A 210,599-nucleotide genomic window follows, 5' to 3' on the forward strand; every position below is an offset into this window, starting at 1 on the left:
GTCACCCACCCGAGCCCGGGCACCTCACGTGCCCGGGCTCAGCCATGTCACTGGCCGTTGGCTTCCTTGAGCGTCACCGAGGTGATCAGGTCCCGCAGGCGCTCGACGTACAGCCGCATGTTCTTGTACGCGATGTCGGTGTCCGGGTAACGGCTCGCGAACCACAGGCCCTCATGGAGCCGGTTGAGCCACACGCACACCTGGTCGCCGTACGACACCCGCACCAGTCCGTACGCCGCCAGCTCGGACCAGTCCCCGGAGCGGGGCAGGCCCCGCGCGTCGACGAAGGAGACGATCGAGTACAGGTCGGGCGAGGTCGGGCGGAAGTCCGAGCCGAGCAGCCGCAGCACCCGGGCGATGGGCATACGGGCCATGGACCGGTTGGCGTGCATCTCGGCGCGTACGGCCTTCAGGGCGGCCGGGAAGTCGAGTCCCGGCCCCAGGGGAATCTCGATCGGCGCGCCGCCCACGAACCAGCCCACGGTGTCCGACCACTGGGACTTCACCCGGGTGTGGAACGGCACCACCGTGCGGTAGACGGACTGTCCGCCGATCTCCCGGACGATGAGGCTGGTGGCGGCCAGGACACCGACCAGGCTGCCGCCGTAGGGCCGGCAGTACGCCTCGAAGGCGGCGACGGCGTCCGCGTCCACGAGCATCTCGTTCATGAGTTTCTGTGTGGGCAGCCCGGCGTCGGGGTCCAGGCCGAGGTCGACGGGGAAGTTCGGCAGCCGCCCGTCGCAGCGGCCGATGAACTCCCGCCAGCGGGCGACGATCTCGTGGGTCCCGTCGATCCGGTCCGCGTCCGCCCGCTCGATCTCGCAGAAGTCGACATAACTGCTGACCGGTCCCTGCTGAGCCGTGCGGCCCTCGACGCACGCCGCGTAGAGCTCGTGGATCTCGGCGGGGATGCGCTGGAGCGAGTAGGAGTCGACGTTGCTGTGGTCGAAGGCCATGTACACGCTGGTGGAGTCGTCCCGTACGACCGCCGCGTAGATGAAGTTCGGCCAGCGCAGCGCGTCCGCCGTGGCGTCGAAGCGGTCCTGGAGGTGCTGGACCAGTTCGGGCACGTCGGGGAAGCCGCCGACGACCTCGCGGTGCAGGGACACGGACCCCGGGTCGAGTGTGAAGCGCCGCAGTTCGTCGCCGGCCGGCCGGAAGCCGCTGCGCAGCGTCTCGTGCCGGAGGGTCCAGCCCCGCAGCGCGTCCTGGAGCGCGTCGAGGTCGACCCGGCCCGGGATGTCGAAGGCCGCGCCGAGCCAGGTCGGCACGAACAGGCCGTCTTCGCGCACGATTCGAGCCGTCCTGATGTGCGACTCCTGGATGTACGCCGGTGGCCGGGAGTCCTCCGGCAGGCCCGCCGCCGTCTCGACGGTCGCCGGACTGAGCGTCCACTCGACGAGTCGTCCGGGCCGGACCTCGCAGCGCTGGATGTCAGTGATGCGCACAGGGCGTCTCCGTTCGCGAAGGGGGCAGACCTTCAAGGATCTGCCGGGGCGGCCGGGGAAAGCCGCGATTTCGTGATCTTTCAATTGATCGAGTGGCCCTTCGAACGCCGGTTCCTGTACCGCGGTGCGTACCGCGATCGCGGTACGCGGGAAGCCGCGTGTACGCCCCTGGGAGGTCAGGGGGTTCAGCCCAGAAGCTGTCGGGGGGCGACAGGTTGGCCCCGTACTGTTGAACCATGGATCTTCGATTGCCCGGATGGCGGGGGCTGGGTGGGCCGCGGCGGCTGCTGACCGCCGCGGCCGCCGTTGTCGTCCTCGCCGGTGCCGGTACGTGGACGGCCGTCGCCTCCGACGACGCGCCCGCGGTGCACCGCGCCGACCGGGTCATGGCCGTGGGCGACGGCGTGCGCATCGACACCTCGTACTTCACCTCCGGCTCGGACGGCCGCCGCCCCGCCGTCCTGCTGGCGCACGGCTTCGGCGGCAGCAAGGACGACGTACGCGGGCAGGCCGAGGAACTGGCGGCCGACGGGTACGCGGTGCTGACCTGGTCGGCCCGCGGCTTCGGCAGGTCGAACGGCAAGGTCGGGCTGAACGACCCGAAGGCCGAGGTCGCCGACGTCTCCCAGCTGATCGACTGGCTGGCGAAGCAGCCCCAGGTCCAGCTCGACAAGACCGGCGACCCGCGCGTGGGCATGGCGGGCGCCTCCTACGGCGGCGCGATCTCCCTCCTCGCCGCCGGGTACGACGACCGGGTGGACGCCATCGCCCCGGCGATCACCTACTGGAACCTCGCGGACGCCCTGTTCCCGAACGGCGTCTTCAAGAAGCTGTGGGCGGGCGTCTTCATCAACACGGCGGGCGGCTGCGACCAGTTCGAGGCCGCGCTGTGCCGGATGTACGACCGGGTCGCCGAGTCCGGCACCCCGGACGCCGCGGCACGACAGCTCCTGGAAGAGCGCTCGCCGTCGGCCGTCGGTGACCGCATCAAGGTGCCCACGCTGCTGATGCAGGGCCAGACCGACTCGCTCTTCCCGCTCGGCCAGGCCGACGCGGCGGCGAAGGCGATCCGTGCCAACGGCGCCCCCGTCGACGTCGACTGGATCGCCGGCGGCCACGACGGCGGCGACATGGAGGAAAGCCGGCTCCACGCGCGCGTGGACTCCTGGTTCGACCGCTACCTCAAGGACGACAAGAGCGCAGACACCGGCCCCGCCTTCCGGATCACCCGCACCGGCGGCGTCGACTCCACCGACGGCGAGGCCACGCTGCGCGGCGCGAGCGGCGACACCTACCCGGGCCTGGAGAGCGGCCAGAAGTCCGTCGCCCTGACCGGGCGTGAGCAGACCTTCGACAACCCGGCCGGCGCCAACCCGCCCGCCATCTCCGCCCTGCCAGGACTCGGCGGTGGCGGCCTCGCCCAGCTCTCCTCCCTCGGCGTCGGCATCTCGCTGGACTTCCCCGGCCAGTACGCCCGCTTCGAGTCGGCCCCCGTCGGCGACGACCTCCGCATCACCGGATCGCCGACGGCCACCGTGCACGTCAAGTCGACCGGCGACGACGCCGTCCTCTTCGGCAAGGTGTACGACGTCGGCCCCGACGGCAGACAGCAGGTGCTGCCGTCCCAGCTGGTGACGCCCCTGAGGGTCGAGGACGCCAAGGCCGGCAAGGACGTCACGATCACGCTGCCCGCCATCGACCACGAGGTGGAGAAGGGCCACCGCCTGCGTCTGGTCCTCTCGTCCACGGACCTCGGCTACGCCTCCCCGGCGGCCCCGGCGACGTACACCGTCTCCCTGAAGGGCGACCTGTCGGTGCCGACGGCCTCCGGCGTGAGCACCGCGGCCGCCGCGCTGCCGTCCTGGGTGTGGTGGCTGCCGCTCGCGGGCGCCGTCGTCGCGCTGGCCCTGCTGCTGACGGCCCGCCGCCGCACCACGGCCGTGCCCGCGGACCCCGCGCTCGCCGAAGTACCGCTCCAGATCACGGACTTGAGCAAGCGGTACTCGAAGTCGTCCGACCGGTACGCGGTCCGGGACCTGTCCTTCCGCGTCGAGAAGGGCCAGGTGCTCGGCCTCCTCGGACCCAACGGCGCGGGCAAGACCACGACCCTGCGCATGCTGATGGGCCTCATCACCCCGGACGGCGGCGAGATCCGTGTCTTCGGCCACGCCATCCGGCCGGGCTCCCCGGTGCTCTCCCGGGTCGGCGCCTTCGTCGAGGGCGCGGGCTTCCTGCCGCATCTGTCCGGCCGGGAGAACCTGGAGCTGTACTGGGCCGCGACCGGCCGTCCCGCCGAGGACGCGCACATCGAGGAGGCCCTGGAGATCGCGGGCCTCGGCGACGCCCTCGCCCGCGCGGTGCGCACCTACTCGCAGGGCATGCGCCAGCGCCTCGCCATCGCCCAGGCCATGCTGGGCCTGCCCGACCTGCTCATCCTCGACGAACCCACCAACGGCCTCGACCCGCCGCAGATACGCGAGATGCGCGAGGTGATGATCCGGTACGCGGCCGCCGGACGCACGGTGATCGTCTCCAGCCATCTGCTGGCCGAGGTCGAGCAGTCCTGCACCCACCTCGTGGTGATGGACCGGGGCAGACTCGTACAGGCGGGCCCGGTCGGGGAGATCATCGGCTCGGGCGACACGCTGCTCGTCGGCACCGGAACGCCGTTGCAGGGGCCCGTCGTGGACAAGGTCGCGGCACTGCCGGGCGTCGCCTCGGCCGTGTCCACCGACGACGGACTCCTGATACGGCTCGACGGCGACGGCACACCCCAGCGTCTGGTCGCCGAACTCGTCCGCCTCGACGTGCCGGTCCAGTCGGTCGGCCCGCACCGCCGCCTCGAAGACGCCTTCCTCACCCTGATCGGAGGCTCCGCATGAGCACGCTCACCGAAGGCACGGGCCGCCCCGAGGACACCGGCGCTCCTGAGCCCACCGGCAGCAGCCCCGAGCCGCTGGTCAAGCGCGCCGAAACGGCGTCCGGCTACCGCGCGGGACGCACCCTGCCGCTGCGCGTCGAACTGCTCCGCCAGCTCAAGCGGCGCCGCACCCTGGTCATGTTCGCGATCCTCGCCGCCCTGCCCTTCGTGCTCGTCGTCGCGTTCGCGATCGGCGGCGAGCCGGACGGGGGTGGCGGCGAGAGGATCACGCTGCTGGACACGGCCACCGGGTCAGCCGCCAACTTCGCCGCGGTGAACCTGTTCGTGTCGGCCGGCTTCCTCCTGGTCGTCCCGGTCGCCCTGTTCTGCGGGGACACGGTCGCCTCGGAGGCCGGCTGGTCCTCCCTGCGCTATCTGCTCGCCGCTCCCGTGCCCCGCGCCCGCCTGCTGTGGTCCAAGCTCGTCGTCGGTCTCGGCCTCAGCCTGGCCGCGATGATCCTGCTGCCGCTGGTCGCCCTGGCCGTCGGCATCGCCGCCTACGGCTGGGGCCCGCTACAGCTGCCGACCGGCGGCGCGGTGGACGCGGGCACGGCGGCGCAGCGGCTCGTGGTGGTCGTGGCGTTCATCTTCGTCTCCCAACTGGTCACCGCGGGGCTCGCGTTCTGGCTGTCCACCAAGACGGACGCGCCGCTCGGGGCGGTGGGCGGCGCGGTCGGCCTGACCATCGTCGGCAACGTCCTCGACCAGGTGACCGCCCTCGGCGACTGGCGAGACTTCCTGCCCGCCCACTGGAACTACGCCTGGGCCGACGCCGTCCAGCCGAACCCCGAGTGGTCCAGCATGATCCAGGGCTCCGCGATTTCCGTAACGTACGCGCTCGTGCTGTTCGCCCTGGCCTTCCGCGGTTTCGCGCGCAAGGACATCGTGTCGTAGGTCAACGGAGGGTCACCCACCGGTCTCGACGGCCCTTCCCCGTGGCCGCTTCGAGACTCATCCGCAACGCCCCGTAGCGCACGTTCCGGCCCCCTTCGCCGTCACAGTCACAGACGTCGACGTCAACCGACGATGGGGGCACGGATGTTGAAGCGGTACGGCATACGACGGTGGCTGCTCACGCTCACCGCGGCGAGCGGCCTGCTGCTCACGGCCTGCGGCGCGGGCGACACGGGCAGCAACAGCACCAGCGACGGCAAGGGCTCGGGTGCGGCGACCGGATTCCCGGCCCCCGCACAACCCGAGGGCGGCCAGGGGACGGACGACCAGAACGGCACCGACGAATCGCGTGAGTTCGCCCCCTCGCCCGACTACCTGTCCACCTTCGCCCTCGACGTCGACACCGCCTCCTACGGCTACGCCCGCCGCACCCTCGCCGAGGGCCGGCTGCCCGACCCGTCGACGGTCCGCCCGGAGGAGTTCGTCAACAGCTTCCGCCAGGACTACGACCGTCCCGACGGCAACGGCTTCTCCGTCACCGTCGACGGCGCCCGCACCACCATGGAGGACTGGTCCCTGGTCCGTGTCGGCCTCGCCACCCGGGGCAGTGACCGGACCGGTGAACGCCCGCCCGCCGCCCTCACCTTCGTCCTCGACATCTCCGGCTCGATGAGCGAACCCGGCCGCCTGGACCTCGCCCAGGAGTCCCTGCATGTGATGACGGACCGGCTGCGCGACGACGACTCGGTCGCGCTCGTCACCTTCAGCGACGAGGCCGAGACCGTGCTGCCGATGACCCGCCTCGGCGAGAACCGCTCCGACGTGCACGACGCGATCTCCAGCATGGAACCCACGTACTCGACCAACCTCGGCGCGGGCGTCGAGACCGGCTACGCCACCGCCGTCGAGGGCCTGCGCGAGGGCGCCACCAACCGGGTCGTCCTCGTCTCCGACGCCCTCGCCAACACCGGCGAGACCGACGCCGACAGCATCCTGGAGCGCAGCTCGGGCGCCCGCCGCGAGCACGGCATCACCCTCTTCGGCGTGGGCGTCGGCAGCGAGTACGGCGACGCCCTGATGGAACGCCTCGCCGACAAGGGCGACGGCCACACCGTGTACGTCTCCGGCAGCGAGGACGCCGAGAAGGTGTTCTGCGAGCAACTCCCGCAGAACATCGACCTCACCGCCCGCGACGCCAAGGCCCAGGTCGCCTTCGACCCCGAGACCGTCGCCGAGCACCGCCTGGTCGGCTACGACAACCGCCAGGTCGCCGACGAGGACTTCCGTGACGACCGCGTCGACGGCGGCGAGGTCGGCCCCGGCCACACGGTCACCGCCCTCTACGCCGTCCGCACCAAGCCCGGCGCCGAAGGCCACCTCGCCACGGCGAGCGTCCGCTGGCTCGACCCCGACAACCGCGCCCCGCACGAGGAGTCCGGCCAACTGGAGACCGGCTCCTTCCAGGACTCCCTGGGCGAGGCCGCGCCCGGCCTCCAGATCGCGGCGACGGCCGCCTACTTCGCCGACGCCCTCGACGGCGACGACTCCCTGCCCGGCGCCCCGACCCTCGCCGGACTGGCCGACTACGCCGACGAGTTGGCGGGGAAGACCGAGAGCGAGGACGTACGCCGACTCGCCGACGCCATTGACCGGGCGAGCAACCTCACCGGTCAGGACTGAGTGACGTCCGAGCACACCGAGGGCACTGCCCGCCGAAGCCCCTTCAGATGCAGGACGTCCAGCTCATGGCCGTACGCCGACCAGGCGGCCGCGCCGTACAACCGCGGCTCGCACGACGGCGACGTCCGCAGCCGCTGCGTGTCCTTCAGGGCGGTCAGCAACTCGGCGGTGATGCGGTCGAGTTGCGGGCGTACCTCCTTGACCAGGTCGGGGCGCTCCGTGGGCCGCTCCTCGGGGTGCGCGTCCCAGCGCGCGTACAGCCCGCGCTGCACCAGCTTGTTCGCCTCGATCTGGTCCTGGAACACGGCCTGCACGGCCGCCGGGGCTCGCGCACCGGGTCGTCGATCGGCTTGTCGGTGCCGTACCGACGTCGGGAGTGCACGGGATTCCTTCCGTGGGGTGCGGTCGTACAGCAACGTACAGACGCACACACGTTCACTACGCCCCGACCCATTGACCTTCCGTTACGCATGGGTAAGTTGACCCCCCAGTAAGTCCGACTGGCACCGGGAGCCGTCATGGGCGTACGCAAGGATCTGCAACGGGCGAAGCGGCGCACCGATCTGGCCGCGCGCACCCAGGTCGAGCTGATCAGGGACGAGACCGGCGCGGTGCGCGAGGCCCGTACCGCGCCGCTGGCGCCGCGCGTCACCACCGGCAGCACGGCCGACCTGCCGTTCACCAACGCGGCCGAGGACCCCGACGCCGTGGTCCTGCGCCGCGAACGGCACGGCAGCTGGCAGCCCGTCACCGCGGCCGCCTTCGCCGCCGAAGTCACCGCCGTCGCCAAGGGGTTGATCGCCGCCGGCCTCGAACCGGGCGGCCGTGTCGCCCTGATGTCCCGCACCCGCTACGAGTGGGCGGTCCTGGACTTCGCGATCTGGGCGGCCGGCGGCCAGACCGTGCCGGTCTACGCCACCTCCTCCGCCGACCAGGTCGAGTGGATCGTCCGCGACTCGGGCACCCGCTTCGTCGTCACGGAGACGGCGGAGAACACCGAGACGGTGACGACGGGCACGGCCCGCCACCCCGAACCGCCGCGCATCTGGCAGCTGGACGCGGACGCGGTCACCGAACTCACCACCCTCGGCCGGGACATCCCCGACGAGGAGGTCACCAAGCGCCGTACGACCCTGACCCCCGACACGGTCGCCACGGTCTGCTACACCTCCGGCACCACGGGAAAGCCGAAAGGCTGCGTCCTCACCCACGCCAACCTCCACGCCGAGGCCGCCAACACGGTCGAGCTGCTGCACCCCCTGTTCAAGGAGGTCACCCGCCAGACCGCGTCCACCCTCCTCTTCCTCCCGCTCGCCCACATCCTCGGCCGAACCCTCCAGATCGCCTGTCTGATGGCCCGGATCGAGATCGGCCACTGCCCGAGCATCAAGCCCGACGAACTCCGCCCGGCGCTCAAGGAGTTCCGTCCGACCTTCCTGGTCGGTGTCCCGTACCTCTTCGAGAAGATCCACGACACCGGCCGCGCCACCGCGGAGAAGATCGGCCGCGGCGCCTCCTTCGACCGCGCCGACCGGATCGGCGTCCGCTTCGGCGAGGCGTACCTGAACAAGTTCCTCGGCACCGGCAAGGGCCCGGGCCCCGCCCTCTACGCCGCCTGGGCCCTGTACGACCTGCTGGTCTACCGCCGGGTCCGCAAGGAACTCGGCGGCCGGATGCGCTACGCCATCAGCGGCGGCTCCCCGCTCGACCGCAACCTCAACCTGTTCTTCTACGCGGCCGGAATCATCGTCTACGAGGGCTACGGCCTGACCGAGACCACCGCCGCCGCCACCATCGTCCCGCCCCTAAAACCCCGCCCCGGCACGGTCGGCCTCCCGGTCCCCGGCACCGCCGTCCGTATCGCCGACGACGGCGAGGTGCTCATCAAGGGCGGGATCGTCTTCGGGGCGTACTGGAACAACCCGGCCGCCACCGACGCCGTGCTCACCGAGGACTGGTTCGCCAGCGGCGACCTGGGCGCTCTCGACGAGGACGGCTATCTCACCATCACCGGCCGCAAGAAGGACATCATCGTCACCTCCGGCGGCAAGAACGTCTCCCCGGCCGTCCTGGAGGACCGTCTGCGCAGCCGCCCGCCGGTCGGCCAGTGCGTCGTCGTCGGCGACAACCGCCCCTTCGTCGCCGCGCTGATCACCCTCGACCCCGACGCGGTCGCCCACTGGCTGTCGGTGCGCAGGCTGCCCGCCGACACCCCGCCGTCCGCGGTGGTACGGGACCCGCGGATGCATGCCGACGTCCAGAGGGCCGTGGACTACGCCAACAAGGCCGTGTCCCGCGCCGAGTCGATCCGCGCCTTCAGCCTGGTCGAGGGCGAGTTCAGTGAGGACAACGGTCTGCTGACCCCGTCCCTGAAGGTCAAACGGCACGCGGTGACGGCGGCGTTCGCGGCCGAGATCGAGGCGCTGTACGGAAACTGATGGCCCTTCAGAGGTTCAGAGGTCACCCATGCGGGCGACCCGCGTCGAGCTTCCTGCCTGGTTTGGCGTAATAGGCGTATATATAACCATGCGTCACTGTGTGAGAGGAGCTGCACCCAAGGAGGATGCATGGCCACTGAACGCCGCCGGTCCGCAGTCAGGCGACTGACGTTCATCACCGCCGCGATGGTCGTGGCGGCGGCCGTCGCTCCGGGCCTGGCCTTCCCCTTCCCGGCCGACCCCGCATCCCGCCCCGACCCACAGCGTTCCGTAGCCCCCGGCCCGTCCCCGTCACCCCCTGACGCCGGGCACGCCCCGCCGGGAATCGCCGCGCACCAGCCCGCGTTCGGCGCGTACCTCCACTACGGGCCCCCCGGACTCAAGCGCATGAAGCAGCTCAGCCGCTGGCTCGGCGGCCACGAAGTGCGCGTGGGGCACACGTATCTGCCGGGGGACCTGTGGAACAACATCGAGGGCGCGCACGGCTTCCTCAACAGCTGGGCCGAGTGGCGGCGCGCCGAGGACGACCGCATGTTCGTGCTCAACGTTCCGCTGATGGAGCGCAACGAGGAGAACGTCCCCGACCGGGAGGTCGGACAGCTGCTGCGCCGGGCCGCGGCCGGTGAGTTCGACGACCACTTCCGGGTGCTGGCCGAGCGGCTGGTCGACCTGGGTGTGCCGGACACGGTCCTGGTGCTCGGCTGGGAGATGAACGGCATCACCTACACCCATCGCTGCGACCCCGATCCGGAGCGATGGAAGCTGTACTGGAGGCGCATCGTCACCGTCATGCGCTCGGTTCCCGGCCAGAAGTTCAAGTTCGACTTCGCCCCGAGCCGCGGCACCGACGCGATTCCCTGGTCCGAGTGCTATCCCGGCGACGACGTCGTGGACATCGTCGGCATGGACTCGTACGACCAGCCGCACGACATGACGTTCGACGAGCAGGTCTCCGAGCCCTACGGCCTGAAGTACCACGTGGACTTCGCGCGGGCCCACCACAAGCCGATCTCGTATCCCGAATGGGGTCTGTTCCGCAACGGCGACAACGTCACGTACATGCTGCGGATGCTCGCGTGGATGGACGAGCACAAGCCGCTCTACAACACCATCACCGACTACTGCCCGCACGGCGTGTGGCTGTGTGCCGCCAACCCCCGTGCCTCCGCCTTGTATCGCGCGGTGCTGTCCAGCCCGCCCGAGCCGAAGCCGACACCGGTCCCGGTCCCGACCGCGCCCACGAAGCCGGCGCCGGTGCCGACACCGACGCCGGTGCCGACACCCACGCCCATGCCCTCCAAGCTGCCGCGCTGCACGCCGCTGGAACTCTCCGGCTGGCTCGAGCACCAGATCGGCGGCAGGCTCGCCGTCTGCCTTCAGTGGGCGGAGCGTTACTCCTGATCGGGAGGACCGGGATGCCCGCGCAGGACCTGCTTGGCGCGGCGCCGGGCGGCCGCCTCGCCGACGGCGGCCGCCAACAGCGGGGCGGTGCGGCGCCTGGCCAGCAGGAGCCGCTCGTTGACGACCGTCTCGGGGCACCAGCGGTACTTGTACGGCTCGTCGCCGCGCAGCAGGCTGAAAACCCGGTGCCCGCCGCCGGAGGCCAGGTCGGCGGACGCGCGCAGCAGCATCGTCGCCACGTCCACCTTGCGGTCCCGCAGCTGCGGGTGGAAGCCGTACATGTACAGGCCGGCCAGTCCCGCTGACAGCAGATTCAGCTTGACCGCCACGACCGAGCCTTCGAGCACGAACTCCGTCACCGCGGCCTCACCGGACCGGGCCATGGAGACCGCCGACCTGACCAGGTGCTCCAGGAACCGCGGCCGCATGTGCTCCGGCGACACCTTCCGGTCCTGCCACTGGAGCCGGTGCAGTTCGAGGAGCCGGCCCAGCGCGGCCTCCGTCTCGTCGTGGCGTACGACGCGCCACTCGATGCCGAGCCGGGCGAGCTGGTTCACCTTGTTGCGGATCCGTCGGCCTCGCGACGCCGGAAGCCGCCCGACCAACTCGTCCATGGGCACGGCGGGCAGTTCCAGGCACAGGGAGTCGTGTATCCGGTGCCGCGGGCCGCGCCAGCAGCGGTAGACCCGCTCCAGCGCGCTGCCCGGCCGCACCTCATGGAAGTCGATCAGGGCGGTGCGGGCCAGCTCGCCAAGGGCGTTCGCCAGCGCCGGGGTGCCCTCGGCGGCCGCCGCTTCGTCGAGGAGAACATCGCAGAAGTCGGTGATGGTGCCGCCGATCGGCACCAGCGCCGGCAGCGGGCGGTACATGCGCATCAGCGGTGCCGCCGCCACCAGTTCACCGCTCCTGCGCACCAGCACCAGCCGCAGCCGGTCCGGGGTGCCGTACGACAGCCACCACGAGTGCAGCCAGGCATGGCTCTGGAACGGTGTCGCCGACGGACAGGCCCGGAACAGGCGTTCCCACTCCCCGGCCAGCTCCCCGAACGCGCGCTCGTCGGTGCACACCTCCACCGACAGCGCGCGTCCGGCCGAGGTCATTCGAGCGTCCCGCGGGCGTCGGCGGCGTGGGCCGGGCCCGGTACCGGTGCCCGCCCCGCGTCGTCGTCCGCCGTCCGCCGCGGCCGGGCCAGCAGCGCGAGGCCGCCCAGCAGAGCGCCGGCGCTCGTGCCCACCAGCGTGGTGAGTTCCGGTGACGCGGACGACGGCTCGGTGGGCTTCGCGGCACGGGAGAGGCGTTCGAGCCGGATGCCGGTCTGCTTCTTGGTGTGGCCCGCCTGCGTGATCAGCGCGCGGGACACGGCGTTGGCGATGTCGACGGCCTGGCCCGGTTTCGACGAGGTCGCCGAGACCGAGACCATCGGCGCGTCCGGCGAGGTCGCGACCTGCACGCTCTCGCGCATCGTCGCGGCCGGCACGCCCGCCCACATCTGCGCGTCCCCGAGCACCGCGAGCTGCGGGGCCACCCGGCCGTACGCCTGCGCGAAGCCGAGCGCATCGGTGCAGTCGACGTCGGACCGGCCGGACGCCACGGCCACGACGGAGCTGGTCGCCGTGTACTGCGGCGGCTTCAACTGGCCGTACGCGCCACCGGCCACGGCGCCGAGCAGTGCGCCGGCGGGCAGCAGCCACCAGGAGGGCAGCCGCTTCACACGTGTCCGGCCCAGCCGCCGTGCACTGCGATCGGGGTTGTCGGTCATGGGGAACTCACTTCCAGGGTCGAGCCGGACAGAGCGGCCGTGTACACATTCATCAACTGCCGGGCGCTGCACGCGATGTCATAGCGGTGCACGGCGGCCGGGGCGGTCCGCTCGCCCGGTCCCGCCGCCCGCAGCCGCAGCAGTTCCCGCGCGTACGCCCCCTCGTCGCCCATGACGCGCCGGGCACCGGGTGCCGCGTCCGGCGGCAGGTCCTCGACGGCGGGGCAGCTCGCGTACAGCACGGGCAGCCCGGCCGCCAGCGCCTCCACCACCGCGAGGCCGAAGGACTCCTCCGCCGACGGCGAGGCGAGCACGTCCATCGCGGAGAGCAGGGCGGCCAGGTCGGGTGCGTCGTCGCCGGGGTCGGGCAGAGCCGGCCGCTCGCCGGTCAGCACCACCCGGTCCGCGACCCCCAGCCCCAGGGCGATCCGCCGCAGCGGCCATGCCTCGGACCCGCCGCCGACCAGCAACAGCCGTACGTCACCCGGCAGTTGGGTCAGTGCGCGGACCAGCAGATCGAAGCGCTTGCCCGGGGCGAGGCGCCCCACACCGCCGATGACGTACGCGTCCTCCGGCAGCCCGAGATACGCCCGTGCCTCCTTGCGGCGCACCTCGTCGAACCGGAACCGGGGCGCGTCGATGCCGTTCGGGATGACATGGATGCGCGGCCCGGGCACGCCCCAGTGGCGCAGCCGCTCGGCCACCGTCGGCGAGACGGCGACCGTGGTGTGGCCGAGGCGCTCACCGGCCAGGTACAGCGCGCGGACGCCCGCGGTCAGCGGCCGGCCCTCCAGCCGGGTGGCGCCGATCGAGTGCTCGGTGGCCACGACGGCCCGCACTCCCGCGAGTCGCGCGGCGATCCGGCCGTAGAAGCAGGCCCGGTAGAGATGGGTGTGTACGAGGTCGTAGCCGCCGGCGCGGATCAGCCGGGCGAGCCGGGGGAGCGCTCCGAGGTCGCGGTTGCCGCGCATCCCGAGGTGGGTGACGCGGACCCCGTCGGCGGCCAGGCCCGCGGCGACCGGGCCGGGGTTCGTCAGCGCCACCACGTCACACTCGGCGGGCAGATGGCGCAGCAGCAGCCGCAGCTGCTGTTCCGCTCCGCCGACGCCGAGGCCGGTGATGACGTGCAGAGCCCTCACGCGGACTCCAGGGCACGGCCGTGGGCCAGGGCCAGGCGTCGCTTCAGCTCCAGCCGCAGCGAGGTGTCCGCCTGCCCGACGTGGATGCGGGGCAGCGCGAAGTCGCCGGAGCCGGCCGGGCCGGGGGTGATCGCGCAGGCGTAGCGGTAACCGGCCCGGCGTACGGCGGCGGTGGCACGCTCGTCGAGATATCCGTACGGGTAGCAGAAGCCCGCGATGTCGCCGCCGGTGATCCCGGCGAGCCGGTGCCGGCTGTCATTGGTCTCGGCGTGCAGTTCCTCGTCCGTGGCCCTGGTCAGATCGACGTGGACCAGACCGTGCGAGGCGATCTCCATGCCCGCGGCCGCGGCACGGCGGATGCCGTCGACGTCGAGCAGCGGCTTGCGCGGGCCGGTCGCCTCCCATGCGTTCTCGCCGCCGAGCCGGCCGGGCAGCACGAACACGGTCGCCGTGAAGTCCCAGCGGTGCAGCACGGGCAGCGCGTGGGTGACGAAGTCGTCGTACCCGTCGTCGAAGGTGAGCCCCACCAGGCCGCGCGCCGCGCCACGGGCACGCGCCGCGAGCAACTCGCGGACGCTCACCCCGCGCAGGCCGCGCCCGGACAGCCAGGCGAGCTGCCGGTCGAGGCGCGCGGGGGTGACGGTGACGTTGTACGGGTCGTCCGGACACTCCGAGACGGAGTGGTACATGGCCACCCAGGGGGCGGAACGCCGCGACGGGCGTCCTCCCGCGGGTGGTGCGGGATCGGGTTTGGCCGTGTTCGGCGCGGCGGAGGTGTCAGCGACCATGGCGAAGCCTTCGTTTGACGGAGCGACGGACGGAGTGCACGACGGAAAGCAGCAGGGACCGGGCGCCCGCCACATCGAAGATCCAGGCCGGCAGCAGGAAGACGGCGGTCACGCACAGGAAGCAGGCGGCGACGGACGCCGCGGGCGAGGCGAACAGCCCCGCGCAGACCAGCCCGGCTCCGGTGGCGCACACGGCCGCGCACACCGGTCCGGCCAGTTGGGCGACGACCCGGCGGACGCGCACGGGCACGCTGCGCGGCCCCAGCCCGTGCAGCAGGAGCAGCGCGGTCAGGGTGATGCCGATCGCGTTGGCGGCGGCGATGCCGCGGACGCCCCACGGCTCCACGGCCCAGGCACCGATGACGACGTTGGCGAGCACGCCCACGCCCATCGCGCCCAGCGGATACCAGGTGGTCCGGCCGGCCGAGAAGTACGACCGTACGAGCGCCCCCACCAGGGTGTGCCCGAGCAGTCCGACCGCGTACACCCGCATCACGGCGGCGGTCGCGGCGGTGTCCCCGGCCGTGAACGCACCGCGCTGGAAAAGGAGCTGGACGATCTGCGGCGCCGAGGCCACGATCGCGGCGGCGCCCAGCAGCGCGACGGAGGCCACCAGCACCAGGTCCCGCTCGACCCGGTCCCGGGCCCGCCGGGTGTCGCCCTCGGCGACGGCCTGCGCCACCACCGGGAAGGTGACGACACACACCATCATGGCCAGCGACATCGGCAACTGGGCGACCTTCTGGGCGTAGTTGAGGTGTGAGATGGCGCCGGCCGGCAGCCCGGAGGCGAAGTAGCGCTCGATGAGGACCTGCGACTGCCGGCAGAGGGTGAAGAGCAGGACCGCGCAGACGAGGCCACGCGCGAGCAGCCTGCCGGCGTCGCCGCTGTCCCCGTCGCCGTCGGGCCGCCCGGCGATCCGCCGCCACAGGGACGGTGCCTGGACGGCGACCATGAGGCACCCGCCGAGCGCGACACCGAGAGCGGCGGACCGCACCCCCCAGCGCTCACCGAGAACGAGCATCGTGGCGATGATCGCGATGTTGTACGCGATGTAGATCGCGCCCGGCGCGAGATAGCTGCGGTGGGCCCGCAGCGCCGCGCTGCAGTACCCGGCCAGCCCGAAACTCAGGACGCAGGTCGCCGTCAGCCGGGTGCAGGACACGGCGAGGGACGGATCGGGCAGACCGGGCGCCAGCACGGAGACCAGCAGCGGAGCCCCGGCCGCGAGCGCGGCGCCGGTGGCGGTCAGCGCGAGGCACAGCCGCGGCAGCGAGGCGGCGACCAGGGCGTGCACAGGGTCGGAGGTGCTGATCCCGGCCGCCCGCCGCGCCAGCGCCACGCTGAACGCGGGCACGAGCACGAACGCCATCCCGTCCTCGATCAGCAGCGTCGACGCCATCTCGGGCAGCGTCCAGGCCACCAGAAACGCGTCGGTGTCCGCCCCGGCCCCGAAGAGCTGCGCGAGCGCCCGGTCCCGCCCGAGCCCCAGAAGCGCCCCGGCCATGGACAACACGGCGGACAACAACGTCGCCCTCGCGAGAAACCGTCCCGAGACAGCGCCCGCCCGCTCGGCGCCCACCGCGACAGAGCGGGCGTCGACTGGGTGTGGGTTGCCCGAGCGGGTCGCGGAGGCGGGGTAGCCATGGGCTGGGTGTGGGCTGTCCAGGTGGGGCGTGGGGGCGTGGTGGGCCTCGGTCGGGAGGGGGTTGTTCACGTGGGCCGTGTGGTGAGGGTTGGTCTCGGTCGGGGGTGGGCGCTTCGTGTCGGGCGTGGGGGCGTGGTGGGCCTCGGTCGGGAGGGGGTCGTTCACGTGGGCCGCGTGCTCAGGGTTGCCTTCGACCGGAGGCGGGCACTTCGCACCGGGCGTGGGGTCGAGGTGGATGCCGTCGGCCGGAAGTCGGGCGGTCATGTCGGTCGCGTGTTCGGGGTGGTCGTCGATCGGGGGCCGGCCGTCCATGCCAGTCGTGTGCTCGGGGGCGGCGCCTCCGGTCGCCACGGGCCGGGGCGTCATCGTGCGCTCGATTCCGCCGCCGGGGCCGCCGTCGCGCCGGGGGCCAGTGCCGACCAGGCGGCCAGGCCGAGGCAGACGGCCGTCAGGACGGTGGAGGGGCCGCCGATGTCGGCGTACAGGAAGTTGATGAGCGTCCACAGCAGGAGCCCGCAGGTCGCGAGCGCGTAGTTCTGGGCGCGTCCGCCCAGCCGCAGCCGGCGCAGTGCGCAGACCAGCAGGGCCAGCCAGCCGCCCGCCACCGTGAGCAGACCCAGCAGCCCCTGCTCGCTGAGGACCAGCAGATACATGTTGTGCGGGGAGAGCAGGGGCTGGCGCCGGTAGGCCTGGCCCGCTCCTCCCGTGTCGCTGCCGGACGACAGCGCGAGCGAGGCGTGGCCGTCCCGGTGCGCGGGAAAGGCCTTCAACCCCACGCCCGTCACCGGGTGTTCGCGCCACATGCCGGCGGCCGCCGACCACAGGGTGTAGCGGTCGACGACCGACTGGTCCGGCGCGTCGGCGACCTGAGTGATGCTGGTCAGCCGCTCCTGAAGCACCGAGGCGCCCACACCGAGCCCGCCCACCAGCACCACCGAGGCCGCGACCGCCGCCGCGAACACCGCCACCGCCCGCCGCACCCCGGCCAGCAGCAACTGCGCCCCGCAGGCCAGGGCCGTGGCGATCCAGGCACCCCGGCTGAAGGACAGCGCGAGCGGCACGAGCAGCGCGACCGCACATCCGGCCGCGACGATCTGCTGCCGCCGCGCTCGCGTCCCGAGGGCGAGACCGGTCGCGGCCACCACGCCGTACGCGACGACGGTCGCCATCCCCATCACGTCCGACGGCCCGAAGGTCCCCACGGCCCGAATCTCGGCTCCGCCGTACGAGGCCCCGGTCCCGGTGAGGTACTGGTGCACCCCGATCGCCCCCTGCCACAGCGCGAGGCCGACCAGCGACCACAGCACCAGCCGGGCATCGCGCCGGTCCCGCACCAGCAGCACCACCGCGACCGGGACGAGCACGAACACCTGCAAGTAGCGGGCCAGTCCGGTGATCGCGTCGCCGGGCGTCAACGCCCCCGCCGCCGCGACCGCGATGCCCACCGCGGGCAGCCCGAACACAACCGCCGCCGTCCGTGTCAGCGGGCGCCGCGCCTGCCGTGTGGTGTGGACGACGGCCCACAGCACGAGCAGCCCCGAGGCCGCGTCGGCGGGGGTGGCCGCGCTGTCCGGTGCGACCGGCAGCCCCAGCAGGACGACGACCGCCACCACCGGCAGGACGGGAACGGCCCGGCGCAGCGCCGGCAGCGGCAGCACAAGCGGGGGAGAGGCCGCCGAGGGAGTGCTCACCGGTGCTCAGCTCCCCGTCGGCCGTACGAACTGTGCCGCCGTGCGCACCAGGATGCAGACGTCCTGCCACAGCGACCAGTTGTCGATATAGGCGTTGTCGTAGCGGCACCGGTCCTCGATCGAGGTGTCACCGCGCAGCCCGTGGATCTGGGCGAGTCCGGTGATCCCGGTCCGCATCCGGTGGCGCGCCGGGTAGCCCGGATGGGCCTGGCTGAACTTGGCGACGAAGTAGGGCCGTTCGGGTCTGGGCCCGACCAGGCTCATGTCGCCGCGGAAGACGTTCCACAGTTGCAGCAGCTCGTCCAGCGAGGTGCGGCGCAGGAACTGGCAGAAGCGGCTCATCGCCTGCTCGTCCGCCACGCTCCAGCGGGTCGCGGCCTCGTGCGCGCTGGCGGGCCGGTGGGTGCGGAACTTCAGCATCGTGAACGGCCGCCCGTCCCTGCCGATCCGCTCCTGCCGGAACACCACGCCGGGCCCGTCCATGACCCGCAGCACGAGCGCGCACACCAGCAGAACCGGGCCGGCCAGCACCAGCAGCAAGCCCGAGAGCGCCACGTCGAGCACCCGCTTGCCCACGCTGCCGGGCCGCCGTGCGCCCGCCGGACACAGCAACCTGCGCGAGAAACCCGCCAGCTGTCCCGTCCCCTTGCGCCAACCGACAGGGCCGTACGACGGAGGGTCCGCGTCCAGTTCCCACAGCACGCATCCGTACGCGGCAAGACCGCGCAGCAGAGCCGCCTTCTCCACCCGGGTGCCGGCCCCCACGACGAGCACCGTCTCCACACCGTTCTCGAAGATCGCCCGATGCGCGTCCTGACCCGTGGTCAGCACCGGCAGCCCCGACTCGTCGTCGGCGTCGCCGAGGACTTCCAGGCTGTCGGCGACGAGCCCCACCGGCCGCACCCCGCAGCCCGGTTGGCGCAGCAACGCGGCCGCGACCCGCCGGACCGCCACGACCGGACCGACCACCAGAGCGGGACAGGGCCTGCGCCGCAGCGCCCGGCGCCGGCGCCCGTGCACCGCCGCACGGCCCGTGCACGCCGCCGCGCAGTGCACGGCGACAGCGATGACCAGCACGGTCAACGGGAGAGACCGCAGCGGTGAGAGCGCCGCGACAGCGGCCCAGCCGACGGTGATCCGTGCGCAGACGGCGGGGAGTTCGTCGAGTACGCCGGGGACGACCGAGGTGTCGTACAACAAGGCCCGTCGGTTCAGACCGATCACTCCGAGGGCCAGCAGCGCGATGACCAACGGGTATCCGTGAGCCGCGGGCACGACGAGGGCGCCCAGCAGGGCGGCGGCGCCGTCGACGAGCCACAGGGGCGCCGGGGAGATCCGCCGCGGACGACGGGATCCCCGCCCGGCGGGCGACCGGCGCCCGGCGGCGCGGCCGCGCGGGGAGAGAACGGAGACGGCGCCCTCTGCCTCCCGCTGCCGCCCCGCGGGCGGGGTAACGGTGCTTTCCGCGGTCATGTGGCGATGCACTTCCTGGCCTCGGTGGATACAACCGGCGTGATAGCGGCGCCGAGCAGTTCGCGGTACACGCCGGTCACTGCCTCCGTGGCGTCGCGCAGGTCGTGGGCGACGCGCACGTGCGCGAGGCCCTGCGCGGCCAGCGCGGTGCGCAGCAGGTCGTCCCGGAGCAGCGTCGTCAGCGCCCGTGCCAGCGCGCCGGGGTCCTCCGGCGGCACCAGGCAGGACGGCAGATGGCCGGGCGGCAGGCTCTCGCGCGCCCCGTCCACGTTGGTGACGACGACCGGCCGGGCGCACGCCATGGCCTCCAGCGGGGCCAGCGCCATGCCCTCCCAGCGGGACGGCAGGACCACGACGTCGGCGGCCCGGTACCAGGCGGCGATGTCGGATCTCGCGCCGGCGAACTCCACCGACGCGGGCGCACCGGCGCGCAGCCGGTCCGCGTCCGGGCCGTCGCCGACCAGCACCAGTCGCGCGCCGGCCACCCGCCGCACCACCTCGGGCCAGGCCTGAAGGAGCACGTCCTGCCCCTTCTGCCGGCACAGCCGGCCCACGCACACGACGAGCGGACCGTCCCCCACTCTCGGCTTCGCTCGAGCGGGGGCACCCCCATCGGACCGCGCGCGGTCTCCCTCCGGCCGGAACCTGTGAGTGTCGACACCGTTGGGGACCACCCGCCACCGGGCGGTGATTCCGCATCGCTCCCCGGTACGCCGTTCCGCCTCGCTCACGCACACCACACGCGTCGCCCACCGCGCCCCGAACCGCTCCCAGCCCAGCGCCAGCCGCGCGACGACTCCGTCCGCGGCCTCGAACGACCAGGCGTGCGGCTGAAAGACGGTCGGAAGGCGGCCGTGCACCGCGAGCCGGGCCGCGAGCCCCGCCTTCGCGCTGTGCGCGTGCACCAGGTCCGGCCGCACATCGCGCACGAGCCGCGCCAACCGCCGTACCTCGGCCGGGAGCCGGTGCCCCGGTGAGCGGGTCGCGTCCCAGCGGAGCACCGTGCAGCCCAGCGCGCGCAGGGCGTCCGTCAGCGTGCCGCCCTCCGGACAGGCCGCGGTCACCCGCAGCCCCACGGCGAGCTGCGCCGCCACCAGGTCCGTCACGACCCGCGCGACACCGCCCTCGACGGGCTGAGTGACATGCAGAATGCGCGCCGCGCGCGCGGCGGAGGGCCTCGCACGGCACGGGGCGGGACCCGGGGAGATATCCATGACCGAGGCCGCCCTTCCGAGGTAAATCGTCCGAACCAGCAACGGATATGCGGCTCGCGTTCTCGATATGAAATCCCGCACCTGTTCGAGAGGGTTCGGTTCTGTGGTTCAACAGGCTTCGTTGGATTCAGGGGTTGAGCAGCACCAGGCGCATAGCCATATTTATCGCCGAATCGGTCATCCGTGTTGGAACGGCGACGCTTTCCGAGTTGTTTCTCGCGCTGGACCACCCATTCGGAGTCGCCGTGCGGGGTGTTCCCGGGCCGCCACTCGATCGGTTGCGGCCCCGGCATGCCGACTTAACGGTGATCACACGATCCGAAATTCGCCAGAGGGGAACGCCGACGCCGACTCGGACTGATCTCCGTCGGCCGCCCCCGCCAAGGCCCCCGGTCCGGCTCGGCCGACAAGGTGGAACCCGCGGCCCTGCCCGGCCTGCCGCCCTTCTGACACCGGGAGGCGCAACGGGTCTTTTCGTATGAGTTCCTGGAACTTGTCGGCGGCAGAGTTTCCAGGCAGGGCCACTCTCGTTAGCCCGGGAGAACTGAGACCGAGTCACTCGCGATGCCCGAAGAATGAAAACCCCTCTGCCGGCCGCGAGTTACGGAAGATGATTTGCCAAGAAAGGCGCACGATGAAGAACTTGAAGGCCGCTGCCGTGGTCGTCGGCTCCCTTGCCATCGCCGGCGGCGCCGTACCCGCCGCCGCGGCGGTGGACATGCCGTCGCAGGGCCTCGTCGAGAACGGAAAGACGGTCGCGCGCAGCCTCCCCTCAGCCGCCAAGGTGCCGACGGGCTTCGTGGGCAACAACGTCAAGCGCACGGCGGACGACATGAAGGACCGTGTGAAGGGGCAGGGAATCGTGAAGACCCCTGTCTTCGGCGCCGCCCTGCCGAACCCCGTCGACGGGCAGCTGCTCGGCGGACTTCCGGTCGGCAAGTAGGCGATCAAGCAGGCGTTTCCCTCCTCGCCGCTCCGACCGGGTCGGCTCCGCACCTCGGAGCCGGCCCTTCGGCATGTACGGGGGAATCCAATTGCCCTGTGCCCCACTGGGCCAAACGAACGAATCAGGGTGACCACGGCCTGCACAGCTCCGTTGGCCTTATCGAATGGGCGCTCTTTCCTCCTTGTTGGCGCTCTCTCATGATCGTGGGCCCTGACTGCGCTTTGACGCGGACAGGGCCCACGGGCTTTCCGCGGAACTCACAGAAAAGCCGATGGCGGTCCGCCGGGTTTCCGGCGGACCGCCATCGGGCGAAGCACTGCTCAGAACAGCAGTCCACCGACGTACGGGGCCTGCTGCGACTGGTCGATCTTGTCCGTGTTGCAGGAGGCGTAGTGCGAGTTCGGCGCGACGACACCGCCGAGGACGGCTCCGTTGGACCACGGGGCGAGGCAGCGAGCGTCGAGCACGGAGCCGTTGACGACGGCAATGCCCTGCTGGGGTTCGTTCACGACGACCGGGGACGCCGAGAAACCGCTACCGCCCTTGACGGTGGTGGTGTCGCCGTCGGCCGCCGCGGCACCGCCGGTCGCCAGGACGATGCCTGCGGCGATGGCGGAAATGGCCGTAACCTTGTTACGCATGAGTTGAGCCTTTCCGGGCTGCGTTTGGGTTTACCTGCTCCGAATTGCTCGGAGCAGGAGTCAGAACAGCAGGCCGCCCTTGTAGGGGGCGTTCTGCGACTGGTCGATCTTGGCCGTGTTGCAGGAGGCGTAGTGCGAGTTCGGCGCGGCGACGCCGGCCAGCACGGCTCCGTTGGACCACGGCACGGCACAGCGGAGGTCGACGACCGTGCCGTTGACGACGGCTACGCCTTGCTGAGGGGCGTTGACGACGACCGGGGACGACGAGAAGCCGCTACCGCCGGTGACGTCCGTGCAGTCGCAGGCCGCGGCGGTGCCGCCGGCCGCGAGCGCGAGACCTGCTGCCAGGGCGGAAATGGCCGTAACCTTCTTACGCATGAATTGCGCCTTTCCGGGCTGCGTTTGGGGGTTCACCTGCTCCGTACTGCTCGGAACGGAGATCAGAACAGCAGGCCACCCTTGTAAGGGGCGTTCTGCGACTGGTCGACCTTGTCCGTGTTGCAGCTGGCGTAGTGCGAGTTCGTTGCGACGACGCCGCCGAGGACGGATCCGTTGGACCACGGGGCCAGGCAGCGACCGTCGACGAGGGTGCCGTTGACGACCAGAACGCCCTGCTGAGGGGCGTTCACGACGACCGGGGACGACGAGAAGCCGCCACCGCCCTTGACGGTGGTGCTGTTGCCGCTGCCGCCGCCGCTGACGCTGCCGCCGTCGGCCAGGGCAGTGCCGGCGGTGCCGACGACGGTGCTGAGGGCGAGGGCCGTGATGACCGCGAACTTCTTGGACAACTCGATTCCTTCCTGAATTCACGGTTGCGCACGCTTACGTACCAGGAAACCCCTATAAGCGCGCATAAGTCACGGTGAGATCATTCAAACACGGGCAGATTCCATCGGATGGCGCAATGCGGTGTGCCCGCAGGGGATCCGAATTTGGAATCCACGCGATGTTCCAAGAAATGCCTGGTTCGTGGCGCCGTATGGACGGCGACGTGCGTCCGGCCCACCGGCAGGGTGAGGGCCGGTGGGCCGGACGGGTGCTTCGCGGGGCCGATGGGCTTGCGGACCCGCCGTGTGCGGAGGTGGAGCTGCGGGTCCGGAGCCGGCGTCTGGGTCTGGTCGGTCTCCGGCTGCCGAGAACCGGATCAGAGTCTCAGAATTCCGGGCCCGGTTGCCGGCTCGTCACTTGGGGAGCAAGGTGCCGAGCCCGGCGGAGGTCGGCGCCTGCAACGGGTGGACCTGGACGGATCCCTTTCCGGCCGGGTTCTTCACCGGAATCGTGGGCTTTTTGTTGGCGCTCGGGTCCATTCCGTCCAGGTAAATGCCGGACATTCCCCCCGAAGCGTTCTCGTCGAACGCGCTGCCCTTTCCGATCTGACCTTCGCGGGCCAGCCGCGTCACGGTGTCGGCCGCCGGCACGACCGCCGGAGTCACCTTGGTCGGGGACATGAGACCACCCAGGGGGCTCGTGTTGATCCCCGTTCCCCCGGTGGCCGACGCCGCGACGGCGGAGCCGCCCACAAGACCCGCACCGATGGCCAACGCCGCAGTGGTGAAAACTGCCTTCTTCATGATTCACCTCGCGTGAAAGTTACCTCTGATCCGACGGTTGGAGAACATAGCAGTCCATGAGCTCTGCAAAAGCGACGCGTTACTCCATACGCATGAAAGCCGCAGGAGTGAAGAATGCAATACGCGGAGCGCTGCGAATTGATTGGCATCTGGTCGGCGAATCAATTGATCGTATAGTGCGTCCGACTCGGTTCGACTGCACAGACGAACCGAAAGCGGATTTCGCCTACCCTCGCCGTCATGACCACCGGCACGTCGCTCATCTGGTCGGAAGAGTTCAACACCCCGATCGCCTGGGGCTCCAAATGGGTCGGCGACAGAACGAGCGCCTACCGCTACGGCGATCACAACCCGGACGACAACAAGCTCGACTGGCTCACCCCCAACCGTGTGATCGTCTCGGACGGCGTGGCCACCTTCACCGCCACACCGGTCGGCCACGCCCTGGAGAACGGCCGCCAGGCCTGGCACACCGGCCTCCTCACCACCGAGTACTCCTGCGAGGGTTTCCAGGTGAGGACCGGCGACTACATCGAGACCCGCGTGAGACTGCCCTCCGGGACCGGGGCCTGGCCGGCGCTGTGGACCTGGAAGGACGGCGAGAACGAGATCGACGTCTTCGAATACCACCCGGACAACCCGAACCTGCTGGAGCTGTCCAACCACGTCAACTGTGCGTCGACGTACCACACCGACGTCGACGCGGTGGCCCCGGAGAAGTGGGTGACCATCGGTACCCGCTGCGGCGCGGATTCCGTCGAGTGGTACGTCAATGGCGAACGGGTCTGCTCCGACGGCACCGGCGTCGGCCCCGACTGGTCGGCATACCTGATCCTGAACCTGTCGCTGAGCGCCGGCCAGTACCACCCGGCCCCTTCCGGCGCGGTTCCGATCACCTTCGACGCCGACTATCTGCGCGTCTACCGCTGACCGACGGGGGCGACACCGCCGTATGGCCGCGTCGGTGGTGACTGTGGGGTGCCTTGCGCGGTTGCTCGTACAGACAGCCGAACCGTGCGAGGAGTGAGCGATGACCGTCAGCGCCGGCGGGGTATCGGTGGGTGCGGAACAGGGGGCGGGCACCCCGGTGAGCGGCGAGCCGGGGAGGCGGACGCGGCGGGAGGTGGCGCGCGGGCTGCTCGCCGCGTCCGCCGCCGTGGCGCTCGCCCCGGTCGTCGCGGCCTCCCGGCCCTTGCGGCCCGCGGACGGACCGGTGGCCACCGACACCGCCTTCGACGAGACGTACCACGGCCGCCGTATCCAGGGTTTTCTCGTTCCCCTCGGGGGTCTCGGCGCCTTCGACGTCGAATGGCACGTCACCGTGGACGGCCACCCGCTGCACCTGATGCGCCGTGCCGACGGCACCTGGCTGAGCATGCTCGACCACTACAGCTGGTACCGGAACCCGCTGGAGGCGACCCGTGCGGCCGTCGACGAACTCGGGCCCCGCGGGCGGCTGCGCGTCCTGGCCCCCGGGCCGTTCGGCGGCGGACATCCGCACAAGGGGGCAGGGCATGACGTACGTGCGTAAGGACGCGAGCAAGCTGACGCGCACCGAGCGGCGGCGGTTCGTCGAGGCGCTGCTGGAGGTCAAACGGCGTGGTGAGTACGACGAGTTCGTACGGCTGCACATCGCGCACTTCGTCGGGGACGGCGACCGTGGCCTGCGCGCCGCCCATATGACGCCCTCCTTCCTGCCCTGGCACCGCCGGTTCCTGCTGGACCTGGAGCGCGCTCTGCGCCGCGTCGACTCCTCGGTGACGGTGCCGTACTGGGACTGGACCCGGGACCGTACGGCCACCTCGGTGCCGTGGACCGACGAACTGCTCGGCGGCAACGGGCGGCCCGGCGACCGGCAGGTGATGACCGGGCCGTTCGCCCATGCGGCGGGCAAATGGACCATCAGGGTGGGTGTCACCGACGGCGAGTTCCTCATCCGGGACCTGGGCCGCTCGCGGAGTCCGATCGACCTGCCCACCAGGGACGATCTGAACCGGGCACTGGACGACCCCGTCTACGACGTCCCCCCGTGGGACTCGACGGTCACCCAGGGCTTCCGCAACAAGCTGGAGGGATGGGGCAGCGGCAGCGGCTCATGGCGCAACCACAACCGGGTGCATCGCTGGGTCGGGGGTGCCATGCTCACCGGCGCGTCCGTCAACGACCCCGTCTTCTGGCTGGTCCACGCCTTCGTGGACCTCCAGTGGTACCGCTGGCAGCGGCGCTACCGCGGCCACCGCTATCTGCCGGCGCAGCCGCCCGGCCCCGGCAGCGCCCAGTACGGCCGGATCGTCGCCCGGCACCAGAGGCTGCCGCCGTGGCACGTGACTCCGGACCAGCTGGAGGACATGTCCACGGTCTACCGGTACGCCTAGCAAAAATCGCTCGGCCCTGCGACGGACGTCCATTAGCCTCCGGGCATGGCAACCGATCCGACGGAACAACTGGTCCGACTGTTCGCCGAGGAGAGCCGGGTGCGCGCCTTCGCCGCCGTGGCCTTGGGCGCGGGGAACGCCGAGCAGGTCGCCCGGGCGGCGGGGCTGTCCCCGAGGGAGACGGCCGTGGCGCTGCGGCGGCTGCGGGAGCAGGGCGTGGTGACGGCGGGGGACGACGCCGAACTGGGCGTCGCGTACGGCCTGTTCAAGGAGTACGTGCGGGCGGCGGCGCAGCGGGACTCCGAGGAGGTCGAAAGCCCTGCCTCCGGGGACGAGCGGGCCGACATGATCCTGCGGACCTTCGTACGGGACGGGCGGCTGGTCCGGCTTCCCGCGCAGTGGACCCGCAAGAAGCTGGTGCTGCGGCACATCGCCGAGCGGACCTTCGAGCCGGGCGTCGAGTACCCGGAACGAACCGTCAACGAGAAGCTGCGCGCCTGGTGTGAGGACAGCGACGACATCGACCATGTGACGCTCCGGCGCCATCTGGTGGACCTGCACCAGCTGCACCGGAGCGAAGGGGTCTATCGGCGGCCGGCCGGGTATGCCGAGGCCGCCGACATCGCCTGACCGCCGGCTTCAGGGCAGCCGTCGTAGCGGTGAACCCGCCAGATACGCCTGGATGTTCTCGACCGCCTGGCCGTAGTACGTCGCGTAGTTGGCCTGCGAGACATAGCCCAGGTGGGGTGTGGCGAGGAGGCGGGGGGCTGTGCGCATCGGGTGGTCGGCGGGGAGCGGCTCGATGTCGAAGACATCGACTCCGGCGCCCGCGATGCGGCCCTCGTGCAGGGCGGTGAGCAGGGCGTCCTGGTCGACGATCGCCGCGCGTGAGGTGTTGACCAGATACGCCGTCGGCTTGAGCAGGGCGACTTCGGCGGGGCCGAGGAGGCCGCGAGTGCGGTCGCTCAGGGCGAGGTGGACGGAGACGAAGTCGCTGTCGGTGAGCAGCTCCTCCTTGGACGCGGCCAGGTGGACGCCGAACTCTTCGGCGCGGTCCTTGGTGAGGTTCTGGCTCCAGGCGCTGACGTGCATGCCGAAGGCGAGGCCGATCCGTGCCACGCGGCTGCCGATCTTTCCGAGGCCGAGGAGCCCGAGGCGGCGGCCGTGCAGGTCGGCGCCGACCGTGGACTGCCAGGGGCCGCCGGAGCGCAGGGCGCTGGTCTCCTCCGCGATGCCGCGGGCGAGGCCGAGCAGCAGGGCCCAGGTCAGTTCGACGGGCGGGGTGGAGGAGCTGGCGGTGCCGCACACGGTGACGCCGTTCGCCTCGGCGGCCGCGTAGTCGATGACGGTGTTGCGCATGCCGGAGGCGACGATCAGTTTCAGCCGGGGCAGTCGGTCGACCAGCGAGGCCGGGAAAGGTACGCGTTCGCGCAGGGTGACCGCGATGTCGAAGTCGGTGAGGGCCTCGGCGAGGGCGTCCTCGTCGGGGAAGTGGGAGTCGAAGCAGACGACCTCGACCTCGTCCGCGAGCGGTGACCAGTCGGCGACGTCCGTCGCCGCCCTCTGAAAGTCGTCGAGCACAGCACAGCGCAGCCGCACGGCGGCTCCTTTCCGTGGCCGGGGGACCGACCCTACGTCAACGCCAACTCGGCGGATCACGGCGGATCACGGCGGCGGCGGACCTGGCGCCGGTGCTGGTGCCGCCGGCGGCCCTCACTGGCTGAACAGCAAAAACGCCCTCCCGAAGGAGGGCGGAGACTGGGCGCCCCCGGCGGGGCGCCGACAGCATCTGTACGGTCCAACACCGGCCGTGAGCTGGTGCTTTCCGGGACGGTGGCGGTACCGCAACAGCGGAGGCGCCGTCGTCGTGGGGGTGGTTCCCGGTGAGCGCCCCGGGCGTGGCAGGGCGCGAGGAGTCTCCGGACGTTCCTGATGCATCGCCGGACGCTGTTGGCAGTGCTGTCGGGTTTGAGGCGTGGTTGCGGCGTGGCTGTGCGTTGGTGGTGGCGTCAGTGGCCGGGTACGCCTCGTACGTGCACCAGCGGGAGTTCGCGTTGCAGGGTGGTGCGGACGCCGTGAGCGCGACCTTGTGGCCGTTGTCGGTTGACGGGTTGTTGCTGTTGGCGACGGTCGGGTTGCTGACGCCGGCTCGAGGGGTGGGGCGTCGGGCGCGGAGGGTGGTGTGGCTCGCGTTCTTGCTCGGCATCGCCGTCTCATTGGCGGCGAATGTGGCGGCCGCGCCTGCGTTGGCGTGGAAGCCGATGTTGGTGGCAGGCTGGCCGCCGGTCGCGCTGTTGCTGTCGGTGGAACTGCTCGCGCACCGCTCCGGCCGTCGAGACCGGGATGAGAGTGGTCGTGGCCTGTCGGTGCCGTCCAACCCAGGGGAGCGAGACGGTGGCGTGGCCCGGGGCCGAGACAGAGCAAGCCCGCCGAGAGGAAGGCCCAGGGAACCGAGACGAGACACGTTCGGGGCGGCAAGAGGTGAACGAGAGCAGTCGAGAACCGGTAAGGGAGGACGTGCGAGAAAAGCAAGCCCAGTCGCCGCAGGGTGATCGGTCTCGGTCGGCGGGGGTGACGGCGGAGGAGGTGATGTGGGAGCACTTCCAGAGGCAGTTGGCTGCCGGGCGGGTGCCCAGTGGCGCGGAGTTGGATCGGGTGGCGGGAACGAACAACTACGGCCGGGCGGTGCTGGCCCGCTGGCGGCGTGAGGGCCGGATCCCGGGGATTGTGGATGGGGTGCGCGTGGTGGGAAGCCGCGATCACTCATGAGAACCACCTGAGTTCGTGGGTGGTCCCGGTTGACGGGGCGGCTGGTGGTGGTCCGGCAGGGTGATGTGGAAGGCGACGGGATCGCTGTCGGAGTGTAGGCGGATGGTGAGTTGGGTGGTTTCGAACAGGCGCCGCAGCAGCTCCTCGGGCGCGTCCGCGAGGTGACGCGCGAGGTAGGGCAGGGCGTCGAGGAGTTCGGGCATGGTGCCGACCGCTTCGGTGGGGGCGGTCGTGGTGAGGTTGTGGAGCGTGGCGAGTGTGCTGGTGCGCTCGGCTTCGAGGTCGTTGTAGACGTGGCGGAGGGCAGTGGCGTAGGGGTCGTCGGCGGGGCAGTTCTGCGCCTGCTGCAGGAGGTTGTGCTGGCGGCGGGTGTAGTCGTTCAGCAGGTGGTGCAGTTGGTCCCGCTCGGCCTGCTGCGCCGAGCTGCGGTGCTGGGCGCGTTCGAGCTCAGCGGCCAGTCGTTCCGGCTGGTTGGGGCGGAGGACATGATCGGTGTAGAACGCGGCCAATGCGTCCAATAGGAGGTCCTCGCGGATGTACGTGGTCTTGGGGTGGCCGGCGTAGGCGTCGGGGCGGCCGCGGTTATTGGCCTCGGGCTGGCAGCAGTAGTAGGTGATGCCCTTGCGGTGCTTGCCGAACATGCGTCGGTTGCAGGCGTGCAGGAGCATGCCGCGGAGCACGTAGGTGCGGTTCGTCTGTGGATGGACGTTGATGGTGTTCCCGGCCCGGGAGCCTTGGTTGGCCTGCGGCTTCTGGGTAAGGGCGTCGTACATCCACTTGGGGATCAGCGGCTCGTGCACCGGCTGCGGTGACCACACCCACAGCGCGGGGTCGTTGTGGGCGCCACTGCGGGAGCGGCTGGCGCGCCGGTTGAAGACTTGGTAGCCGGTGTATTTGGGGTTGCGCAGCAAGTCGGCGACGGCGGATTTGCCCCACGCGCCGCGGGCCCGTGCGGCGCCACCGGGCGGGATCGGCGGCGGAAACAGCGCGGGGTCGGCGTTGAGGCGGTCGACGATCGCGGCGTAGCCGAGCCGGTCGTGGTAGCGCCAGTGGGCGATCTGGGTGACGGTGTGGGCGCGGGTGCCGTCCGGCTCCAGCCGGGACTTCGTCTGGCCCTTGGCCGCCTTGACCGGGTTGGGATGCCGGTAGCGCCTGGCCGTGTATCCGTACGGGGGTTTGCCGATGTTCCAGCCCTCCCGCACGTGCAGGCATAGCCCGCCCCAGGAAGTCTCCAAGGCATTGAAGACCTCGTACTCGGCCACCGACTGGTTGATGCGACGCTGCAGGATCTGCTGGGCCCGTCCGCCGCCGATCTTGATGGGCTCGTTCCAGGCGAACAACGGCACGCCCGCCTCTTCCAGCGTCCGCTCCACCGACAGACTCTCGAACATCCGCCGCGCCACCCGGGCGGTGCTCTCGCAGATCACCGCATCGAACCGACGCCCGGGATGCGCCGCCTCGGCCAGCAGCTCCTGGATGCCGCCGTCGCGGGGGATGGGCACTTCGAAGCGCTCCACGGTCCCGTCCTTCCCGCGCTTGTTGAGGCCGAGCCGACCGGACTCCACGTCGTAGAAGTGACACACGACCACCCATGCCTCCGGCAGCGCCGACCGGGACCGCTCGAACTGTCGGAGCAGCGACTGCCGCGGATCCTGCTGCTCCTGCGTCGAACAGCGCCCCAGCCAGGCCAGGCGCACCTCCCCGCGCAGGAGGCCGCCCGGCGGAGCGAACGGTGAAACCGCCACATCCGGCAGTCCCGCAGCCATGCCCGGGTTCATGGCCACAATCACGCTCGGCGGCCTTCCGTACACGGCACGACATCGGACGCTGTCCTTCCGGGCTGTGCAGCTTCCATCTGACTCATGCGGCGCTTCCCACCCCATTCGCCAGCGAGGGCTGGGCAGCGGTATGTCGGGCGGTGTGCGCCCAGACGAGGAGGTCGTAGAGGACGTCGGCCAACTCGGCGTGGACGCACAACGCCTCGCAGTCCGTAGTGACGTTCACAACGCCGGAGAAACGGAGGCCGCCGATGTGCCCCGACGGCTGGTACCGCCAGGATGCGGAACTCTCGTCAGGGAGGGCCTGATGGCGTTTTGGTTTGTTCTCACGCAGCGGACTTCGACTCTGCATGGCCATCACCTACAGGTCACTGGTGCGGTAGCCAGGCCAGACCCGGCGTGCAGGAAGGGAAGGCCGCGAGGCCGACCAACATCAGGCTAGGCACGGGAACCAGCTGGCGGTTCTGACGCATCGACTTCTCAATCGATCGAGTGCAGACCGGTTTAAAGAGGTGGCTTGCGTGATCGTCAGTCTCACGCTGAGCGTCGGCTCGCGCTGCTCTCTGCGGAGGAGGAATGCCTGCCCCGAGCGAACGTGGACCAGCCCGAGCGATCCGGCGACCCCAAGAACCGTGGATCAGTTTTAAAGGCGCTGCTCACGAGGGAAGGCCCGCTCCCGTGACCACAGGAAACGGAGGGAACTCGTGCAGATGAACCAAGGGTGCGGGGCGCGCTACTCACCGTCCGGGTGGAGGCGGCGCTGTCTGGGCCGGACGAACACCGAAGAACCGCACGCGCGTTGTTCGACGACATAGGCTGGGAGGTGCTGGACGCTGATGAGGCGGCGTACCCGGTGGTCCGCACGCCGGGCGGAGTTCTCCCGGATGAGGCTGTCCGGAATTCGGTCTACACCCTTGCCACACCTGTCCGGCGTGATTCTGGACGCCGACATGAGCGGTGGGCGGTCCAGGAGGTCAAGGATCTGGCGGACGATGCCCACCTGGACCTACGGCCGGTGAGCGCGCAGACGCTGCAAAGGCAGCGTCGCCAGGAACCACACTGGTTCGTCTGCGCACCGCGCACCGCGCAGCACGCACTCCAATCCGCGGAGCCGGTGGCTGTTCGATCGGGCGCGGAGCATGGGGTTCCACGACACCGGGACCGTGCTGTTCGGCTGGGTGGCGAAACCCGCCGCGAGTGAGGACAAGTGCGCGGCGGGAGGGTTCCGCTCGCCACCCTGCTTGGGAACATGTCGCCCACGCCCGCACCCGGCGAGGGTGTGCGGGCGGGCGCATGCTGGTGGCAGTTTCACACAGGGTGTGAGGCTTTGGACCCCGCCCGTCCCTCGGGGGAGGGAAACGGGCGGGGCCGAGGCACCCGGCCGTCCGTGGGAGGGGAAACTCCGGGCGGACGGGGCCGGTCTTGCAGTGACCCCGGCCATCCGCCACGGGGGAGGCGGACGGCCGAGGCCGATCAACAACGGCGGTTTCAACGGGGTCCCGGCGGCGAGGGAGCTGCCAAGCAGGCCACCGGGACCCCATTTCCCCTCCCCCACAACCCCTCCAGGCAGGCAAGGGATGAAACCGCCAGGAAGGGGCTTAAGGGATGTCGCGGACCGCGCGCCAATCCTCGTACAACTGGCGTCCGGTCTCGCAGCACACGCCGGGGATCTCGCCGACCTCACCGCACGCGTTCGCGTGGGCTAAGTAGGCGCGGTAGGCCGGCTGGACGCGCAGGAAGGTGGCACTGCCCGCGATGCGCTGTGAGTGCCCGAAGGCGCCGCTGCCGGCGTCGCGCCACTGCCACGTTAAGTCGCTCATGAGTCCCCCTCGTGAACGTCAGCCGTGCACCGGCCTGTTCACGTACCGGTAGTCTGAGGGTTCACCATATAGGGCACTGTAGGCAACCAGGGAGGTCTGTGCATGCCTTTGCGGACGAACGGCGGCGGGTACCCGGACCGTCTGGGCTGTCGTGAGACCTCTCTCACGGTGATCTCACAGATGACTCACACAAACCCCGGATGCTCTTCACGTGCGACCTCCACGGGGACGAGCAGGTGGAGGTCCACCCGATCGCCGCTCCGGACCCTGAGGTCTCGGGGGTCCTGACTGGCGATCGGCCCCGGTTTCCCCTTCAGGACCACATAGCCGGGGACCCGAGAGCCCCCTCCCGAGCACGCAGGAGGGGGCTCTTGCCTGGCCGGGGTACGAGAAGAGCCCCAGCCGTCCGCTGGGGGTGGCGTGCGGGGGATTGTGGCCAGATCTTCCTGGAGTCGGTTGGACAGTGATCTCGCATCAGGAGCGTCTTGTCTTCCTATTGCCTGTGCGCGGGGAGCTTCGGGTCCGGCCCGAGCAAGGCGCCGTTGCAGCGCGCATCCGGTCGGCGCGGGAGATGAGAATGCTCTCCTTTTCTCATCAACGCGTTCGATTGAGGCCGCAGACTGACGGGATGGCGCTTCGGAAGGTCGGTGCAGTGACCATTGGGGTGTGTGCCCTTGCGGTGGCAGGGGTGCTGGTCGGGCGTGGGTGGGCTGGTGGCGGTGATCCGCCGACGCTCGGGCCGGGAATCGTCGTGCCGGGAGGTGCCGAGTCGTTACCGGCGCCGACATCGCGACCGGCTTCTCCCACCCCCGGGCCGTCGGGACCGTCGTCCTCTCCCGTATCACCGGCTCCATCACGGCAGTCGTCTTCCGCGGCTGCTCCGCCGACAGAATCCGGCGGTGAGCCTGTCAGCATGCCGCCCCCACCCCACAGCACTGATGACACCACCTCTGCTCCCGGCACGACGACTCCCACCCCGAGCAGCAGCGGGAGCACCCCTGCGGGGAGCGACGACGGCGGCGACGACGGCGGCGGTGGTGGGGAGGACGGCTGAGTGATGCGCAGGCGCACGCTGAGCGCGCGGTCGCGCATCGTGGGATGGATGCTGCTCCTGGTCGGTGCGGCCTTGGCCGCGCCGACCTTCGGTATCACCGTGGTCTGGCAGGCTCAGCTCGATAAACAAGTGGACGAGCAGCTGCGGCGGGAGGCGGACAAGCTGCGCCGGTTCGCAAAGACCGCGCGGGAGCCGGCCACCGGCCGGCCCTTCCCTGACGCTGCTTCGCTGCTGACCGCGTTCATGACGGTCAACCTGCCGAGCCGGGACGAGACGTTCTTCAGCATCGTGGACGGCCGTGCCGACCGGCGCAGCCCGAATCAGGCGCCGACCCGGCTGGACCGCGACGAGGCGGTGATCGCGCGGCTGTCCCAAGTCCATGGCACACAGATCGGCTGGCTCGACTCCCGGGCAGGGAAGGTGCGGTACGGGGTCATACCGGTGCGCGTGACGGGCGACCGGCACGATGTACGGCTGGTGGTCGTGGAGTTCCGGGACCGCCAGCAGCGCGAGGAGCGCCGGGTCGGGAAGATGCTCCTGGTTACCGGCGGTGGCGCACTGGTCTGCGCCGGCCTGGCCAGCTGGCTGGTGGCCGGCCGGGTCCTGGCGCCGATCCGGCTGGTCCGGCAGACCGCAGAACAGATCGGTGAGTCCGACCTGACCCGGCGGCTGACGGTATCGGGCACCGACGATGTGGCGGCGCTGGCGCACACCTTCAACCACATGCTGGATCGCCTGGAGGGTGCCTTCACCACGCAGCGCCGGTTCCTCGACGAGGTGGCGCACGAATTACGCACCCCGATCACGGTCGTCCGCGGGCACCTGGAGCTGATGGACGAAGGGGAGAAAGCCCGTGCCGAGACGCAGGCTCTGCTTGTGGACGAGCTCGACCGGATGAGCCGCATCGTGGAGGACCTGCTCCTGCTGGCCAAGGCGGAACGGCCGGACTTCCTCCACTTCGGCGAGACAAACCTGACCGACCTGGTCGTGGACGTGGTCGCCAAGGCCCGTGCCCTGGGGGACCGGTACTGGAGAGTCGCGGCGGTGGCCGAGGAGACCGTGCTCGTCGACGGCCAGCGTCTCACCCAGGGGCTGATCCAGCTCGCCGCCAATGCGGTACGGCACACGCGGGACGGTGACCTCATCGAGATGGGCTCCGAGGTGCGCGAGGGCCGGGTACTGCTGTGGGTGCGGGACACCGGGTCGGGGGTCGGGCCGGAAGACCGGGAGCGTATCTTCGGGCGCTTCGCGCAGGCCGGTCGTGTCGTCTCGCGTGATCCTTCGACCACGGGCATCGGGCTCGGGCTCGCGATCGTCCGGGAGATAGCACAGGCGCACGGCGGCACGGCGTGGGTGGAGGACGCCGAGGGCGGCGGTGCCCGATTCGTGATCGACCTGCCTGCCCATTTCCCTTGGCAGAACGCTCACTTCGCTTGGCAGAGAGGACATCATGAACCGCGTACTCATAGCGGAGGACGAGGCCAGGATCGCCGCCTTCGTCGAAAGAGGCCTGCACGGCAATGGTTTCGTCACGACCGTCGTTGGTGACGGGCTGTCCGCCTACGAGCAGGCACGCGCCGGCAACTGTGACCTGATGATTCTGGATCTCGGGCTGCCGGCCTGTGACGGGTTTACCGTGCTGCGCAAGCTCCGGGAGCAACGCGTGACCCTGCCGGTGATCATCTTGACTGCTCGGGACAGCGTGTCCGATGTCGTCGCGGGCTTGGAGGGTGGCGCGGACGACTACATCTCCAAGCCCTTCGCCTTCGAAGAGTTGCTGGCCCGGGTGCGCCTGCGGCTGCGAGCGGAAGGTACGCCGGAGGCCTCGCTGCTGCGGGCCGGTGACCTCCTGCTCGATCTGCGCACCCGGCGGGCGCATGTGGGCGCGCATGTGGCGGAGCTGTCCGCGCGGGAGTTCGCCTTGGCCGAGGTGTTCCTGCGCCACCCCGACCAGGTGCTGACACGCGAGCAGTTGCTCAGCCGTGTCTGGGGGTTCGACTACGACCCAGGGTCGAACATCGTCGATGTCTACGTGCGCTACCTGCGGCGCAAGGTGGGCGCCGACCGGGTGGAGACCGTGCGTGGCGTCGGCTACCGCATGCGCACCTGATACCACTTTAAACCCCTTTGGTGCTCCCGTGAGAGCACTCTCACAACTGTCTCACTAATAGCTCACAGTGCCACCACAGGCTCTTCACACGCGACGTCCGCCGGGGATGTCCGGAGCCAGGAGAAGTGAGCATGAACGAGCTACTGGAGCGGGCACGCTCCTTTCGACATCGGATCGCTCCTGACCGGGAGGCCTTCCGGCGTTTCGCCGACGGGCAGAGCCCGACAACGCTGTTCATCAGCTGCTCTGACTCGCGGGTGGTCCCGACCCTCATCACCGCGGCCGCGCCGGGCGAACTCTTCGAGCTGCGCAATGCGGGGAACATCGTGCCGCCGTACCGGCCGGGCTATCGGTCGGGAGAAGCCGCCACCATCGAGTACGCGGTGGAAGTGCTGAAGGTCCGCGACATCGTCGTCTGCGGGCATTCGCACTGCGGCGCCGTAGGCGCCGTGGCCCGCAACGACGACCTGACTGCTCTGCCCAGCGTGGCGGACTGGGTGGCGCTCGCCCGGCCGGCGCTGGCCTCGCTGCTCGGCACTCCGCCCGAGGACCCGGCGCTGCCGGACGTCGTGCAACGGCACGTCACAGCGCAGCTGGAGACGCTGCGCGGCTATCCCCAGATCGAGCGCGGGACGGCCGAGGGCCAACTGCGCCTGCACGGCTGGTTCTACCGGGTGGACACCGCGGAACTCTGGGAGCTCGACGACACACAAGGTGCATTCGGCCAGCACTGAAACCGTGTTCCGCCCCCTGCACGCGCACCGGGTGACCGGGTGCGCGCGAAAGGATCACCTGTGTCATCTGCACGAACACGCACGGCAGGCAGCGCACGCCACGCGCGAAGGGCCCCCGGCCGGTCGGCCGGTCCCGCCGCCTCCGGCCAGTCGGCCCGCCCCGCCTCCGCCGGCACCGACATCCTCGCCTCACTCGTCGTCTTCCTGGTGGCGCTGCCGCTGTGCATCGGTGTCGCGGCCGCGTCCGGCGTCCCCGTCGCCCTCGGCATCATCTCCGGGATCATCGGCGGTCTGGTCGTCGGCTTTCTGCCCGGCAGTAACCTCCAGGTCAGCGGGCCGGCCGCCGGACTCGCCGGGCTCTGTCTGGAATTCACCACCGAGCACGGTCTGGTCATGCTCGGCCCTGTCGTCCTGGCCTCTGGTCTGATTCAGATGGGGCTCGGCGCTTTGAGAATGGGGCGCCTGTTCCAGTCCATCTCGCTCGCCGTGGTGCAGGGAATGCTGGCCGGCATTGGGCTTCCGCTGATCCTGAGCCAGAGCTACGCCCTCATGGACTCCAAGCAGCTCGGCTCGGCAGTCAAGAACATCGGGGGTTTCCCCCAGCTGATCCAGACCACCCTCGCCGATCCGCACAAGATGGCTGCCCTCTTCCTCGGTGTCCTCTCCCTCGCCATCTGTTTCCTGTGGAAGAAGGTCCCCGCCCCGCTGTCCAAGGTGCCCGCCCCGCTGATCGCGGTCATGCTCGGCTCGGTGATCGCCGCCCTGCCCGGCTTCGAGGTCAAGCGCGTGGTCGTCGGCAGCCTGCTGGACGCGGTGAACTTCGCCGGGCCGAGCGAGTTCGCCGGCCTTGCCGACCCCGCGGTGCTCACCATGGTGGTCACCTTCGCCGTCATCGCCTCCGCCGAAAGCCTCTTCAGCGCCGCTGCCGTCGACCGGATGCACGACGGGCGGCGTACGCAGTACAACGCGGAGCTGTTCTCCCAGGGCGTCGGCAACACGCTGTGCGGACTCCTGGGCTCGCTGCCCATGACCGCGGTGATCGCCCGTAGCGCCGCCAACGTTCAGGCGGGAGGCAAGACCAAGGTCTCCCGCATTCTGCACGGCGCATGGCTTGCCGCATTCGGCCTCCTGCTGCCCGGACTGCTCGGCCTCATCCCCGTGGCGGTGCTCGCCGGAATCCTCGTTCACGCCGGCTGGAAGCTCTTCGACCCCAGCGCCTTCCCGAAGATGTGGAAGACCGACCGCGGCGAGGGCATCGTGATGATCATCACGACCGTGGCCATCGTGGTCGCCAGCCTGCTCGAGGGAGTGCTGGCCGGCCTGGCCGTCGCCATCGTCCTGGTCGCCCTGCGCATGTCCCGGATCACCTTCCGCACGACCTCGGTCGACGGCACCACCTGCCTGATCATGAGCGGCAACGCGACGTTCTTGCGGCTGCCGAAGCTGATCGACGCCCTGGAGTCGGTCGCGGGTGAGCCGCGCATCCATCTGGACCTCACCGCCGTGACACACCTCGACCTCGCCTGCCGCAGCCAGGTGGAGGAATTCGCCGAACAGCAACGCAAGGCCGGCGCCGAACACGTGGAGCTACTCCTGCCGGGCACCGAACCGGAGAAGGAGACGACACAGGCGCACCGCTCCGGCCTCGAACAGGAAACACAGGCAGGACAGGAACGCCCGGAGGAGCAGACCGCACCGCTCCCCGGACCGATCCCCGCGCCGGCCCTCGGCCGGATCCCCGGACAGCGCCGCCCGGAACCGCAGCGGGTTCCTGCCGCAGGGTCCTGGCAGCACGCCTTCACAGCGGGCCTTCACTACGGGGTCCAAGCAGCCACCAACTACGCGGTGTTGGACCACGTAGTTGACAACTACGGCGCCCCGCACGCGGCCGCGGCCTACGGGAACCACGGCGCCCCAAACCACGCGGGGTACAGCCAAGGGTACGGCCACGGCAACGCAGCGATCCCGAACAACGGGTACGGCTACGGAAATCCCCCTGAGCCCGGCCACTGGACCCCCGAGGACGAGCGAGCCGCCCAACAGGCCTACTGGGAAGGAACCCAGCAATGAAGCGGCCTTGAGTATCCCTCCTCCTCACTCACGTGACGTGCGGGGCCCCGGCGCGGCTGGCCGAGCCGAGCCGAGCCTGGGCCCCGCACCCGCCTCTACGCCCCATCCCCAGTCCGGCAGCGGTGACAACAAGCAGACCTGGTGCACGGTCCCAGTGGCCGCACGAACAGGGAAGGGAGCTCAAGCCTGATGGCTCCACTTGAAATCCGGATGCCACCGGAGACATCGGCCCCCGTCAACACCCCTGCCACGGACATGAACCATCTCGCGCAGCTGGTCCGCGCTCTTCTGAGCCTCTCCGAGAAGCGGGGCCCGATCGTCCCGCTCGGCGGCACGCTGTTCGACGTAGTCCTCTTCGCTGCCGGCCCGCAGGGCGATGCCGTGGTGCGCGCACTCGACGAACTTCAGCAGCCCCATGGCTGCGGCCCCGTCATCGCGGACCCCGACTCAGCTTGGCTCTGCGCTCTGGTCCCGCCCGGCACCAGCAAGCGGTCGTGGAGCAGTCCGTACGGATGCTGCATCGGTGCCGGCCGGGTCCAGCTTCCGCCGATGCAGCGCAGAACACCGCCCGGGGCGCACTGGCTGCGGCCTACGCAGACCACGCATCTGGTGGGCCCGGTGATGCTCGCGCAGGCGCTTGGCGAGCACCGGCCGCGCCCGGTGCCGAGCGGGCCACCGGCCTTCCGTCTCTTTCTGTGACCGAAGCACCCGCGGCGCCTCGGCGCGGGCCCGGTGTGTCGGGTGCGCGACGCAGCGCGCACCCGACACACCTCGTTTGATCAGCCGTCGCGGCCGCGCAGACACCCAGGGTCGCCCGGTCAACCGAACCTGGCGCCCCCTCGCGCCCCTCGTCTCCGCAGCCCACCCCCCTTCCGACAACCACAAGAGAAGCGCGCTGACCTTCTATGAGCCCTCGACAACCGAGCAGCGTCCCCGAAAGCAACAATCTCTTCCTGCTGCTATGCGGCATGTATCAGCTCTTCACCGCACCCGCGCACCCAGCGGAAACGGGTGCCACTGCAGCCGCCCAGCGGGCCCCGGTCCGGTCCGAAACCGATGGCCCGACGCATCCTGGCGGCCCACCGAATCTCCGTCTGCCGACCTGACACGCCCTTCAGGTCGGCAGACGGGCGGGCCCCGGCTGTCAAACCCCACTCCCCTCAGCCGGGGCCTCGGGAGCCCCTCCTCCCTCTCCTTCGCACGAGGAGGGGCTCCCTCCCGAACAGGGCCACGGGGGCACTCGCTCTGCGCCCCAGTTGTGCGGTTGCACTCCTCGACTCGCACCCCGCGAAGGTGGCTCTCCCGCCCCCCACGCAAGTCTCCTTCCGTGATCGCTCAAGGACCACGTCATGCAGCATGCGGCACCAAGCAGCCGCCCGGACCGGCCCAGCCGGGATCCAGTCCCTTCTTGGATCACACGGCCCTCGGGGGTGCCTGCGCTCCGCCGTGGGCCCGGCTCCTCCAGCGTCCGGAGCCCGCCCGCGGGAGACGAAAACGCCGCTGACCACCATCGGCGCCACGGCCAACATCGGTTGAGCGGTGCAACGAGTACCGCCACGTCGAGTCCGAGCTCCGCGCAGCACTCGGCGGGCTCCTGGTGTGCAGCCTGCGACTTCGCGCCGTGACTGGTCGCGGTACCGATACGCCCTGCGGTGCGTCGGTAGCCGATTCCCCGTCCATCCGGCCCAGTTCAAGGTCGGCTGGATCGAGCTGATCTACGCCCAGCGCGCGACCTCGGACGCGTGGAGCCCCAGCAGGAGTCCGGGGGGCGGGCCGACCAGCCTCCCCGGACACCTCCTATCCGCTGCAGGAGAATCGCTCATGCATGATCCCCTCACCGCCACCCTGCTGACCAACCTGTGCACCCTCATCGGCCAGCCCACACCAACTCGGGACGAGGTACGGGTCTGGTCGACATCGGGAGTCGAGCGTGTGACCTTCCCCGATGGCCAGACGGCGATCTTCAAGTACGCCAAGAAACCCCTCAACAACGAGGACCAGTCTCTGCGCCTCGCACACATACGCGGCATCCCAGTACCGCAGGTCCGCGCCTCCGTCGTACGCGACGCCTGGCTCGGAATGCTTCTCGAAGACCTCGGCACTCCCGTCCGGGACGCAGATGACCTCGATGGTGCCGCCGCCGCAGTCGTTCTGCACAGTGCGCCTACCACGCCCTTCCTGCCCGTACTCCACGAGGCGGGACTCCGCGCCCTGCCGGACCGAGCGCGCGGCCATCTCGACGAGCTCCGCAAGGCCGACCGCTGGCAGGACACCAGCGATATCGAGCAGGCCTTGGACCGGATCGCCGAGGCCGCCCCCGCCCGCGCGGCCGGCGCCGAGACGCCCCCGTTCGGCTGGGTGCACGCCGAGTTCCGCCCCACCAGTCTTCACATCGGCCCAACCGGCTGGCGGCTGCTGGACATGGCACGCGCCTTCACCGGCCCCGGCCTGCTCGATCACGCCAGTTGGCACACCACCCTCAATGCCCCCGACCCGCTGCGACTGCGGGCCTTCCTTGAGCGTTATGTCAGCGCAGGCGGTGCTCCTGAGGCACTCGCTCAGCGCGGCGGCGGCCTGGCCGCGGAAGCCTGGGCCTTGGGCTGGCACCGGATGTGGGTCACCGAGTGCTTCTTGGACCAGGTCGTCCGATGGATCAATGACCCAGCCACCGACCCCGCCGCTATCGAGGTCGTCCGCCGGCACCTCACCGACGTGCTCCAGCTCCTGGAGGTCTAGGTGCCTGTCCAAGTCTCCGCCTGGCACTTCCAGGCCCTCCAGCGAAGTGCCGCCGGACCCGCTCAGGCCCTGCCCGTGCCCAAGCGCATGGAGTGGACCACCCGCCGTGGCATCGGTCCCAGTGCCGAGATCCTCGGCGGGGACCTGTGGCGAAGGAGGGTGCTGGACCTCGGCTGCGGTCCCGGCCATAACGTCGCCCACCTCGCCGCGCGCCGCGGCGCCCTCGCCACCGGCGTGGACCTGGTTGGCCTGCAGGTGCGCCGCGCCCGCTCCCACTACGGGCGGCTGGACCGCGTCAGGTTCGTAGCCGGCCACGCCCTGACCTTCCTGCAGACCACCCCCGAGCAGTACGACGCGATCTACTCGGTGTTCGGCGCCGTAGGCCTTGTCGCCCCCGGACTCCTGCTGCCCGCCATCGCCCAACACCTCAAGACCGGACGCGTCCTGGCCTTCTCCGTCCCACACCCAGCGCGTGGAGGCCGGCGCCCGTCGCCAGATGACCGGCCTTGCCCGGACTTCGTCACCCTCCCCGACGCCGCCCGAGTTCCCATCGCACGCTGGGAGTTCGACGCCCGCCGCTGGACGGTCCACCTCGCCCGTGCCGGCTTCAAGGTGACCTCGGTCAGGGAGTTGTGCGGTTCCCGAGATGACCGCTGGCCGACCACTCTGCTGGTCACGGCATGCAAGACCTGAGGCGCATGGCCCACCACGCCTCTGCGCAGAAGCCGTATGTAGGAGTATCGGCCATGGTCCACATGGCGCCCCGCCACCGGCGCGAGTGCGGCGAAGCCTGCTATCCCCATGTGACGCAGCGCCCGGAGCGACCGGGAACTCATGGCTCAAGCGCTCATGCCCACGAGCACTCCAGGGCAACCGGCAGCTGCGCCACGAGCGCGGTGTCGGCTGCCGCCTGCGCAGCTGATCCGCCAGTCCACCGCTGTGTGCCTACACGGCAAGTCCATGAGAACCCTCTCACCGTGGTCTCACAGTTGACTCACGCACATCCCCCAGGATCTTCACACACGACATCCGTCGAGGATGTCCGAAGGCCGGATGGAGGTCCATCGAATCGCCGTCTGGGGCCGCTGTTCCCCTACGTTCCCAAGGCGGTAGCCCCGGTTGCCCGTGCCCCGGCGACCGAGGCGCGGGAGCCCCCTCCTACTCGACCAGGAGGGGGCGTACCGCCCCGACGCCGCATCTGTCCCACGAACAGAGCGCGGGCCATCAGGGGTTAAACATCAGAACCCCTGTGCCTTCGCCGCGCAGCCGACCTGCGAAGTCGCTGGGCTCAAGTGTCGCGTGACGGGCGGCCCGCAGCGCACCGGGGGCTACTCGTCGCTGTCGGGGCCGTCCTCCGACGGTCCGACGACGAAACTGCCCTTGCCCACCACGGTGTGGACGAGACCGCGCTCACGCAGCTCCCGGACGGCGCGGGAGGCGGTCATGCGGGCGATGCCGTAGGCCGCCGCGAGGTCCAGCTCTCCCGGCAGACGCGAGCCCGGCTTCAGCTGGCCGCTGGCGATCTGTCCGGCGATGTGATCGGCCACGACCATGTAGACGAGCTGCGGCCCGCGCGGATCGATCACCGGCATGTCGTTCTTCCCCATACCGATCACCGTAGGGTGCTCTTGACCTGCAAAGACACACACAGGTCTCCACAGGTGCCTACAGTGCCCTATATGATGAATCTCGAAGTCCCTGCGACCGCCGACACGGCCCCGGGACGTGGCCCCTCTTAGAAGGAGCGTCGGCATGCGCGACCCTGACCGCCACCCTGCTGAGTGGCCGACGGTCGGTGCGCTGGCCGTAGACACCCAGCGGGACCGCATCGGCGTCGTGATGGGGCATGTCGGGAAGAAGCTCCAGCTCCGGCCACCGGGCGGTGGCCGCGAATGGGACGCCGACCCGCAGCAGGTGCGGCCCCCCGAACCCTCAGAAGAGCCGAGTGCCAGCGGGGAGACGCCGTGACCACGCCGGAGAGACCCCGTCCGCACGGAGGCGCGCTGCCGCCCCTGTGGGTGCTCACGCAGACCCCCGTTCGGTGCATGGCGGCCACCGACGGGACGGCGGCCCCGGTGCGGGCTGCCAACGCCGGTTCCTTCCGCCGCTCCCCCGAGGCGGAAGGAACCGGTCCAGGGCGCCCGCTCCGGCGACCCTGTCCGAGGGGGGGCACCGCCGGAGCGGGTCTCGCGCCTCCGAGCGCACTGCACTTGTCGAGTTCGATAACAGACCGCAGGACCCAAGGGCCCAGGTGGGAGACATGCGCACGAACCCGCAGGGAGCGTCGCCCCAACTGCACCGCGTCGCGGTCACGTCCGTGCCTCCCATGCGCCAGCACGGTCCGGCATATGCCCACAAAACCCGGCCCGCACTCCGGGAGACACCATGCGCACGGCACTTGCAAGATTCGCCACCGCCGCCGCTCTCGGCTTCATGCTGACGGGCTGCAGCGGCAGCGGCGACTCGATCGACACGAAGCGCGATCAGCGGCCCGCGACTAGGCGCCGTCCTCGGTGGTGGCGGTCGACGTTCGCAGCGGAACCGCCAGCTGGGACCGCGCCCGCAACACGGTCGTGATGATGACGATGCGGCCGTTGATCTGGCTAGGCGGGTCGGCTGGCCCGGCACTCCCCGACATACCCGCAGAAGATGGGTGGCCCATGTTGTCCAACGAGCCACGGGTTCAACGTCCGCCGCTCTTCCACCTCTGGCGTCGGCGCAGGTTCCTCCAGGTGGTGGGGGCGCTCGGTGCCGGTGCCGCCGTGGGGGCGTGCAGCAGCGAGCCGGAGAGTCCGTCCGAGCAGGCGGGAGAGAAGGCGCCGAGTGCGGCGTTCAGGGAGCCGTCGGCGAAGCTATCGGGCAGCCTGAGGATTCTGATGTGGAGTCACTTCGTGCCCAGCCACGACGAGTGGTTCAAGAAGTTCGCCGCCGACTGGGGCAAGCGGGTTGGGGTCCGGGTCGATGTGGATCTCATCGACGTCGCCAACATCCCGAGCCGGATCGCATCCGAGATCCAGGCCGGTCAGGGACACGACCTGCTCCAGTACATCGCGACGCTCTCGCAGTTCGAGCCCAGCGTGCTCGATCTGACCGACGTCACCGAGGAGGCCGACAAGCGGCACGGCGTGCAGCTGGCGATGTGCAAGGAGTCCAGCTACAACCCGCACACGCAGAAGTTCTACGCCTTCTCCCCCGGGTGGGTCCCCGACCCAGGGGACTATCGGAAGAGCCTGTGGGAGCCCGTCGGGCTCCCGGACGGTCCCTCGACCTGGGAAGAGCTGCTGGAGGGCGGCAGCGAGATCAAGGTGAGCCGGAACCTCCCGGTGGGCCTCGGCATGTCGCAGGAGATCGACTCCAACATGGCGGGCCATGCGCTGCTCTGGTCGTACGGGGCCTCGATCCAGGACGAGAACGAGAACGTCGTCCTCGACTCGCCCGAGACGGTCGCGGCCGTCGAGTTCATGCAGAAGCTGTTCAAGCAGGCCATGACCGACGAGGTGTTCTCCTGGAACGCCGCGAGCAACAACGAGGGGCTGATCGCGGGCAAGCTGAGCTACATCCTCAACTCGATCTCGGCCTGGCGGTCGTCCCAGGAAACCAACCCGGAGATCGCCGACGACACCTTCTTCACCCCGGCGCTCAAGGGACCGGCGACCGGCCTGGCGGCCCAGCACGTGATGTACAACTACGTGATCCCTGAGCACGCCGGGAACCCGGACGCGGCGAAGGAGTTCCTGCTGCACTTCACCGACAACTTCGGGCTCGCGACGTACCACTCCCGCCTCTACGACTTCCCCTCCCGGACGAGCCTGGCGCCACAGCTCGGCGCCTGGCTCAAGAAGGACCCGTTCGGCGCTGAGCCGGCCGACAAGCTGGCCTTCCTCAGCGATGTCGAGACGGCGACGGAGTGGAGCGCCAGTATCGGACACCCGGGTCCGTCGAGCCCGGCGATCGGGGAGATCCTCGGCACCTATGTGATCCCGAACATGTTCGCCCGGGCCGCGCGCGGCACGGCAGGCCCGGAGCAGAGCGTGCAGCGGGCGCACAACGAGTGCGAGCGGATTTTCTCCCGCTGGCGGCAGCGCGGACTGGTCGGCGGCGGCTGAGCGGCGGGGGAGTCGTCGATGGCGGTTGCGGTCGAGGTCAGAAACCTCGAGAAGGTGTACGACGGCGGGCACGTGCATGCGGTTGACGGCGTGGACCTCGCCACCGAGGAGGGCGAGTACCTGGTCCTCCTGGGGCCCTCCGGATGCGGCAAGACCACGCTGCTGCGCACCATTGCCGGTCTCGAGCAGCCCACGGCGGGCGACGTGCTCATCGGCGGTTTGGTGGTCACCGGCCTGCCGCCGCGGGTCCGCAAGGTCGCGATGGTGTTCCAGAGCTACGCGCTCTACCCCCACAAGTCCGTGCTCGCGAACATCGAGTTCCCGCTGAAGGCGGCGAAGACGGACCGGTCGGAGCGGGAGCGCAAGGCGCGATGGGCGGCGGAGCTGCTGGGCATCGGCCACCTCGCCGAGCGCAAGCCCCGGCAGCTGTCCGGCGGCGAGCGGCAGCGCGTGGCGCTGGCCCGCGCCCTGGTACGCGACCCGCAGGTGTTCCTGCTGGACGAGCCGCTGTCCAACCTGGACGCGAAGCTGCGTGCCACCGCGCGCGACGAGTTGAAGCGGTTCCAGCAGCGGGTCGGCACCACCACGCTCTACGTCACCCACGACCAGGCCGAGGCGATGGGCCTCGGCGACCGGATCGCCGTGATGAACCGCGGCAGGGTGCGCCAGCTCGGGCCACCGGTGGAGGTGTACGACGACCCGGCGGACACCTTCGTCGCGACGTTCATCGGGTCGCCGCCGATGAACCTGGTCCGGTGGGAGGGCACGCTCGTGGGGTTCCGTCCGGAGCACCTGCTCCCGGTGGCGAGCGCGGCCAGGGAGCGGGTCACCACGCCGTTCCACATCGAGCGGATCGAGTACCTCTCCGGTGACCGCCACCTCTACGGGACGGTGACCGGCATCGGCGAGGACACCCGGGCGATCGCGCGACTGCCTGCCACCGTGACCGTCCCGCTGCACCCGGGGGAGGTGCACGACTTCGCCGTCGGCGTCGACCGGGTGCGGTTCTTCGAGGCCGCGACCGGGGTGCGCACCGCACCGATCCGGCTGGACTCACGTCATGACTGAGGCCGGGCTCGACACCCCCGACGCCACCGCGACCGCTCGCTCCGCGGCCCGGGCCCGGCTGGCCGACCGGGAGGGGTTCCTGGCCTGGCTCTTCCTGCTACCCACCGTGGTCTACATCATCGCCCTGGTCGCGGTCCCGTTCTGCCTCGCGATCGCATTCGCCTTCAGCGACGTCACCGGCGGCGATCCGTCGTACGACTGGGCGGGTCTGACCAACTTCCGCCGGGTCTTCGACGACGAGGTGTTCTGGCAGTCGCTGCGCAACACCTTCGTGTTCACAGTCGTGTCGATGGTCTGCATCGTCGTCCTCGGCAAGGTGCTCGCCAACATCCTCATCGCCGACTTCCGGGGCAAGTGGATCGTGCGCTTCCTGGTCCTGCTGCCCTGGACAACACCGGTCGCGCTCTCCTCGATCACCTGGCTGTGGCTGCTGCACTCGATCTACAGCCCGATCGACTGGGTGCTGCGCACCGTCGGCCTGATCGACGGCCACATGTACTGGCTGGGCCGCCCGAACCTCGCGATGGTCTCCATCATCGCGGTGCACGTGTGGCGGCTGGTCCCGCTCGCCGCCGTCATCATGATGGTCGGCCTGCTGTCCATCCCCAGGGACATAGAGGAGGCGGCCCGCATCGACGGCGCCGGCTACTGGCGGCGGATGTTCGAGGTGACCATCCCGCTGACGTTCCCGCTGATCGCGGTAGCCGCGCTGTTCGGCGCGATCTTCACGTTCACCGACATGGCCGTGGTGCAGGTGCTCACCGGCGGCAAGCCGGAGAACTCCACCCACGTACTGGCCAGTTGGTCCTACACGCGCGGTATCGGGGGCGGCGACATCGGCCAGGGCGCGGTGATCGCGCTGTTCCTGTTCCCGCTGCTGCTCGCCGCCGCCGTCCTCATCCTCCGCGCCGTACGGCGGATGGAGACGCTCTGATGGCCGACGAGACGACAGTCACCGTGCAGACGGACGTCGTCGAACCGCGGGAGGCGGAGCGCCTGCGGCGCCACTACGCCCGCCGGCACCTGCTGGCCCGGGCTGGCCTGTACGCCGCCGCGGTGCTGGCCGCGCTGGCGTGCGCCGGCCCGTTCCTGTGGAGTGCGGTGACGGCGACCAAACTGAACGCCGACCTCTACGACCCGGAGCACAACCCGTTCTGGTACAACCGGCCGCCGACGCTGGACCACGTCAGCTACCTGTTCACCGACACCGCGTTCCCGACCTTCGCCTGGAACACCCTCTGGGTCGGCCTGCTGGTTGTCGGCATCACCCTCGTCCTCGGTGTGCCGGCGGCGTACTCCATCACCCGGCTCAACCGGCCGTGGGCCGGGCCGATGGGGATCGCGATCTTCTTCGTCTACCTCATACCGCCCAGCCTGCTCTTCCTCTCCCTCACCCGGATCGTGGTCTGGCTGGGGCTGCAGGACTCCACCTGGTCACTGGTGGTGATCTACCCGACCATCACCGTCCCGGTCTCGACCTGGCTGCTCATCGGCTTCCTCAAGGCCCTGCCGCGGGACATCGAGGAGCAGGCGATGGTCGACGGCTACAGCCGGCTCGGCGCGCTGCTGCGCACGGTCTTGCCGCTGCTGTTCCCCGGCGTCGTGGCGGTGGTCGTCTTCGCCTTCACGCTGACCGCAAGCGAGTTCATCTACGCCCTGTCCTTCGTCTCGCCGACCGGTGAGAAGGTCGCCAGCACAGGCGTGCCCACCGAGCTCATCCGCGGCGACGTGTTCTTCTGGCAGTCGCTCCAGGCGTCGAACGTGCTGATCGCAGTGCCGATCGCCTTCGTCTTCAACCTGTTTCTGGCCCGGTTCGTCTCCGGATTCACGATGGGAGCGGTCAAGGGCTGAACCGTTAGGAGAACTCCGTTGGGTCGTTCCGTCGGGCCTGTCGGGGAGCACGTTGGGTTTGTGGACGCGCCTCAAGTGGAGGATTTTCAGGTGGAGTTGGCGATTTTCGTAGCCCAGGTATTCGCCTCGATGCCGCGGAGGGACCAGCGGGCCAAGGGCGACTGCTCCCCGCTCGGTCTGATGCTGGACGGCCGCCGCAAGTCCATCCAGGCGATGGCCGGCCTGCTGCCGGACGGCAACGAGCAGAACCTGCGGCAGTTCGTGAACCACTCCACGGGGGACCCAGCGCCGGTGCAGCGGCGGATCGTCAAGCGCACGCTGTCATTGATCAACCCGGAGGCCTGGCAAATCGACGACATGTCAGCGCCCAAGGACGGCCGGACGTCGGTCGAGGTGGCCCGGCAGCACTGCAGGGACCTGGGCAAACGGGCCAACTGCCAGGTCGCGGTGAGCGTCCACTCGGTCACCGACGCCGCGTCCTGCCCGCTGCAGTGGCGGCTGTTCCTGCCAAGAGAATGGGCATCAGGCCCCGATCGCCGGGCAAAGACCCATGTCCCGGCCGATGTCGGGCACCGCGAGAAGTGGCTGCTCGCCCTTGACATGCTCGCCCCCCGTGCCGCCTGGGGCATGACGCCGCCGGTGGTGGTGTCCGACGCCGCCTCCGGGTCCAGCGCACGCCTACGGGCGGCACTCGCCGATCGCCGCACCGCAGGCGCTGGCCAAGGACCACAACGGCTGACACAAGGTCAGTTGAGCCACCGGCAGGGGACAACGTCGGAGGAGGCCCCATGGCCGAAGTGAAGATTGACGACGAACGGCTGATCCACGCCCCGGTGAGCGCCGTCTGGCACGCCATCAAGGACCCGCAGGCACACGCCCGCTGGCACCCGTACATCGTCCGCATCACCGGCGAGCACCGCCTCGGGGAAGTCCGCACGTGCAAAGTGATGATCGACCACAGGCCGGGGGCGACCTCGGAGCGCTGCATCCAACTGGACGAGGAGTGGCGGATCACCTGGGTGGTCGAGGACGACTCCACCGGGTTCAGCCACAAGGTCACCGACTGGCGGACCGGCTTCAACCTCGAACTCCGCGAAGGCGGGACCCTGGTGACGGCGCACAGCACGTTCCGGCCAAGCAACGCCCTCGTCTGGCTGATGAGCCCCCTGATCGGGCGCAGGTTCCATCACGCCCAGCGAACGATCCTCAAGCGCCTCCAGAGCTTCATCGAGCTGGAGAAGGGACGCTGACGGTTGTGATGCCGGGGCCAGGCCTGCTCGCTGACGGAGCCTGGCGAAGCGCTCCCGCCACTGGTGAAGGTGGCCTGACAGCCACCTTCACCTGCGCGGGAGCCATGAGAGTCCTCTCACTCTCATCTCACTGAAGACTCACGTAAACCCCGGATTCTCTTTACGTGCGACCTCCACCAAGGACGAGCGAGAGCCGGATGGAGGTCTACTCGATCGCCGTCTGCGGACCCTCGCGTCTCGGGGTCCGCAGACGGCGATCGGTCCCCAGCGCCTGTCTGGTCAATACAGCCGGGACCCCCTAGAGCCCCCTTCTGCTTGTCGTCGCAGGAGGGGGTGCAAAGCAGCCTCTATCTCAGGCGTGAGCCACCCGTCGAAGGTCTCCCGTTGCCCGTTCCAGAACCGAGCCCACCAGGAACGCTGACGATCGTCGGAAGGACCGAGACGGACCACAGGCGCCCGCCGCCGGGAAACCTCGTCGGCGGCGGGCGCGCTGCCGTGACTTGGTGGCCACCGCGGCGGGCGTGGCGACGCTATCGTGGACGTACGGCGCGGTGGAGAGGAAGCGGCCATGACCTCGGCGTACGACTACAGAGAACTGCACGAGCTCATCGATCGCCTGGAGCCCGAACAGGCGGAGGAGCTGCGTCGTCACGCTTTGCGTCTGGTGAAACCCGCGCCGAGCCGGTTCCGGATACTGCGGAGCTTCGATGGCCCGGCGACCGATCTCGGCGCCCGGGCGAAGGACATCGCGCGGGCGGAGATCGGCGAGGACGATGCTGATCGTTGACACCGGTCCGCTCGTCGCCCTCCTCAACCGCAACGACCCCGATCACGAGCGGTGCGCCGAGCTCCTGGAGTCGTACGACGGCGACCTTGTCGTCACCCCGTACGTGCTGACCGAATGCTGCTATCTGGTCGGGAAGTATCTGGGCGCCGAGGCCGAGGTCAACCTGGTGGAGTCCGTGGTCGGCGGTGATCTGGTGCAGGTGTTTCCCGATGAGCGGGACATGGCCCGGACCGCTGAGCTGATGCACCGCTACCGTGGCTTTCCGCTGGGTGTCGCGGATGCTTCAGTGGTCGCTGTGGCGGAGCGGCTGAAGCTGACGGATGTCGCGACGCTCGACCACCGGCATTTCCGGGCGGTCGTGCCCGATCACGTTCCCGCGTTCACACTGCTTCCCTGAGCGGCCCTGCCCGGGGGTCTTGGCGCCGCGGCGGTGGGAGCCGTTACCGGAGACTGTGGCGGTCGAGGCGGTGGATGAGGCCGGGGCGGTGCTGGTAGTCCTCGCGCAGGCGGGTCAGGCGCTGGTGGAAGTCGGTGTCCCGGCCGGTGTGGGCGTACGCGTCACGCAGTTCCGCGAGGAGAGTGACGGCCTGGTCGTAGGCGGCGGTCTTCTTGGTGGCGATGTGTGTCTCGATCCGCTGCCAGGCGGACTCGGCCTCGCGGGCGAGGGCGGTCAGATGCTGGGTGCGGTCCGCGGCTCGTTCGTGTTCGGCGCGCCGGCGGCGTTCGGTACGCAAGGCGTGAGCGGCGTCCAGGAGGTGGGCGGCGGACCGGAGCCCGGCAACAGCGGCGGGAGCGGTGGTGCCGCGTAGGCGGTGCAGGAGTTCGGTGCGCAGCTGGGGTTCCGGGCCGAGGACGAGTCGCAGGAGCAGGGTGTCCTTCTCCTTCTCCGGGACGGCCGCAATCAGTGGAGCGAGTTCCTTCTTAGTGGGCCTGGCCTGTTCCTTGGGCGCGGAGGGGCTGGCCTGGGCCGCGGCCGCGAGTAGATCGGCGTCCACGCGCAGGAAGTCCGCGAGCGCGCGCTGCGATGCGGTCAGCTCGCCGAGCCCGGCCGGGACGGGTGGTTCGGGCCAGGACTGGTACTCGTCCTCCTTGTCGTCTTCGAGTTCCCAGGCGGCGAGTGCGGAGAGCCAGGCCAGGTAGAGGGGGCGCTGGTCGCCGGTAGAGAGTTCGTCGCGTACGCCGATCAGGGCGGCCAGCGAGTCGTCGGCCCCCTCCACCCAGTCGCCGCCCTCGTCCTCGCTGGTGAAGTCGAGGAGGAGGTGGGTGCGGGTGGCCCAGGCATCGACGTGGTGGTCCAGGCAGTACGGCTTCACCATGGGCAGGGTCAGGGTCTGCCTGGGCAGGCGGAGCATCAGCCGGTGGGTGCCCCAATTGGTGACGTACAGGTGGGCGTCGAAGCAGCGCTCGACCATGCGGCGCGGATTCCCGCTCAGGTCACCCCAGTTGTAGGCGTTGGTGAAGCTGGTCGCGGTGATCCGGGCCCGGGTGGAGATGGCCCGCAGCTGCTCCTGCTCCTCGCGGCTGAGCGGCCGGTCGAGGGCCTGGAACTCGTAGTACTGACACTCGCTCACACGGCGGACCCTATCGCCGCTGTCGGCGGGCGGGGACAGAGATGGGGCGAGGTGGCAGGAGCCGTCCGGACACCGTCCTCAGGCGCTGGAGGCTGAGCCGATACGAGCGGTGCCGGGCAGGAGCGAGCTGTAGCGGCTGCGGGCAGGCCGCGGTGCAGCGAGAAGACCCGGCGCCCACTGACCGATGCGGCCTCCCGCGCCGAAAGGGTTGCGGAATCTGGGGCCGCGCCACGTGCTGGAGTGCGTCGATGAGGCGCAGGCTGTTCTCGTCGCGAAGGACTCCAGGGCGGGTGCGCTGTGCTCCCGGATCGGCCCGCGGCGTCTCGCGGTCGCCCCTGGTGACCTGCCGGCCCTTTCGCCCTGCCTTGCTCAAGCTCGGATGTGTACTGCCGACCCGGCCGTGAGGTGTGCTCCTTGGTGCGATGGGGGAGCGTGTCCGCAGCGCGGTGAGGGCGGCACGGCCAATGGGGTGCGGACGATGGTGGAGCGGCGGCGGTCGCGGTACGACAGGAAGCCGAGTGCCTCGCCGGGACGCCGCAGCCACTGCCACAGGGCGTGGCGGGTGTCGTCCGGCTTCGGGGTTGGGTGAACGCCTTGGCGGCCAGGGCCTGGACGGCGCTGATGAGGTCGTCGAGCGTGTGCTCCCCGCCGTGCAGGGCCGCCGCGGCGGCCTCGGCGAACTCGGCCCTGACTCCGTCGCCGAACCACGCCTGGGCGGCGGTGGCCTGCAAGAGCGCAGGGTCGCCGAGATGCCGGCGGCCGCGGGCGGTCAGTGAGAGCTTGCGGCGCTGCTTGGCGAGCAGCCGTGCCGTGCGGGCCAGTTGATGCAGTTCGACGGTGGGGGGAGGGCGACGTCGTACTCGGTGCGCGGCACTATGCCTGGTAGGTACCAGTCGTAGCGTTCGGTGGCCTCGACGACCATCGAACTCATCCCAGTCGCCTCCGCAGTCCACCACGCACGCGACGGTGAACCACACGTCCCAGTACGACCACCGGCCGGACGGCGCCGCATGAGGCCAGGGCTCTGGGCCGAACACCGGCGGTCGCCGCCTGCCGGAGGGCTTCCCTGCATTGGTCTCCATGGCTACCACCGCATTCTGACAGCAGCCGATGACTTGCGGCGTACGCGTCGGCGTAGCCTCGCGGACATGACCGAGGCCTGGACCGACGACGCACTCAAGGCGCTCCGCGCCGCCTGCCGTACTGCGGACGGCCCGTCCCTGCTCGCCCTGCTGGGCACGCATGAGGTCGGTGATGTGCTGCAGCAGTGCGGCGACGCGCTTGGCGCGGCCGCATCGCGAGGCGTGCCCGGTGCCAGGGAGACGGCGGCCCGGTGTGCGGCCGCTCTGGGTGAGCGGGGCTGGCCGGGCGACGAGGTGCTCGCCGGGCAGCTTGACACCGTGGTCGGCTCAGTGGCCACTGTGCTGCGGCCGCTGCCGGTCGACCTGGAGGAGCTGTCCGGCCTGCTGGAAGGCGATCCTGCCTGGAGTGGTGGTCGTATCGACCTGAACACCGGCGAGTGCCGCCCCGCCGTCGTGGACACCGAGGAACCCTGGTCCGAGGACGAATCGGACGACGACGAGCGCTGGCTGCATGTTCCGAGCGCGGAATCGCGCGACGCCTACCGTGACATGGAGGACTTCATCGTCACCCTCGATGACCGGGACCTCGCCGGGTTCCTCGGCATCGCGATCCGGGGGCAGGGGGCGTTCCGCCGCTTCAAGGACATGCTGACCACTTCGCCGGCGCAACTGCAGCGGTACCGGTTGTTCTCGGCGGAACGGCAGTTGGGCCGGTCCCGGGCCTGGCTCGCCGATCACGGCTACCGGCCCGCACCACCGGACGGCAACTGACCCAGTCGGCCCTTAACGTTCCCAATGCCGGTACGCCTCGATCCACTCGGCTCCCTCGGGTGGCGGATCGGGCAACAGAAGGTCGAGAATGCCGATCGCCTGCCGATACCTGCCGTGTGTACAGATCGCCACGATCCGACTGCCGGGCAGCAGGTCCACCTTCTTCACGGTGACCTCCACCCCGAGAACGATCGTCTTGAACGGCACAGCGAGTTGCTCCGCGATCATCGTGAACAACCCGGTGAGCTGCTCCTCGTCTTCGTAGGCATCCACAGTGGCCTGTTCGACCATTTCATCGAGCTGTTTCTCGCTCATCTGCTCGCCCATGGCCACCAACGTATCCGCAAGATAGGTCAAGGTAGGCACGCCAAGGGGATGCTTCGCGAGTGGCCACCTACCTGTGGTCGCGGAACGACGTGATGGTCAACGGCCGCACTCCTGGCCGAACTTGCCGGACAGCGGAAGCCGAGAAACCCGCGCAAGCGGTAACGGATAGCGAGGTTTCCGCGACTCGCGACATACATGTGGGGCGCGAACCTGCGGCTGCGCGGTAAGACGACCAAGACCTGGTGGGACGGTGTTTGGCCTGCGGATACGCGCACGTGCAGACTAGTGTCGCGATAGGGCGCGACTGGGCACGGAAGCCGGAAAATGCCCCCTGACCTGCGATGACTAAAAGCAGGGCGGCGCCCCCGGCAGGACTCGAACCTGCGGCCAAGCGCTTAGAAGGCGCCTGCTCTATCCACTGAGCTACGGGGGCCGGGTGTGGTGGCCTCTGTCGTGGTGCCCGGGTGTGGGCTGATCCGTGACGTTGCCGGGGACAAGGATAGAGCTCCTGGGTCCGTGTCCCTGTTGCTTCGCCTCCGTGGCTCAATGTGGAGGTTCAGTGAAGCGGTCCTGATAATCGCAGGCGGGTACGAATCGTGCATCGCTTTTGGCGTCTCCCGCCTCGGGTGTTGTGCACTCGTTATGCCTGGGCTTTGCCCTCGCCCCACTCATCCCTTCCATCCCTTGTGTCCTGTCGGCGCGCAGACATGCTCATATGCTTCAGATATCCCCTAAAATTGGGCATTCTTCGCATGTGGTGACCTTGGACGTACGGCCTCAGCTGCTTGACGCACTTTCCGCCCTGCGCGACCGTGTCGCCGTCGCACGCTTTCCGCTACCCCTGGCGGGGGCCCCACGCGCGCGTGCCAACCGCGACGAACTGCTCGCTCAGCTCGACGACTACTTGGTGCCCCGGTTGAGGGAACCTGAAGCGCCGTTGCTCGCCGTGGTGGGAGGATCCACCGGCGCCGGGAAGTCGACGCTGGTCAACTCCCTTGTGGGGCGGCGGGTCAGCGAAGCGGGGGTACTGCGGCCGACGACACGCACTCCGGTGCTGGTGTGCAACCCGGAGGACCATCACTGGTTCAGCGGGATGCGGGTGCTGCCCGACCTCACGCGCGTGTGGGCGCCCCATCAGGACCCGGGCGACGAACTCCTGTTGCCGGGCGAGGACCCGGCGCGTGTGCTGCGGGTCGAGACCGCCGAAACCCTGCCGCGGGGCATCGCCCTCCTCGACGCGCCGGACATCGACTCCCTGGTGGCCGACAACCGGGTGCTCGCCGCGGAGCTGATGTGCGCGGCCGACATCTGGCTCATGGTCACCACTGCCGCCCGCTACGCCGACGCCGTGCCCTGGCACCTGCTGCGCACCGCCAAGGAGTACGACGCCACCCTGGTCACCGTCCTCGACCGGGTACCCCACCAGGTCGTCTCCGAGGTGTCCCGGCAGTACGCGGCGCTGCTCACCAAGGCCGGACTCGGCCATGTGCCCCGGTTCACCGTGCCTGAGTTGCCCGAGTCGGCCTGGGGCGGCGGCCTGCTGCCCGCCACGGCTGTGGCGCCGCTGCGGACCTGGCTCGTCCAGCAGGCGCAGGAGCCGGCCGCCCGAGCGCACTCGACGGCCCGTACGGCGTACGGCCTCCTGGAGTCGCTCAGGTCCCGGATGCCCGAGCTGGCCAGCGCCGCCGCCGCCCAGTACGCGGCCGCGCTACGGCTCACCGCCGCCGTCGACGGGGCGTACGACAGCGAGTACGCGCGCGTGCGGGGTCGTTTGCAGGCGGGCGCCGTGCTCGCGGGCGACGCCCTGAAGCGGTGGCGCGCCTTCCCGCTCGACTGCTCCGCGGGCGAGCTGCTCGACGCCCTGGTGGAGAGCCTCGCCGCGCTCCTGCTGTGCGCCGTCACCGCCGCCGACGAGCGCGTCAACGACGCCTGGCGGCGCGAACCCGCCTCGGGTGCCCCCGGGCTCACGGACCCCGATCCGTCTCCGGAGAGCGCCGAACACCGGATCGGGATGGCCGTACGGCGATGGCGGCGGGAGCTCGAGGAGTACGCCGAGGAGGAGGTGCGCGACCTCGACCGGAGTGTCGCGCCCGATGCCGAGGTGGTCTCCGCCCTCGCCGCCACCACCCTGCTCGGCGGCCGCCGGGCGCGCTCGGCCGGTGAGGGGCTCGCCGAGCGGATCGGCGCGCACGGTGCGCTGCGGCTGCGCGACCGGGGCGGACGGCTGCTCGCCGACCACCTGGACCGGGTCATGCACACCGAACGCGAACGCCGTCTCGCCCCGCTCGACGCACTCGAAGTACACCCCGAACCCCAGGCCGAACTCATCGCCGCGTTGTCCGTACTGCAGAAGGAGAGGTGACCGGTGACCGCCATCACTGACCAGGACCACACCGAGCACGCCGATCATCCGGAGGACGTGGTCTCCGAGGACGCCCGCCTCGACATCGAGCTCCCTGAAGAGGGCTCTTTCGACAACGGCGTCCGCGGGGAGAGCCAGGACGAGGAGAGCGCATCCATGGACGACCGGCCCTTCGAGGACGGGGGCGACGGCGACCGCGACGAGATCGCGCGCGTGGGGGACGGTGGCGATTCTGGGCGGTTGGATTCTGGGCGGTTGGAGTCCGGTCGTGCGGAATCTGGGCGTGCGGAATCTGGGCGGCTGGAGTCCGGTCGTATGGAATCCGGTCGTACGGAGTCCAGTCGTACGGAATCCGGTCCCTCGGAGTCCGGTCGGCAGAGCTCTGGTCGGCAGAATTCCGGTCGACAGGAATCCGGCGGTGCCGAATCAGGCCGTGGCGAGGTCGGCGGTGCCGAATCCGCCGGTACTGAGTCCGGCCGTACCGAATCCGGCGCCCCCTGGGACGACGGGCTCATCGCGCGGCGGGTCGACGAGAGCGCCGTCGCGGAGCCGGTCGCCGTCGTGGAGACGAGGCGCTCCGGACCGCAGAACGTGGCGCCGCTGGCGTACGACGGGCCGCTGCGGTCGCGGCTGGACGGGCTGCGTGAACTGGTCGGGCTGTCCCGCGCGCGGCTCGACAGCGCGACGCTGGCCGAGGCGGGACGCGTCCTCGACGAGGCGGCGGCGCGGCGCAGGCTTTCCGGGCAGCACACCGTCGTGGCGATCGCGGGCGCCACGGGCAGCGGAAAGTCGCAGCTGTTCAACGTGCTCGCCGGAGTGAACATCTCGGAGACCGGGGTGCGTCGGCCCACCACCGCCGCCCCCATCGCGTGCAGCTGGAGCGACGGCGCCTCGTCCCTCATCGACCGGCTCGGCATTCCGGGGCGGCTGCGGCGGCGCCCGGTTCAGAACCCGGACGCGGAGGCGGAGTTGCGCGGGCTCGTCCTGGTCGACCTGCCCGACCACGACTCGGCCGCCGTGGAGCACCGCGAGCAGGTGGACCGGGTCCTGGCGCTCGTCGACGCGGTCATCTGGGTCGTCGATCCCGAGAAGTACGCCGACGCCGTGCTGCATGAGCGCTATCTGCGGCCGTTGGCGGGGCACGCGGAGGTCATGTTCGTGGTCCTCAACCAGATCGACCGGCTTCCCGGGGAGGCCACCGATCAGGTCCTCGACGACCTGCGGCGGCTGCTCGACGAGGACGGGATCGCGCTGGGGGAGTACGGCGAGCCGGGCACGGTCGTGCTCGCGCTCTCCGCTCTCACCGGGGACGGGGTGGGGGACCTGCGCGAGGCGCTCGGTCAGTTCGTGGCGGAGCGCGGGGCCGCGGCGCGCCGGATCTCGGCCGACGTGGAGGCCGCGGCCGGGCGGCTGCGGCCGCTCTACGCCACGGGGCGGCAGACCGGGCTCAGCGAGGAGGCGCGGGACGAGTTCTCCGCGCGGCTCGCGGACGCGGTGGGCGCCACCGCCGCCGGTGAGGCCGCCGAACGCGCGTGGCTGCGCAACGCCGGCCGCGCGTGCGGCACGCCCTGGCTGCGACTGTGGCGGTGGTACAACGACCGGCGCGAACCTCCCACCGGGCGGCAGACGTTGCGCGCGCAGGCCGACGAGGAGGCCACGGCCCGGCAGCGCGTCGAGCAGGCGGTGCGGGCAGTGTCCGACCGGGCCTCGGCGGGGTTGCCCGTTCCCTGGGCGCAGGCGGTGCGGGAAGCGGCCGTACGCGGGGCGCAAGGGCTGCCCGAGGCGCTGGACGAGCTGGCGGCGCGGGCCGGGCTGCCTCCGGGGCGGCCGCCGCGGCCGGGGTGGTGGCCGGTGGCGGTGCTGGCGCAGGCCTCCATGACGATCCTTCAGATTGTCGGCGGGCTGTGGCTGACGGGGCAGATCTTTCGGACCATGGCGCCGAACCTGGGCGTGCCGGTGCTGCTGATGGTCGCCGGCATCATCGGTGGCCCGCTCGTCGAGTGGAGCTGCAAGCTGGCGGCGCGGGGACCGGCGCGGCGGTACGGGCTCGAGGCGGAGCGGCGATTGCGGGAGGCGGCCGCCGGATGCGGGCGGGCGCGCGTGCTGGATCCGGTGGCGGCAGAGCTGCTGCGGTATCGGGAGGTGCGGGAGCAGTACGGGAGGGTGCTGGGGGTGGAGGCCGTGGCGAGGTGAGGCGGGGGACCGCTCTCGGTCCCTTTTCCGGTCCCTTTCCGGGGCGCCTCTGTGGGCCGCTTCGGGGTTCCCCTGTGCGGATCGCTCGTTCGGGTGAGCGAGTTTTCCACAGGCTGGCGGTGGTCCACAGCGCTCAGCGGGCTCGGCCCGGCGGAGGCAGTCTGGCTCTGCGGCGATCGCGTCGGACGCGGTCGCCGCGGTGACGGCGGCGTACCTGGTGTGCGCGGTCGTTGCGGCAGACGCAGCCGTACGGGACGGGCCCGTCGGCGTTTCCGCCCGGGGTGAGCGCTCGGGGCGAGGGAGGGGTTGTGATGAACGAGACGATGGTCTGCGCTGTGGGCAACGTGGCGACGCAGCCGGTGTACCGGGATCTGGCGGCGGGCAGTTCGGCGCGGTTCCGGCTGGCGGTGACCGCGCGCTACTGGGACCGGGAGAAGGGCGTCTGGACCGACGGGCACACCAACTTCTTCACGGTGTGGGCCAATCGGCAGCTGGCCACGAACGCGGCGGCGTCTCTGTCGGTGGGCGATCCGGTCATCGTGCAGGGCAGGCTGAAGGTACGTTCGGACGTGCGCGAGGGGCAGAGCTGGACGTCGGCCGACATCGACGCGGTGGCGATCGGGCACGACCTCGCACGGGGCACGTCGGCGTTCCGGCGCGCGAACAAGCCGGATATGGGGGCGGCAGGTTCACCGTCGCAGCCGGAGCCCAGCTGGGAGACTCCACCCGGTGACACGGCCGGCGCGGATGCCCAACGGGAGCCGGAACCCATGGCGGTGACGTGATGTCAGCTGTCGTCGTGGACGCGATTCCAGCTGTGGCCGTGAGGCGATTGTCGGCTGTCGTCCGGACCTGACTGAACTGCGGCTTATCGGCGAATGCGTGCCCCACAACTGTGGTGGATTTGTCGATAAGCCCTGCTCACAAGCGGTCTTGGCGATAACGATTCCGAGTCGGATCGGTTGTCCGACGGCATCTCTGGGAGGCGTGGTGCGCCACGTCCTTAGGATGCGGTGCGTAGCTCTCGGGGCTTCTGATTCTGCTGGTGGGACCGTACCCCCACGTCAACGGGTCCTGCTCGAAGGGGAATTCTGTGTTTTCTTCGTTCTCTGCGTCGTCCGTGCGCGGGCGAGGGGCAGTCCGCCTCGCCGCGGCGACGTTGGTGTCCGGGCTCGCCGCCGTCGCCGGTGTGATGGCCGGTGCCGGCCCGGCGGCCGCCGACGGGACGACGCAGAACCAGGGCGGGGCGACCGCCACCATAGGTGGCCTGAAGACGTACGGCGCGGCCGTGATCCACGACCCGGCCGGCGACCAGGAGCTGTCGGCGGGCCTGTTCGAGATGTCCGTCGAGGGCGGCGGCATGCTCCAGACGTACTGCGTCGACATCCACAACCCCACGCAGAAGGATGCCAAGTACCACGAGACGCCCTGGAGCGGCACCTCGCTGGGCGTCAACAAGGACGCGGGCAGGATCCGCTGGATCCTTCAGAACTCCTACCCGCAGGTGAACGACCTCGCGGCGCTCGCCGCCAAGGCGGGCGTCAAGGGCGGCCTCACCGAGCAGGACGCGGCGGCCGGCACCCAGGTGGCCATCTGGCGCTACTCCGACGACGTGGACGTCGACGCCGTCGACCCGCAGGCCGAGAAGCTCGCGGACTACCTCCAGAAGAACGCCCGCGACGTGGCGGAGCCCAAGGCGTCGCTGACCCTGGACCCGCCCGCGGTCTCCGGCCGCTCCGGCGAGCGGCTCGGCCCGGTGACGGTGCACACCAACGCGGACTCCGTGACGGTGACACCGCCTGCCGACGCCGCCACGAGCGGGGTGACGATCGTCGACCGGGACGGCAAGGCCGTCACCTCGGCGGGCGACGGCAGCGAACTGTTCTTCGAGGTGCCGGAGGACGCCGCAGCGGGGGCGGCCGAGCTGACCGTCCAGGCCTCCACCACCGTGCCGGTGGGCCGTGCCTTCGCCTCCGAGAGCCGCAGCCAGACGCAGATCCTGGCCGGCTCCAGCGAGTCCACGGTCTCGGCGACGGCAAGCGCGAGCTGGGCGAAGCAGGGCGCCATACCCGCACTGTCCGCGGTGAAGAACTGCGCTGTGGGCGGGGTGGACCTCACCGCGGCCAACGAGGGCGACGAGGAGTTCACCTTCGAGCTGATGGCGATCGAGCACACCATCGCGGCCGGCGAGTCCCGGACGGTGACGATCCCCCTGCGCGAGGACCAGGCCTATGACTTCACGATCGAGGCTCCGGGCGGCTTCGAGAAGCGGTTCACCGGCGTCCTCGACTGCCAGACGCAGGGCAGTGAGAGCGGCGACTCGACCCAGATCCTCAGCGAGCCGAGCCCGGCCACTGTGGGCGGCACCGCACCCGACACCAACCTCGCCGAAACCGGCAGCTCCGGCACGACCCCCCTCATCGGCGGCACCGCCATCGCCCTGGTCGTGATCGGCGGCGGCGTCCTGATCCTCGTACGCAACAAGAACTCGCCCACGAAGAGCTGAGCGCGCGGGGGATAAAGGGCCGCTCACCAGCAGGTTTCCCACCGATGGGGGGCCGTGTCCAGGCCCTTCTCCTTCAGAGCACTCGCGCGGGCGTGCGATAGGTTGCCCGCCATGACCGGACTCGGACCTGTCGCCTGGCCACCTGCCCCGATAAGGACCGAACGGCTCGTGCTCCGCGAGTCCGAGGCCCGGGACCGTGCGGCGTTCATCGAGCTGTTCGCATCGCCGGAGGTGGGTGCCTACATAGGCGGCCCTCGACCGCGTGATGAGTTGGAGCGCACGGTGCCTGAGGCGCCCGAGAGGCGCCCCGGCGTTTTCGTGATCGAGCTCGACGGAGCGATGATCGGCACCATCGAGCTCAACCGGCGGGACGCGGAGCATCGGAGTCATGTCCGTCCGGATGCCGGAGAGGCCGAGCTCGGCTACCTGTTCCTGCCAGAGGCATGGGGATACGGGTACGCCGCCGAGGCGTGCGAAGCGGCACTCGACTGGTTCGCCGACGCGCTTCCCGGCGAGCCGGTGGTGCTCTGTACCCAGACCGCCAACGACCGCTCGATGCGCCTCGCGGCGAAGCTGGGGTTCACCGAGGTGGAGCGGTTCGAGGAGTGGGGCGCCGAGCAGTGGTTCGGCGTGTGGTCCTCGGTCACGCCGTCGGGTCGAGGCAGGTTGTACCTGTTCGACGGCACGACGACCGGCAGTGACAGCCGGGCCAGCGCCGCCAGCGGCGAACCCCCAGGTCACAGCCCCCCGGCCATACCCGTTTCCCCCCAGGGGTAGCGGTCGGGCAAGATGGGGTGTATCTGCCCACTGCCAGAATTCAAGCTGCCGGACGGTTTCTCTTGGCTGAGTACATCTACACCATGCGCAAGACGCGTAAGGCGCACGGCGACAAGGTGATCCTTGACGACGTGACGCTGAGCTTCCTGCCCGGCGCGAAGATCGGTGTGGTCGGTCCGAACGGTGCCGGTAAGTCCACCGTTCTCAAGATCATGGCCGGGCTCGAGCAGCCGTCCAACGGCGATGCCTTCCTGTCGCCCGGCTACTCCGTCGGCATGCTCCTCCAGGAGCCGCCGCTCGACGAGTCCAAGACGGTCCTGGAGAACGTGCAGGACGGCGCCGCCGAGATCATGGGCAAGCTCCACCGCTTCAACGAGGTCGCCGAGCTCATGGCGACCGACTACTCGGACGCGCTCATGGAGGAGATGGGCAAGCTTCAGGACGACCTGGACCACGCCAACGCGTGGGACCTGGACACGCAGCTGGAGCAGGCCATGGACGCCCTGGGCTGCCCGCCCGGCGACTGGCCCGTCACCAACCTCTCCGGTGGCGAGCGGCGCCGCGTCGCGCTCTGCAAGCTGCTCCTCGAAGCCCCCGACCTGCTGCTCCTCGACGAGCCCACCAACCACCTGGACGCCGAGTCCGTGCAGTGGCTGGAGCAGCACCTCGCGAAGTACGACGGCACCGTCGTCGCCGTCACCCACGACCGGTACTTCCTCGACAACGTCGCGGGCTGGATCCTGGAGCTCGACCGCGGTCGCGCCATCGGCTATGAGGGCAACTACTCCGTGTACCTGGAGAAGAAGCAGTCCCGCCTCAAGGTCGAGGGCCAGAAGGACGCCAAGCGGGCGAAGCGGCTCAAGGAAGAACTCGACTGGGTGCGGTCCAACGCCAAGGGGCGGCAGGCCAAGTCCAAGGCGCGTCTGTCCCGCTACGAGGAGATGGCCGCCGAGGCGGACAAGATGCGGAAGCTGGACTTCGAGGAGATCCAGATCCCGCCGGGCCCGCGGCTCGGCAGCATCGTCGTCGAGGTCAACAACCTCTCCAAGGGCTTCGGCGACAAGGTCCTCATCGACGACCTCTCCTTCACCCTGCCCCGCAACGGCATCGTCGGGGTCATCGGGCCGAACGGCGCCGGCAAGACCACCCTCTTCAAGATGATCCAGGGCCTGGAGACGCCGGACTCCGGCACGATCAAGGTCGGCGACACCGTCAAGATCTCGTACGTCGACCAGAGCCGCGAGAACATCGACCCGAAGAAGTCGCTGTGGGCCGTCGTGAGTGACGAGCTCGACTACATCAATGTGGGGCAGGTGGAGATGCCCTCGCGGGCGTATGTCTCCGCCTTCGGGTTCAAGGGTCCCGACCAGCAGAAGCCGGCCGGCGTCCTCTCCGGCGGTGAGCGCAACCGCCTGAACCTCGCGCTCACCCTCAAGCAGGGCGGCAACCTGCTGCTCCTCGACGAGCCGACGAACGACCTCGACGTCGAGACCCTGTCCAGCCTGGAGAACGCGCTGCTGGAGTTCCCGGGTGCGGCCGTGGTCGTCTCCCACGACCGGTGGTTCCTGGACCGAGTCGCCACGCACATCCTCGCCTACGAGGGTGAGTCCAAGTGGTTCTGGTTCGAGGGCAACTTCGAGTCGTACGAGAAGAACAAGGTCGAGCGGCTCGGCCCGGACGCCGCCCGCCCGCACCGTGCCACCTACAAGAAGCTGACCCGGGGCTGATCTCTTGCGGCACATCTACCGCTGCCCGCTGCGCTGGGCGGACATGGACGCGTACGGCCACGTCAACAACGTGGTCTTCCTCCGCTACCTGGAGGAGGCCCGTATCGACTTCCTGTTCCGCCCGGAGAAGGACTTCAAGCAGGGGTCGGTGGTGGCGCGCCACGAGATCGACTACAAGCGGCAGCTCGTCCACCGGCACACGCCCGTGGACATCGAGCTGTGGATCACACAGATAAGGGCGGCCTCGTTCACCATCACCTACGAGGTCAAGGATCCGGACCAGGTCTATGTCCGGGCCTCGACGGTGATAGTGCCGTTCGACTTCGAGGCACAGCGTCCGCGTCGGCTCACGGCGGAGGAACGGGAGTTCCTCGCCGAGTACAGGGATGACGACGAGGAGGAGGCCGTCGCCGCATGACGGTGCTCCACCTCGCCGACGAGGGGGAGGCGGCGGATCTCGCGGCCTTCCTCTCCCGGCTGCTCCACTACGACCGTGGAGCAGCGGTGCGCCTTCAGGCGGCCGGGACCGCGCTCGCCGTCTTCGGGCGGCCGCCGTCCTTCGAGGTGCTGGCGATCCGTGCGGTGCGGCTCGGTAAGCCGTACGAGAACGGGCTCGACGTCACGCTGGACGCGACCGTCTCCGCCGGTGAGCTGCTGGAGGCCGTGGACGAGCCGGCGGCCACAGCCGTCGTGCCGGACGCGGTCACCGGCCCGCCGTGGGCCGGGGTGCTGCCGCCGCGCGGCGGGTGGCGGTCCGTGCCGGGGCTGCCGGCGCCGGACGCCCTGCGGGCGATGGTCAGGGCCGGGGTTGCCGAATTCCGGTCCCGTACGCAGGAGTTGACGCCCGAGCGGCGTACCCGGGGCGAACTCGACCGGATCGGGCGGGAGATCTGGTCCCGGTCGGTCGGGGACACGCATCTGCCGGTGCGGGCCGTGCACGCGGCGCAGTCACTGGGCTTTCTTCGCGTACGACAGGACACGTCCACGCCCGACGAGGCCCCCCAGCTCGGGCTGTTCTCGTCGGGCGCGTGGCTCAGGCTGCGTACGCCGTACGGGTCGATTGCCGTACGCAGGGCGGGACTTGGGGCGTTGGACGTCAGCGTGTCCCGCTAGCCGGCTTGCTGCCGGTCAGCCCGGGGTGTTCAGCATCGAGGCCGCCGCGTACGTCAGGTAGTTCCACAGCGTGCGCTCGTGTTCCTCGGAGAGGCCGAGCTCGTCGACGGCGTCGCGCATGTGCTTCAGCCAGGCGTCGTGCGCCGCACGGTCGACGGTGAAGGGCGCGTGGCGCATCCGCAGGCGGGGGTGGCCGCGGTTCTCGCTGTACGTCGTCGGGCCGCCCCAGTACTGGATCAGGAAGAGGGTGAGGCGCTCCTCGGCCGGGCCCAGGTCCTCCTCGGGATACATGGGCCGCAGGATCGGATCCTCGGCGACTCCCTCGTAGAAACGGTGGACGAGCCGACGGAAGGTCTCCTCCCCGCCGACCTGCTCGTAGAAGGTCTGCTCCTGAAGCGTGCCGCGCCGAATCTCATTCACATCACCCATGGTCTCAGACGGGGCGGACCAGGACTCAAGGCTTAGGACCACCCGTACTGATCCCCGTACTGACCACCCCGCACTGATCCCCGTACTGACCGGTCGATTCCGGTTCGGCCGGTACGGGTGCTCGCGTCCCGGCCCGTACCGCAGGACAGTGGACGTATGGGTACCCACGCTCTCGACAGCGACCTCGACGATCTCGCCGCCTCGGCGCGGGCGGCGCTGGTGCGCGAGATCGAGCTGAGCGGGGCCTGGGCCGGGGATCCGGTGTGGCGGGAGGCGTTCGAAGCGGTGCCGCGCCACCTCTTCGTGCCGTACTACTACGTCGGCGTCATGGGCGGCTACGAACGCCGGTGGGGCGAGAGCCCCGACCCGCGCACGCGCGAACACTGGGTGCGCGGTGCCTACGCCGACACCCCGCTGGCCACCCGGATGCGCGACGGCGAGCTGGTCTCGTCCAGCAGCCAGCCCTCGCTCATGGCGATCATGCTGGTCGAACTGTGCGTGGAGGACGGCAACCGGGTCCTGGAGGTCGGCGCGGGCACCGGTTACAACGCGGCCCTGCTGGCCCACCGGCTCGGCGACGACGACCTGGTCACCACCGTTGACCTGGAACCGGAGATCACCGAGTCGGCCCGCCGGCACCTGGCCGCCGCCGGCTACCACCCGGCCGTCGTCACCGGCGACGGAGCGCGCGGGGTGCCGGAACGCGCCCCCTTCGATCGGATCATCGCGACCTGCACACTGACCTCGGTCCCGCGCGCCTGGCTGGCCCAGTGCCGTCCCGGCGCCCGCATCCTGACACCGCTGGCCACCGGCCTGATCGCGCTCGAGGTGCAGGACGCCGAGCACGCCGAGGGGCGGTTCCTGCACACACCCGCCTATTTCGTGCCGCTGCGTGGCTCCGGCAGGCCGGACGCGGAACCCGCGCACCTCGGCGGCGTACCGCGCCGGGCCCGGGAGCACGAGCTGTTCCGCTTCCTGTTGGCCCTGAGCCGCGGCGGCCTCGAACCGCAGGAGGCGTACGCGCTGTGGCAGCGCGAGGGGCAGCCGCAGCGCGAGCGCTACGGCATCACGATCAGCGGCGAGCACGAGTGGGCATGGCTGGACGAACCGGAGGGCCCGTATGCGTGGCCCCTCCCGAACGACCGTCCGCAGCTGCTGACCGAGTGACGGGCAGAAGGCGGACTAAGCGGCTCTGGCGAAGTCGGCAGCGCCCCGAAGGGGCGCGGGGAACTGCGCGACCAGCCACTACGGGCCCGCAGGAGATCTACGGCCCATTGCTGCACTTCCCGCGGAGTCCTTAGCCCCGCCGGATCGTGATCGTCGTCCACGCGCCCACGTGCACCCGGTCCCCGTCCTGTAGTGGCACCGGCACGAAGGGCTGGATCGGTTCCTCGGAGCCGTTGACCGTGGTGCCGTTCGTCGAGTTCTGGTCGACGACCGCCCAGGTGCCGTCCGGCTGCTGGACCAGCACCGCGTGCTGGTGCGAGACGCCCGGGTCCTCCGGCGGCACCGAGAGGTCGATGTCGGGGGTGTCGCCGGTGGAGTGGCGACGGCGGCCGATGGTGACCTGGTTGCCGGCGAGCGTGCGCTGCTGCTCGGGCGAGTAGGCGGGCAGGTTGAGGCCCGCGGCCTCGGGGCCGGAGCGCTGCATCATCGCCATGAAGTAGTCACGGTCCGGACCGATGGTCGCCAGCCAGGTCGCGGGCCCTTGCTGGTACTGCGGGCCGGGCGGGGCCTGGGTCGCGCCGGGCTGCGGATAGCCGTAGCCACCCTGGCCGGGGCCGCCGGGGGCGGGGGCGGTCGAGGCGGGCGGAGAGATGACCCAGTCGTCATTACCGCCGCCGAAGGGCTGACCGCCCGGCTGGGGCCGGTTCGTCTCCTGCGGGAACGCGGGCGGGGCGGGCGGACCGGACTGCTGGAACGCCTGCGCGGGATGGCCCGGACCACCGGGACCTCCGGGGCCACCAGGAGTCGGTCCGGGCGGCGGCGGAACCGGTCGCGACGGATCGCCCCCGTAGCCGGGCTGACCACCGGGGCCGGGCTGGCCACCGTAGCCGGGCTGTCCACCAGGACCAGGCTGACCACCGTAGCCGGGCTGACCACCAGGACCGGGCGGACCAGGAGGACCGGAAGGCGCCGAGGGGTCGGTGCCGAACGGCGGGAGCGGCTCGGCGGGCCGGTTCATCTGCGACGGACGCGAGCTCTGGTAGTCGTACGACTCTCCGCCCCCGTACGACGGACCGGGCGGCGGCTGCTGCTGGTAGCGCACGGCCGGGCCGGGGGCCGAGGGGTGCGGGGCGGCCGGGGTGTACGAAGTCGCCGTGTTCGTCAGGAAGTTCCACCGGCACTCCTCGCAGAACGGCGCGCCGCCCTCACGCGGCGTACGGCACTGCGGGCAGAGCTCCGGCTCGGGGTCCGGTACGGCGGACAGATGGGGGCGGCTCCCAGGGTGAGCGCCGGGCGGCGGCGGGGCCTGGGCCGGGCCCGGCTGTGGGTAGCCGTAACCGGCGGCCTGGGGCGGCGGCGGTGGGGGCGGGGGCACGGCACCGGCCATGCGGTGACCGCAGACCTCGCACCAGTCGTCGGAACCCGACTGGTGTCCGTTCGGGCAGGTCGGCATGTCGGCGCTTCCCCCTCTCCTTTCCGGCCGCTATGACCGGATTTCTCCAACCCCAAGGGGTCGGGCTCGCGTTTTGCTTACGTCACTTCTTTACACGAACAGTCTTTGTGGACCGGGTCTCGAGGGTCATCTCATCGGCCTCCGCGACCTTCGCCTTCAGTCGCACAGTACCTGTCGCGGCATCGACAACGTCCACCACCTTCGCAAGGAGTTTCGCCGTATCCGCATTTCCGGAGGCGCTGGCGAGCTGAACGGCGCGGCCCAGTTTGGCCGTTGCTCCATCCATATCGCCCTCTTTGCGCAGATCGAGACCTTGTTGGATGGCTTGTGCCAGTTCGGCCTGGCCGGTGTAGTGGGCGACTTGGGGGTTGATCGAGGTCGAGGCGACCATGTCGTCGGTCCACACGGCCCGTACGAGACCCTGCGCGCCGAGGTTCTGGGCGGTGCCGTCGGGCTGCGGAACGACCAGGGAGACGCGGGCGGCCAGCATCTCCTGGCCGAGGTTCGCGGCCGGGACCTCGACGCATACGTGGTAGTCACGGGACTCGTCTCCCCAGGAGCCGGTGGGGTAGTCCCCGGCGCGCGGGCCGGACTCGGTGCGGCGGTCGGTCAACTGCTCGACGGTCGGCGCGACTTGCTTGACGAACTTGACCGTGGTGCCGACCGGCGTCCAGAGCCGCAGGGCGACGTCCGCGACCTCCTTGCCCATGGCCGTCTCCATCATCTGCGTGAAGTCGGCGGCGAGACCGGCCGGGTCGGCGACGATGTCGGCGCTGCCGAGCAGGGCGGAGGCGATCCCTGTGACTTCCTTCACTTCCCAGTCGGTGCCCACACCGCGGGCGTCACAGGTGAAGCGTCCGGCGCAGGAGTCGAGCGAGGTCTTCAGGGCCTCGGCCGACTCGTGCTCGTTGCGGCCGTCGGTGAGCAGGATGCCGTGCCGGATCGCGACGTCCGCCGAGGACAGCAGGCCGTCGGCGAGGCGCAGCCACGTCCCGATGGCCGTACCGCCGCCCGCGCTGAGCTTGCGCAGCGCCTGCTTGGCCTGGTCGCGGGTGGTGGCGTCGGCGATCGCGAGGCGCCCGTTGCCCGGGTAGACCTCCTTGGCGACGTGCGTGCCGCCGATCACCGCGAAGTGCACGCCGTCGCGCAGGGTGTCGATCGCGGCGGCCGTGGCGTCCCGGGCGTTGCGCATCTTGGTCGGCGGGTAGTCCATCGAGCCCGAGCAGTCGACCATGATCGCCACCGCCGCGTCCGGGCCCTGTCCCGGCGCGTAGAGGTGGGGTGCCGCGACCGCGCTTCCGACCGTGCCGCCGCCGGTCGCGGTCACGGTGACGATGGCGTTGACCTCGCGGGCGCCCTCCGGCAGGTACTCGTTCTGATAGACGTCCACCGAGAACTGCGGCACGTTCGACTTCGAGAAATTGGCCATGCCTTCTCTGATCCCCCTCGAAAACCCCGCAGGAGCGGGGTGATGACTGTGTCCGGACCGGTCCCCTCCGGTCCGTTTTGCGCTGCGGCCTCAGGCCGATCCTGCCCCCTGCGGCGGGGTCGGGAACGGGACGACGGCCACTGTTACGTTGTCGTGGCCCCCGCCGTCGAGTGCGTGACCGACCAGGACCTGGGCGCTGTGCAGGGGGCGCGCGGCGGCGTCGAGGGGGACGACCTCGGCCATCTCCTCGGCCGCCTCGGCGTAGTTCCACAGTCCGTCGCTGCACACCACCACTACACCCGCACGGTCCGGCTTGAAGGAAGCGGTGTGCGGCTCCAGTTCGTAGGCGTCGGCGCCGAGCCAGCCGGTGATGGCGTGTGCGCGCTCGTCGGCGTACGCCTCGGCCTCGCTCATCAGGCCCGCGGCGACCATCTGCGCGGCCCAGGAGTCGTCCTCGGTGAGCCGGGCCGGGTGCGAACTGCGGTCCACCGGCACCCAGTAGGCGCGGCTGTCGCCGACCCAGCCGACGACCAGCAGACCGCCGGTCACGACCGCGCCGACCAGAGTGCAGGCGGGGGCGTTCTGGTGCGGGGCGTGCTCGCGGGCCGTCGCCGGTTCCCCGGCCAGCGCGTTGACCGCGCGCGAGGCGGCGACGATCGCCTCGTGCATCGCCTGCTGCGGGTGCGTGCCCCGCGGCAGGGCGGCGAGCAGCGACTCGCTCGCGGCCCGGGACGCGGCGAGTGAGGCGTCGTCCGGGCGGGTCGCGGAGGAGACACCGTCGCAGACGATCGCCACGGTCGCGGGCGCGCCGTCGGGCAGCGCGGTGCTGCCGAGGGCGAACGCGTCCTCGTTGCGGTGGTGGCGCAGACCGCGGTCGCTGACGGCGGCGACCGGGCCGGTGTCCAGCTCCATGTGGTCGCGTTCGCGGGGCTGGGCGTGTCCGCAGTTCTCGCAGTAGCCGTCGCCGTCCACCCGCCCCGAACGGCAGGCCACGCACAGGGTGGTGCCCTCCGGCGGGGTCGCCAGGTCGGCGATGCGCGGGTCGGGCGCCTGGAGCGGGTACTCGTCGGGCTCCGGCGGACGGTCGAAGCGGACACCGGAGGCGGGGGACACGGGGGAGCCCACCGGTGCCTGCTGCGGCAGGACGTGGCCGCCCGAGTCCGTCCCCTGGAGGTCGGTCGGCAGGTGCGTGGCGGCGGGGCGGCCGGGGGCGGTGGGCCAGTCCACGCCGGCGACACCGGCCGGTGGGGTCGGTGCCGAGCCGTTCATGACGATCGTCGGCTCGTCGTCCGGCCGTGCGGGGACGGCGGACAGGTCGTATCCGCACGCACCGCAGAAGCGGTCACCCGACTCGAGCGGTTCCTCGCAGCTCGGGCACCGGGACAGGGCGGTCTGCTGGGGCATCTGCGACATCAACTACACCCACGTCCGGGGGCGGTAACGGTTGGCACGTTCCACCAGGTCGATCCTCTCCTCGCCGCCCCGCGCGAGCCGGGCCAGCGTGCGGTACGAACGCTCAAGTCCGAAACGCAGTCCCCGCTCGTCCAGGCCGCTGCCGAGCAGCACCCGTCCCCCGGCGGCTGGGGGTACGGAACCCTGGCCACCGGAGAGTATCCAGTCCAGCGCACAGCCGAGGACTTCTGCCGACAACTGCTCGCGCCGCGCGGGATCCAGCCCGTACGCCTCCAGTGCCTCGACCTGCCCCGCGGCCGCGGTCAGATCCTCCAGGAAGGGTACGTCGGTGGCGACGGCCGTGCGCTGACGCAGCCGGGCCCGTACGGCGGCCACACGCGCGGCCGTGTAGTGGATGGACGACTCCGGAATCGACTCCAGAGTCCGTACGGCACTTCTGCGATCGCCGGTGGCGAGCTGGACCCGGGCCAGGCCGAACGCCGCGCTCACATAGCTCGGGTCGGTCGACCACACCAGGCGGTAGTACTCGGCGGCGTTGTCGAGCTGGCCCAGTACCTCCGCGCACAGGCCCAGCGCCAGCTTGGGCGTGGGCTCGCCGGGGAAGGCGTCGTAGATCGCGTCGAAGGAGAGCGCGGCGCCTTCGTGATCGCCGGTGACCAGCGCGGCGACACCCCGGTACCAGACGACCCGCCAGTCGTCCGGGTGGTCGGCCTCCAGGCTCGCGAGGGTCTCCAGGGCGGTGTCGGAGTCGCCGTTCTCCAGCCGGGCCCTGAGCTGCCTGAGCCGTGTCTCGGTCGACTGGGCCGGCGCGGCGGCGAGCGCACTGATCAACTCGCCCGGCGCGGAGGCGATCAGGCCGGCCAGGAACCCGGCATTGGGGTCGCCGGGGTCGACGTGGGGCACCGGCAGAGCAAGGGCCGCGGCACCGGTGTTCACGGCTTTCACGATGCTCGCCGTGCCGTGCCCGTTGACGGCCGAGCCGCTCGGCAGCTCGGCGACCGCGGTGGACGAAGCCCGCCGGGAGACGACGGCCCGCGCCCCCAACCGCGACACATCCCCCTCCAGCTTCGGGAACAACTCCGCGTCCGTCACCTTCACTTCGGGTCCGAACAGCGTCGAAAGCGACGGGCGGGCGCGTCCCGTCTGGAGGGACACGACCTCCCGCAGGACACCCGTCAGCTGCTCGGTCATCTCCTCCGCGGAGGCGAACCGGCGGGCCGGGTCCGGGTCGGTGGCGCGGACCAGGAGCCGGTAGAAGGACTCGTACTGCCGGAAGACCTCGATGTTGTCCGGGTCGGGCAGCGAGTCCACGAACACGTTCGTGTAGCCCTGGAAGTCGAAGGTGAGGACGGCCAGTGTGCGGGCGACCGTGTACAGGTCGGACGCGACCGAGGGGCCGATGTCCGCCATCTCCGGCGCCTGGTAGCCCACCGTGCCGTAGATGGCCGACTCCTCGTCGTCCATCCTGCGCACCGCGCCCATGTCGATCAGCTTGAGCTGGTCCTCGCTCTGGATGGCGTTGTCGACCTTGAAGTCGCAGTACAGGAGGTTGCGGCTGTGCAGGTGCCCGAGCGCTTCGAGCGCCTCGATGCCGTAAGCGCACGCCTGTTCCACGGGCAGCGGCTCCCGCTTCCCCGTCGGCGTACGACGGTCGTTGGCGATCTCCTTCAGGGACTTGCCGCCGACGTACTCCATCACGATGTACCCGTCCAGCGAACCCGTCCGCTGGTCGAGGTGCTCCACGAAGTTGTAGATCCGCACGATGTTGGCGTGCTCGATCTCCGCGAGGAAGCGCCGCTCGGAGATGGCGGCGGCCATCGCGTCCTGGTCGCCGGTGTCCAGCAGGCCCTTCAGCACGACCCACCGGTCCGACACCGCGCGGTCCACCGCGAGGTAGATCCAGCCCAGGCCGCCGTGCGCCAGACAGCCCACGACCTCGTACTGGCCGTGGACGACATCGCCGGCCTTCAGCTTCGGGACGAAGGAGTACGGGTGACCGCACTTGGTGCAGAAGCCCTCCGTACGGCCCGCCAGGTCGCCGCGTGACCGGCCGACCGGGGCTCCGCAGTCGGAGCGGGAGCAGAACCGCTTGCGCTCCGGAACCTCCGGGTTCTCCAGGACCATCTCGCGGGGGTCGGGCCGGGGCACCTCCGGCACCTGGACGAGCCCCACGCCGAGCCGGCCGCGGCCGCTGGAACCGGCCGAGGAGCCGGAGCTGCGCACCGACACCGAGCGGCTCGTGGAGCTGCCCGACAGGGAGCGCGACAGGCGTCCCGACACCGAGCGCCGCGACTTCGACGAGTGCGACGACGTACGCGAGCTGCGGGCGGAGCCGGAGCGTGAACTTTCGCTGCCGGTCGAGCCCTTGTCGCCGCCGGTGCTCCCGGTGGACCGCGAGCCGGCCGTGCCTCCCCCGGAGGAGGGACCCCCGGCCGAGACGACCGGGGCGAGGCCGCAGGTGTCGCAGTACAGCTCGCCGCCGCCCACGTCCTCGTACGTGCCCTCGCAGTCCGGGCGCTGACACTTCTGCTGTGCCTGACTCATGACGAGTGCTCCCCCCTACGATCCTGCGGTCCGCCCTGCCCCGGGATGCGCGGGCCGCCCAGCAGTTCGGCGGCCGCCTGCTGAAAGCGCAGCACGGCCTGTTCGGCGACCCGCAGGTCGCAGGGCGCGCTCCACAGCATCCGGCGCGCCGCGTCGTACCGCTCGATCAGGAACGCGTCCTCCGCGAGGCCGTGCCGGGCGACCTTCGCCTTGTACGCGTCGAGGCGGCCGCGCAGCTCGGCGCGGACCGCCAGTGGCTGGGTGACCGCGGTCAACGACTCGCGGGCGCGCAGCAGTTCGTCGTCCGCCTTCTGCTCCAGGGACTCCAGGAGCGGGGACAGACGGTGCCACTGGGCGTGTCTGCGGTATTCGGCGGCCGTCGCCAGCTGCTCCTGTAGCACGGTCGGCGGGCCGCTGACGACCGGCACCTCCGTGGCCGCGATCTTCGCCAGGACCTCGCCGCGGGCGTTACGCGCCTCGGCGAGGGTGCGGTCCGCGCGCGAGAGCACGTCCCGCAGCTTCACCAGCCGCTGCTCCGCGTCCTGGCGGACGGTCAGCACCGCGTCGATCTCCCGGCGTACGTCCTCCAGGGCGCGTGCCTCGCGGTCGTACACCGTGGTGTTCGGCCGGCCGCCGCCCGGGGCGGAACTCCCGGGCGTGGGCACCCAGAAGGCCAGCGGGTCGGAGACGACCTGCTCGCGCAGGTTCGTCAGTGTGCGGGTGATGCGCTCCAGGTCGTCGCCGGCCGGGTGCTCGCCGGGGCGCACACCGACGGAGTGCGCGAGCTTGCGGGTGCGCTGAAGCTCCGCGGCCAGTAAATCGATCCGGGCGGGCAGCGCCGACCAGACCGCGTCGGCGGCGACGACCATGTCCAGCGAGGTGGCGTACAGCTCGTTCATCCGGTCGACGAGTGTGATCAGCGTGAACTGTTCGCTGAGCTTGCCCGAGCCGCCGTGCAGCGTCGGCGCGTTGGCCATGGCGCCGGCGGAGCCCGCGACGGTGACGGCCTCGCCGCGCAGCAGCTCGGTCAGCTCCACCAGGTCCTCCCGGCTGGACCAGCGGCGCCGGGCGCGGATGTCGCGGGCGGCGCGCAACGCGTCCGTGTACGCGTCGAAGTACGCCCACAGCAAGGTGATCGACGCCTCGGCGGCCGACCAGCGCTCCTTGGTGAAGCCGGTGAGCTCGGCGCCTTCGAGGAGTCTGCGGCCCGCGTGGTCCTGGAGGGCGAGGAGTGAGGTCTCGATCGCCTCGTGCTCCGCGCCGAGCCGCGCCAGCGCACGGTCCACCTCGTCCCGGTCCATCACCGGCCCGGGGGGTCCCGTGACGCCCATCGATCACCTCTCGCTGCTGTGGATTCCTATGTGGTTGACGTGGTCGACGTGGTCGCTGACGGTATGTCAGCTCGTTCGCAGGTACTGCGGTGCCGGCGGTTCCGACACCGCCGAGTCCTCATCCAGTGTGGCCGACAGCCACTTGTCGTACGAGGCCTGCCAGCCGTTCGCTGTGTCCTCGCGGTAGTCCACGAGTATCTGGTTGACCCGGCGTACCAGATCGTCGGCGTCCTTCTTCATCGCCACGCCGTAGTACTCGGTGGTGAAGGGGGCGCCCTTCAGCTCGACCGTCGGGTCCTGGGCGGCCTGGCTGGCGGCGAGCGCGCCGTCGGTCACCACGGCGTCCACCTCGCCGAGTTGGAGACGCACCAGGCAGTCGAGCTGGTTGGGGACGGTGTGGTCGATGTCGGCGGAGGAGACGAGCTCGTTCGCCTTCTTGTCCTCCTCCAGCTTGGCGTACGCGGTGGACCCCTCGGCCGAGCAGATCCTCTTGTCGGCGAGCGAGTCGTCGTAACCCGTGATCGTCGAGGACTTGGGTGCCAGGACCTGCTGGCCGGTCTTGAAGTACGGCGCCGAGAAGGCGACGTCCTCAAGGCGGCTACAGCTGATCGTCATCGTGCGGACGATCATGTCGACGCGGCCCGCCTGGATGGCCGGGATGCGCTGGTTGGTGGGGATGGCCTTGAACTGGACCGCGTCCGGGTCGCCGAGGATCTCCTGCGCGATCCGGTGGACCAGGTCGATGTCGAAGCCCTCCAGCTCGGCCGTGCCGGCGGTGTTGGGGTCGCGGTAGCCCCAGCGGTAGCTGTTCTGGTCGACGCCGACGATCAGCTTCCGCTTCTCGCCCTCGCGGGCCTTGATGGCGTCGATGGTGGAGCCGTCCGCGCCGGACGGGGACAGGGTCTGCTTCTCCGGGGCGGTGCACTCCTCGGCCCGCGCCTGACTGCCGTGGGCGACATCCTGGCCGTCCGTGCCCGCGGCGTCGCCGGTGGACTGGGTCTTCGGCAGCAGCAGCGCGAAGGCCAGCGCCAGGGCGCACACGACCGCCATCGCACCCACACCGCCCCAGCCCTTCAGGCCGGCCCGCAATCGTTGTGCATGCATCGTCACGCCCCCTTTCACCGGTACTCCGACAGCCTGCGCCCGATGCCCAGCACCGCACCGGCGGCACCGATCACCGCGAGGGCGGCCGCACCCACCGACAGCCCGGTCATGGCGTCCAGGCCGTCCCCGGCCGCCCGCTTGAACTCGGTCTGCTCGTGGTTGAGCGCCTTGGCGAGGTTCTTGTCGACGCTGTCGAAGCACTCGACCGTCGCGCCCTTGGCGCCGATCACCTTTTCCAGCGCCTGCTCGTAGTTGCCGTTGTCGTCCTCCGCGCGGGCGGAGGTGTGGCGCTTCTGCCACTCCTCCATATTGCCGACGGCCGCGGTGACCGGCTGCTCGCCGGTGTCGTCGTCGGCGAGGTTCTCGGCCAGGGACAGCCCCTTGGCGAGGGTCTTCATGTCCGCCTGGAAGGTGACGTCGTACTTGTCGAGTGCCTTGCCGCTCACCTCGACCGTCTCGGCTCCGCGGGCCACCAGTGTCAGGTTCTCGTTGCCGCGTGCCTTCAAGGAGGCGATCCGGGCGTCGTTCAGCACGTTCAGTGAGCGGACGCCGTGGTCGTACGAGTCGTTGAGGCCCGCGCGGGCGACGCTGTGGCCGACGACCAGCCAGAGCAGCACCACCGTCGCCGTCGCGGTCGCGGCCACCAGGCCGTGGTTCAGTACGCGGTTGGTGCGCCGGTAGTTGCGGTGCTGGGCCCAGGCCAGCCCGGCGAGCACGAGGACCCCGAGGGCGATCGCGGCCCAGGGGTACGGCGTCGCGTCGTCGTAGTCGGCGCGCAGCCGCTGGTTCTCCTTCGTGTAGAGATCCTCGGCCGCGGGGAGCATGTCGGTCTGCATCTTCTCGTTCGCGTACCGCAGGTATGCGCCGCCGACCGGGAAGCCCTGCCGGTTGTAGGTGCGGGCCCGCTCGACCAGGCCCTTGTACTCCGGCAGCATCCGGTTGAGCTTGGCGATGGTCGCCGCGGACGGGGAGTCGGGGTCCGAGTTCGCGGCGGCGTTGACGAGTTTGCCCGCGGCGGTGCGGATGTCCTTCTCGTACCGGTCGCGGGTGGCGGCGCTCTCGCCGCCGCCGGCCAGGAAGCCGCTGGAGGCGGCCGTGTTGGCGTCGGCGAGCGAGCGGTAGATGTCGGCCGCGTCCGAGCTGAGGGGCTGGCTGCTGTGCAGCACGTCGTCGGCGGCGGCCGCCCGCTCGGTCGTCTGCCAGGCCGTCACGGCGCCGAAGGCGACGACCAGCAGGGCGAGGACCGCGCCGATGATGCGCAGCCTGCCGGGTTCGGTGGTGGCCGCCGCGCGGAGGCGGTCGACACCTTCCGCCCAGGCGGTACGGCGTGCGGGCTGGGTGGGCTCAGGTGCGGCCGATCCCTGCGGTGCGGGGGGAAGGGAGGGGCCGGGTGCACCGGGGCCGCCCGGTTGTGGCGGCAGAGATGGCATCGTGGGCACGGCGGCGCCCGGTGGTGCTGCCGTGCTGCTTTTCTGCGGTTGTGTCACTGTTGACCTCCCCCATGGTCATCCGTCACCGCAAGTATCGCTGCCGGGACTGACATTCCGCACCGGCCTTCACTGGATCTTGATTGGATCGCAGCGGTACAGCCCGAGTTTCGGGCATGACGTGGCGCTCCGCACCCTCCCCTGCCCATGAATACGCCGGGGGAATCGGTTCGGTTCCATCGGGGGGCGGGTGGGAGCTCGCCGGCGTCACGTCTCGTAGTGCGTACGCACCCGTTCCTGGGCCTCGGCCCCCGCTCCGGCCTGGTCCAGCCCGAGCAACGCAGCACCCAGCACCGGCCGTGCCCGCACCACCCGTGCCACCGCCTTCGGAGCCCGGTCTGCCAGCAAGTCCCGTATCCGGGAATCCAGTTGTGCGTGTCCCGCGGCCAGCACGCCACCCCCCAGCACCACCGGCGTCTCCTCCTCCAGCAGCCCCAGGCGGGTCAGTGCCACCGCCGCCATCGTCACCACCTCGTCGGCCAGACGGTCCACGACCGCCCGGGCCACCGGGTCGCCGCCGGTCGCCGTCGCGAAGAGGACCGGCGTCAGTTCGTGGCGGCGGAGCGGCTCGATGTGTTCCAGGTGCAGGGCCTCGATCAGGGCGTACATGGAGTCGAGGCCGAAGTGCGCGGGCAGGGCATGGGCCAGCGCGGTCGGCTCGCCCCTGCCGTCCTCCGCGCGGGCCGCGAACCACAGCGCCTCCTCCGCCAGGCCCCAACCGCCGCCCCAGTCACCGGAGACACGGCCGATCGCGGGGAAGCGGGCGGTAAGGCCGTCGGGGCGCATGCCGACGCAGTTGATGCCGGCGCCGCAGACGACGGCGACCCCGCGCGGCTCGGTGACCCCGGCTCGCAGGATCGCGAACGTGTCGTTGCGGACCTCGACACTCGTGCCCCACGCGCGCGCGTGCAGCGCGGCCGCCAACTGCTCCTCCTCCACGGGGAAGTCGGCGTTGGCCAGACATGCCGAGACATGGTCGGCGCAGGCGACCCCGGCGGCGGTGAAGGCCCGCTCCACGGCCTCGGCGACCACGTCCACCGCAGCCCTCACACCCACCGCCGGTGGCCGGAAACCGCCCCCGCGTGCCGTGGCCAGGACCCGCCCGTCGGCCGCCACCACCGCCACGTCGGTCTTGCTGTTGCCCGCGTCGACGGCGAGGACGGATGCGGTCAGGCCCACGCGAGGTGCTCCCGGTTGTGTGCGATCAGTCGGTCGGTGAGGCCTTGTGCGTATTCGTACTGGCCGATCAAGGGGTGGGACAGCAGGGCGCGGAAGACCCGTTCCCGGCCCCCCTGCACGGCGGCGTCCAGCGCCAGGTCCTCGTACGCCGTCACCTGCGCCATCAGCCCCGCGTACAGCGGGTCCACGGCCGGCACCGCCAGCGGTGTCGCGCCCTTCCGCGTCACCCTCGCCTGCACCTCGATCACCGCGTCGTCGGGGAGGAAGGGCAGCGTGCCCCGGTTGTGGGCGTTCACCACCTGGTACGGGCTTCCTCCGTCGCCGAGCAGCCCGGCCGCCAGGTCCACCGCCGCCTCCGAGTAGTAGGCGCCGCCCCGCTTGGCGAGCAGTTCCGGCTTCTCGTCCAGGGCCGGGTCGCCGTACATCTTCAGCAACTGCCGTTCCATTTCGGCCACTTCGGCCGCCCTGGAGGGCTTGGTGCGCAGCTCGCGCACGACCTCGTCGTGTGCGTAGTAGTAGCGCAGGTAGTACGACGGGACCACGCCCAGGCGGTCCAGGAGTGGACGGGGCATGTGCAGGTCGGCGGCGATCGGGCCGCCGTACTCCGCAAGGAGCTTGGGCAGGACGTTCTCGCCCTCGGGGCCGCCCAGCCGTACGCCCGTCTCCCAGGTGAGGTGGTTGAGGCCCACGTGGTCCAGGTGGATGTCCGAGGGGGCGACGCCCAGCAGGCCGGCGAACTTCCGCTGGAAGCCGATCGCCACGTTGCACAGGCCGACCGCCTTGTGGCCCGCCTGGAGCAGGGCGCGGGTGACGATGCCGACCGGGTTGGTGAAGTCGATGATCCAGGCGTCGGGGTTGGTACGGCGGACCCGTTCCGCGATGTCGAGGACCACCGGCACCGTGCGCAGCGCCTTGGCCAGGCCGCCCGCTCCCGTCGTCTCCTGCCCGACGCAGCCGCACTCCAGCGGCCAGGTCTCGTCCTGCTCGCGGGCCGCCTGACCGCCGACGCGGAGCTGGAGCAGGACGGCGTCGGCGCCCTCGACACCCGCGTCCAGGTCCGAGGTCGTGACGATCCTGCCGTCATGGCCCTGCTTGGCGAAGATACGGCGGGCCAGGCCGCCCACCAGCTCCAGACGTTCGGCCGCCGGGTCGACGAGCACGAGCTCCTCGATCGGCAGGGTGTCCCTCAACCGTGCGAAACCGTCGATGAGTTCGGGTGTGTAGGTCGAGCCGCCGCCGACCACGGTGAGTTTCATGGATGGATCAACCCTTTACTCCGGTGAGGGTGACGCCCTCGACGAACGCCTTCTGGGCGAAGAAGAACACGAGGATCACGGGGGCCATGACCAGTACGGTCGCGGCCATGGTGAGGTTCCAGTCGGTGTGGTGCATGCCCTTGAAGGACTCCAGGCCGTAACTCAGTGTCCAGGCGCTCTGGTTCTCCGATGCGTAGATCTGCGGGCCGAAGTAGTCGTTCCAGGCGTAGAAGAACTGGAACAGGGCGACGGCGGCGATGCCCGGCTTCGCCATGGGGACGACGACTCTGAGGAGCGTGCGCAGATCGCCGCAGCCGTCGACCTTCGCCGCGTCCACGTACTCGTTCGGGATCGTCATCAGGAACTGGCGCAGCAGGAAGATGGAGAACGCGTCCCCGAACGCCATCGGGATGATCAGCGGCCACAGAGTGCCCGACAGGTCGAGCTGCTTCGCCCAGAACAGATACATGGGGATGACGACCACCTGTGGCGGCAGCATCATCATCGAGATGACCAGCATCAGGGACAGATTGCGGCCCCGGAAGCGGAACTTGGCGAGTGCGTACGCCACCGGCAGCGAGGACACGACGGTAAGGACTGTTCCCAGTCCCGCGTAGATCAGTGTGTTCTTCCACCAGGTCAGGAAGCCCGGTGTGTCGAAGACCTTCTGGTAGTTGCCCCACTCCCAGGTGTGCGGGATCAGATCCCGGCTGAGGGCCTGGGAGTCGCTCATCAGCGAGGTCAGGAACACGAACACGAAGGGCAGCGTGAAGAAGAGGGCCGCGGCCACGCCGAGGGAGTGGACCGCGATCCATTCGAGGGCGGCCCGTCGCCGGGCCGTGCGCTCGGCCGGGGTGGGCGCCGGCAACTCCACGGGCCTGTCCAGTACTTGGGTCATGGGTCAGTCACCTGCCTGGATGAGACCGCCCCGGCGCCGCATCAGGAACGCGGTGAACGCCATCGACAGGGCGAAGAGGACGAGGGCGACGACACACGCGGAGCCGTAGTCGAAGCGCTGGAAGCCGAGGTTGTAGACGAGCTGGGGGAGGGTCAGCGTGGACTTCTCCGGGTAGCCGGGCTCGAACTGCGTGCCCGCGCCCTGGATCACGCCCGAGGCGACCTTCCCGGCGATCAGTGGCTGTGTGTAGTACTGCATGGTCTGGATCACGCCCGTGACGACCGCGAACATCACGATCGGCGAGATGTTCGGGAGCGTGACGTAGCGGAACCGCTGCCACGCCGAGGCCCCGTCCAGCTCGGCCGCCTCGTACTGCTCCTGGGGTACGTCGAGCAGCGCGGCCATGAAGATGACCATCAGGTCCCCGATGCCCCACAGGGCGAGCAGGGTGAGGGCCGGCTTGGACCAGGTGGGGTCGTTGAACCAGCCCGGCGCCGGGATGCCGACCTTCTCCAGGATCGAGTTGACCGGTCCCGTACCGGGGTTGAGGAGGAACGCGAAGGCCATGGTGGCCGCCACGGGCGGGGCCAGATAGGGCAGGTAGAACAGGGTGCGGAAGACACCCGTGCCGGTCTTGATCTTTGTGATCAGAAGGCCGACGCCGAGTCCGAAGACGACCCTCAGGGTCACCATCACGACGACCAGCCACAGGGTGTTGCGCAGCGCCGGCCAGAAGTACGGGTAGTGCTCGAAGACGTACGTCCAGTTCTGCGTTCCGCTCCACGTCGGCGGCTTGAAACCGTCGTAGTGCATGAACGAGAAGTAGACCGTCGAGAGCAGCGGATAGGCGAAGAAGACCGTGAAACCGATCAGCCAGGGCGACATGAAGGCGGCGGTCCGAAGCGCTGACCGCCGGCGCTTCGATGCCAGAGTGACGCTGCTCATCACTGTGCCTGCGCGATGTCCGTGTCGATCTGCTTGGCGGTGTCCTCAAGGCCCTTCTTCAGGTCCTTGGCCTTGCCGCTCTCGTACTCGTATCCGAACAGCTGGATGGTGTGGAGGTACACGCCGCCGTTGACCGACGCGGGAGCTGTCGTGGAGTTCGGGTTGGCCGCGATCTCCAGGAAGGTCTTGAAACGCGGGTCGTACTCCAGCTTCGGCGACTTCAGGGCGGCCAGCGTGGACGGCACGTTGTGGATGGCGTTGGAGAAGCCCACCACCGCGTCCGTGTCCGTGGTCATGTACTTCACCAGCTCCCAGGCAGCGTTCTGCTTCTTGCTGGTGGCGGCGATTCCGGCGATCGTGCCGGTGATGTAGCCCTTTCCGTACTGGTCGGCCTGGTCGTCGGGGACGGGCAGCGGGGCGACGCCGATCTCGAAGTCGGTCTTGGCGTCCAGGGCCATTCCGAGGCGCCATTCACCGTCGAGCTGCATGGCGACCTGACCGGTGTGGAAGGGGTGCTTGGGGCCCCATTCGTCGCCGAGGGTGGCCCGGTATTTCTCCAGCTTCTGGTAGCCGCCGAGTTCGTCGACGAGCTTCTTCTGGAGGGTGAAGCCTTTCTCGAACGCGGGGTCCTTGGCGACGTTGGACTTTCCGCTGGAGTCGAAGTACGTCGGGGAGAACTGCGCGAAGATGTGCTCGGTAGTCGACTCCCAGCCGTGGTAGTTCGGCATGAAGCCGAGCTGCTTGTACGAGTCGCCCTGAGCGATCGTCAACTTCTTGGCGTCGGCCTCGAATTCGGACCAGGTCTTCGGCGGGCTCTTGATTCCGGCCTTCTCGAAGGCCGTCTTGTTGTAGTAGAGCCCGTACGCGTCGCCCAGCAGCGGCACACTGCACCGGTTGCCCTCGTACTGGGTGTACTCGTTCATCGCCTTCGGGAAGGTCTTCTCCGGGTCGATGTCCGACTTCTCGAAGAACGGGTTGAGGTCGACCAGGGCGCCGGACGAGCAGAACTTGCCCACGTTGTTCGTGGTGAAGGACGAGATCGCGTCCGGGGCCTTGTCGCCGCCGGCCCGCAGGCCCTGGTTCATCTTGTCGTCGGTCATGTTGCCGACGACGTTGACGTGGATGTTGGGGTGCGCCTTCTCGAAGCCGGCGATCAGCGACTTGACGGCCTTCACCTCGGCGGGCGCGCTCCAGGCGTGCCAGAAGTTGATGGTCGTCTCCTGGGAGGCGTCGTCTTCGGCGCCGGAGTCCGACTGGCCGGTACAGGCGGTGGTGAGGAGGGCGAGGGAGGCGGAGGCGGCGAGCGCGATCGCTGCCTTTCGGGATATTCCGGGCATGGCAAGTACTCCCTGGGACGGGACGGGGGCGGTGAGGGAAAGGGGTGCGTACGTTCCTCAGCGCGAGGTGTCGAAGACCTCGTCGCGGGTGGCTGCCAGCGCGCTCTCCAACGCGCCGCGCAGCACGGGGTGTTCATGGACGTCGCCCACGACGAGCCGGGGCCGGGCCGCGGCCAGTTCCTCCAGCTCGGACTGGACGAGTGAGCGCAGCACCTCGCCGCCGGAGGCCAGCGAGGCGCCGCTGAGGACGACGAGTTCGGGGTCGAGGACGGAGACGAGGGAGGCGAGACCGGTGGCGAGGCGGGTCGCGTACGTCTGGAGGAGCAGCCGGTTCAGGACGGTGTCCTCTGCGGCGGCCCGTTCGACGAGGGTTGCGGCGACCTCGGCGTACGGTCCCGAAGGGATGTCCGCGATGCCGAGTTCGCGGGCGAGGTGGGGGATGGCCTGTGAGCCGGCCAGCTCCTGGTAGCCGCCACTGTTGGCTTTGGTTACTTGCCGGACCAGTGGTGCGCCGGGAACAGGCAGGAAACCTACCTCTCCCGCGCCGCCGGTCCAGCCGCGGTGCAGCCGGCCGCCGAGGACGAGGGCGGCACCCAGGCCCCCTTCGTTCCACAGCAGCACGAAGTCCTCGTGTCCCCGGGCGGCCCCGAGTCGCTGCTCGGCGACGGCGACGAGATTGACGTCGTTCTCGTACTCGACCGGCATCGGCAGGACGGCGGCGAGTTCGTCGAGCAGCGCGGGGGAGTGCCAGCCCGGGAGGTGGGAGGCGTAGCGCAGTCGGCCGGTGCCCGGGTCGAAGGCGCCGGGGGTGCCGATGACGAGCCGGTGGAGGTCGGCACGGGCGACCCCGGCCGCCTTCACGGCGCCGTCGAGGGCGTCGGTGACCTGCTGGACGACGGGCCCGCTGGGGCGCCTGCCCGGCGTGGGCAGCTCGTACTCGCCGACCGTGCGGCCGGTGATGTCGGCGACGGCGGCGAGGATGCGTTCGGGGGTGACGTCGAGCCCGGCGGCGTACGCGGCGGTCGGGTTGACCGCGTACAGCTGGGCGTTCGGGCCCGGGCGTCCCTCGGTGGTGCCGGTCACGAGGACGAGCCCGGCGGACTCCAGACGGGCCAGGAGCTGGGAGGCGGTCGGCTTGGAGAGGCCGGTGAGCTTGCCGATCTTCGTGCGGGACAGGGGGCCGTGGGCCAGGAGGAGGTCCAGGGCGGCACGGTCGTTCATGGCGCGCAGGACGCTCGGGGTGCCCGGCGTGCCGGCGGTTCCTGCCATGTGAGTCCCACCTGCCTTTCTCAGCCGCCCAGCTTCTCAGTGACGGGGGAGGGAAGTCCATCGAGGGCTCCTGTCGGAGCACCATTCCAGCCACTGTTAGGAAAGTTTCCTATCGCGGTGTTCAGGAAGGTAAGCCCGTCGTGAAGGGGTCGTCAAGAGAGACCGCCCCCGGGCAACGGACTCGTAACCGGAGGGGGCGGTGAGGCCTGCGGCCGTACCGCTCCTGACAGGATGGCGTGATCACAACAGAACGTGACCACAACAGAAGGAGGGGCGGCACATGACCGTACTCATCCTGTCCGTCGTCCTCGTGCTCGTCCTCGCAGGGTGCGCCTGCGTCGTCTGGGCCCAGCGGGGCGGCCCACGCTGGGTGCGCGGGGTGGCCGCCGTGACGGTGGGGGCGGGTCAGCTGGTGAGCCGGCTGGGGCGCAGCAACGGCCGGAGCAGGAACTCCAGTTCCGGCGACGACTAGGGGCCTGTCCGGCGGATCAGGTCCTGGAGCGGCGCCCGGCAGACCAAGAGGCGGCAGCCGGAACGACTCCGGACGCCGCCTTCCTCGTAGGCCCGGCTACTTCGTCGTACTCGTCGGCGCAATCGGTGAAGCCGCCGCCGCCTGCGGTGACGAGGTGTTCGAGTAGGCCGACGGGGCCGACATGCCTGCCGTCGGATCCGAGGCCGGCTCCTGCTCCACCTGGAGGGGGAGGCCGCCGACGATGCGGATGCCCTCGGCGTCGAAGGCGCGCTTGATGCGCCAGCGGAGTTCGCGTTCGACGGTGAGGGACTTGCCGGGCATGGTCTTGGCGGAGACGCCGACGACCATCGAGTCCAGGAGGACGCTGTCCAGGCCCAGGACCTCGATCGGGCCCCAGAGCATCTCGTTCCAGGGGTCTTCCTTGCTCATCGTCTCGCCGACCTGGGACAGGACCGCCCTGACCCGGTCGAGGTCCTCGGAGGGGCGGACGGTGACGTCGACGCCGGCCGTGCCCCAGCCCTGCGACAGGTTGCCGATGCGCTTGACCTCGCCGTTGCGGACGTACCAGATCTCGCCGTTGTCGCCGCGGAGCTTGGTGACGCGCAGGCCAACCTCGATGACCTCGCCGGAGGCGACGCCCGCGTCGACGGTGTCGCCGACGCCGTACTGGTCCTCAAGGATCATGAAGACGCCGGAGAGGAAGTCCGTGACCAGGTTGCGGGCGCCGAAACCGATGGCCACGCCCGCGACACCGGCCGAGGCCAGCAGCGGGGCGAGGTTGATCTCGAAGGCGGAGAGGACCATCAGGGCCGCGGTGCCCATGATCACGAAGCTGGCCACCGAGCGCAGCACCGAGCCGATCGCCTGCGAGCGCTGACGGCGGCGCTCCACATTGACCAGCAGACCGCCCAGCGACGTACCGTCCACCGCCTGGGCCGTGCGGTTCATGCGCTCTATCAGCTTGGTTATCGCGCGGCGTACCACCACTCTCAGTACCGCCGCGATCACCAGGATCAGCAGGACCCGGAGACCGATCGCGAGCCACGTGGACCAGTTCTGCTCGATCCAGCCGGCGGCGTTGGTCGCGCTCTCCTGGGCGTCCTGGAGCGAGGGGACCGACGGGGTCGTCCCCGAGGGGGACGGCGTCGGTGACGGCGACGAACCGGCGGCCGACAGGACGGCGGACAAGGACACGGCAGGTACCTCCAGGTGCAGGTTCCGCCCGCCGGCAGGCAGTAAAGATCACGGGAAGGTCACCGGACGGGCAGGCCAACCACACTATCGGGGCATCGTGTGTGGATCGTTGTCATGTTCGAGGGAGAGAAGCCGCCGACCCGGGCATGAACAGGTGGGATGAACCCTCCGTGATCCGGGGGATGATTTCAGATGTGGTCGAAAACACTCCCAGCCCGTTACCGGGACATGGTGGCGCTTCCACCAGGCATGAGGAGAGACTGACTACAGATCGTCCCGGCGCGAGCCACGCGCCGCCGACGCACAAGGAGGCATCCGTGCCGCATGTCCTGGTCCTCAACGCGTCGTACGAGCCGCTCGGCGTCGTACCGCTCCGCCGCGCGCTCGTCCTCGTCCTCGAGAACAAGGCCCAATGCCTCGAGGAGTCCGGCGCCTTTATGCACAGCGCAACCGTCACAGTCCCCGCACCAAGCGTGGTCCGGCTCAAGCGATTCGTCCGGGTTCCCTATCGGGGACCCGTTCCTCTGACCCGGCGGGCGCTCTTCGCCCGCGACGGGGGCCGGTGCATGTACTGCGGTGGCGTCGCAACCAGCGTCGACCACGTCATCCCGCGCAGCCGCGGGGGCAAGCACGTCTGGGACAACGTGGTGGCGTCCTGCCGTCGCTGCAACCACGTGAAGGCCGACCGGCATCTCTTCGAGATCGGCTGGCGCCTGCGCCACAAACCTGCTCCGCCCACCGGCCTGGCCTGGCGCATCATCGGGACCGGCCATAGGGATCCGCGCTGGCTGCCCTACTTGCAGCCATTTGGCGCGGAGGACGCCATGGCCCGGATCGACGGCGCTATTTCCGCCTGACGATCCGGGCCTTCGCATTGCCCCGGCCGGGCGACGGTACGGCCGGGCAAACGGCACGCCTTCAGCCGGTCCCGGGGGTCCCCCGTTCCCCCGGGACCGGACGTGTTACGTGTACCGCAGCTCCCCGGGGTGTGCCGAGCGGCTCAGCAGGGGCAGCGAGGTGGCCGCCGCCAGCAGGCAGGTCGCGTACACCGCGAGTGGGACCAGGAGTGCGGCGAGCGAGGACGGGGCGAACGCCCCGCCGACGAGTCCTCCGTATCCGACGCCGATCGTCAGGCCGCCGAGCCCCGCCAGCAGCAGCGCCGGCGCGAGCGGCAGCGCCGTCTCCAGCAGCAGCGCCCGGCCGAGCACCGCCCGTGGCACCCCGGCGGCGGTCTGCGCGGCCAGGCCCCGGCGGCGGGTGGCCAGTGACTCGGCGGTGCCGACGGCCAGCGCGCACAGCGTGATCACGAGGGCGACGAGGATCGCGGCGGCGGTGAGGTTCAGACCCGTCTCGTAGAAGGACATGCTCACGGCCCTGTGCTCCATGCTGTGCAGCTGGGCGAGCAGCCCCTGCCGTACGCCGACGAAGCCCGTCCCCACGACCGTCACCAGCAGCACGGCCGCATGCGTACGGGCCGCCGCCCACGGGTCGTCGCGCAGCCGCTCCGCCGCGATCAGCACGCCCGGGTTTCCCGTGCGGGCGGCTAGGTACCGGCCGGTCAGCCCGGCAGTGACCCCCGAGAGCCACACCGAGACCACACCCACCAGTACCACCGCGGCGCAGACCGTCAGCGGAACCATCGCGAACCCGATGAGGGGATTGTCCCGGTACGGCGTGAACGCCAGAAGCAGCACCAGGACGGCGAACGCCGGCACCACCACCGCGAGCGCGAGCCCCGGCCGCCGTGTCGTCCGAACCCGACGCACCCAGCCCAGCGGCGAGGCGATCACCCGGCGCAGCGCCAGCGCGCTCACCAGCGCACCCAGCACCGGCACGGCGGCCCCGACCAGCACGAACCCGGCCCAGGCGAGGCCCGGCGGCGCTTCCCACTGGCCGAGCACGACCGGCACGGAGGCGAGTACGGCGGCCACCGACCCCACCAGACAGGCGAGCCCCGCCTCCAGCGCGGCGATCCGCCGCACCTGTCCCGGCGCGGCCCCCGCGAGCCGCAGCGCGGCCAGCCGCCGGTCGCGGTGCACGGCACCGATCCGGGTGCACTGCCCGAGGAACCCGAGCACGGGGATCAGCAGAAGCACCAGCGCGAGGACCACGCCCGTCCGCTCACCGGGATGGTTCAGCAGGCCGTTCGCGAAGGAGATCGAGTACTGCCCCTCGATCGACGCGATCGCGACGGCCACCAGCCCGAAACCGGTCGCGAGCCCCGCCCCCACCGCCGTCAGCGCCGCCCGCCACCACTCCCGCCGGTCCGACCCCCGGGTCAACATCCAGGCCAGCCGCAGATCGGCCCTCACGCGGTCACCTCCAGCGACGTGACGATTCCGTCGCTCAGCCGCACCTCGCGGTCCGCGGAGGTCGGAGTCCGGGTGCTGTCGGTGGTCGGCAGGTGGGATCTCATGCGGTCACCTCCAGTGGTGTCACGGTCCCGTCGCTCAGCCGCACCTCGCGGTCCGCGTATGCCGCCACCTGCGCGTCGTGCGTGATCAGCAGCACCGCCGTGCCCGCCTCGCGGGCGGTGTGCACCAGGGCCGTCATCACCTGCTCGCTCGCCAGGGAGTCCAGTGCGCCGGTCGGCTCGTCCGCGAAGACCACCTTCGGGCCGGTGACGAGCGCCCGGGCCAGGGCGGCCCGCTGTGCCTGGCCACCGCTCAGCTCACCCGGCCGTTGCGCCTCCTGCCCGCGCACGCCGAACCGCTCCAGCCACTCACCGGCCCGCTCCTGCGCCTCTCCCCGTGTGCTCCCGGCCAGCATCAGCGGCAGGGCCACATTGTCGAGTGCGGTCAGCTCCGGGATGAGCTGCCCGAACTGGAAGACCACGCCGAAGTCGGTACGGCGCAGCTCGCTCAGCCTCTTCTCGGGCAGCGTGTCCAGCCGCGCCCCGTCGTACGTCACCGTGCCCTCGTCCGGGCGGACCAGCCCCGCCAGACAGTGCAGCAGCGTCGACTTCCCGCTGCCGCTGGCGCCGGTCACGGCGAGGATCTCGCCGGCGTGCAGCTCGGCCGAGGCGCCGCGCAGGGCCTCGGTCCTGCCGTGCGCCTTGGTGAGGTCACGGGCCGCCAGGAGCGGCACTGGGTTGGTCATGCTGCGTCGACCTCCGCGGTCAGGGTGGTGAGCCGGGCCGCCGTCGTGGTCATCCAACGGAGGTCGGCGTCAAGGTGGTTAAGGGCGTAGTCGGCCGAGAGCACGGTCGCGAGATCGGCGCCCGGGGCGGTTTTCACCGCCGTGAGCTCACGCATCCGCTCCATGTGCGCGGCGCGTTGCGCCCGCAGATAGGCCTCCGGGTCGCCGCCGGACAGGATCGCGACCACGACCTTGGCGAAGATCTCGTTCGTCACGAAGGGCGCGGGCGGCGCGATCTCGCCCGCCCACTTGGCGAGTTCGCGCGCACCGCCGTCCGTCGAGCGGTACATCGTGCGCTCCGGACCGCCGTCCGAGTCGGTGCCCTCGACCTCGGCGAGGCCGTCGCGGACCAGGCGCTGGAGGGTCGTATAGACCTGCCCGTAGGCCAGCGGACGGGCCTGCGGAAAACGTTCGTCGTGGCGTCGCTTGAGGTCGTAGCCATGGCTCGGCCCCCCTGCGAGCAGCCCCAGGAGGAGGTGGCGGGTGCTCATGGCGACCAGTATGCACTTGCTACATGTACTGAGTGAATAGTTCCCTCTGGATTTGCGGGTAGAAGTTCAAGGGCCGGGGCGGGCGGTGTGTGACTAGGCGCACGTCGTCCGGCCGGAGACGTCTGGTCCGGCGCCCACTGGGTAGGGCTGCGGTTACCCGTACGAAGCCGTTACACGTACTGAGCCGTTACCCGTACGAAGCCGCACTCGCCGTACTCGACAAGGAGGCCCTCGTGGCCGCATCGGCACACCTTCTGCTCTCGGCCCTCTCCAAACAGGAGGCGGACCAGTCCGCCGCACCCGATCTCCACAGCTGCGTCTTCAGCGCGGAGAGCGCCTGCGCCGAGGCTCCGCTGACCAGCGAACCCCCGCTGCCGGACGCGGAACCCCTCACCAGCGAGCCGCCGCTCGCCGACGCCGCCCCGCTGACCAGCGAGTCCGACGCCTACGCGGACATGCCGACCGGCGAGCTCGACGCCTACCCGGACCTTTTCCGCCCGGAGCGGTAGATGACGGCACCCCGGTCGGCCGCGCCCCCTGACGAGGACCTCTCCCGGCTCGCCGAGCTGCACGGCGTCGCCATGTCCTACAGCCCGTCGCCCGACCGTACGGTCGCCGCCTCGGCCGTCGCACTCAGCCGGGCGCTGGCCGCGCTCGGCGTCGACACGAGCACCCCCGGGGACGTCCGTGCCGCGCTCGCCGCCCGGGAAAGCGAGCTGAGCGAACGGCTGCTGCCGCCGACGGTGGTCTGCTGGATCGGCGGTACGTCCGCCGCCCTCGCCGCGCTCCCGGAGGGCACCCGGCTGCGCATCGAGACCGAACAGGGCGAGACCCGCGCCGCCGCCGAGCAACTCCCGCCCGGAGTCCACCGGTTGACCGCGACCGCCCCCGACGGCCGCACCGCCCGCGCCCACCTGATCGTCGCCCCGCCCCGGCTGCCCGCGCCGCCCGGACGCTCGTACGGCCTTCTCGTCCAGCTCTACTCCCTGCTCTCCCGGCGCTCCTGGGGCATGGGCGACCTCGGTGACCTCGCCGAGCTGGCCGCCTGGGCCGGGCGGGCGCTCGGCGCCGGATTCGTGCAGGTCAACCCGTTGCACGCGGCCGTGCCCGGTGCGCCCACCGACCCGTCTCCCTACCGGCCCTCCTCGCGCCGCTTCCCCGACCCGGTGCATCTGCACGTCGAGGACATCCCCGAGTTCGGGTACGTCGACGGGCGCGAGCGGGTGCGGGGGCTGCTGGAGCGGGCGGCGCGACTGCGTGAATCGGTGCTGGAGAAGGGGGAGTTGATCGACCGGGACGCGGTGTGGGAGCTGAAGCGGGAGGCGCTGGAGCTGGTACGGGAGGTGCCGCTGGGGCCGGGGCGCCGGGCCGCGTACGTCGACTTCCTCGCCGACCAGGGCGAGGCCCTGGAGGACCACGCCACCTGGTACGCGCTGGCCGAGGTGCACGGTTCGGACTGGCACAACTGGCCGACCGGTCTGCGCGACCCGCGCTCGGCGGAAACCGCCCGCGCCCGGCGCGAGTTGATGGACCGTGTCGACTTCCACTCCCGTCTCGCCTGGCTCACCGACGCCCAGCTCACCGCCGCCCAGCGCGCCGCGCGCGAGGCAGGCATGCCGCTCGGGATCGTGCACGATCTGGCGGTCGGGGTGCACCCCGGGGGCGCGGACACCTGGGCGCAGCAGCGGTACTTCGCGGCCGGGATGTCGGTCGGCGCACCGCCGGACGCCTTCAACGCCCGGGGCCAGGACTGGGGGTTGCCGCCCTGGCGACCGGACCGGCTGGCCGAGTCCGGCTACGCCCCGTTCCGCATGGTGCTGAAGGCCCTGTTCCGCTACGCCGGCGCCCTGCGCATCGACCACGTCATGGGCCTGTTCCGGCTGTGGTGGGTCCCGGAAGGGCTGCCGCCCACCGAGGGGACATACGTCCGCTACGACGCCGAGGCCATGCTCGCCGTCCTCGTGCTGGAGGCCTCCCGCGCCGGGGCCGTGGTGATCGGCGAGGATCTGGGCACCGTGGAACCCGGGGTCCGCGAGACGCTGCGCGAGCGCGGGGTGCTCGGCACGTCGGTCCTGTGGTTCGAACGGGACTGGGAGGGCGACGGCCGCCCGCTGCCCCCCGAGCACTGGCGCGCCGACTGCCTCGCCACCGCCACCACCCACGACCTGCCCTCCACCGCCGCCCGTCTCACCGGCGAACACGTCGAACTCCGCGACAGCCTCGGCCTGTTGACCCGCCCCCTGGAGGAGGAACGGGCGGAGGCGGCCGCCGACACCGGGGAGTGGCTGACCCTGCTGGCCCGGCTGGGTCTCTTGCAGGGGACCAGCGGAGGCATCGGCACGTCCTCCGAGGAGGCCGAGGTCCAGGCCCTCCACCGCTATCTGCTCCGCACCCCGGCCCGCATGATCGGCGTCTGGCTGCCGGACGGGGTGGGCGACCGCCGCCCGCAGAACCTGCCGGGTACGTGGGACCAGTACCCGAACTGGCGGCTTCCCGTGGCGGATGCGGAGGGGAAGCCGGTGACGCTGGAGGAGGTGGCGGGGTCGGCGAGACTGCATGCGCTCGTCGAGGTGCTGCGGGCGTCGGGTGCGCGGCACTCGTGAGCGCCGTGGCCACTCGCTTCCGACCCCGGCGCACCTCTTACGGCACCCCGAACGCGCGTCCCCACCCGGCGTTGGATACTTTGTCCCCGTGGACAAGAAGAACGCCCTGCGCGCCGGCGCCCTGGCTGCCGGTACGACGCTGATGATGCTGCTCATGACGTCTCCCGCGCTCGCGCTCACCCGCGACGACGGTGACGACCCCGGCACGGGCCTGAGCGTCATCGAGACGCTGGGTCTGTTCGTCGCGGCCCCGCTCGCCCTGTTCGCGGTCATCGCCGGTCTGGTGATGGTCCTGGACAAGTCGCACGTGGCGCACCGGGTGACCATCCCCAAGACCAAGGCCAAGACCGGCTCGAAGGCCTGACCGGGCCCCGCACGCTCTGTCAAGGGCGCCGACCCCGCCGTACGTACGGCGGGGTCGGCGCCCTTGCTGTGTTCCGCGGGATTCCGGCGTACGGCGTCACGGACTCGGCGCCGTCAGATACCTCTGCACCGTCGGCCCCAGCCACGCCACGATCTCCCCGCGGCTGAGGGCGACCGCCGGCGGGAACTTCAGGACGTACCGGGTCAGCGCCAGCCCGAGCATCTGCGTCGCCACGAGCGCGGCCCGCGCCGGGATCTGCTCGGGGTCGGGACACACGTGCCGGGCGACCGGCAGCAACTGGTCCCGGAAGATGCCCTGCATCCGCTCGGCCCCCGCCTGATTGGTGGTGCCGACCCGGAGCAGGGCCGTGAGCACCTCGTTCTCCTCCCACATGGTGAGGAAATGCCTCACCATGATCTCTCCGACGTCGTGCCGGGGCAGCGCGGCGAGGTCCGGCAGCTGGAGATCGACGGAGACCACCGCCGCGAACAGGCCTTCTTTGTTGCCGAAGTAGCGCATCACCATCGATGGATCGATGCTCGCGTCCTTGGCGATGGCGCGGATGGTGGCCCGCTCGTATCCGTCGGTCGCGAAGCGCTCACGGGCGGCGGCGAGGATCGCGGTGCGGGTGGCGTCGGAGCGGCGGTGCGGGGTGCCGGTTCCGGAATCTGGGCTGCCGCTGCTGCTGGCTTTCATGCCAACGAATGTAGGCCAACATGCGTAGGCCAACAAGTGTTGACAGTGTTCAGGGCTCGCTCTACGTTGGTCAACGAGCGTTGGTCAACAGTTGTTGGCAAACAAGCGTTGGCACTCAGGAGGCCACCATGAACGGCAACGACACTGGAAACGGCACCACCCCCGCCCCCTCCGTCATCGTCGTCGGCTCCGGCCCCACCGGCCTGCTCCTCGCCGGTGACCTCGCCACCGCCGGCGTCTCCGTCACCCTCCTCGAAAGGCGCCCCCACAAGATCAGCAACCTCTCCCGCGCCTTCGGCGTCCACGCCCGCACCCTGGAGCAGCTCGACGCCCGCGGTCTCGCCGACCCGCTGCTCGCCACCGGCGACACCATCACCGGCCTGCGCCTCTTCCGCCGCCTCTCGCTCGACCTGGGCACACTCCCGTCCCGCTTCCCGTTCCTGCTGATCACCCCGCAGTACGAGGTGGAGCGGCTGCTGGAGCGGCGGGCGCGCGAGGCCGGGGCCGAGTTCGTGTACGAGAGCGAGGTCGTGGGCCTGCGCCAGGACGACACCGGCGTCGACCTCGACGTACGCGACGCGGAGGGGACGGTCACCACCCACCGCGCGGCCTACGTCGTCGGCGCGGACGGCCACCACAGCGCCGTACGCCAGGCGATCGGCCTGCCCTTCCCCGGCGTCTCCGTCATCAAGTCCCTGTTCCTGGCCGACGTCAGGCTCGCCCAGCGGCCCGAGGGTGTGCTCACCGTCAACGGTGCGGGCGACGCCTTCGCGATGATCGCCTCCTTCGGTGACGGCTGGTACCGCGTCATGGGCTGGAACCGGCGCAACGAAGTGGCCGACGACGCCCCGCTCGACCTCGACGAGATCAAGGACGTCACCCGCCGCGCCCTGGGCACCGACTACGGCATGCATGACGCGCGCTGGCTCTCCCGTTTCCACAGCGACGAGCGCCAGGCGCCGGAGTACCGGGTCGGCCGGGTCTTCCTCGCCGGGGACGCCGCGCACGTCCACTCCCCGGCCGGCGGCCAGGGCATGAACACCGGCCTTCAGGACGCGGCCAACCTCGGCTGGAAGCTCACCGCGGCCGTCAAGGGCTGGGCACCCGCGGGCCTCCTCGACACCTACCAGGCCGAACGCCACCCCGTCGGCAAGGCGGTGCTGCGCAGCAGCGGCGGGCTGGTCCGGCTGGCCCGCGCGCAGAGCCCCGTGCTGCGCGCCGCACGCGGCCTCGTCTCGGCCTTCCTCAACGTGGCCCGGCCCGCCCAGCGCAAGGCCCTGGCCCAGATCTCCGGCCTCGGCTTCAAGTACCCCGCCCCCGGCGGCTCCCACCGCCTCACCGGCACCCGCGTCCCCGACGTCGCCCTCAAGAGCGGCCGTCTCTACGAGGCCCTCCGCGGCGGCCGGTTCGTGCTGATCGCCCCTGAAGGTCACGGGGGCGGCGCCGGCCGCGAGGACCGGCTGGCCGTGGAGCACTGGGCAGGAGACCGCCGTACGACCGTGCTGGTGCGCCCCGATGGATACGTGGCCTGGGCGACGGACGCCGCGGACGACTCGGCGGTCGAGACCGCACTCGCCGCCCACCTGGGCTGACCCGGGATCGATTGTTCAGCTTCACTGAAGAGAATCATCAAAAAGATTCGATGGACCTGACAGGTCGAGCGCTGCGACGGTGGACCCACCGCGATCATCGCGATCATCGCGATCACCGACCAGCGAAAGGACCTCTGTGGCCGTCACAGCCGACCGGACCACCACTTCCCGTACGGCATCGAGGGCGGCCCCTGTTCTGGGGGTCGCCCTCGCCGCTCTGGCCACCCTCGTCTGGTCCGGCAGCTTCGTCACCTCCCGGGCCCTGGGCGACAGCGTGCCGCCCGTGCAGCACGCCTTCTGGCGCTGGGTGGTGGCGCTCGCGGTCGTCGCCCCCTTCGGCGCCCGGCAGGCCTGGCGGCAGCGGGAGCTGATCCTGCGCCACCGCGGCTATCTGCTCCTCGCCTCGCTCCTCGGCGTGACCGTCTACAACACGCTCGTCAACCAGGCCGGAGTGTCCACGCCCGCCGCCAACATGGGCATGATCATGGCTGCGGCGCCGGTGCTGATGGCGGTGTACGAGCGGGCGAGCGGCGTTCGGCTCGGCGCCCGCCGGGTGGCCGGCCTGCTGATCGCCTGCACGGGCGTGCTGCTGCTGGTGGGCGGAGGAGCCGGCTTCGCGGCGGGCGACCTCTGGATGATCGCCGCGGCCTTCAGCTTCGGCGCGTACAGCGCACTGCTGCGCCGTAGGCCCGCCGAACTCGGCGGCGCCGCCTTCCTGTTCACAACGTTCCTCATCGGTACCGCCCTGCTGCTGCCCGCCCAGGGTGTGAGCCTCGCCGTGCAGGGCGGCTTCCAGCCGACGGCCGGAACCGTACTGCCCCTCCTCTACGTCGGCGTGGCCTCCTCCGCCCTCGCCTTCTTCGCCTGGAACACGGCGATCGCGCTGGTCGGCCCGACCCGCGCCGGCGTCGTCTACTACCTCCAGCCGGTCTGCGTGGCCCTGCTGTCCTGGGCGCTGCTCGACGAGGCGACCGGCCCGGCGCAGGTGCTGTGCATGGCGCTGATCCTGGGCGGGGTCGTGCTGGGCGCCGGGTCGAGTCGTACCGCCGGATAGGTTGCCGCCATGGCCGAGTGGGACATCCGGAAACTTCAGATCCTGCGGACACTGCGCGAACAGGGCACCGTGACGGCGACCGCCGAGGCGTTGCGGATGACTCCGTCGGCCGTCTCGCAGCAGCTGACCAACCTGGCGAAACAGCTGGGGGTGCCACTGCTGGAGGCGCAGGGGCGGCGGGTGCGGCTCACGGACGCGGCCCGGCTGGTGCTGCGCCATGCCGAGGCGGTGTTCGAGCAACTGGAACGGGCGGACGCCGAGTTGGCGGCGTACGTGCACGGAGAGGTCGGCGAGGTGCGGGTCGGCGCCTTCTCGACGGCGGTGCCCGCCTTGGTCGTACCGGCCGTACGGGCGCTGCGGGCCGCGCATCCCGGGGTGAGCGTGCGGGTGCGGGAGGCCGAGGCGGGTCAGGCCTACGAGTTGCTGGCCGCCGGAGAGGTGGATCTGGCCTTGTCGCTGGCCGCCCAGGCACCGAGCGCCGCGGACCCGCGGTTCACCCGCCTGCCCTTGCTCGCCGATCCCCTGGACATCGCCCTCCCGCACGACCACCCGCTCGCCTCCACCGAGCCACTGAGGCTCGCCGACCTCGCCGCCGAGCCGTGGATCTTCGGGGGGAGCGGGCCGTGGTCCGACATCACGCGAGGGGCGTGCGAGGCTGCCGGGTTCAGCCCGTATCAGGGGCACTCGGCGGCCGGGTGGACCGCGATTCTGGCGATGGTGGAGGCGGGGATGGGGGTGGCGTTGGTGCCGCGGATGGTGGGGGTGCGGCGCGAGGGCGTGGCGATGCGGGAGCTGGGCGGTGACCGGCCGGTCCGGCATGTGGTTGCGGCTGTGCGGAAGGGGGCGGAGGAGGGGGGTGCCTTGGGGAGGGTGCTCGGGACGATGGGGGAGGTTGCTGCGGGGCTGTCCGGCCAGGAGGGGGAGGTTGTGGGGGATGGGCTGGAGGTGGCGGAAGCGGGTGTTGTGGCGGGCGACGGGCCATCAGGGAGGGGAACAGGAACCCGGTGACCGCTCCCAGGACCGTCCCGAGCAGACCGGCGAGCAGGAGATCCAGTCCGAAACCGGACTCAAGTAACTCCGGCGGCCCCGACACAATGGCCCCGAAAACGCCCATGAGGAGTGCTCCGCGGCAGCGGCGGCGCAGACTCGGCCAGTTCCTCCTCATCGAGATCTCCTTGTGCCGAAGTAGAGGGGGCGCCCGGCGTAGTGCCGGGCGCCCCCTCGACGTACGAAGGACTGACCTGCGAACTACTGCTCCGCGTCCGCCGCCTGGGCCTTCAGGGCGCGCTCGACGCCGGAGCGGGACTCCGAGATCAGTCGGCGCAGGGCCGCGTTGGGCTCGGCGGAGGCCAGCCAGGTGTCGGTCTTGGTGAGCGTTTCCTGGGAGACCTGGACGGTCGGGTAGAGGCCGATCGCGATCTGCTGGGCGATCTCGTGCGAGCGGGAGTCCCAGATGTCCTTGACGACGTCGAAGAACGTGTCGGCGTACGGCGCCAGCAGCTCGCGCTGGTCGGTCTGGACGAAGCCCGAGATGACCGCTTCCTGGACGGCGTTGGGGAGCTTGTCGGACTCGATGACCGACGCCCAGGCCTCCGCCTTCGCCTCCGGGGTGGGCCTGGCCGCGCGGGCGGTCGCCGCGTGCCGCTCGCCCGCCGCCGTCTTGTCGCGCTCGTACTCGCCCGCGATCTCCGCCTCGTCGAACCGGCCCACGGCCGTGAGGCGCTGGACGAACGCCCAGCGCAGCTCGGTGTCGACCACCAGGCCCTCGATCGTGTGGGAACCGTCCAGCAGCGCATCGAGCAGGTCCAGCTGCTCCGGCGTACGAGCCGTCGCCGCGAACGCCCGCGCCCAGGCCAGCTGGTGGTCGCTGCCCGGCGTCGCCGCCCGCAGATGGGCCAGCGTGGCGTCCGTCCAGCGGGTCAGCAGGGCCTCGCGGGTGGCCGGGGCGGCGTACAGGTCGATCGCCAGCTTCACCTGGCGCTGTAGCGACTGCACGAGGCCGATGTCGGACTCCTTGCCGATGCCCGACATGACCAGGGAGAGGTAGTCGCGGGTCGCCAGCTCCGCGTCCCGGGTCATGTCCCATGCCGACGCCCAGCACAGAGCGCGGGGGAGGGAGGACTCGAAGTCGCCCAGGTGCTCGGTCACGAAGGCGAGGGACTTCTCGTCGAGGCGGACCTTGGAGTACGAGAGGTCGTCGTCGTTGAGCAGGATCACGTCCGGGCGGCGCTTTCCCACCAGCTGCGGTACGGCGGTCAGTTCGCCGTCCACGTCCAGCTCGATCCGCTCGTCGCGCACCAGCTTGCCGCTGTCGTCGTCGAGGTCGTAGAGGCCGACGGCGATGCGGTGCGGCCGGAGGGTCGGCTCGCCCTTGGCGCCCGCCGGGAGCGCCGGGGCCTCCTGGCGGATCGCGAAGGAGGTGATGACACCGTCCGCGTCCGTCTCGATCTCCGGGCGCAGGATGTTGATGCCGGCCGTCTCCAGCCACAGCTTCGACCAGGTTTTCAGGTCACGCCCGGAGGTCTCCTCCAGGGCGCCGAGGAGGTCGGACAGGCGCGTGTTGCCGTACGCGTGCGCCTTGAAGTACGCCTGCACGCCCCGGAAGAACTCGTCCATGCCGACGTACGCCACGAGCTGCTTCAGGACGCTCGCGCCCTTCGCGTACGTGATGCCGTCGAAGTTGACGAGCACGTCGTCCAGGTCGCGGATCTCGGCCATGATCGGGTGGGTGGACGGCAGTTGGTCCTGCCGGTAGGCCCACGTCTTCATGGAGTTGGCGAAGCTGGTCCAGGAGTGCGGCCAGCGCGACTCGGGGGCGTACGCCTGGCAGGCGATGGAGGTGTACGTGGCGAACGACTCGTTCAGCCACAGGTCGTTCCACCACTCCATGGTGACCAGGTCGCCGAACCACATGTGGGCCAGCTCGTGCAGAATCGTCTCGGCCCGCATCTCGTACGCGGCGTCCGTCACCTTCGACCGGAACACGTACTGGTCGCGGATCGTCACCGCGCCCGCGTTCTCCATCGCGCCCGCGTTGAACTCCGGCACGAACAGCTGGTCGTACTTCTTGAACGGGTACGCGTAGTCGAACTTCTCCTGGAACCAGTCGAAGCCCTGCCTGGTCACCTCGAAGATCGCGTCCGAGTCGAGGAACTCGGCGAGCGACGGCCGGCAGTAGATGCCCAGCGGCACGGACTGGCCGTTCTTCTCGTACACGCTGTGGACCGAGTGGTACGGGCCGACGATGAGCGCCGTGATGTACGTCGAGATCCGCGGCGTCGGCTCGAACACCCAGGAGTCGTCCTTGGGCTCGGGCGTCGGCGAGTTGGAGATGACCGTCCAGCCCGTCGGCGCCTTCACGGTGAACTGGAAGGTGGCCTTCAGGTCGGGCTGCTCGAAGGAGGCGAAGACGCGGCGGGCGTCCGGGACCTCGAACTGGGTGTAGAGGTAGGCCTGGTTGTCGACCGGGTCGACGAACCGGTGCAGGCCCTCGCCGGTGTTGGTGTACGCGCAGTCGGCGACGACACGGAGGATGTTCCGGCCTTCCAGAAGCCCCGGCAGGGCGATCCGGGAGTCGTTGAAGACCTCGTCGGGGCTGAGCGGATCGCCGTTGAGCGTGACCTCGTGGACGGTCGGGGCGACCAGGTCGATGAAGGACTCCGCGCCGGTTTCGGCGGCGTCGAAGCGCACCGTGGTCACGGACCGGTAGGTACCGCCCTCTTGCGCGCCGGAGAGGTCGAGATCGATCTCGTACGAGTCAACGGTGAGCAGCTTGGCTCGCTGCTGCGCCTCTTCGCGAGTCAGGTTTGTGCCAGGCACGCGGTCATCTCCTCGATATGGGTAGGTTCGGCGGTTCGGTCATCCTTCCACGGGACCTGCACGAATGTCTCTGACGGTTCGGCAGGGGGGCTGCGGGTTCGTCGTGGCTCGCGTCACTGGGGGCTGCGCCCCCAGACCCCCGCTTCGGCCCAAGGGCCTCGTCCTCAAACGCCGGACGGGCTGGATGGTGTGAACGCCCTGTCCGTATCCCGCCAGTCATCCGCACGCGGCCGCGGCAGCCTGGGATGCATGACGACCTACATCGCACGACCCATCACCCCCGTGATCCTGAAGGAGCTTCGCTCTGCTGACGACGCGGGGCGCGAGTTGGTTCCCGTGATCGATGAGGAGGGTGGAGCGCCGCTGCGCTGCTGTCTGCGCCGGAGCGAGCCCGGGGAGCGGATCGCCCTCGTCTCGTACGCCCCGCTGCGCCGCTGGGCGGCTGTGACGGGCGTGGATCCCGGCGCGTACGACGAGCAGGGCCCGGTCTTCATCCACGCCGAGGAGTGCCCGGGGCCCGACCCGGACGGCTACCCCTTCGCCAACGCCCACCGCACGGTTCGCCGCTACTCGGCCGAGGGCCGCATCCTGGGCGGGGCGCTGGTCGGCGCCCCCGACGACGAGGCCTTCCGGCAGGCGTTCGACGACCCGGCGGTGGCGCTCGCCCAGGTGCGGGCCGTGGAGTACGGGTGCTTCCTGTACGAGGTGCGGCGGCCGTAGCGGGAGAAGCGTGCCTGGCCGTTGTCCCGGGGCCGGTCACGGAAAAGGGTGGGGGAATGTCCCCCGCCACGACCGGGGCCACCACCCCATGGGGCATGCCGGCCCCTTCCCGCCCCTGGATCGCCGTCCTCGCCCTCGCCACCGCCACCTTCTCCGTCGTCACCACGGAGATGCTGCCGGTCGGCCTGCTCACCTCCCTCGGTGCCGGTCTGCACGTCTCCCCCGGCACCGCGGGCCTCGCCCTCACCCTGCCCGGACTGGTCGCGGCCCTCTCCGCCCCGCTGCTGCCGGTCGCCGTGCGCCGGGCCGACCGCCGTACCGTCCTGTGCGGGCTGCTGCTACTGCTCGCGGCGGCCGACCTGCTCTCCGCGCTCGCCCCGCATCTGGCCGTGCTGCTGGTCGCCCGCGCCCTCGTCGGGGTGTGTATCGGCGGGGTGTGGGCGGTGGCCGCGGGCCTGGGTGCCCGGCTGGTGCCCGCGGCCTCGGCGGGACGGGCCACCTCGCTGGTCTTCAGCGGTATCGCGGTCGCCTCGGTGCTCGGCGTTCCGGCCGGCACCTTCCTCGGTGCGCTGGCGGGCTGGCGCTGGGCGTTCGCCGCGCCGGCCGGGCTCGCCCTGGCCGTCGCGGCGGTCCTGGCGGTGGCGCTGCCTCCGCTGCCCGCCGAGCGGCCGGTCCGGCTCGGCACGTTCCCGGGGCTGCTGCGCACCCCGCAGGTGGCGCGCGGCCTGCTCGCCGTCGCCCTGCTGGTCACCGGCCACTTCGCCGCGTACACCTACGTCCGCCCGGTCCTGGAGCGCGTCCCGGACACCGGCCCCGCCCTGGTCAGCGCCCTCCTGCTCGGCTACGGCCTCGCGGGCATCGCCGGCACGTTCGCCTGCGGCGCGCTGAGCGCTCCGCTGGGGGTGCCGCGATATGTCGTCGAGCGTCTGCGGCGCCGTCGTGGCTGGTCGCTCCCCCAAGTTCTCGGCTTCGCTCGAACCCGGGGGGACCCCCATCGCGGCGGTAGCCGCACATCGATAACAGCCCCGCGCCCCTTCGGGGCGCTGCCGAACCGGAGCGGACTTCACCCGACCTGCTCAGCGGCCCGCGATCCACGCCGGGCGCTGCTGGCGATCTGCGCGGGCCTCGGCAGCGTTGTCCTGCTCCTGGTCCCCGCCGGCCGTTCGCTCATCGCGTCCACCGTTCTCCTCGTCCTCTGGGGACTGGCATACGGCGGTGTCTCCGTCGCCGCCCAGAACTGGCTCTCGGCGGCAGTCCCGCAGGCCCGCGAGGCGGCGTCGGCGCTGTTCGCCGGGGTCTTCAACAGCGCCATAGCACTCGGCGCCTTCCTCGGCGGCCGTGCCGCGGACGGCCCCGGGCTCTCCGCCGTACTGGCGCTCGGGGCGGGTCTGGCGCTGCTCGCGGTGCCGGTCCTCGGGTGCGCGAAGGGGCCGGCCGACCGCGGGTGACCGGCCCTCCGGCGTCCGGCGATTCGCCCTGGCCAATTGGCAGATGCGCCCGCTGGAAGCCGGCTTCGGTTGGGCAACGCCCCGTAAGGGGCGCGGGGCTGTTGTCGATTTGCGGCTACCGCCGCGTGGGCGCGACCAGCCACGACGGACCCGCAGACGATCGACGGCCCATCGCGGCTATACCCGCAGCCTTCACACGGTCGGGGGCCTTACTTGCCGCTCAGCTCCGCCGCGACCAGCTCCGCGATCTGTACCGCGTTCAGGGCCGCGCCCTTGCGGAGGTTGTCGTTGGAGACGAAGAGGGCGAGGCCGTTGTCGACGGTCTCGTCGGTGCGGATGCGGCCGACGTACGACGGGTCCTTGCCGGCGGCCTGGAGGGGGGTCGGGATGTCGGAGAGCTCGACGCCCGGGGCGCCGGCCAGCAGCTCGGTGGCGCGCTCGGCGCTGATCGGGCGGGCGAAGCGGGCGTTGACCTGGAGGGAGTGGCCGGAGAAGACGGGGACGCGCACGCAGGTGCCGGAGACCTTGAGCTCCGGGATCTCCAGGATCTTGCGGGACTCGTTGCGCAGCTTCTGCTCCTCGTCGGTCTCGTTCAGACCGTCGTCGACGAGGTTGCCCGCGAAGGGCAGCACGTTGAAGGCGATGGGGCGCTTGTAGACCTGCGGCTCGGGGAAGTCGATCGCCTCGCCGTCGTGGGTGAGCTGGTCGGCGTCGGCGATGACCTTCTGCGCCTGGCCGTGCAGCTCGGCGACGCCCGCAAGACCGGAGCCGGAGACCGCCTGGTAGGTGGCGACGACCAGCGCCTCCAGGCCCGCCTCCGCGTGCAGCGGCTTCAGCACCGGCATCGCGGCCATCGTCGTGCAGTTCGGGTTGGCGATGATGCCCTTGGGGCGGTCCGCGATCGCGTGCGGGTTCACCTCGGACACCACCAGGGGTACGTCCGGGTCGCGGCGCCACGCGGAGGAGTTGTCGATCACGACCGCGCCCTGCGCGGCGACCTTCTCGGCCAGCGCCCGGGAGGTCGCGCCGCCCGCAGAGAACAGCACGATGTCCAGGTCCGAGTAGTCGGCGGTCGCCGCGTCCTCCACCGTCACGCCGTCCAGGGCCGTCCCCGCCGAGCGGGCCGAGGCGAACAGACGCAGCTCGGTGACCGGGAAGGCGCGCTCCTTGAGGATCCTGCGCATGACCGTACCGACCTGACCGGTGGCTCCGACGATTCCGACCCTCACGGCGACTCCTTCTACGTGTACGTGCATGTCTGCGGCTTTTCCATCATGCGGCCGACCCGGGTCCGCCTGTCCAATTCTTTGCTCTCCATGCCCGAGGAATGGAACGCCGGACCGTGTGACGTACGCCTCTGTATGAATTTCCCGGGGCCGGCCGAACGTTTCCGTCGCCTGCGGCGTCGTAGAGGAAACGCGGTGAGGGGGGTGGCTTGTGCTGCGCAGAAAGGCCCGCCGTGGCCAAGAGGACGATGATCCTCTGGACGCGGCTCAGGAACGCCGGGTGCGGGCGGTGCTCGCGCTGGGCGGTGTGCCGCAGACGGATCTGCCGGACGGGGTGCAGCAGGTCCGCCTGCGGCTGCTGGAGCGGGCGGCGAAGGGGTACGAGGCCCCGCGCGACGTCTCCGCGTGGGCGGCCGTCGTCGCCTCCAACCTGGCCATGGACTGGCACCGCGCCAAGCGCCGGCAGGAGCGCATCGGCGAGCGGCTCGCCTCCCTGCGCCAGCTTGAGCACCCCTCGGGTGAGGACACCAGCGTGCTCTCCCTCGCCGTCGCACAGGGACTCGACGAGCTCCCCGACTCCCAGCGCCAGGTCCTCGTCCTGCGCTTCTACGCCGACCTGCCCGTCCGCTCGATCGCCGACGAACTCGGCATCCCGGAAGGCACGGTCAAGAGCAGGCTGCACACGGCGGTACGGGCTCTGCGCGCCCGCCTGCACGAGGACGAGGTGGTGTGACGTGACCGCCGAACACAACGGCGCCGACGCGCTGATGGCCGCGCTCACCGACGAGCCGCTCACGGACGAGACCCGCGCGGACGCCGACTTCATGGCCGAGCACCGGTCGGCTCTCACCGATGTGGCGTCGCTGCGCGAGCAGTTGGGGATCATCGGGGACGCGCTGGCCGCCGAGCCGGTGCAGAAGAAGGCCGACAAGCCCGCTCCGGTACGGCCGAGGGGGCGGCGGCCGCTCAAGGTCGCGCTGGGCGGGCTCGCCGTGGCGTGTGCCGTCGCGCTTTTCGCGGGGATGGGGTGGCTCGTCGTGCAGTCCGGGGGCGGGGTCGGCGTGACCGACAGCGACGACGGCGGCAGCGCAGCTTCGGACTCCTCGGGGCAGAACGAGGGCGCGGTGAAGGACAGCAGCGCCCTCTACCTTGCCTGCGCCCGCCTCGTCGTCGAGGGCACGGTCACCGCTGTGGTGCCGGTCCCCGGCACCACCCAGGAACGCGTCACCCTGGACGTCACCCGCTACTACAAGCCCGCCAAGGGCGAGGACGAGGTCGTCTTCGTCATGGACGAGGACATTCTCAACAAGGGCGACCACGCCCTGATCGGCCTCCCGCGGAACGCGGCCTCGCCCGACATGTGGGCCGTCGGCAGGAAGGACATCGATCGCGAACGGGCCTGGATCACCCGGGCCCTGCCCGAGTCCCGCACCCTCACCTGCGAATGAGAAAGGGGCGGGCGCCCGTCACGGACGCCCGCCCCGACTGCCGTAGCAACTACGGGATGACCTTCTCGATCTTCACGCTGCCGAGGCCCGCGACCGTGCCGCGGGCGTTCACCAGCTGGACCTGGCCGAAGAACTCGCGTCCCTCGGGAGCGGCCGCCTTGGCGGTGACGGAACCGGACACCGTGGCCGACTCGCCCGTGCCCAGCTTCACCGGCGTCGACTCGTCGACGGTGACGGTGCCGAGCGCGGAGGAGAAGAACACGTCCAGGTAGTCGTAGGCCGTGGAGCCGGACGGAACGGAGTAGCCCGCGACCACGATGGTGTACGTGCCAGCCGCGGGCTTGGCGATGGAGACCGCCTCCTCCGAGTCGCCGTCCGCGGACGAGGCGACTTCGTCGCCGGCCGCGTTCAGCACCGCCAGGTCGAGGTCGGCGGCCGTGTCGGAGACGTTGCCGATGGCGACGTCGAGCGACGCGGCGCCCTCGGGCACCACGACCGTGCTGGTCTGGGTCGCGGCGTCGGCGATGGTCGGCCGGGCCGTCTTGGACGAGCCGAGCGGGCCGCCGACCAGCTTGCCGTCCAGGGCGGCGAAGTTGTTCGTGACCTTCCAGGACGCCTCGGCCGGGGTGCCGACCTTGGCCTCGGGCACGGTCACGACCTCGGGGTCGAAGGCCGCGCCGAGGACCTCGACGTCCAGCTTGTACGGGTTGTCGAGCAGCGGCGACGTACGGCGCGACTCGACCTCGATCTCCCAGACTCCGGCCTGCGGGTCGGCGTACGAGCGCACGTCGGGCTTGCAGCCGTTGCCGTCGAGGTAGTTGTTGTAGCAGTTCGGCGTGGAGGTGACGTCGACCGGAACGCCGTACGGGTGGATGGAGATGAACCGGGTCTGGCTCTTGTCCTTCAGCCCGCCGATCGCGACCTGGAGCGACTTGGCGCCCTCGGGCACGGTCACGAAGTAGGACTTGGTGCTGTTGCGCTGCACCGAACCCGACGCGGAGTAGGTGTACTTCAGCGGCGCCGAGACCACGACCGTGCTCAGGGCCTGCTTGTCGATGCCCTCGGTGCGCGGGTCGTCGATCTCGAGGATCGCGCTCTTGAGGCCGGCGGACTTCGGCGCGGCCTGGACCTTGACGGTCACCGGCTGGTTCAGCGGCAGCTTGATGACGTCGGAACCGACGATCTTGAAGGTGCCGCCCGCGTTGTTCTCGAAGTACAGCTCGTGCAGCAGCGGCCGGTCCGCGCCGGACGTACGGGTGATGGTGACGTCGTACGTCTTCTTCTGGCCCGCCTTCAGGCCGCCCTCGCGGTCGTACAGACCGGTGCCGAAGCCGGGCGTCTTCAGCGCGAAGTCGATCGCGGTGTCGACCGGCGCCTTGACCGTGTAGTCGTGGGCGGTGGCGCCGTCCTTGATGGAGTCCCAGGCGTCCACGATGTTGATCAGGCCCGCGCCCTCCTCGTACGCCTGGACCCCACTGATGTGGTCGGCGGTCGAGGTCAGGGCGGTGCGCAGCTTCACCGGGGTGAGCGCGATGCCCTTCTGCTCGGCGGCGGACAGGAGCAGCGCGGACGCGCCGGCCGCCTGCGGGGACGCCATCGAGGTGCCCTGGAGCATGCCGTAGCCGGCCGGGAGCGAGTAGCCCGCCTCGGCGACCGGGGCGCCCGGCAGCCAGGTCTGGATGGTGTTGATCGCGGCGCCGGGTGCGGAGAGCGTCGGCGTGAAGCCGCCGTCCTCACGCGGACCGCGCGAGGAGAACGGCATCATCGCGTACGACTTCTGCACCGCCGAGCCGTAGTTGGCGGCCCAGGTGTCCTTGGAGATGGTCGCGCCGACCGAGATGACCTTGTCGGCCAGGGCCGGGTCGCCGATGGTGTTCGCGCCGGGGCCGGAGTTGCCCGCGGAGATCACCAGCTGGACGCCGTACTCGTCGATGAGCCGTGTGTACAGCTCCGCGCGCGCGTTGTTGCCGTCGTTGAGCGAGGGCAGACCGCCGATGGACATGTTGACGATGTCGACGCCACGCTTGGTGACGAGGTCGATCATGCCCTCGGTGAGCGCGACGTTGGTGCAGCCGCCGGACCAGGTGCAGGCGCGGGACGAGACGAGCTTCGCGCCGGGGGCCTGGCCGTTCATCTCGCCGCCGAACAGGCCGTTGGCGGCGGTGATGCCGGCGACGTGCGTGCCGTGCTCGGACTCGATGACGCCGATGTTGACGAAGTCGGCCTTCGCGCCAGCCGAGTTGTAGACGACGTCCTTGCGGATCTCGATGACGAAGGGCTGGCGCTCGGCGACGTCGGTGGCCGGGTCGTCGGTGCCGAAGTACCCGATCTGGAAGCCGTCCTTGTACGGCTTCATCGGGGTGTCGTCACTGAAGTCGTTGTTGTTGTTCAGGTCGACGCGGACCGTGCCGGCCGCGGCGTCGTAGAGGACGCCCCAGGAGTCGGTCTTGTCGCCGTCGCGGTTCGCGTCGCCCGCAGCGTCGCCGCCGGTGGTGTACGACTCCAGGAAGGTGCTGATCTGGTACGAGCCCGCCGGGGCCGTCCAGGTCTTGCCGCCGTAGGTGAAGGTCGGCCCGGACACCGAGGTGCTCATCTGGCGCCAGGTCTTGTCGGCGTCCACGACCGGGTCGGTCGCCGTCACCCAGTCGACGATCTTGCGCTCGCCGGTGGTGGTCTTCTGCAGCGCCGGGTGGCCCAGGTCGACGCCCGAGTCCAGGATGCCGATGGTGATGCCGCGGCCGTCCGCCTTCGGGTGCTCGTCCACGAAGTCGACGGCGCCCGTCTCGAAGGACGGGTTGTACGGGTTCTCGGCGGGCGTCTTCTTGCCGGGGGCCGGGTAAGTGCCCGTGGCCGTCGCGCTCTTGGCGGTGTCCGCGCTCGGCGTCGGGTCGTCGAGCGGTATCTCCTCACGCAGGTCGATGCCGTGCACGGAGGAGAGCTTCGTGGCGGCGGCGATGGCCGAGTCCGCCTTGCCGGTGGGGACGGTGGCGCGGACGTAGCCGAGCTTGTCGTAGGTACGGCCGACGAGGCCGCCCTTGACCGCGTCGAGCTGCTCGGCGACCTGCTCGGTCTTGCCGGGCGCCGTGGCCACCATCATCGTGACCGTCTTGGCGCCGTCGGCCTTGGCATCGGCGAGCAGATCGGCGTCGTCCGAACCGAGCTTGTCGTGGGCGGACTTGACGGCGGGGTCGGCCGCGGTCGCCGACTGGTCGGCGGACATGGCCATGGGTATCGGCCCGGCCGCGGAGAGCGCGGCGACGAGACCCGCGGCCACGGCTATTCGGGCCACATGTCTTGCACCCGATCTCGGGTCGCGCTGGGGGGTGAGGGTCATCGGCATCCCTTGTAGGTAAAGGAACGATCGTGGCGCGACCGGGCCGATCAACCCCGGTCACGTTGGTCCGGAATGCGAACCCGGACGACCGCAAAGCTTTACGTAAGGGACAGTTGTTTGGGGAGTGTTGACCGAAACGATATGCATGTGTGGGGAAAACCCGCGATGCTTTTTGCGGGGATAGCGCGCGAAGAGGGGCAAGTCGCCCATCGCTTCGGCCTTCGCCGTATGCGTCCGCGGGCCGGTGGGGGCTGGTCGCGCAGTTCCCCGCGCCCCTTCGGGGCGCTGCCGAACCGCACCGGACTTCTGGCTTCCATACCCCCGAAAATGAACACGGAGTGACCGCATCCCGGCGGTTCGCCGAGCGGTCGACCACGCGCAGGGTGATCCAAGATCGACGTACGGTGATCGGCGTTGCGCGTTGTGGTCCTGTTTACGCGCAGGTCATCCCTGCTGCCAACGATCCAGTAAGAACGGGCGGTTCGCGTCAGCGAACGGCCCGTGACCACTGTCGACGCGTTCGCAATCGGGGAGATACGCGCATGTCGCGGATACGCTCTGTCGCCGGCTCCACGCTGGGGGTCCACCGTCGTACGCTGCTCGCCGCCACCGGGGCGGTGTCCCTGTCCGCCGGCGTCGGCTACGCCCTGCGGCCCACCGACAGCCAGGCCGCCACCGTCACCGACGCGCGTGCCGCCGTCGAGGCGCCGGTCGCCCCCGCCCGCAACGCCGTCGCCGTGCCCCTCGCGCCCTACACGCGTGGCACCACGCTCGCCGCCGTCGCCGCCCCCCGCACCTCCTCCGGCTACCGGCGACTGGGCGACGGCCCCGGCTGGCAGCGCGTCGTGCGCAGCGAGCTGGCCGCGGCCAAGTCGGGGCGCGAGAGCCGCCGTACCGCGCTCGCCGCGTTCGTGCAGCTCACCGATCTGCATCTGATCGACAGCCAGCACCCGCTGCGTCTGGAGTTCCTGCGCTCGACGGACGTGCACGCCTGGCGGCCGCACGAGGCGCTGACCGTGCCGGGCGCGATCTCGCTGGTCGAGCGGGTCAACGCGCTTCGGGGTGCCCCCGTCACCGGCTCCCCGCTCCGCTTCGCCATGACCACCGGCGACAACACGGACAACAACGCCAAGTCCGAGCTTGAGTGGTTCCTGAAGATCATGAGCGGTGGCCGGGTCACGCCCAACACCGGGGACCCGCGGCACTATGAGGGCGTCCAGAACAGCGGCCTCAAGCAGTACTGGCAGCCTGACTCCACCACCCGCGACGCCGACAAGCAGCTGGGCTTCCCGCACCTGGAGGGCTTCCTGGCCGCCGCGATCCGCGAGATGAACAGCCCGGGGCTGACCATCCCCTGGTACTCCACGGTCGGCAACCACGACGCCATGCCGCTGGGTACGTACGGCCACGGCGACTCATACCTCGCCGAGTTCGCCGCCGGCGGCAAGAAGCTGATGAGCCTGTCGGCGTCCGAGGCGAAGAAGCTCCAGGACACGCTCAAGGGCGACACGGACCCCAAGGGGACCTACTTCCGCGACCTGCTGAAGGCCCACACCCGAGACCTGCGTTCGGTCACCCCGGACGAGAAGCGTGCCCCGTTCACCGCCGCCGAGTACGTCAAGGCCCACCTGGACCCCGCGTACAAGGGCGTGGGTCCGGTCGGGCACGGCTACTCCACGGCGAACGTCGAGGCGGGCACCCAGTACTACAGCTTCCGCATCTCCGACGACGTGATCGGCATCAGCCTCGACACCACCGACGCGGGCGGCCACTACAACGGGTCCATCGGGGCCGCCCAGTTGAACTGGCTCGACCGGACGCTGAAGCAGCACAGGGACGAGTACGCGATCGTCTTCAGCCACCACACCAGCGGGACCATGACGAATCTGCGTCCCGACCCGGTCCGTCCGAACGACCGCAGGCACGGGGGCGAGGACGTCCTCGCCGTACTCGGCCGCCACACCAACGCTCTCGCCTGGGTGAACGGCCACATCCACAGGAACGTCGTCACCCCGCACACCGGGTCCGGCGGCCACTCCTTCTGGGAGATCTCCACCGCCTCGCACGTGGACTTCCCCCAACTCGCCCGCATCATCGAGGTGGTGGACAACAAGGACGGCACGCTGTCGCTGTTCACCACCCTCATCGAGTCCGCGGCCCCGCACCGCACGGACTTCACCGACCTCTCCCAGACCGGCCTGGCCGCCCTCTACCGCGAGCTGTCCTTCAACGCCCCGGGCGCGAGCACGAGCCTGGGCGGCGAGGCGGGCGACCGGAACACCGAGCTGGTGCTGAGGAAGGGCTGAATGCCGCTCAACCCCGCTGCGGTGCGGCAACCCTCCTTCCGGACACCGGGTCCTTCCCCGCGAACCGCGCTCAGGAGAGTGCAGGAAGTGGGGGAAGAGACATGACCGTACGGATGACTTTGACAGCGGCGACGGCAGTCGCGCTGTCGGCGGTGGCACTCGCGGGACCAGCCGTGGCCGCCACCGACAGCGGCGGCGGCCACGGCGCCACCCGCAAGGCGATCGAGGCAGCCGTCGAGGCCGGCGTACCCGGTGTCACGGCGACCGCGAAGGACGGCCACGGCACCTGGTCCACGACGGCCGGCGTCGGCAACATCAAGACGGACCAGCCGCGTTCGGAGCACGACCGCTACCGCGTCGGCAGCATCACCAAGACCTTCGTGGCCACGGTGCTGCTCCAGTTGGAGGCCGAGGGCAGGCTGTCCCTGGACGACACGGTGGACAAGTGGCTGCCGGGCGTCGTCGAGGGCAACGGCCACGACGGTGCGCAGATCACCCTCCGGCAGCTCCTCAACCACACCAGCGGCATCTACAACTACACGCAGGACGACGACTTCGTCCGCACGTTCTTCCTGGCGGACGGCTTCTTCAAGCACCGCTTCGACACCAGGACGCCCCAGCAGCTGGTGGCGATCGCGATGAAGCACAAGCCGGTGTTCGAGCCCGGCACCTCCTACAGCTACTCGAACACCAACTACGTCGTCGCGAGCATGGTGATCGAGAAGGCCACGGGACACCCGTACGGCGACGAGGTGCGCCGGCGCATCATCGACCCCCTGCACCTCACCGCCACCTCCGTGCCCGGCACCCGGGTCACCGTCCCGCAGCCCAGCAGCCGCGCCTACTCCAAGCTGGCGGAGGAGACGACGGGACCGACGTACGACGTCACGGAGTTCAACCCCTCGGCGGCCTCGGCCGCGGGCGGGATGATCTCCGACTCGGCGGACCTGAACCGCTTCTACCGGGCCCTGCTTCAGGGCAGGCTGCTGCCGGCCGAGCAGCTGAAGGAGATGAAGACCACGGTGGCGAACCCCCAAACGAACGATGCCCGCTACGGGCTCGGCATCATGGACGTCAAGCTCAGCTGCGGCGTCCACGTCTGGGGCCACGAGGGCGGCATCCACGGCTCCTCGTCGGTGGCCGTCACCACCGCCGACGGCCGCCACTCCCTCGCCTTCAACTTCAACGGGGACTGGACGGGGCGCGCCGTCGCGGTGATCGAGGGGGAGTTCTGCGGCAAGTGACCGGATCCGCCGGTACGGGGGCTAGCGGTCGCCGGGAGCGGGATCGAGGTCGTCGAGCCGGCGCTGGACGCGTTCGGCGAGTGTGTGGCGGTGCTGGTCCCGGTACATCGCGGCGGCCTCTTCCCAGGTGCTGCGGGCCTGTTCGGAGCGGCCGAGTGCTCGGTGGGCGTGCCCGAGGCGGTCGAGCGTGTCGGCGGCCCAGCGGTCCGAACCGGAGCCGCGGTACCGGTCCACGGCGAGCCGGAAGTGGTCCACCGCTTCCAGATGGCGGCCGGTGTGGTGGGCGATGTAGCCGAGGCTGTCCAGGATGTCGGCCTCTATGCTCTCGTGCCGGGCGCGGCGGGCCAACGGCAGTGCCGCCTCGCAGTGGACGCGGGCCTGCTCGTAGTCCCCGAGCCGGGCGTTGTACCAGCCGACCGAGTTGAGCGCGGCGGCCTTCGCCGCCGGCAGATCCAGCTCCTGGAGCAGCCGCAGGGCGCGGTCGGAGTGTTCCAGCGCCGGACGGAGACGGTCCTGTTGCCCGTAGGCCTGCGCGAGCGAGATGTGGATGCGGGCCTGAGTTCCGTGATCACCGGCCTGCTCGGCCAGGTTCAGCGCATGCCGCAGATGCTTCCTGGCCTCGTCGTGCGATCCGGCGTGGGTGGCGGCGTGCCCGAGCCGCCGGTGGACCCTGATGTGAACGTCGAGCGCGTCGTCGTGGTCGAGGGCGGCGAGGGCGGCCCGCCACATCGTGACCCGGTCGTGGACATGCCCCAGCAGGCCGTAGAACTGATCCAGGCTCCAGGCGAACTGCCACACGGGTTTCCGCCAGCCGCGGTCGGTCGCCAGGCGTTGCGCGGCGAGTACGTTGGGCAGCTCGCCGGCCAGCCACTCCACCGCCTCCGCGTGCGTGGACAGCCGCTGCGGCCGGCAACCGGGCCCGGGATCGCCGAGCTCGGGAGGCGCGTCGTCGAGCGGCATCAACCGGAGGGTTCCGCACGCGGTGTGCAGATAGAACCCGACCAGCCGCCGCAGCGCCGCTTCCTGCTCCTCGGGCGCGAGGTCCTGACGGCCCCGGTCCGCGGCGTAGAGGCGCACGAGGTCGTGCATGCGCCACCGGCCGGGCTCCTGCTGCTCGACGAGGTGCAGGTTCTCCAGGGCCTGTAACGCCGCGCGGGTCGCGGGCCTGTCCAGGCCTGTGAGGGAAGCGAGCGCGAACAGTCCGATGTGGGGGCCGGGGACCAGCCCCAGCAGTGCGAACAGCCGTGCCTGGACGGGGGTCAGGGCGGCGTAGGACCAGGAGAAGACGGCCCGTACGTCCGTGGTGAGGTCGCCGCCGGTGAAGGCGTCGAGGCTGCCGTGGCTGTCGCGGAGTTCCTCGGCGACGGCGCTGAGCGGGAAGCCGGGGTGGGCGGCGGCGCGGGCGGTGGCGATGGCCAGGGCCAGCGGGAGCCGGGCGCAGCGGGTGATGATCTCCTGCACGGCGTCGGGTTCGGCCGCCACCCGTTCCTCGCCGAGCCGGTGGGCCAGCAGGGCGCGGGCCTCGGCCGGTTGGAGCAGGTCCAGGGGGATGGGGTGGGCGCCCTCGGCGGCGACCAGGCCCGCGAGCCGGTTGCGGCTGGTCACCACGGCCAGACAGCCGGGAGAACCGGGCAGCAGCGGGCGGACCTGGTCGGCGTCGCGGGCGTTGTCCAGCACCACCAGCACCCGCCGGCCGGCGAGCAGGCTCCGGTACAGGCCCGCCCGCGCCTGAAGGTCCGCCGGGACGCGCTGGGCAGGACCGCCCAGCGCGTCGAGGAAGTCCCGCACCGCCTGCTCGGGTGCCATGGCCGCCCCGGACGGGTCGAAGCCGCGCAGGTTCACGTAGAGCTGGCCGTCCGGGAAGCGGTCGGCCACCCGGTGGGCCCAGTGCAGGGCCAGCGCCGTCTTGCCCACCCCTGCCGTCCCCGACACCGCCGAGACCACCACCGCGGCCGGCCGCTCGGCGGAGGTGGCCAGGATCCCGTCCAGGCGGGCCAGTTGCTCCTCCCGGCCGGTGAATCCCCTTGCCTCCAAGGGCAGTTGTGCGGGGACGGGTGCTCCGTGTCCCGACTCGGCGGGCGGGGCGGACTCGCCGCGCAGGATCGCCTGATGCACCTGCTGCACTTCGGCACCCGGGTCCGTGCCCAGCTCCTCGGCCAGCCGCTTCTGTAGAACGGTGTGATAGGCAAGGGCCTCCGGGCCACGCCCGGCAGCCTGAAGCGCCCGCATCAGCGCCACGGTGAGCGGCTCGACGAGGGGATGCTCGGCGGCCAGAGCGGTGAGCGCACCGATCACCTCGGCGTGCCGGCCCACCCGGTACTCGGCATCGGCCCACGCCAGCACCGCTTCGAGACGTTCCTGTCCCCAGCTCTCGCGGGTGCGCTCCACCCAGGCACCCGCCGGCCCCGCCAGGGGTTCACCACGCCACAACCCGAGCGCCTGACGCAGCATCACCACCCGCTCGGCATCGGTGCGCTCCGTGTCGCGAGCCTGCTCGACCAGCTGCCGGAACCGGTGCACGTCGACCTGGTCGGCCGGTACGTCGAGCAGGTACCCGCCGGGGCCGCGCCGCAGCTGCGGACCTGCGGCCACGCCGTCCGCCGTGGCTGCCAGCAACCGGCGGATCCGCGCGATGTGAGCGTAGAGCGAGGGGCGCACCTGAAGGGGTGCGTCCTCCCCCCAGACCCGGTCGATCAGCGTCTCCACCGTCACCCAGCGGCCCGCGTCCACCAGTAACGCCGCCAGGACCGTGCGCTGCTTGGCCGGGCCGAGATCCACCACCGTGCCGTCCGGGCGCCGTAACTCGACCGTGCCCAGCAGCAGAAAATCCGTCACGTACTTCCCCCGAAGTCACTGTGCACCATCCCGTGCACCGGCCTGCGGCCCCCCGTCGGCCAACCCACGCCGACCAGTGAAGCAAGGTTTGCGCAAGGTTCCTGCCCATATTCACGCCACACCGTGAGGGATACATGCCGGTGACCGCGAGGGGAGCCACCGACCAGACCGTCGCAGTCGCTCTCTCGTCACTGGCACTCGTCGGCGCCGGTCTGGCGACCTCGGCATCCGCCGCGCCGGCGGCCGACAACTCGGCTGCAGGCCTGACCGGAGTCGACGAGTGAGGCCTGCCGACACGAGGAGGGGCCGCCGACGCGATGCCGTGGCCCCTCCTCTCCCCTCCTGATGCCGGTCCCGGTCCGTCACTACCGGGGCAGCACCACGACGTACGCGGCCGGATCGCGGTCCGCCGCCGCCATCAGGGCCGTACGGACCACCGTCGCCTGCTGCGCCATCGAGTCGCGGAGCTTCTTCGGTGTGATGTGGACGACGGTGATGCCGAGGCGCTCCAGGTGCTCGCGCTTGCGGGCGTATTCGGACCAGAGGGCGTCCTCGTCCTGGCGGGGGGCCCGGGTGTCCAGCTCCACCGCGACCGCCTGCTCCGGCCAGTACGCGTCCAGGCCGCCGAGGTGGGGGCCTCCGGGTAGCCGCAGGTCGACGTTCCACACCGGGTCGGGCAGGCCGAACTCGCGCACCATCCGGTACAGCCGGTCCTCCGCGATCGCGCGGCCCTCGGCGAGCAGGGAGTCGACCGCGTCCACGACATGCGGTCGGCTGAGCAGTTTGGCGTTGTTCAACTCCCGGACGACGGAGGCCGGTTCGCAGTGGCCGCCGCGGACGGCTTCGGTGAGGAGACGGCGTACGGCGCCCGCGTCGGCCAGGTCCGAGACCGCGTCGGCGAGGGCGCGCGGCACGGGAGCGACGGGCACGCCGGTGACCGGTTGCGGGGTGGGCAGGGCCGCCGTACGGACGATCCGTGCCGGGCCCGTGGAGCGCAGCCGCCGCAGCCGCGGGACCAGGACGTCGATCTTCTCCAGGGACAGCAGCGGGGGAGCGGAGACGAAACCGTGCAGGGTCAGCGCCGCCATGCCGGTGATCATGACCTCCGCGTAGACCGGTCGGTGCGGGTCGTCCGCGCCCGGCTGCGTCGGCACCCCGGGGGAGGACTCGCGCGCCGCGTACATCAGCACCGCGTGCAGCCGCTCCTCGCTGGTCGGCGGGCCCGGGTGGAGCAGGAAGACGCCCGGCAGGATCTGCTGCCAGGAGCCGCCGGGCCGGCACTGGTCGTTGGCGTCGGCCGCGGACACGCCGTGCGCACGCAGCTGGGCCGCCGTCATGACGCGGCGATGCACCTCGGAGAGGTGGCGAAGGGGGCGGGGGGAGAGCGGGGGGAGCGGGGTGTTGGGGTTCATGACCCGGAGGCTTCCGCGTCCGATCCGTCCGCTAACCGTTGTTACACGCCCGTCGACAAAACCGGACAACCCGGCACTAAAGGACGGGTGTTCGGATGCCGAGTAGGCACGGAAAACCCCTGGTCCGTTCGGGTTGGACCAGGGGTTACGGCTGCTATTGCCTGAATTCCGTAACGGTCACAGAGGGCCGTGATCGTTGGCCAAAGGTCCTATCGGTCGTCGGCCGCCGCATCACACGCCTGCCCCCGCAGCGCCCGCGCCAGATCGTCCCGCGCCTCCAGCACCAGCCGCCGCAGCGCCGGTGCCGCCGTCTCGTGCGCCGCCAGCCACGCGTCCGTCGCCTCCAGCGTCCCCTCGGAGTCCTGCAACCCCGGGAACAGCCCCCGCACCACATCCATCCCGATCTGGATCGAACGCTGCGTCCACACGCGCTCGATGGCGGCGAAGTACTTCTCGGCGTACGGAGCGATCAGCTCCCGCTGCGACGGCTGCACAAAGCCCGCGATCGTCGCCTCGACCAGGGCGTTGGACAGCGCGTCCGACTCGACGACCTGCGCCCAGGCCTGTGCCTTGACCGCGGCCGAGGGGCGGGCGGCGAGGCAGCGGATCTGGTGGCGCTTGCCGGACGCGGTGTCGTCGCGGGCCAGTTCGGCGGCGAGTACCGCCTCGCCGGCGACCCCGTGCGCGGCCAGCGGTCCCAGGAACGCCCAGCGCAGCTCCTGGTCCACCTCCAGTCCTTCGATCGTCTCCGTACCCTCCAGCAGCCCCTTCAGCAGCTTCAGGTCGCCCTCACCCGCCGCCACCGTCGCGAAGAACCGCGCCCACGCCAGCTGGTGCTCGCTGCCCGGTTCGGCACCCCGCAGCTCGCGCAACGCGCCCTCGGCCAGCAGCCGTTCGCCGGCCGGCCGCCACTCGGGCGCCACATAGTTGACCAGCGCGGAGTGCGCCCAGGCGTGCAGCATCTGAAGCACGCCGATATCCGACTCGCGCCCCGCGAACCGCAGCACAAGGCCGACGAAGTCCCGCGTCGGCAGCAGCGCGTCCCGGGTGAGATTCCACAGCGCCGACCAGCACAGGGCCCGTGCCAGCGGGTCGGTCATCCCGCCGAGACCGTCCTTCAGCGTGGCCAGCGAGGTGTCGTCGAACCGGATCTTGCAGTACGTCAGGTCGTCGTCGTTGACCAGGACCAGGTCGGGGGCCTCGGCACCGGCCAGCTCCGACACGACCGTACGCGGGCCGTCCACGTCCGCCTCGGCCCGCGCGTACCGCTCGACGGAACCCTCCGGTGTACGCCGGTACAGCCCCACCGCCACCCGGTGCGGCCGCAGCTCCGGGTGCGATTCGGCGGCCTCCTGGAGCACCGCCAGCTCGTCGATCAGGCCCTCCGGGCTCAACAGCACCTGTGGGGTCAGCGAGTTCACGCCCGCGGTCTGGAGCCAGGACCGCGCCCACGCGGCCATGTCCCGCCCGCTGGTCTCCGCCAGCACCGACAGCAGATCACCGAGGCGCGTGTTGCCGTACGCGTTCCGCTTGAAGTAGCGCCGCGCGCCTTCGAGGAACGCGTCCTGGCCGACGTACGCCACGAGTTGCTTCAGTACGGAGGCGCCCTTGGCGTACGTGATGCCGTCGAAGTTGAGCTTGGCGTCCTGGAGGTCGCGGATGTCGGCCGTGACGGGGTGGGTGGACGGCAGTTGGTCGGCGCGGTACGCCCACGCCTTGCGACGGTTGGCGAAGGTGATCCAGCCGTCCTGGAAGCGGGTCGCGCCGACCAGTGCGAACGCGCCCATGAAGTCGGCGAAGGACTCCTTGAGCCACAGGTCGTCCCACCACTCCATGGTGACCAGGTCGCCGAACCACATGTGCGCCATCTCGTGCAGGATGACGTTCGCCCGGCCCTCGTACGACGCCCGCGTCACCCTGCCCCGGAAGATGAACTCCTCCCGGAACGTGACCAGTCCGGGATTCTCCATGGCGCCCAGGTTGTACTCGGGCACGAACGCCTGGTCGTACTTCCCGAAGGGGTACGGGTAGTCGAAGTGGTCGTGGAAGAAGTCCAGGCCCTGCTTCGTCACCAGGAACACGTCGTCGGCGTCGAAGTAGGGGGCGAGTCCCTTGCGGCACAGGGCGCCGAGGGGGATCTCCAGCCGGGTGCCGTCCTCGAAGACGCGCTCGTACGCATCCGTCACGTAGTGATATGGGCCCGCCGCCACACACGTGATGTACGTCGAGATGGGCTTGGTCTCCGCGAACCGCCATACCCCGTCGTGCAGTTCACCGACGCCGTTGCTCCAGACCGTCCACTCCTCGGGTGCCCGCACCTCGAAACGGAAGGGCGCCTTGAGGTCCGGCTGCTCGAAGTTGGCGAAGACGCGACGGGAGTCGGCCGGCTCGTACTGCGTGTAGAGGTACACCTCGCCGTCCTCGGGGTCGACGAAGCGGTGCAGGCCCTCGCCGGTGCGGGAGTAGGCGCACTGGGCGTCGACGACGAGTTCGTTGTCGGCGGCGAGGTCCTCCAGGGTGATCCGCACACCGTCGAAGACCTCGCTCGGGTCCAGGTCCCTGCCGTTGAGGGAGACGGCCGTCACACTCGGCGCGATCAGGTCCGCGAAGCTGGTGGCACCGGGTTCGGCGCAGCGGAAGCGGATCGTGGTGACCGAACGGAAGGTGCGCGGCGCCCCGCCTCCGGAGTCCCCGTCGCCGATGGCGGACCGCACGTCGAGGGACACGTCGTACCCGTCGACGGACAGCAGGGCGGCCCGCTCCCGGGCCTCGTCGCGGGACAGATTCTCACCGGGCACGGGTGGCACTCCCTCGATGTGTGTTCAGTATGCGGACAGCACTGATCCTGCCATGTGGCTCTGACACGCGGCACCCGGGAATGGCCGTGCCAGCAGCGGCGTTCCTCAGACATCGCGTGGATACTCGCTTGCCTCATGAGGAGAGACATGTCGGACAAGACCCCTGTTGACTTCTGGTTCGACCCGGTGTGCCCCTGGGCCTGGATGACCTCCCGCTGGGTCCTCGAAGTGGAGAAGGTCCGCGACATCGAGGTCCGCTGGCATGTGATGAGCCTGGCGGTGCTCAACGAGCCCAGGCTGGACGAGCTCCCGGAGGAATACGCAGAGAACATGCGGCCCGGCGGCAAGACCTGGGGCCCGGTCCGCGTGGCGATCGCCGCCCAGCAGCTGCACGGCGACGAGGTGGTCGGCAAGCTCTACACCGCGCTCGGCACTCGCATCCACAACCAGGGCCTCGGCGTGAACGACGACAGCATCGCCGGCGCCCTCGCCGACGCGGGCCTGCCTGCCGACCTGATCGAATACGCCGGCAAGGACACCTACGACACGGAACTGCGCGCCTCCCACAAGGAGGGCATCGACAAGGTCGGCCAGGACGTCGGCACCCCCGTCATCGCCGTCCCCGGCGCCGACGGCACCCAGCTCGCCTTCTTCGGCCCGGTCGTCACCCCCGCCCCCAAGGGCGAGGAGGCCGCCCGCCTCTGGGACGGCACCCTCGCCGTGGCCTCGGTCCCCGGCTTCTACGAGATCAAGCGCACGCGTACGAAGGGGCCGGACTTCAGCAACCTCTAGGGATCACCAGCCTCTGGGGATCACTCGGGGAAGTTGCCGCCGTCGTCCCACCTGAGTTTCCGCTGGAACCGTCTACAGCCCTCGCGGGTGCACCGCACGTAGGCCTCCGGCGGAAACTCCTTCTTCTGCTGTCTGACGATCGTCTTCTCCGAGTCCTTGAGCTCGCGAAACTCCTGGAGAGGGCCCCCGCAGTTGGGGCACCGCCGGAACATCAGGCGGACCTCCCCGCGACATGGGCGCGCGCCCCCGCCAGCCGGGCCAGATGGTCCCGATACCCCTCCGCGTAGTACGCGGCCCGCCCCGCGTCCGGCTCGACGACCTCCGTCGGCTCGGTCCACGCGCCCGCGTCCAGCGCGACCCCGTACCGCTCGGCCGCCGCCAGTACCGCGCCCCGCGCGCCCACCTCGCCCTCGACCACCCGCAGCGGCCGGCCCAGTACATCGGCGAGGAGCCGCATCCAGGCGTGGCTGCGGGTACCGCCGCCGCACACCGCGAGCGACCCCGTCAGACCCGCCGCCTCCAGACAGTGCCGGGCCGCGTAGCCGATGCCCTCGCAGGTCGCGCGGACCAGGTCGCCGCGGGTCGACTCCAGGCTGACGCCGGTGAGTTCGGCGCGCAGGCCGGGCTCGACGAAGGGGGCGCGCTCGCCGGAGGGCGCGAAGTACGGCAGGACGCGGACGCCGTGTGCGCCCGGCGGTGTGTCGGTCAGCAGGGTGTCCACCTCCTCGTGGGCGACGCCCGTCGTCGTCAGGACCCAGTCCAGGGCCGCCGTGCCGACCATCGCCGGCATCGCGCGCAGCCAGTGCCCGGGCCGGTCGGTGGAGATGTACAGGCCGGCCGGTTCACCGGTCAGGTCCAGGTCGGTCGTCGCGACCAGGGCGGCCAGACAGGTGCCGACGATCAGCAGGCCGTCGCCGGCGGAGGTGACACCGGCGCCGAGCGCGCTCGCCGGGAGGTCGTACGGGCCGTTCGCGAGCCGGGTTCCGGACGGCAGCCCCTCGCCGCGCGCCTCGGCGGTCGCCAGCGGGTCGCTGACCGGGGCGAGCAGTCCCCGCCGGTGGGTGAGGCCGAGCAGCTCCACGACCCGGTTGTCGTACGACCGTGACCGCGGGTCCAGGAACGGCATCGACGCGTCCGACACATCCGTGGTCGCCCGCGCCGCCCCCGTCAGCCGCTGGAAGACCATGTCCTTGCAGTACACGGCGGCCTTCGCGGCGTCCAGGGACTTCGGCTCGTGCGCGTCCAGCCAGGCGAGCAGCGGGCCCGGGCAGCCCGGGAACATGGCGTTGCCGGTGCGCCGGAACACCGTTTCGAAGGTGCCGTCCGCCAGCCACCGGTCGAGCAGCTCGTGCGCCCGCCCGTCCATCCAGGACGCCGCCGGCCGCACCGGACGACCCTCCCCGTCCACCAGCCACACCCCGTCGCCCTGCCCGGTGAGCCCGGCCAGCTCGACGGGCTCCGGCATCCGTGCGGTCAGTGCGTCGAGGACGGCGACCACCGCCCCGTACACCTCCTCCATGTCCTGCTCGACGAACCCGCCGTGCAGCGACAGACGCACCGGCCGTGCCTCGACGGCGAGTTCACGGCCGGTCCGGTCGAAGGCCGCGGCCTTGACCATGGACGTGCCCACATCGATCCCGACGTACATACAGACCTACCTCCCATTTGTCTGGCTCGGTGCGCGTCGGTGGGCCCTCGCCCGAAGCTGTTGGGCTCTCACCCCAGGCAGTGCGCCAGCGGCTCTCCGCGCACCCACCGTCCGACCTCCCCGGCCGCGATCGCCGCCGCCTTCTCGGCGGTCGCCCGGCTCGCCCCGCCCAAGTGCGGGGTCAGTACGACGCGTTCGGCGAGGCCCAGCAGTCGTGATTCGGGCGGCAACGGCTCCCGCTCGTATGTGTCGAGTGCCGCCGCCGACAGCCGCCCGTTCTCCAGCGCGTCGCAGAGCGCGTCCTCGTCGAGGAGCGGGCCGCGGGCCGCGTTCACGACGACGGCGCCGGGCGGCAGGAGGGCGAGTTCGCGGGCGCCGATCAGGCCGCGGGTCTCGGGGGTGAGGCGGGCGTGCAGGGTGATCACGCGCGAGGCGGCGAGCAGTTCGTCGAGGGAGGCGACCCGCAGGCCGTGGATCTCGCCGTGCACATACGGGTCGTACACCATCACCCGCGCGCCGAAGGCGCAGAGCACGCGGGCCACCCTGCTGCCGACCGCTCCGTAGCCGACGAGCCCGACGGGCAGGTCCTCCAGTTCCAGGCCGCTGTGCTCGTACGTGTAGTAGGTCGCCCCCTGCCAACTCCCTTGCCGGGCAAGGAGGTCATGGGCCTGCGGGATGCGGCGCAGGGCCGCCAGCATCAGGCCGACGGTGAACTCGGCGGTGGCGGCGGCGTTGCGGCCGGGTGCGAAGCACACCCGCACGTCATGGGACTTGGCCGCGTCCAGGTTGACGTTGACCGGGCCGCCGCGGCAGACGACGACCAGACGGAGGGACGGGGAGGCTTCGAGGACGCGTTCGGTGACCGGAGCCATCTGGGTGATCAGTACCTCACGGTCGTCCGACAACGCCTCGATCAGTACGTCCTCTGCGTCGCTCGCCTCCGTCACCTCGGCGACCGGGCCGAAGGGTTCGAGCGGCCAGCCGAGGGTCAGCTGCCGTACGTCACAGGGGTGTTCGCGCAGTTCGTCCGCCACCGCCGACTCGATCAGCGACGGCAGTACGAAGTGATCACCGGCGGCCACCACTCGCAGCATCCGGCTCATCGCAGTGCCTCCCGCGTCTCGGCGTGATCACGTGGCTCCGGCTGGGTCATGGCCGCTGCCCTTCGTCGCGCAGACCTCGTAACGGACCTTGTGCTCGTCCAGATCCCGCAGCGCCTCGGCCGACGCCCCGTCGTCGACGAGGAGCAGGTCGAAGCGGGCGAGCGGGACGACCCGGTGCAGGGCGGCCCGGGAGAGCTTGGTGTGGTCGATCAGCAGGACATTGCGTGCCGCCGAGTCGAGCATCGCCCGCTTCACGGACACGATGTGCTGTTCCTGGTGGTAGGCGTAGCCCCCGTGCACGGCCGACGTCGACGCGAAGCAGACGTCGACGCGCAGCGACTGCACCGCCTCGACGCAGGACACGCCGAGGAAGGAGGAGTGCAGCGGATCGTAGTCGCCGCCGAGGGCCATGAGGTGGATGCCGCGCTGGTCGGACAGGAGGTTGATCGCCTCCAGGAAGTTGGTGACGACCGTCAGCGGGGTGACCTCGCCGAGCCGGAGCCTTCGGGCTATCTCAAGGGTGGAGGTGGAGTCGTCGAGCATGATCGCCATGCCGGGCTCTATCGACTTCATCGCGTGCTCGGCGACGGCGGCCTTCTCCGCCCGCATGGTCTTCAGCCGGTACTGCACGTTCGACTCGAACACCCCGGACGGCTGCGCGGTCACTCCGCCCCTGGACTTCCGCACGATCCCCTGCCGTTCGAGCTCGTCGAGGTCCCGGTGGATGGTCATCACGCTGACCCCGAAGCGTTCGGCCAGCTCGGCGGCGGTCGCCGAGCCGTCGGCCAGGACCTGCTCCGCCATGGCGGCCTGGCGGGCCGCGGGCCCCTGCTGTGCGTGGTTCGTTCCCCGGTTCACTGCCCGATCCTTCGTCCTGGACGCTCCGGCCGGTCGGCCTCGAACAGCAGCAGGTTCTCAGGCCGGACCCGCACGCGTACCGGATCGTCGGGACGCGGTCCATCCGTGACCTCCACGTCGGGTTCGGTCCGGCCGGGTGCTGGGCTGCTGCGTCTTCCCGGGGGATAACCCCCGGACCCCGCGGCCAACACGGTTAACACATGGAGTCGACTCGTTAACAGAGGGTGTAACGGCGGAAGATGGCCGTCAATCCCTCGCGCAGGTGGAAATCTCGGTGCAGAGTGAGAAGTTCACGGCCAGGTGTGGGAGGTCCGATGGAGTCATGGCTCGGGATCGACCTGGGAACGCAGGGTGTCCGTGCGCTGCTCGTCGCCGGGGACGGCACGGTCCTCGGCAGCGGTACGGCCCCGCTGACCGGGCGGCGTGACGGCGTACGGCACGAGCAGGATCCGGGCCGGTGGTGGGACGCGGTGTGCGTGGCGTCCCGGCAGGCGGTCTCCGGTGGGGTACGGATCTGCGGGCTCGCGGTGTGCGGGACGTCCGGGACGGTGCTGCTGACCGACACCTCGGGGCAGCCGATCAGCCCCGCCCTGATGTACGACGACGGGCGGGCGGCCGAGCAGGGGGCGAAGGCCCGGGCGGCGGGACTGACGGTGCAGGACACCTGGGCGCTGCCGAAGGCGCGCTGGCTGGTGGAGACGCACGGGCCGGGGCGGCTCACCCATCAGCCCGACGTGATCACCGCGCGGCTCGTGGGCCGGGCCGTGCCGACCGACTCCAGTCACGCACTGAAGACGGCGTACGACGTGGAGCGCGACGCCTGGCCGGACATTCTCGGTCTGCCGGACGGGGCGCTGCCCGACGTCGTACGGCCGGGCACCCGGCTCGGCGAGGTGTGCGTGGCCGCCGCCGAGGCCACCGGCATCCCCGCCGGCACCCCGGTGATCGCCGGGATGACCGACGGCTGCGCGGCCCAGATCGCCTCCGGCGCGCTGCGCGAGGGCTCCTGGAACTCGGTGCTCGGGACGACGCTGGTGCTGAAGGGCGCCACCTCGCGCCCCGTCCGCGATCCCACCGGCGTCGTGTACAACCACCGTGCGCCGGACGGGGGCTGGCTGCCGGGCGGGGCGTCGAGCGTGGGCGCGGGTGTGCTCACCGCCGCCTTCGCGGGCGCCGACCCGGCCGCCATGGACGCAACCGCGGCGGCCTTCGAACCGGCCGGCGCGGTGGCCTACCCGCTGGTGTCGCCGGGCGAGCGCTTCCCGTTCCTGGCGCCGGACGCCACCGCCGTCGTCCTCGGCGAACCCAGCTGCGACGCGGATCTGTGGGCCGCGCTGCTCCAGGGCGTCGCCTTCGCCGAGCGTCTGTGCCTGGACTATCTGCACTACCTGGGCGCCCCGCTGGACGGCGCGCTCACCTTCACCGGGGGCGCCGCCCGCAGCCCGTACTGGAACCAGCTCCGCGCCGACATCCTGGGCCGCCCGGCCCGCGTACCGGAACAGCCGGAACCGGCCCTGGGGATGGCGGCGTTGGCGGCCTACGGCACCGGAGCGGCCGAGTCGCCGGCCGACGCGGCGGAGCGCATGGTCCGTCTCCGCACGGTGCTGGAACCGTCCCGTACGGCCCTCTTCGCCGGGCCGTACGCCCGTCTCGTCGACGAACTCGAGGCACGCGGCTGGCTGCCGTCGCCGGTCGCCGCGCACGCCCGTGCCCGGCTGAACCTGGATACTGCGGATCCATGAGCACGACCCTCCTCCTGACCCGCCACGGCGAGACCGTCTGGCACGCCGAGAACCGTTACGCGGGCGTCAGCGACATCGCCCTCACCGACACGGGCCGCGCCCAGGCGGACGCCCTCGGCCGCTGTGCGGCGACCCTTGCGGTCGACGCGATCTGGACGTCCCCGCTCTCCCGCGCCATCGCCACCGCCGATCCCGCCTGCCACGCCCTGAGCCTCACCCCGCACCGCGAACCGGCCCTGATCGAATGCGACTTCGGGGTCATGGAGGGCCGTACGCTCGCCGAGTTCGCGGCCGAGGACCCGAAGCGTGCGGAGGCTTTCCGCACCGACCCGGTGGCGAACCCCTTCCCCCGGGCCGAGGACCCCGCGGCGGCCGCGGTCCGCGGCACGGGGGCCCTGCGCCGCATCGCCGCAGCCCACCCCGGCGAACGTGTCCTCGTGGTCGCCCACAACACCCTGCTGCGCCTGGTGCTGTGCGATCTGCTGTCGATCCCCCTGAGCGAATACCGCCGTGTCTTCCCGAAGCTCCGCAACACGGCGATCACCGAACTCCGTATGAACAGCGACGGCTCCGCCGGCCTGCTCTCGCTCAATGTGCCGTGCGGGAACCCCTGAGCGGCACAGGAAGGCCCCCGCGAGTCATGTCCTCGCGGGGGCTTCCTTCTCTCCGCCTGCCGATCGTGAAGGGTGAGAAGACGATCACGAGGCAGGACGCCCCTTATTGCAAGTAACTTGCAAGTGCAGGCTAGCAACAAAAGGGCCCTCGCGGGTGCAACGCCGGTCAGCTCCGGGCGCGCGCCCGCTGCCAGGCGTACCCGGCCGCCGCCAGGGCCAGCGTCATCCCGCCCGTCGAGTACAGCTGCACCCGGGTGCCGGGCTCGCGGGCCATCAGGACGAAGATCGCCGCCATACCGGCGAGTGCGACCCAGGTCAGTGCCGGGAACGCCCACATGCGGACGACGAGCTTCTCGGGCGTCTCGCGCTCCAGCCGGCGGCGCAGGCGCAGCTGGGAGACGGCGATGAAGATCCAGACGACCAGGATGACCGCGCCGATCATGTTCAGCAGCCAGGAGAAGACGTCGTCGGGCCGCCAGTAGCTGAGCAGTACGCAGCCGAAGCCGAAGACGGACGAGGTGAGTACGGCGGTCCGCGGCACGCCCGAGGAGACCTTGCCCAGCACCTTCGGGCCCTGGCCGCGCTCCACGAGCGAGTAGGCGATGCGCGAGGCGCCGTAGATGTTGGCGTTCATCGCGCTGAGCAGGGCGACCAGCACGACGACGTTCATGAGCTGCCCGGCGCCCGGGATGCCCAGGTGGTCGAGGGCGGCGACGTACGGGCCCTTCTCGACGACCTCCTTGGAGTCCCACGGGACCAGGGTGACGATGACCGCCATCGAGCCGATGTAGAAGAGGGCGATGCGCCACATCGCCGTACGGACCGCGCTCGCCACGCCCCGGACGGGGTTCTCCGACTCGGCGGCGGCGATCGTCACCGTCTCCAGGCCGCCGTACGCGAAGACGGACGCGAGCAGGCCGATGACCAGGCCCTCACCGCCGTTCGGCAGGAAGTCGGTGAGGTTCGAGGCGCCGGGGGAGTCCGTGCCGGGCAGCACGCCGACGACGGCCAGCACGCCCAGCGCCAGGAACAGCGTGATCGCGCCGACCTTCAGCGCCGCGAACCAGAACTCGAACTCGCCGAAGTTCTTCACTGCGGCCAGGTTCGTGCCGCAGAACACCACCATGAACAGCGCCACCCACGCCCACTCGGGCGTGCCGGGCAGCCAGCCGGAGACGATCTTCGCGGCGCCGATGCCCTCCAGGCCGACCGCCGTGCAGAGCAGGACCCAGAAGGACCAGCCGGCGGTGAAGCCCGCCCAGGGGCCGATCGCCCGCTCGGCGTGCGCCGAGAAGGAGCCGGACGACGGATACGCGGCCGACATCTCGCCGAGCATCCGCATCACCAGCATCACAAGGACGCCGGAGAGCGCGTAGGCGACGACGATCGACGGCCCGGCGGCGGCGATACCGGCGCCGGAGCCCACGAACAGACCGGCGCCGATGACACCGCCGAGGGCGATCATCGACAGATGGCGCTGTTTCAGGCCGTGGGAGAGGGAGACGTCCGCCTCGGGCGGCGTCTCGACCGTGGTGCTGGGCATGGGAGCGGCTCGTCCAATGCGTGAGGGGGTGCGACCTGAGGAGTGTAAAGGGGAGGTATGGGGTTCCGGATTGGTGAGAACCTACAGCGCCCGCCTCCACCCGCCTCGGTGACCCACAAGGCCCTACCTCAGTGACCGTTATCACGCCCGGTCGCGTGTAACCGGCACTCTTTGTCAGGAGTCCACTACAGCCGTGCTCCCGCCTTTGTCGAGCGGTGACGGTGTTGGGCTCAGGTGCCCTGGGTTAGCGTCACGGTGTCTCGAACCGCCCTCACTCGGAGTCCCCATGAGCACCGCTGCCGTCTCCAGCCGTCCTGGCCTGGTCCTCGCCGACCTCATCCCCGCCTCCCGTGTCCGGGACGCCGCGCTCGTGCTCGGCGGCGCCGCGCTCACCGGCCTCGCCGCCCAGATCGCCGTGCCGGTGCCGGGCTCCCCGGTGCCGGTGACCGGCCAGACCTTCGCGGCGCTGCTGGTCGGCACGAGCCTCGGCGCCCGGCGCGGCACCCTCTCGCTCGTCGTGTACGCGCTGGCCGGCCTGGCCGGTGTGCCGTGGTTCGCCGAGGGCAAGTCCGGGGTCCTCGTCTCCTTCGGCTACATCATCGGGATGATGCTGGCGGCCACCGTCGTCGGCGCCCTGGCCCGCCGCGGCGCCGACCGCTCCGTACTGCGGATGGCGGGCACGATGCTGGTCGGCGAGGCGATCATCTACGCGATCGGCGTGCCGTATCTCGCCCTCGCCGCCGACATGTCGGCGTCCGCGGCGATCGCGGCCGGCCTCACCCCGTTCCTGATCGGCGACGCCCTCAAGGCCGCCCTGGCGATGGGCCTGCTGCCGACCGCCTGGAAGTTCGTCAACAAGCGCTGAGGTCCTGGCTGTTGCGAGCCGACAGCGCGGAAAGCCGGGGTGCGGCACACTGCCGCACCCCGGCTTTTTCGTGCTGTTGCTCAGCTCTCCCGTTGTCGCGGTCGCAGCTGCGACCACCACAGCCCGGCCGCGCCGACCGTGATCAGCGCCGCGCCCGCCGCGCCCAGCGGCAGGACATCGCGTCCGGGACCCGTCTTCGGCAGCTCGTCGTCACCCCCGGGTGCCACCGGCGTGTTGTCGGTGCCGAGCAGCAGCGGGGTGGCCGGGGCGTCCGGTGACGGGTTCGTCGTACCGAAGGGCACCGGGCCCTGCTGCCAGAACGTCTTGCTTCCGTCGCTGTTCTGCACGGGCAGACAGATCTTTCCGGTTTTGTTCAGGTCGTACGTCGCAGCGACGTCGTACGACTTGGAATCACCGGCCGCGAGATTGTCGAGCGGGCAGGTGTAACCGCTGTTCGAGCCTTCGGGAAGATCGCCTTCCGCAATGGGCGAACACCCCTGAACGTTCTTCACCGTCATGCCGTCGAAACCGACGACCCAGAGCCTGATCTTTCCGCTGTCCTCGGTGCCCTCGTTTTTCACCGTGGCGGTCATCGTCGTTTCCTGTGAACCGTTGTCGACCGAGATCTCCTCGGGCAGCAGCGTGGTCAGCTTCACGCCCGCCGGCGCCTCGTCAACGGCCTTTCCCCCCTTGCTGCTTCCTGGCCCCTCGTCATCCGCACTGGCGGTGGCGGAAAGGATCATCACCGTCGAGAAGGATGCCGCAACCAGCGATCCCGCGATGGTCGTCATACGACGAGAACTCATGTTCGTCCCCCTTGCCTGCGCCTGAATTCGCAGTACTTGAAGAGCTACCACAAGATTTCTCCGCACTATGCTGGTACGGCCTGAAGTGTGACCATTGTGTTTCAGTCGAGGAGCCATTGAGGGGGTGCAGCGGATTGCCGGGGAATACGGAAAACACGAGGAGCGGCGGGGTTCCTGGGTTAATGGTGACGGGGCGCTACCGGTTGGTCGAAAGTATTGGACAGGGGGGTATGGGGCGGGTGTGGCGAGCCGCCGATGAAATGCTCGACCGTCAGGTGGCGGTGAAGGAAATGCGCATCGACGGCCTCGATGCCGAGGACGCGCGCACCCGCCGCGAACGCACCCTGCGCGAGGCCAGGGCGACCGCCCGGATCGACCACCCCAACGTCGTGCGTGTGTATGACGTGGTGGACGAGGGCGAACGCCTGTGGATCGTCATGGAGTTGATCGCCGGCCCCTCCCTGGAACGGATGATCGCCGAGGACGGGCCGCTCGGAGAGCGCGACGCGGCACGGATCGGGCTCGGCCTGGTGGAGGCGCTGCGCCAGGTGCACGCACGCGGTGTGCTGCACCGGGACATCAAACCCGGGAACGTCCTGGTCGAGAGCGGCGGACAGCGCGTCGTCCTCACCGACTTCGGTATCGCCGCCATCCAGGACGCCAAGGCGCTCACCATGGTCGGCATGCTGGTCGGCTCGCCCGACTACATGGCCCCCGAGCGAGTCTCCGGCCGCCCCCAGGGCCCGCCGTCCGACGTGTGGTCCCTCGGCGCGACCCTCTGCGCGGCCATGGGCGGCCGCTCCCCCTTCTCCCGCGACACCACGCTGGCCACGCTGCACGCGGTCCTCTACGAGGAGCCCGAACTCCCCGCCTCCGCAGGCACGTTGGGCACCATCCTGGCCGCGCTGCTGGAAAAGGACCCGTCGGTCCGGCCGGGCCTGGACGACCTGGAATCCACGCTGCGCGCCGTCGCGTTCCCGGAGCCGACCCCGACCGTGCGGATGGGCGGGAGTGCGGCCGAGGGAGGGGGCGAGGAGGGGGCGGACGGCGAAACCGGCGCCGAGCGGGAAGCCGTAGCGGCAGAACGGGAATCCGTAGCGGCAGAAGAGGAGAAGGAACCGACCGGGACGCGTGTGCAAGAGGAGCCGCAGGACGCGCCGCCGTCGCCGGCGTCACCCACACCTGCCCTCATCGAGCCGCATCGCATACCCGCACCACGCGACCCCCGGCAGTCGCAGCCCGAACCCATCGAGGACGCGCCTCCTCCACAGCCCCAGCCGCAACGGCCCGCCGACACCCATGACTTCGGCCGCAGCCGCACCTCTGTCCCCACACCCACACCCACACCCACACCCGCGCCCGCATCCGCCTCCACCGAAGCCGGCCCCGAGTTGCGCTCGGAGACGCGCTCCGAGACTCCGGCCGTCAACTCGGCAGGACCCGCACAGAGCCTGCCCGGCAGGGCCGGTGTCTCCTTCGTGCGCCCCGAGGCGGTGACCCAGGAGCACAGCCCGCCGTACGCGGTCCAGCCGGCCGCGATGCCGCCCGGCGAACTCCCGGGCCCCGCGGCGCCGGCCGCCCCCGGGCGCGGACGTCGTCGTACGGGTCTGCTTGCCGCGGTGGCCGCGGTCACCGCAGGGGCCGTGGTCGCGGTCGTCCTGGTGCTGAACTCCGGGTCGCCGGACGACAGCAAGGCGGGGTCGTCGACATCCCCGAGCGACACCGCGTCGGCCACCGTCGAAGGCACCTCCAGGCCGCAGAGCCTGCCGCCGGGCTCCCGGAAGGAGGCCGGCGGGTACGCCTGGGTGCCCCCCGAGGGCTGGCGACGCGATGTGCAGACCGGTTCGGAGGTGCACTACACGTCACCGGACACCAAACAGGAACTCGCCACCAAGTCCTCGGTGGCCCGCGGCAACCTGATCGACACCTGGCGGCGCTCGGAGCAGAACGCCCAGGAGGGTGCGTACGACACGATCCGCCTGGAGGAGACGACCTTCCGCGATTACCCGGCGGTCGTCTGGGAGTACACCTTCACCATCAAGGGCGTCGACTGGCACGCCCAGCTGCTGGGCTTCACCGTGAAGGGGACGTCGTACCAGGTCAACACCTGGTATCAGCCGGACATCGAGGCGCAGGCGCTGAAGACGTACAAGAAGGTCAAGGACACCTTCACCGTGCTGTGAAGCGATCACCGTGCCGCACAAGCGAGAGGGAGCCCCGCGGGGCTCCCTCAGGCGGTGTCGGGCTCAGGCCGTTCAGACGGTCGTACGCCCGCGCTTCACCTTCTCCTTCACGAAGGCGATGGTGAGCACGATCGCGGCGACCAGCAGCGACAGCAGCACGGTCTTGCGTCCGTCGTGCTCGGTGTCGGTGAGCATGTAGCCGAGGACGAACACGATCAGCGCGGCCGTGGCCCAGGTCAGATACGGGTACAGCCACATCCGGACGACCAGCTTCTCCGGCGCCTCGGCCTGGATGATCTTCCGCATGCGCAGCTGCGAGAAGCAGATGACGAGCCAGACGAACAGGGCCACCGCACCACTGGAGTTGACCAGGAAGAGGAAGACGGAGTCCGGGAACTTGTAGTTGAAGAAGACGGCGACGAAGCCGAAGACGACCGAGGCGACGATCGCCACGAGCGGCACACCACGGCCGGTGGTCTTCGCGAAGGCCTTGGGCGCGTCACCGCGCTGACCCAGCGAGAAGGCCATCCGGGAGGCCGTGTAGAGGCCGGAGTTGAGGCAGGACAGCACCGAGGTCAGCACGATGAAGTTCATGATCTGACCGGCGTGCGCGATCCCGAGCGAGTCCAGGGCGGCGACGTACGAGCCCTCGTCGGCGATGGACTTGCTGTCCCACGGCAGCAGCGTGACGACGACGAAGATCGAGCCGAGGTAGAAGACGGCGACACGCCAGATGATGCTGTTGGTTGCCTTGGTGACCGCGCGCTGCGGGTTCTCGGACTCGCCGGCGGCGAGCGTGGCGATCTCGCTTCCCATGAAGGAGAAGACGACGAGCAGCACACCGGTGAGGATGGCGCCGGGCCCGTTGGGCAGGAAGCCGCCGTGTTCGGTGAGGTTGCCCAGCCCGGCCTGCTCGCTGTCGACACCCGGCAGCAGCCCGAAGACGGCCAGCCCGCCGATGACGATGAATGCCGCGATGGCGACGACCTTGATCCCGGCGAACCAGAACTCGAACTCGCCGTAGGAGCCGACGGAGACCAGGTTGGTCGCGGTGAGCACCACCATCACGATGAGCGCCCAGGCCCACTGCGGTACGGAGGGCACCCACCCTTCGAGGATCACGGCACCGGCGGTCGCCTCGACGGCCAGCACCACGACCCAGAAGAACCAGTACAGCCAGCCGATGGAGAAGCCGGCCCAGCGGCCGAGCGCCCGGTCGGCGTGCGCCGAGAACGAACCCGAGGTCGGGTTGGCCGCGGACATCTCACCGAGCATCCGCATCACCAGCACCACGAGCGTGCCGACGAGGGCGTACGACAGGAGGATGCCGGGTCCGGCGGTGGCGATGCCGGAGCTGGAACCGACGAAGAGCCCGGCTCCGATGACACCGCCGATGGCGATCATCGACAGATGACGGTTCTTGAGCCCTGCCTGGAGGCCGTTACCGGGGTCGCCGGTGGCTCCTGGGTCCTTGCTGGCCTTCGAGATGGTCGGCTGCGAGGTCATAGAGGGGATTTCCTTTGCGCCGGACGAGCAGATTCCCGTGCGAGCGGTGCACGGGGGCGTACGAATCGGTCCAGTGAATCTGAGGCAAAGAGATTATTGAACCTTTGATTCCGGATCGTTACTTGAGGTTTCCCTGAGGTTCCGTAGTGTTGCTCACACTTTTCCTGGCCCGGCCCCGGGGCTGCTGCCCGGAAACAGGCGTGACACACTCGTCCCATGCGCGTGTATCTCGGCTCCGACCATGCGGGCTTCGAACTCAAGAACCACCTCGTCGAGTGGCTCAAGGCGGCCGGCCACGACCCCGTGGACTGCGGCCCCCACATCTACGACGCCCAGGACGACTACCCGCCCTTCTGCCTCCGCGCCGCCGAGCGCACCGCGGCCGACCCCGACTCCCTCGGCATCGTGATCGGCGGCTCCGGCAACGGCGAGCAGATCGCCGCGAACAAGGTCAAGGGCGTGCGCGCGGCCCTCGCCTGGAGCGAGGAGACGGCGTCGCTCGGCCGCCAGCACAACGACGCCAACGTCGTCGCGGTGGGCGCGCGGATGCACACGCAGGACGAGGCGACAAAGTTCATCGAGACCTTCCTGGGCACGCCGTTCTCGGGCGAGCAGCGCCATGTGCGGCGGATCGAGATGCTGGCGGAGTACGAGACGACGGGGGATCTGCCGCCGATCCCGCCGCATCACCCGCAAAATTAGCCCCTCCGGCGTTTGAGGAGCGGGGTCTGGGGCGGAGCCCCAGGGGTCTTTCGAGTCCCGCCCGTCAAGAAACCGAGACGGGCGGGTGGGTGGGAAAGGACTGCGGGAGTTGCCCGAGGGCCACACGATTCACCGGCTGGCGCTGGACTACGCGCACCGTTTCTCCGGCCAAGCGACGCACGTCACAAGCCCCCAGGGCAAGTTCTCCGACGCCGCAGCCCTCCTCACCGGCGGAGTCCTCCACCGCGCCGACGCCCACGGCAAACACCTCTTCCTCGGCTTCCGGGACGCCGACTGGATCCACATCCACCTCGGCCTCTTCGGCAAGGTGACCTTCGGCGACGCCCCCGCACCCCCGCCGACGGACACCGTCCGGCTCCGCCTCGCGAACAGTTCGTCGTACGTCGATCTCCGCGGCCCCACGACCTGCGCCCTGATCACGGACGCCGAGAAGGACGCGATACACGACCGCCTCGGCCCGGACCCCCTGCGCACGGACGCCGACCGGGACGCGGCCTACCGCCGTGTGTCCCGCAGCCGCACCACCATCGCCGCGCTCCTCATGGACCAGAAGGTCATCGCCGGCGTCGGCAACGTCTACCGCGCCGAGGTCCTCTTCCGGCACGGCATCGACCCCTACCGCGCGGGCAAGGACATCACCGCGGCCGAGTGGGACGCGATCTGGGCCGACCTCGTCGAGCTGATGCACGAGGGCGTCCGCAACAACCGCATCGACACCGTCCGCCCGGAACACACCCCGGAGGCGATGGGCCGTCCGCCCCGCGTCGACGACCACGGCGGCGAGGTCTACGTCTACCGCAGGGCCGCCCTGCCCTGTCACATCTGTGGCGGCGAGATCCGCACCGCCGATCTCGCCGCCCGTAACCTCTTCTGGTGCCCGAACTGCCAGCAGCGCTGACCAGCCGTCAGAACCCGTGCGGCAGCCAGGGCACCACGGTCGACGCGAACCCCACGGACGCCTCCGTCAGCGCCCCCTCCCGCAGCTCCCGCACCCGTCCGGCAGTCCCCAGCGCGGCCAGGGTCACGCCGCCGAGATAGGCCGCCCCCAACTCCCGTACGGACAACGCGAGATCGGCCGCATCCTCCGTACGCTCGCAGGACGCCCCCTTCGCGTCACCGGTGAGCCGCCAACGCCCCGTGTTCCAGGGGCAGAACGCGTCCTCGACCTCGAACACCACGTCCACCGGGGCCTGATACGTCCGTGCTTCGAGCGCTGCCCCCACGTCCACCAGCCGTACGTGCAGCGAGTCCCGCACCTGGAGCGAACAGCGTCGGATGTCGGACACCAGGTACTGCCACGCCTCGTCCAGCGGCCGCCCGTGCGCAGTCAGTGTCGAGGTGAGGTCGATGTCGAACAGGAAACGCCACAGCGCGGCGTGCGCCGCCGGGTCCAGCCCGTACGTGTCCCGCAGCTGCACCGTGCCCTTGGGCCCGGTGATGTCCCACTCGGGCTTCACATGGAAGCGCGCATACCCGACGACCTCGCCGTCCCGCTCCGCCACCACGCACTGAAGTGGTGACGCACCCTCCCGTCCGCTCTCCGGGTCGAGCAGCCCGAGCCGCTCCCAGCCGGGCTGCCGGGCCAGCATGCCCGGCCGCAGCGACACCGCCCGCGCGTACACCGACTCACACGCGTCGAGCACGTCGGCCGGCGCCGCGTACCGCAGCCGTACGTCATCGGTGCCGGGCGGCACGGACAGCCGTACGCGACTCGTGTCGATCTCGATGTTGGCGTTGTGGGTCGCGACGCCATAGCCGAACCGGCCGTAGATCTCGGGCTCGGAGGCGGTCAGTACGGCCAGCGGCTCGCTCCACGAGCGGACGTCGTCCAACTGCCGTCGCATCATCGCCGTCAGCAGCCCGCGCCGCCGATGGGTGGCGGCCACGCTGACCATGGTGACGCCCGCCGCGGGCACCGAGGCGCCGCCGGGCACGGTCAGCCGGAAGCTGTACGCCCCGGCCGTCCCGACGCACACGTCACCGTCCCAGGCCCCGATCGAACGGTTCAGTTCGGTGAGCGTGTGGTCCAGCTCCCGCTCCTCGGCCGGCTCGGGGACCCCGCCGAAGGCACGGATCAGGGTGTCGAACCAGGTGTCCCACTCGTCCTGACGCAGCACCCGCAGTTCGGTCGCGGCGTCCTTTGCGCTGTCTGTGCCCATGACCCATGCCTATCAGGGCATTGCGGGACGAGCGAGGGAATTTCTCCGCGGTGGAGGCGCGATGGGTTTCTGTGAAGTTCACTGTGAAGTCGAGCCTCGGACGGGGGACAAGTGGGACCTCCCGTGCCAAGCGGCTGGTCGGATGGATAGGGTCCCGAACTAATGGCAGCAGGACGAGAGCGGCGCACGGCGGCCGAGACGTTCACGGCCCGGTTGAAGATGCACTTGCACCGGGTCCGCACAGGCCTGCGCAGAAGCGCCGTCGACTACTTCCGCGGCGACGGCTCGGACTGGGTCGCGCTGGCCGGACTGCTGCTCACCATCCCGCTGATCACGGTCACCACGCTCGCCAACTCGGTGTGGTGCTCACCGGCCGCGCTGGTCCTCCCGATCGTCGCCGGCGGTCTGTTGCTGCGCCCCGCGAGCCTGCTCGGCCTCTACGCGGCGGCGGCGACCGCGCTGATCGTGGAGTCGGTGCAACTCGGGCCGTACACGGAGGGGCCGTCCCGGGTGACGCCGGGTGTGGTGCTGGTGGTCGCCGCCTGCGGGTTCTTCGGGCTGCTGATCGCCCAGTTCCGCAGCCGGGTCGGCGTGCCCTGGCGGCGCGGCGGCACGATGCTGTTCGACCTGCGTGAACGCATCCGGGTGCAGAGCAAGTTGCCCAAGCTGCCCACGGGGTGGCACCGCGAGATGGCGCTGCGGCCGGCCGGCGGGCAGTCCTTCTCCGGCGACTTCGTGGTGGCCGCCCGGACGAACGGCGGGCGCACCCTGGAGGTCGTCCTCACGGATGTCTCCGGCAAGGGCATGGACGCGGCATCGCGGGCCCTGCTGCTGTCGGGCGCGTTCGGCGGCCTGCTGGGCAGCCTGCCCCCGCACGCCTTCCTCCCCGCCGCGAACGGTTATCTGCTCCGCCAGGACTGGGACGAGGGCTTCGCGACCTCCATCCACCTCGTCCTCGACCTGGACTCCGGCGACTACGAGCTGTACTCCGCGGGGCATCCGCCCGGGCTCCAGCTCAGCGCGGGCAGCGGGCGCTGGGAGGAGAAGGCGGCGGAGGGGCCGCTGCTGGGTGTGTACGACGGTGCCCAGTTCGACCCGGTGAAGGGCGCTTTGCGTGCCGGTGATGTGTTGATGCTGTTCACGGACGGTCTGGTGGAAACGTCCGACCGTGACATCGTCGAGGGCATCGACCGCCTCACCGGCGAGGCCGACCGCTATGTCGCCGGCGGCTTCCACGGCGCGGCCTGGCATCTGATCGAGGCGGTGGCGAAGGACGTGAACGACGACCGGGCGCTGTTGCTCATTTGCCGTGAGGGACCGACAGCTCAGTCCCTCACCCGCTGAACCGGCAAGACCCCTACGCGCGCGCCTTCTCGCGGTCACGCGCCACCTCGGCCGCGTCCCGCTTGAACGCCCACTCCATCTTCGGCTCCATCGCGAACCGGAACACCCGCTGTACCGGCGCCGTGCACAACAGGGTGACGACGGCCGCCGCGACGACGGTCACGAAGATCTCGCCGAGCGGACGGTGCAGCCAGGCGTGGTCGAACCAGCCCTGATAGTCACCGGCCTTGACCAGGAAGCCGTGCAGGAGATAGCCGTACAGCGTGCCCGCGCCGAGCGCCGTGAACCACATGTGGCGGCCCGGCACCCACGCGAAGAAGCAGGCGGTCAGCAGCACCGAGCAGCCGAACATCGCGAGCACCATGACCGGCCCGGCCCACCACGGCGCACCCAGGTTCTGCGCGGCGTCACGGTGGTAGAACCACGAGGTGTTCATCCGCGGCACGGCCCACCAGCCGACCGCCAGCGCCGCCGCGAACACCGGCACGGACGCGATCCGCACCGAACGCCGGCGCACCATCCGGAAGTGCTCGGGCTTCATGCACAGACCCAGCACGAAGTAGGGCAGGAACTGCAACACCCGCTGAAGATCCAGGTCGTTGCCGATCTCCGGGGTCACCGACGCCAGCATGGCGATGCCGAGCGCGATCGGCAGCGGCCAGCGCACCAGCTTCCAGATCGGGGTCGTCAGCCGCCAGATGAGCAACGCGCACAGGAACCAGGTGAGGTACCAGGGGTCGAGAAGGCTGATCTCCTGCCCGGAATCACCGGCGATGACGCGCTTGAAGAGCGGATAGGCCGTCTCGAAGAGGATGTACGGCACCGCCACACCGGTGATCAACCGCTTGAGGCGGTCGGGGCGCATGTCGAAACTGCGCGAGAAAAAGCCGGAGATGACGATGAAGGCCGGCATATGGAACGAGTAAACGACCGAGTACACGCCCTCGAGGATCCGGCTGTCGCCCTTGAGTGGTTCCCAGGAGTGGCCGATCGCCACCAGCACGATCGCCAGGTACTTGGCGTTGTCGAAGAAAGCGTCGCGCTGCTGTTTCTGCTGTTTCTGCGGTGCGCCCGGACTCGGCGCTCCCGATGTCGGCGACTGCGCCGGGGGGAGCGGAGTTCGGTTGTGGCCGCTTGTGGGGGACGTGGCAGCGTGGAACATCTGAGGCACCCTAGCGTTGTCTGTGGGTTCCCGTAAAACCCCGACGTCATTACTGCTTTTCCGCCGCGACTACCCAAGTTTCCCTGGAGTTGGCATGGCGGACGACGTGACGGTGAACACAGTGAGGCAACTCGATGCGCGGTGGAATGTCCGCTTCCGTTGCCTTTGCGTGCAACAAATCGAATTCCCTGCGAACGCGTTGTGTGGACACCGAAACGAACCGGCCGAATTCCTTGCGCAGTTGACTGTCGAATTGCCTTGCAGGCTGTGACTGGGGTGTGAGTCCACCGGACGGATCCGGACTTGTCGGATACAGGTGTGGTGGACGATGCGTCACAGGCCGCATACCTGGGCCCTGTTGGTGGCACGATGGTTCTGGCGGGGGTGCGCGGGGCTGCATCCCAGGCCGGGAGAGCGGAACCGACCGTAGGGTGTGATCAGTTGTGGCCATTTCACTGTCAGTGGTGCTGCTCTTGGCGATCATCCTGGTGGTGATGATCCGGGCGGGGAACATCAAGGCCGGTCCCGCGGTCGTCGCGGTGCTCTTCGGCTTCTTCCTGGCCTCGACCGGCATGGCCGACGACATCCAGCGCTTCCTGGACTCGATAGCGCAGACGATCAACGAGATCCAGTTCTGACCGGCTACCCCATGACAACGCGGTGACCCCTTGGCCAACGCCGTACGCTCTCTCTGATCAACCAGAGAGTCCGTGGGGGGACATTCATGCGTACAACCGCGCGCCTTGCCGTGCTCGGAACCGGCGTCGCGCTGGTCGCCACCGCAGCCGGTGCCACCGCCGCCCAGGCGGAGGACGGCGGCTCGGGCAACATCACGATCGACAAGGTCGTCGTCAACGGCGGCAAGCCGGTCGTTGTCGGTACCACCAACGTGGTGTCGGCCAAGGTCTCCGTGACCGCGTCGGACGACTCGGGCATCGTCGAGACCACGTACATCAGCGCCTACGGTCCGTCGCCGAACTACGCACAGATCTGGTACGACGACGGCGAGATCACGTGCGTCAGGGCGAGCGCCACCACGTCGACCTGCACGGGCGCGCTGACGTTCGACCCGCAGGCCTCGACCGGCGTCGTCACCAACGGCGCGGCCGCCACCTGGCGCCTCGCCACGCTGGTCTCCGCCAACGACTACGACTACATCCACCGGGACGCGGCCACCACGTTCAAGGTGCAGCGCGCCTCGAAGCTGACGGTCAACGCCTCGCCGGAGCCCGTGAAGAAGGGCAGGACCGTCACGGTCACCGGCAAGCTCTCCCGGGCCAACTGGGAGGACAACCAGTACCACGGCTACACGAACCAGTCGGTGAAGCTTCAGTTCCGCAAGAAGGGCAGCACCACCTACACCACGGTGAAGACGATCAAGTCCAACTCGACGGGCAACCTCAAGGCGACCGTCACCGCCTCCACCGACGGCTACTTCCGCTACAGCTTCGCGGGCACGACGACGACTCCGGCGGTCAGCGCGACCGGCGACTTCGTAGACGTCCGATAGCCGCGTACTGAGAACGCCGAAGGCCCAGGGAGAGGAAAGCGACCTCTCGCCTGGGCCTACGGCGTTTGGAGCGGGCGACGGGAATCGAACCCGCGTAGCTAGTTTGGAAGACTAGGGCTCTACCATTGAGCTACGCCCGCACAGCATGCGCCGCAGGTCAGATGACCGCGGCACTGCACGTATCGTAGCGGGTCGGTCCCCTTCGCCGCACACCCCATTCCCGCCCGCGCCCCCGCCCGGTGTGTGCTCGGGAAATGCGGGGGCCGCACTGCCGGCGGGCATGTACCCTACGTGTCGCACCAGACGGGGTGTGGCGCAGCTTGGTAGCGCGTCCGCTTTGGGAGCGGAAGGCCGTGGGTTCAAATCCCGCCACCCCGACCACGTAATGAGGCGTGTACCGACCGTGTACGCGATCACCTCGCATGATCGCCTTTGGGGCGCTCGGCGGCTGCGGCTACTATGCAAGCTGCGCGCCCGTGTGCCTCAGCAGTGAAGATCACTGAAACCCCGGTGAAGAGCACTGAAGTCCTCCGGGCGGCGAAATCCGCCGGACCAGTCTGGCTCCGGCAGAAACCAAGAAGTCAGCCACAAGGAGACCGAACCGTGAAGAGCGCCGTGGAGACCCTGAACCCGACCCGGGTTCGGCTCACTGTCGAGGTGCCCTTCGAGGAGCTCAAGGACAGCCTCGACGCGGCGTACAAGAAGATCAACCAGCAGGTCACGGTGAAGGGCTTCCGCAAGGGCAAGATCCCGGCCCGCGTCATCGACCAGCGGTTCGGCCGCGGTGCGGTTCTGGAGGAGGCCGTCAACGACGCGCTCCCGAAGTTCTACACCGAGGCGGTCAACGAGGCCGAGATCGACGTCCTGGGTCAGCCCGAGGTCGACATCACGGAGCTGAAGGACGGCGAGACGCTGAACTTCACCGCCGAGGTCGACATCCGCCCGACCCTCGAGATCCCGGACTTCTCCGGCATCGAGGTCGAGGTCGACGCGGTCGAGGTCGGCGACGAGGACGTGGACAAGGCCGTCGAGGAGCTGCGCGAGCGCTTCGCCTCCACCTCCCCGGTCGAGCGTGCCGCCGAGGACGGCGATGTCGTCACGATCGACCTGGAGGCCAAGGTCGGCGGCGAGATCCTCGAGGACGGCGTCGCGAGCGGCGTCTCCTACACCATCGGCTCCGGCGAGCTGCTCGACGGCATCGACGACGCCGTGAAGGGCCTGGAGACCGGCGCCGAGGCAACCTTCACCTCCGAGCTCAAGGGCGGCTCCGCGGCCGGCCAGGAGGCCGAGGTCACCGTCAAGGTCAGCCAGGTCGCCGCGCGCGAACTCCCCGAGCTGGACGACGACTTCGCGCAGCTCGCCTCCGAGTTCGACACGCTCGAGGAGCTCAGGGCCGACAGCCGCAAGCGCCTTGAGAACATGAAGCAGTACGACCAGGCCACGCAGGCCCAGGAGCGCGTCCTGGAGAAGCTGCTCGAGCTGGTCGAGGTGCCCGTCCCCGAGAAGCTGCTCGACGACGAGATCAACACCCGCAAGCACAACCTCGAGCACCACCAGCTCGGCCAGATGGGCCTCGACCTTCCGAAGTACCTGGAGATCCAGGGCAAGACCGAGGAAGAGTTCGAGACCGAGACCCGCGAGGCCGCGGTCAAGGGCATCAAGACCCAGTTCGTGCTCGACGAGCTCGTCAAGCAGGAGAAGCTCAACGTCAACCAGGAGGAGCTCACCGAGCACCTCATGCGTCGCGCCTCCTCCTCCGGCATGTCCCCCGACCAGTTCGCCCAGGCCGTCGTCGAGGGCGGCCAGGTCCCGCTCCTGGTCGGCGAGGTCGCCCGCGGCAAGGCCCTGGCCGTCGTGGTCGAGAAGGCCACGGTCAAGGACACCAACGGCGAGATCATCGACCTGGACGACGAGGGCGACGAGAGCGACGAGGACGGTGCCGCCGAGGCCGCCACGGAGACCGACGCCACCGAGGAGAAGACCGAGGGCTGAGCCCACACGGCGCCAAGTAGGTCGTAGGGAGGGCCCCGGGGAAGCACCATGCCCCGGGGCCCTCCGCCGTACGGTGGAACAGCGCCCTGAAGGGGCGCGGGGAACTGCGCGAGCAACCACGACGGACCCGCAGCCGCCCACTACCTGAGTAACCACGGCGCTACGCCCCGGGCGAACACTCACCTCTCCGGGATTCCCCGAAGGGACCAGCGCGTTAGGGTCCATGAGTACGGGGGCAGGGGAGTCGGCGAAACCGCCGGAGGCCCCCGGCAGGGATTACGTGAAGACGGCCCGGACGCCGTCGTAAGACGAGCAGGTGGATACGTGACGAATCTGATGCCTACCGCCGCCGGCGAGCCTTCCATCGGTGGCCTCGGCGACCAGGTCTACAACCGGCTGCTCAACGAGCGGATCATCTTCCTCGGCCAGCCGGTCGACGACGATATCGCGAACAAGATCACCGCGCAGCTGCTGCTCCTTGCCGCCGACCCGGACAAGGACATTTACCTCTACATCAACAGCCCCGGCGGCTCGATCACGGCCGGTATGGCGATCTACGACACCATGCAGTACATCAAGAACGACGTGGTGACCATCGCCATGGGCCTCGCCGCCTCCATGGGCCAGTTCCTGCTCAGCGCGGGTACCCCGGGCAAGCGCTTCGCGCTCCCGAACGCCGAGATCCTGATCCACCAGCCCTCCGCAGGTCTCGCCGGTTCGGCGTCGGATATCAAGATCCACGCCGAGCGGCTGCTGCACACCAAGAAGCGCATGGCCGAGCTGACGGCCTTCCACACCGGTCAGACGATGGAGCAGATCACCCGCGACTCGGACCGCGACCGCTGGTTCGACGCGGACGAGGCCAGGGAGTACGGCCTCATCGACGAGGTCATGGCCACGGCTGCCAACATGCCGGGCGGCGGCGGCACCGGGGCCTGAGGCCCCCGCACAGCCCCCAGCCGACCGCCTCAGCCCCTAGGAGACAGATAGTGAACGACTTCCCCGGCAGCAGCCTGTACGACCGCACGCGCGCCGAGTACACGGCTCCCGCGGCCGAGTCCCGATATGTGATCCCGCGTTTCGTCGAGCGCACCTCGCAGGGCATCCGCGAGTACGACCCTTACGCGAAGCTCTTCGAGGAGCGCGTGATCTTCCTCGGCGTCCAGATCGACGACGCCTCCGCCAACGACGTCATGGCGCAGCTGCTGTGCCTTGAGTCGATGGACCCCGACCGGGACATCTCGGTCTACATCAACAGCCCCGGCGGTTCCTTCACCGCGCTGACTGCGATCTACGACACGATGCAGTTCGTGAAGCCCGACATCCAGACGGTCTGCATGGGCCAGGCGGCCTCCGCCGCGGCCGTCCTGCTCGCGGCGGGCTCGCCCGGCAAGCGCATGGCGCTGCCCAACGCCCGCATCCTGATCCACCAGCCGTACAGCGAGACCGGTCGCGGCCAGGTCTCGGACCTCGAGATCGCGGCGAACGAAATCCTCCGGATGCGCGCGCAGCTGGAGGAGATGCTGGCCAAGCACTCCACCACGCCGATCGACAAGATCCGCGAGGACATCGAGCGCGACAAGATCCTCACGGCCGAGGACGCCCTGTCGTACGGCCTGATCGATCAGATCATCTCCACCCGGAAGATGAACAACGAATCCGTGCGCTGACGCGTAAGGCTGTATCGTCTGCCGCTCCTTGGCACGGTTCGGCACTGTGCACGACAAAGCGCGTGTCGAAGTGAACCGTGCCAAGGGGGGCCCGAACGAGGGCCCCGGCAAGGTACCGTCGGACATAAGGCAGCACCAGGAGCCGCTGGACCTAGGCGTCTCCCAGGCGAAGGGGAAGCACACCGTGGCACGCATCGGTGACGGCGGCGATCTGCTCAAGTGCTCGTTCTGCGGCAAGAGCCAGAAGCAGGTCAAGAAGCTCATCGCAGGCCCCGGTGTGTACATCTGCGACGAGTGCATCGATCTCTGCAACGAGATCATCGAGGAAGAACTGGCGGAGACCAGCGAGGTCCGCTGGGAGGAACTCCCCAAGCCCCGGGAGATCTACGAGTTCCTCGAGGGGTATGTGGTCGGCCAGGAGCCGGCCAAGAAGGCGCTCTCGGTAGCGGTGTACAACCACTACAAGCGGGTCCAGGCCGGTGAGCACGGCGGCGCCCAGAACCGCGAGGACGCCATCGAGTTGGCGAAGTCCAACATCCTGCTGCTCGGCCCCACGGGTTCCGGCAAGACGCTCCTGGCCCAGACCCTGGCCCGGATGCTCAACGTCCCCTTCGCCATCGCCGACGCGACGGCGCTGACGGAGGCCGGCTATGTCGGCGAGGACGTCGAGAACATCCTGCTCAAGCTCATCCAGGCGGCCGACTACGACGTCAAGAAGGCCGAGACCGGGATCATCTACATCGACGAGATCGACAAGGTGGCCCGTAAGAGCGAAAACCCGTCGATCACCAGGGATGTGAGCGGCGAGGGCGTCCAGCAGGCGCTGCTGAAGATCCTCGAGGGCACGACGGCCTCGGTCCCGCCCCAGGGCGGCCGCAAGCACCCCCACCAGGAGTTCATCCAGATCGACACGACGAACGTCCTGTTCATCGTGGGCGGCGCCTTCGCGGGCCTGGAGAAGATCATCGAGTCCCGGGCGGGTGCGAAGGGCATCGGCTTCGGCGCGACGATCCGCTCGAAGCGGGAGCTTCAGGCCAAGGACCAGTTCGAGGACGTCATGCCCGAGGACCTGGTCAAGTTCGGCATGATCCCCGAGTTCATCGGCCGTCTCCCGGTCATCACGAGCGTGCACAACCTCGACCGCGAGGCCCTGCTCCAGATCCTGATCGAGCCGCGCAACGCCCTGGTGAAGCAGTACGAGCGCCTCTTCGAACTCGACGGCGTGGAGCTGGACTTCGAACGCGAGGCCCTCGAAGCCATCGCCGACCAGGCCATCCTCCGTCAGACCGGCGCCCGCGGCCTGCGCGCCATCATGGAGGAAGTCCTCATGTCCGTGATGTACGAGGTGCCTTCACGCAAGGACGTGGCCCGCGTCGTCATCACCGCCGACGTCGTCCACTCGAACGTCAACCCGACGCTGATTCCGCGCGATGCGCGGGGACGCGGTTCGGGGGAGCAGAAGTCGGCGTAGCCGCCGTACAGACACAGCAAAGGGCGCCGACGTGAGAACGTCGGCGCCCTTTGCTGTGCGCGTCAGGCCTTGACGCGGACTTCCTTGCGGACTTCGGCCGCGATCTGCGCCGACTCGTCCAGGGTGTACGTCTTGGCGCCGGCTGTCGGCTCGACGACGCCCAGCGTGCTGTAGTCCGCCCAGATGCACATGAAGGTCTTCTGGGTCTTCTCGGTGATCAGGTTCTTGGACTCGGCCTGCTGACACTTCATCACGGCACCCTCGAGGCCGTCCGGCGAGACGGACTTCGCCTCACCGATCAGCTTCACGTCCTCCTCGCTCTCCTTCTTGAACTGGGCGAACGTGGTGTCGAGCGCCTTCTCCGGGTCCTCCACCTTGCCGTAGACACCGAAGTAGGTGACGTTCTCGGCGCTCTCCGCCTTCTCCAGCTCACTCGGGTCGCTGATGGCCGTCAGGTCGACCGTCGAGTAGATGGCGGCGACTGACGTCGCGTCGCTGACTCCGGCCTTCGCGAGGTCCTTCGCGTCGCTCGAAGTCGCCTCTTTCTCCTGTGCGTCGCCCATGCGCTGGTACTTGTCGGTGGCGAGGGAGGCAGGCGCGGTGAGCTTGTGCGGACCGTCGTCCTCGATGCTGCCGCCCGCTCCCGAGCCCCCGCCGATCACGAAGTACGCGCCGACGCCCAGCGCCGCCACCACCGCCACCGCGCCGATGATCAGCCCCGTCTTCTTCTTGCCGCCGCCGGGGGCCGGCGGCTGGGGCATGCCGTAAGGAGCCTGGCCGCCCGGAGGCTGCTGCGGGTAGCCGTAGCCGGGCTGGGTGGGCGGGGCCTGCTGGGGATAGCCGTAGCCGGGCTGGGTGGGCGGAGCCTGCTGGGGGTAGCCATGGCCGGGCTGGGGGGCCTGCGGCTGCTGGCCGTACGGTCCCGGCTGGCCGTACGGTCCGGGCTGCTGGGGCTGCCCGCCGTACGGGCCCGGCTGGTTGTAGCTCATTTCTGGGTTCCCCTCCAGATGCTTATGTGTTCCCGACATCCTGGCCCAGACACAGGGAACGCACGGCAGCGGGGTGCGCAGTGTTACAGAACAAACGCGTTTCGGGACACGCCCGGGACACCCCTAAACTGAGCGGGTGACCGAGAACGCTCAGCAGCAGCCACCAGCGCCCGACACCGAACTGCCGACCCAGTACGCGCCGGCCGATGTAGAGGGGCCGCTGTACGAGCGCTGGGTAGAGCGGGGTTACTTCGCGGCGGACGCGAAGAGCGACAAGCCGCCGTTCACCGTCGTCATCCCGCCGCCGAACGTCACGGGCTCGCTCCACCTCGGGCACGCCTTCGAGCACACCCTCATCGACGCCGTCACGCGCCGCAAGCGCATGCAGGGTTACGAGACGCTGTGGCAGCCCGGCATGGACCACGCCGGTATCGCCACGCAGAACGTCGTCGAGCGTGAGTTGGGCAAGGAGGGCAAGTCCCGGCACGACCTCGGCCGTGAGGCGTTCGTCGAGCGTGTCTGGCAGTGGAAGGCCGAGTCCGGCGGGCAGATCTCCGGGCAGATGCGGCGGCTCGGTGACGCTGTCGACTGGTCTCGTGAGCGCTTCACCATGGACGAAGGGCTCTCGCAGGCCGTTCAGACCATCTTCAAGCGGCTGTACGACGACGAGTTGATCTACCGCGCCGAGCGCATCATCAACTGGTGCCCGCGCTGCCTCACGGCCATCTCCGACATCGAGGTCGAGTACCAGGACGACGACGGTGAACTCGTCTCCATGAAGTACGGCGAGGGGGACGACACCATCGTCGTCGCCACCACCCGCGCCGAGACCATGCTCGGTGACACGGCCGTCGCCGTTCACCCCGAGGACGAGCGGTACAAGCACCTGGTCGGCAAGCTCATCAGGCTGCCGCTCACCGACCGTTCCATCCCGGTCGTCGCCGACGAGCACGTCGACCCCGAGTTCGGTACGGGCGCCGTCAAGGTCACCCCGGCCCACGACCCGAACGACTTCGAGATCGGCCAGCGGCACGACCTGCCCGCCATCACGATCATGGACGAGCACGCCGTCATCACCGCCCACGGCCCCTTCCAGGGCCAGGACCGGCTGGAGGCCCGCTCGGCCATCGTCGCCGCGCTGCGTGCCGAGGGCCGGATCGTCGCCGAGAAGCGGCCGTACGTCCACAGCGTCGGCCACTGCTCGCGCTGCAAGACCACCATCGAGCCGCGCCTGTCCATGCAGTGGTGGGTCAAGGTCGGCCCGCTGGCGAAGGCCGCCGGTGACGCCGTCCGCGACGGCCGAGTCAAGATCCATCCGCAGGAGATGGAGAAGCGGTACTTCGACTGGGTCGACAACCTCCACGACTGGTGTATTTCCCGGCAGTTGTGGTGGGGCCACCGTATCCCGGTCTGGTACGGCCCGAACGGCGAGGTCGTCTGCGTCGGCCCTGGCGACGAGACCCCGACCGGCGAGGGCTGGCACCAGGACACGGACGTCCTCGACACCTGGTTCTCCTCCGGCCTCTGGCCCTTCTCGACCCTCGGCTGGCCCGAACAGACCGAATCGCTCGCGAAGTTCTACCCGAACTCCGTCCTGGTCACCGGCTACGACATCCTCTTCTTCTGGGTCGCCCGGATGATGATGTTCGGCCTGTACGCGATGGACGGCACCCCTCCGTTCCACACGATCGCCCTGCACGGCATGGTCCGCGACCAGTTCGGCAAGAAGATGTCCAAGTCCTTCGGGAACGCGGTCAATCCGCTGGACTGGATGGACAAGTACGGCAGCGACGCGCTGCGTTTCACCCTCGCCCGCGGCGCCAACCCGGGCGTCGACGTCCCGATCGGCGAGGACTGGGTCCAGGGTTCCCGGAACTTCGCCAACAAGATCTGGAACGCCACGCGTTTCGCGCTGATGAACGGCGCGACGGTCGACGGGCCGCTGCCGGAGCCTTCGGCGATGTCGGCGACGGACCGTTGGATCCTCTCCCGCCTCAACTCCGTCGTCGCCGAAGTCGACGCGTACTACGAGGACTTCCAGTTCGCGAAGCTCTCCGACGCGCTGTTCCACTTCGCCTGGGACGAGGTCTTCGACTGGTACGTCGAGCTCTCCAAGACGACGTTCCAGGCGGGCGGCGAGCCGGCCGAGGCCAGCAAGCGGGTCCTCGGTGAGGTCCTGGACGTCACGCTGAAGCTGCTGCACCCGGTGGTCCCGTTCGTCACGGAGACGCTGTGGACGACGCTTACGGGCGGTGAGTCGCTGGTCATCGCGGACTGGCCGAAGGACAGCAGCTTCCGTGACACCGACGCCGAGCGCGAGATCGTCGCCCTCCAGCAGGTCATCACCGAGGTCCGCCGCTTCCGCGACAGCCAGGGCCTCCAGCCCGGCCAGCGCGTCCCGGCCCGGCTGACCCTGGACGGCACGGCACTGGCGCCCCACGAGGCCGCCATCCGCCAGCTCCTGCGCCTCCAGCCGGAGGGCGACCCCTTCACGGCCACGGCGACCCTGCCCGTCGCAGGCGCCGAGGTCGCGCTCGACCTCTCCGGGGCGATCGACGTGGCGGCGGAGCGCAAGCGTCTGGCCAAGGACTTGGCCGCCGCCGAGAAGGAAAAGGCCCAGGCCACGGCCAAGCTCGGCAACGAGGCATTCCTCGCGAAGGCCCCGGACAACGTCGTGGACAAGATCCGCGGCCGCCTGGCAAAGGCGGACGAGGACATCGCGCGGATTGCTGCGCAGCTGGATCGCCTGCCGCAGGCGTAGGCGTTCGTACGGTCATGAGGCCCCCGGTGCTGTCAAGCGCCGGGGGCTTTGCCGACCTTCTTGGGGGCGCGGGGAACTGCGCGACCAGCCACCGACGGCCGTCAGCCGCCCGACAACACAAGCCACCCCACTCCGTAGGCACTCTGTCAGTCCGCCTCCGTAGACTGACCCCGTGAGTGACAGCGACCCGTTCGAAGAGATCATCGCGGCAGAGACCGACCGCGACCCCGATCTCGCGGTCATCGAGGCCGGCAGCCGCACCCTGCGTACCCAGGGCAGCCAGCCGCAGGCAGACGTGCCGACGCGCCCCGAGGACCCCGAGGTCGACAAGGCCCTCCGCGAGGTCGAGGCGGAACTGGCGACCCGCTGGGGCGAGACCAAGCTGGAGCCCTCCGTCAGCCGTATCGCCGCGCTGATGGACGTGCTGGGCGAGCCGCAGCGGTCGTACCCCTCGATCCACATCACCGGCACCAACGGCAAGACCTCCACCGCCCGCATGATCGAGGCCCTGCTCGGCGCCTTCGAGCTGCGCACCGGGCGGTACACGTCCCCCCACGTGCAGTCGGTCACCGAGCGGATCAGCCTCGACGGCGCGCCGATCTCCGCCGAGCGGTTCATCGAGACGTACGAGGACATCAAGCCGTACATCGAGATGGTCGACTCCCAGCAGGAGTACCGGCTGTCGTTCTTCGAGGTGCTGACCGCCATGGCGTACGCCGCCTTCGCGGACGCGCCCGTGGACGTGGCCGTCGTCGAGGTCGGCATGGGCGGCTCCTGGGACGCCACCAACGTGATCGACGCCGATGTCGCCGTCGTCACCCCCATCGACCTCGATCACACCGACCGGCTCGGTGAGACGCACGCCCTGATCGCCGGCGAGAAGTCCGGGATCATCAAGCAGGACGCGACGGTCATCCTGGCGCAGCAGCCGGTCGACGCCGCTCAGGTGATGCTGAAGAAGGCGGTCGAGGTCGACGCCACCGTGGCCCGCGAGGGCCTTGAGTTCGGGGTCGTCGCACGGCAGGTCGCCGTCGGCGGGCAGCTGGTCACCCTGCGCGGGCTCGGCGGTGAGTACTCCGAGGTGTATCTGCCGCTGCACGGCGCCTACCAGGCGCACAACGCGGCGGTGGCGCTCGCCGCCGTCGAGGCGTTCTTCGGCGTCGGCGCCCAGCGTCCCGACCAGCTCTCCATGGACACCGTCCGCAAGGCCTTCGCCTCCGTGGCCTCGCCGGGACGGCTCGAAGTCGTACGGCGGTCTCCCACCGTCGTCCTGGACGCCGCGCACAATCCCGCGGGCGCGCGGGCCGTGGCCGAGTCGATCGGGGAGGCCTTCGACTTCAGCCGGCTGATCGGAGTGGTCGGGGCCAGCGCCGAGAAGAACGTACGGGGGCTGCTTGAGGCCTTCGAGCCGATCTTCGCCGAAGTCGTCGTCACGCAGAACTCCAGTCACCGCGCGATGGACGCCGACGAACTGGCCGCGATCGCGGTCGAGGTGTTCGGCGAGGAGCGGGTGCAGGTCGAGCCGCGACTGCCGGACGCCCTGGAGGCCGCGATCACGCTGGCCGAGGAGGAGGGCGAGTTCGCGGGTGGCGGTGTGCTCGTCACCGGTTCCGTCATCACCGTCGGCGAGGCCCGGCTGCTGCTGGGGAAGGGCTGAGTTCCAAGCATGCGTACGCTCTGTTCCTCGACCCTGATCGGCGAGGTCTTCATCATCGGCTTCGCCGGTCTGGTCGCCATGAAGGACGACGACCTGTCCATGTCCACGGTGTGGACGGTCAGCGGTGTCGCGATGTTCCTGTGCCTGGTGCTGTGCGGCCTGGTGACCCGCCCCGGCGGCGTCGCACTGGGCTGGGCCCTTCAGATCGCCCTCATCGCCTCCGGTTTCATCGTGCCGACCATGTTCTTCCTCGGCGCGATCTTCGCGGCCCTGTGGTGGGCGTCGGTGCACTACGGGCGGAAGATCGACGAGGCGAAGGCAAGATTCGCGGCCGGCCAGGCGGATCAGCCTGACGCTGCCTAACAAGCACTCAGCCGGGCCCTGTAGCCTCAGAGCCTGCGTCACATCCAGGCCGGGCCGGAATGTGACCCAGGCTCCACCCCCACCCCGCACAACCTTTGATTCAAGGAGCTCGCTCGTGACGCAGCGCACCCTCGTCCTCCTCAAGCCCGACGCCGTCCGTCGTGGCCTGACCGGCGAGATCCTCAGCCGTATCGAGCGCAAGGCGGGCTGGCAGATCACCGCGCTGGAGCTGCGCACCCTGGACCAGGAGACCCTGGAGCAGCACTACGGCGAGCACAAGGGCAAGCCCTTCTACGAGCCGCTGATGGAGTTCATGGCCTCCGGTCCGGTCGTGGCCCTGATCGTCGAGGGCGACCGGGTCATCGAGGGGCTGCGTGCCCTCGCCGGTCCGACCGACCCGATCGCCGCCGCGCCCGGCTCCATCCGCGGTGATTTCGGTGTGATCGTCCGCGAGAACCTGATCCACGCCTCCGACTCCGAGGAGTCCGCCGAGCGCGAGGTGAAGATCTTCTTCCCCGGCCACGGCTGACCGTAGGCCCGCCCGTCACCGAGCCTTCACCTGAGGGACCGTCATGTCCGGCGTGTCGCCCCGCCTGACCTGGGACGGCCGGTTATTTCCGGCCGCCTTCCGGCATATGCGTGCCGATCGGGGGAACGAGAGCCCCCGATGGACTGTCTCCAGCAGCGAGGCGGCTCATCATCTGCTGACAATGGCGAAGACCCTCGCGCAGTGTTCGGGAAGGCGCGTCTACGATGGAAGCCTTCACGTCACCGCACCCACTTCGCCGACCTGAAAAGCCCTCAAAAGCTCTGTGGGAAGGCCAGACGAATCCTCATGGGGAACTCAATGTCGTTCATCGGCCGTGACATGGCTGTCGACCTCGGGACCGCCAACACGCTGGTGTACGTCAGGGGTCGCGGGATCGTACTCAACGAGCCGTCCGTGGTCGCGATCAACACCAATACCGGTGGCATTCTCGCGGTCGGCGCCGAAGCGAAGAAGATGATCGGGCGCACGCCCGGCAACATCGTTGCCGTACGCCCGCTGAAGGACGGCGTGATCGCCGACTTCGAGATCACCGAGCGGATGCTCCGCTACTTCATCCTGAAGATCCACAAGCGGCGGTATCTGGCTCGTCCGCGGGTCGTCGTCTGTGTTCCCTCGGGCATCACGGGCGTCGAGCGCCGTGCCGTCATCGAGGCGTCGTCCCAGGCCGGCGCCCGCCAGGTGCACATCATCGAGGAGCCCATGGCCGCGGCCATCGGCTCCGGCCTGCCGGTCCACGAGGCCACGGGCAACATGGTGGTGGACATCGGCGGCGGCACCACGGAGGTCGCGGTCATCTCCCTCGGCGGCATCGTCACCGCCCAGTCCATCCGCGTCGCGGGCGACGAACTGGACAGCTCGATCATCCAGCACATCAAGAAGGAGTACTCGCTCCTGCTGGGTGAGCGGACGGCGGAACAGATCAAGATCACGATCGGTTCGGCGTACGACCTCGATGCCGACGAACACACCGAAATCCGCGGCCGGGACCTTGTCTCCGGACTGCCCAAGACCGTCGTCATCTCGGCCGCCGAGGTGCGCAAGGCGATCGAGGAACCGGTCAACGCCATCGTCGACGCCGTGAAGACGACCCTCGACAAGTGCCCGCCCGAACTGTCCGGCGACATCATGGACCGCGGAATCGTTCTCACCGGCGGCGGCGCTCTGCTGCGCGGCCTGGACGAGCGACTGCGCCGGGAGACCGGCATGCCGATCCATATCGCCGAGGATCCCCTGGACAGCGTCGCGCTCGGTTCCGGCAAGTGCGTCGAGGAGTTCGAGGCGTTGCAGCAGGTGCTCGACGCCCAGCCGCGCAGATGACATAACTCTTCGATTCCGCCGTACGAGACGATCTCTTCTTGTACGGCGGATCGTTGATATAGAGGCATAAGCTCACCCATAAACGCTGCTCTTCATCACCTGCACATTCCTAGAGGGAAGGCACGGCCGCCGCACGTGAGGGACACGAAAGAGAGCCGGCTGCTCCTGGTGCTGCTGATCGCCATCGCGTTCGCGTTGATCACGGTGGATATCCGCGGCGGGGAGGACTCACCGGTCGACGGTGCCCGCCAGGGGGCGGCCGCCGTGTTCGGCCCGATCGAGGACGGGGTGTCGGCCGCGGTCGACCCGGTCGGCAACGCGGTCTCCGCGATTCGTGACTCCGGCGAGCGGCACGACCGGCTCGCCGCGCTGGAGCAGGAGAACGCGGCCCTCAAGGCGAAGCTCGGCAGCGACGAACGCAACCGCAGCAGACTGGCCCAGCTCGACAAGATGCTGAAGATCGCGGGCAAGGGCCAGTACGGCATCAAGGGCGCCGAGGTCATCGCGATAGGGGCGGCCCAGGGCTTCTCCTGGACCATCACCATCGACGTCGGCGCCAATGACGGCATCAAGCGCGACATGACCGTCCTCAACGGCGACGGCCTGGTCGGCCGGGTGACGACCGTCGGCCCCAACACCGCCACCGTCCTGCTCGCCAGCGACCCCGACTTCACCGTCGGCACCCGGATGGAGGCCAGCGACGAGCTCGGCTTCGCCTCCGGACAGGGCGACCGTCCGCTGCGCGTCGAACTCCTCAACGGCAAGGCCGAGGTGAAGAAGGGCGACCGTCTGGTCACCTTCGGCTCGCAGGCCGACAAGCCCTTCGTGCCCGGCGTGCCGGTCGGCGTGGTCTCCCGCGTCGACCCGTCCGGCGGCGACCTGACCCGCACGCTGTACGTCACGCCGTATGTCAGCTTCACCAAGCTCGACGTCATCGGCGTCGTCGTCGAGACCCCGAAGCAGGACCCGGGCGACACCGTGCTGCCGAGCAAGCCGAAGCCCACCCCCACGCCGACCGTGACGGTGACGGTGACGCCCTCCGCCGGGGCGCCCGTCGACGGCCAGTACGAGCAAGAGCAGTAGGAGCTGAGCCCCATGCGCGTCAACCGGATCCTGCTCTCCACCTCGCTGGTCGTCGTCGCCCTGGTGCTCCAGGTGAGCGTCCTCGCCCGCCTCCATCTCCCGGGCGCCGTCCCCGACCTGCTGCTGCTCACCGTCCTGGGCCTCGCCCTGGTCTACGGCCATGTCGGCGGCGCCCTCGTCGGCTTCGGCGCCGGTCTGCTCGCCGACCTCGCCCCGCCCGCCGACCATGCCGCCGGCCGCTACGCCCTGGTGCTGTGCGTCATCGGCTATCTCGCCGGGCTGGCCAAACCGGAGAACGGCAGGCTGAAATCGGCCACCGGCCCCATGGCCGTGGTCGTCGTCGCCGCGCTCGGCTCCACCATGCTCTACGCCGGAGTGGGCGCCCTCGTCGGCGACACCGCCGCCCGCCATGTCGGCCTGGGCAGCCTGCTGTTCACGGCCGCGCTGTACGACCTGCTGCTCGCCCCGTTCGTCGTCCCCGGGATCATGGGGCTGGCCCGGCGCGCGGAGAACGATCCGCTCGCCGAGACCAACTCGGCCGCCAAGTCCACCGACATCTCCACCGGCTGGCTCTCCTCCGGCACCGGGCTGCGGATCGGCGGTCAGCGGGGTGGCCTCAGAGTGAAGGCGGCCCGGTCGCGGGTGGCCCGTGCCGGGCGCATCAAGGGGGTCAAGCGGCTGTGATCGCACGGGAGTCGGCGGCGGCGCACACAGGTCCGTCGTATAAGAACACGTCGTACACGTACTGAGAGGGGGAGGCAGCAGCAGTGACCAACATCCCGGAGACCGGTCGGACCCCACGTGTCCAGACCCGGCTCGTCGTCATCCAGATCCTCGTCCTCTCCCTTCTCGGCACCCTCGGCGGGCGCCTGTGGTACCTCCAGATCAGGGAGGGCCAGGAGTACGCCAAGGAGGCGTCCGGAAACCACGTCCAGCAGGTCGTCCAGCCCGCCGTACGCGGCTCCATCCTGGACGGGCGCGGGGTGCCCATCGCGGACAACGAGACACGGCTCGTCGTGTCCGCCTCGCGCACCGAGCTGCTGAAGATGCCGGACGACGGCAAGGCCGTCCTGACCAAGCTCGCGGGCGTGCTGGGCATGAAGCCCGCGGAGGTCATGGGCAAGGTCCGGCTGTGCGACGCGAAGACGCCGCAGCCCTGCTGGAACGGCTCGCCGTACCAGCCGATCCCCGTCACCGACGAGGCCACGCCCCGCCAGGCCCTCCAGATCCGCGAGCGCTCCGAGGACTTCCCCGGCATCACCGCCGAGCCGCAGGCCGTGCGCCGCTACGCCGCCCCCGGCGGAGCCAACACCGCGCAGGTCCTCGGCTACCTCTCCCCGGTCACCGACGAGGAGATCACCCAGGCCCAGGACACCAACTCGCCCTATCTGCGCTCCGACCAGGTCGGCCGCTCGGGCCTGGAGCGTGAGTACGACAAGGAGCTGCGCGGCAAGGCCGGCGTCACCCGCTACGAGGTCGACAACCTCGGCCGTGTCATCGGCGAGGCCGAGGCCGACGCGGCCCAGCCCGGCTCCAACCTCGTCACCAGCATCGACTCCCGGGTCCAGCGGGTCGCCGAGTTCGAGCTGAACGAGGCGATGAAGACCGCCCGCAAGGAGTTCGACGACAACACCGGCGAGAACTACAAGGCGGACTCCGGTGCCGTCGTCGTGATGGAGGCCAAGACCGGCCGTGTCGTCGCCATGGCGTCCAACCCGTCGTACGACCCGAACGCCTGGGTCGGCGGCATCTCCGCCAAGGACTACACCAGGCTCACCGGCAAGAGCTCCAACTACCCGCTGCTGAACAGGGCCATACAGGGTCAGGCCGCGCCCGGCTCGATCTTCAAGGTGGTCTCCACGGCCGCCGCGGTCGAGGCCGGCTATGACTTCGACGGCAACTACAACTGCTCCAGCTCGTACTCCGTCGGCGGCCAGGTCTTCAAGAACTTCGAGTCGCAGAGCTACGGCCCGATCGGTCTGGGCCGGGCCCTGGAGGTCTCCTGCGACACCGTCTTCTACGGCCTCGCGCACAACGAGTGGAAGAAGGACGGCGGCATCAACCCGAAGAAGGGTGAGCCCAAGGACTACTTCTTCAAGGCCGCCCACCAGTTCGGCCTCGGCAAGGAGACCGGCATCGACCTGCCCAACGAGGTCACCGGCCGCGTCCCGGACCGCCAGTGGAAGGAGAGCTACTGGAAGGCCAACAAGGACGCCTGGTGCAAGACCGGCAAGAAGGACGGCTCCTACGTCGAGAAGATCTCGTACGAGAACTGCCTCGAGGGCAACAAGATGCGCGCCGGTGACGAGATCAACTACTCCATCGGCCAGGGCGACACCCTCGTGACCCCGATCCAGATGGCCACGATCTACTCGGCGATCTCCAACGGCGGCACCCTGTACGACCCGACCGTCGGCAAGGCGATCATCAGCGCCGACGGCAAGGACGTCTCGGAGATCAAGCCCGAGTCGCACGGCAAGCTGCCGGTCAGCGGGCAGACGCTGGACAAGATGGACGACGCCCTGGCCGGCGTCGCCACCCGCGGTACCGCCGCCTGGCGCTTCGGCGGCTGGCCGCAGGACGAGATCCCGATGCACGCCAAGACCGGTACCGCCGAGGTCTACGGCAAGCAGACGACCTCGTGGTTCGCGACGTACACCAAGGACTACTCGATCGTGATGACGATCTCGCAGGGTGGTACGGGTTCCGGAGCCTCCGGTCCGGCCGTGCGCAACATATACGACGCCCTGTACGGCGTCTCCGACGACGGCGAGATCAACAAGAAGAACGCCCTGCTGCCCACGCCGCAGACGAGCCTGCCGAAGATCAAGGCGGACGGTTCGATCACCGCGCCGAAGGTCAAGGGGGACCCGGCGAAGGAGCAGCAGGCCAGCCAGAAGGGGAAGGACGCGGCGGACGAGACGCAGCTGGCGGCGACGGTGCAGTCACCGGCCACCGGGAACCGTGACACCCGCCGCAGAAGGCGGAAGAAGGGAAGCCGGAGGATGCTCACATGACCGGCAACAGCTTCTCCGTCTCCGGGTACGGACCCGAACGCGCGGGCTGGACCCGGCTGTTCGCCCGTGACTCGCTCGCCCGCCGCCTCGACTGGCCGATACTGCTGTCGGCCATCGGGCTGTCGCTGATCGGCGCGCTCCTCGTCTACTCGGCGACCCGCAACCGCACCGAGCTCAACCAGGGCGACCCGTACTACTTTCTCATCCGCCATCTGCTCAACACCGGCATCGGGTTCGCCCTGATGGTCGGCACGGTCTGGCTGGGCCACCGCACCCTGCGCGGGGCCGTGCCGGTTCTGTACGGCCTCTCGGTGTTCCTGGTGCTGCTGGTGCTCACCCCGCTCGGTGCGACCATCAACGGCGCCCATGCCTGGATCGTCATCGGTGGCGGCTTCTCGCTCCAGCCCTCCGAGTTCGTGAAGGTCACGATCATCCTGGGCATGGCGATGCTGCTGGCGGCCCGGGTGGACGCGGGCGACAAGCGGTACCCGGACCATCGCACTGTCCTTCAGGCGCTGGGCCTGGCCACCGTGCCGATACTGGTCGTCCTGCTCATGCCCGACCTCGGCTCGGTCATGGTCATGGTGATCATCGTGCTGGGTGTGCTGCTCGCCTCGGGCGCCTCCAACCGCTGGGTCTTCGGGCTGGTCGGCATCGGCGTCGCGGGCGCGATCGCGGTCTGGCAGCTGGGGGTGCTGGACGAGTACCAGCTCAACCGCTTCGCCGCCTTCGCCAACCCCGAGCTCGACCCGGCGGGCGTCGGCTACAACACCAACCAGGCCCGTATCGCGATCGGTTCGGGCGGGCTGACGGGGTCGGGCCTGTTCCACGGCTCGCAGACCACCGGCCAGTTCGTCCCGGAACAGCAGACCGACTTCGTGTTCACGGTCGCGGGGGAGGAGCTGGGCTTCGTCGGCGGCGGCCTGATCATCGTGCTGCTGGGCGTGGTGCTGTGGCGGGCCTGCCGGATCGCCCGCGAGACGACCGAGCTGTACGGCACGATCGTCGCCGCCGGGATCATCGCCTGGTTCGCCTTCCAGTCCTTCGAGAACATCGGGATGACGCTCGGGATCATGCCGGTGGCGGGTCTGCCGCTGCCGTTCGTGTCGTACGGCGGTTCGTCCATGTTCGCGGTGTGGGTGGCGGTGGGACTGTTGCAGTCGATTCAGGTGCAACGGCCCATGTCGGCGTAAGTCAGGCAACCTCCGGGTTCCCTGCCGTTCATTCGCGATTCACCTCCTGTAGGCACTGTCGTCCTGCCCCGGCAGCAACTAGATTCGGTGCATGGCGGACACGAAGCGCGAAATCGAGCGCAAGTATGAATCCGACGAAAGCGGTCTGCCCGACCTGACCGGCGTCGCCGGAGTCGCGGACGTCGTGGACAAGGGTGTCGCCGAACTGGACGCCACCTACTACGACACCGCCGACGAGCGCCTCGCGGCAGCCTCGATCACGCTGCGCCGCAGGACCGGCGGCTCCGACGCGGGCTGGCACCTGAAGTTCCCGGTCGGGCCCGACGCCCGCGACGAGATCCAGGCCCCCCTCTCCGACGATCTGCCACCCGCCCTCGCCGGGCTCGTCCGCTCGCGCGTCCGGGACGCCGAGCTGGTACCCGTGGTCCGGCTGCGCTCCGCCCGGGACCTCCGCGACCTCGTGAACGCCGACCGCCGCCTCCTCGCCGAGGTCAGCGTCGACGCCGTACGCGCCGAGCGGCTCACCGCAGGCGGCGGCACCGCCCAGTGGACCGAGATCGAGGTGGAGCTCGCCGACGGCGGCGACCCGGAGTTCCTCGACAAGGTGGAGAAGCGACTGCGCAAGGCGGGCGTACGGCCGTCGAAGTCGGCGTCGAAGCTCGCGCGGGCCCTCAAGGAAACCGCCCCCACGAAGCCCGGGCCCGGGCCCGTCGAGGACCCCGAGACCGCAGGCGACCACGTGCTCGCGTACGTGCGCGCCCAGCGCGATGCCATCGTCGAGCTCGACCCGGCCGTACGCCAGGACGCCGAGGACTCCGTACACAGCATGCGCGTCGCCACCCGCCGCATGCGCAGCACCTTCAAGTCGTACGGCAAGATCCTCGACCGGACGGTCACCGACCCCATCGGCGACGAGCTGAAGTGGCTGGCCGGCGAGCTGGGCGTGGACCGGGACCGCGAGGTGCTGAACGAACGCCTGATGGCGGCCCTCGACGAGGTGCCCGACACACTGGTCTCCGGCCCGGTCGCCGATCGGGTGAGCAAGTGGGCGGGCGACAGGCCCGGCGGGGCGAGCGGCCGGCTGATCGGAGTCCTCGACTCCCACCGCTACCTGGCCCTGCTCGACTCCCTGGACGCCGTGCTCGCCGACCCGCCGCTGCGGAAGGCGGCCGGGAAGGACCCCGGCAAGACGCTCCCCAAGGCCGTACGGAAGGACTTCGGCAAGGTCTCCGCGCTCGTCGAGCAGGCGCTGGAGCTGGAGCCCGGCACCGACCGGGACGTCGCCATCCACGAGGCCCGCAAGAAGACCAAGCGAACCCGCTACGCGGCGGAGGCGGCCACCCCGGCACTCGGCAAGCCCGCCAAGGACCTCACCAAGACGATGAAATCCCTCCAGAACCTGCTCGGGGAGCACCAGGACAGCGTCATGGCCCGCCAGACCCTGCGCGAGCTGTCCGCGGTCGCGCACGCGGCGGGCGAGAACGCCTTCACCTACGGGCTGCTGTACGGCCGCGAGGAGCAGCGGGCGGCGACCGTGGAGGCCGAACTGCCCGGCACCTGGAAGAAGATCACGGGCGGGCCGATGGTCTGAGCGTACGGGGGCCCTTCTCGGCCGCGTTAGTCTAGATGGTCACCCCTGTCATTCCCGTCCCGCTCACGAAGGTTCGCGAGATGCCTGCCGAAGTCGCTGCGGCCGCAGAGTCCGTGTTTCCGCAGCTCGAAGCGCTGCTCCCGCATGTGCAGAAGCCGATCCAGTACGTCGGCGGCGAGCTCAACTCCACGGTCAAGCCGTGGGAGTCGTGCGACGTCCGCTGGTCCCTGATGTACCCGGACGCGTACGAGGTCGGCCTGCCCAACCAGGGCGTCATGATCCTCTACGAAGTCCTGAACGAGCAGCAGGGCGTCCTCGCCGAGCGCACCTACAGCGTCTGGCCGGACCTGGAGGCGCTGATGCGGGAGCACGGCGTCCCGCAGTTCACGGTGGACAGCCACCGCCCGGTGCGCGCCTTCGACGTGTTCGGCCTGTCCTTCTCCACCGAGCTCGGCTACACGAACATGCTGACCGCCCTCGACCTGGCGGGCATCCCACTGGAGTCGCGCGACCGCGGGCTCGACGACCCGATCGTGCTGGCCGGCGGGCATGCCGCCTTCAACCCCGAGCCGATCGCCGACTTCATCGACGCGGCGATCATCGGCGACGGCGAGCAGGCCGTGCTCGACATGACGCGGATCATCCGCGAGTGGAAGGCGGAGGGGCGTCCGGGCGGCCGCGAGGAGGTCCTGTTCCGCCTGGCGAAGACGGGATCCGTGTACATCCCGGCGTTCTACGACGTCGAGTACCTCCCGGACCACCGCATCGCCCGCGTGGTCCCCAACAAGTCGGGTGTCCCGTGGCGCGTGTCGAAGCACACGGTCATGGACCTCGACGAGTGGCCGTACCCCAAGCAGCCCCTCGTCCCGCTGGCGGAGACGGTCCACGAGCGGATGTCCGTCGAGATCTTCCGCGGCTGCACCCGCGGCTGTCGCTTCTGCCAGGCGGGCATGATCACCCGCCCGGTCCGTGAACGCTCCATCACGGGCATCGGCGAGATGGTCGACAAGGGCCTGAAGGCGACGGGCTTCGAGGAGGTGGGCCTGCTGTCGTTGTCGTCGGCCGACCACTCGGAGATCGGCGACATCGCGAAGGGCCTGGCGGACCGGTATGAGGAGGACAAGATCGGCCTGTCCCTCCCCTCCACCCGCGTGGACGCCTTCAACGTGGACCTGGCGAACGAGCTGACCCGCAACGGCCGCCGCTCGGGACTGACCTTCGCCCCCGAGGGCGGCTCCGAGCGCATGCGCAAGGTCATCAACAAGATGGTGTCCGAGGAGGACCTCATCCGGACGGTGGCGACGGCCTACGGCAACGGCTGGCGCCAGGTGAAGCTGTACTTCATGTGCGGCCTGCCGACGGAGACCGACGACGACGTCCTCCAGATCGCCGACATGGCGATGAGCGTCATCCAGAAGGGCCGCGAGGTCTCGGGCCAGAACGACATCCGCTGCACGGTGTCGATCGGCGGTTTCGTCCCCAAGCCGCACACCCCCTTCCAGTGGGCCCCGCAGCTCTCGGCGGAAGAAACCGACACCCGCCTGGAAAAACTCCGCGACAAGATCCGCGGCGACAAGAAGTACGGCCGCTCGATCGGCTTCCGCTACCACGACGGCAAGCCCGGCATCGTGGAAGGCCTGCTGTCGAGGGGCGACCGCCGCATCGGCGCCGTCATCCGCGCGGTCTACGAGGACGGCGGCCGCTTCGACGGCTGGCGCGAGCACTTCTCCTACGACCGCTGGATGAGCTGCGCCGACAAGGCACTGGCCCCCTTCGGCATCGACGTCGACTGGTACACCACGCGCGAGCGCACCTACGAGGAGGTCCTCCCCTGGGACCACCTCGACTCCGGCCTGGACAAGGACTGGCTCTGGGAGGACTGGCAGGACGCCCTCGACGAGACGGAGGTCGAGGACTGCCGGTGGACGCCTTGTTTTGATTGTGGGGTGTGTCCTCAGATGGATACTTCCATTCAAATCGGACCAACCGGCAAGAAGTTGCTGCCCCTGACGGTCAAGAACGCTGCGCCGGCGGCGAGTGGTCACACGCATTGATGTGGGAGGGCATCGTGTGGGGTGCCCAGGTCCCAGAAGAGGCCCGCCATGATGGCGAGGGATTCGCGGGCCACGGTGGCGAGCAGGTGTTCGTCGGGGGCGTGTTGGGCGCAGGACGGGTGGGAGTGGGGGATCCAGATCGTGGGGAGGGCGAGGATTTCGGCGAAGGCGTCGTTGGGGAGGGTGCCGCCGAGGTTGGGGAGGATGACAGGGGGTTTGCCGGTGGTGCGGTGGAGGGAGGTCGTCGCCCAGTGGACCCAGGGGGAGTCGGGGCTCAGACGGGTGGCCGGGACCGCTTGGAGGAGGTCGACCTCGACCATCGGCAGGGCGTGGGCGTCCAGGTGGGCCCGGATCGTCTGTTCCAGGTTGCGCCAGTCTGTGCCTACGACGAAGCGGAGCTGGACGTCCGCGTGGGCTGTTCCAGGTATCGCGCCGACCGGGCGGGCGGGATTTCCCGCGGACAGGGCGAGGACTTCCAGGGTGTTCCACGCGAAGACGCGTTCGGCGGGGGTGAGGTCGGGTTCGCCCCAGTCCGTGTCGACCTGAGGGTCGGCCTCGCCACCGCCGATCGTGAGGTCTGCGAGGGCCGCCCTGACCGGGGCGGGGATCGCGGGCGGTCGTAGGCCTTCGACGAGGATGCGGCCCCGGGCGTCGACCATGGTCGCCAGGGCGGCGGTGAGTACGGTGGCCGGGTTGCGCAGGGCGCCGCCCCAGTTGCCCGAGTGGTGCGCGCCGGCTCGCAGGGGGACGCGGAGGCGGAAGTTGGCGGCGCCGCGTGAGCCGAGGAAGAGGGTCGGGCGGTCGGCGGCGAGGCGGGGGCCGTCGGAGGCGATCAGTACGTCGGCGGCGAGGTCGTCCTTGCGGCGGCGGCACAGCTCGTGCAGGCCGGGCGAGCCGGACTCCTCGCCCGTCTCGACGAGGAGTTTGAGATTGAAGCCGAGGGTGCCGCCTCGGGTGGTCAGGACCTGTTGGAGCGCGGCGATGTTGATCGTGTGCTGGCCCTTGTTGTCTGCCGTGCCGCGGCCGTAGAGGCGGTCGCCCTCGACGGTCAGGTGCCAGGGTGACAGGTCCGTGCGCCAGCGGTCGTCCTGGCCGGGTACGACGTCCGCGTGGCCGTAGACGAGGACGGTCGGGAGGGTGTCGGACTCGTGGCGGTGGGCGAGCAGGAAGGGGCCCGCCTCCGGGACGGGGTTGTCGATGATGCTGACGGTCGCTCCCAGGCGGCGTGCCGCCGGGGCGAGTTCTTCCTCCAGGTACTTGCGGAGTCCGGCCGTGTCGGCTGGTGGCTGGCTCTCGGTCGGGAAGGCGACCCGGCGTCGCAGGTCGGTGAGGAAGGCGCCTGAGTCGAAGTAGGCGGTCGCCCGGTCAATCGCGGTGTCGCGTGTCGTCATGCCTCTTCTGTCCTGTTCTCCGGCTTGTCGTGGGTGGCAAGGCGGCCGTCCTCGCGGTCGAGCCAGTGCCGTCGCAGGGCGTCCAGTACGACGGAGACGTCGAAGGACGTCACCCCTGGCAGGTCGGCCAGGTCGCGGGTGAGGAATTCGGCGAAGCTGTCCTCGTCGGTGAAGACGCCGTGGTGGACCACGCAGGAGATGCCCGCGGTGGTGGTCACGTAGCGCGCCGAGGGGTGCTGGGCGAGGGTGCGGGCCACCTCGCGCATCGCGCTGGGGGACACCGTCAGGGTGATCGCGACCTCCAGGGCGTAGCCGAGCAGGCCCGGTTCGATCTCCACCCGGGGGCGGACCAGGCCCCGTTGGAGGAGTGACTGGGTGGTGCGGTAGGCGGTGGACTGGCCGATGCCCAGTTCCCGGGAGACCTGGGCGGTTGTCATCCGGCCGTCCGCGGCGAGCAGTCGGAGCGTGCGCTGTTCGTCGTCGGTGATTCCGCTGTGGTGGGGCGGGGTGCCCATGGGTTCGTCCTGGGACGCGTGCCGGCTGAGGTGGCGTACTTGGTCCGGGGCCAGCCGGGGCAGGCGCCAGGAGTCGGATTTGGTGGCGGCCGAGAGGATGAGTTCGGAGCGGGCGGAGCGCACGCCAGGTATGGCGGGGATGCTCCGGGTCAGGAGTTCGGTGGTGCGGTCGCGGCGGGCGGGCTGGACGGAGCAGTAGACGTCCCACTGTCCCGCGGTGACCCAGACATGGCTTGTCTCGGGCAGGTCGGCGAGGCGGCGGGCCACCTCCGGCGCACGGCAGGGTTCCGCGGTCACCCACACATGCCACGGGTTGCCCTCGCCGGACACCGACCAGTCGAGCTGGCCGATCACCCGCAGCAGCCGGTCGGATTCCAGCCGGGCCAGCCGGCGTCCCGCGGTGCTCGCCGAGACGCCGAGCACGTCCGCCAACAGGCTCAGCGGTGCCCGAGGGGCGTGCTGGAGCGCGGCGACGAGGTCGAGGTCGTCTTCGTCCAGAGCTGTCATGTCACCCATCCACCTACAGACTGAATCCGTCAGCCAGCCACTTCACGTGAATGATACGGGCGCAACAAGCTTTTTACTTGCATGATCTCGCCGTTTGGGCCGTCAATGAGGAGATGACCGCCACGACTGACCGCCCCGCGAAGCCGCTCACCGGACTGCTCGCTCTGCTCGTGCGCATCGAGCGGATCGGCAACAAACTGCCGCATCCCTTCTGGCTGTTCGGCGTGCTCAGCGTCGTACTCGCCCTCGCCAGCTGGGCGTTGTCCGCCGCCGGAGCCTCCGTGCTCAACCCGGCCACCGACGAGACCGTGACCGTTCGCAGCCTCGTCTCGGGCGAGGGGCTGCGGATGATGATCGACGACGCGGTCACCAACTACGCCACGTTCCCGCCGCTCGGCACGATCCTCGTGGTCATGCTGGGCGTGGCGGTCGCCGACCGGTCCGGGCTGCTCCCCGCGATGCTGCGGGCCGCCGTCGCCCGGGTCCCGGCCCGCTGGCTGACGTTCACTCTCGCCTTCAGCGCGATGGTCGCGCATGTCGCCTCCGACGCCGCGTACGTCGTGCTGGTCCCGCTCGGCGCGATGGCGTTCCGGGCCGTCGGGCGCAGCCCCATGCTGGGTGCGGTGGTGGCGTTCGTGTCGGTGTCCGCCGGGTACGACGCGAGTCCGCTGGTCACCCCGGTGGACGCGATGCTCTCCGGGCTCACCACGGCCGCCGCGCAGACCGTCGACCCGGGGTATGTGGTCAACCCGCTGTCCAACTACTTCTTCTCCCTCGGCTCCTCACTGGTGCTGGCCGTCGTGATCACCGTCGTCACCGAGAAGGTCATCGCCCGGCGGGTGGCGGCGATGCCGGAGGAGGACGCGAGCGAGGACAGCGGTGGGGCGGCGGAGCTGACCCTGAGTGACGAGGAACGGCGCGGACTGCGCCGGGCGCTGTGGGCGCTCCTCGGCTTTGCCGCGCTGATCGTGGCGGCGATGATCCCCTCCTCCTCGCCGCTCAGGGGCGAGGGCGGCAGCATCGTGCAGTCGCCCGTGCTCACCGGCATCGCGGTCATCCTGGCGGTGGGGTTCCTGATCGTCGGCGCCGTGTACGGGCACGCCGTCGGCACCGTGCGCACGGGCCGGGACATCCCCGACCACATGGCGAAGGGGCTGCGCGAGATGGCGCCGATCCTGGTGCTGTTCTTCGCCATCTCCCAGTTCCTGGCCTACTTCAAGTGGACCGGCGTCGGCGAGGTCATGGCGATCCGGGGCGCGGACCTGCTCAAGTCGGCGGGGATCACGGGGCCACTCGCGTTCCTCGGGGTCCTGCTGGTGTGCACCTGCATCAACCTGCTGGTCACCAGCGGCTCCGCCCAATGGGCCCTGGTCGGGCCGGTGTTCGTGCCGATGTTCATGCTCCTCGACATCCCGCCGGAGGTGACTCAGGCGGTCTACCGCATCGCCGACTCCTGCACCAATGCGGCCACCCCCATGAGCGCCTACTTCGTGATGACGCTGGGCGTCATCCAGCGTTACCGCCGCTCGGCGGGTATCGGCACGCTGCTGTCCCTGACCCTGCCGCTGTGCCTGGTCATGCTGGTGTCCTGGACGCTGCTGTTCTACGTCTGGTGGGCGCTGGGTATCCCGCTCGGGCCCGGAGTTCCCGTCCGCTGACCGCCGTGACGAATCCCGTGTGACGAATGCCGTGTGACGAATCCCGTACGTACGAGGAGAGCCGACCATGTCCTTGCACCGCTTGGAGTCCCTGGCCCGCACCGCTCTGCCCGAGATGACCGACGACCTGCGGGCGCTGGTCGAACTCGAAACACCCAGCAGGGACAAGGAGTTGTTGAACGCGGGACTCGCGGCGGTCGAGGAGTGGACCCGCCGGCGGCTCGGGCCGCCCGACGCGTCACGGCGCTACGAAGGCGGCCCGCACGGCGACATGTTGGAGCTGCTGTATCCGGGGACCTTGCCCGCGACCGTGCTGATGCTGTGCCACTACGACACGGTGTGGCCGGCCGGCACCCTCTCCGAGTGGCCGTTCCGTGTCACGGACGACGGTCTCGCGAGCGGACCGGGCGTGTTCGACATGAAGTGCGGCCTGGTGCAAGCCGTTTGGGCACTGCGCCTGCTGCGCGAACTCGACCTGCCGCGCCCCGCGGTACGGCTGTTCCTCAACGGCGACGAGGAGATCGGCAGCCCGGCCTCCCGTCCGCACATCGAGCGGCTGAGCGAGGACGTGACGGCGACCCTGGTGTGCGAGGCGGCGGCCGGGTCCGAGGGGGCGCTGAAAACGGCCCGCAAGGGCGTCGGCATGTTCGAGGTGACGGTGGACGGGGTGGAGGCGCACGCCGGCCTCGACCCGGAGCGGGGCGCGAGCGCCGTGCACGCCCTCGCCGAACTCGTCACGCGGATCGCCGCGTTGGGGTCGCCGGAGCACGGTACGACGGTCAATGTCGGTGTGATCAGCGGCGGTACGCAGGGCAACGTCGTCGCCGGACACGCCCGCTGCGCCGTCGACGTACGGATCGCCGAGCCTGCCGAGGCGGCCCGCATCGATGCCGCCCTCGCCGGACTGCGCCCCTCCGATCCCCGGGCAGAGGCCACGGTCACCGGCGGCTGGAACCGCCCGCCGATGGTGCCGGGCCCCGCCTCGCGGCTCCTGTTCAAGCAGGCACAGGCGATCGCCGCCGACCTCGGCTGGACGGCCGGGGAAACCGCAGTCGGCGGAGCGAGCGACGGCAACTTCGTCGCCGCCCTCGGCCGCCCCGTCCTCGACGGCCTGGGTGCGGTGGGGGACGGCGCCCACGCCCGGCACGAGCATGTGCGGCTGGACCAGGTGCCCACGCGGACGGCGCTGCTCGCGGGACTGCTGGCGGCCTGCGGAATGGCACAGCCGTACGAGTGAGCTCAAGGGCGAGGGGACCCGCGGGTGCGATATTGCATCCGTACGGGGAACTGAGGCGTCTACGACGGTATGGATCTCGAGAAGTCGCCCCCGCCGCAGCGCAACGACCCTGAGGGGTGCCTTGTCGTCGCGATTCGGATTCCCGTGCGGATCGTGGTGCTTGTGCTGGTCGTGCCGGTGCGGGTGGTGTGGGACGGGCTCGTCGTCGCCGGGCGGTTCTTGAACGACGCGGTGTTCCGGCCGCTCGGGCGGGCGTTGCTGTGGGTGGGGCGGGCGGTCTTCGTGTGGCCGTTCGTGGGGCTGTGGCGGTACGCCGTCGTGCCCCTCGGCAAGGCGCTCGGATGGCTGGGGAAGGTGCTCGTCGTCGTCCCGTGCGTGTGGGCGTACCGGTATGTGCTGACTCCCCTCGGGCATGCGATCGCCTGGGTGGCCCGGGGGATCGGGGCCGGTCTCGAGTGGGTCTACGGGCGTCTGCTCACGCCTCTCGGGCATGGGGTCATGTGGGCGCTCAGGGGGATCGGCGCAGTGCTCGCCGCCGCCGGGGCCGGTGTATACGGCGTCGTGGCCTGGCTGGGGCGGTATCTGCTCGTCATGCCTGCTCGCGGGCTGTACGAGTGGGTCCTCGCGCCCGTCGGACGGGCGGTCGCGTGGTGCTGGAACGGGGTCCTGTGGGTCCTGCGCATGATCGTCACGGGGATCGGTACGGCCCTGTACTGGACCGCGCGGATTCTGCTCGTGCTGCCCGCCCTCGCGCTGTGGCGGTACGTCCTCGTGCCCGTCGGGCGGGTGCTCGCCGTCATCGGGCGGGAGGTCGGGGAGGCGCTCGGGCATGCGTGGCGGGTCGCGGGGCGGATCTCGCAGGCCGTGGGGCGGTTCCTCGGGACCCTCCTCCGGTGGATCTTCGTCGAGCCGGTGCGGTGGGCGTACCGGAGCGTTCTGACTCCGGTGGGACATGTCGTGCGGGACGCCGTGCTACGGCCCGCCGCCGAGGCCGCGCGCAGTGCCGGACGAGTCGCCCGGCAGACGCTGGACGCCGCGCGGGATTCCGTACGGCAGGCCCGGGCCGACTTCCGGCGGATGCTGTTCGGCGAGCCGCGGAAGCGGGAAGCGGTCGCCCGACGGGAACCTGTGGGCGCCGAGACACGTACTCTTGGTAGTAGTACGACCGCTCTCACGAAGGACTGAACGACACTGGGCAAGCGACAGCCCGAAGGCCCGCCGCCCGCACCCGCGGTGCAGCGCATCCGACTGCGCTACACCAAGCGCGGCCGCCTCCGGTTCACCAGCCATCGTGACTTCCAGCGCGCCTTCGAGCGTGCGTTGCGCCGTGCCGAGGTGCCGATGGCGTACTCGGCGGGGTTCACGCCGCATCCGAAGGTGTCGTACGCCAATGCCGCACCCACCGGCACGGGCAGTGAGGCGGAGTATCTGGAGATCGCGCTCACCGAGGCGCGCGACCCGGAGAAGCTGAGAGCTCTGCTCGATGAGTCGATGCCCCCCGGGCTCGATGTCATCGAGGCGGTCGAGGCCCGGGTCTCCGGGCTCGCGGACCGGCTCACGGCTTCTGTGTGGGAGCTGCGGCTCGACGGAGTGGACCCGGCCGACGCCGAGCGCGCGGCCCGGGCTTTCACCACCGCCGAGTCCGTCGAGGTCCAGCGCAGGACCAAGAACGGCATACGGACCTTCGACGCCCGCCCCGCGGTCGTAAACCTTGAAACGCACAGTTCGGCTGCTGATAGGCCGACCGACCAGCCCTGTGCGATACTGCGGCTGGTTGTTCGGCACGTGACGCCTGCCGTACGACCCGACGACGTCCTGTCCGGTCTCCGCGCCGTGGCCGACCTGGCGCCGCCGGTCCCCGCAGGGGTGACCAGGCTGGCGCAGGGGCTGTTCGATGAAGAGACCGGCACGGTGACCGACCCGCTCGCGCCCGACCGCGAGGCAGACATGGCCCCCAACATGGCCGAACCGTCTGCCGCCGCGAAGGCGTCGGCGTAAGGAAGGTCCCGCGTAGGGACGTACGTCGTAGCGCCGCCCTCGTACTCGGGAGCCACCTGGGTCGGGCAGCGAACCGACCAGAAGACTTTCGCCAGGCCGTGCGCAACTCGGCATACGGAACCGGCGAGACAGGACACAGAGAGCTCCCGTGCGGCGCCCGCGCCCCGGACGGCGGCACCGCGCATCGCGCGAGCCGCGGACGTCACCGGCATCCATGCCGGACCAGGTGCGGCGCCCGGGAGCCTGACGGGAGAAACCCCCGCATGCTCGAACCGACCGAACCCAATGAGTCCGTCACGGACTCCGAATCGAACACTCCGAGCGACACCCTGCCGCCGCGTCGTCGGCGCCGTGCCGCTTCCCGCCCGGCGGGGCCGCCCGCGGGCACCTCGGATGCCGCGGCGGAGACCGTCGCGCCGGCCATACCGGCCGCTGCCGAGTCCGCCGACCTTGCCGAGGAGGCAGTCGGGGCCGCTGTGACCGAGGCGAGCGTCGTAAGTGACGTGACCGAAGACACTGAAGACACTGAAGCGGCCGAAGAGGCTGAAGAGACCGCTGAGGCCGAGAAGCCCGCTGAGGCTGTGGAGACGGCTGCGTCCGCTGGGCGTACGCGTCGTCGTGCCGTCCGCCGTGCGTCGGCGCCTGTCGGATCTCCGGCGGCGGCCGAGGTGGCCGAGACCGTGGTACCCGCAGCCGAGAGCGCGCCCGCCGCCGAGGTGGCGGAGGAGCCGGTCGAGGCTGCGGAAGTCGCCGAGGAGGCCGCTCCGCGTCGTACGCGTCGGCGTGCCACCCGGCGGGTGACCGCGCCTGCCGCTGCCCCTGCGGCCGAGGAATCCAGCGAGACCGCTGCCCCTGCTCCTGCCGACGCCGTCGAGAGCACCGAGGTGTCCGCCGAGGCGGAGCCGGCTGAGGCTGCGGAAGTCGTCGAGGAGGCCGCTCCGCGTCGTACGCGTCGGCGTGCCACCCGGCGGGTGACCGCCGGTGACGCTGCCGAAGAGACTGCCGTTGTCGCCGCCGAGCCCGAGCCGACTGCCGCCGAGGAGCCCGCCGCGGCAACCGAAGGGGCCGCGTCCCGGCGTTCGCGTCGGCGGGCCGTGCGTTCGGCCGCCGTCGGATTCGCCGAGCCCGCGCAGCCTGCCGCGTCGGAGGCCGATGAGGGCGAGGAGGAAGACTCGCGTGGGCCGAGGCGCCCCGTCGCGCCCATGTTCCAGGCGCCCGTTTTCACCGAGCCGAGGTTCCAGACTCCCGAGCGTGCCGCCGCCGAGGCGGCTGCCGAGTCCGAGGTCGTGGAGACCGAGGAGTTCCCGGAGGAGCAGGTCGGTGCCCGGCGCCGGCGTCGCCGCCGGGGCGCCGCCTTCGGCGACGAGGCCGAGACACAGGCCGCCGCCGAGACCGCCGTGGAGGAAGCGGCGGACGAGGCCGCGGAGCAGGCCGAGGACGCCGGCGAGGGCGACGAGGCCGAGGAGACCGGCTCGCGCCGTCGCCGTCGCCGTGGTGGCCGTCGCCGGCGCCGTGGTGAGTCCGCCGAGTCGGGTGGCGAGGACGAGTCGGAGGAGTCCGAGGAGACCGCGCAGGACACCGAGGACGCCGCCGAGCAGGAGGAAGAGGAAGAGGAGGCCGAGGGCCGCGAGGAGCAGGGCGGCGGGTCCGGCGGCTCCAGCAGCAGCCGTCGCCGGCGCCGTCGTCGGCGCCGCTCCGGTGACGGCGGTGACGGCCCCGAGTCGTCCGACGACGACCCCGAGCGCACCGTCGTCAAGGTCCGCGAGCCGCGCCCGAAGGCCGAGCCGTCCGACGAGGTGCAGTCCATCAAGGGCTCCACGCGTCTGGAGGCCAAGAAGCAACGCCGCCGGGAAGGCCGTGAGCAGGGACGCCGGCGCGTTCCGATCATCACCGAGGCCGAGTTCCTGGCCCGCCGCGAGGCCGTCGAGCGCGTCATGGTCGTACGGCAGAGCGGTGAGCGTACGCAGATCGGCGTCCTGGAGGACGGCGTGCTCGTCGAGCACTACGTCAACAAGGAGCAGGCGACCTCGTACGTCGGCAACGTCTACCTCGGCAAGGTGCAGAACGTCCTGCCGTCGATGGAGGCCGCCTTCATCGACATCGGCAAGGGCCGCAACGCGGTCCTCTACGCCGGTGAGGTCAACTTCGAGGCGCTCGGCATGGCCAACGGGCCGCGCCGCATCGAGTCCGCCCTGAAGTCCGGCCAGTCGGTGCTCGTGCAGGTCACCAAGGACCCGATCGGGCACAAGGGCGCCAGGCTCACCAGCCAGGTCTCCCTCCCGGGCCGCTACCTCGTGTACGTCCCCGAGGGCTCGATGACCGGCATCAGCCGCAAGCTGCCCGACACCGAGCGGTCCCGGCTGAAGACCATCCTCAAGAAGATCGTCCCCGAGGACGCGGGCGTCATCGTGCGCACCGCCGCCGAGGGCGCGAGCGAGGACGAGCTGCGCCGGGACGTCGAGCGGCTACAGGCGCAGTGGGAGGACATCCAGAAGAAGTCGAAGAGCGGCAACGCGCCGACTCTGCTGTACGGCGAGCCGGACATGACCGTCCGCGTCGTCCGCGACATCTTCAACGAGGACTTCTCCAAGGTCATCGTCAGCGGTGACGAGGCCTGGGAGACCGTCCACGGGTACGTGTCCCATGTCGCGCCCGATCTCGCGGACCGGCTACAGAAGTGGACCTCCGAGGTCGACGTCTTCGCGACGTACCGGATCGACGAGCAGCTGATGAAGGCCCTCGACCGCAAGGTCTGGCTGCCCAGCGGCGGTTCGCTGGTGATCGACAAGACCGAAGCGATGATCGTGATCGACGTCAACACCGGCAAGTTCACCGGTCAGGGCGGCAACCTCGAAGAGACCGTGACCAGGAACAACCTGGAGGCGGCCGAGGAGATCGTGCGCCAGCTGCGGCTGCGCGACCTGGGCGGCATCGTCGTCATCGACTTCATCGACATGGTGCTGGAGTCCAACCGGGACCTGGTGCTGCGGCGCCTGCTCGAGTGCCTGGGCCGGGACCGTACGAAGCACCAGGTGGCGGAAGTGACCTCGCTGGGCCTTGTCCAGATGACCCGGAAGCGGGTCGGGCAGGGGCTGCTGGAGTCCTTCTCCGAGACGTGCGTCCACTGCAACGGACGCGGGGTCATCGTGCACATGGAGCAGCCGACCTCCACCGGAGGCGGCGGCAAGCGCAGGAAGCGCGGGCGTGGCGGTGACGGGCATGTGCATGAGCACGAGGCCGCGGCCGTCGCCGAGACCGCCGAGCAGGAGGCGGAGAGCGAGGCCGAGCTGGCCGCCGAGGTCGCCGAGCCGGTCGCGCTGACGGCCCCAGACTTCGTGGCGGACGAGGAGCTCTACAGCAGCGTCGCCGAGGCGGAGGCCGCGGTCGGGCGGGGCGGCCGTTCGCGGCGCCGGTCCGGCCGTCGGGCATCGGCTCCGGCGGGCGCGCCCAGGCGTGAGGCCGACCGGGACACCACCGTGGAGCGGGAGGTCGAGCGTCCGGTGCAGCCGGAGTCGGCCGCTGAGGCGCAGGCCGAGCCGGTCGCGGTCGAGGACCCGGTCGTCGAGGCGGCTCCGGCTGCCGAGGAGGCCGCGCCCAAGGGCCGTACGCGTCGTCGGGCGACCCGGAAGTCGTCCGCGCCGGCCGGTTCGCCCGCGGGCGCCGAGGCTGCCGTCGTGACGGTCGCCGAGGCCGCGCCGACGGCTGTCGCCGAACCGCAGGCCGAGGTTCCGGCCGACGTCGCGGTCGAGGCTCCGGTCGCCGAGGAGAGCGGGGCTCCGGCCCGTCCGCGGCGCCGTGCCGTACGGAAGGCCACCGCGCCCGCCACGTCCGAGGAAACGGCCGTCGTGGTCGTGCCGTCGGCCGCCGAGGAGGCTGCTCCGGCCAAGAAGACGGCCCGTAAGACGGCCAAGAAGGCAACGGCGAAGAAGGCCGTCACCAAGAAGACGGCGGCCACCAAGACCGCCGCCAAGAAGGCGACGGCGAAGAAGGCGGCGAAGACCACCGCCACGAAGAAGGCCGCCAAGTCGACGGCGAAGAAGACCGCGGCGGCGAAGCAGACGCTGCCGTCCGTCACGGCCTCCGCGGACGAGAGCTAGGACCCAACGCCGGTGTGCGGCCGATCACCTCGGCCGCACACCAGCGGTCCCGGTTTGACCCGTTCGGCCGTGGCCCCGTAATCTTGACCGTCGGCGTGTCTACAGATGACACGCCACATCCCCGTAAACCTCTTCCTCCCGGGCACGACGGCCGGGAGAGGCTGCTCGGCTCTGCCGGGTGGCTGGACTGCGGGGGTGCCGTTCCCGAGCGAGAGAGTGAGATCCGCGTGTACGCCATCGTGCGCAGCGGTGGTCGCCAGCACAAGGTTGCTGTCGGCGACATCGTTGAGGTTGACAAGATTTCCACTGCCAAGGTTGGCGACACGGTCGAGCTCTCGACCCTGCTCGTTGTCGACGGCGAGGCTGTCACCAGCGACCCGTGGGTGCTGGCCGGCATCAAGGTCCAGGCCGAGGTCGTGGACCACCACAAGGGCGTCAAGATCGACATCCTTCGCTACAAGAACAAGACCGGCTACCGCCGTCGTCAGGGCCACCGCCAGCAGTACACGGCGATCAAGGTCACTGAGATCCCCGCGGCTGCGAAGTAAGGGACTGAGGAGAGATGGCACACAAGAAGGGCGCATCGTCCACCCGTAACGGTCGTGACTCCAACGCTCAGCGCCTCGGCGTGAAGCGCTTCGGCGGTCAGGTCGTCAACGCGGGCGAGATCCTGGTCCGCCAGCGCGGCACCCACTTCCACCCCGGTGCGGGCGTCGGCCGTGGCGGCGACGACACGCTGTTCGCGCTGAACGCCGGTGCGGTGGAGTTCGGCACCAGCCGCGGCCGCAAGGTCGTGAACATCGTTCCGGTCGTCTGATCGGAAGCTTTTCGCGAGGCGGACCTCACTTCCCAGGTGGGAAGGCGGGTCCGCCTTTCGCGTGTTAACACAGGTAATATCCATGATTTTCTGGAGGCACTGAACCATGACCACCTTCGTGGACCGCGTCGAACTGCATGTCGCCGCGGGTAGCGGAGGTCACGGCTGTGCCTCCGTCCACCGTGAGAAGTTCAAGCCGCTCGGCGGACCCGACGGCGGCAACGGCGGGCGCGGCGGCGATGTGACCCTCACCGTCGACCAGTCCGTCACCACGCTGCTCGACTACCACCACTCCCCGCACCGCAAGGCCACCAACGGCAAGCCCGGCGAGGGCGGCAACCGGTCGGGGAAGGACGGGCAGGACCTGGTCCTTCCCGTGCCGGACGGCACCGTCGTCCTCGACAAGGCGGGCAATGTCCTGGCCGACCTGGTCGGGCACGGGACGTCGTACGTCGCCGCGCAGGGCGGCCGGGGTGGCCTCGGCAACGCGGCCCTCGCCTCGGCGCGGCGCAAGGCGCCCGGCTTCGCGCTGCTCGGGGAGCCGGGGGATCTCCAGGACATCGTCCTGGAGTTGAAGACGGTCGCCGATGTGGCGCTGGTCGGGTATCCGAGCGCGGGGAAGTCCTCGCTGATCTCGGTGCTGAGTGCCGCCAAGCCGAAGATCGCGGACTATCCGTTCACGACCCTGGTGCCGAACCTGGGTGTGGTGACCGCGGGCGCGACCGTGTACACCATCGCCGATGTGCCGGGGCTGATTCCCGGTGCCAGCCAGGGCAAGGGGCTCGGCCTCGAGTTCCTGCGCCATGTCGAGCGGTGCAGTGTGCTGGTGCATGTGCTGGACACGGCGACCCTGGAGTCCGAGCGGGATCCGCTCTCCGACCTCGATGTCATCGAGGCCGAGCTGAGTGAGTACGGCGGGCTCGACAACCGGCCCCGGATGGTCGTCCTCAACAAGGTCGACGTACCGGACGGCAAGGACCTCGCCGAGATGGTGCGGCCGGATCTGGAGGCCCGCGGCTACCGGGTCTTCGAGGTGTCCGCGGTGGCGCACATCGGGCTGAAGGAACTGTCGTTCGCGATCGCGGAGTTGGTGGCTTCGGCGCGCGCCGCCAAGCCGCAGGAGGAGGCGACGCGGATCGTCATCCGGCCCAAGGCCGTGGACGACTCGGGCTTCACCGTGACCCTGGAGGAGGACGGCCTGTTCCGGGTGCGGGGCGAGAAGCCCGAACGCTGGGTGCGGCAGACCGACTTCAGCAACGACGAGGCCGTGGGCTATCTCGCGGACCGGCTCAACCGCCTCGGTGTGGAACAGGAGTTGATGAAGGCGGGTGCCCGGTCCGGGGACGGTGTCGCCATCGGGCCCGAGGAGAACGCGGTCGTCTTCGACTGGGAGCCCACGGTGATGGCCGGTGCGGAGATGCTGGGCCGACGCGGTGAGGACCACCGGCTCGAGGAGCCCAGGCCCGCGGCACAGCGGCGGCGGGACCGGCAGGCGGAGCGGGACGAGTCGGAGCGGGAGTTCGACGACTTCGACCCGTTCTAGGAAGGCGGCTCAGGTTAACGGCCGGGAAAATCTTGGCTTATTCCAGTGCAACCGCGTGCTCGGCCAGTGAGTCCTACTGGGCGTGCGGAAAGGGATCTTGGATCCCTCCGCGCGGTCAATTGCCCTACGGACAGCCGGAGTCGATGTGCCCCACCCCATCCTGACCTCCCTCTCCCAGCGCAAGGTTCGTCGTCGTATCGGACTTGCCGCCGCCATCGCCGTCGCCGGCGCCGTGATCGCGCCGGTGGCGGCGCACGGCGCTCAGGCGCAGCCCACCGCCGTGCAGCAGCGCAGTGACTTCAACGGGGACGGCTACGAGGACCTCGCCGTCGCCGCATCCCAGGCCACGGTCGGCGGGAAGGCGCGAGCCGGATACGTCGCCGTGGTGTACGGCTCGGCCAACGGGCTCGACCTCGCGCACCGGCAGGTCGTCAGCCAGAACAGCGCCGGCGTCCCCGGCACCGCCGAGGCCGACGACTACTACGGCGACAGCCTCTCCGCCGGTGACCTCGACGGCGACGGCTACGCGGACCTCGTGGTCGGCGCGCCCGGCGAGGACGTCGGGGAGATACGCGACCCGGGCACCCTCGCCGTGCTGTGGGGCGGGTCGAACGGGCTGTCCGGCGGGACGGGGGTGGCGACCGGCGAGGACGTCCACGACCTCGACGTCCGGACCGCTGTCGGCGACTTCGACGGCGACGGCCACCTCGACCTCGCCACCCCCGACCGGGTCCTGGCCGGGCCCTTCAGCCGTACGACGGGCGCGGCCGGCGTCACCGCCCTGAAGCTCGACGCCTCCTACGTCACGGACGACCTCGCCGCCGGCGACGTGGACCACGACGGCGTCACCGACCTCGTCGCCCTCATCCACGACCCCAGCGACAGCGACACGCACGACCCGGACGCCTTCAACCGCCGGGCCGTTCACCTCAGGGGCACCGCGGACGGACTGGGCGCCCCGGCCACCCTGAAGAACCCCGACGGGACCGTGATGCGCGGTGGCGAGAGCGTGGGCATCGGCGATGTCGACAAGGACGGGTACGGCGATGTCGTCATCGGCCGGACCAACGACGGCTGGGGCGAGGTCCCGGACGTCGACCCGCAGCTGATCGGCGGTCAGATCGGGGTCGTGTACGGCTCGGCCGCGGGCCCCGACACCTCCCGTACGACCACCATCACCCAGGACACCCCGGGCGTGCCCGGCGCCGCCGAGTTCAGCGACTCCTTCGGCGGGGACATCGCGGTGGCCGACGTGAACGGCGACGGTTACGCGGATGTCGCCGCGGGCTCCGGTGGCGAGGACCTCGGTGACGTGTTCGCGGCGGGCCAGGTGAACGTGTTGCGGGGCAGTGCGGCCGGGCTCACCGGGACCGGCGCCACGTCCTTCAGCCAGAACAGCGCCGACGTGCCCGGTACGGCGGAGCAGAACGACTACTTCGGCAGCGGGACCGCGCTGGTCGACACCGACCGCGACGGCCGGGCCGAGCTCTTTGCCGGCGCGGTGAGCGAGAACCAGGGCGACGGTGCCGTCTGGGCCTTCCCGTCCACCGGCGCCGGCCCGACCGCGACCGGCTCCCTCAGCTTCGGCGCGGGCACGCTCGGCACGGATCCGGCCGACGCGAACCTCGGCGGCGAGTTCGCGCGGTAGCGCTCCGCGGGGGCCGTCATGCGTCTGCGGATTCGTTGTGGCTGGTCGCGCCCACGCGGCGGAGCCGCAAATCGATACAGCCCCGCGCCCCTTTGGGGCGCTGACCCCGCCGCCTGACGGCCCATCAGGGCGTTACGGCGCGATCGCTTCCGTCGTTTCTCCATCCATGCCGCAACGGGTTTCCTCCTGTCTCCCTATTTGTCATGCACGCGAGCCCCTCTGTTCAGCGGGCGGACTGCCCGGAAGCGTGAGCTTCCCAGTGTCCAAGAGGCCAGCGAGGCTAGGGAGTTCGCGCATGACTGGAGCCGTATCCCCCGACCGACGCCGATTTCTGACCGCCGGCGCCGCCGTCCTCGGCGCCGCCGCCTCTGCCCAGCTGTGGCTGCCGTCGTCCGCCCGAGCAGCCGAAACCCCGCTGCCCGACGGCGTGTTCAGCCTCGGTGTCGCCTCCGGTGACCCGCTGCCCGACGGCATCGTGCTGTGGACCCGGCTCGCCCCCGACCCGCTGAACGGCGGCGGCATGCCCGCGCTGACCGTGCCGGTGGAGTGGGAGATCGCCGAGGACGAGCGGTTCCGAAAGGGAGTGCGCCGGGGCGTCGTCCAGGCCCGGCCCGAGTACGGGCACAGCGTTCACGTCGATGTACGGGGGCTGCGCGCGGGCCGCGCGTACTGGTACCGCTTCCGCGCCTCCGGCCAGCTCTCGCCCGCCGGCCGCACCCGCACCGCGCCCTCGCGCCACAGTTCCGGCGGCACCCTGCGGGTCGCGCTCGCGTCCTGCCAGAACTGGCAGAACGGCTACTTCACGCCGTACGCCGACATGCTCGCCCAGGACCCCGACGTCGTGGTGTTCGTCGGTGACTACATCTACGAGTCGACACCGTCGGCGACGGCCGTGCGCAAGCACGAGGGGACCGGTGAGCCGTACAGCCTCACCCAGTACCGCAACCGGTACGCGCAGTACCGCATGGACCCCGACCTCGCGGCGATGCACGCGAACGCGCCCTTCGTGGTCACCTTCGACGACCACGAGATCGACAACGATTTCGCCGGCGAGATCCCGCAGGACCCGGACAAGCAGCCGCACGACGCGTTCGTGGCCCGGCTGACCGCGGGCTACCAGGCGTACTACGAGCACATGCCGGTGCGGGCGACGGCGATCCCCGACGGGCCGCACATCCGGATGTACCGCCGACTGGAGTTCGGCCGCCTCGCCCGGCTCAACGTCCTGGACACCCGGCAGTACCGCAGCGACCAGGTGACCACCCAGGAAGCCGCCAAGAACCCCTCGCTCACCATGCTCGGCGGCGAGCAGAAGGAGTGGCTGCTCGACGGGCTGCACGACTCGCCCGCCCGCTGGAACCTGATCGCCTCGCAGATAATGGTCGCCGAGACGGATCTGCTGATCGGCGAGGGCAAGCAGTGGTTCTACGACGCCTGGGACGGCTACCAGGCCGAACGCAACGCGCTGATGGAGGAGTTCGCCGACGTCCGCAACCCGGTCGTGCTCACCGGTGACCGCCATCTGACGATGATCAGCGACCTGAAGAAGGACTACGCGGACCCGGACTCCGATGTCGTCGGCGCCGAGTTCGTGGGCACGTCCATCTCCAGCAACGGCGACCAGGACCAGACGGCCTTCCACAAGGAGTGGGACCCGCGGATGCCGGACAACCCGCACTGGAAGCTGCTCGACGCCCACCGCGGCTACCACCTCTTCGACGTCCGGCGCGACGGCATCGACGCGCAGGTGCGGGTCGTGGACACGGTGCTGAAGCCGACGGCAGCAGCGAGCACGCTGGCCAGGCTGCGGGTCGAGTCCGACGAGCCGGGCGTGCACCTCGAGTAGCGGCCGGCAGGGGAGAGCCTGGGACTCATCACCGTCCCAGGCTTCTCTCAGCAAAACTTCTCAGCTTCTCTCAGCGAAGTCTTAGGGAGTCCTCTTACTCTGCTCTAACTATGGAGACTGACTGTACGAGAGATGAACTCCCGGCCAACGGTGCCACGGTCATAGCCCCGCTGCCCTCCGGGACCCGGCTGCTGCACATCGGCCCGCACAAGACGGGCACGACCTCGATCCAGGGTGCGCTGTTCGAGGCGAAGGACGCGATGCCGGAGCACGGCGTCGTCTTCCCGGCCTCCAGTCGCCATCCCATGGAAGCCGCCCTGGCCGTCTGCGCCCGCCCCGGGATGCTGGGCAACACCAAGCCCACCGAACGGCACTGGGAGCGGCTGGTCGAGCAGGTGGACGCGAGCGGCAGGCGTACCTCGGTGATCAGCAGCGAGTTCTTCGCCGACGCTCCGGACGACGAGACCATCGCCCGGGTCGTCGAGGAGCTCGGCGGCGACCGGGTCCAGGTGCTGATCACCGTGCGCCCGCTGGCGAAGATCATGCCCTCGCAGTGGCAGCAGTACGTGCAGAACGGCCTGCGCATGGGCTACGAGGACTGGCTCACGCACATGCTCCGCAAGGCCCCGTACGAGAAGCCCAACCCCAGCTTCTGGCACCGGCACCGGCATGACCGGCTCGTCGAGCGCTGGGCCCGGGTGGTCGGGCCCGAGCGGGTCACCGTCGTCGTGGTCGACGACCGGTACAAAGACGGCCTGATGCGCACGTTCGAGGCGCTGCTCGGCCTGCCCGAGAATCTTCTTCAGCCCGTTCCGGACACGGCGAATCGCTCTCTCACCCTCGCCGAGACCGAAATGCTGCGGAATCTTAATGTGGAATTCCGCGGCAATGGACTTCCGGACGAGCTCTATTCGCAGCTTGTCCGATACGGCGCCGTGATGCATATGAAGAATATGTGCGCTCCGGGTCCCGACGAGGTGAAGATCTGTACCCCGCAGTGGGCCGTCGAGGCCGCTGCCGGGATCGGTGCCGAGATGGCCGGGCGGATCGGCGCCATGGGCGTACGGGTCCTGGGGGATCCGGGGCTGCTGTCCGTCGTGGCGAAGCCGGTCGCGCGCACCGAGGCGGAGCCGCTGATCGCTCCCGAGGTGGCCGCGCACGCGCTGTACGGCGCACTGGCCGCGGCCGCCGCGGCGCCCGTCAAGCACATCGCCCCCGTCAAGGCGCGTACCGTTCACCAGACGTCTTCCAAGGAGCTGGTGAGGGTCCTCGGGCACCGGTGCCTGAAGCGGCTGCGGAGGCGCTGAGCCGTCCGGGCGTCACGCTCCGCAATGCCGATCACCTGTGGAGTTACTCACAGCAATTCCACGGGGTGAAACGGGGTACCCGCGGAAGGCCTTGCCCATGACCAGGTGTGCAAGGTGAATGACAGGTTGCGCGCACATATGCAACGGAGGTCGCTCACCTTGCACTGCGGTAACCACAAGTGGGACCATTTCCAGGTTCCCAGTCGCCCCGAGGTAGGTCACCTGTGTCACAGCACAATGCCAAGCCCCGTACCACCGCAGTGATCCTGGCCGGTGGTACCGGTCAGCGCGTGGGTCTCTCGATCCCCAAGCAGCTGCTGAAGATCGCCGGCAAGGCAGTCATCGAGCACACTCTGACCACTTTCGAGAAGGCCGACTCGATCGACGACGTCATCGTCCTGATGGCGCCGGGGTATGTCCCGGACATCGAGAAGATCGTCGCCAAGGCCGGGTTCAAGAAGGTCTCCCGCATCATCGAGGGCGGCACCACGCGGAACGAGACCACCGAGCGCGCCATCGAGGCGCTCGGCGAGGGCCTGGCCGAGGGCGAGGACCGCAACGTCCTCTTCCACGACGCCGTACGCCCCCTGCTGTCGCAGCGCGTGATCGACGACTGCGTGGTAGCGCTGGAGCGCTACCAGGCCGTCGACGTCGCCATCCCGTCCGCCGACACCATCATCGTGACCCGGACGCACGGCGAGGACGGCGAGTTCATCACCGAGATCCCGGACCGCGCCCGGCTGCGCCGCGGCCAGACGCCCCAGGCGTTCAAGCTGTCCACGATTCGGCGGGCCTACGAGGTCGCGGCCGGCGACCCCAACTTCCAGGCCACGGACGACTGCACGGTCGTACTCCGCTATCTGCCGGACGTGCCGATCCACGTCGTCGCGGGCGACGAGTACAACATGAAGGTCACCCAGCCCGTCGACGTGTTCATCGCCGACAAGCTGTTCCAGCTGGCCTCCAGCGCCACGCCCGAGCAGAACGGCGAGGAGGCCTACCGCGAGCTGCTCGGCGGCAAGACGGTCGTCGTCTTCGGCGGTTCGTACGGCATCGGCAAGGACATCTGCGAACTCGCCGCGTCCTACGGCGCCCAGGTGTACCCGCTGGGCCGCTCCACCACCGGCACGCACGTGGAGAACCCGGAGGAGGTCGACGACGCGCTGTCCAAGGCGTACGCCGAGACCGGGCGCATCGACTACGTCGTCAACACCGCGGGCGTGCTGCGCATCGGCAAGCTCGCCGAGACCGACAACGCCACCATCGAGGAAGCGCTGAAGGTCAACTACCTGGCCCCGGTGCAGATCGCGCGCTCCTCGTACAAGTACCTGGCCGAGACCAAGGGCCAGCTGCTGCTGTACACCTCCAGCAGCTACACCCGCGGCCGCGCCGAGTACAGCCTCTACTCCTCGACCAAGGCCGCCATGGTGAACCTCACCCAGGCGCTGTCCGACGAGTGGGCCGGAGACGGCATCCGCGTCAACTGCGTCAACCCGGAGCGCACCGCCACGCCGATGCGCACCAAGGCTTTCGGCCAGGAGCCCGCGGGCAGCCTGCTCTCCTCCGAGGCCGTGGCCCGCACCTCGCTCGATGTGCTGCTGTCCGAGCTGACCGGCCATGTCATCGACGTCCGCCAGCAGGACCCGACGGCGGGCGCGGCGAAGGCCTCCGGCTTCGAGGCGGCGCTGGCCTCGGTACTGGACCGGCAGGACGGCGTGTAATAATCGAAGCCAAATAGCTTTAAGTAATTCAGGCCTCTGTGGGTGCTCGTTAACGGGCTATTCATGGGGGCCTGAAGCCGTACAGAACAAAACCGGCACTCCCCCTCCAAGAGCAGGTTTCTTCGTGATTTCCACCGCTATTCGCGTCGCCCGGGTGGGCAGCGCGGCCGAGTTGGCCGCGGCGGTCCTCATGATGCTGGGTTACCCGGCGCTCATGCTGGCCGCGCTCGTCCCGAGCGTTCCCGCCTTCGCGGCTGCGGCCGCCGTGACGTATCTGGCGGACCACTATCTGCACCGCAAGGGCAGCTATCTGATCAACCGCCTGAGCAAGGTGCGTGCGGGTCTGTCGATCCGCTTCCTGATCCGGCAGCTCCTGCTGGTCCTGCTGCTGGCCCGCCTCTCCTTCGCGGACGACCTGATCTTCTACGGTGCGGTCGCCGGCTTCATCGCCTTCTACGGCCTTCAGGCCCCGCACGGCGCGCTGGTCACCCTGATCCGCAACCGCCGCCGGATGCCGGTCGCCACCCGCAATGTCGACCTGGCCTCCCGCATCCGCATCCCGGACGCCCCGCCGCGTCCGCTGCTGCACCGCTCCGCCGAGAAGATGCTCCACCTCGACCTCGCGGCCGTCGTCGGCGTGCTGGTCTCGGCGGCCATGGCGTCGGCCGTCGCGGGCTTCATCGGCATCGGCGTGACCCTGTTCCTGGGCTGCCTGTACGTCCTCGCGCTGATGCCGTACGTCCGGGGCCGCAAGATCCCGCCGAACGCGGACGCCGTGCTGGCCGCCGTGGACGACTGGCTGGGCGAGTACCGACCCCAGACGGCGCTGTACTTCTCCGGGTCCAAGGACTCCGCGTACCAGGTCAACATGTGGCTGGAGACCATGGAGCAGCTGGACTCCAAGCCGCTGATCATCCTGCGTGAGCGCGCCGTCCTGGACCGTATGGCGCCCACCACGGTCCCCGTCATCTGCGTGCCCGGAGGGGTGCACCTGATGAACATGGACCTCTCGAACGTGCGCGTGACGCTGTACGCGGCGAACGTCGGCAAGAACATCCACATGCTGCGCGTCCCGACGATGAAGCACGTCTTCATCGGCCACGGCGACAGCGACAAGCTGGCCAGCGTCAACCCGTTCAGCAAGGTGTACGACGAGGTGTGGACCGCCGGACGCGCGGGCCGCGACCGCTACGCCATCGCCGACGTCGGTGTCCGCGACGACGACATCGTGGAGGTCGGCCGTCCGCAGCTGGCGCCGATCGAGACCTGGGAGGGCGCGCCCGAGGGACGTATCCCGACGGTGCTGTATGCGCCCACCTGGGAGGGCTGGGACGACAACCCCGGCAACACCTCGATCCTGCTCGCCGGCGAGAACATCGTCCGCACGCTGATCAAGGCCGACCCGCCGGTCCGCGTCCTGTACAAGCCGCACCCCTTCACCGGCACGCGCAGCGCCGTGGCCAAGGCCGCCCACCTGCGCATCACCGCGCTGGTGGAGCAGGCCGCCGCTACCCGGCTCGCGGCGGATGCGGCGGCCCAGTCCGCCGCCAAGGCCGAGCTGGCCCGCATCGAGGCCCGGCTCGCCGAGTTGTCCGGCGGCGCCGAGAAGGGCGACGAGGCCGAGGCCACCCGTGACGGCGTGGTCGACGTCGCCAAGCACGAGGAGATCGCCCGGCTGCGCGCCGAGTGGAACGACGCCTACTGGCGTTCCTTCCCCGCCCACGAGCACCGCGTCATCGCGGGCACCGAGCCGCGTCTGTACGACTGCTTCAACGTCTCCGACGCGATGGTCTCCGACATCTCCAGCGTGGTCTCGGACTTCATCGCCAGCGGCAAGCCGTACGCGGTCACCGACTCCGCGGAGCTGGGCGAGGAGGAGTTCAAGCGGCAGAACACCGCCGTGCGTGCCGCTGTCATCCTCAGCAACAGCGCCGCCGAGCTGGACGGGCTGCTGGCCGCCGTCCGTGACCCGGCCGCGGACCCGCTGGCCGCGGACCGCAAGGAGCTGAAGCAGTATCTGCTCGGCCCGGACGAGCCGACGTCCATCGAGCAGTTCAACACCGCTGTGGCGAACCTGGCGTTGAAGGCCGAGACCCGCAACCTCGGCCAGGAGCCACGGATCGCGACGACGGAGGCGGAGCTGACCGGCTGACCGACCGCCACAGGCGAAGAGCCCCCGAGGAGTGAATCCTCGGGGGCTCTTTCCGTGCCCGATGAACGGGCGTCACCTGGAATTCGTATGACGTAGGTCACTAATTCATGAGCTACAGGCAACCGCTTCCCGCTTTCGCCCGTCTACTGGTTTGCAAATAAGGAGACACGGGGGGAAATGTCCCGTTAGCGAGGGGGAAAATGTGACCGTTGCGCAGCCTGATGTCAGCGTGATCATCGGGGCGTACGAAGCGATGCCGTATCTGGTCGAGTGCCTGGCATCTGTCGAGGCACAGACCATCGACCCGGAGCGCATCGAGGTCATCGCGGTCGACGACGGTTCGACGGACGGCACGGGGGAGTATCTGGAGGAGTTCGCGGCCCGCGTGCCCATGCACGTGACCGTGATCCGGCAGGACAACTCGGGCGGCCCCAGCGGCCCGCGCAACGTCGGCCTGGGCAAGGCGTCCGGGCGGTACGTCTTCTTCCTCGACGCCGACGACCGGCTGGGCGCCGAGGCCCTGGAGCGGATGGTCGCGATGGCCGACCGCAACGGCACGGACGTCGTCCTCGGCAAGGTCGAGGGCATCAACCGCAAGCCGCCCCGGTCGATGTGGGGCAAGACGCTGGAGCGCACCGACGTCTACTCCTCCAACATCAAGTTCACGCTCAGCGCGCAGAAGCTGTTCCGCCGCGCGCTGCTGGACCGGCACGGCATGCGGTTCGATGAGTCGCTGTGGACCGGCGAGGACGCGCTGTTCACGATGGAGGCCTATCTGCGGGCCGACGGCGTCTCGGTGGTCGCGGACCATGTCTGCTACTACCTGGTGGGTCGCGAGGACGGCAAGCACGTGACGAAGAGCGGCAGTTACACCCTGCGCTTCGACTCCGCCCGCGCCCTGATGGGGCTGATCGCCGACCTCGTCCCGGCGGGCCCGCGCCGCGACACGCTGATGGTCCGCCCGTTCCTGGTCACCCTGCTGCCGCAGTTCGGCCCCAGGTTCCTCAAGGACAGCGAGCAGATACGCCGGCACAAGCTGGAGCTGGCGAAGCCGCTGATGGAGGCCTACTGGACCGACGAGCTGGCCCGCCGCCTCAAGGTCGAGGAGCGGCTGCGGCTGCACCTGGTCGCCGGGCAGCGGCCCGAACTCCTCGTCGAGGTCCTGGAGTTCCTCAGGGCGAAGAGGCAGGCGGCCGCCCTGCTGGAGAGGAAGGGCCGCCGCGTCTACCTCGCCTACCCCCGCTTCCGTGACCGTGTGGCCGGCATACCCGACGCCGTCTACCTCGCCGAACCCCGCGAGGCCCGCGCCTTCCCGGGCTACCGCGAGGGCGGAGCCGACTCGTTCGCGAGGAAGGTCATCCGCCGGGTGCGCCGGGCACTGCCCGCCGCCGCGGTGCGGACGGCGGCCTGACACTCCCTGCGGTCTAAGCGGGTCCGGCGAAGTCAGCTGCGGTTCGGCCGCGCCCCATAGGGGCGCGGGGAACTGCGCGACCAGCCACGACGGACCCGCGGACGAGCACCGGACTTCCAGCGGAGCTCAGAGCACCGGACTTCCAGCGGAGCTCAGCGCCCCGACTTAAGCGCCCGGCGGATCGGCCGTCCCACGACCCGTCGGGCCTTGCGGTAGACCGAGGTCGGGGGCGGGGGCTCCGCGGCAGGCCTGGCCGAGCGCTTCAGCTCCCGCTTCAACTTGGCGTTGTCCACGGCCAGTTCGGCGATACGGCTGTGCAGCCAGCCGAACCGGGGGGTGAGCGAGGCGATGTCCGTGTCGTTCCAGGGGCGGATGCCGGCCGGGAAGGACAGCGCGCGCATGCGCTCGTCGAAGGCCGCGCCGCCGTCGCCGTGCGTGAAGGTGTTCCGCAGTCCGTTGCGGTCCAGGAACGCCGTGAACCGTTCGAAGCGTTCCTGGTGGCCGCCCGTCAGCTCGCTGAGATCGGCCTCCTCGTACAGCCGCGCGGGATCTGTGGCTTCGGGGTCCTCGGACAGCTGGTCGATCCTGCGATGCGGGATGCCGAAGTAGCGGCACAGCTCCAGCGTGCGGGAGTCACCGCACAGCACGGTCGCGGGCGTGCCGGCCAGCAGCGCCGCGATGTTGCCGTGGATGCGTGAGCCGAAGGAGAAGTCGAACCCGCGCAGATCGTCGATCCAGGTGATCGGATCGACGTAGACGCGGACCTTGTCCTCCCCGTACATCGGGTGGTCCGGATGGGTCGGCATGGCGGTGACCCGGCTGTTCGGGTCCGAGAGGTCCCGCCAGTGCAACTGCCGTGCGTCGCTGAGGTTCTGGCCGACGAAGCGGAGGTGCGGATAGTGCTCGTGAGCGCGGCGGATGATGCGGTCCAGGCCCTGTGACCGCACCGCGCTGTGCGAACCGTTGACGGCGATCCGGGAGTCGCCGGTGAGCTCCGGCTGCCGCTTGGACACGGCGAGTTCCTTGCCGTACAGGAACAGCGACGGGCAGCCGATCACCTCGACATCCCTGAACCCCATGTCCTTGAGGTACTTCTCGGTGAACTCGCCCCGCACACCGATCGAGGCGCTGCGGTCGAGCACCGCCGAGACGAACTCGCGCACGGCCGGCTCGATGGGCTTCAGTCGCGCCGGGTCGTAGTTCAGCCCGGTCTGCGCGCCCACGCCCATCACGACCACGGGGATCCGCAGCTTGCCGATCAGCCGCGTCAGCCGCTTCAACTGCGGCTCGAACGACGGGCGGAACGCATTGGCCAGCGGTACGACGAAGGCGTCGTACTCCGCGTTGATCCGGGCCGCCGCGGCCACATCCGTACGGATGCCGTTGGAGACGACCTCGGTGTCCGGTGTCTCGAGGATCTTGTGCGCGGCATCGCTGAAGATCAGGTTGCCGGAGTTGGTGGCGAACACATCTCGGTGAAGGGCCTCTTCGACGGGGACGACGTCGTACGGGCTCTTCCCGGAGCGGAGCAGGATGCGCTGCACGCGACGATCTTTTGTTGGCACATCGTTCACATTAAGTTTGCATGGTCTTTTGTTTCTATGCGCGGCCCGTACAACCTTTTTTCCGAATGCGACCCGTGAGCGCACGGTTACTGGATGCATGTCCAGAGGCTGATATCGATGCGCGGCTCCTGGCCCCCTTCGCGTACATTGCGGACAGCCGATGTGCGAGGGGACGGAAACCGAAGTGGCAGGGGCAAGGCAGGCCGTGAGCGAGGCCCGCAGGATCGTCGTCAAGGTGGGCTCCTCGTCGCTGACCACCGCCTCCGGCGGCCTGGACGCCGACCGGGTCGACGCACTCGTCGACGTTCTCGCCAAAAGCCGCAGTGGGGGAGAGCGAGAGATCGTCCTCGTCTCGTCAGGCGCCATCGCCGCCGGGCTCGCCCCGCTGGGCCTGCGCCGCCGCCCCAAGGACCTCGCCCGCCAGCAGGCCGCCGCCAGCGTCGGCCAGGGCCTGCTCGTCGCCCGCTACACCGCCTCCTTCGCCCGCTACAGCGTCCGCGTCGGCCAGGTGCTGCTGACCAGCGACGACATGAGCCGCCGCGCCCACCACCGCAACGCCTCCCGCACCCTCGACAAGCTCCTCGCGATGGGCGCCCTCCCCATCGTCAACGAGAACGACACCGTCGCCACGGACGAGATCCGCTTCGGCGACAACGACCGCCTCGCCGCCCTCGTCGCGCATCTCGTACGGGCGGATCTGCTGGTCCTGCTCTCCGACGTCGACGGCGTGTACGACGGCGACCCCAGCAGGCCCGGCACCTCGCGGATGGCGGAGATTCACGGCCCCGAGGATCTCGCGGGCGTGGAGATCGGCAGCGCGGGCAGGGCGGGCGTCGGCACCGGCGGCATGGTCACCAAGGTCGAGGCCGCCCGGATCGCCGCCGCCGCCGGTATCCCCGTGGTGCTGACCAGTGCCGTCCACGCCGCCGAGGCGCTGTCCGGCGGCGACACCGGCACCCACTTCCACCCCACCGGCAAGCGGTCCGCCGACCGGCTGCTGTGGCTTCAGCACGCGTCCACCCCGCAGGGGTCGCTGACCCTGGACGACGGCGCGGTGCGGGCGGTCGTCGAACGCCGCACGTCGCTGCTGCCGGCCGGAATCGCCGCCGTCGAGGGCGAGTTCAGCGCGGGCGACCCCGTCGAGCTGCGCGATGCCGAGGGGCGCGCGGTGGCCCGCGGGCTCGTCAACTTCGACGCCAAGGAGATCCCCCAGCTGCTCGGCCGCTCGACCCGGGAACTGGCCCGTGAACTGGGCGCGGCGTACGAACGTGAAGTCGTACACCGGGACGACCTGGTGATCCTGCACCCGTAAAAGGTGGACGTTGCGCAAAACAGCCCCACGGCGGCTTGCGGCCTGCTCAACTTTGTCTTAGGGACCCATCCCCGGGGGACTCGATCCCTTGGGGACTGGATCCCTCGGGGACCATTCCGCAGGACCATTGCGTAAGGAGGCCGTCGTGAGACGAGTGCGCCCTGGGGCGGCGGCGTCCCGCGATGGTGTCGCCTCCCGCGCGGGCGGCGAGGAGCGTGCTCTGACCAGCGTCGCGGCCGGCGACCGGTACGAGCAGCCGAAGGACGCACCACGGCTGTGGCACGTCACGCTGAGCGTCTCCGGCGCCGAGACCCCGCTGACGGAGGTACGGCGCTGCCTTGAGCAGCTGGCCCACGACCACCCCTTTCTGCTGACCAGCCGCTACGCCAACGACCACGCCGAGATCCGCTACTGGGAAGAGGCCCGCGACCTGCACGACGCGGCCGCCGTCGCCCTGCGCCTGTGGGGCGAGCACCGCCAGTCCGCCGGGCTGCCGCCCTGGGAGATCGTCGGCCTGGAGGTCATCGACCGCGAGACCTACCACCAGCGGATCGCGGAGGGGTACGGCCCGCCGCCGGCGTCACCGGTGGGCGTCCACCCGTATTGAGCGGTCGTTTTGCGGAGTCTGGGCGGCTTGTCTCGGGGTTTGGGATGGCAGCCGGACCAACCCGTTCGGCGCACTACGCTTCCCTCATGACCACGCTTTCGCCGTACGACTCGATGTCCCCGGTCACCCGGGCCGCCTACCGCGCCAAGGCCGCCGCAGCCGACCTCGCGCCGCTGCCGCGGGCCGAGAAGGACGACGCGCTGCTCGCCATCGCGGACGCGCTGGAGGTCCGTACGAGCGAAATCGTCGAGGCCAACGCCAAGGACATCGCCAAGGCCCGCGAGGCCGGCACCAGCGAGGCCGTCGTCGACCGGCTGACGCTGACGCCGGAGCGGGTGCGGGCCATCGCCTCGGACGTGCGGGACGTCGTGGCCCTGCCCGACCCGGTGGGCGAGGTCGTCCGCGGCTCGACCCTCCCCAACGGCATCGACCTGCGCCAGGTCCGCGTCCCGCTGGGCGTCGTCGGGATCATCTACGAGGCCCGCCCGAACGTCACCGTCGACGCCGCCGCCCTGTGCCTGAAGTCCGGCAACGCGGTGCTGCTGCGCGGCTCCGCCTCCGCCTACGAGTCGAACAGCGCCCTTGTGCGGGTCATCCGGGACGCCGTGGGCGGGGCCGGGCTGCCCGCCGACGCCGTGCAGCTCGTGCCCGGCGAGAGCCGCGAGAGCGTGCGCGAGCTGATGCGGGCGCGCGGTCTGGTCGACGTGCTGATCCCGCGCGGCGGTGCCTCGCTGATCCAGACGGTCGTCCAGGAGTCCGTCGTCCCGGTCATCGAGACCGGCACCGGCAACTGCCACGTCTACGTCGACGCGCACGCCGACCTCGACATGGCCATCGACATCCTGATCAACTCCAAGGCGCAGCGCGTCAGCGTCTGCAACGCCGCCGAGACCCTCCTGGTCCACCAGGACATCGCGCCGGAATTCCTGCCGCGTGCCCTGGCCGCCCTCGCGGACGCCGGGGTCACCGTGCACGCCGACGAACGAGTGCTGGCGTACGCGAAGGACTCCGAGGCGACGGTCGTCGAGGCAACGCCGGAGGACTGGGAGACCGAGTACCTCTCGTACGACATCGCCGCGGCCGTCGTCGACTCCCTGGACAAGGCCGTCGAGCACATCCGGCTGTGGACCTCCGGTCACACCGAGGCCATCGTCACGACCTCCCAGCAGGCCGCCCGCCGCTTCACCCAACTGGTCGACTCCACGACGGTCGCCGTGAACGCCTCGACCCGCTTCACCGACGGCGGCCAGTTCGGCTTCGGCGCCGAGATCGGCATCTCCACACAGAAGCTGCACGCCCGCGGCCCGATGGGACTGCCGGAGCTGACCAGCACGAAGTACATCGTCACGGGGGACGGGCACGTACGGCGCTGAGCGAGCGGCGCACAGGCGCGCGGCCTGGGCATATGCGGGGGACACGCGCCCCCGGGTCGCGCCCGTGCCGCATGAGAGCTGTCTCACAAGGCGGATGAATTTCCATACCGTCTGCCCAAATTGATCCCCCAGGTCTACTCTGGATCCGTGCCGGAGGACGTGGGGGGCACGCCGTTCCCTGACGGCTGGGAGCCCGACGACGACCACGACCGCGGGGTGTCGGACGAAGAGTTCGCCTCCGTGGTCTTTGACGAGGCCTTCGTACGGGCGGCCGTGGTGCACGAGCCGACCGCCGTCGAACGCCTCCTTGCCGCCGCCCAGGCCAGAGCGGAGGCCTCCGAGGCGGAGGCCCGCCGGGCCCACGGCAGAAGCGAGCGCTACGAAGACGGCTTCGGCCCCGACGATCGTGGCGGTTTCGGCCATGATCCGGAGCTCGACGATCTGGACGACTCCGACACCCTCGACAGCCGGTACGGCGCCCCGGGGACCTACGGCAAGCAGGTCCGCTGGCACCGTCCCGTCGCCTGGATCCTCGCCCTCGTGATGGGGATCGGCATGGTCGCGCTGGCTTTCTCGGCGGTCTACCGGGGCGCGTCCTCCAGTAACCGGGACCAGGTCCCGCCACCCGCCTCCACCGGCCTGGAACAGGGCAGTGCGGCGGCACCCTCCGCTTCCGCCGACTATTCCCAGCCGCCGGCCTCCGCGACCCCGCGCACGCCCTGACACGCTGCCCGGACGCGCCCTGACCGTCCTGGTGAGGACCTGTCAGAACTTGTCGTGTACCAGGGCGTTTACCGGGCCCTCCGGAGACCTACTCTGAAGATATGGGAGGGCTTGGAGACCCACCCGAGGGGACACCTGAGGGCGCCCCCGGAGGTGGCGAGGAGGAGTACCGATCCGTCGTCTTCGACGAGTCGTTCGTCCGGGCTGCCCGCCTCCAGGAGTTCTCCGCGCAGGAGCGCATCGCCGACCACGCGCCCGCCGTACGGCGCCGTCCTCCCCTGCGCCGGGGCCTGTCCCGGCAGGCACTGATCCTGGTCCTGCTGATCGCGGTCGCCTTCGGTACCGCGATCTACATGGGTGTACGGCACCCCTACCAGACCCCGCAGGCCCGGCAGCCCGCGGAGCCCCTGCGGATGACCGTCATCCCGCTCGCCCCGCAGGGCAAGGTGCCCGGCACGGCCGACGCCGAGGACCTGTTCGCGCACAGCCCCGCCGCGCAGTACCGCGTCGGCGCCGAGGGCATACCGCTGCCCGCCACGCGGCGCACCGCGCACTTCTCGGACAGCCAGGTCGTCAGTGCCCTGAACACCGCCAAGGACTACCTCGTGCGCTCCTCCCTGTACCCGGAGGTGCTCACCGGCGGACAGGTCCGCCCCGTCCGAGTCCTTGTCGCCCCGGACCAACTCGACCAGTTCGACCAGAGTTTCCGGCAGCCGACCGCCGACGGCAGGCATGCGCCGACCGGATGGCTCGTTCGCTTCGACCCGAACAACGCCGAGCTGGCCGACGACAAGATCCGTGTCCAGGGCAGCATGCACGCGTCCGAGACCGACTCATCCACGCTCGAGGTCACCTCGGACCACACCTTCGTGTACGCGCTACGGCCCACCGGCGCCGACGAGAAGGCCGAGGCGTCCCTGTTCACCGTCCGCCGTGAGCTCCAGTTCCGCTTCGACCGCGACGACCTGCGCCTCCAGCAGGCCCAGCTGGTGGTCTCCTACGTCCAGGCCGGGCCGGTCTCCTGCGCCGACGACTCCACCAACCATCTGCGCCCGCTGCTGGCCGGCCAGACCGCCAAGGCAGGCGGCCCCGCCGGCACGGACCCGTACGCCACCGGGAGCGCTACGGCGCTGTGCGGGACGCTGGCGCAGAGCGCGCAGCCGAAGGTGTGAACCCGGGCCTCGGTGAGGTCAGCTGTTGTTGTCGTCCCGACCGGTGCTGTCGTCGTCGTTCCCGCCCGTGCTGTCGTCGCGCGGCGGCTGGTCCTTCGGCGTGGACTCCGCGGAGCCGCCCCCTGCCGCGAAGCCGCCGAAGCCGCGGCGCACCCGGCCGCCCAGGTCCCCGGCCCCGCCGGCGATGTCGCTGACCAGCTTCATCAGGGGGTCCTTGGAGGTCTTGACGTGCGTGGCGTAGTGCGTCGCCGACTCCCGGAACGAGTCCGTGACCGAGGTGTCCTTGTCCTCCGTGCGCCGCGGGTAGTGGCCGTCCATGATCCGCTGGTAGTCCCGGGACTCGGCCCACTTCTTCAGCTCGGCCGCCCGGATGGTGGTGAAGGGGTGGGAGCGCGGCAGTACGTTCAGAATCTTCAGTACGGAGTCGCGCAGGTCGCCCCCGGCCTCGTACTCCTCGGCCTGCTTCAGGAACGCGTCCACGTTCATCTCGTGCAGGTGGTTGCCGCCGGCGAGCTTCATCAGGCCGCGCATCGAGGCCTTGAGGTCCTGGCCGGCCAGGAGGCCCGCGCGGTCCGCGGACAGCTCCGACTTGCGGAACCACTCGCGCAGCGCGGTCACGATCGCCATGATCGCGAGGTTGCCCAGCGGGATCCACGCGACCCTGAGGGCGAGGTTGGTCAGGAACAGCAGGATGGTCCGGTAGACGGCGTGGCCGGACAGGGCATGGCCCACCTCATGTCCGACGACCGCCCGCATCTCCTCCTCGTCGAGCAGCTCGACGAGTCCGGTGGTGACGACGATGATCGGCTCGTCCAGGCCGATGCACATCGCGTTCGGCTGCGGGTCCTGGTTGACGTACATCGGGGGGACCTTCTCCAGGTCCAGGATGTAACAGGCGTCGCGCAGCATGTCGTTGAGGTGCGCGAACTGCTGGTCCGACACCCGCACCGAGTCGGACAGGAACAGCAGCCTGAGGCTGCGCTCGGGCAGCAGACCGCTGAGTGCCTTGAACACCGTGTCGAAGCCGCTCAGCTTGCGCAGCGCCACCAGGGCGGAGCGGTCGGCAGGATGCTCGTACGCACGCGAGGAGATCCCAGGGAAGCGCGTGCGCTGCCTGCTGGGCACGTTCTCGTGCCCGTTGTGCTCGTGGCCGTCGGACATGTCTTCCCCCATGTGCGTGTGTGTGGCCCTTTGCGGACCCTTGTGCGGCCCTTTGCGCCCCCGAAGCAGAGCCCAGCCTAGGCGGATATACCGTGGACGGGCAGTACAGCGAAGGAGTCCTGTCATGGAACACAACCCCGCGTCCGCCTGGCTCGCCGGGGCCGCGAACGCCGCCGAGCAGCAAGGGGCGGGAAATCTGCTCCGGGTCGTACTGATCGTGATGGTGCTGGGCTGTGTCCTGACCGCGTGGTTCCTGCTGCGGGGGTACAGACAGAAGGACGACTGAGACGGCCGCGAAGTTCCGTCGGCCCAGGGGCCTCGTCCCCAACGGCGGAGTCGGCGTGATGGGTGCTCGGCCGCCCGCTTACGATGGGCCGACGTCTTTATCCCGCCCTCCCCCGGATAGGTCCTGCCGAAGATGAGCTTCCACAGCACCGCAGCCCAGTTGGTCACCCTCGCCGCCGAGGGCGAGGAGCACGGCGGCAACCACGAGAGCCTCAGCCCCTACCTGACGGGCGGCGCAGCGTTCTTCATCCTGATGTTCCTGCTGTGGATCACCACCCGTTTCAACCGCGACCGCTGAAGGCACCGACCGGCGTCCTCAGGACGGGCCGGTAGGGTCTGCACGCATGGGAGAGCAGGACATGCCTACCGGCCCGACGAACCCGGGCAAGCGCCGCCTCGGCGTCATGGGCGGGACGTTTGACCCGATCCACCACGGTCACCTCGTGGCGGCCAGTGAGGTCGCCGCGCAGTTCCACCTGGACCAGGTGGTGTTCGTCCCGACCGGCCAGCCGTGGCAGAAGACCCACCGCAAGGTTTCCCCGGCCGAGGACCGCTATCTGATGACGGTCATCGCGACCGCCGAGAACCCGCAGTTCTCGGTGAGCCGTATCGACATCGACCGCGGCGGGCCGACGTACACCGTCGACACCCTGCGCGACCTGCGTGCGATCAACCCCGACACGGACCTCTTCTTCATCACGGGCGCCGACGCCCTCGCCCAGCTCCTCACCTGGCGGGACATGGAGGAGCTGTTCTCCCTCGCGCACTTCATCGGGGTCACCCGGCCCGGCCATCACCTGACGGACGCCGGTCTCCCAGAGGGCGGTGTTTCACTCGTGGAGGTTCCCGCACTGGCCATCTCATCCACCGATTGCCGTGCGAGAGTCGCCAAGGGAGACCCCATCTGGTACATGGTGCCGGACGGAGTCGTGCGCTACATCGACAAGCGCGAGCTGTACCGCGGCGAGTGAGCCGAGAGGGGCACCGGTGAACGACCGATACGACGCGGGGTACCCCGGCGATCAGGGCGACCAGTACGAGATCGTCGGCTACGACGAGTACGGCCGGCCCGTGTACCGGCAGGTCCCGGCCCAGCAGGTCCCGCAGCAGCAGTCGTACGACCCGTACGCACAGCAGCACGGCGGTGGCCAGCAGGGCTACGGCTACGACCCCTACGCGACGGGTCAGCAGCAACCGGTTCCCCCTTATGACACCGGTTCGCAGCAACCGGTGCCGCCCTACGACACCCAGGGGCAGATGCCGACCTACGACACGGGCATGCAGCCGCCGGTGTCGTACGACCCCTACGCCACCGGTCAGCAGACGCCCGCCCCGTCTTCCTTCGACGCCTTCGGCAACCGCGGCCGAGGCGGCGCCGGATCCGCCACGCCGTACGACCCCTACGGCCAGGCCGCGACCAGTGGCCGGCAGCCCCGCGTCGAGCAGCGCACCGCCGAGCAGACCGCCTACATCCCGCAGCAGGCCGGTCCGGCCGAGCACGAGGACACCTCCGCCCGGCCCGAACGGGACTACCACACCGAGCAGTTCGCCTTCGTGGAGGAGCCCGACGGCGACTCCGAGGACGTCATCGACTGGCTGGCGTTCACCGAGAACCGCACCGAGCGCCGCGAGGAGGCCAAGCGCCGCGCCCGCAGCCGGGTCGTCGCACTCGGCGTCGTCCTCGCCCTGGTCGCGGTCGGCGGGGTCGGCTACCTCTGGTACGCGGACAAGCTGCCCGGTCTCTCCTCGTCGTCCGACTCCAAGACCGGCACCGCGACGGCCGTGGGCGCCCAGAAGCGTGACGTGATCGTCGTCCATCTGCACAACACCAAGGGGAGCGGCACCGCCACGGCGCTGCTCGTCGACAACACCACCACCAAGCAGGGCACCACCGTCCTGCTGCCCAACTCCCTCGCCCTGACCGACGACAACGGCACCACGACCACGCTCGCCAAGTCGGTGGACGACGACGGCTCCTCCGGGACGCGTGACGCCCTGGACACCGTCCTCGGCACCGAGATCCAGGGCACCTGGCGGCTGGACACCCCCTACCTCCAGAACCTGGTGGACCTGGTCGGCAACATCGACGTCGACACCAACGCCGACGTGCCCGACCCCGACGCCGAGAAGAAGGGCACCGCGCCCCTGGTGACCAAGGGCGAGGACCAGACCCTCAGCGGCAAGATGGCCGTCGCCTACGCCACCTACCGTGGCTCCGGCGAAGCCCAGAACGCCCAGCTGGAGCGGTTCGGGCAGGTCATGCAGGGCGTGCTGCGCAAGCTGTCCTCCGACGCGACGGGGGCCACGACCACCGTGCAGACGCTGGCGCAGATCCTCGACCCGTCGCTGACCGACAAGGACCTGGGCACCTTCCTCGCCAAGCTCGCCGACCTCGCCAAGGGCGGCGACTACAAGACCGCGATGCTGCCCGTCCAGACCGACGGCACGATGAGCGCGCAGGCGAGCGACAGCGTGGTCAAGGACGTCCTCGGCGGCACCGCGAAGAGCCCCGACAAGGACGCGGCCGTCCGCGTCTCCGTCCAGAACGCCAGCGGCGTCAAGGACAACACCGAGAAGGCCCGCGTCGTGCTCCTCAACGGCGGCTTCACCTTCCTGGAGGGCGGCTCGGCATCCGGCGCCCAGGCGGCGTCCAAGGTCACCTACACCGATGCCGCCGACAAGGAGAACGCCACCGAGGTCGCGAAGACCCTGGGCCTGCCCACCAGCTCCGTGACCAAGGGCAAGGGGACCGCGAACGGGGACGTCTCCGTAGTGCTCGGCCAGGACTACAAGCCGGCCTCGTCGTGAGCCTAATAAGAAGTGATCGGGAGCGATCGGGAGTGATCCCTTAATCACGTAGGGTGCCGTCGGCGGCCGTGAGACCCTTGTTGTCAAGTGACCGCCGACCGAAAGCCACGTAGTGACCGCCACTGACCGCTCCACCGAGCTCATCAACGCCGCCGCACAGGCGGCCGCCGACAAGCTCGCACACGACATCATCGCCTACGACGTCAGCGACGTGCTGTCGATCACGGACGCCTTCCTGCTGGCCTCCGCGCCCAACGACCGTCAGGTCAAGTCGATCGTCGACGAGATCGAGGAGCGCCTGCAGAAGGAACTCGGCGCCAAGCCGGTGCGCCGGGAGGGCGACCGCGAGGCCCGCTGGGTCCTGCTCGACTACGTCGACATCGTCGTCCACGTCCAGCACAGCGAGGAGCGCGTCTTCTACGCCCTGGAGCGGCTGTGGAAGGACTGCCCCGAGTTCGAGCTGCCCGCCGACGCCAAGGCCACCCGCGGAAAGGCCGCCGAGCACGCCAAGCTTCAGGCCGAGGAGGACACCGCCGAGTTCGGAGGGCTGCGGTGAGCGCCCCCGCCGGCGCGAGGCCGGGCCGGGGCCGCCGCGTCATCCTGTGGCGGCACGGCCAGACCGCGTGGAACGTGGAACGCCGCTTCCAGGGCACGACCGACGTCTCCCTCACCGAGACCGGCGTCGGCCAGGCCCGCCGCGCCGCCCGGCTGCTGGCCTCCCTCCAGCCCGACGCGATCGTCGCCTCGGACCTCCAGCGGGCCGCGAACACGGCCGCCGAGCTCTCCGCGCTCACCGGCCTGGAGGTGACCCACGACGAGGGGCTGCGCGAGACCTACGCGGGCGTCTGGCAGGGGCTGACGCACGAGGAGATCATCGCCCGGCACGGCGACGAGTACACCGCGTGGAAGCGCGGTGAGCCGATCCGCCGTGGCGGGGGCGAACTGGAGACGGAGGTCGCCGACCGCGCCGCCCCCGTCGTGCTCCGGCACGCCGAGAAACTGCCCGACGACGGCACGCTCGTGGTGGTCAGCCACGGCGGCACGATCCGCACCACCATCGGCCGTCTCCTCGGCCTGGAGGCCCACCACTGGGAGAGCCTCGGCGGTCTCTCCAACTGCTGCTGGTCCGTCCTCGGAGAGGGCGCCCGCGGCTGGCGGCTGCTCGAGCACAACGCCGGAACGCTGCCGGAGCCGGTGCTCGGCGACGACGACTGAGCCCCGCTCCAGGGCACGTGGCCCGGATTTCACTTTCCGGCAGGTCACAGGCTAAAGTTCTTCTTGTTCGCCCGCCGAGCGGGACGGAACATCATGCGGCTCCGCCGCGTGGCGTGAGGGGCTATAGCTCAGTTGGTAGAGCGCCTGCATGGCATGCAGGAGGTCAGGAGTTCAATTCTCCTTAGCTCCACAGGACGAAGATCCCGTCCCCCTCGGGGGGCGGGATCTTTTTGTTCTCGAACCGGCTTGAGTCACTTGGGGTCCCGGAGGCGTATACCTCTTCGGAGACGCCGCTGGCGTGCGGGTTCGCGCTGGCCGGGGCGGCCGCGGCGGGTGCCGTGTCCGGACTGGTACTGAGGCGTCGCTGACCGTATCGGTCCGGCCGTGGCAGAATCAAACGGCCGGAAGGGGGCGCGGCCCGACGGGAGGGAGTCAGTGATGCCTGCGAGCATCATCGAGGCGGTCGGTGACCACCTCGATGCAGCGCTGACACGGGACACGGTGATCCGGTTGAGCTGCCCTTCCTGCGGTTCCGTCCATGTGGCCCAAGTTCTCGGCGACAACGGCGGAATTTCCTACGTGTGCACGGCCTGCGGCCACAGCTGGAGCTGATCGATGGGTGCACACAGGCGAAAGTGCGACTGGTGCGGCAGCGGCACGCCGATCGTCCGCGACATGGAACCGGTCAATCCCGACTACCAGTACTGGTGTGAGGAATGCGCGCGGGCGCTGATCATAAAGGGCGACCCGATCGAGACGTACCGTGAGCTGGAGGGTGAGCCGATCTACGGTCGGCTCCTGGAGGAGCACTGCACACTCAAACGCTTCTATTCGTTCGTCACGGCTTGACCCCATAAGCATCGAATCGGGACAGACCGGAAACGATTTGGTGGTGCCTGGGGTCGACCGTGTAATGTTGGCGTCGCCGCTGGGGGAACGGGCAGCACATCGCAAGGGGCTATAGCTCAGTTGGTAGAGCGCCTGCATGGCATGCAGGAGGTCAGGAGTTCAATTCTCCTTAGCTCCACAGAAATTGAGGGCGGGCCATCCGATCGGATGGCCCGCCCTCGTTGTGTTCCGGTGTCCTCAGCGGCCGATTGCTCGGCGGCCGCGGCCCGGGCCCTGGGAGAGGACCGGCAGGTTGTTGCGGGTGGGCGCCGAGGACTTGGTGTCCTCCTCCAGGCGCAGCGCCAGCGCCGGGCAGCGGCGCACCGCGCGTATCGCCTTGGCCTCCGCGTAGCGCGGCACCTGCGCCTGCGCGACCGTCGGGAAGCCGTCGGCGCCGAGTTCGAAGACCTCGGGGAGGATGTCCGCGCACAGGCCGTGGCCGCGGCACAGCGTCCAGTCGACGTAGATCTTCTGGCGGCTGGGACCGTTCTCCTCGGACTCGCCGCCGCCGGGGATGCCCGTCGGGGTCTTGCCGCCCTCGAAGAGCGGCAGAACGCCCTCCACGGGCCTTCCGCAGCCGTTTCCGAGGACGTGCGCGGCCAGGTCGTCGGTGAATGCCTTGACGGTCGATTCGAGGAACATCGCGGAGCCGTCGGGGTGTGAGCACGCGCCGCGCCGCTTCACGTTCTTGGCGACCTGCTTGAGGGCCTCCAGGGCGGCCGGACCGCCGCCGTTGAGGATGTCCTCCATGCCGCGCGCCGCGGCCGGCAGGCCGAGGTAGCAGGGACCGCACTGTCCCGCGCTCTCCTCGGCCAGCCACTGGGCCACGCGCAGCGACTCGCCCAGCGGGCAGGTCTCCTGGGTGATCGGCAGGATCGCGCCCGCGCCGAGCGAACCGCCCACTGCGTCCAGCGAGTTGCGCGAGACGACCGCCTCGTTGACCGTCGCGGCGTCGATCCACTTGCCGTGGTAGCCGCCGGTCAGCACGCCCTGCGGGACCGGCGGGGCGCCGGCGAGCTGGAGGACGTAGCGCAGCGGCACTCCTGTGGGGACCTCGATCACCATGGGGCGGGCGACGGCGCCGGAGACCGTGAGCATGACGGTGCCGGGTTCGTCGTAGAGGCCGGTGTTGCCGTAGCGCTCCGGGCCGATGCGGGCGGCGATGGCGAGTTGGGCGAACGTCTCCGCGTTCGACAGTAGGGTGGGCGCGCCGCCGACGCCGTTCTGGGAGGCGCTGACCTTGCGGCCGGGCGGGATCGCTGGGCCTCCGTCGATGGACCGGATCAGCGACGCTGCCGCTCCGGTGACCATCCGTACGGGATTGCGTTGCACACGCGCGCGTAGCGCCGACCTACGGCCGTTGCTCAGGCCGCGTTCGGCGAGTGCGGCTTCCATGGAGCGCTGGGTGGACTCCCGGGTGACCCCCACCACGAGCGTGCGGGCACCAAGCGCCTCGGCGCACAGCAGGGCGCCGTCCAGGATGAGATGCGGGGCACGGTTGATGAGCACCGTGTCCTTGCGGCAGGCCGGCTCGTCCTCGCTTCCGTTGACGACGACGACCGGGCGCACACCACGCTTGATCGCGGCCTCGGCGACCGAGCGCAGCTTCTTGTGGAAGGGGAAGCCCGCGCCACCGCGGCCCTTCAGGTTGATGTTCTCAGAGAGCTTGGCGAGTTGCTCGCCGCCCATGGGTTCGAGCGGCCCGTGCACCTTCAGATGCATGGGCAGGTCGAGTCTTTCGACAAGGTCGAAGCCAGACGTGAGCTGCGGAAGACCGACCACGCGGACTTCTGGTACGTCGGGCAGGGCCTCGTTCACCTATAGCCTCCGGAAGGCATGTTCCAAGGTTCGCCCGGACCCGGTGAGTCGAAGTCGTACGAATCGCCGGGCGTTGGTTCGTTGGCGGGACCGCTGTTGTACGTGTCATTGGGGTTGTACGTGCCGTAGAGGGGATTCGACTCACCGGTGTCGTACACGTCACTCTGGCCGTACCCGGCGGTGCCCTGATTGCCATAGGTCGGGATGTTGTATCCCGTGTCGGTGAGCGGGTCGTAGGCGGACGGGGGCGCCTCGCCGACGGGCGGCGGCGACGGGATCGGCCAGCTGCCCGACGTGCTGCCGACGCCGTCGACGCGCGGGATCGCTTCCGTGGCCTGCATGTCCAGCGGCAGCTCCATACGGGCGGTCTGGTCGACCGCGTACGGCTGTTGGGGGCGCGGAGGAGTGACAGCGCGGTAGGCGGCCGCGAAGCCGTTCGCGGGCTCGGGGGCGGGCTGCTCGTACAGCGGCGCAGAGGGGGGTGCCATACGCGGCTGCGGGCCCGTTGCGTCGGCCCGTTCGTAGCCGGGCAGGGTGGAGCCCCCGGCGGCCCGGGCGCGGCTCTCCTCCAGCTCCTCGCGGCCCGGCCTCCCCTCGGTGCCCAGGATCTCGGCGATCTTGTCGGCGACCTGGCGCTTGACCGGTCGGGGCGCGGCACGCAGCGCGAGGGCGGCCATGACGCCGAGGACGGACAGGCCGTAGAGGATCACGAAGGTCGGCTTCGCCGCACGGCCCGCGTACAGGCCGTGGACCAGCGCGGCGCACCAGGCCGGGTAGGCCAGCATGTGCATGGCCCGCCAGCGGGCCGCGACCGGCGCCGGGGAGGCGAAGGCGCTGCGCAGCGCGCCGGTGATACCCACGAAGATCATGAGCAGACCCGCCACCGAGCCGAGGCCGATGAGCCCGTTGCTTCCGGTAACGCCGAGCGAGAAGGGGATCAGCGCCGCGAGCAGCGTGGTGTGGTCCAGCGCGATCTTCGTGGTGATGTGCAGTACCAGGAACGCGATCGAGGCGACAGCGGTCGTCCGGTGCACCGCCTGCCCGATGATCCGCTGGCGCGCGGTGAGGAAGATCCGGTCCTGGGCGACCAGGCCCCAGATCACCGAGCAGCTGAGCGAGACGAGGCACAGGACGCCTGCGCCGAAGTTCAGGAACTCACGGACCTTCTCACCTCCGACCAGCACGATCACAGGTATGAGGAGCAGGACGACGGCCGACGCCTTCCCGTAGGCCGAGCGGCCTGGGGTGGGCATCGAGCTGTTACTACGACGAGGGTTCATGGGGGCAACTCCGAGCAGTTCGGGAAAGCGGTCCCGCTGCCGCACTCTAAGTCCAGCCAAACCGAGCGGTACGCCGTTTGAGTTATTGCGTTGTTATCTACGGGCCATGCGGGGCTTGTGTTGTCCCTTAGCGACTGTTACGCCAGGTAACAATTGAACGTTGTTCATCTTTTCGCAATCTCCACAAGCGGCTGTGAGGCGTCAGTGTGCCGCATGGAAGCCCGTCGCGGCCTCCTCGACCGCTGCGGTACCCTGACGCCATGCGTGCCGTACGCCTTCTGCTTAGCGAGCCGCGCTGATCAGTCCCGACCACGGTGAGACCGGGTGGTCGGAATCGGCGCGGCGTCCCCTCCTGTGCGAGGGGATTTTTCGTTTCCCGAATGTCGCCGCTGGCAGAGACGATCGATGGAGCTTTGAGGATCATGAGCGAGACGAACCCCGCTGCCGCCGCCGAGGTGGCCGCGCCGCACCGCTACACCGCGGCCCTGGCCGCGGAGATCGAGGCACGCTGGCAGGACTTCTGGGACGCCGACGGCACGTACGCGGCACCGAACCCCAAGGGTGACCTGGCGGGCGACCCCGAACTGGTCGCCAGGCCCAAGAAGTTCATCATGGACATGTTCCCGTACCCCTCCGGTGCGGGCCTGCACGTCGGTCACCCCCTGGGTTACATCGCCACCGATGTATTCGCCCGGTTCCAGCGCATGACCGGCCACAACGTCCTGCACACCCTGGGCTTCGACGCTTTCGGCCTGCCCGCCGAGCAGTACGCCGTGCAGACCGGCACGCACCCGCGCGTGTCCACCGAGGCCAACATCGAGAACATGAAGATCCAGCTGCGCCGGCTGGGCCTGGGCCACGACAAGCGCCGGTCGTTCGCCACGATCGACCCGGAGTACTACAAGTGGACCCAGTGGATCTTCCTGCAGATCTTCAACTCCTGGTACGACGACAAGGCCGACAAGGCCCGCCCGATCGCCGAGCTGATCGCTCGGTTCGAGACCGGTGAGCGCGCCGTACCGGGGCACACGCGCGCGTGGCACGAGCTGAACGACGCCGAGCGCGCCGACGTCCTGGGCGAGTTCCGCCTGGCGTACGCCTCCGACGCGCCCGTCAACTGGTGTCCCGGCCTGGGCACCGTGCTGGCCAACGAGGAGGTCACCGCCGACGGTCGCTCCGAGCGCGGCAACTTCCCCGTCTTCAAGGCCAAGCTGCGCCAGTGGAACATGCGCATCACCGCCTACGCCGACCGGCTGCTGGACGACCTGGACGCGCTGGACTGGCCCGAGGCCATCAAGCTCCAGCAGCGCAACTGGATCGGCCGCTCCGAGGGCGCCCGCGTCGACTTCCCGATCGACGGCGAGCGCATCACCGTCTTCACCACGCGCCCGGACACCCTGTTCGGCGCGACCTACATGGTGCTGGCCCCCGAGCATCCGCTGGTCGAGAAGTTCACACCGCAGGAATGGCCCGAGGGCACGCACCAGGTGTGGACCGGCGGCCACGCGACCCCGGCCGAGGCCGTCGCCGCCTACCGCGCGCAGGCCGCCTCGAAGTCCGACGTCGAGCGGCAGGCCGAGGCCAAGGACAAGACCGGCGTCTTCATCGGCGCGTACGCGACCAACCCGGTCAACGGCGAGCAGATCCCCGTCTTCATCGCCGACTACGTCCTGATGGGCTACGGCACCGGCGCGATCATGGCCGTTCCGGCGCACGACGGCCGTGATTTCGAGTTCGCGCGCGCCTTCGAGCTGCCGATCAACTGCGTGGTCGAGCCGACGGACGATCGTGGCACGGACACCTCCGCGTGGGACGAGGCCTTCGTGTCCTACGACGCGAAGATCGTCAACTCCACCGGTGACGGCGTCTCCCTGGACGGCCTGGGTGTCGTCGAGGCCAAGGCGCGCATCACCGAGTGGCTGGCACGCAAGGGCATCGGTGAGGGCACGGTCAACTTCCGGCTGCGCGACTGGCTGTTCAGCCGCCAGCGCTACTGGGGCGAGCCCTTCCCGATCGTCTACGACGAAGAGGGCATCGCCCACTCCCTGCCCGAGTCGATGCTGCCGCTGGAGCTGCCGGAGGTCGAGGACTACTCGCCGCGCACCTTCGACCCGGACGACGCCGACACCCAGCCCGAGACCCCGCTGTCGCGCAACGCGGACTGGGTCAACGTCACCCTGGATCTGGGCGACGGGCCGAAGAAGTACCGGCGTGAGACCAACACCATGCCCAACTGGGCCGGTTCCTGCTGGTACGAGCTGCGTTACCTGGACCCGCACAACGACCAGAAGCTGGTCGACCCGGAGATCGAGCAGTACTGGATGGGCCCGCGCGAGGGTCAGCCGCACGGTGGCGTCGACCTGTATGTCGGCGGTGCCGAACACGCCGTACTGCACCTGCTGTACGCGCGCTTCTGGTCCAAGGTGCTGCACGACCTGGGGCACGTGTCGTCGGCCGAGCCGTTCCACAAGCTGTTCAACCAGGGCATGATCCAGGCCTACGTGTACCGCGACAGCCGTGGCATCGCGGTACCGGCCGCCGAGGTGGAGGAGCGCGACGGCGCGTACTACTACCAGGGCGAGAAGGTCTCCCGACTGCTGGGCAAAATGGGCAAGTCCCTGAAGAACGCCGTCACTCCGGACGAGATCTGCGCCGAGTACGGCGCCGACACGCTGCGTCTGTACGAGATGGCGATGGGCCCGCTGGACGTGTCCCGGCCGTGGGACACGCGCGCGGTGGTGGGTCAGTTCCGGCTGCTGCAGCGGCTGTGGCGCAACGTGGTCGACGAGGCGACCGGTGAGGTCAGCTTCGTCGACACGGAGCCCGACGAGGAGACGCTGCGCGCCCTGCACAAGGCCATCGACGGCGTACGGCAGGACCTGGAGGGCATGCGGTTCAACACCGCCATCGCCAAGGTCACCGAGCTGAACAACCATCTGACCAAGGCGTCAGGCGCGGTACCCCGTTCCGTCGCCGAGCAGCTGGTGCTGCTGGTCGCGCCGCTGGCCCCGCACATCGCCGAGGAACTGTGGCGCAAGCTGGGTCACACCGACTCCGTCGTCCACCAGGACTTCCCGGTCGCCGACCCGGCGTACGTCGTGGACGAGACCGTGACCTGCGTGGTCCAGGTCAAGGGCAAGGTCAAGGCCCGCCTGGAGGTCTCGCCGGCCATCTCCGAGGAGGAGCTGGAGAAGGTCGCACTGGCCGACGAGAAGGTCGTCGCGGCACTGGACGGCGCGGGGATCCGCAAGGTGATCGTGCGGGCGCCGAAGCTGGTGAACATCGTTCCGGCATAGGTGCCGCGCAGGGGCAGTGGGGCAGCGGGGCAGCGGTGGGTGTCGCTCCGGAGCTGTGCCTCCGGAGCTGTGCCTCCGGCTCAGGGTGGTCCCCTACGGGCAGGTTCGGGGTTTTTCTGGAACTCCGGGCCTGCCTGTTGCGTTTACCGTTGAAGAGTGGCGCGGCAGCCGCGCCGTGCCCGTCCGGAGGAGGAGCGTCGTGGAAGCAGTCGTCGCAGTTTTCGCTCTGCTCTTCGTGCTCTTCCTGGGACTCGGCGCCTACGCCACGGTGAAGGCCGTCGGCGCCGCCAAGCGCGGCGTGGACCGCACTATTACCCAGGCCCGCCGCACGGTCGAGGACCACACCCTGCGGGCCAAGTCCTTCGCGCAACTCGGCCCGGCGGGTGAGATCGCCCAGCTCCGGCTGAAGCTGCGCACATCGATGCGCGCCACCCAGGACGCGCTCCACGCGAGCGTGGCCGAGGACGAGTCCCTCAAGGAGTCCCTCGGCCTCTTCGAGCGTCTCAGCGTGCACGGCCACGAACTGGACGACGACCTCAAGCGCCTGGAGTCCGAGCCCGACCGGGCGACCCTCGCCGAGCGTCTGCCCGCGCTGCGCGAGCGCACCAAGCGCATCACCGACTCGGCGGACTCGATGCGCTGGGCGGCCCGCGACCGGGCCCACCGCTTCGCGGACGACGACCTGGACTCGCTCAGCACCCAGATCGACCTGGAGACCGGCGCCCTGCGACACTGGGCCACCACGGAATCCGCACCGCCCCCGTGGCCCGAAGCACCCGCCGCCGAGAGCCCCGCGGCCCAGCAGACGTGGCCGGAGACACCCCGGTCGGACACGGCCGAGGAGCCGACGCGGTCCGCCATCACCCCGCCGGCCCCGCGTCCCACGTACCCCTGGCAGAAGAAGCCCCGTCCCGAGAGCACCACTTGATCCGGTTTCGGGCGTCCAGGGTCAGCGGGGCCGGGCTGCCGCGCGGGCACTACGCCAGGTAACCTCCAGCTCATGTCCCGCCATGTCGCGATCGTCACCGATTCAACGGCCTACCTGCCGCCGCGGACGATGGAGCGCCACGGCATCACATCGGTGCCCCTGACCGTCGTCCTCGGCGACCGGGCCCTGGAAGAGGGCACCGAGATCTCCACCCGTTCCCTGGCCCAGGCCCTCCAGAAGCGCCGCCCCGTGACCACCTCGCGTCCCAGCCCTCAGCTCTTCGCCGAGACCTACCGCAACGTAGCCGAGTCCGGCGCCACCGGAATCGTCTCGCTGCATCTGTCGGCGGAGCTCTCCGGCACTTACGACGCGGCGCTCGTCGCGGCGCGCGAGGCGCCGGTGCCGGTACGGGTCGTGGACACCGGGATGGTAGCGATGGCCCTCGGATTCTGCGCGCTCGCGGCCGCCGAGGCGGCGGAGTCCGGCGGCACGATGGACGAGGCGGTCACGGCCGCGGAGAAACGGGCCTCGGGCACGTCCGCGTACTTCTACGTCGACACCCTCGACTATCTGCGTCGCGGCGGCCGGATCGGTGCCGCGCAGGCCCTTCTCGGCTCCGCCCTGGCGGTGAAGCCGCTGCTCAAGCTGGAAGGCGGCCGCATCGAACTTCTGGAGAAGGTACGGACGGCGTCGAAGGCCATCGCCCGCCTGGAGGAGATCGTGGCCGACCGGGCGGGCGGCGCCCGGGTCGACATCGCCGTCCACCATCTCGCCGCCCACGAGCGGGCATCGGCACTGGCGGACCGGCTGCGGGCACGGGTGCCCGGGGTGGCCGACCTGCATGTGAGCGAGGTGGGGGCGGTGATCGGGGCGCATACCGGGCCCGGGTTGCTGGGGGTTGTGGTTTCGCCGCGGTGAGGTCGGCTGTCTCACCCGTGTGGGTGATGGAGTTATCCACAACTGGGCGGTGATCCCCGGGATTTGACCAAGATCATCGCGAGCTGCCGGAGTGCCCGATCCTCGTCGCATGGCACTTCGATCACGTTCACGCGCAGCGACCGTAAGCAGCGGCCCGGGCCGCGGCCCCGCCTCCGACAGCCGCACCCGCCATCGCCGCCTGCACCCACGGAGCCGGGCCCGGCACCGATATGCGTCGGCGGAAGAACTCCGCCGCCGCGCGGAGATCCTCTTCGCCGAACGCGCCGTTCGGCGGGGGGAGTTGGGGGAGGTGACGGCGGGTCGGGGCGGGGGTGCGGGTACCCCTGATGTTCCGGATGCCGAGCCTCACATCCCGTATGCCGACATGGATGTCGGTGCCGGTGCCGGTGCCGGTGCCGGTGCCGGTGCCCAGGCCCGGCCGGGCGTGAGGGCTTGGCGGGATCGGGTCGGGCCGGGGTTGCGGGAGCGAATGCCGGTGTGGCTTCAGGCGAGGTGCGGGCTGGAGCGGAGGAGCGTGGTCGCGCTCGCCGCGCTGCTGGTCGTCGCCGCGGCCTTCGCCGTGCAGCACTTCTGGACCGGCAGGACCCAGCCCGTACGCCCGCCCGAGATCGTGCGGGCGGCGGCTCCGTTCGAGGAAGAGAAAGGCGAGCCGAGCAGGGATCCGGGCGGCCCCACTGCCGGAGGTACCGCAGCGGCCGAGATCGTGGTGGACGTCAGCGGCAAGGTCCGCGAACCCGGGATCCAGCGGCTTCCCGCGGGCTCGCGGGTCGTCGATGCGCTCCGTGCGGCCGGCGGGGTCCGCCCCGGTACGAACACCGACGGTCTCAACCGCGCCCGCTTCCTCGTGGACGGAGAGCAGGTGATCGTCGGCGGTCCCGTGGCAGGCGCGGGCCCGGTCTCGGGCGGTACGGCGGTCGGTGGCCCGGTCGGCTCGGCGGCGGGGGCGGCTCCTGCGGCTCCGGTCGCACTCAACACGGCCACCGTGGAGCAGCTCGACACCCTGCCGGGTGTGGGACCGGTGCTGGCGCAGCACATCATCGACTACCGCACCCAGCACGGCGGCTTCCGCTCGGTGGACGAGCTCCGCGAGGTGAACGGCATCGGCGACCGCCGCTTCGCCGATCTACGGGATCTCGTACGGCCATGAGCGCGGCCAACGGGCGCGGCAGGCCCGAGCGTGCTGCCCGCGCGCTCCCTTCAGACTCCGCTGCTTCTGACGCTTCTGACGCTTCTGACGCTTCTGACGCTTCTGACGTTTCCGATGTTTCCAACGAGGCCGGCGTTGCCGGTCTCCGGCCCTCGGTGCACACCGCCTCCGGCAAGCGGCTCGGCGTTGCCCACCCCCGACAGGAAGGACCGACGGACCTACGACTCGTCCCACCCGCGCTCGCGGCCTGGGCGACGGCCGCCCTCGCGCTGGACGCCCCGCCGGAGTGGATCACCGGCATCGCGGGAGTGTGCCTGGTCACGGCGGGCGTCCTGTTGGCCATACGGCGACGATGGTCCCGAGTCTCGGTCGCCGCAGTCCTCTTCTGTGTCGCCGCGGGCGCCGCCTCCGCGGGGCTGCACGGTGCCGACCTGCGGCGCGGGCCGGTGCCCGGGCTGGCGCGGGAGTACGCGACCGTGACGGCCGAGGTGGAGGTGACCGCCGATCCCCGGCTCACCCGGCCCCGGATCAGAGGGAATCACGCGGCGCCGAGCGCCGTGCTGATCGGCGCGGACGTGCGACGCGTCGAGAAGGCGGACGGGACGGCGGTGGCGACACGGGCGCCTGTGCTGTTGATCGTCGACGCAGGGCCACGCCCCGCCGTCGAGGGACCGGCGGCCTCACCGTGGCTCCGACTGCTGCCCTCCACGCGGCTGTATGTCACCGCACGGATGGCCCCGGCCCTGGTGGGCGGCGACCGGGTCGCCGCCGTGCTGCGGGTGCGGGACCCTGCGCTGCCGCGGGTCGTCGGGGAGCCGTCGGCGGCGCAGCGGTTCGCGGGGCGGCTGCGGGCCGGGCTGCGGGAGGCCACGGAGGGGCTGCCGGCGGATGCGCGGGCGCTGTTGCCGGGGCTGGTCGTCGGGGACACCGCACGGATCACTCCGGAGCTGGATGAGGCCTTCAAGGAGACCGACCTCGCGCACACGCTCGCCGTCTCCGGAAGCAACCTCACGATCATCCTCGCCCTGCTCATCGGCCCGCCAGGCCTGGCGCAGCGGGTCGAGCGGCGCGGCCTCGCGCCCCGCCTCGGTATCCCGCTGCGGACGACCGCGCTGTTCGGCGGTGTACTCACGCTCGCGTTCGTTGTGGTGTGCAGACCGGATCCGAGCGTGCTGCGGGCCGCGGCCTGCGGGGTGGTCGTGCTGCTCGCCCTCGCGACCGGACGGCGCAGATCGCTGATCCCGGCGCTGGCGACGGCCGTACTGCTGCTGGTGCTGTACGACCCGTGGCTGGCCAGGAGTTACGGCTTCCTGCTGTCCGTGCTGGCCACCGGCGCCCTGCTCACGATCGCGCCCCGCTGGAGCACCGCGCTGCGGCGACGCCGGGTGCCGCCGCGGCTCGCCGAGGCGCTGGCCGCCGCTGCCGCAGCGCAGGCGCTGTGCGCGCCGGTCGTCGCGGTGCTGTCGGCGCGGGTGAGCCTGGTGGCGGTGCCGTGCAACCTGCTCGTGGAGTTCGCGGTCGCGCCCGCCACGGTGCTGGGCTTCGCCGCGCTGGCGACGGCGCCGGTGGCGATGCCGGTGGCCGAGGCGCTGGCGTGGTGCGCGAGTTGGCCGGCCGGGTGGATCGCGGACGTGGCCCGAACCGGGGCGGCTCTGCCCGGGGCCGGCGTGGACTGGCCGGGCAGCTGGACCGGGGCGGCGCTGCTGGCGCTCGTCACGGTGGTGGTCGTGCTGGTCGGCCGTCGGCTGCTGCGGCATCCGTGGTGGTGCGGGGCCTGTGGGGTGCTGCTCCTGCTGGTGGTCGTGCAGCCGCCGCCGCTGGCCAGGGTGATCACGGGGTGGCCGCCGCCGGGCTGGCGGTTGGCGATGTGCGATGTGGGACAGGGCGATGCGCTGGTGCTTGCGGCGGGTGAGGGGGCGGGCGTGGTCGTGGACGCCGGGCCGGATCCGACGCTCGTCGACCGGTGTCTGCGCACGCTCGGTGTCACCCGGGTTCCGCTGGTGGTCCTGACCCACTTCCACGCCGATCATGTGGCGGGCCTGCCCGGGGTGCTGCGTGGACGGGCGGTCGGCGGGATCGAGACGACGGGGCTCGAAGAGCCGGTGGACCAGGCGGAGTTCGTCCGGAGGGAGGCGGCCGCGCGAGACATTCCGGTGACGAGAGCCGTCGCCGGGGAACAGCGGCGCACCGGGGCGCTCGGCTGGCAGGTCGTCTGGCCGCCCCCGCCTTCGGCACCGGCGCCGGACACGGAGGGGCCGAACGACGCCAGCGTCAGCCTGCTCGTCCGGTCGGCGGGGCTGCGGCTCCTGCTGCTCGGGGACCTCGAACCCCCGGCCCAGCAGGCGCTGCTGAGGTCGCCGGCGGGAGCGCGGCTGGGCCGCGTGGATGTGCTCAAGGTGGCCCACCACGGCTCGGCATATCAGGACCCTGAGCTCATACGGTGGGTGTCGCCGCGGCTGGCGTTGATCTCCGCGGGTGCGGACAACCCGTACGGACATCCCGCGCCCGGCACGCTCGCGGCGTTGCGCGCGCAGGGAGCGATGGTGCTGCGGACGGACGAGGACGGGGCCGTGGCGATCGCGGGTACGGGCGGGGAGCTGCTCGTGGCGCGAGACTGAGGGCATGAATCCCGCAGAGGTTGATGCCTATCTCCGTCGTCTGGGAGTCGAGCACCCGGCGTGGCCCACCGTCGACGTCCTGCGCGAGCTGCATCTGCGGCACCTGGAGACGATCCCGTTCGAGAACCTGTCGATCCATCTCGGTGAGGAGATCGTGCTGGAGGAGAAGCGGTTGCTGGACAAGCTGGTGGGGGCGCGGCGGGGCGGGTTCTGCTACGAACTCAACGGAACTTTCGGGGCGTTGCTCACCACGCTGGGGTACGACGTCACGGTTCTCGCGGCCCGGGTGTACGGCGACGAGGGGCGGCTCGGGATTCCGCACGACCATCTCGCGCTGAAGGTGCGCACGGTGGACGGGGGTGCGTGGCTGGCCGACGTCGGGTTCGGGGCGCACAGTCACTATCCGCTGGCGTTCGAGGCGCGGGCGGAACAGCTGGATCCCGGCGGTGTGTTCCGGATCGTCGAGGCGGGGCCGGATGCGGCCGGGGTGCGGGGTGGTTCGGCCGCGGCGACGGATCTGGACGTCGAACGGGACGGCAAGCCGCAGTATCGGCTGGAGATGCGGCCGCGGGTGCTCGGTGACTTCGTGGCCGGGGCGTGGTGGCACAGCACGTCATCGGCTTCGCACTTCGTGCGGTCGCTGGTGTGCTCGCGGGTCACCGAGGACGGAGGGAGGATCACGCTCAGCGGGCGCAAGTTCACGGTGACGGCGGCGGACGGGGCGCGGGAGGTGGCGGAGCTGGGCTCGGACGCGGAGGTTCTTGCGGTGTATCGGGAGAGGTTCGGGATCGAGCTGGCGGCTGTGCCGGAGGTGCGGAGCCCGAGCCGGGGTGGCTGATTCGCGGGTGGGCCCGGCCGGCGTGAGTCCGCCTGGGTGGTGGGACGGGGCGGGTGCGGTGGTGCCTGAAAATGGGGGCGTGAGTGATGTGAGACATGTGCTGGTGCTGCCTGACCGGGATGCCGCCGAAGAGACCGTGGAGGCGCTGGGGGAGCGGTTCGGGCTGCGTGAGGAGCCGCAGCTGGTGCGGGATGCGCTGGCCGGTGAGGACGATGCCGAGGATGCGCAGTGGCTTGTTGTTCTGCGGGATGAGGAGGGGCGGTTGGATCCGGCGGAGCTGGATGCGTTGGCGGGGGAGTGGGAGGGGTGGCGGGAGGAGCCGTAGCGCTGCGCTGTGCTTTGCCGGCGGGGGGCGGGGGGGGGGGGGCTGGCTTGGGGGGGGGGGGGGGTGGGGGTGGGCGGGGGGGATCGCGCAGCCCGGCGCTGACGGGTTGCCGCCGCCTTTTCTTTGGGTCGGGAGCCGCCCTAGGCGGGCCGGAAGGCCGCCGG

At 70.2% G+C, this 210,599-nt stretch carries 171 protein-coding genes, 5 tRNA genes and 2 pseudogenes; 116 read left to right on the forward strand and 62 right to left on the reverse strand.

Translation table 11 applies throughout. The features are described 5' to 3' along the window. Positions 1 to 47 precede the first annotated feature (47 nt). On the reverse strand, positions 48 to 1,448 hold the full coding sequence (locus KCH87_RS30530; protein WP_210589686.1) for a condensation domain-containing protein: 1,401 nt from the start codon (positions 1,446 to 1,448) through the stop codon (positions 48 to 50). A gap of 236 nt (positions 1,449 to 1,684) precedes the next feature. On the opposite strand from KCH87_RS30530, the gene KCH87_RS30535 reads away from it, so the two are divergent. The 3 genes from KCH87_RS30535 (at position 1,685) to KCH87_RS30545 (ending at position 6,942) form a co-directional block, all read left to right on the forward strand. Next, positions 1,685 to 4,330: a CocE/NonD family hydrolase gene (locus KCH87_RS30535; RefSeq protein WP_210589689.1), complete on the forward strand. Its 2,646-nt coding sequence runs from the start codon at positions 1,685 to 1,687 to the stop codon at positions 4,328 to 4,330. Beyond that, entirely contained in the window at positions 4,327 to 5,262 is a 936-nt protein-coding gene (locus tag KCH87_RS30540) for an ABC transporter permease (protein ID WP_210589691.1), read from the forward strand. The genes KCH87_RS30535 and KCH87_RS30540 overlap by 4 nt, the downstream gene beginning before the upstream one ends. 144 nt (positions 5,263 to 5,406) lie before the next feature. Continuing rightward, complete coding sequence (locus tag KCH87_RS30545; protein ID WP_210589693.1) at positions 5,407 to 6,942, forward strand: von Willebrand factor type A domain-containing protein; 1,536 nt, start codon at positions 5,407 to 5,409, stop codon at positions 6,940 to 6,942. On the opposite strand, the gene KCH87_RS30550 is transcribed toward KCH87_RS30545, so the two are convergent. Then, positions 6,933 to 7,247: a hypothetical protein gene (locus tag KCH87_RS30550; RefSeq protein ID WP_308298949.1), complete on the reverse strand. Its 315-nt coding sequence runs from the start codon at positions 7,245 to 7,247 to the stop codon at positions 6,933 to 6,935. The genes KCH87_RS30545 and KCH87_RS30550 overlap by 10 nt on opposite strands. Before the next feature lie 213 nt (positions 7,248 to 7,460). On the opposite strand from KCH87_RS30550, the gene KCH87_RS30555 reads away from it, so the two are divergent. Continuing rightward, entirely contained in the window at positions 7,461 to 9,380 is a 1,920-nt protein-coding gene (locus KCH87_RS30555) for a long-chain fatty acid--CoA ligase (protein ID WP_210589697.1), read from the forward strand. A gap of 129 nt (positions 9,381 to 9,509) precedes the next feature. Further along, positions 9,510 to 10,781 carry a glycoside hydrolase family 26 protein gene (locus KCH87_RS30560; RefSeq protein ID WP_210589700.1) on the forward strand — a complete coding sequence of 424 codons (1,272 nt, stop codon included), beginning with the start codon at positions 9,510 to 9,512 and terminating at the stop codon, positions 10,779 to 10,781. Here the strand turns inward: KCH87_RS30560 and KCH87_RS30565 are convergent. The 8 genes from KCH87_RS30565 to KCH87_RS30600 are packed head-to-tail and all read right to left on the reverse strand — an operon-like array spanning position 10,772 to position 20,493. Continuing rightward, positions 10,772 to 11,881, reverse strand: a complete 1,110-nt coding sequence (locus KCH87_RS30565; protein ID WP_210589703.1) for a GNAT family N-acetyltransferase — start codon at positions 11,879 to 11,881, stop codon at positions 10,772 to 10,774. The genes KCH87_RS30560 and KCH87_RS30565 overlap by 10 nt on opposite strands. Then, positions 11,878 to 12,540 (reverse strand): lipopolysaccharide biosynthesis protein, encoded by a 663-nt coding sequence (locus tag KCH87_RS30570; RefSeq protein WP_210589706.1) that lies wholly within the window; start codon positions 12,538 to 12,540, stop codon positions 11,878 to 11,880. Before KCH87_RS30570 ends, KCH87_RS30565 begins: the two co-directional genes overlap by 4 nt. Then, positions 12,537 to 13,679, reverse strand: a complete 1,143-nt coding sequence (locus KCH87_RS30575) for a glycosyltransferase (protein ID WP_210589709.1) — start codon at positions 13,677 to 13,679, stop codon at positions 12,537 to 12,539. Before KCH87_RS30575 ends, KCH87_RS30570 begins: the two co-directional genes overlap by 4 nt. Then, positions 13,676 to 14,467: a polysaccharide deacetylase family protein gene (locus KCH87_RS30580; protein WP_210589712.1), complete on the reverse strand. Its 792-nt coding sequence runs from the start codon at positions 14,465 to 14,467 to the stop codon at positions 13,676 to 13,678. The genes KCH87_RS30575 and KCH87_RS30580 overlap by 4 nt, the downstream gene beginning before the upstream one ends. Continuing rightward, positions 14,457 to 16,481 (reverse strand): murein biosynthesis integral membrane protein MurJ, encoded by a 2,025-nt coding sequence (locus tag KCH87_RS30585; RefSeq protein ID WP_247197074.1) that lies wholly within the window; start codon positions 16,479 to 16,481, stop codon positions 14,457 to 14,459. The genes KCH87_RS30580 and KCH87_RS30585 overlap by 11 nt, the downstream gene beginning before the upstream one ends. Continuing rightward, complete coding sequence (locus KCH87_RS30590) at positions 16,478 to 17,806, reverse strand: O-antigen ligase family protein (protein WP_210589715.1); 1,329 nt, start codon at positions 17,804 to 17,806, stop codon at positions 16,478 to 16,480. Before KCH87_RS30590 ends, KCH87_RS30585 begins: the two co-directional genes overlap by 4 nt. Before the next feature lie 6 nt (positions 17,807 to 17,812). Beyond that, positions 17,813 to 19,279 carry an exopolysaccharide biosynthesis polyprenyl glycosylphosphotransferase gene (locus KCH87_RS30595; RefSeq protein WP_210589717.1) on the reverse strand — a complete coding sequence of 489 codons (1,467 nt, stop codon included), beginning with the start codon at positions 19,277 to 19,279 and terminating at the stop codon, positions 17,813 to 17,815. Next, positions 19,276 to 20,493 carry a glycosyltransferase gene (locus KCH87_RS30600; protein WP_210589720.1) on the reverse strand — a complete coding sequence of 406 codons (1,218 nt, stop codon included), beginning with the start codon at positions 20,491 to 20,493 and terminating at the stop codon, positions 19,276 to 19,278. Before KCH87_RS30600 ends, KCH87_RS30595 begins: the two co-directional genes overlap by 4 nt. 634 nt (positions 20,494 to 21,127) lie before the next feature. Here KCH87_RS30600 and KCH87_RS30605 point away from each other — a divergent pair. Continuing rightward, positions 21,128 to 21,436 (forward strand): hypothetical protein, encoded by a 309-nt coding sequence (locus KCH87_RS30605; protein ID WP_210589723.1) that lies wholly within the window; start codon positions 21,128 to 21,130, stop codon positions 21,434 to 21,436. A gap of 323 nt (positions 21,437 to 21,759) precedes the next feature. Here the strand turns inward: KCH87_RS30605 and KCH87_RS30610 are convergent, their stop codons facing one another. The 4 genes from KCH87_RS30610 to KCH87_RS30625 form a co-directional block, all read right to left on the reverse strand. Further along, positions 21,760 to 22,080, reverse strand: coding sequence for a hypothetical protein (locus KCH87_RS30610; protein WP_210589725.1), 321 nt, complete (start codon positions 22,078 to 22,080; stop codon positions 21,760 to 21,762). 60 nt (positions 22,081 to 22,140) lie between these two features. Beyond that, on the reverse strand, positions 22,141 to 22,458 hold the full coding sequence (locus KCH87_RS30615) for a hypothetical protein (protein ID WP_210589727.1): 318 nt from the start codon (positions 22,456 to 22,458) through the stop codon (positions 22,141 to 22,143). A 62-nt stretch (positions 22,459 to 22,520) separates the two neighbouring features. Beyond that, positions 22,521 to 22,868, reverse strand: coding sequence for a hypothetical protein (locus tag KCH87_RS30620; protein WP_210589730.1), 348 nt, complete (start codon positions 22,866 to 22,868; stop codon positions 22,521 to 22,523). 393 nt (positions 22,869 to 23,261) lie between these two features. Continuing rightward, positions 23,262 to 23,651, reverse strand: coding sequence for a hypothetical protein (locus KCH87_RS30625; RefSeq protein WP_247197075.1), 390 nt, complete (start codon positions 23,649 to 23,651; stop codon positions 23,262 to 23,264). A gap of 240 nt (positions 23,652 to 23,891) precedes the next feature. Between KCH87_RS30625 and KCH87_RS30630 the strand changes: the two genes are divergently transcribed. The 4 genes from KCH87_RS30630 to KCH87_RS30645 all read left to right on the forward strand — a co-directional run bounded on the left by KCH87_RS30630 (position 23,892) and on the right by KCH87_RS30645 (position 26,656). Beyond that, positions 23,892 to 24,581 (forward strand): family 16 glycosylhydrolase, encoded by a 690-nt coding sequence (locus KCH87_RS30630; RefSeq protein WP_210589733.1) that lies wholly within the window; start codon positions 23,892 to 23,894, stop codon positions 24,579 to 24,581. Positions 24,582 to 24,681: 100 nt separating this feature from the next. Then, positions 24,682 to 25,182 (forward strand): tyrosinase family oxidase copper chaperone, encoded by a 501-nt coding sequence (locus KCH87_RS30635; RefSeq protein ID WP_210589736.1) that lies wholly within the window; start codon positions 24,682 to 24,684, stop codon positions 25,180 to 25,182. Continuing rightward, entirely contained in the window at positions 25,166 to 26,026 is an 861-nt protein-coding gene (locus tag KCH87_RS30640) for a tyrosinase family protein (RefSeq protein WP_210589739.1), read from the forward strand. The genes KCH87_RS30635 and KCH87_RS30640 overlap by 17 nt, the downstream gene beginning before the upstream one ends. 45 nt (positions 26,027 to 26,071) lie before the next feature. Continuing rightward, positions 26,072 to 26,656: a DUF2087 domain-containing protein gene (locus tag KCH87_RS30645; protein ID WP_210589740.1), complete on the forward strand. Its 585-nt coding sequence runs from the start codon at positions 26,072 to 26,074 to the stop codon at positions 26,654 to 26,656. Positions 26,657 to 26,665: 9 nt separating this feature from the next. Here KCH87_RS30645 and KCH87_RS30650 read toward each other — a convergent pair whose 3' ends face one another. After that, on the reverse strand, positions 26,666 to 27,625 hold the full coding sequence (locus KCH87_RS30650) for a D-2-hydroxyacid dehydrogenase family protein (RefSeq protein ID WP_210589743.1): 960 nt from the start codon (positions 27,623 to 27,625) through the stop codon (positions 26,666 to 26,668). A gap of 434 nt (positions 27,626 to 28,059) precedes the next feature. On the opposite strand from KCH87_RS30650, the gene KCH87_RS30655 reads away from it, so the two are divergent. Continuing rightward, the gene (locus tag KCH87_RS30655) at positions 28,060 to 28,578 is read left to right on the forward strand and encodes a DUF2637 domain-containing protein (protein ID WP_374199061.1); all 519 of its coding nucleotides are present in this window, start codon (positions 28,060 to 28,062) and stop codon (positions 28,576 to 28,578) included. Between the two features lie 207 nt (positions 28,579 to 28,785). Here KCH87_RS30655 and KCH87_RS30660 read toward each other — a convergent pair whose 3' ends face one another. Further along, positions 28,786 to 30,561 carry a recombinase family protein gene (locus tag KCH87_RS30660; protein ID WP_210589748.1) on the reverse strand — a complete coding sequence of 592 codons (1,776 nt, stop codon included), beginning with the start codon at positions 30,559 to 30,561 and terminating at the stop codon, positions 28,786 to 28,788. Between the two features lie 1,610 nt (positions 30,562 to 32,171). Further along, on the reverse strand, positions 32,172 to 32,393 hold the full coding sequence (locus KCH87_RS30665) for a hypothetical protein (RefSeq protein ID WP_210589750.1): 222 nt from the start codon (positions 32,391 to 32,393) through the stop codon (positions 32,172 to 32,174). A gap of 913 nt (positions 32,394 to 33,306) precedes the next feature. On the opposite strand from KCH87_RS30665, the gene KCH87_RS30670 reads away from it, so the two are divergent. The 8 genes from KCH87_RS30670 (at position 33,307) to KCH87_RS30705 (ending at position 41,790) form a co-directional block, all read left to right on the forward strand. Continuing rightward, on the forward strand, positions 33,307 to 33,447 hold the full coding sequence (locus KCH87_RS30670; RefSeq protein WP_210589752.1) for a hypothetical protein: 141 nt from the start codon (positions 33,307 to 33,309) through the stop codon (positions 33,445 to 33,447). Positions 33,448 to 33,450: 3 nt separating this feature from the next. Continuing rightward, positions 33,451 to 34,995, forward strand: a complete 1,545-nt coding sequence (locus KCH87_RS30675; RefSeq protein WP_210589754.1) for a HAMP domain-containing sensor histidine kinase — start codon at positions 33,451 to 33,453, stop codon at positions 34,993 to 34,995. Next, on the forward strand, positions 34,898 to 35,557 hold the full coding sequence (locus KCH87_RS30680; protein ID WP_210589756.1) for a response regulator transcription factor: 660 nt from the start codon (positions 34,898 to 34,900) through the stop codon (positions 35,555 to 35,557). The genes KCH87_RS30675 and KCH87_RS30680 overlap by 98 nt, the downstream gene beginning before the upstream one ends. Before the next feature lie 131 nt (positions 35,558 to 35,688). Then, positions 35,689 to 36,291 carry a carbonic anhydrase gene (locus KCH87_RS30685; protein WP_210589758.1) on the forward strand — a complete coding sequence of 201 codons (603 nt, stop codon included), beginning with the start codon at positions 35,689 to 35,691 and terminating at the stop codon, positions 36,289 to 36,291. Positions 36,292 to 36,351: 60 nt separating this feature from the next. Further along, positions 36,352 to 38,361: a SulP family inorganic anion transporter gene (locus KCH87_RS30690; RefSeq protein WP_210589759.1), complete on the forward strand. Its 2,010-nt coding sequence runs from the start codon at positions 36,352 to 36,354 to the stop codon at positions 38,359 to 38,361. 189 nt (positions 38,362 to 38,550) lie between these two features. Next, positions 38,551 to 39,060, forward strand: coding sequence for a hypothetical protein (locus KCH87_RS30695; RefSeq protein ID WP_210589760.1), 510 nt, complete (start codon positions 38,551 to 38,553; stop codon positions 39,058 to 39,060). 1,122 nt (positions 39,061 to 40,182) lie between these two features. After that, positions 40,183 to 41,097, forward strand: coding sequence for an aminoglycoside phosphotransferase family protein (locus KCH87_RS30700; protein WP_210589762.1), 915 nt, complete (start codon positions 40,183 to 40,185; stop codon positions 41,095 to 41,097). Next, entirely contained in the window at positions 41,098 to 41,790 is a 693-nt protein-coding gene (locus KCH87_RS30705; protein ID WP_210589764.1) for a bifunctional 2-polyprenyl-6-hydroxyphenol methylase/3-demethylubiquinol 3-O-methyltransferase UbiG, read from the forward strand. Between the two features lie 635 nt (positions 41,791 to 42,425). Here KCH87_RS30705 and KCH87_RS30710 read toward each other — a convergent pair. Further along, positions 42,426 to 42,704 carry a GntR family transcriptional regulator gene (locus tag KCH87_RS30710; RefSeq protein ID WP_210589767.1) on the reverse strand — a complete coding sequence of 93 codons (279 nt, stop codon included), beginning with the start codon at positions 42,702 to 42,704 and terminating at the stop codon, positions 42,426 to 42,428. Between the two features lie 145 nt (positions 42,705 to 42,849). On the opposite strand from KCH87_RS30710, the gene KCH87_RS30715 reads away from it, so the two are divergent. The 9 genes and pseudogenes from KCH87_RS30715 to KCH87_RS30755 all read left to right on the forward strand — a co-directional run bounded on the left by KCH87_RS30715 (position 42,850) and on the right by KCH87_RS30755 (position 50,556). Further along, positions 42,850 to 43,065 (forward strand): hypothetical protein, encoded by a 216-nt coding sequence (locus tag KCH87_RS30715; protein WP_210589770.1) that lies wholly within the window; start codon positions 42,850 to 42,852, stop codon positions 43,063 to 43,065. Between the two features lie 923 nt (positions 43,066 to 43,988). Continuing rightward, positions 43,989 to 45,203, forward strand: coding sequence for an ABC transporter substrate-binding protein (locus KCH87_RS30720; RefSeq protein ID WP_210589772.1), 1,215 nt, complete (start codon positions 43,989 to 43,991; stop codon positions 45,201 to 45,203). An 18-nt stretch (positions 45,204 to 45,221) separates the two neighbouring features. After that, positions 45,222 to 46,271 (forward strand): ABC transporter ATP-binding protein, encoded by a 1,050-nt coding sequence (locus KCH87_RS30725; RefSeq protein ID WP_210589774.1) that lies wholly within the window; start codon positions 45,222 to 45,224, stop codon positions 46,269 to 46,271. Beyond that, positions 46,264 to 47,205 (forward strand): carbohydrate ABC transporter permease, encoded by a 942-nt coding sequence (locus KCH87_RS30730; RefSeq protein WP_210589775.1) that lies wholly within the window; start codon positions 46,264 to 46,266, stop codon positions 47,203 to 47,205. Before KCH87_RS30725 ends, KCH87_RS30730 begins: the two co-directional genes overlap by 8 nt. Further along, entirely contained in the window at positions 47,205 to 48,122 is a 918-nt protein-coding gene (locus tag KCH87_RS30735; protein ID WP_210589778.1) for a carbohydrate ABC transporter permease, read from the forward strand. Before KCH87_RS30730 ends, KCH87_RS30735 begins: the two co-directional genes overlap by 1 nt. 60 nt (positions 48,123 to 48,182) lie before the next feature. Continuing rightward, positions 48,183 to 48,824 (forward strand): annotated as a pseudogene (locus KCH87_RS30740) (transposase); the annotation flags it as partial. A gap of 86 nt (positions 48,825 to 48,910) precedes the next feature. Then, complete coding sequence (locus KCH87_RS30745) at positions 48,911 to 49,372, forward strand: SRPBCC family protein (RefSeq protein WP_210589780.1); 462 nt, start codon at positions 48,911 to 48,913, stop codon at positions 49,370 to 49,372. A gap of 568 nt (positions 49,373 to 49,940) precedes the next feature. After that, the gene (locus tag KCH87_RS30750; RefSeq protein ID WP_210589781.1) at positions 49,941 to 50,159 is read left to right on the forward strand and encodes a hypothetical protein; all 219 of its coding nucleotides are present in this window, start codon (positions 49,941 to 49,943) and stop codon (positions 50,157 to 50,159) included. Beyond that, positions 50,146 to 50,556 carry a type II toxin-antitoxin system VapC family toxin gene (locus tag KCH87_RS30755; RefSeq protein ID WP_210589784.1) on the forward strand — a complete coding sequence of 137 codons (411 nt, stop codon included), beginning with the start codon at positions 50,146 to 50,148 and terminating at the stop codon, positions 50,554 to 50,556. Before KCH87_RS30750 ends, KCH87_RS30755 begins: the two co-directional genes overlap by 14 nt. Positions 50,557 to 50,599: 43 nt before the next feature. On the opposite strand, the gene KCH87_RS30760 is transcribed toward KCH87_RS30755, so the two are convergent. Further along, entirely contained in the window at positions 50,600 to 51,730 is a 1,131-nt protein-coding gene (locus tag KCH87_RS30760) for a hypothetical protein (protein ID WP_210589787.1), read from the reverse strand. A gap of 581 nt (positions 51,731 to 52,311) precedes the next feature. Between KCH87_RS30760 and KCH87_RS30765 the strand changes: the two genes are divergently transcribed. Further along, on the forward strand, positions 52,312 to 52,506 hold the full coding sequence (locus tag KCH87_RS30765; RefSeq protein ID WP_210589789.1) for a hypothetical protein: 195 nt from the start codon (positions 52,312 to 52,314) through the stop codon (positions 52,504 to 52,506). Between the two features lie 372 nt (positions 52,507 to 52,878). Beyond that, positions 52,879 to 53,583 (forward strand): UPF0158 family protein, encoded by a 705-nt coding sequence (locus KCH87_RS30770; RefSeq protein WP_210589792.1) that lies wholly within the window; start codon positions 52,879 to 52,881, stop codon positions 53,581 to 53,583. A 12-nt stretch (positions 53,584 to 53,595) separates the two neighbouring features. Here KCH87_RS30770 and KCH87_RS30775 read toward each other — a convergent pair whose 3' ends face one another. Further along, on the reverse strand, positions 53,596 to 53,910 hold the full coding sequence (locus KCH87_RS30775; RefSeq protein WP_210589794.1) for a hypothetical protein: 315 nt from the start codon (positions 53,908 to 53,910) through the stop codon (positions 53,596 to 53,598). A gap of 360 nt (positions 53,911 to 54,270) precedes the next feature. Beyond that, positions 54,271 to 54,343, reverse strand: a tRNA-Arg gene (locus KCH87_RS30780). 321 nt (positions 54,344 to 54,664) lie between these two features. On the opposite strand from KCH87_RS30780, the gene KCH87_RS30785 reads away from it, so the two are divergent. From KCH87_RS30785 to KCH87_RS30820, 8 genes and pseudogenes are all read left to right on the forward strand, one after another. Next, complete coding sequence (locus KCH87_RS30785) at positions 54,665 to 56,272, forward strand: dynamin family protein (RefSeq protein WP_210589797.1); 1,608 nt, start codon at positions 54,665 to 54,667, stop codon at positions 56,270 to 56,272. Between the two features lie 3 nt (positions 56,273 to 56,275). Next, entirely contained in the window at positions 56,276 to 58,465 is a 2,190-nt protein-coding gene (locus KCH87_RS30790; protein WP_308298950.1) for a GTPase, read from the forward strand. Positions 58,466 to 58,776: 311 nt separating this feature from the next. Beyond that, positions 58,777 to 59,250 carry a single-stranded DNA-binding protein gene (locus tag KCH87_RS30795; RefSeq protein WP_210589800.1) on the forward strand — a complete coding sequence of 158 codons (474 nt, stop codon included), beginning with the start codon at positions 58,777 to 58,779 and terminating at the stop codon, positions 59,248 to 59,250. A gap of 308 nt (positions 59,251 to 59,558) precedes the next feature. After that, entirely contained in the window at positions 59,559 to 60,971 is a 1,413-nt protein-coding gene (locus KCH87_RS30800) for a Cys-Gln thioester bond-forming surface protein (protein ID WP_210589802.1), read from the forward strand. 111 nt (positions 60,972 to 61,082) lie between these two features. After that, positions 61,083 to 61,628: pseudogene (locus KCH87_RS30805) on the forward strand (GNAT family N-acetyltransferase); the annotation flags it as partial. Positions 61,629 to 61,810: 182 nt separating this feature from the next. Continuing rightward, on the forward strand, positions 61,811 to 63,475 hold the full coding sequence (ettA, locus tag KCH87_RS30810; protein ID WP_210589808.1) for an energy-dependent translational throttle protein EttA: 1,665 nt from the start codon (positions 61,811 to 61,813) through the stop codon (positions 63,473 to 63,475). Positions 63,476 to 63,479: 4 nt separating this feature from the next. After that, a complete protein-coding gene (locus tag KCH87_RS30815; RefSeq protein ID WP_210589809.1) occupies positions 63,480 to 63,893 on the forward strand; it encodes a thioesterase family protein in 414 nt (137 codons plus the stop codon). After that, positions 63,890 to 64,588 (forward strand): hypothetical protein, encoded by a 699-nt coding sequence (locus tag KCH87_RS30820; RefSeq protein WP_210589811.1) that lies wholly within the window; start codon positions 63,890 to 63,892, stop codon positions 64,586 to 64,588. Before KCH87_RS30815 ends, KCH87_RS30820 begins: the two co-directional genes overlap by 4 nt. Before the next feature lie 15 nt (positions 64,589 to 64,603). On the opposite strand, the gene KCH87_RS30825 is transcribed toward KCH87_RS30820, so the two are convergent. Beyond that, positions 64,604 to 65,017: a globin gene (locus tag KCH87_RS30825; protein WP_210589813.1), complete on the reverse strand. Its 414-nt coding sequence runs from the start codon at positions 65,015 to 65,017 to the stop codon at positions 64,604 to 64,606. Between the two features lie 156 nt (positions 65,018 to 65,173). Between KCH87_RS30825 and KCH87_RS30830 the strand changes: the two genes are divergently transcribed. After that, complete coding sequence (locus KCH87_RS30830; RefSeq protein ID WP_210589814.1) at positions 65,174 to 66,184, forward strand: methyltransferase domain-containing protein; 1,011 nt, start codon at positions 65,174 to 65,176, stop codon at positions 66,182 to 66,184. A 130-nt stretch (positions 66,185 to 66,314) separates the two neighbouring features. Here the strand turns inward: KCH87_RS30830 and KCH87_RS30835 are convergent, their stop codons facing one another. The 13 genes from KCH87_RS30835 to KCH87_RS30895 form a co-directional block, all read right to left on the reverse strand. After that, positions 66,315 to 67,637: an FHA domain-containing protein gene (locus KCH87_RS30835; RefSeq protein ID WP_210589816.1), complete on the reverse strand. Its 1,323-nt coding sequence runs from the start codon at positions 67,635 to 67,637 to the stop codon at positions 66,315 to 66,317. 82 nt (positions 67,638 to 67,719) lie between these two features. Next, positions 67,720 to 69,066 carry a VWA domain-containing protein gene (locus tag KCH87_RS30840; protein WP_210589818.1) on the reverse strand — a complete coding sequence of 449 codons (1,347 nt, stop codon included), beginning with the start codon at positions 69,064 to 69,066 and terminating at the stop codon, positions 67,720 to 67,722. Between the two features lie 90 nt (positions 69,067 to 69,156). Continuing rightward, on the reverse strand, positions 69,157 to 70,482 hold the full coding sequence (locus tag KCH87_RS30845) for a PP2C family serine/threonine-protein phosphatase (RefSeq protein ID WP_210589820.1): 1,326 nt from the start codon (positions 70,480 to 70,482) through the stop codon (positions 69,157 to 69,159). Beyond that, the gene (locus tag KCH87_RS30850; RefSeq protein WP_210589822.1) at positions 70,483 to 73,023 is read right to left on the reverse strand and encodes a serine/threonine-protein kinase; all 2,541 of its coding nucleotides are present in this window, start codon (positions 73,021 to 73,023) and stop codon (positions 70,483 to 70,485) included. It lies immediately after the preceding gene. After that, positions 73,020 to 74,354, reverse strand: coding sequence for a hypothetical protein (locus tag KCH87_RS30855; RefSeq protein ID WP_210589825.1), 1,335 nt, complete (start codon positions 74,352 to 74,354; stop codon positions 73,020 to 73,022). Before KCH87_RS30855 ends, KCH87_RS30850 begins: the two co-directional genes overlap by 4 nt. 66 nt (positions 74,355 to 74,420) lie before the next feature. Continuing rightward, positions 74,421 to 75,458, reverse strand: coding sequence for a glutamate ABC transporter substrate-binding protein (locus tag KCH87_RS30860; RefSeq protein WP_210589828.1), 1,038 nt, complete (start codon positions 75,456 to 75,458; stop codon positions 74,421 to 74,423). 14 nt (positions 75,459 to 75,472) lie between these two features. Continuing rightward, the gene (locus tag KCH87_RS30865; RefSeq protein WP_210589831.1) at positions 75,473 to 76,888 is read right to left on the reverse strand and encodes a hypothetical protein; all 1,416 of its coding nucleotides are present in this window, start codon (positions 76,886 to 76,888) and stop codon (positions 75,473 to 75,475) included. Positions 76,889 to 77,152: 264 nt separating this feature from the next. Beyond that, complete coding sequence (locus KCH87_RS30870) at positions 77,153 to 78,124, reverse strand: BadF/BadG/BcrA/BcrD ATPase family protein (RefSeq protein ID WP_210589833.1); 972 nt, start codon at positions 78,122 to 78,124, stop codon at positions 77,153 to 77,155. Next, positions 78,115 to 79,380 (reverse strand): 6-phospho-beta-glucosidase, encoded by a 1,266-nt coding sequence (locus KCH87_RS30875; RefSeq protein WP_210589836.1) that lies wholly within the window; start codon positions 79,378 to 79,380, stop codon positions 78,115 to 78,117. The genes KCH87_RS30870 and KCH87_RS30875 overlap by 10 nt, the downstream gene beginning before the upstream one ends. A 7-nt stretch (positions 79,381 to 79,387) precedes the next feature. Continuing rightward, entirely contained in the window at positions 79,388 to 80,278 is an 891-nt protein-coding gene (locus KCH87_RS30880) for a carbohydrate ABC transporter permease (RefSeq protein ID WP_210589838.1), read from the reverse strand. A 3-nt stretch (positions 80,279 to 80,281) separates the two neighbouring features. Continuing rightward, positions 80,282 to 81,223 carry a carbohydrate ABC transporter permease gene (locus tag KCH87_RS30885; RefSeq protein WP_210589841.1) on the reverse strand — a complete coding sequence of 314 codons (942 nt, stop codon included), beginning with the start codon at positions 81,221 to 81,223 and terminating at the stop codon, positions 80,282 to 80,284. Then, positions 81,223 to 82,560 carry an ABC transporter substrate-binding protein gene (locus tag KCH87_RS30890; RefSeq protein WP_210589844.1) on the reverse strand — a complete coding sequence of 446 codons (1,338 nt, stop codon included), beginning with the start codon at positions 82,558 to 82,560 and terminating at the stop codon, positions 81,223 to 81,225. The genes KCH87_RS30885 and KCH87_RS30890 overlap by 1 nt, the downstream gene beginning before the upstream one ends. 57 nt (positions 82,561 to 82,617) lie before the next feature. Further along, positions 82,618 to 83,829: an ROK family transcriptional regulator gene (locus KCH87_RS30895; protein WP_210589847.1), complete on the reverse strand. Its 1,212-nt coding sequence runs from the start codon at positions 83,827 to 83,829 to the stop codon at positions 82,618 to 82,620. A gap of 280 nt (positions 83,830 to 84,109) precedes the next feature. Here KCH87_RS30895 and KCH87_RS30900 point away from each other — a divergent pair, with 280 nt between their 5' ends. Continuing rightward, on the forward strand, positions 84,110 to 84,301 hold the full coding sequence (locus KCH87_RS30900; protein ID WP_210589849.1) for a hypothetical protein: 192 nt from the start codon (positions 84,110 to 84,112) through the stop codon (positions 84,299 to 84,301). A 96-nt stretch (positions 84,302 to 84,397) separates the two neighbouring features. Here KCH87_RS30900 and KCH87_RS30905 read toward each other — a convergent pair whose 3' ends face one another. Continuing rightward, positions 84,398 to 85,495, reverse strand: coding sequence for a mechanosensitive ion channel family protein (locus KCH87_RS30905; RefSeq protein ID WP_210589853.1), 1,098 nt, complete (start codon positions 85,493 to 85,495; stop codon positions 84,398 to 84,400). A 317-nt stretch (positions 85,496 to 85,812) separates the two neighbouring features. On the opposite strand from KCH87_RS30905, the gene KCH87_RS30910 reads away from it, so the two are divergent. Further along, positions 85,813 to 86,352, forward strand: coding sequence for an HNH endonuclease (locus KCH87_RS30910; protein ID WP_210589856.1), 540 nt, complete (start codon positions 85,813 to 85,815; stop codon positions 86,350 to 86,352). A 105-nt stretch (positions 86,353 to 86,457) separates the two neighbouring features. Here the strand turns inward: KCH87_RS30910 and KCH87_RS30915 are convergent, their stop codons facing one another. The 3 genes from KCH87_RS30915 to KCH87_RS30925 form a co-directional block, all read right to left on the reverse strand. After that, positions 86,458 to 87,780, reverse strand: a complete 1,323-nt coding sequence (locus KCH87_RS30915) for an FtsX-like permease family protein (protein ID WP_210590085.1) — start codon at positions 87,778 to 87,780, stop codon at positions 86,458 to 86,460. A gap of 127 nt (positions 87,781 to 87,907) precedes the next feature. Beyond that, positions 87,908 to 88,594: an ABC transporter ATP-binding protein gene (locus tag KCH87_RS30920; RefSeq protein WP_210589859.1), complete on the reverse strand. Its 687-nt coding sequence runs from the start codon at positions 88,592 to 88,594 to the stop codon at positions 87,908 to 87,910. Then, positions 88,591 to 89,124 carry a PadR family transcriptional regulator gene (locus tag KCH87_RS30925; RefSeq protein WP_210589862.1) on the reverse strand — a complete coding sequence of 178 codons (534 nt, stop codon included), beginning with the start codon at positions 89,122 to 89,124 and terminating at the stop codon, positions 88,591 to 88,593. Before KCH87_RS30925 ends, KCH87_RS30920 begins: the two co-directional genes overlap by 4 nt. Before the next feature lie 233 nt (positions 89,125 to 89,357). Between KCH87_RS30925 and KCH87_RS30930 the strand changes: the two genes are divergently transcribed. The 3 genes from KCH87_RS30930 to KCH87_RS30940 all read left to right on the forward strand — a co-directional run bounded on the left by KCH87_RS30930 (position 89,358) and on the right by KCH87_RS30940 (position 92,091). Continuing rightward, the gene (locus KCH87_RS30930) at positions 89,358 to 89,633 is read left to right on the forward strand and encodes a hypothetical protein (RefSeq protein ID WP_210589865.1); all 276 of its coding nucleotides are present in this window, start codon (positions 89,358 to 89,360) and stop codon (positions 89,631 to 89,633) included. After that, positions 89,634 to 91,727 carry a 4-alpha-glucanotransferase gene (gene malQ / locus KCH87_RS30935; protein ID WP_210589868.1) on the forward strand — a complete coding sequence of 698 codons (2,094 nt, stop codon included), beginning with the start codon at positions 89,634 to 89,636 and terminating at the stop codon, positions 91,725 to 91,727. 88 nt (positions 91,728 to 91,815) lie between these two features. Beyond that, the gene (locus KCH87_RS30940) at positions 91,816 to 92,091 is read left to right on the forward strand and encodes a hypothetical protein (RefSeq protein ID WP_210589871.1); all 276 of its coding nucleotides are present in this window, start codon (positions 91,816 to 91,818) and stop codon (positions 92,089 to 92,091) included. Between the two features lie 96 nt (positions 92,092 to 92,187). Here the strand turns inward: KCH87_RS30940 and KCH87_RS30945 are convergent, their stop codons facing one another. Then, the gene (locus KCH87_RS30945; protein WP_210589874.1) at positions 92,188 to 92,787 is read right to left on the reverse strand and encodes a TetR family transcriptional regulator; all 600 of its coding nucleotides are present in this window, start codon (positions 92,785 to 92,787) and stop codon (positions 92,188 to 92,190) included. 128 nt (positions 92,788 to 92,915) lie between these two features. Between KCH87_RS30945 and KCH87_RS30950 the strand changes: the two genes are divergently transcribed. The 3 genes from KCH87_RS30950 to KCH87_RS30960 all read left to right on the forward strand — a co-directional run bounded on the left by KCH87_RS30950 (position 92,916) and on the right by KCH87_RS30960 (position 96,441). After that, positions 92,916 to 94,379, forward strand: coding sequence for an FAD-dependent monooxygenase (locus KCH87_RS30950; protein ID WP_247197077.1), 1,464 nt, complete (start codon positions 92,916 to 92,918; stop codon positions 94,377 to 94,379). 136 nt (positions 94,380 to 94,515) lie between these two features. Then, positions 94,516 to 95,433 (forward strand): DMT family transporter, encoded by a 918-nt coding sequence (locus tag KCH87_RS30955; RefSeq protein WP_210589880.1) that lies wholly within the window; start codon positions 94,516 to 94,518, stop codon positions 95,431 to 95,433. A 9-nt stretch (positions 95,434 to 95,442) separates the two neighbouring features. After that, complete coding sequence (locus tag KCH87_RS30960) at positions 95,443 to 96,441, forward strand: LysR family transcriptional regulator (RefSeq protein WP_210589881.1); 999 nt, start codon at positions 95,443 to 95,445, stop codon at positions 96,439 to 96,441. A gap of 240 nt (positions 96,442 to 96,681) precedes the next feature. On the opposite strand, the gene pepN (KCH87_RS30965) is transcribed toward KCH87_RS30960, so the two are convergent. After that, the gene (gene pepN, locus KCH87_RS30965) at positions 96,682 to 99,252 is read right to left on the reverse strand and encodes an aminopeptidase N (RefSeq protein WP_210589885.1); all 2,571 of its coding nucleotides are present in this window, start codon (positions 99,250 to 99,252) and stop codon (positions 96,682 to 96,684) included. A 249-nt stretch (positions 99,253 to 99,501) separates the two neighbouring features. On the opposite strand from pepN (KCH87_RS30965), the gene KCH87_RS30970 reads away from it, so the two are divergent. Together KCH87_RS30970 and KCH87_RS49395 are read left to right on the forward strand one after the other, a co-directional pair. Next, the gene (locus KCH87_RS30970) at positions 99,502 to 99,972 is read left to right on the forward strand and encodes a DUF1203 domain-containing protein (RefSeq protein ID WP_210589888.1); all 471 of its coding nucleotides are present in this window, start codon (positions 99,502 to 99,504) and stop codon (positions 99,970 to 99,972) included. Between the two features lie 95 nt (positions 99,973 to 100,067). Then, a complete protein-coding gene (locus KCH87_RS49395; protein ID WP_247197078.1) occupies positions 100,068 to 101,420 on the forward strand; it encodes an MFS transporter in 1,353 nt (450 codons plus the stop codon). A gap of 209 nt (positions 101,421 to 101,629) precedes the next feature. On the opposite strand, the gene KCH87_RS30985 is transcribed toward KCH87_RS49395, so the two are convergent. Next, on the reverse strand, positions 101,630 to 102,649 hold the full coding sequence (locus tag KCH87_RS30985) for an aspartate-semialdehyde dehydrogenase (RefSeq protein ID WP_210589891.1): 1,020 nt from the start codon (positions 102,647 to 102,649) through the stop codon (positions 101,630 to 101,632). 208 nt (positions 102,650 to 102,857) lie between these two features. On the opposite strand from KCH87_RS30985, the gene KCH87_RS30990 reads away from it, so the two are divergent. After that, positions 102,858 to 103,379: a sigma-70 family RNA polymerase sigma factor gene (locus KCH87_RS30990; RefSeq protein ID WP_210589894.1), complete on the forward strand. Its 522-nt coding sequence runs from the start codon at positions 102,858 to 102,860 to the stop codon at positions 103,377 to 103,379. A 1-nt stretch (position 103,380) separates the two neighbouring features. Further along, positions 103,381 to 104,094: a hypothetical protein gene (locus KCH87_RS30995; protein ID WP_210589897.1), complete on the forward strand. Its 714-nt coding sequence runs from the start codon at positions 103,381 to 103,383 to the stop codon at positions 104,092 to 104,094. A gap of 49 nt (positions 104,095 to 104,143) precedes the next feature. Here KCH87_RS30995 and KCH87_RS31000 read toward each other — a convergent pair whose 3' ends face one another. Continuing rightward, on the reverse strand, positions 104,144 to 107,428 hold the full coding sequence (locus KCH87_RS31000) for a S8 family serine peptidase (RefSeq protein WP_210589900.1): 3,285 nt from the start codon (positions 107,426 to 107,428) through the stop codon (positions 104,144 to 104,146). Between the two features lie 542 nt (positions 107,429 to 107,970). Between KCH87_RS31000 and KCH87_RS31005 the strand changes: the two genes are divergently transcribed. Continuing rightward, positions 107,971 to 109,734 carry a TIGR03767 family metallophosphoesterase gene (locus KCH87_RS31005; protein WP_210589902.1) on the forward strand — a complete coding sequence of 588 codons (1,764 nt, stop codon included), beginning with the start codon at positions 107,971 to 107,973 and terminating at the stop codon, positions 109,732 to 109,734. A 101-nt stretch (positions 109,735 to 109,835) separates the two neighbouring features. After that, positions 109,836 to 110,978: a serine hydrolase gene (locus KCH87_RS31010; RefSeq protein ID WP_210589905.1), complete on the forward strand. Its 1,143-nt coding sequence runs from the start codon at positions 109,836 to 109,838 to the stop codon at positions 110,976 to 110,978. Between the two features lie 21 nt (positions 110,979 to 110,999). On the opposite strand, the gene KCH87_RS50185 is transcribed toward KCH87_RS31010, so the two are convergent. Further along, positions 111,000 to 113,813 (reverse strand): BTAD domain-containing putative transcriptional regulator, encoded by a 2,814-nt coding sequence (locus KCH87_RS50185; protein WP_210589907.1) that lies wholly within the window; start codon positions 113,811 to 113,813, stop codon positions 111,000 to 111,002. Between the two features lie 140 nt (positions 113,814 to 113,953). On the opposite strand from KCH87_RS50185, the gene KCH87_RS31020 reads away from it, so the two are divergent. Beyond that, positions 113,954 to 114,097: a hypothetical protein gene (locus tag KCH87_RS31020; protein ID WP_210589910.1), complete on the forward strand. Its 144-nt coding sequence runs from the start codon at positions 113,954 to 113,956 to the stop codon at positions 114,095 to 114,097. An 81-nt stretch (positions 114,098 to 114,178) separates the two neighbouring features. Here KCH87_RS31020 and KCH87_RS31025 read toward each other — a convergent pair whose 3' ends face one another. Next, the gene (locus KCH87_RS31025) at positions 114,179 to 115,225 is read right to left on the reverse strand and encodes a hypothetical protein (RefSeq protein ID WP_210589913.1); all 1,047 of its coding nucleotides are present in this window, start codon (positions 115,223 to 115,225) and stop codon (positions 114,179 to 114,181) included. A 209-nt stretch (positions 115,226 to 115,434) separates the two neighbouring features. Beyond that, positions 115,435 to 118,023: an aminopeptidase N gene (pepN, locus tag KCH87_RS31030; RefSeq protein WP_210589916.1), complete on the reverse strand. Its 2,589-nt coding sequence runs from the start codon at positions 118,021 to 118,023 to the stop codon at positions 115,435 to 115,437. 147 nt (positions 118,024 to 118,170) lie between these two features. Between pepN (KCH87_RS31030) and KCH87_RS31035 the strand changes: the two genes are divergently transcribed. Continuing rightward, complete coding sequence (locus KCH87_RS31035; RefSeq protein WP_210589918.1) at positions 118,171 to 118,815, forward strand: DsbA family protein; 645 nt, start codon at positions 118,171 to 118,173, stop codon at positions 118,813 to 118,815. Between the two features lie 211 nt (positions 118,816 to 119,026). Here the strand turns inward: KCH87_RS31035 and KCH87_RS31040 are convergent, their stop codons facing one another. The 3 genes from KCH87_RS31040 to KCH87_RS31050 form a co-directional block, all read right to left on the reverse strand. Continuing rightward, positions 119,027 to 120,463, reverse strand: coding sequence for an FGGY-family carbohydrate kinase (locus KCH87_RS31040; RefSeq protein WP_210589921.1), 1,437 nt, complete (start codon positions 120,461 to 120,463; stop codon positions 119,027 to 119,029). Positions 120,464 to 120,531: 68 nt separating this feature from the next. After that, the gene (locus KCH87_RS31045; RefSeq protein ID WP_210589924.1) at positions 120,532 to 121,566 is read right to left on the reverse strand and encodes a 2-hydroxyacid dehydrogenase; all 1,035 of its coding nucleotides are present in this window, start codon (positions 121,564 to 121,566) and stop codon (positions 120,532 to 120,534) included. A gap of 27 nt (positions 121,567 to 121,593) precedes the next feature. Continuing rightward, on the reverse strand, positions 121,594 to 122,370 hold the full coding sequence (locus KCH87_RS31050; RefSeq protein ID WP_210590087.1) for a DeoR/GlpR family DNA-binding transcription regulator: 777 nt from the start codon (positions 122,368 to 122,370) through the stop codon (positions 121,594 to 121,596). Between the two features lie 368 nt (positions 122,371 to 122,738). Between KCH87_RS31050 and KCH87_RS31055 the strand changes: the two genes are divergently transcribed. Together KCH87_RS31055 and KCH87_RS31060 are read left to right on the forward strand one after the other, a co-directional pair. Further along, positions 122,739 to 124,166: an FGGY-family carbohydrate kinase gene (locus tag KCH87_RS31055; protein WP_210589926.1), complete on the forward strand. Its 1,428-nt coding sequence runs from the start codon at positions 122,739 to 122,741 to the stop codon at positions 124,164 to 124,166. After that, positions 124,163 to 124,780 carry a histidine phosphatase family protein gene (locus KCH87_RS31060; RefSeq protein ID WP_210589929.1) on the forward strand — a complete coding sequence of 206 codons (618 nt, stop codon included), beginning with the start codon at positions 124,163 to 124,165 and terminating at the stop codon, positions 124,778 to 124,780. The genes KCH87_RS31055 and KCH87_RS31060 overlap by 4 nt, the downstream gene beginning before the upstream one ends. Positions 124,781 to 124,946: 166 nt before the next feature. On the opposite strand, the gene KCH87_RS31065 is transcribed toward KCH87_RS31060, so the two are convergent. Continuing rightward, positions 124,947 to 126,323 (reverse strand): amino acid permease, encoded by a 1,377-nt coding sequence (locus KCH87_RS31065; protein WP_210589931.1) that lies wholly within the window; start codon positions 126,321 to 126,323, stop codon positions 124,947 to 124,949. A 286-nt stretch (positions 126,324 to 126,609) separates the two neighbouring features. Between KCH87_RS31065 and KCH87_RS31070 the strand changes: the two genes are divergently transcribed. After that, positions 126,610 to 127,188: a biotin transporter BioY gene (locus tag KCH87_RS31070; RefSeq protein ID WP_210589934.1), complete on the forward strand. Its 579-nt coding sequence runs from the start codon at positions 126,610 to 126,612 to the stop codon at positions 127,186 to 127,188. Between the two features lie 80 nt (positions 127,189 to 127,268). On the opposite strand, the gene KCH87_RS31075 is transcribed toward KCH87_RS31070, so the two are convergent. Further along, the gene (locus KCH87_RS31075; protein WP_210590089.1) at positions 127,269 to 127,994 is read right to left on the reverse strand and encodes a hypothetical protein; all 726 of its coding nucleotides are present in this window, start codon (positions 127,992 to 127,994) and stop codon (positions 127,269 to 127,271) included. 182 nt (positions 127,995 to 128,176) lie between these two features. Between KCH87_RS31075 and KCH87_RS31080 the strand changes: the two genes are divergently transcribed. Further along, the gene (locus KCH87_RS31080) at positions 128,177 to 130,177 is read left to right on the forward strand and encodes a serine/threonine-protein kinase (RefSeq protein WP_210589937.1); all 2,001 of its coding nucleotides are present in this window, start codon (positions 128,177 to 128,179) and stop codon (positions 130,175 to 130,177) included. Between the two features lie 72 nt (positions 130,178 to 130,249). Here KCH87_RS31080 and KCH87_RS31085 read toward each other — a convergent pair whose 3' ends face one another. Continuing rightward, positions 130,250 to 131,683 (reverse strand): amino acid permease, encoded by a 1,434-nt coding sequence (locus tag KCH87_RS31085; RefSeq protein WP_210589940.1) that lies wholly within the window; start codon positions 131,681 to 131,683, stop codon positions 130,250 to 130,252. Positions 131,684 to 131,899: 216 nt separating this feature from the next. Between KCH87_RS31085 and KCH87_RS31090 the strand changes: the two genes are divergently transcribed. Both KCH87_RS31090 and KCH87_RS31095 read left to right on the forward strand, forming a co-directional pair. Further along, positions 131,900 to 132,385, forward strand: coding sequence for a ribose-5-phosphate isomerase (locus KCH87_RS31090; RefSeq protein WP_210589943.1), 486 nt, complete (start codon positions 131,900 to 131,902; stop codon positions 132,383 to 132,385). Between the two features lie 109 nt (positions 132,386 to 132,494). Beyond that, positions 132,495 to 133,304, forward strand: coding sequence for an Fpg/Nei family DNA glycosylase (locus KCH87_RS31095; RefSeq protein ID WP_210589944.1), 810 nt, complete (start codon positions 132,495 to 132,497; stop codon positions 133,302 to 133,304). 7 nt (positions 133,305 to 133,311) lie between these two features. Here KCH87_RS31095 and KCH87_RS31100 read toward each other — a convergent pair whose 3' ends face one another. Further along, positions 133,312 to 134,565: a GNAT family N-acetyltransferase gene (locus KCH87_RS31100; protein ID WP_210589947.1), complete on the reverse strand. Its 1,254-nt coding sequence runs from the start codon at positions 134,563 to 134,565 to the stop codon at positions 133,312 to 133,314. A 162-nt stretch (positions 134,566 to 134,727) separates the two neighbouring features. Here KCH87_RS31100 and KCH87_RS31105 point away from each other — a divergent pair, with 162 nt between their 5' ends. Next, positions 134,728 to 135,909: a PP2C family protein-serine/threonine phosphatase gene (locus tag KCH87_RS31105; protein WP_210589950.1), complete on the forward strand. Its 1,182-nt coding sequence runs from the start codon at positions 134,728 to 134,730 to the stop codon at positions 135,907 to 135,909. Between the two features lie 13 nt (positions 135,910 to 135,922). Here the strand turns inward: KCH87_RS31105 and KCH87_RS31110 are convergent, their stop codons facing one another. Continuing rightward, positions 135,923 to 137,071, reverse strand: coding sequence for an acyltransferase family protein (locus KCH87_RS31110; RefSeq protein ID WP_210589952.1), 1,149 nt, complete (start codon positions 137,069 to 137,071; stop codon positions 135,923 to 135,925). A gap of 443 nt (positions 137,072 to 137,514) precedes the next feature. Between KCH87_RS31110 and KCH87_RS31115 the strand changes: the two genes are divergently transcribed. Continuing rightward, a complete protein-coding gene (locus tag KCH87_RS31115; protein WP_210577588.1) occupies positions 137,515 to 137,709 on the forward strand; it encodes a hypothetical protein in 195 nt (64 codons plus the stop codon). An 86-nt stretch (positions 137,710 to 137,795) separates the two neighbouring features. After that, positions 137,796 to 138,581 carry a single-stranded DNA-binding protein gene (locus KCH87_RS31120; protein ID WP_210589955.1) on the forward strand — a complete coding sequence of 262 codons (786 nt, stop codon included), beginning with the start codon at positions 137,796 to 137,798 and terminating at the stop codon, positions 138,579 to 138,581. A 66-nt stretch (positions 138,582 to 138,647) separates the two neighbouring features. On the opposite strand, the gene KCH87_RS31125 is transcribed toward KCH87_RS31120, so the two are convergent. Next, positions 138,648 to 138,721 (reverse strand) — tRNA-Gly (locus KCH87_RS31125). A 164-nt stretch (positions 138,722 to 138,885) separates the two neighbouring features. On the opposite strand from KCH87_RS31125, the gene KCH87_RS31130 reads away from it, so the two are divergent. From KCH87_RS31130 to clpX, 5 genes are all read left to right on the forward strand, one after another. After that, a tRNA-Pro gene (locus KCH87_RS31130) sits at positions 138,886 to 138,962 on the forward strand. A 222-nt stretch (positions 138,963 to 139,184) separates the two neighbouring features. Further along, the gene (tig, locus tag KCH87_RS31135) at positions 139,185 to 140,573 is read left to right on the forward strand and encodes a trigger factor (protein WP_210589957.1); all 1,389 of its coding nucleotides are present in this window, start codon (positions 139,185 to 139,187) and stop codon (positions 140,571 to 140,573) included. A 336-nt stretch (positions 140,574 to 140,909) separates the two neighbouring features. Then, positions 140,910 to 141,512 carry an ATP-dependent Clp protease proteolytic subunit gene (locus tag KCH87_RS31140; RefSeq protein ID WP_210590091.1) on the forward strand — a complete coding sequence of 201 codons (603 nt, stop codon included), beginning with the start codon at positions 140,910 to 140,912 and terminating at the stop codon, positions 141,510 to 141,512. A gap of 50 nt (positions 141,513 to 141,562) precedes the next feature. After that, positions 141,563 to 142,243 carry an ATP-dependent Clp protease proteolytic subunit gene (locus tag KCH87_RS31145; protein ID WP_308298951.1) on the forward strand — a complete coding sequence of 227 codons (681 nt, stop codon included), beginning with the start codon at positions 141,563 to 141,565 and terminating at the stop codon, positions 142,241 to 142,243. Between the two features lie 184 nt (positions 142,244 to 142,427). Beyond that, the gene (gene clpX / locus KCH87_RS31150; RefSeq protein WP_210589959.1) at positions 142,428 to 143,714 is read left to right on the forward strand and encodes an ATP-dependent Clp protease ATP-binding subunit ClpX; all 1,287 of its coding nucleotides are present in this window, start codon (positions 142,428 to 142,430) and stop codon (positions 143,712 to 143,714) included. 62 nt (positions 143,715 to 143,776) lie between these two features. Here clpX and KCH87_RS31155 read toward each other — a convergent pair whose 3' ends face one another. Beyond that, positions 143,777 to 144,703, reverse strand: a complete 927-nt coding sequence (locus tag KCH87_RS31155; RefSeq protein ID WP_210589962.1) for a hypothetical protein — start codon at positions 144,701 to 144,703, stop codon at positions 143,777 to 143,779. 136 nt (positions 144,704 to 144,839) lie between these two features. Between KCH87_RS31155 and KCH87_RS31160 the strand changes: the two genes are divergently transcribed. The 11 genes from KCH87_RS31160 to KCH87_RS31210 all read left to right on the forward strand — a co-directional run bounded on the left by KCH87_RS31160 (position 144,840) and on the right by KCH87_RS31210 (position 160,289). After that, the gene (locus tag KCH87_RS31160; protein ID WP_210589964.1) at positions 144,840 to 147,464 is read left to right on the forward strand and encodes a valine--tRNA ligase; all 2,625 of its coding nucleotides are present in this window, start codon (positions 144,840 to 144,842) and stop codon (positions 147,462 to 147,464) included. A gap of 172 nt (positions 147,465 to 147,636) precedes the next feature. Continuing rightward, positions 147,637 to 149,121, forward strand: coding sequence for a folylpolyglutamate synthase/dihydrofolate synthase family protein (locus tag KCH87_RS31165; RefSeq protein WP_210589966.1), 1,485 nt, complete (start codon positions 147,637 to 147,639; stop codon positions 149,119 to 149,121). Positions 149,122 to 149,130: 9 nt separating this feature from the next. Then, complete coding sequence (locus KCH87_RS31170; RefSeq protein WP_210589969.1) at positions 149,131 to 149,484, forward strand: DUF4233 domain-containing protein; 354 nt, start codon at positions 149,131 to 149,133, stop codon at positions 149,482 to 149,484. 115 nt (positions 149,485 to 149,599) lie between these two features. Then, positions 149,600 to 150,013, forward strand: a complete 414-nt coding sequence (gene ndk, locus KCH87_RS31175) for a nucleoside-diphosphate kinase (protein WP_210589972.1) — start codon at positions 149,600 to 149,602, stop codon at positions 150,011 to 150,013. Positions 150,014 to 150,331: 318 nt separating this feature from the next. After that, positions 150,332 to 151,351 (forward strand): rod shape-determining protein, encoded by a 1,020-nt coding sequence (locus KCH87_RS31180; protein ID WP_030601536.1) that lies wholly within the window; start codon positions 150,332 to 150,334, stop codon positions 151,349 to 151,351. Between the two features lie 135 nt (positions 151,352 to 151,486). Further along, positions 151,487 to 152,434, forward strand: a complete 948-nt coding sequence (mreC, locus tag KCH87_RS31185) for a rod shape-determining protein MreC (protein WP_210589974.1) — start codon at positions 151,487 to 151,489, stop codon at positions 152,432 to 152,434. Between the two features lie 12 nt (positions 152,435 to 152,446). Further along, entirely contained in the window at positions 152,447 to 153,118 is a 672-nt protein-coding gene (gene mreD, locus KCH87_RS31190; protein WP_210589977.1) for a rod shape-determining protein MreD, read from the forward strand. A gap of 83 nt (positions 153,119 to 153,201) precedes the next feature. After that, positions 153,202 to 155,451 (forward strand): penicillin-binding protein 2, encoded by a 2,250-nt coding sequence (gene mrdA / locus KCH87_RS31195; RefSeq protein WP_210589980.1) that lies wholly within the window; start codon positions 153,202 to 153,204, stop codon positions 155,449 to 155,451. Beyond that, positions 155,448 to 156,644, forward strand: coding sequence for a rod shape-determining protein RodA (rodA, locus tag KCH87_RS31200; protein ID WP_210589983.1), 1,197 nt, complete (start codon positions 155,448 to 155,450; stop codon positions 156,642 to 156,644). Before mrdA ends, rodA begins: the two co-directional genes overlap by 4 nt. A gap of 91 nt (positions 156,645 to 156,735) precedes the next feature. Further along, on the forward strand, positions 156,736 to 158,235 hold the full coding sequence (locus KCH87_RS31205) for a CYTH and CHAD domain-containing protein (protein ID WP_210589986.1): 1,500 nt from the start codon (positions 156,736 to 156,738) through the stop codon (positions 158,233 to 158,235). Between the two features lie 80 nt (positions 158,236 to 158,315). Then, complete coding sequence (locus KCH87_RS31210) at positions 158,316 to 160,289, forward strand: TIGR03960 family B12-binding radical SAM protein (RefSeq protein WP_210589989.1); 1,974 nt, start codon at positions 158,316 to 158,318, stop codon at positions 160,287 to 160,289. Here KCH87_RS31210 and KCH87_RS31215 read toward each other — a convergent pair. Then, complete coding sequence (locus KCH87_RS31215; RefSeq protein ID WP_210589992.1) at positions 160,277 to 161,680, reverse strand: M20 family metallopeptidase; 1,404 nt, start codon at positions 161,678 to 161,680, stop codon at positions 160,277 to 160,279. The genes KCH87_RS31210 and KCH87_RS31215 overlap by 13 nt on opposite strands. Next, positions 161,677 to 162,702 carry an Lrp/AsnC family transcriptional regulator gene (locus KCH87_RS31220; protein WP_247197080.1) on the reverse strand — a complete coding sequence of 342 codons (1,026 nt, stop codon included), beginning with the start codon at positions 162,700 to 162,702 and terminating at the stop codon, positions 161,677 to 161,679. The genes KCH87_RS31215 and KCH87_RS31220 overlap by 4 nt, the downstream gene beginning before the upstream one ends. A gap of 113 nt (positions 162,703 to 162,815) precedes the next feature. On the opposite strand from KCH87_RS31220, the gene KCH87_RS31225 reads away from it, so the two are divergent. The 14 genes from KCH87_RS31225 (at position 162,816) to KCH87_RS31290 (ending at position 184,137) form a co-directional block, all read left to right on the forward strand. Further along, positions 162,816 to 164,360 (forward strand): AbgT family transporter, encoded by a 1,545-nt coding sequence (locus tag KCH87_RS31225; RefSeq protein ID WP_210589997.1) that lies wholly within the window; start codon positions 162,816 to 162,818, stop codon positions 164,358 to 164,360. Positions 164,361 to 164,427: 67 nt separating this feature from the next. Then, positions 164,428 to 165,597 carry a M20 family metallopeptidase gene (locus tag KCH87_RS31230; RefSeq protein ID WP_210590000.1) on the forward strand — a complete coding sequence of 390 codons (1,170 nt, stop codon included), beginning with the start codon at positions 164,428 to 164,430 and terminating at the stop codon, positions 165,595 to 165,597. A gap of 69 nt (positions 165,598 to 165,666) precedes the next feature. Next, positions 165,667 to 166,782 carry a hypothetical protein gene (locus KCH87_RS31235; protein ID WP_210590003.1) on the forward strand — a complete coding sequence of 372 codons (1,116 nt, stop codon included), beginning with the start codon at positions 165,667 to 165,669 and terminating at the stop codon, positions 166,780 to 166,782. A 48-nt stretch (positions 166,783 to 166,830) separates the two neighbouring features. Next, positions 166,831 to 167,595, forward strand: a complete 765-nt coding sequence (locus KCH87_RS31240; RefSeq protein ID WP_210590005.1) for a TIGR03936 family radical SAM-associated protein — start codon at positions 166,831 to 166,833, stop codon at positions 167,593 to 167,595. A 263-nt stretch (positions 167,596 to 167,858) separates the two neighbouring features. Next, positions 167,859 to 171,692 (forward strand): Rne/Rng family ribonuclease, encoded by a 3,834-nt coding sequence (locus KCH87_RS31245; protein ID WP_210590009.1) that lies wholly within the window; start codon positions 167,859 to 167,861, stop codon positions 171,690 to 171,692. 227 nt (positions 171,693 to 171,919) lie between these two features. Beyond that, entirely contained in the window at positions 171,920 to 172,240 is a 321-nt protein-coding gene (gene rplU / locus KCH87_RS31250) for a 50S ribosomal protein L21 (protein WP_030601628.1), read from the forward strand. Between the two features lie 14 nt (positions 172,241 to 172,254). Beyond that, positions 172,255 to 172,509, forward strand: a complete 255-nt coding sequence (gene rpmA / locus KCH87_RS31255; protein ID WP_210590012.1) for a 50S ribosomal protein L27 — start codon at positions 172,255 to 172,257, stop codon at positions 172,507 to 172,509. Positions 172,510 to 172,615: 106 nt separating this feature from the next. Then, positions 172,616 to 174,052, forward strand: coding sequence for a GTPase ObgE (obgE, locus tag KCH87_RS31260; RefSeq protein ID WP_210590014.1), 1,437 nt, complete (start codon positions 172,616 to 172,618; stop codon positions 174,050 to 174,052). Positions 174,053 to 174,197: 145 nt separating this feature from the next. Continuing rightward, a complete protein-coding gene (locus KCH87_RS31265; protein WP_308298952.1) occupies positions 174,198 to 175,700 on the forward strand; it encodes an FG-GAP repeat protein in 1,503 nt (500 codons plus the stop codon). A 295-nt stretch (positions 175,701 to 175,995) separates the two neighbouring features. Beyond that, on the forward strand, positions 175,996 to 177,546 hold the full coding sequence (locus KCH87_RS31270; RefSeq protein ID WP_210590016.1) for an alkaline phosphatase: 1,551 nt from the start codon (positions 175,996 to 175,998) through the stop codon (positions 177,544 to 177,546). Positions 177,547 to 177,656: 110 nt separating this feature from the next. Further along, positions 177,657 to 178,853, forward strand: coding sequence for a hypothetical protein (locus KCH87_RS31275; RefSeq protein WP_210590018.1), 1,197 nt, complete (start codon positions 177,657 to 177,659; stop codon positions 178,851 to 178,853). Positions 178,854 to 179,077: 224 nt separating this feature from the next. Continuing rightward, positions 179,078 to 180,574 (forward strand): bifunctional cytidylyltransferase/SDR family oxidoreductase, encoded by a 1,497-nt coding sequence (locus KCH87_RS31280; RefSeq protein ID WP_210590020.1) that lies wholly within the window; start codon positions 179,078 to 179,080, stop codon positions 180,572 to 180,574. A 124-nt stretch (positions 180,575 to 180,698) separates the two neighbouring features. Further along, complete coding sequence (locus KCH87_RS31285) at positions 180,699 to 182,726, forward strand: hypothetical protein (protein ID WP_308298953.1); 2,028 nt, start codon at positions 180,699 to 180,701, stop codon at positions 182,724 to 182,726. A 202-nt stretch (positions 182,727 to 182,928) separates the two neighbouring features. Further along, complete coding sequence (locus KCH87_RS31290; RefSeq protein ID WP_210590022.1) at positions 182,929 to 184,137, forward strand: glycosyltransferase family 2 protein; 1,209 nt, start codon at positions 182,929 to 182,931, stop codon at positions 184,135 to 184,137. A 152-nt stretch (positions 184,138 to 184,289) separates the two neighbouring features. On the opposite strand, the gene KCH87_RS31295 is transcribed toward KCH87_RS31290, so the two are convergent. After that, positions 184,290 to 185,681, reverse strand: coding sequence for a polysaccharide pyruvyl transferase family protein (locus tag KCH87_RS31295; RefSeq protein WP_308298954.1), 1,392 nt, complete (start codon positions 185,679 to 185,681; stop codon positions 184,290 to 184,292). Positions 185,682 to 185,907: 226 nt separating this feature from the next. Between KCH87_RS31295 and proB the strand changes: the two genes are divergently transcribed. The 5 genes from proB (at position 185,908) to KCH87_RS31320 (ending at position 190,889) form a co-directional block, all read left to right on the forward strand. Beyond that, on the forward strand, positions 185,908 to 187,014 hold the full coding sequence (gene proB, locus KCH87_RS31300) for a glutamate 5-kinase (RefSeq protein WP_210590100.1): 1,107 nt from the start codon (positions 185,908 to 185,910) through the stop codon (positions 187,012 to 187,014). 154 nt (positions 187,015 to 187,168) lie between these two features. Further along, positions 187,169 to 187,621 (forward strand): hypothetical protein, encoded by a 453-nt coding sequence (locus KCH87_RS31305; RefSeq protein ID WP_210590103.1) that lies wholly within the window; start codon positions 187,169 to 187,171, stop codon positions 187,619 to 187,621. A gap of 86 nt (positions 187,622 to 187,707) precedes the next feature. Continuing rightward, positions 187,708 to 188,994: a glutamate-5-semialdehyde dehydrogenase gene (locus KCH87_RS31310; protein WP_210590027.1), complete on the forward strand. Its 1,287-nt coding sequence runs from the start codon at positions 187,708 to 187,710 to the stop codon at positions 188,992 to 188,994. Positions 188,995 to 189,114: 120 nt separating this feature from the next. After that, entirely contained in the window at positions 189,115 to 189,717 is a 603-nt protein-coding gene (locus tag KCH87_RS31315) for a hypothetical protein (protein WP_210590030.1), read from the forward strand. Positions 189,718 to 189,818: 101 nt separating this feature from the next. Next, entirely contained in the window at positions 189,819 to 190,889 is a 1,071-nt protein-coding gene (locus tag KCH87_RS31320; protein WP_210590033.1) for a hypothetical protein, read from the forward strand. Between the two features lie 18 nt (positions 190,890 to 190,907). Here the strand turns inward: KCH87_RS31320 and KCH87_RS31325 are convergent, their stop codons facing one another. Continuing rightward, on the reverse strand, positions 190,908 to 192,062 hold the full coding sequence (locus tag KCH87_RS31325) for a M48 family metallopeptidase (RefSeq protein WP_374199060.1): 1,155 nt from the start codon (positions 192,060 to 192,062) through the stop codon (positions 190,908 to 190,910). A 112-nt stretch (positions 192,063 to 192,174) separates the two neighbouring features. Here KCH87_RS31325 and KCH87_RS31330 point away from each other — a divergent pair, with 112 nt between their 5' ends. From KCH87_RS31330 to KCH87_RS31375, 10 genes are all read left to right on the forward strand, one after another. Next, on the forward strand, positions 192,175 to 192,336 hold the full coding sequence (locus KCH87_RS31330) for a hypothetical protein (protein WP_210590036.1): 162 nt from the start codon (positions 192,175 to 192,177) through the stop codon (positions 192,334 to 192,336). 132 nt (positions 192,337 to 192,468) lie between these two features. Further along, positions 192,469 to 192,633: a hypothetical protein gene (locus KCH87_RS31335; RefSeq protein WP_210590039.1), complete on the forward strand. Its 165-nt coding sequence runs from the start codon at positions 192,469 to 192,471 to the stop codon at positions 192,631 to 192,633. A gap of 46 nt (positions 192,634 to 192,679) precedes the next feature. Next, complete coding sequence (gene nadD / locus KCH87_RS31340) at positions 192,680 to 193,306, forward strand: nicotinate-nucleotide adenylyltransferase (protein WP_210590042.1); 627 nt, start codon at positions 192,680 to 192,682, stop codon at positions 193,304 to 193,306. 16 nt (positions 193,307 to 193,322) lie between these two features. Next, positions 193,323 to 195,143 (forward strand): LCP family protein, encoded by a 1,821-nt coding sequence (locus KCH87_RS31345; protein WP_210590045.1) that lies wholly within the window; start codon positions 193,323 to 193,325, stop codon positions 195,141 to 195,143. A 112-nt stretch (positions 195,144 to 195,255) separates the two neighbouring features. Then, the gene (gene rsfS, locus KCH87_RS31350; protein ID WP_210590047.1) at positions 195,256 to 195,699 is read left to right on the forward strand and encodes a ribosome silencing factor; all 444 of its coding nucleotides are present in this window, start codon (positions 195,256 to 195,258) and stop codon (positions 195,697 to 195,699) included. Then, a complete protein-coding gene (locus KCH87_RS31355) occupies positions 195,696 to 196,358 on the forward strand; it encodes a histidine phosphatase family protein (RefSeq protein WP_210590050.1) in 663 nt (220 codons plus the stop codon). Before rsfS ends, KCH87_RS31355 begins: the two co-directional genes overlap by 4 nt. Before the next feature lie 117 nt (positions 196,359 to 196,475). After that, positions 196,476 to 196,548, forward strand: a tRNA-Ala gene (locus KCH87_RS31360). A 248-nt stretch (positions 196,549 to 196,796) separates the two neighbouring features. Next, positions 196,797 to 196,970: a hypothetical protein gene (locus tag KCH87_RS31365; RefSeq protein WP_210590053.1), complete on the forward strand. Its 174-nt coding sequence runs from the start codon at positions 196,797 to 196,799 to the stop codon at positions 196,968 to 196,970. Between the two features lie 3 nt (positions 196,971 to 196,973). Then, the gene (locus tag KCH87_RS31370) at positions 196,974 to 197,207 is read left to right on the forward strand and encodes a hypothetical protein (RefSeq protein WP_003976229.1); all 234 of its coding nucleotides are present in this window, start codon (positions 196,974 to 196,976) and stop codon (positions 197,205 to 197,207) included. A gap of 105 nt (positions 197,208 to 197,312) precedes the next feature. Then, positions 197,313 to 197,385 (forward strand) — tRNA-Ala (locus KCH87_RS31375). Between the two features lie 59 nt (positions 197,386 to 197,444). Here the strand turns inward: KCH87_RS31375 and KCH87_RS31380 are convergent. After that, positions 197,445 to 199,064, reverse strand: a complete 1,620-nt coding sequence (locus KCH87_RS31380) for an NADH-quinone oxidoreductase subunit NuoF family protein (protein ID WP_210590056.1) — start codon at positions 199,062 to 199,064, stop codon at positions 197,445 to 197,447. Then, the gene (locus KCH87_RS31385; RefSeq protein ID WP_210590059.1) at positions 199,061 to 200,344 is read right to left on the reverse strand and encodes a cytochrome b/b6 domain-containing protein; all 1,284 of its coding nucleotides are present in this window, start codon (positions 200,342 to 200,344) and stop codon (positions 199,061 to 199,063) included. Before KCH87_RS31385 ends, KCH87_RS31380 begins: the two co-directional genes overlap by 4 nt. A 422-nt stretch (positions 200,345 to 200,766) precedes the next feature. On the opposite strand from KCH87_RS31385, the gene leuS reads away from it, so the two are divergent. The 7 genes from leuS (at position 200,767) to KCH87_RS31420 (ending at position 210,435) form a co-directional block, all read left to right on the forward strand. Next, complete coding sequence (leuS, locus tag KCH87_RS31390; protein ID WP_210590061.1) at positions 200,767 to 203,640, forward strand: leucine--tRNA ligase; 2,874 nt, start codon at positions 200,767 to 200,769, stop codon at positions 203,638 to 203,640. Between the two features lie 199 nt (positions 203,641 to 203,839). Then, positions 203,840 to 204,568, forward strand: a complete 729-nt coding sequence (locus tag KCH87_RS31395; RefSeq protein ID WP_210590063.1) for a hypothetical protein — start codon at positions 203,840 to 203,842, stop codon at positions 204,566 to 204,568. A gap of 72 nt (positions 204,569 to 204,640) precedes the next feature. Beyond that, positions 204,641 to 205,486 carry a DegV family protein gene (locus KCH87_RS31400; RefSeq protein ID WP_210590066.1) on the forward strand — a complete coding sequence of 282 codons (846 nt, stop codon included), beginning with the start codon at positions 204,641 to 204,643 and terminating at the stop codon, positions 205,484 to 205,486. 109 nt (positions 205,487 to 205,595) lie between these two features. Continuing rightward, a complete protein-coding gene (locus KCH87_RS31405; RefSeq protein ID WP_210590069.1) occupies positions 205,596 to 206,654 on the forward strand; it encodes a ComEA family DNA-binding protein in 1,059 nt (352 codons plus the stop codon). Positions 206,655 to 206,809: 155 nt separating this feature from the next. Further along, on the forward strand, positions 206,810 to 209,272 hold the full coding sequence (locus KCH87_RS31410) for a ComEC/Rec2 family competence protein (protein ID WP_308298955.1): 2,463 nt from the start codon (positions 206,810 to 206,812) through the stop codon (positions 209,270 to 209,272). A 4-nt stretch (positions 209,273 to 209,276) separates the two neighbouring features. After that, the gene (locus tag KCH87_RS31415) at positions 209,277 to 210,110 is read left to right on the forward strand and encodes an arylamine N-acetyltransferase (protein WP_210590074.1); all 834 of its coding nucleotides are present in this window, start codon (positions 209,277 to 209,279) and stop codon (positions 210,108 to 210,110) included. Between the two features lie 79 nt (positions 210,111 to 210,189). Continuing rightward, the gene (locus KCH87_RS31420; protein ID WP_210590076.1) at positions 210,190 to 210,435 is read left to right on the forward strand and encodes a hypothetical protein; all 246 of its coding nucleotides are present in this window, start codon (positions 210,190 to 210,192) and stop codon (positions 210,433 to 210,435) included. The last annotated feature ends 164 nt before the right edge of the window (positions 210,436 to 210,599 follow it).

Origin of the sequence: Streptomyces sp. GESEQ-35 (assembly GCF_017948485.1) — a bacterium.
GTDB lineage: Bacteria > Actinomycetota > Actinomycetes > Streptomycetales > Streptomycetaceae > Streptomyces.

What these genes read in the sequence shown, in the direction of transcription:
- KCH87_RS30855 (WP_210589825.1), bottom strand. Translation starts at nt 74,354, where the DNA reads ATGGGCGTCACGGGACCCCCCGGGCCGGTGATGGACCGGGACGAGGTG.
- KCH87_RS31230 (WP_210590000.1), top strand. Translation starts at nt 164,428, where the DNA reads ATGTCCTTGCACCGCTTGGAGTCCCTGGCCCGCACCGCTCTGCCCGAG.
- KCH87_RS31225 (WP_210589997.1), top strand. Translation starts at nt 162,816, where the DNA reads ATGACCGCCACGACTGACCGCCCCGCGAAGCCGCTCACCGGACTGCTC.
- KCH87_RS30545 (WP_210589693.1), top strand. Translation starts at nt 5,407, where the DNA reads ATGTTGAAGCGGTACGGCATACGACGGTGGCTGCTCACGCTCACCGCG.
- KCH87_RS30950 (WP_247197077.1), top strand. Translation starts at nt 92,916, where the DNA reads ATGAACGGCAACGACACTGGAAACGGCACCACCCCCGCCCCCTCCGTC.
- KCH87_RS31005 (WP_210589902.1), top strand. Translation starts at nt 107,971, where the DNA reads ATGTCGCGGATACGCTCTGTCGCCGGCTCCACGCTGGGGGTCCACCGT.
- KCH87_RS30920 (WP_210589859.1), bottom strand. Translation starts at nt 88,594, where the DNA reads ATGACCAACCCAGTGCCGCTCCTGGCGGCCCGTGACCTCACCAAGGCG.
- KCH87_RS31060 (WP_210589929.1), top strand. Translation starts at nt 124,163, where the DNA reads ATGAGCACGACCCTCCTCCTGACCCGCCACGGCGAGACCGTCTGGCAC.
- KCH87_RS31100 (WP_210589947.1), bottom strand. Translation starts at nt 134,565, where the DNA reads ATGGGCACAGACAGCGCAAAGGACGCCGCGACCGAACTGCGGGTGCTG.
- leuS (WP_210590061.1), top strand. Translation starts at nt 200,767, where the DNA reads ATGAGCGAGACGAACCCCGCTGCCGCCGCCGAGGTGGCCGCGCCGCAC.
- KCH87_RS31170 (WP_210589969.1), top strand. Translation starts at nt 149,131, where the DNA reads ATGCGTACGCTCTGTTCCTCGACCCTGATCGGCGAGGTCTTCATCATC.
- KCH87_RS31075 (WP_210590089.1), bottom strand. Translation starts at nt 127,994, where the DNA reads ATGAGTTCTCGTCGTATGACGACCATCGCGGGATCGCTGGTTGCGGCA.
- KCH87_RS30670 (WP_210589752.1), top strand. Translation starts at nt 33,307, where the DNA reads ATGCCGCCCCCACCCCACAGCACTGATGACACCACCTCTGCTCCCGGC.
- KCH87_RS31385 (WP_210590059.1), bottom strand. Translation starts at nt 200,344, where the DNA reads ATGAACCCTCGTCGTAGTAACAGCTCGATGCCCACCCCAGGCCGCTCG.
- nadD (WP_210590042.1), top strand. Translation starts at nt 192,680, where the DNA reads ATGGGAGAGCAGGACATGCCTACCGGCCCGACGAACCCGGGCAAGCGC.
- KCH87_RS31235 (WP_210590003.1), top strand. Translation starts at nt 165,667, where the DNA reads ATGGATCTCGAGAAGTCGCCCCCGCCGCAGCGCAACGACCCTGAGGGG.
- KCH87_RS30700 (WP_210589762.1), top strand. Translation starts at nt 40,183, where the DNA reads ATGCATGATCCCCTCACCGCCACCCTGCTGACCAACCTGTGCACCCTC.
- KCH87_RS30775 (WP_210589794.1), bottom strand. Translation starts at nt 53,910, where the DNA reads ATGGGCGAGCAGATGAGCGAGAAACAGCTCGATGAAATGGTCGAACAG.
- KCH87_RS30560 (WP_210589700.1), top strand. Translation starts at nt 9,510, where the DNA reads ATGGCCACTGAACGCCGCCGGTCCGCAGTCAGGCGACTGACGTTCATC.
- KCH87_RS30865 (WP_210589831.1), bottom strand. Translation starts at nt 76,888, where the DNA reads ATGCCATCTCTGCCGCCACAACCGGGCGGCCCCGGTGCACCCGGCCCC.
- KCH87_RS31325 (WP_374199060.1), bottom strand. Translation starts at nt 192,062, where the DNA reads ATGGGGGAAGACATGTCCGACGGCCACGAGCACAACGGGCACGAGAAC.
- KCH87_RS31310 (WP_210590027.1), top strand. Translation starts at nt 187,708, where the DNA reads ATGACCACGCTTTCGCCGTACGACTCGATGTCCCCGGTCACCCGGGCC.
- KCH87_RS30630 (WP_210589733.1), top strand. Translation starts at nt 23,892, where the DNA reads ATGACCACCGGCACGTCGCTCATCTGGTCGGAAGAGTTCAACACCCCG.
- KCH87_RS30675 (WP_210589754.1), top strand. Translation starts at nt 33,451, where the DNA reads ATGCGCAGGCGCACGCTGAGCGCGCGGTCGCGCATCGTGGGATGGATG.
- KCH87_RS30540 (WP_210589691.1), top strand. Translation starts at nt 4,327, where the DNA reads ATGAGCACGCTCACCGAAGGCACGGGCCGCCCCGAGGACACCGGCGCT.
- KCH87_RS31055 (WP_210589926.1), top strand. Translation starts at nt 122,739, where the DNA reads ATGGAGTCATGGCTCGGGATCGACCTGGGAACGCAGGGTGTCCGTGCG.
- KCH87_RS31140 (WP_210590091.1), top strand. Translation starts at nt 140,910, where the DNA reads ATGCCTACCGCCGCCGGCGAGCCTTCCATCGGTGGCCTCGGCGACCAG.
- KCH87_RS31105 (WP_210589950.1), top strand. Translation starts at nt 134,728, where the DNA reads ATGGCAGCAGGACGAGAGCGGCGCACGGCGGCCGAGACGTTCACGGCC.
- KCH87_RS30825 (WP_210589813.1), bottom strand. Translation starts at nt 65,017, where the DNA reads ATGGGTGATGTGAATGAGATTCGGCGCGGCACGCTTCAGGAGCAGACC.
- KCH87_RS31330 (WP_210590036.1), top strand. Translation starts at nt 192,175, where the DNA reads ATGGAACACAACCCCGCGTCCGCCTGGCTCGCCGGGGCCGCGAACGCC.
- KCH87_RS30660 (WP_210589748.1), bottom strand. Translation starts at nt 30,561, where the DNA reads ATGGCTGCGGGACTGCCGGATGTGGCGGTTTCACCGTTCGCTCCGCCG.
- KCH87_RS31215 (WP_210589992.1), bottom strand. Translation starts at nt 161,680, where the DNA reads ATGACGACACGCGACACCGCGATTGACCGGGCGACCGCCTACTTCGAC.
- KCH87_RS30710 (WP_210589767.1), bottom strand. Translation starts at nt 42,704, where the DNA reads ATGGGGAAGAACGACATGCCGGTGATCGATCCGCGCGGGCCGCAGCTC.
- KCH87_RS31025 (WP_210589913.1), bottom strand. Translation starts at nt 115,225, where the DNA reads ATGAACCCCAACACCCCGCTCCCCCCGCTCTCCCCCCGCCCCCTTCGC.
- KCH87_RS30945 (WP_210589874.1), bottom strand. Translation starts at nt 92,787, where the DNA reads ATGAAAGCCAGCAGCAGCGGCAGCCCAGATTCCGGAACCGGCACCCCG.
- KCH87_RS30875 (WP_210589836.1), bottom strand. Translation starts at nt 79,380, where the DNA reads ATGAAACTCACCGTGGTCGGCGGCGGCTCGACCTACACACCCGAACTC.
- obgE (WP_210590014.1), top strand. Translation starts at nt 172,616, where the DNA reads ATGACCACCTTCGTGGACCGCGTCGAACTGCATGTCGCCGCGGGTAGC.
- KCH87_RS31120 (WP_210589955.1), top strand. Translation starts at nt 137,796, where the DNA reads ATGCGTACAACCGCGCGCCTTGCCGTGCTCGGAACCGGCGTCGCGCTG.
- KCH87_RS31000 (WP_210589900.1), bottom strand. Translation starts at nt 107,428, where the DNA reads ATGACCCTCACCCCCCAGCGCGACCCGAGATCGGGTGCAAGACATGTG.
- KCH87_RS31245 (WP_210590009.1), top strand. Translation starts at nt 167,859, where the DNA reads ATGCTCGAACCGACCGAACCCAATGAGTCCGTCACGGACTCCGAATCG.
- KCH87_RS30535 (WP_210589689.1), top strand. Translation starts at nt 1,685, where the DNA reads ATGGATCTTCGATTGCCCGGATGGCGGGGGCTGGGTGGGCCGCGGCGG.
- KCH87_RS31270 (WP_210590016.1), top strand. Translation starts at nt 175,996, where the DNA reads ATGACTGGAGCCGTATCCCCCGACCGACGCCGATTTCTGACCGCCGGC.
- KCH87_RS31090 (WP_210589943.1), top strand. Translation starts at nt 131,900, where the DNA reads ATGCGCGTGTATCTCGGCTCCGACCATGCGGGCTTCGAACTCAAGAAC.
- KCH87_RS31335 (WP_210590039.1), top strand. Translation starts at nt 192,469, where the DNA reads ATGAGCTTCCACAGCACCGCAGCCCAGTTGGTCACCCTCGCCGCCGAG.
- KCH87_RS30735 (WP_210589778.1), top strand. Translation starts at nt 47,205, where the DNA reads ATGGCCGACGAGACGACAGTCACCGTGCAGACGGACGTCGTCGAACCG.
- KCH87_RS31220 (WP_247197080.1), bottom strand. Translation starts at nt 162,702, where the DNA reads ATGACAGCTCTGGACGAAGACGACCTCGACCTCGTCGCCGCGCTCCAG.
- KCH87_RS30645 (WP_210589740.1), top strand. Translation starts at nt 26,072, where the DNA reads ATGGCAACCGATCCGACGGAACAACTGGTCCGACTGTTCGCCGAGGAG.
- rodA (WP_210589983.1), top strand. Translation starts at nt 155,448, where the DNA reads ATGACCGGCAACAGCTTCTCCGTCTCCGGGTACGGACCCGAACGCGCG.
- KCH87_RS31110 (WP_210589952.1), bottom strand. Translation starts at nt 137,071, where the DNA reads ATGTTCCACGCTGCCACGTCCCCCACAAGCGGCCACAACCGAACTCCG.
- KCH87_RS31320 (WP_210590033.1), top strand. Translation starts at nt 189,819, where the DNA reads ATGGGAGGGCTTGGAGACCCACCCGAGGGGACACCTGAGGGCGCCCCC.
- KCH87_RS30555 (WP_210589697.1), top strand. Translation starts at nt 7,461, where the DNA reads ATGGGCGTACGCAAGGATCTGCAACGGGCGAAGCGGCGCACCGATCTG.
- KCH87_RS30685 (WP_210589758.1), top strand. Translation starts at nt 35,689, where the DNA reads ATGAACGAGCTACTGGAGCGGGCACGCTCCTTTCGACATCGGATCGCT.
- KCH87_RS30725 (WP_210589774.1), top strand. Translation starts at nt 45,222, where the DNA reads ATGGCGGTTGCGGTCGAGGTCAGAAACCTCGAGAAGGTGTACGACGGC.
- malQ (WP_210589868.1), top strand. Translation starts at nt 89,634, where the DNA reads ATGACGGCACCCCGGTCGGCCGCGCCCCCTGACGAGGACCTCTCCCGG.
- KCH87_RS30880 (WP_210589838.1), bottom strand. Translation starts at nt 80,278, where the DNA reads ATGACCCAAGTACTGGACAGGCCCGTGGAGTTGCCGGCGCCCACCCCG.
- KCH87_RS30605 (WP_210589723.1), top strand. Translation starts at nt 21,128, where the DNA reads ATGAAGAACTTGAAGGCCGCTGCCGTGGTCGTCGGCTCCCTTGCCATC.
- KCH87_RS30640 (WP_210589739.1), top strand. Translation starts at nt 25,166, where the DNA reads ATGACGTACGTGCGTAAGGACGCGAGCAAGCTGACGCGCACCGAGCGG.
- KCH87_RS31415 (WP_210590074.1), top strand. Translation starts at nt 209,277, where the DNA reads ATGAATCCCGCAGAGGTTGATGCCTATCTCCGTCGTCTGGGAGTCGAG.
- KCH87_RS30565 (WP_210589703.1), bottom strand. Translation starts at nt 11,881, where the DNA reads ATGACCTCGGCCGGACGCGCGCTGTCGGTGGAGGTGTGCACCGACGAG.
- KCH87_RS30795 (WP_210589800.1), top strand. Translation starts at nt 58,777, where the DNA reads ATGAACGAGACGATGGTCTGCGCTGTGGGCAACGTGGCGACGCAGCCG.
- mreD (WP_210589977.1), top strand. Translation starts at nt 152,447, where the DNA reads ATGCGCGTCAACCGGATCCTGCTCTCCACCTCGCTGGTCGTCGTCGCC.
- KCH87_RS30925 (WP_210589862.1), bottom strand. Translation starts at nt 89,124, where the DNA reads ATGAGCACCCGCCACCTCCTCCTGGGGCTGCTCGCAGGGGGGCCGAGC.
- KCH87_RS30625 (WP_247197075.1), bottom strand. Translation starts at nt 23,651, where the DNA reads ATGAAGAAGGCAGTTTTCACCACTGCGGCGTTGGCCATCGGTGCGGGT.
- KCH87_RS30960 (WP_210589881.1), top strand. Translation starts at nt 95,443, where the DNA reads ATGGCCGAGTGGGACATCCGGAAACTTCAGATCCTGCGGACACTGCGC.
- KCH87_RS31050 (WP_210590087.1), bottom strand. Translation starts at nt 122,370, where the DNA reads ATGGCGGAGCAGGTCCTGGCCGACGGCTCGGCGACCGCCGCCGAGCTG.
- KCH87_RS30755 (WP_210589784.1), top strand. Translation starts at nt 50,146, where the DNA reads ATGCTGATCGTTGACACCGGTCCGCTCGTCGCCCTCCTCAACCGCAAC.
- KCH87_RS31045 (WP_210589924.1), bottom strand. Translation starts at nt 121,566, where the DNA reads ATGAGCCGGATGCTGCGAGTGGTGGCCGCCGGTGATCACTTCGTACTG.
- KCH87_RS31180 (WP_030601536.1), top strand. Translation starts at nt 150,332, where the DNA reads ATGTCGTTCATCGGCCGTGACATGGCTGTCGACCTCGGGACCGCCAAC.
- KCH87_RS31010 (WP_210589905.1), top strand. Translation starts at nt 109,836, where the DNA reads ATGACCGTACGGATGACTTTGACAGCGGCGACGGCAGTCGCGCTGTCG.
- KCH87_RS31070 (WP_210589934.1), top strand. Translation starts at nt 126,610, where the DNA reads ATGAGCACCGCTGCCGTCTCCAGCCGTCCTGGCCTGGTCCTCGCCGAC.
- KCH87_RS31080 (WP_210589937.1), top strand. Translation starts at nt 128,177, where the DNA reads ATGGTGACGGGGCGCTACCGGTTGGTCGAAAGTATTGGACAGGGGGGT.
- KCH87_RS30840 (WP_210589818.1), bottom strand. Translation starts at nt 69,066, where the DNA reads ATGGCCAATTTCTCGAAGTCGAACGTGCCGCAGTTCTCGGTGGACGTC.
- KCH87_RS30665 (WP_210589750.1), bottom strand. Translation starts at nt 32,393, where the DNA reads ATGAGCGACTTAACGTGGCAGTGGCGCGACGCCGGCAGCGGCGCCTTC.
- KCH87_RS31370 (WP_003976229.1), top strand. Translation starts at nt 196,974, where the DNA reads ATGGGTGCACACAGGCGAAAGTGCGACTGGTGCGGCAGCGGCACGCCG.
- KCH87_RS31040 (WP_210589921.1), bottom strand. Translation starts at nt 120,463, where the DNA reads ATGTACGTCGGGATCGATGTGGGCACGTCCATGGTCAAGGCCGCGGCC.
- KCH87_RS31205 (WP_210589986.1), top strand. Translation starts at nt 156,736, where the DNA reads ATGGCGGACACGAAGCGCGAAATCGAGCGCAAGTATGAATCCGACGAA.
- KCH87_RS31085 (WP_210589940.1), bottom strand. Translation starts at nt 131,683, where the DNA reads ATGACCTCGCAGCCGACCATCTCGAAGGCCAGCAAGGACCCAGGAGCC.
- KCH87_RS30570 (WP_210589706.1), bottom strand. Translation starts at nt 12,540, where the DNA reads ATGACCGACAACCCCGATCGCAGTGCACGGCGGCTGGGCCGGACACGT.
- KCH87_RS31275 (WP_210590018.1), top strand. Translation starts at nt 177,657, where the DNA reads ATGGAGACTGACTGTACGAGAGATGAACTCCCGGCCAACGGTGCCACG.
- KCH87_RS31365 (WP_210590053.1), top strand. Translation starts at nt 196,797, where the DNA reads ATGCCTGCGAGCATCATCGAGGCGGTCGGTGACCACCTCGATGCAGCG.
- KCH87_RS30680 (WP_210589756.1), top strand. Translation starts at nt 34,898, where the DNA reads ATGAACCGCGTACTCATAGCGGAGGACGAGGCCAGGATCGCCGCCTTC.
- KCH87_RS30580 (WP_210589712.1), bottom strand. Translation starts at nt 14,467, where the DNA reads ATGGTCGCTGACACCTCCGCCGCGCCGAACACGGCCAAACCCGATCCC.
- KCH87_RS30615 (WP_210589727.1), bottom strand. Translation starts at nt 22,458, where the DNA reads ATGCGTAAGAAGGTTACGGCCATTTCCGCCCTGGCAGCAGGTCTCGCG.
- KCH87_RS30850 (WP_210589822.1), bottom strand. Translation starts at nt 73,023, where the DNA reads ATGAGTCAGGCACAGCAGAAGTGTCAGCGCCCGGACTGCGAGGGCACG.
- KCH87_RS30610 (WP_210589725.1), bottom strand. Translation starts at nt 22,080, where the DNA reads ATGCGTAACAAGGTTACGGCCATTTCCGCCATCGCCGCAGGCATCGTC.
- KCH87_RS30900 (WP_210589849.1), top strand. Translation starts at nt 84,110, where the DNA reads ATGACCGTACTCATCCTGTCCGTCGTCCTCGTGCTCGTCCTCGCAGGG.
- KCH87_RS30835 (WP_210589816.1), bottom strand. Translation starts at nt 67,637, where the DNA reads ATGCCGACCTGCCCGAACGGACACCAGTCGGGTTCCGACGACTGGTGC.
- KCH87_RS30860 (WP_210589828.1), bottom strand. Translation starts at nt 75,458, where the DNA reads ATGCATGCACAACGATTGCGGGCCGGCCTGAAGGGCTGGGGCGGTGTG.
- KCH87_RS30585 (WP_247197074.1), bottom strand. Translation starts at nt 16,481, where the DNA reads ATGACGCCCCGGCCCGTGGCGACCGGAGGCGCCGCCCCCGAGCACACG.
- KCH87_RS31405 (WP_210590069.1), top strand. Translation starts at nt 205,596, where the DNA reads ATGGCACTTCGATCACGTTCACGCGCAGCGACCGTAAGCAGCGGCCCG.
- KCH87_RS30820 (WP_210589811.1), top strand. Translation starts at nt 63,890, where the DNA reads ATGACGGTGCTCCACCTCGCCGACGAGGGGGAGGCGGCGGATCTCGCG.
- KCH87_RS30745 (WP_210589780.1), top strand. Translation starts at nt 48,911, where the DNA reads ATGGCCGAAGTGAAGATTGACGACGAACGGCTGATCCACGCCCCGGTG.
- KCH87_RS30730 (WP_210589775.1), top strand. Translation starts at nt 46,264, where the DNA reads ATGACTGAGGCCGGGCTCGACACCCCCGACGCCACCGCGACCGCTCGC.
- KCH87_RS31035 (WP_210589918.1), top strand. Translation starts at nt 118,171, where the DNA reads ATGTCGGACAAGACCCCTGTTGACTTCTGGTTCGACCCGGTGTGCCCC.
- KCH87_RS30715 (WP_210589770.1), top strand. Translation starts at nt 42,850, where the DNA reads ATGCGCGACCCTGACCGCCACCCTGCTGAGTGGCCGACGGTCGGTGCG.
- KCH87_RS30595 (WP_210589717.1), bottom strand. Translation starts at nt 19,279, where the DNA reads ATGACCGCGGAAAGCACCGTTACCCCGCCCGCGGGGCGGCAGCGGGAG.
- KCH87_RS31210 (WP_210589989.1), top strand. Translation starts at nt 158,316, where the DNA reads ATGCCTGCCGAAGTCGCTGCGGCCGCAGAGTCCGTGTTTCCGCAGCTC.
- KCH87_RS31400 (WP_210590066.1), top strand. Translation starts at nt 204,641, where the DNA reads ATGTCCCGCCATGTCGCGATCGTCACCGATTCAACGGCCTACCTGCCG.
- KCH87_RS30770 (WP_210589792.1), top strand. Translation starts at nt 52,879, where the DNA reads ATGACCGAGGCCTGGACCGACGACGCACTCAAGGCGCTCCGCGCCGCC.
- KCH87_RS30895 (WP_210589847.1), bottom strand. Translation starts at nt 83,829, where the DNA reads ATGGCAGGAACCGCCGGCACGCCGGGCACCCCGAGCGTCCTGCGCGCC.
- KCH87_RS30915 (WP_210590085.1), bottom strand. Translation starts at nt 87,780, where the DNA reads ATGTTGACCCGGGGGTCGGACCGGCGGGAGTGGTGGCGGGCGGCGCTG.
- KCH87_RS30885 (WP_210589841.1), bottom strand. Translation starts at nt 81,223, where the DNA reads ATGAGCAGCGTCACTCTGGCATCGAAGCGCCGGCGGTCAGCGCTTCGG.
- KCH87_RS30695 (WP_210589760.1), top strand. Translation starts at nt 38,551, where the DNA reads ATGGCTCCACTTGAAATCCGGATGCCACCGGAGACATCGGCCCCCGTC.
- KCH87_RS49395 (WP_247197078.1), top strand. Translation starts at nt 100,068, where the DNA reads ATGCCGGCCCCTTCCCGCCCCTGGATCGCCGTCCTCGCCCTCGCCACC.
- KCH87_RS30970 (WP_210589888.1), top strand. Translation starts at nt 99,502, where the DNA reads ATGACGACCTACATCGCACGACCCATCACCCCCGTGATCCTGAAGGAG.
- rpmA (WP_210590012.1), top strand. Translation starts at nt 172,255, where the DNA reads ATGGCACACAAGAAGGGCGCATCGTCCACCCGTAACGGTCGTGACTCC.
- KCH87_RS30750 (WP_210589781.1), top strand. Translation starts at nt 49,941, where the DNA reads ATGACCTCGGCGTACGACTACAGAGAACTGCACGAGCTCATCGATCGC.
- KCH87_RS30600 (WP_210589720.1), bottom strand. Translation starts at nt 20,493, where the DNA reads ATGGATATCTCCCCGGGTCCCGCCCCGTGCCGTGCGAGGCCCTCCGCC.
- KCH87_RS31155 (WP_210589962.1), bottom strand. Translation starts at nt 144,703, where the DNA reads ATGAGCTACAACCAGCCGGGCCCGTACGGCGGGCAGCCCCAGCAGCCC.
- KCH87_RS30890 (WP_210589844.1), bottom strand. Translation starts at nt 82,560, where the DNA reads ATGCCCGGAATATCCCGAAAGGCAGCGATCGCGCTCGCCGCCTCCGCC.
- KCH87_RS31065 (WP_210589931.1), bottom strand. Translation starts at nt 126,323, where the DNA reads ATGCCCAGCACCACGGTCGAGACGCCGCCCGAGGCGGACGTCTCCCTC.
- KCH87_RS30830 (WP_210589814.1), top strand. Translation starts at nt 65,174, where the DNA reads ATGGGTACCCACGCTCTCGACAGCGACCTCGACGATCTCGCCGCCTCG.
- KCH87_RS30635 (WP_210589736.1), top strand. Translation starts at nt 24,682, where the DNA reads ATGACCGTCAGCGCCGGCGGGGTATCGGTGGGTGCGGAACAGGGGGCG.